Here is a 213718-nt window from a genome sequence, read left to right on the forward strand (position 1 = left end):
TTCTGTCTCGGCTTCCGCACCAAGATTCGCTTCCGCACCAAGGATCGCAGTGTCGGCGTCGGCCGGCGGGTATCCCGAGACCGGCACCGGGCGGCCGGGAAGCAGCACATAGATGGATGTGCCCGGGGGTTGGCCTCCCGGCACGGTGTCCTCGACGCGGAGCAACCCGCCGTGGCTTTGCACCACCTTTTTGACGATCGCCAACCCCAGCCCCGAGCCCGGCATCGCCCGCGCCGTCGTCGACCGGTAGAAGCGCTCGAACACCAGGCGGCGCTCGTGCACCGGGATACCCGCCGGCCGACGCCGACACTGCGATCCTTGGTGCGGAAGCGAATCTTGGTGCGGAAGCCGAGACAGAACCGGCCGTGCCGGTCGCGAGGAGGCCGGAGAACTCTCGGGATTCGGCGAACGTTATCTCAGTGGACTCTCAGTCCGCGCGGGCAAGGTAGGTCTGCGGCTAGGGTTGGAAACCTAGCCACGTCGAGCCGCCGAGCCCGAACGCCGATAACGCCGAAATAGAGAAAGAGCGACGTAGCGACATGACGAATGACCCGAGGTATTCGCCACCGCCGCAGCAGCCTGGATACCGAACGGGGCCTAATCAGCCTGTGCCCCCCGCGTATGCCCAGGGGCAGCAGCCGTACAACCAGCAGTTCGACTGGCGCTATCAGCCGTCGCAACCTGCCCAGCCGTCGCAGCCGACCGCGCAGTATCGCCGGCCGTACGAGCCGTTCACCGGCACCGGGCCGGGCCCCGTCCCCGGTGGTACCGGGCCGGTTCCGCTCACCGGAGGCACCGGACCGGGCCCGATCCCCGGGGGCACCGGGGCGGGTTCAATTCCGCCGGGCACCGGTACCGGGCCGATACACATGCTGCCGCCGATGCCCCCCGGGCCCCCGCCGGTTCCCCAGAAGCGTTCCCGCGCAGGGTTATTGACCGCAGGCGCGCTGGCGATCGCGGTGGTGTCGGCCGGTATCGGTGGCGCCGCGGCCACGGCCGTCGAGCTGAGCACGCACTCCGCGGGCAATAACGGAGGCAGGATATTCGCGGGGGCTCCCAGTGTCCCGGCTGCGAACATGCCGCCGGGGTCCGTCGAACAGGTTGCCGCCAAGGTGGTGCCCAGTGTCGTGATGTTGGAGACCGACATGGGTCGCCAGTCCGAGGAGGGCTCTGGCGTCGTGTTGTCGGCCGACGGGCTGATCCTGACCAACAACCACGTGGTCGCGGCCGCGGTCAAGCCGGGCGGTCCGGGTGGACCGCCGGGTGCGCCGCCGGGCGCTCCGCCACCGAAGACGACCGTGACCTTCTCCGACGGCCGCACCGCGCCGTTCTCGGTGGTCGGTGCCGACCCCACGAGCGACATCGCCGTGATCCGGGTCCAGGGCGTCTCGAACCTCACGCCGATCACGATGGGTTCCTCGTCGGACCTGCGGGTGGGCCAGCCGGTGGTGGCGATCGGGTCACCGCTGGGGCTGTCGGGCACCGTGACCACGGGCATCATCAGCGCGATGAACCGGCCGGTGTCCACGACGGGTGAGTCGGGCAACCAGAACACCGTGCTGGACGCCATTCAGACCGATGCCGCGATCAACCCGGGTAACTCCGGGGGCGCCCTAGTCAACATGAGCGGGCAGCTGGTCGGCGTCAACTCGGCGATCGCCACCCTGGGCGCCGATTCGCCGGATTCCCAGAGCGGGTCGATCGGCCTCGGCTTCGCGATCCCGGTCGACCAGGCCAAGCGCATCGCCGACGAGTTGATCGCGACCGGCAAGGCGACGCACGCGTCGCTGGGTGTGCAGGTGACCAGCGACAAGGGCACGCCGGGCGCCAAGGTCGTCGACGTCATCGCGAACGGCGCGGCCGCGACCGCCGGAGTGCCCAAGGGCGTGGTCGTCACCAAGGTCGACGACCGCCCGATCAACAGCGCCGACGCGTTGGTCGCCGCCGTGCGCTCAAAAGCGCCGGGCGACAAGGTATCGCTGACGTTTCAGGATCCCGGCGGCGGCAGTCGCACCGTGCAGGTCACACTCGGCAAGGCGGATCAGTAATGAGAGTCGATGAGCCCTCGGCGGCAGGCCTGTCGGAGCTCGGATATACCGTTGCACCCATGGAAGCGGGTGCGGAGTTGGTAGTGGGCCGAGCGCTGGTCGTGGTCGTCGACGATCGCACCGCCCACGGGGACGAGGAGGACCACAGCGGGCCGCTCGTCACCGAGCTGCTGACCGAGGCGGGGTTCGTCGTCGACGGCGTCGTGGCGGTCGCGGCCGACGAGGTCGAGATCCGCAACGCGCTGAACACCGCGGTGATCGGGGGGGTGGACCTGGTGGTCTCTGTCGGCGGGACGGGCGTCACCCCGCGGGATGTCACGCCCGAGGCCACCCGCGAGATCCTGGACCGGGAAATCCTGGGCATCGCCGAGGCCATCCGCGCCTCCGGGCTGTCCGCGGGCATCACCGACGCCGGGTTGTCCCGGGGTCTGGCCGGAGTGTCGGGGAGCACACTTGTGGTCAACCTTGCGGGGTCCCGGTACGCGGTGCGGGACGGTATGGCGACGCTGAATCCGCTCGCCGCCCAGATCATCGGCCAGCTGTCGAGCCTGGAGATCTAGGGCGCGGGTCAGCGCGACTCGGCCTCCGCGCGCGGGCCGTATTCCGGCGGCGGTGTCGCGGACACAGAGCCTCCGTGCCTGCCGGACGACGAGTCGCCGTTGGTGGTTTGTGCCAGCAGGTCGCGGATCTCGGTGAGCAGGATGACCTGCGCGTCGTCCGCCTGCTCGACCTCGCCGCGCTTGAGCAGCGTGTTGTAGGGGAGCACGACGAAGAAGTACACGACGGCCGCGATCAGGACGAAGTTGATCGCGGCGGACAGCAGGATGTTCAGGTCGATCGTCTGGCCGCCGCCGATGCTGATCTTCAGGGCGCCGACGTTGGACTGCTGATTGACCCCGACCCGATTGATCAGCGGCGTGATGATGCTCTCCGTGAACTTGGTGACCAATCCGGTGAAGGCAGTACCGATGACGACCGCGACGGCCAGGTCGACGATATTGCCCCGCGAGAGAAACTCCTTGAACCCCTTGAGCATGAGGACGCCCTTTCTGGTCTGGACCGAGTTTGCTATCGGTCACGTGCCCAACAGCGGCCAGATACTCAATGCAGGGTGAGCGTTACCGTCTGACCCAGCGTCGAGCCTGCCACCGTGTTCGCCACGCGAGCCGGCAGCGCAACCAACACTACGCGGTTGGCGTCGGCGGCCTGGCCCTTCTGCTTGGCGGACACGACGACGACGACGGCGTCGGTGGCCACCACCCTGCTGGCCGGCGGAGCGCCCCCGGGCGGGTCGGTGGCCGGCGCGGCCAGCACGTCCACGACGTCGCCGACGCGGACCAGGTCGAGCAGGGCGCCGTCCGCCAGGTGCAGCGGCACGATGCGGGCGCCGGGCCCGGCCGTCAACTCGGCCAGCCGGCTGCCGAGCAGCCGGACATCGGTGAGCACCTCGCCGCGCCGGGTCGGGCTGGCCAGCGTCGAACCGACGACCGCGGCGAGGTCCGCCTTCGATCCGTCGGGAACCGTTGCGGCCGAACGCTTTTCGAGCAAGACGTCATCGGTGGTCAACGCGGCGCCCGGAGCCAGATCGCGGGCCGCCACCACCACCTCGGCGTAATCGCCGTCGGGGTTGGACCGCAGGGTCGCGACGCCGGCCAGCACGACGAGCCCGCCCGCGGCCACCCGCCGGGCCAGCACGGTGCGCGTCCAGTCGGGGCGCAACGACGCCGACAGGCGCCTGAACGCGCTGGGGTTCAGCGATGATTCGCCCACGCCGCAACGGTAGGCGCGGCCGAGCGCCGACAATGCCGGTCGGTGATGGCGCTGTGGATAACCGGTTAGCTCGCGGCGCCCGCGGTGGCCGGCGTGGCGCTGCTGGACGACTTCTCGCTCGACGTGCTCTTGTCGGACCCGTTCTTCTCGCTGGAGCCCGAGCTCGATGCCGCTTCGCTGGAGCCGTTGGACGAGCTGGTCGACTTCTTGCGGTCCTCGCGGCTGTCGGTGCGGTAGAACCCGCTGCCCTTGAACACCACGCCGACGGAGTTGAACAACTTGCGCAGCCGGCCCTGGCACTTCTCGCACGTTGTCAGCGCGTCGTCGGTGAAGGCCTGCACGACGTCGAAGCGGTCGTCGCACTGGGTGCACGCGTAGCTGTATGTCGGCACGAAAACCTCCGAATGATTACGGGCTTGGATTAGCACTCTACCGTGTCAAGTGCTAGAACCGCCACGTGATCGCGATCATTCCCGGTCGGGAAGCGCGATCAGGCCCTGCCCCGGCGTCAACGCGTGCGTCATCGGCACGTCGTGCGGCTCGGCGGGCAGCTCGTCGACGAATTCGGCGTCGCGCACCATCGCGATCAGCCGCGCCTGCGGGTTTCGCATGCCCAGCGAGCGGTCGTAAAAGCCGCCGCCCCGGCCCAGTCGCACGCCGTGACGGTCGACCGCCAGCGCCGGCACGATCACCAGGGCGGCCTCGGCCAGGGCCGATGCCGCCAACAGCGGCCCGGCCGGCTCGAGCAGCCCCCACGGCCCGCGGACCAGCGCGCCCGGCCGGTATTCACCCCACCGCAGCGGCAACGGGGCGTCGCTATTGCCCGGGCCGTCCGTGCGCGCCACCGGCAACAGGACCCGCGCCGACCGGCGCAGCAACGCCTCGAGCAGCTCGGTCGACCCCGGCTCGGTGCCCACCGGTACGTACGCGCAGACCGTGGTCCCGGCCTCGACCACCGGCTCCAGGTGCTCGCGCAGGGCGCGCGCCTCGGCGGCGCGAACGTCGTCGGCAACGCAGCGCCGGGCCGCCAGCAGGCGTTCGCGCAACGCGGCCTTGCTCGCGGTTGGCATGCCCTCAACCATGACAGGCCGGGGTTTCGCGCCGCCACTTCGCGGTGGCGCGCCTAATGGGGGTTATGGTTTGAACGATGTCACGCTCGGATGTTCCGATCCCCTTCACGGCGATCGTCCCTGCGGCCGGCCTGGGTACGCGATTCTTGCCTGCGACGAAGACGGTGCCCAAGGAGCTGCTGCCCGTCGTCGACACGCCTGGCATCGAGCTTGTCGCGGAGGAGGCGGCCGCGGCCGGGGCGGAACGCCTGGTGATCATCACCTCCGAGGGCAAGGACGGCGTCGTCGCCCACTTCGTCGAGGACCTGGTGCTGGAGGGGACCCTCGAGGCGCGCGGCAAGAAGGCCATGCTCGACAAGGTGCGCCGGGCGCCGCAGCTGATCAAGGTGGAGTCCGTGGTGCAGGCCGAGCCGCTCGGGCTGGGGCACGCCATCAGCTGCGTGGAGCCCAGGCTTGCGGCGGACGAGGACGCCGTCATGGTGCTGCTGCCCGACGACCTGGTGCTGCCGACCGGCGTCCTGGAGACGATGGCGAAGGTGCGCGCCGACCACGGCGGCACGGTGCTGTGCGCGATCGAGGTGACCCCCGAAGAGATCAGCTCCTACGGTGTTTTCGACGTGGAACCCGTTGCGGGCGGCGACAATCCGGACGTGCTGCGGGTCAAGGGCATGGTCGAAAAGCCCAAGGCTTCCGACGCGCCGTCGATGTATGCGGCGGCGGGCCGGTATGTGCTCGACCGCGCCGTTTTCGACGCGCTGCACCGCATCGACCGCGGCGCCGGAAACGAGGTACAGCTCACCGACGCGATCGCGCTGCTGATCAAGGAGGGCCACCCGGTGCACGTCGTCGTGCATCGCGGATCCCGACACGACTTGGGAAATCCCGGCGGCTACCTGAAGGCTGCGGTTGACTTTGCATTGGATCGTGACGACTATGGCCCGGATTTGCGGCGATGGTTGGTGGCGCGGTTAGGCCTGACCGAGCAGTAGCCGGGCGCCCGCCAAGGTCAGGAAGGCGCGCTCGTGCGTTCTGTTGAGGAGCAGCAGGCCCGGATAACGGCCGCCGCGGTGGCCCCGCGGCCGATCCGGGTCGCCATTGCCGAGGCCCAGGGTTTGATGTGCGCCGAGGAAGTGGTGACCGAGCGGCCCATGCCCGGATTCGATCAGGCCGCCATCGACGGCTATGCGGTGCGCAGCGTCGACGTGCTGGGCGTCGGTGAGGTGGGCGCCGAAAGCCTCGGCGGGCCCTCGGACGACGAGGACCGGCGCGACGGGCTGGTGTTGCCGGTGATGGGGACGATCGAGGCCGGCTCGCGCACGCCCAGCCGGTTGCAGCCGCGGCAGGCGGTCCGGGTGCAGACCGGGGCGCCGCTGCCCACCCTGGCCGACGCCGTCCTGCCCGTGCGATGGACCGACGGCGGGATGTCGCGGGTGCGGATCCTGCGTGGTGCCCCGTCGGGCGCCTACGTGCGCCGCGCCGGCGACGACGTCCAGCCCGGCGACGTCGCCGTGCGCTCCGGCACCATCGTCGGCGCCGCGCAGGTCGGTCTGCTGGCGGCGGTGGGACGGGAGCGGGTGCTCGTGCATCCGCGCCCGCGCCTGTCGGTCATCGCGGTGGGTGGCGAGCTGGTCGACATCTCGCGCACCCCGGGCAACGGGCAGGTCTACGACGTCAACTCCTATGCGCTGGCGGCGGCGGGCCGCGACGCCGGCGCCGAGGTCAACCGCGTCGGCATCGTCAGCAACGACCCGAAAGAACTGCGCGAGGTCGTCGAAGGCCAGCTCAACCGCTCGGAGGTCGTGGTGATCGCCGGCGCGGTCGGGGGCGCGGCCAACGAGTCGGTGCGATCGGTGCTGTCCGAGCTCGGCGAGATGGAGGTGGTGCGAGTGGCCATGCACCCGGGGTCCGTGCAGGGCTTCGGGCAGCTGGGCCGCGAGGGCGTTCCGACGTTCCTGCTGCCGGCCAACCCGGTCAGCGCGCTGGTGGTCTTCGAAGTGATGGTCCGGCCGCTGATCAGGCTGTCGCTGGGCAAGCGCCAGCCGATGCGCCGCATCGTGCAGGCTCGCGCGCTGTCGCCGATCACGTCGGTCGCCGGGCGCAAGGGGTACCTTCGCGGGCAGTTGATGCGTGACCAGGACAGCGGTGAGTATTTGGTACAGGCACTGGGCGGGGCCCCGGGGTCGTCGTCGCACCTGTTGGCCACCCTCGCCGAGGCGAACTGTTTGGTCGTGGTTCCCAGCGGCGCCGAGCAGATCCGCACCGGCGAGATCGTCGACGTCGCGTTCTTGGCCCAGCGCGGCTAGGCGAAGCTACTGCACATGCTCGTGAACCTGTTGCGTGCGAATCCCCGTCACCCGGGTTGGCCCTCGGATGTGGGGCCGCTGCGGGTCCCGGGCGGTGTCGTCCGGTTGCGGGCGGTGCGCATGCGCGACGGCGCGCAGTGGAGCCGGATCCGGTTGGCCGACCGCGCGCATCTGGAGCCGTGGGAGCCCAGCACGGATGGCGACTGGACGATCCGGCACACGGTCGCGGCGTGGCCGGCCTTGTGTTCCGGGCTACGCGCCGAGGCCCGCAAGGGCCGCATGCTGCCCTACGTGATCGAGCTCGACGGGCGTTTCTGCGGCCAGCTGACCATCGGCAACGTGACCCACGGGGCGTTGCGGTCGGCGTGGATCGGCTACTGGGTGCCCAGGTCGGCCACCGGCGGCGGGGTCGCGACGGCGGCATTGGCGCTGGGTCTGGACCACTGCTTCGGCCCCGTCATGCTGCATCGCGTGGAGGCGACCGTGCGTCCGGAGAATGCCGCGAGCCGGGCCGTGCTGGCAAAGGTGGGGTTCCGCGAGGAGGGGCTGCTGCGCCGCTACCTCGAGGTGGACCGGGCCTGGCGCGACCACCTGCTGATGGCCATCACCGTCGAAGAGGTGCAGGGGTCGGTCGCGGCGACCCTGGTCCGCTCCGGCCATGCGAGTTGGGCGTGAACTGTGGCTATCGCGACACGAGTGACATGTGGTGCTTGTGAGAGGCAAATTACAGGTGTGTAATTGTGCTGGTCACCTCGGCCCAGCCGCATCGGCCACAGACGAGCCTCGCGGGGGTCGGGTCCAGTAAGGAGCAAGTCATCATGCCAAGCATCCCGCAGTCGCTGTTGTGGATCTCGCTCGTGGTGCTCTGGCTGTTCGTCCTTGTTCCGATGCTGATCAGCAAACGCGACGCCGTGCGTCGCACCAGCGACGTCGCCCTGGCCACGCGGGTGCTCAACGGCGCCGGCTCCCGGCTGCTCAGGCGCAGTGGGCCCGCCGCGGGTCATCGCAGCGATCCCGACTGGAAGCCGGAGGAGGACGCGGTCGACGACGAGCTCGCCGAGCCCGAGCACGACGAAGACGACGCCGAAACCGAGGAGGTGGCGCGTCCCGTCGTCGTGCGGGCCACGGCCACCGAAGCGGCCGAACCCGACTACCTGGACGTCGACGTCATCGAGGATGCCGGCGCGCTCCCGGCGGGGGCCGCGGCGGACGAGGACGCAAAGGACGCCGACGAGACCGAGCCCGTCGCCGAGCAGGCCGAGACCAGCGACGAAGAGCTGGACGACCGCTACGAATATGTCGAGGACTCTTCGGGTTTGGAGCCCGAGGCGGACCGCGAGGAGGACGAGGACCCGCGGGCGTACGTCGCGGCGGGGGCGTCGCGGCGGCGCCGGTTCGACCCCAAGGCCGCGGCCGCGGTCAGCGCGCGCAAGTACGCCTTCCGCAAGCGGGTGCTGATGGTGATGGCGGTCGTTCTGACCGGCTCGGCCGCGGCCGCGTTCGAGGTCACGCCGACGGCCTGGTGGGTGTGCGGCAGCGCGACCGTGGTGACCGTGCTCTACCTCGCCTACTTGCGTCGCCAGACCCGCATCGAGGAGAGGGTGCGTCGCCGCCGGATGCAGAGGTTGGCGCGGGCGCGGCTCGGCGTGGAGAACACCCACGACCGTGAATACGACCTGGTGCCCTCGCGGCTGCGGCGCCCCGGCGCGGTGGTGCTGGAGATCGACGACGAGGACCCGATCTTCGAGCACTTGGACTACGCGATGCCGATGCGGACCTTCGGGTGGCCCCGCGACCTGCCGCGCGCGGTCGGCGAGTAGCGCCGGCAGTTCGGCGGTTCGCCGCGCGGCTGGTAGCCTGCTAGCGGTCAGGGGCTATGGCGCAGTTGGTAGCGCGTCTCGTTCGCATCGAGAAGGTCAGGGGTTCGAATCCCCTTAGCTCCACCATTGTGAATAGTCCGTGGGTGAAGTCGGATGCCAGGCGTTCGTTGGGTTGTTCGGCGGCAAAGCGGATGTAGGAGGATTTGGGCCGTTTGTGGGGTTGCGCGTCGATCAGCCCGGCCGCGCGCAAGTGCCGGTGGATCGACGCCGGGATGCAGATCAACTCAACATCTCCGGGATAGCCGACGACCGCACCATTGACGACACCTGCGAAGAGAATGCAGCTGTCGGGGCACAGAGTGGCGTTGCCGGACTGGGCGGTCGCTAGGGGTTGTCAGGCCCTGGGTCGCCCAGCCGACTTCGAACGATGCCCCACGGATCGGCATATTTCCCCGGCAGGCTGTGGTATGCCGACCGCCGTGTCAGGATGGCGCGCACCACTGGGGCGAACGGCCGCAACAGATGGCGTTTCCAGCCTAGCTGCGCACGGACTTCAGCCAAGATGCTGGGCCACGAATGATGTTGGAAGCAAAGACATTCTTGGGCAGGGCCGGCGTCCATCCAGTCGGTGGCGAACCAGTCGATATCACTGTTGGGGTCGCCAGGTCGGCCCGGTGGCAGCGCGCCGTCTAATCCGACTGCGGCCGTTAGATCGTGGCCGGCATCGGAGTACCGCAGCAGATGCGAATCGTCGCCGCCGATCAGCAGGATCTTGCCGGCGGCGTCGGCGGTGGTTGCCGTGGCGAATGCTTTCGCTACGTCACGCACGTCGACGGTATGAATACGGCCGTCGAGCGGTAACGCACTTTCGAACAAGATGACGTCCCAACTGCTCAGCATCGACGTCAACTCAGTGCTGACTACCGCGCCCAGGCGCAGTATGACCCACTCCAGGGAAGACGACTGGACTAGTTCTTCGGCCGCCAATTTGGTTGCGCCGTACACGTCGTTCGGGCATGTCGGGGAGTCCGCTCGAGCCGGGTCGGAATAAAGGTGTGGGTTTCGCGCGCCGAACACTGCCACGCTGGACGCGTGAACGAACCTTGGCGGTGTGGGTTGGGCCTGCGCGGCCGCTAGCAGGGAGCGGCCGATATCAACGTTGACCGTTCGGCCGAGCTGGGGATTCTTATAGATGGCGGGCGCGATCATGCCTACCAGATGGATGATGGCCGTTGGGGACACGCTGCCGAGCAGCTCGTCGATCTGGGCCTGGTCGGTCAGGTCGGCCCAGCGAACTTCAACGCCGGCGGGTAACTTTCTGGCCGCTTTGACATACGCAGGCGTCTCCAAATCGGTTGCGACGACGCGACGACCTTCGGCGACCAGCCGCTTGACCGTCGCTCGACCGACCAGGCCGAAGGCGCCAGTGACCATTACAGTCCCCGAGGCGGTCATCGAAGATTTCCTTCCAAAATTTCCTGTCACTGTGGGTCACTGCGTCGACGCCTCTGGTTCGGCGCTGCGGCTTGACGGTTTGCGAATCCAAATCGCCTTCGCCGCAAGGCACTTTCAGCGACGACAGGTCACCCGCAGATCCATTCACCCGTCCGTCGTTGTGTTTGCCTAGACCACGTACTTGTCATGGTCATGGCGCCCCTCTTCGCGCCAGGTCTACTCGCCGAGCGCACCCCGCCGTTGCCTGGATGCCGGGAGCGAGTCGAACCCGTCCGACTTTATCTATGCTGAATAAAATATATCGTCTCCCACGGGTGAAGCAAGCCACTCCATCGCGCTCTGGCGACCTGGGGTGGCGCGGGCAGCGGCAAGCGAAGGGGAAAGGGGAGATGTCGCAGCGTGGGCGGATACTGCCAGCGCGTTCGCCGGGGCTTCCCTGCTCACCATTGACCGATTACGAGGCGCGATTGACGCACTTATCGTGTGATCAGCGACAGGATAATTTCCTCTTGGGCCAACCCGACCAGGAATCCGAGCGCTGCGCCAACCACGATGATGATCCACTCGTCGTCTTTGAAAATGGGACGTAGCAGACTCTCGAACTGGTGCGCATCCATCTGGCTCATCTTCTCGACCATGATCGCTTCCAGATTGATCCGGTCGGCGAAGTATTTTTCAGCGTAGCCGATGTTTTCCGGCAGTTTTTCAATGACTATGTCGGCGATTCGCTGCTTCATATCACGGTACTGGCGGCCGCCGACGGCACTGATGATGCGAGCCGCGAAACCCATTTGCTTGTCAATGGTTTGGTGGATTTCGGTTTGGATGGCGTCAAAAAACCTGTCCGACATAGGGCCGGTGAGTAGGCTTTCGAGGATGGCCTGGGCGGTGAAGATTTCCCTGGCCATTAACTCTGAGTAGTTGCGAATGACCTCCTCGCGGCTGGCTTGAAATACGCCTTGCCACTTGAAACCGGGGAACACTGTCCGTCGTTCGATCGGTCGGAAGATCATCTGCAGGGCCAGGTAGTCGGTTAGGCCGCCGGTGAGCAGACCGAATGCGGGCAACGTCCACGCCCATCCGGTCAAGCCGAATGCTATTGCTTGGATTACGCCGATGATGAACCCGAATATCAGCCCGGCTTTGACGAAGAATTTGAAGGCTGTTCCGCCCATGTCCTCGAAGACTTTGACGAGTCTTGCCTTATCGGTGACCATCTTAGTGACGACCATGTGCTTGACGTCGAAAAACTGGTCGAGTTGATCCTTGAACTGATCAAACATCTCGCGCGAGGCCGCCGGCATGCGTGCTTCCACACCGATCACAATCAAATCCTTGACCTGGTCGGGAGTCGCCCGCCACAGCTGAGGTTGCAGAGACATCATTATCTCGTCGACGATCTCGGTCGTGGCCGTCCGCAGCGGCTCACCAAGTTCTTTGACCAATTCGTCGGGATCCAACTGGTCGAACAGTTCCTGAGGTTCGATGATATCGGACATCATCGTATCGACCATTGTGGCAGCGACCTTCGGTGCCATTCGCGGAATCTGTCCCTGCCAGCCAAGAAACGGCTTTATGCCCTTGAACTCTAACGGATAGAACATCATTTTGAGGGCGAGGATTTTCGTCGCCCAACCGATCAACGCGGCACCGAGCGGTATCGAAATGTACACCCACGCCGGGTGCGTGAAAATGCTGCCCAGGTCGACATCGATGTCGATTCTCACTTCGCCGCTTCCCACACTTCCAGGCCGAGCGCGGTGATGCTCACTGTGCGCTTGATCACCCGTGCTCCGCGTATCCCGCGCCGCGCTTTGACTTGAGCGACGTTCACCGCGTCGTCGGCGAGCAGCACCTCGTAGTCGTTCGCCATGGCGCTGGGGCCTTCCGGCCCGATCGCGACCAAGCCCAGCTGCAACATCCGGGTCAGGTAGAGCGGCGTGTAAATGGGCAGCGATACGCCCGCGACGCGGCCCACTGTCGATGCGTTGGCCAATACGGTTACGTTGCTACCGGTCGCAGTGGGTTCGGCTACATGGACCACCGGGTAGGCCGAACCATCCGAGACCGCAGCCAGAATGCGCGCCTCATCGGGGACAAGTGCCTGAAGCAATGCGCCGTAGAGTTCATTTCGACTGTCATCGGGTGAGTAGAAAAGCGATCGTTCCAGCAAAGACTCAAGGATCACCGTCGGTAACGGCGGGACGTTCCTGTCACCCTCGGGGTGTCGGGGGCCCGACGAGTTAGGCGCGTCGAGCTGCTCGAGGTGTTGTCGGATCGCTCCGACCACGTAGCGTTCGACCTCTAGGGCCACCGGCAACACACCGCCGACCACGACACCTTCCGCCACCTTGAGGCCGCCGCGCATCAAGCGCGCCAGGTGCGTCGTGGTCATGGGCTACCATCTCGAAAGACCAATTTCCTTGATCTCACTATTCGCATCTCATTCTGTGTTGATGGGGTCGTCAGCCATTTGCGTGCCACGGATCTTGCAAAGGATCACCACAAATACGGTGGACCGTACCGGGTATGCACGAATTCACCCGGGCGCGGGCCAAAATGGCGAGGGGGATCCCGTTGCTCAATGGAGAACGTTTTTCTTCCGTTGTGATTGACCAGGCAACTAGGTGATGCCGAGCGTGGTTTGGACTGCGTCTTCGGTGTGGACCTGCCGTCGCATCTGTCGGGTGACTTCCTCGAATCGTCCAGCCAACCGAAAGGAGCAAGTCTTGGTGTGATCCCCCAGCCGAGCAGCATTTCTCTTCACAGGCTAGACAATAAGGCTCCTCCGCGGAAGTCCCAGTCCCTCGGTCTAGGGGAAGACCAGAGGGATATGGTGCGGATGACGACCATCGAGCCCCACGGGACCGTGTCCGCTCGCGCCGCCCGGGCGCGGACAGACCCACGAGCGCGGCGTCAAAGACCAAAGGGAAGCCGAAGCGTTCGGCGCCACCATTGAAGTGGCGAAGATGGTGCGGCGAGCACGTCGCGCCGGTCGCACGCCAGGCGGCAATGTCCGCGGGCCACCGACGTGTCCCTTGCTGTGGGAGAGCGCCTATCGCTGCCGATGCGAGTCGACTGCGACAGGAAGCCGCTTGTGCGCGCGGTATGGGTTTCGACTAGACTTGTCTAGTCTGTTTTGAAAAAGGTCCGCGCTATTGCCAATGAAGCGCTATTGCCAATGAAGGAGGCATCGCATCACCGCGTATCACCGCAAGGTTCGGCCGATCCTGCCGGCCGTCGCGCTGCCGAGATTACCTCTTCAACATCAATCCTGACAGCGGTTTTCTGGCGGCGGACGGCCGACGTTTTGCTGGCCAACCGCGTTCCTTCGCGTGACTGCATTCTTTCGCTACGACACGATGTCGATGATTGCGCCGTGGGCCGACAGGTGCCAGAGCCACGCGTCGAGTTTCTCTATTAGCGGGAAGATCACGGATATTTTCTACGGGATATAGATCGGAGGGTGGCATGGAAGTCAGCGGAAAGAAAGCCGTCGTCATCGGCGGCGCCTCGGGCATGGGCCGGGCCTCGGCCGAGCTGCTGGCCGCAAAGGGCGCGGATGTCGCGGTGTTGGACCGTGAGGGTTCCGAAGGTGCGGCGGTCGCCGATGCCGTGAGTGGCGCGTTTTATCCGCTGGACGTCACCGACTTTGCCGGTACCGAGCGGACGCTACAAGCCGCAGTCGACAAGCTGGGCGGCCTGCATGTCATCGTCACTACCGCCGGCGGCGGCATCGTCAAGCGAACCCTTACCAAATCAGGCCCGCACGACCTCGAATCCTTCCAGGCTGTAATCGATCTCAATCTCGTCGCCACCTTCAATATCTGTCGGCTGGCCGCGGCACACATGGCCAGAAACGAGCCGGAGGACGATGAGCGCGGCGTCATCATCAACACCGCGTCGATCGCCGCCTTCGAAGGCCAGATCGGACAGATCGCCTATACCGCGGCGAAGGCCGGAGTTGCGGGCATGTGCCTGACGATGGCGCGTGATCTTGGATCCCTCGGCATACGGGTACTAGCGATCGCCCCGAGCCTTTTCCTGACCGGACTGACGAGCGGTGTTCCCGAGGAGATGACGGCTGTCCTGGTCAAGGACGCCGCCTTCCCGAAGCGGATGGGCAAACCGGAGGAGTACGCCAAGTTGGTCGCGGCCATAGTAGACAACCCAATGCTCAACGGTCAGTGCCTGCGTCTGGATGCGGGACAGCGGTTCGCGCCCAAGTAGGTGACCGCCATTAACTTAACGAACGCCGCTAGGTCGGCTGTGCATCGAAAGGAACACGCGTCGGGAATGTCAGCCGATGCTCAGAGCATCGCGATCGGGCAGTCATCGCCTGAGTTAGGGGTAGGTCGTAGCGAATGATTTCGAAGAAGTGGTCCGAAACCGATGTCCCGGACCAATCCGGACGGATTGCGATCGTGACCGGTTCCAACACCGGTCTTGGGTTTGATACTGCTCGGGTGTTGGCCGAGCACGGCGCGACCGTGGTGATGGCGGTGCGTAACTTGGACAAAGGCAAGGCGGCCGCCGACCGGATTCTGAGCGTGACGCCCGATGCCGATGTGCTGCTCCAACGACTCGACCTTGGCTCGCTTCGATCGGTGCGCGAAGCGGCCGACGAACTGCTCGCCGCTCATCCCCGGATCGACCTGTTGATCAATAACGCCGGGGTGATGATTCCACCGAAGCAGGTCACCGAAGATGGCTTCGAATTGCAATTCGGCACAAATAGTCTCGGTCATTTCGCACTCACGGGGCTGCTCTTGAAGAACATGTTGACCGTCGAGGGGTCGCGAGTTGTCATCGTCAGCAGCAACTTTCACAAGTTGGGCGGTGCCATTCACTTCGACGATCTGAATTGGGAGCGGACCTACAACCGAAGTGCCGCCTACGCGCAGTCCAAGCTTGCCAACCTGATGTTCTGCTACGAGCTTCAGCGACGGTTGGCGGCGGCGGGCAAGCCGACGATCGCGGTGGCGGCCCATCCCGGATATACCGACTCCGAGTTGATCCGGCACGTCTGGGCGCCCGTCCGGCCGCTGATGAACGTCATCAGCCCTCTGATGGGCCAAGATCCGAAGATGGGTGCGCTGCCGCAATTGCTCGCAGCGACGGAACCCGAAGTCGAAGGTGGCCAGTATTGGGGTCCGAGTCGGTTGTGGGAGCTCAAAGGCTTCCCCAAGCAGGTCACGTCCAGTGCCAGGTCTCACGACGGGGACGTTCAGCGGCGGCTATGGGCCGTCTGCGAAGAGCTGACTGGCGTGAGTTTCCCGGTCTGATGGGAGGCGCAGTGTCGCAGCGCGACGACTTTCACCCGGACTTGCGCCGGTTTGCGCGTGTGTTGCCGCGGGGTGCGTTCAATCGACGGACGCTACCGATCATGAAAGCGCTCACAAGGCCCATGGCCTTTCTCCCGCCGCCCAAGGGCGCGAAGGTGCTCACGCTGCCCTCAGGCGCTGGGGTGCGGTTACATCGCCCTGCGACCAAGAGACATGCCGGTGCCGCTCTGCTGTGGATTCATGGCGGTGGCTATGTCATCGGTACCGCGGCGCAAGACGACTCGTTGTGCCAGCGCTTCGTGCAGCGGCTCGGGATACCTGTTGCCGCAGTCGAATACCGACTTGCGCCAAAACACCCCTACCCTGCCGCGCTTGAGGACTGCTACGACGTGCTGATCTGGCTGAGTCGGCTGCCAGGAATCGACCCGGCCCGGATCATTGTTGGCGGCGCCAGCGCGGGCGGCGGCCTCACGGCCGCATTGGCACTGCTGGCCCGCGACCGCGGCGAGGTATCGCCATTATTTCAGCTGTTGGTGTATCCGATGGTCGACGATTGTTCCAGCGATCGCGTAGCTGACAACCCCCGCTATCGCATGTGGACGCCCAATACCAACCGGCTTGGCTGGCAGGCATATCTAGGATCGGCTGACCCACAAGTTGCCGTTCCGGCGCGGCATACCAACCTATCTGGCGTCCCGCCCGCGTGGGTGGGGGTTGGGACTCTCGATCCACTGCATGACGAGGACGTAGAGTACGCCCGGCGGCTTGTCGATGCGGGAGTTGCCTGTGAGGTCGACACAATTCCCGGGGCATTTCACGGATTCGACATGGTCACTCCCTGGGCCGGTGTATCGCGGGCCTTCTTCGACCGGCAGTGCGACGTCTTGCAGAAGGTGCTCACCGGGTGAGCCGTCTTGCATCCGGGACACCCCGATCTATTGCACAGCGAGTCGTGGACCCTTTTCGAGTTTGCATGGCCAACCCGCCCGTGCACCGAGCTCCGATAGAAGACAGCCCGTATCTCATTTGCCAGCAGCCAGTTTCATACGTTCACTGCCATCGACGCGCTAGCACGCGACGTTGAGTTCGAGCCGATCCAGGCGCCGTACCAGCAAGCTGGGCAACCAGTTTCCAACGTTCTCAACCCCGATCCAGGTGGTGCGCTCGAGCAGCATGCTGAAGACGATCTGCGCCTCCAGGCGCGCCAACGCCGCACCAACGCAGAGGTGGGCACCTTTTCCGAAGGTCATGTGGTTCTTGCTTTTTGGCCGATCGAGTCGGAAGGTGTCGGGATCCTCAAATTGGAGAGGATCGCGATTTGCCGAACCCCAGAGCAACAGCAAGTTCGATCCTGCGGGAAGATCCACGCCCTGCAGAGTGGTGTCCCGCATGACGTGGCGATAGTGACCCCGGAAGGGAGGCTCGTACCGCAAAGCCTCCTCGATGAAAGCCCCGAGCAGTTGCGGCGTCTCTCTGAGCTGTTCTTGGACCGCGCGGTGAGTGCCCAAGATGTGGGCGGCACTTCCCAGCAGCGACGACGTCGACTCTCCGCCGGCGCTGAATAGGGTGCCCATGATGAACTGAGCAGTGAGCCTATCGAGTTCACCTGACGCGCAGGCCGTTGCGAGATCGCCGAGCAGATTGTTTTGCGGTTCGGCTGCGGCGAGCGTGAAATTTTCGTCGAGATAGCCCATCATCTCCAGCCCAGTCATACCCGCGACATTCAGTTCTTGTTCAGAAAGCAATCCCTCGAGCAACTGTGTACCGGCAGAACCCCATCGCTCAAGCCGCTTAACGTCGTCGCTGGGAACTCCTATGAGCTGGGCGACGACCATCATCGGCAGACTGTTGGCCATCGCGCTCATCCATTCGATGCGACCTTCGCGCACTTGTGCTGCCCAGATGTCTTCGGCCGTGTCGCTGGCGAACTTCTCGATCGAGCGGATTCGCTTGGCCGACAACTGCGGGACGATCTGCTTACGGTGTGCGGCATGCGCGGGATCGTCGGCAGTCGCCAGCACGTGGCTAGGCGAACCGAGCGGCGCCATCTCGAAGGGCACGACTTTCCCGTCCGGGGTGTATCGCATCGTCGCGACGAGATTTGAGGAGAAATCCTCCGTCCGCATGACGGCGTCATGGACCGCAGCCCAGGTACACGCCGCATAAAATGCCGAATCGCCGATCCGATGCACGGGAGAAGCGCTGCGCATGCGCTCATATAGCGGATAGGGATCCTGTATCGCGTCGGCCTCGAACAATTCAATCGCGTTTACCATCTCACTCCTCACCGCCGACACCGGACTGAACAATGCAGCCTTTGGTCCGGCGCCGAATATCATCCAACGGGCGAAGAATTCTGTTCGACCGAGATTGTCTGTGCCGTAGACAGTTTCGACTGGTCGCTGGCCAGCCAGCGGACGGCGTCGGCGATATTTTCCGGCTGTGCCGCCCATGTCGGCAGGAACGGTGTCATGATGTGCAGCAGCGACTTGTAGTTGCACTCCGCAGGGTGGGCGATCGCCGCGGCCAACTCGGGGGTGCCCATCTCGGTGAGGTCAGGCCGGGTGCACGCTGTTGAGGCGGATCGAATGGTTGCACGCGGCCTTCAACGCTCCGCAGGCAATCAGTTGTGGATGCGAGTGGCGATGTCCGTGAGGACGGGTGACAGCCGTTCATCGGACTACCGAGGTTGCGGGTCCCCCGGTCGAAGCGATGCGCTCCACCTCGACCGGCACCGCCGTAACGCTGGGCTGCCCTGTCAGCAGATCGGGCGCGGGGTCTGTCAGTCGATTGACGTTTTGGCTGTGCCATCCGTGCGCGATCCAGACGGTCTCGCGGGCCATCGACGGATCCACGAGCACCTCTCCCGTCACCTCGCCGCGTCCCGTATGGACACGCACCCGATCTCCGGTCTCGATCGCGCGTTCTCGCGCCACGTCGGCACTGATCCGGATGCGAGGAGCTCCTTCGCCATTCGTTATCCCGTAGTGCGAGCTGTTGACACTTTCGATCGTGCGACCGTTGACCAAGCGAGGTCCGGCAACGTCGCTGCGCAGCACGAGGTCAGGCAGGCGCTCAGTGAGCACGCGAGGCGCAAGCCTCCACTTTCCGCCCGGTAGCGCCTTCTCGTGAAACCATCCGTAGCGGAAGTCGACGTCGCGGCCATCGATACCCGCCTCGAAGACGGCCTCGGCGTCTTGACAAGTCAGGCGGGTAATGGCGTACATCAGTTCTCGGTCCGTCACGGTCTCGGGGTCGACGCCGGGGATCACTGACAAAATGTCGAAACCCATGCGAGAACCCACCGCCGACAGGACCTGCCACACGTGTCGGCGTTGCGCGCCCGGTTCTACGATCGCCGTCGACACGTAGGCGCGTTCGAATCCGTACTGCGGAAGGAAGCGCATGTCGTGGCGTTCGGTTTGCCAAGTGCACGGGACGACGTGTGTGGCAATCTCCGTCAGCTCCCACTCCAGGATGTCGACCACCACGAGCACTTCGAGGGTGGCGAGCGCCGCACGGAGCCGCGCTGCGTCGGGTGCGGCCCCGATCGGATCGGCTCCGACGACGATCAGCGCACGAATGTTTCCCGCCTCGATCTCGTCAACCATGGCGACGGACGGTCGCTCAGTGAAGATCTCGCCGAGTTCCGGGCGACTGGCCGGGCCCGGGCCCGTCGAGCCGCCTGCGGGCGCATGCCCCTCCCATTGCGGCCCGTCCATCATCGCGCTGTTCGCGGGCAGAAAGCGCATTCCGCCCTTGCGGTCGAGCGAGCCCGTGAGGATGCCGACCACCCAGATCAGCCAGTAGGTCACCACCGCGTCGGGAGAGAAGGAGATCCCGGTTCCGGGCAGGACCGAGACCTTGCCGTGCCGCTTGATAGCGGCGAGCAGATCGAGCAGGTCGCGTTCCTCGAGTCGCGTCCGGCGCGTTGCGACCTCCAGGTCGAAGGGCGCAAGCACCATGCGCAGATGCTCCACATCACCGGTATCGCAGGCGGTTTCGAGTTCGTGAGCGTCGAAGCCATCCCGCAAGAGCTCACGTGCGAGCCAGGCGAAGATGAATACGTCTGATCCTGGCTGGGGCGCGAGGTGTCGATCCGCCATCCGGGCGGTGCGCGTGGCTCGTGGATCGATGGCCCACACCTCGCCGCCGCGCTTGCGGTACGCACGGACGCGGTCGTTGAAGTTGGTGGCCGGCGTTCCGACATAGCCGCCGGAGACCGAGGGGTTCTGGCCGACGACGACCGTCAAGGTTGAGGCCGGATCATCCGGATTCCAAACCGGCACGGTTTGGGTGAAGCCGGTCACCAACTCGGCGGCCCGCATCAGCGGTGCCACATCGAGTGTCAGCGAACTGTAGAGCGACTTCGTGCCGATCATTCCGAAGAAGGTGTGCATCGCGAACAACTCGTTGACGGAGAAGGTTCCGGTCCCGGAGAACTTCGCAACGCTGTTGGGGCCGTATTCGTCCTTCAGCCTTTGCAGTTTGATGGCCAGGTCGTCCAGAAATTCGGTCCATTCGACCTCGACACCGTCGATGCGTGGCCGATCGATTCGGTTCGCGGCATGATGCACCTGTGGGATGTTGCGGCCCTTCTTGCAGCTGTATCCATGCGATGCCGGGTGGTCGCGGTCGCCGACGACGTTGGTGATTCGATCGCCCAAGACGGTTGCGTACATTCCGCAGCACGCCGCGCAGAGAAAGCAGTTGAATCGGACCCGCTCAGGCGCCGGCGCCTTCTCGTCCGTCATGCGGGTCCTCTGCTACACGTTCTGTCCGCTAGTGGGCGTTCGCCAAATCGGCGGCGTCTGTGGGGGCGGCATTTCGGCGCGTCACCCGCACATCGAGTTTGGCCAATCCGCGCAGCGTGGGGTTGGTCCGCCAGCCGGGCGATCCCACGATTTCGATGCGGTCCACGTGATCGACGATCTCGCGCAGTACGGAGTGGCCTTCCAGTCGAGCCAACTGCGCGCCCAGACACAAATGAATTCCTGAACCAAACGCAACATGCCCGATCGGATTGCGCTCGACCCGAAATGCATCTGGGTCCTCGAACTGGCGTGGGTCTCGGTTGGCTGCGCCCCACAGCAGCAGTACGCGCGAACCAGCGGGAATCGTCGCCGAACCGACGACGTAGTCAGAACGCGCCGTGCGGTACAGGCCTTGGATTGGTGCGTAATAACGCAGCTGTTCTTCGATGGCACTGGGGATCAGGTCTGGGCGCTCTTGGAGAAGCCGCAGCTGGTCAGGGTTGTCGGATAGCGTGAGAAACAGCGTGCCGAGCATGTTGGTGGTGGTTTCGTTGCCGGCAAGCAGCAGCAGGAAGGCGAAGAAGAACAGCTCATCGTTGCTGAGTTTGCCGTCGTGGGCATTGGCCACCAGTCGGCCCAACACAGTGTGCTCGTCGAGCAACTGACCCTGGCGCAACTTGTTGGTGAAGTAATGGTGGAAATGGCCGATCGCCCTCATGCCCGCGATTCCCTGCTTGAGCCCCGAGAGCGACAGGTTCGCGTTGGCCAGGCGAACCGTTTCGTTCGACCATTCCTTGAAGGCCACTAGATCGTCGTCGGCGATGCCGAGGATGTGCGCGATCACGGCCGTGGGTAGGGGCTCGGCGAGAAGCTTGACGATGTCGACGGGCGGATTGTCGAACAAGCCGGCTGTGTGGGCGCGCGCGAGCTGCACAACCGTCGATTGCCACGACTCCAGGGCCCCGCGGGTGAATGCGGGTTGGGCTTGCTTGCGCATTTGGGTGTGTCTCGGTGGATCCACCGTCAGCAGCGACGATGACCGCATGCGGTTGTAGGAGATGCCATCGGCGCTCGACAACACTTCGGAGGCGCGGGCACCGGCTCGCACGTCTTCATACCTGCTCAGGATGAAGATTCCCCGCCTAGGGTTGTAGTGAACGGGCCCACTCTCCAAGAGCCGACGGTAGTGCGGATATGGGTCCGCTGTCGTCTCCGCATCCAGCGGATCGAAGTCTGTAACTTCGACACCGGACGGGACCGGTGGCTTGCGAACCTTGCGCATCACGGTGTGAGACACGTCGTCCGCGAGCCCGACGGCGAGGCTCGGCCCGTACATGTTGAGGAATCGCAGCTGCGACCGTATTGGCATGGTCGTCAAGCCTAGGTGGGACACCAGCGACTGTAAATATCTAAACGGTATAAACTGAACGCAGATCCCACTGTGTCTGCAATCACCTAATCAAGGCTCTGCCTGCGAAAACGGGCAGCCTCGGAAAACTTTACGGTTGAAGTAGGAGCGCCGACGTAGAGTGCGCGGCCTAGAGCCCCGCGTTGGGCGTAACCGTGCACACGACGGAGGTGAGACGCTGTGCGGCCGCGCTTTCGAAATACATCGCGATGCGCCCCGGGGGTGGGAGGGCGAGCCGCCTCCAGGTAGGCTTCTTGACTTATTTATCTTGAATAGGAAACTATGCGTGGGGTGGCTGACCAGACGGTCAGCGCCGGCGAACGGGGTAAGGCGTTCGTCTCCCTATGTCGCAGTAAATGTCGTTTGGCAGCGGAGGAGCGGGCAAGTGACGGGCTGGGGCCAGGACCTAGAGGGGGTTCGCACCTTGGTCGTTGGCGCGTCCTCAGGAATCGGTGAAGCGGTGGCGGTCGCGGCGCGTGCCCGGGGTGCACGAGTGTCTGTGGCTGCTCGGCGCGTCGACAGGCTGGAACGGCTGTCGAAGTCGCTGGGTGGAGCGGCCCACGAGCTCGATGTGTCCGACCCCACAGCGATCGAGGAAGTGCTCACGGCCGTCGACGCCGAGCTCGGCGGACTCGACGCAGTTGTCTACACCAGTGCCGTTGTTCCGTTCGCCCGTATCGAGGAGACGGACTCCACCACCTGGATGCACGCATTCGCGGTCAACACGATCGGCGCGTCTCATGTGATGCGAGCCGCCACACCCTACTTCGCCCCCAACGGTGTCGCCCTTGTCACCTCCAGCCACGAGGCCGGACGTCCGCGAGTCGGCGTTGCGGCTTACAACGCGAGTAAGGCCGCGCTGGACGAGATTTGGCGCTCATGGGGCGTCGAACACCCTTCGGTGAACATGATCCGGGTGAACCTCGGTCCCACCAGTGGGACCGAAATTCTGCGCGGGGCCGACCAGGATCTACTTGCTGACCTCAACCGCACGTGGACACAGCAGAGAACTACATCGGACGCGGTATCCGACGTCGATGACGTTGCAAACACTCTGCTGTCGCTGATTGCAAATGCTCGACGCACGCCCTCGGTGCGAACCGAGACGGTGCATATCGTGCCGCGCCCGCGGCAGAGCAGCTGAGCGCAACGCCGACACGGAAAACAGGAGTTCACAGTGGTATTGAGATTCGACGGCGATAACGTCGTTCATCGTGCAGGTCCGGTGAGGCGATGAGTATTTCGCTGTTGCTGGAGATGGCGTCGTCGGCGGATCCGGACCGTACGGCTGTGGTGTCCGATGGGCTGCGGCTGACTGTGGGGCAGTTGAGCGCCTTGGCCAACGGTGGAGCCGCGATTATCGCGTCCTCGGGCGCCCAGCACGTCGCTTACGTCGGCACCGGTGGAGCGATGCTGCCGCTCCTCTTGTTCGCCTCGGCGCGGGCTGGGGTGCCGCTGACCCCGCTGAACTACCGACTGTCCGCCGACGGTCTGCGCACTCTGATCGGTCGACTTCCCCAACCATTGGTGATAGTCGACGACGAGTACCGAGGCGTCATTGGCGACGCCGGCGAACAGGTGCTGTCGTCGGCCGAGTTCTTGCACGCCGCACGCGACGCCGAATCCTTCGCTGAATTCGCCGATCCCGAAGCGGTTGCGGTCGTGCTCTTCACGTCGGGCACCACCTCGGCCCCGAAAGCGGTTGAGCTGAGCCATAATAACCTGACCAGCTATATCACCGGCACCGTCGAGTTCGGTTCGGCCGGTCTCGGCGACGCCGCTTTGATCTGCGTGCCGCCGTACCACATTGCCGGCGTCTCAGCGGCACTGTCTAACCTCTACGCGGGCCGAAAAATGGTCTATTTGACTAACTTCGATGCGCACGAGTGGATCAGACTGGTGCGTGATGAAGGGGTTACCTCAGCGACGGTCGTGCCAACGATGCTCGATCGGATCGTCGCCGCGCTCGAAGCGTCTCCCGCGGACGGACCGCCATTGCCCACATTGCGGACCCTGGCCTACGGCGGTTCAAAGGTTGCCGCGCCGCTTGTACGCAAGGCACTTTCGCTGCTACCCGAGGTTGGGTTCGTCAACGCCTATGGGCTCACCGAAACCAGTTCCACGATTGCCGTTCTCACACCCGACGACCATCGGGCCGCGCTGGCGTCCGATGACCCGGCTGCCGCGCGTCGACTCGGTTCGGTCGGTCAACCGGTGCCAAGCATCGAGGTGCAGGTCCGCGCTGAGGACGGCACGGTGCTCGGCGCCGGCGAGGTGGGTGAGCTTTTTGTCAGGGGCGAGCAGGTTTCCGGCCGCTACACAGGCGTCGGATCCGTACTCGACGAAGACGGCTGGTTTCCGACCAAAGATGTGGCCTACCTCGACGAGGAGGGCTACCTATTCATCGGCGGCCGGTCGGACGACACCATCATCCGAGGCGGTGAGAACATCGCCCCGGCCGAAATCGAGGAGGTCCTCGTCGAGCATCCGCACGTGCACGATTGCGCAGTGGTCGGGGCCGACGATCCCGAGTGGGGTCAGATCATCGTCGCCGTCGTGGTGCCCGCCTCGGGTGCCACGCCCGACGTCGAGCATCTGCGCTCCCACGTCCGCCAACAGCTTCGCGGGTCACGGACTCCGGACAAGGTAGTTTTCCGCGACGAACTGCCCACCAACGCGACCGGCAAGGTGCTGCGCCGCGACCTCATCACCGAGCTGAACTCCACCAAGGAGCACGCATGATCAAGAACGGAACGCGTCTACAAAGTCAGGTATGCGACACCCAGGTCATCGTGGTGCGTAGCGCCGACAGTCTCGACGACCTTCGCGCCGGCGGTGTACCGATGGTCCGAATTGGCACGCAGGCTGCCGCGGGCGTGAGCATCGACCCCGAGTTCGCGACCGGCACAGTCCAGGGCAAGCGCTACATCGATGACACCGGCGCCGAGGTGCTCGTCACAAGGTCGGGCAACGGTTCGCTGTCCATCGGAACCACTCCCATGGCTATCAAGGAAGCCAAACCCCTGCCTGCCAGCGACTGAGTGCGTGCGTCTTCTCGCGCCGGCCTTTCGTATCGCTTACGCGACCTCAAAACTCTTTGGCAATTGAGGTCTTGGACATCAAGGACCGATGGGCCCTGACCGTCAATCGCGGATCCGAATAGCCTGCTTAGGGCAGGCGTGCGCTGCTGCTTCTACCTTCTTGCGCAGCGACTCGTCCGGTTCCTCCTGCAGGACTTTCATAGTATCGTCGGGTTGCATTTCAAACACCTCTGGCGCAGCGTCCATACACAACGCGTTACTTTCGCAAATTTCCCAATCCACAACGACTTTCACAACTGTCTTACCCTACCTTCACCGTCGATCGTAGCCTCGGAGCCCAACCGCGTTTACTGCGAGAACGAGAATCGGTATGTGTCATAAGGTGATCGGCACCGAACACCAGCCTCGGACAGTGCTCGTGTGTACCTGTACCGCAGCGGACATGTCGGCGTCCCAATCAGGAAAACGGCGCACCGTTTCTTGCAGGGCGATTCGACCCTCCAGTCGGGCCAGTGCGGCGCCAAGGCAGTAGTGGGCTCCGATACCCAAAGAGACGTGCTGCTTGGGCTCGCGCGTGATGTCGAATGTGTCGGCGTTGGGATACTGGCGCTCGTCGCGACCGGCGGACCCGGTCAGCAACAGGACTTTGGACTCCGCGGGGATCACCGTCCCGTGCATTTCCACCTCGTTGAGCGTCCATCGCCCTTGTACGGGTGAGGGCGCTTCATAGCGGAGAAGTTCTTCGACGGCTCCCGGGATGCGGCTGTGGTCCTCGCCCATCAAGCGGAGCTGGTCGCGATGCTTGGGGAACGTGACCGCGGCCCAACCCAGAAGCCGTGCAACGGTTTCGGTTCCTGCGGTGACGAGCAGACCCCCGAAGTCGGCGGCCTCGCCGTCCGTTAGCTTTCGGGTGACGCCCTGCTCGTCGGTCAGCTCGGCCTGGGTCAGTGCAGTGAACAGGTCGTCTTTGGGATTTGTGCGTCGCTGTTCGAGCGCGTTGAGGATGTAGCTCCTAATCCACAGGCGCGCATTGATGGAGATCTCGTTGAGCATCCCCGCCTGCGGGTCGATGTGGAAGATCTCGTCGATCTTGAGCCGGACCTCTTCGCTCTCCGATTCCGGCACGCCGAGCATGGACGAGATCACCATCGAGGGCAGCTGCTGGGCGAAGTCAGCGACGTAGTCGAAACCGGCACTTCCGACATGCGGGTCGAGCAGTTTGGCGCAGATTGCGCGGATACGGTCCTCCATCTCCGAGGTCCGCTTCGGAGTGAACGCTCGTGAGATCAGCGCCCGTAAGGCGGTATGGGCAGGCGGGTCCATGAAGATAAGGACGTCCATCTCGCCGAAATCGGTGCCCATGTACTCAAGTACGGTGCCGTGAGAGGACGAAAACGTGGGGTTGTTGGAGGCGGCCTGCACGTCGGCGAAGCGGCTCAACGCCCAGAAGTCATGCTTGTCGTTGCGATACACGGGGAACTCGTCGCGCAAGCGCCGCCACACCGCATGCGGGTTCTTGTCGAGCTCGGCGTCGTACGGGTCCCAGTAGATCTCGTCAACGGGCGCGACCACGTGCACTCTCCTCGTGTGACTTCTCAGTGCGGTGCCGCCGTCTCGCGCCCCTGGACGAGCAACGCCGCGCCAGCACCCCTCCCACGAACCGTCCCTTTTCGCCGCGAGGCCTCGCGCCCTGCGGTAGAAGCTGAAGGTGGGTTGATGGAGATTATAATAGGTGACTAGAAAAGTCAACGCGGCCGGGAAGCGTGGCGGAGTTGGCGCGGTGGCCTAGGGGCGATTTACGCCCCAGTCGCGCCGCTAAAGGCCGAGCGAGCAAGCTGATCCTTGACACCAGCTTCACGCAGGCAGAGGGCCTAGGCCCGTCGAAACGCGGTAGGGTGCGCCGCCTCGGTAGGCGATACTCGACAGACTTCCCGAATTAGTATAGAAAAGAGGCTGTCATTTGGTTGCGCACTCGACATGCGGGCCGGAATGGGGTTGTGAAGTGACATTTGGCGCGCGAACCCGCGGCGGCGCGGTCGCGAACGGCTTGCACCACGCCGCGAATCCTTCCGCCGGGAAGCAAATGCCGCCGACTGCGAGCGCCGCGTGCGACGTCAAAAACGCACCCGCGACCCGACACGCCGACCGCCCGGCTTGCCGGCATGTGCGCCGTCAACCCGGTTCGGTACCCAACGCAGCCATCTCGGTTTAGCTCAAGCCACGGACAGGAGCTCCCCATGGAAATGAACGACATGATCATGGTCAGCATCGATGACCACTACATTGAGCCGCCCGACATGTACGACAACCACGTGCCCGAAAAGTACAAAGACCAGGCTCCCAAGCTCGTCCGCAATGAACACGGCATCGACGAGTGGGTGTTCCAGGGCGACAAGGCCTCGACGTTGCTGGGCCTGGGCGCGACCGTCGGATGGCCCAAGAACGAATGGGGCTTCAATGCGGGCAGTCTGTCCGAACTGCGGCCTGGCTGTTTCGACGTGCATGCGCGGGTGCGCGACATGGACGCCAACGGCATGTTGGCGTCGCTTAACTTCCCCACCATGGCGGGATTCAATGCGCGGACCTTCGCCGAAGCGCCCGACAAGCCGTTGGCGTACATCATGCTGCAGGCATACAACGATTGGGTCGTCGACGAATGGTGCGCGGAGTACCCAGGACGATTCATCCCGCAGGGCGTCGTCCCCATGTGGGACGTCGAATTGGCGGCGGCCGAGGTTCACCGGATGGGCAAGAAGGGCCACAAGGCAATGTCGTTCCTCGAGACGCCGCACACGAAGGGGTACCCGAGTTTTCTCTCCGGCTATTGGGACCCGATGTTAAAGGCGCTGTGTGAGGAGAACATGGTTCTTTGTCTGCATATCGGCGCCGGCTACGACGTGATTCAGAGTCCGAAGGAGGCGCCGGTCGACCACATGATGGTGCTCGCGTGCCAAATCAGCGCGATCACCGCGCAGGATCTGCTTTTTGGACCCACATTGCGAAATTTCCCCGACCTCAAGGTCGCCCTGTCCGAGGGTGGAATCGGTTGGATCCCGTTCTATATGGATCGGATCGATCGCCACGTCGACAACCAATCCTGGCTCGACCACGGCAACGACTTCAACGGCAAGAAGCCGTCGGAGATCTTTCGCGAACACATCCTGGCGTGCTACATCACCGATCCTGCCGGCCTCAAGCTCCGCGATCGGATCGGCATAGACAACATCGCCTGGGAATGCGACTACCCGCACACCGACACGACTTGGCCCTATTCACCCGAGCTGGCCTGGGGCGAATTCATGGACGCCGGCTGCACGCCAGAGGAGATCAACAAGATCACTTTTGAGAACGCGTGCCGGTTCTTCGACTGGGATCCGTTCAAGTACACCCCGCGCGAGGAGGCCACCGTCGGCGCCCTTCGGGCCAAGGCCGCCGACGTCGACGTGAGCCGGATGCCGCGGGCCGAATGGAAGAAGCAAAACGAGGCCGCCGGCATCGGTGTCTGGTGACCGCAACGACTTCTGAGGGAGGAACAAACATGACGAACGTCGTGGCGCCCCAGGCGCCGCACACCGACGACTCGATTGCCTCGATCGGATTCATCTCGGCGGATTCGCACGTCAACGAACCGCGCGACCTGTGGTCGTCGAATCTGCCTGCATCGCTGAAAGATCAGGCCATGCGCGGGCTCGCGTCCTCAGGTGACGGCGGCTGGAGCCTCATCATGGACGGCCAGCATGCGTTCCAGAAGGACATGCAGGCCGAGGAGGACCGACTGGCGGTCCTCAAGCCCGAGAAACGACTCGAAGTCATGCGTGAAGACGGCGTCGCCGGCGAGTGCATCTTCCCGACTATCGCCCTTCAGGTCTGGATGCTCGAGAGCCCCGAAGGCGGTCAGGCCAGTTGCCGCATCTACAACGATTACATCTACGACCAGTTGCACCGGCACTCGCCTCGGTTCTGCTGTGCCGGCATCGTGCCGACCTGGACCCCGGAGATGGCAGTCGCGGAGGTGGAGCGCATTGCCGAGATTGGGCTGGGCGCCATCATGCTTCCAGCACTGGCGAACCCGATGTGGAATCACCGGCAGTGGGCTCCAATGTGGGACGCGATCGAGCGCACGGGCCTCCCCGTGGCCATGCACCAGGGCACCGGGCACCCCATGAGGGCGTTTCGTGGTCCCGGCGCCACCGTCGCCAACAACCTCTACATCCAGTCGATGGCTCCGCAGGTCGCCACCTTGCTTGCGACCTCCGGAGTGCTCGCCGACCATCCGGGAATCCACGTGGTGCTCGTTGAGTACAACATCGGCTGGATGGCATGGGCGAACGAGACCATGGACAACTCCGACATCGCATTCCGCCGCTATGACGAGTTCATCTCCTATGGGGGCAAGAAGGGCCAGCCATCGGTCTATCCCGACCTGGAGCACCCGCCCAGCTACTACGCGAAGCGACAGGTGCACTCCACGTTCGCCAGAGACACCGTGGGAATCGGCAACATCGCGCTCACCGGACCGTCAATGCTGATGTTCGGCAACGATTATCCGCACGAAGAAGGAACGTATCCCCATTCGCGCGAGGTCGTCGCCGAGCAAGCCAAGCTGATTGCGGATCCGGCAATAGCCCGAAAGGTGTTCCGCGAGAACGCACTCGAGGTCTTCAAGTTCGATCCCACCGAAGTCACACCTCTCGTCTGAGACGTCTGCAAACCACGCAAGCAGTTGCCCCACAGAGCTTTAAGGATCACAGGAGGAACGCCATGGTCGCCGCACGCGATGCGCAGCAGTGGGTGAAGGACGGCGGTCTACACGGGATCGGAGACTCGCTGTTCACACCGTTCTGCGGTACGGACGGCGACGATATCGACTGGGATGCATATCGCGTGTTGATTCGCTATTGCATCGGCGACCTTGGCCACAACATGTTGTGGCTGACCAGCGGATGCGCCGAATGGTGGGCGCTGACGCTCGATGAGCGCAAGCGTCTCCTCGAGGTCGCCGTAGAGGAGGCGCGCGCGATCAATCCGGCTGTGGTGATCCAGGCTTGCACGACTGCCGAGTGCGCCAAAGACGTAGCCGAGTTGACGCTGCACGCACAGCAGAATGGCGCCGACATCGCCTTCATCCAAACGCCGACGATGGAGGTGCACGGCGGTGAGGGGGTAAAGCGATTCTTCCAATACGTCGCCGACCGCACGGACATCGCTCTGGGGATGTTCAACAGCAATTCGTCCGGATACGTCATGACGGGTGAGGAGATGGCTGCTGTCCATCACGCTGTGCCCGCGGTGGTGGCGGTCAAAGAAGGCGTAATGGACAGCACGGTGAACACCACGGTGCTGCACGCGCTGGCTCCCGACATCGCCATCTGGGAGTGTGACACGTTGGTCTACGAGGCGGGCTGGTTGCAACAGGGCATCGTGTGTTCCGGACAACTCGGAAACATCGCGTGGCTCTACGAGAGCGCGGACAACAAGTGGTTCAGCGAGTACTGGCAACTGATCTGGGACGGCAAGCTCGACGAGGCGCGCGCTCACCGCGGCGCCAATGTCGGCGGAATGCCGTTGTCGCCGAAGTTCGGCGAGTACCCGGGCAGGCCGGGATATCTCACGCACTGGGGCGAAGTGGTGAAGGTCGCGGCGAGCACGATTGGTCTGCCTGTAGGCGACTACCCGTATTCGCGTCCGCCTCAGGCGCGACTGGGCGCGACCGGGCGCAAGGAGATCGCCGATCTTTTCGTCGCCGCCGGGCTCGAAGGCAAGGCGTTGACGAGTTCGGCCGTCACGGGGGCACTGGAAAGTGCGTAACGAAACAGACCGTGGTCGCGAGGGTGGTGCCGCATGACCGCCGTGCCGCTGGTCGACTATCTGGTGCTAGGTGACGACCCGCATTTGGTGGCACACAAATGCACGTCGTGCGGTGCGCAGTTCTTTGACCACCGCAACGCTTGTGCCGGTTGCGGCGGAACGACATTCGAGAGTGCGAGAGTCGCGCAGACCGGCATCCTCAGGACGTTCACGATTGTGAACTTCGCCATGCCGGGTGTTCCCGTTCCCTTCGTCGCCGGGGTCATCGACTGTGATGGCACCAGCGTGCGAGGCAATGTGATCAATGTCGAACCCCACCCTGACCACATCAAGACCGGTATGAAGGTTCGGCTGGCGACGTATTCGATCGGGAAGGACGGGGACGGCGTCGAGGCGATCGGGTTCGGCTTCGAGCCTGTCGATGCCGCCTAGCCGCATTACTGATTACCCGTGACGAGTCGAAATAAGAGGTATTGATGGCGTCCGACGACATATACATTCTCGGCATCAACATGACCAAGTTCGGCAAGCACCCCACGCGGGATGCGCTTGACCTGGCTTCCGAAGCGACACTGGGCGCATTATCCGACGGCGGCGTATCCATTCATGACATCGGCGTGATTGCGGCCGGCAACCTGTCGGGCATGGGAACCGGGCTTGGTCAGGATGTGCAAAAGCAGGTGGGGCAGACCGGGATACCGGTCTTCAACGTAGCCAACGCCTGCGCGACCGGTGCCACAGCACTGCGGACGGTGATGATGGCGTTGAAGGCCGGGGAGTGCGAGATCGGCTTGGCGGTCGGCGCCGAGAAGCTTTCTGGGGCAGGCATGCTCGGCCTCGCCGAGGCCCCCAGTGAAGACCGTTGGGTGCCGAAGGGTCGGTTTGGTGCCGTGGCGCCACTCGATGGGAGAATCGGCACCGCATCAATGCCCGGGGTCTTCGCTCAGGTCGGGTTGGAATATGGCCACCGATACGGGGAAGTGAGCTTCGAGTTGTTCGCCCGGATATCGGCGAAAAACCACGACCACTCGACCCTCAATCCCCTCGCCGCATATACGAAATCGATGACCGTCGAGCAGATCATGGGCGAGCCGATGATGGCCTACCCGAATACCCGCGCCATGTGCTCGGCGAACTGCGACGGCGCGGCAGCGGCAATCCTGGTCACCGGGGACCGGCTCAAATCGATGTCCTCCGAACAACAAAAGCGGGCCGTGAAGGTGTCGGCATCGGTCCTGACGACCGACCCCTGGGAAGAGGGCTGTCAGGTACTGCCCAACGTCAACACGCTGACGCGAAACGCCGCGGCTCTGGCCTATGAACAAGCGGGCGTTGGTCCGCAAGATCTCGACCTCGTCGAACTGCACGACTGCTTCGCCACCGCGGAGCTGGTCCACTACGACAACCTGATGCTCTGCCCCGAGGGCGGTGCCGTCGACTTCTTCGAGTCCGGAGCGCCAAAAAGAGACGGCAGCACGCCGGTCAACGTATCGGGTGGGCTCGAGTCGAAAGGCCACCCCATAGCCGCGACCGGAATCGCGAACGTCTGGGAGATCTGCCACCATCTGCGCGGCGAGGCCGGCGCGCGGCAGATCCCGAATGCCGTTGTGGGCCTGGCCCATGTCATCGGCCTCGGTTCCACATGCGGTGTCCACATCCTGGAGAAGACCGCCTAGGGCACTGTCGTAAGCCAAAATTGGCGTGCAATGCACGCGGGGAGATTCAAGACAACGCCGTCAAAGCGCCACTGGTGTAGCCGCCGTTGACCGGGACGGTTTGTCCTGTCAGCCATGAGGCGAGAGGGCTGACGAGATAGGTCACCAGAGGGGCAACCTCCAGCGGCTCGCCGAGCCGACGTGTCGCGTACTCACCTAGCGTAGATTTCGCGTTGGAAGCGGTGTCGCTCTGCGTGGGTTTTCCGGGCGTCGTTGCAACGGTCACAACGTTCGCCGTGATGCCGTAGCGGCCGTTCTCGGTGGCGATCGAGCGCGTGAATCCAGCAGCGCCTTCATTCGCGCCCGCGTAGACCGCGTCTGGGAGGGCATCACCAGCACGCGCGGCGTCAGAAATGACGGTGACGATCCGCCCAAACCGCCGTTCGATCATGGCGGGCAGGCAAGCGTTTGTGCAGACCATGACACCGTAGAAAATCGCCCTATACGGATCCCACTGCGCCGGACTGGCATCGACGGGTACGTTACGGTCAAAGCTGCCTGCCACGTCGGGCCCGCCGGCATCGCCCGCGTTGTTCACCAAGATGTCAATACCGTTGACCCTGTCCACCGCGGCGCGCACCACGGCGGGATCTGTGACGTCGAACGGTGACGAAATCGCGCGACCCCCTGCGGCCCGGATCTCTTCTGCCACAATTTCCGCCCGCTCGGGCACGAAGTCGTTCACCACCACCTCGGCGCCCCCTGCGCCGAGGTGGACTGCAATTGCCCGTCCTAGGCCTTGACCTGCGCCCGTCACCAGGGCGCGGTGCGTACGGAGGTCGATCTCCTCAGCCATCGGCTGGCAATCCTTCCTCGCTGGTCGGCTAAGGCCAGGATAGGGCCGCAAGTTGTTCCCTAGAAACAGCGCCGACGGATTATTGAATATGCATTACTAAGTCGACTAGGCTACGCGCATGGGTGAACTGCGCATGCTGATCGACGGCAAACTTGTTGAGGCAGAGGGCGGGAAAGTCTTCGACAACATCAATCCGGCTACCGAGGAGGTATTGGGGCAGGTTGCCGACGGCTCGGCGTCGGATATGGCCAACGCCGTGGGCGCCGCGCGTAATGCCTTCGACAACACCCCGTGGGCCACCGATAAGGAACTGCGCAAGCGTTGTCTCGATCAGCTGCAGGCAGCGCTCGAAAGTGAACAAGAAGAACTCCGTCAAGAGCTGGTGGCCGAGGTCGGTGCTCCGATTGCGCTGACCTACGGTCCGCATCTCGATGCGCCGCTCAAGCATGCGCTTACCTGGCCGCGTCAGATGATCGACGAGTTCCAGTGGTCTCGCTCGTTAGGACCGTCCGATGCACTGGGCTGGGGTATGCAGACCGAGCGGGTCGTGTGGAAGGAGCCCAAGGGCGTCGTCGGGGCTATCGTGCCGTGGAACTTCCCGGTCGAATTGATCCTGACCAAGCTGGGGCCCATCCTGGCCATGGGAAACACCTGCGTCCTCAAGCCCGCGCCCGACACTCCGTTTAATGCGACTCGCATCGGGCGACTGATTGCCGAAAAGACCGAGATTCCCGCCGGTGTCGTCAACGTTGTCCCCTCACGAGATCACATGGTGGGTGAGGTACTCACTCGTTCGCCGGAGGTCGACATGATCGCCTTCACGGGTTCGACTGCAACCGGGCGACGCATCATGGAGGCGTCGGCATCCACCATCAAGGACGTGTTTCTCGAGTTGGGCGGCAAGTCGGCGCTGGTGGTGCTGGACGACGCGCCACTGGAGGAGGTGTTGGCCACCGCCGCGATGGCATGTATCCACGGCGGCCAGGCGTGCGCGCAAGCGTCCCGACTTCTGGTGCCCCGAAACCGATACGACGAAGCGGTCGAGATCGCCAAAGTCAGTTTCGAGAACTGGAAATACGGTGACCCCACCGTTTTCGAGAACATGCAAGGCCCGCAGATCTCCAAAGTCCAGCAACAGCGTGTGGTGGGCTTGTTCGACAGCGGGCGGCAGCAAGGAGCCACAGCCGTTGTCGGCGGCGGCATTCCGGCACACCTGGAGAAGGGTTTCTTCGTTGAGCCAACGCTATTCGCGAACGTAACGAGCGACATGCGCATCGCCCAAGAAGAGATCTTCGGCCCGGTGCTGAGCGTAATTGCTTATGACGGGGACGACGATGCTGTGCGCATCGCCAACGACACCACCTACGGTCTTTCTGGCGGCATCTACTCTGCCGATCACGATCGCGCGCTCGCCGTCGCCCGAAGGATCCGGACCGGCACTCTGAGCGTGAACGGCGGGATATGGTATGGCGCCGATGCGCCGTTCGGTGGCTACAAGATGTCAGGCATCGGTCGTCAGTGCGGCATCGAAGGGCTTGAAATCTTCACTGAGACAAAGCTTGTGGGATGGCCGGTCGGTGACGAAGCTAAGTGATCCGACTGAATGAGCGATGATAGGACCGCCACCGGACGCGGGATGAATTTCGGTCTCATCGATCGCAGTTGCTGTCGTGAGCCAGCTCGCCATGCCCACCTAGCGCGGTTCTGAACGCCGTTCTACGGAGTTTTGGGATGTCCGATGCGACCGGAACCGAGCCGATCAAGGTCGGCTTCCTTACCGACTACATCGCCGGCAGCGCTGCGATCGACGACCAGACCATTTACACCAATCCGATGGACTTGGTGTTTGGTCAGGGGTACGAATCGGGGGTGATTCACCGGCCGGTCGAGCTCGTGTCCAGGACGGTGCAAGGTCTGCCGCGAGGTAGCGTCAAGGCGGTCGTCAACGCGTTCGGTGAGCTCGTCGACGAAGGGTGCCTGGCCGTCATCGGCCCGGGCATCAGCGACAACGCCATACCTCTGCGTCCTGAAATCGAACGCCGGTTCCGCGTGCCGGCCATCAGCGTATGCGGATCAGAGGAGTGGCTCGGAAAGTGGACCTTCGTGCTGCCCAACGGCTCGATGACCGACGAGCCGATCTTCTGGGCGCAGATGTTGAAAAAGCACGGCCATTCGACTGTCGGACTGTTGATCGAGCAGGCGTACATCGGCTTTCACTACGCGGACAACTTCCGCCGCGCGGCCAGCGCGGAGGGCATCACCATCCTGGCCGAAGAAACCGTATCGCAGACGGGCCAGGACGTATCGGGGGTGATCGCACGGATCCATCGCAGCGGAGCAGAAGCGCTTGTTCACTGCGGATTCGGACTCGGCCATGCTGGGATCAACGCTGCCCTGGACGAGTTGGGCTGGGATCCACCGAGGTACATCGGTACCGCATTCGAGACCGCGTTCAATGAGCACCTGTGGGACGCAACCACAGGGTGGATCGGACTCGAACAGTACGACGAGGGCAATCAGGTCGCTGAACAGTTCCTCGATGATTACGAGGCTGCGTACGGGCATCGGCCGGCGTTCTACGCTCCGTTGCTTTTTCGGGACTTGGCAACCGTTGTCCTGCACGGATTGGCTGGTGCAAAACCCCTTTCGCCGCGGGGCGTGAGGGATTCCCTCGAACAATTGAAGATGTTGCCTGCGGCTTGCGGATCGGCGGGAACTCGTATCTCGTTCGGGCGATGGATGCACCGTGGCTGGGTCGGTTCACGATATCTGGTCGCGCGGACACTGGACGCGGACGGAAAGGAGCTCGGACAGTACTGGAAGTCGACGCTGGTCGACCGCTTCGGTGACGAATGAGTTTCGCCTGCCTGGTGGGGATCGCTGCGCCGGGTGGGACCGCATGCGGCCGCAGACGCGTGAGCCATGAGCGGAAGTAAGGATGGTGCCGAATGGATGGCAAGAAACAAAGAATCCTCCTGGTGTGGATGTGGGGGTTCTCCATCGCACAAGGTGCGGCACTCGTCTCCGTGATACGGGTTTTTCCGCCGCCTAGCGCGACTTGGACGGCCGCGCGAGTCGCGCAGTGGTATCAGGGGCACAGCACCGCCATCTTGGCGGCGGCGATGTTGCTCAGTTGGACGAGTGCGCCATTGATCCAATTTTCCGTCGTGTTGTGGCATCAGGCGCGCCGCGTCGAAATCGGTGCGAAGATCTGGTCGACGCTGATCCTGATCGGCGTGTCGTTAACGTCAGTCTTCATCGCCATAATCGGAATGTGTTTCGGGACAGCCGCATACAGTCCTTACCGGGCGCCAGAGATCACCGAAGTCATGCACCAGTTCGGGGTCTTGTTCATGGTCACAACGGAGCAGTTTTTCATCGCGGGGTGGGTGGGGGTGGCCCTGGTGTGCTTCACCACACCAGACCGACCGGCTAATCCGTTTCCCCGGTGGTGGGGCTGGACGACGGTGTGGGCGATCCTTCTTTTCGAACCGGGAGCAGTTGCCTTCCTTTTCAAGACCGGACCGCTCTCCATCAACGGCATCTTCGCCTTCTGGATCCCGGCCATCGGGTTCGCACTGTGGACGGTGGGTCAGACCGTCCTGATCTGGCGCGCGTTACGGATTCAAGACCGGATCGACGATCCGGGCGGCGAAGCGATTGCGGCCGACGTCACCGGTGGCCACCTTCCAGCCGAAGCAGGCATTCGATGACGACAGCTCAGACCGAGGTCCCCGCGACGGTCGATATGCGGCGCGGCCGTATACCGGGGGAGCCGGGCGTCTGGATCATGATCCTGGGTGATCTGAGCGTCTTCGGCGTCTTGTTCGTACTCTTCATGAGCCAACGGGGCAGCGCCCCTGACCTGTTCAATCGGTCGCAGCTCGCGCTCCAGCGAGCATTCGGCGGTGTCAACACACTTGTGCTCGTGACCAGCTCGTTGTTGGTGGTCCTGGCTGTCGCGGCTACCCGGGCCGGAGAGAAAGTCGCACGCCCTCTACTTTATGGGGCTCTCGGGTGTGCCGGGATCTTCCTAGTCAACAAGGGGATTGAGTGGACGGCGTTGATCTTCGATGGACACGGGCTGTCGTCGAACAGCTACTTCACGTACTTCTTCGTCATGACGGGATTGCACGCGGCCCACGTCATATTCGGGGCGACGCTGCTGATCGCGATGGTGGTACTGTCCGGCAAAGATCGGCTGAGCGAACCTCCCATCGGGTTGATCGAATCATTTGGCTGCTATTGGCATCTCATCGACATACTTTGGCTCATCATCTTCCCGCTCCTCTATTTGGTGCACTGAGATGATGAGACTATTCGCCGAGCGCACTGCGAAGCGCAGTGTTGTTGTATGGGCTGCACTCGTCGTCGCAACGCTGATTTCGTGGAGCGTGGGGATCGACCATGGGATCGATTACAGAATCTCGACCGTCCTCGTCCTGCTCGTGACCTTGGTCAAGGTGTACCTCGTCGGGATGAACTTCATGGAACTTCGGGAGGCCCCCTCGTGGTTGCGGGCGAGCTTTAACGCTACATGCGCAGGCATCTGCACCGCTTTGGCCGCCATCTACTTGGCAGCCGGATGAGTGCCGACGGTGGTGGCGTGAGATGACCAAACCAATCCGATTCGGGGTGGTCGCCTCGGAGATCGAGGTGCACAACCTCATCGCAACCGCGCAAATGGCGGAATGCATAGGGTTTTCGAGCATCCAGCTCAACGATCACTTCAGTTCGACCGTGGCGCCGATGGTAGGGCTGCAGGCAATCGCCGCCGCCACCTCACAGATCAAAATCGCGACCTCGGTGCTCAATCAGGATCTGCGTCATCCCGCCGTGCTCGCCAAGGAGGCCGCGACGTTGGACTTGTTGTCCGGCGGCCGCCTTGAACTGGGGCTCGGCGCGGGGTGGGTCCGAGCCGATTATGACCAATCCGGGATCGCCTTCGACACTGCGGCAACACGCATTGACCGTCTCGACGAGTACATCGCCATCGTCCGTGGCTTGTGCGGGCCCGATCCGCTCACTTTTCGCGGCGATCATTACACGGTGACTGATCTAGAGGGCATCCCGCAGCCCGCCCAACCTGGGGGTCCGCCGATCATGGTCGGTGGTGGCGGGCGCCGCCTCTTGACCATGGCCGCTGAGAAAGCTGACATCGTTCAGGTGCTCGGTGCCACGTTGGCTCGCGGCGCCGTAGTCGACGCCAGCAGCTTCCGGCGTGAATCCTTCGAGGAGCGTCTCGATTGGATCCGGTCCGCCGCGGGTGCTCGGTTCGATGCGCTCGAATTATCGTTGATGCTGGTCCTCGTCGCCGTCACCGACGATGTCGAGTCATTCACCAAAGGATTTCTGGAGATGCTCAGCGGAAACGACCTTGTCGAGCGATACGGCGGGGAAGTGAATCATCGGGACGTGAATCTGCAGACCTTGCTTGATTCGCCGGTGGTGGCGGTCGGCACCCTAGAAGAGGTGTGCGAAAAACTCACCCGTGTGCGAAACACGCTGGGCTTCAATTACTTCGTCACGCCATTCGCTGGCGGCATGGAGGCGCTCGCACCCATCGTCACACGCCTGACAGGCACCTGAGCCGTGGCAAGCTGCCGGTCGCGCACATCGGATCACCTGTGACTCGCAACGCGGCATTCTTTGATCACGACCTTTAGGGAAGCTCGCTCATTTGGGCTACCTCGCCGAGGAGCGGTCTCGCCGCACCGCGGCTGTCGTGAATCGTCATGGTCCGCTTTGATGTTGACATCATTCGCGACGATATGGACCGGTGGCCCGAATCCACGGTTCAGTCCACGTTTCTTGGCGAGGATCGACCGGATACGCTCCTGGGAACACACAACAGCGCAACGCAATTCTCGCCCGCGGTTGTCCATCGGCGGCTTCCGTGGGCGCATGTGATTGTCGTCAGCGACCTTTCCATTGCGGTGCTCGCTTCTCGGCGAAGGAACGCAAGCCTTCCTGGGCATCCTCCGAAGCGAAGACCGGCCCGGCGAAAGTCATCTGCTCCTGCCAGGATTCCTCGTCGGTCCAGTCATAGCTGCGGCGGATGATCTCCTTGGACGCGCGCACCGCCAACGGGGCGCATGCAATGATCTCGCGGGCCAACTCCAGCGCCACCGACGCGGCTTCACCGGGTGCGCATATCCGGTTGACCAGACCCATGCGGTGAAACTCGCTGGCCGGCAGTGCTTTCCCGGTAAGTGCCAGCTCCATGGCAACGTGGTACGGAATCCGCTTCGGAAGGCGGAACAGCCCGCCGCCGGTGGCCACAAGCGCCCGCGCCGCCTCGGGAAGGCCCATCGTGGAGGCCTCAGTGGCCACGATCAGGTCGCAGGCCAGGCAGAGTTCGAGTCCACCCGCCAGCGCGTGTCCCTCGACGGCGGCAATGACTGGTTTGTTCGGCGGTTGAGCCATAATTCCGAAGCCACCACGCTTCTCGGTGTGGGCGAAGTCGCCATGCGCCGCGGCCTTCAGATCTTGCCCGGCACTGAACGTCGGTCCGGCGCCGCTGAGAACCGCGACAACTAGTGAGTCGTCATCCTCGAATGCGTCGATGATGCGCTCCATCGCTGCAGCCATCGCACCGTCGAAGGCATTCCGGCGTTCAGGTCGGTTCATCGTGATGAGCAGGATGCCGCCGTCCACGCGCTCGGTGTGAATCGGGTCGGCGGGTTCTGGCGGCATCGGGAGGCTCCGGTTGAGAGTAATTGGATGTACCGCGAATTTACATTTGCGGCGATCGGCTGGCAAGCAACTAGCCTGTCTGCCGGACACTTTCGGCCGTGGCACGACACTCGCCGACTTCTGCAGGTCTGTCCAGTAGCACCGCTGGGGCAGGCGCAGGGTCCCGAGCCCGCTAGTTCGAGAGCATAACCTTGCCCAGGCCTCGACCGCCGCCGGCCACTATCGCCACACGGCCGTCAAGCGTTATGCGTTCGCTCACTTGGCATTCCTGCCTGCCGATTCCCGGTGCGCCGCGGCCCGGCAGGCCGTACGGGCAAAAGGTCTGCCTCCCAAAGTATTCGGATGCGGACTGGCGGTCCCCCGCTGCTCGTCGACGGGCTTAGGCACTTCGCCAGGTCAGATGCGACGGTGTTGAAGAGGTCACCCATGCGCGAGCCTGGTCGTGGTGAAGGCGCTTTACGTCGCGGTGCCAGACTGCACGCGAGCGACAACGCTGAGGTGCGGAATGAAACAGCTGTTACCGCAGCGAATGATAGATTCCACGACGCCGGTGAGATGCTCGACATCGACTATTCCGCCGTTGAGATGGCCGTCCTGTATCCAAGATTGAATTGCTTGCTCGAGAACCGCCGGATCCCAGTTCTTGTTGATCTCGGTTGTCGAGTCACCCTCTCCGCCGGGGCAGTCACCGATTGCAATGCTGGTGAATGCAACTTCGGGGTGCTCGACCCGCCACGCCACCACGAGCTTCTCGAGCGCGGCTTTGCTTACCGCGTATGCACCGAGTGACGGCCAAGGGGTGTCGTACGCCGCGGTCAGTGAAGACAGGTAGATCGCCGACCCGCTGCTACGACCAAGGTGCTCAAGCATCGCAGCGGTGACCAACGATGCACCGGTTACGTTGGTGGCGAACAAAGATGCCCATTGCTCTGCAGTGGTTTCCGCCAGCGGAGTCAGGACCCCCATGCCGGTGCTGTAGACGAGCGTGTCCAAACCACCGAACGCGGCAAGCACCTCGTCGGCAGCGTTCTTGCATGAGTCGGGATCGGTGACGTCACACACCGCAGCGATCGCGCCGTTGCCGGCCTCGCGCGCCGCAATGGTCAGACGTTCGCGGCGGCGTGCCAGCAGAGCAACCCGATGGCCGCGCCTGCCCAAGTCGATCGCGATGCTGCGACCCAGGCCACTTGAGGCACCGACCACCGCTATGCGTTTTTGCTCGGAAGTCATAGCGAATTCTCCGTTGTTCGGCGCTTGTCTGGGATCCTCAGTTGCCGAAATCCGCACGGCCCCATACCGGCATGTCCAAACTGCTGTACAGCCCTGGTGCCGCGTCGCAGACATTGGGGATGGCATTCACCACGCGACCCGCGGTGGCGTCGACGCCCGGCTGGTCGCCACCCGAAAGGCTCAGGACCACATCGACCTTCGGCGTACCGTCGATGACCACCTGGCTGGTGCGTACGTTCACGTCCGGTGTGCCCGCGATGACGGGGGCCCACTCGTCGACGACCTTGTCGATCATCGAATAAACGATGCTCATGGTGACCCGCGGTTGACCGCCGACGAAAGCTTCGTGAACGAAGCGAACGGTCGCCACCGTGCCCTCCGGGATAGCGCCGGCCGGACATGTGTAGTCGGCATCGGCGACCGCGACCTCGCGTCGGGTGCGGATGTCGTCGAACGTCGTGCCGAGCGTCTTGGCCACCGCCAAGAACGGTCCTAAGAACCCTCCGGTCCCCACGCTCTCGACCATCGCGGGCTCGTCGGGTGGCCTGCCGAACCCGAGATAGTTGAACACCATCGGATCCTGGTAGGTCGCCATGAACACGCGCTCGGACAGAGTGATCGATTTGATCGCATGTGAGACGCTGCCACAGGCGATGATGAATGCATCGGTGGTGTACCCGGGTGCGATGCCGCTGCAGAAGAAGGAAGAGTTACCAGCCTTGCAACCGTCCTCGAGGCGGTCAGTGATCTCGCGTGGCACCTGAGGCGGGTATGAAAGCGCAGGCATCGTCGAGGTGACGATGTTCTTACCGGACGCGAGGATGGCTGCCATCTCGTCGATGACTTGGCTCTCCTCGCGTCCAAAGTCCGTCGCGAAGTACGCCACGCAGTCAGCGTCGCAGGCGAGAAACTCGGCGAAATCAGTTGTCGCACTGAGCCCGACAGGATTGACGCCGACGAGCTCTCCTGAATCGCGGCCCGCCTTCTCCGGTGTGTGCACCAGATGCGCGACCAACTCCAGGTCGGAGCGCGCGATCACCTCCCGTAGGGCTTGTGCGCCGGTGTCGCCCGTGCCGTAGTGCGCGACGCGGTAGGTCTTCGGGCCCATTACCGTTGCAATCCTGCGCGCCGGGTGGCATAGAACGGCAGGTCAACCGGTGACAGGTGTCCCGGTCGAGCGGCGACAACCGCCGGGATCGCGTTGGTCGCTGCCAGCGCGGTCATCGGAAGGCCGGAGGTGATGCCGTCTTCCATCGGATCCGGCATCAAGAGTGCTCGATAGGTCGGGCGTCCTTCTACCGTGTAGGCGATCGCGCCGTCGATCCCCGCAGGCAGCCTGGGCCAGTGCTGCGGAACCTTTGCGTCGCGGGTGATCTGCGCGATGTACTCGATCGACACCACCGGCTTGTCGGCCACCACGCCGGCAAGCTGCCAGTAGTACCCACAGATGGTGCCGGCCGGGTAGGTCCCGACGTTGGTGGTGACGATGTCGACAGGGGAGGCCCCCGTCTCCCATTCGAGTCTGATGCCGTCGAGCTTGATGCCCAACAGGTCAGCGATGAAATGAATCTCCGGTGTCCACCGGGTCTCTACCGTTCCGTCCGAAATTCGCGGCGGCACAAAGCCGTCGGGCTTTCCGAATCCCATGGAATCGCGCAGCACCGCCTCGAGCGGGTAGTCGTTCGCGAGGTCGGGAGTGAACTGTTGCTCCTTGTATCCGGTCACCTCGCCAGACATCGAGAGCAGCGCCGCAGGGACGTTCATGCTCATCGCTCCGGGTTCGCTTCCGGTGGCATACAGCGACGCGCCGCCGCTCTCGCATGCCGACTCGATGATCTCTCGAAACTCAGGTGGCGTCGCGCCGGGGTAGCTGATTTCGACCACGGCGAACGTCACCACGTTAGTCCCAGCACGCAGGAACTTGGCCATCTCAGCGACGGCTTCGAGCTCACGACCTACGGCATTGCCGGCATAACAAAGGCAATCTGCCTTCATTTCCACCAAAGCGTCCAAGTCGTTGGTCGCGACGACCCCGGTGCTAGGGAGCCCGCAGAGCTCCCCGGAATCTTTACCTACCTTTTCCGGTGTGCTGACATACTGGCCGACCAGTTCGAGTGCCGGATCCTCGATGATGGCGCGAAGCGCCTCACGACCCGTGACCCCGGTACCGCAGTGAACGACCCGTAGCGTCATCGTGTGCCGCTGGCTGCCTGCGATGCGGCATACACTTCCGCGGCACTTCCGCCGATGCCGTCTGGATAGAATTGCTTGGCCCACTGGCGAATTGCGGTGAACCCCGCATATTCCGCGGTCGCCAACGCCGGGGGGTCCGAGTAGCGCTGGTGCTGCCAGATGACGATGTCCTGCTCGAATTGCTTAATCACCTCTTGGCTGAAGACCTGAGCATCGGCTTCGGAGTAGGCGGCGTCATCTTTACCGATGTAGGCGGTGAATCGGACGTCGCTGGTGTAGTCGTCGACCGGGGTGACTCCCTGAACGGTGCGGCCGGCGAGCAAGCCATAGCTCCTGGTCACTGTGACTCCAAGGCCGCCGTTGATGGCTTCTACGCAACTCTCGACGACGTCGGTTTGTGCCTCGTCGCTGGGCGCGCCGAAGGCGAACGCGAGCTTGAAGTCGACGAAGGAGACCGGCTCGGCGAAGTCGTGTCGGGTGAAGACCGCCTCAGGAGTGCCGTGCACATACCTGAAGTGGGCGAAGTCAACGCCGTTTTCCTGCACGTATTGCGGATGTATTTCCAGTCGCTCGCAGTACAACCGACGCGGTCGGTGGAATTCGTCGGGGTTGCTGCCGTCGTTGAAATCGGCGAACAGGTCGGGCACGTCGAAATACGGTTCTCGACCCCGTACATCGTGCCAGACGTAGACCGACTCGTTGCGTTCCACCACCGGATAGGTGCGAATCCGCCTGCCTCGATTCGGGCGATTCTGGTAGGGGATACAGACGTTGCGGCCCTCCTGGCTCCATTGCCAGCCGTGAAACCCACACTGCAACACCTCGCCGACGACTTGTCCACCGAAACCAAGGTGTGCGCCGAGATGTTCGCAGAAGGCGTTCATGACCGTCAATGGGCCGGATTCAGCCCGCCAGGCGATCATTTCTTCGCCGAAATACGTCATCCTGTGGACGTCGCCCACGTCGATCTCGTCGGACCAGGCCACCTGGAACCAGCCGGTTGGCTTCATCGACAACGGCGGTTTGGGCATGCGAAAAAGGCTAGCCGACCGGACTCGGCATTTTCTAGTGGTTCTAGAAATCCAAGTCACGCCGCGGTGCGCCATCAGCCCATGATGTGATCGCCTCAAGGGTTGGCCGTGCACGTGGCGGTGCGTCAGTCTTTGATGCCGGAGAGTTCTTTCTGAATAGCGACTACATCGACGACCGACGAGCCCGACTTCGTATCCTTGTGATGGCTCAGCGCCTGAATAGATACGTCGTGGCCCTCGGCGGCCGTGCGCAGAGCACCGACTGTCGCCTGATCCCTGCTGATGTGGGCGAACGGGTCGAAGGAGTACCACCGCATTGCGTTCTCGTGGGTGATCTTGTTGATCTCGTCGTCGGGCACGTTGTTCGCCGACAGCACGGCCCACAGCTCTTCCGGCGCGCCGGGCCACATCGAGTCGCTGTGCGGATAGTCGGCTTCCCAGCAGACATTGTCGATGCCGATCATGTTTCGCAGCGTGACGCCGACCTTGTCGCTGATGAAGCAGGTCAGAAAGTGCTCGCGGAACACCTCGCTGGGCAGCTTGCCCCTAAAGTCTTGGTGCGTCCATGTCGAGTGCATCTCATAGGTGCGATCGGCACGCTCGAGGAAGTAGGGAATCCAGCCGGTGCCGCCCTCAGACAGGGCGATCTTCAAATCCGAGTATTGCTTGATCGGCTTGGACCACAACAGATCCGCCGCAGCTTGGACGATGTTCATCGGCTGAAGGGTGATCATCACGTCCAGCGGTGCATCGGGTGCGGTGATCGCGAGCCGGCCCGAGGAACCGATGTGGATATTCATTACGGTGTTGGTGTCGCACAACGCATCCCACAGTGGCTTCCAGTAGTCATCGTGGAAGCTGGGGTAGCCCATCGCGGCCGGGTTTTCGGTGAAGGTCAGTGCGTGCACGCCCTTCTTCGCGACCCGCCGCACCTCTTTGGCGCACTCCTCGGCGTCCCAGATCACCGGGATTGCCATCGGGATGAATCGCGCCGGGTAGGCACCACACCATTCCTCGATGTGCCAGTCGTTATAGGCCTGCACAAGCGCGATGGAGAAGTCGCGGTCCTCAGTGGCGAACAGCCGCCCGGCGAAGCCCGGGAACGAGGGAAAGCAGATCGAGGCGAGGATGCCGCCGGCGTTCATGTCCTTGATGCGCTCGTCGACGTTGTAACACCCAGGTCGGATCTCGTCGAGGCCCTGGGGTTCCAGCCCATACTCCTCTTTGGGACGACCCGCTACCGCGTTCAGCGCGACGTTGGGGATGACGGTGTCGCGGAACTTCCACACGTCGGAGCCGTCCGGGTTGTGCACCAGCCGCGGCGCATCATCGGCATACCGCTGTGGCAGATGATTCTTGAACATGTCCGGTGGTTCGACGGTGTGGTCATCGACACTGATCAATATCATGTCTTCCTTATTCACTGAGCATTCCTCTCTGTGGTTGGGTCAACCGTTCGCTCAATGTCGAAAGTGATCTCATCACCGAGTTCGACAGCCTCGGCCTCCGGTATTCGAGGCCAGGATGATGACAGGCCGCGCCGGAAGGTGGCGGCGCTGCGGGCCCACAACGGCGCGCTTCGACCGGCCACTAGCGTCACGATCGATGATGGGCGCCCACGTGCCGAAAGACGTTGGCGGCTCGGCACCAATTGCACTGCGGCCCATTGGAATTCGCCACCGTGAATTGCGATCGGTCAGTCGGGACACCAGACCTCAGCCTGCTGCGGTCATAGCTGGGCGTCCGCCAAATCGGCTGGTTCGGTGGCTACCTCACGGCGAGTTACCCGCACGTTGAGTTCAGCGAGTCCCCGCAGGGTGGGATTCGTGCGCCAGTTGGGCGCGCCCAGGATATCGATGCGGTCGACGTGATTGACGATCTCGCGCAGCACGGTGTGGCCTTCCAACCGGGCCAGATGGGCGCCCAAGCACAGGTGGATCCCCGAGCCGAACGCGACGTGGCCGGTGGGATTGCGTTCCACTCGGAACTCGTCGGGATCCTCGAACTGACGGGGGTCGCGGTTGGCCGCCCCCCAGAGCAGCAACACGCGTGACCCGGCGGGGATAGTTGCCCTACCCACGACGTAGTCGGAACGCGTTGTGCGGTAAAGGCCTTGGATTGGCGAGAAGTAGCGCAGCTGCTCTTCTATGGCGCTGCCAATCAGCTCTGGGCGCTGTTGCAGGAGCCGCAGCTGGTCGGGGTTTTCGGACAAGGTGAGAAACAATGTGCCGAGCATGTTCGTGGTGGTCTCGTTGCCGGCGAGCAGCAGCAAGAAGGCAAAGAAGAACAATTCATCGTTGCTGAGTTTGCCCTCGTGGTTGTTTGCCACCAGCCTGCCTAAGACGGTGTCGTCGTCGAGTAACTCTCCCTGGCTCAGCTTCCTGGTGAAGTACGCATGAAAATGTCCGATCGCTCGGATCCCCGCTAGCCCCTGCCGCAGCCCGGACGGTGACATATTCGCGTTGGCCAAGCGAACGGTCTCGTTGGACCATTCTTTGAAGGCCGCGAGGTCGTCATCGGCGATGCCGAGGATGTGCGCAATCACGGCCGTGGGCAATGGCTCGGCGAGTGTCTGTACGACGTCCACCGACGAGCCGGTGAACAAAGTGGCCGTGTGGTCGACGCAAAGCCTCTCAACCGTGTCTTGCCACGACTGCAGGGCTCCGCGGGTGAAGGCTGGCTGCGCCTGCTTGCGCATTGCCGTATGCCGCGGTGGATCCACCGTCAAGAGAGCGTCCGCGCGCATCCGGCTGTAGGCGATACCGTCCGCACTGGACAGCACGTCACTGGCCCGGGCACCAGCCCGCACGTCCTCGTATCGGCTCAGGATAAAGATGTCGCGTCTCGGATTGTAGTGAACGGGCCCACCCGCCAGGAGGTTCCGATAGTGGGGATAGGGGTCTGCGGCCATCTCCCGGTCGAGTGGATCGAAGTTGGTGATCTCAACACCGGCTGGCGCGGGTTTCCTGTGCAGCTTGCGAGCGATGATGTGCGCCGCGTCGTCGGCGAATCCGACTGCCAGGCTTGGCGCGTACATCTTGAGGAACCGCATCTGGGATCGGATCGGCACGATGTGAGTGTAGATCCGCACGCGAGCAGTTGTAAAATGCGCTTAGAAAAGAGGTCCGGACGCGTCACGCGACCTAACCTTTTAGGGGCTTCCTGATCCGGGTGTCGCCGAGGCTCTCTGGACGGGACGGCGCGCGTGGGTAACACTGAACTTTCTAGTACTATTAGAAAACTGTGGCTGCGGTCGTGCGCCTTGGACCGCGGGCGTTGGCTTTCCCACGTAGGGAGAAGTTTCGGGTACCGGCACAAGGAGGTTCGGTGGTTCATCTACCCATGGCGGGTGTCAGGGTCCTGGAGGTTGCGCAGTTCACTTTCACGCCGGCGGCTGGCGCTGTATTGACCGAGTGGGGCGCAGACGTCATCAAGGTCGAGCATGCCGAGACGGGCGACGCGCAGCGCGGCCTTCGCATCGGTCCCTACGCCCCGGCGGAAGGCTCATTCGCGCCGATCATGGACCATCCGAATCGAGGAAAGCGCAGCATTGGGTTAGCGATAGACACGCCGTCTGGCTATGAAGTGCTGATGGATCTTGCCCGCACCGCGGACGTCTTTCTCACCAATTTTCTTCCCGACGCCCGTCGCCGACTGAAAATCGATGTCGACGACTTGCGGAAGGTGAATCCCAACATCATTTATGTTCGAGGCAGCGCGAACGGTCAGCGAGGCCCCGATGCCGAGAGTGGCGGCTTCGACGGCACGACGTTCTGGTGTCGCGGCAGTAGTGCATGGAGTGCGACGCCACCGGACTGTCCCCGGCCGATTTCGATGCCGGGAGGGGCGTATGGCGACACCATCGGCGGAATGACCATTGCCGGCGGGATCGCAGCCGCCCTATTCGGGCGGAAGGCGACCGGCGAGCCGTCGGTGGTCGACGTGTCACTGCTCGGCGTCGGGCTGTGGTCCATGGCGTTGAATGTTTCGAATGCTCTGATGACCGGGACCAATATCGAACCTCCGCCGCTGGATGCTCCGGTTGCGGCCGTCGCCAACCCGTTCGTCGGCTTGCTACGCACGTCGGACGATCGCTGGATTTCGTTGGCGATTCTGCAGCCGGGGCGCTACTTCGCCGACACCTGCAAGCACCTTGGCCTGGACCATCTGCTGGAGGATCAGCGTTTTGCCACGGCCGAGGGAATCATGGAGCACACGAAGGAAATCGCGGACGAAGTCGCGCGCGCAATTGCGGCCCAACCTCTCGCGTACTGGCTCGATCGGCTGCAGACGCTGCAGGGCCAGTGGGCCGCTCTGCAGAATCAGCTCGAAGTCGGTGCCGATCCGCAAGTTCTGGCCAACGGCTACCTCGTTGATGTCGTCGACGCCGAGGGAACCAGTCGCCAACTCGTTGCGAACCCCGTCCAATTCGACGAACGTCCCCCGTCGAGTGCGCGCGGCCCTCTGTTCGCGGAGCATACCGACGACATCCTTCGCGAGCTCGGCAAAACCGAAGACGAAATGATCCAACTGAAAGTCGATGGTGCTTGCACGTGACGGCAGACGTCGCAGCCCATTTTCGCGCTGTTCCTTCCCACGACGCCCTTGACTTAGGGCACGGCGTGTTCGGCGCCGCAGAGTCCCACTTCGATTGCGCCGTTCGTGCATTCTCCACAATGTTTCCCGGCCGCCGCTTCGGCGGCGGGGCCCTGGCGGTCTATCTCGACGGACAGCCCGTCATCGACGTCTGGAAGGGTTGGGCGGACCGGGACGGCCGCGTGCCCTGGTCTGCGGACACCGCCGCCATGGTGTTCTCGGCGACCAAGGGCATGACCGCCACCGTGATCCATCGCCTGGCCGACCGGGGGCTGATCGATTACGAGGCGCCCGTGGCCGAGTACTGGCACGCCTTCGCCGCTAACGGCAAGGCGGGTCTGACGATTCGTGAGGTGATGAGGCACACCGCCGGCCTATCCGGTCTTCGTGGGGCCTCGCAGGCACATGTCTTCGACCACATCGAGATGGAGGAGCGATTGGCCGCCGCCGCTCCCGGCCGCATGTTCGGCCAACCCGCCTATCACTCGCTGACGTTCGGCTGGCTGATGTCCGGACTTGCGCGGGCGGTCACCGGCAAGGATATGCGAATCCTGTTCCGGGAGGAGCTCGCCGAACCGCTGAACACCGACGGCTTCCACCTGGGTCGACCACCGGCCAAGTCACCCACTCGAGCTGCCGAAGTCATCATGCCGCAGGACCTGGCGCCGATTCCGGTCGTCACCGGTGTCGCGCAATGCGTTGCCAACCGCTTTTCCGGCGTATACCGCTCGATGTACTTTCCAGGCCTCATCGCCGCGATTCAGGGCGATAATGCCATGCTGGACGCGCAGATTCCCGCCGCCAATGGCGTCGTGACGGCCCGAGCCCTGGCACGAATGTACGGCGCGATCGCCAACGGGGGAGAGGTCGACGGAAAGCGGTTCTTGTCGCGAGGCCTGGTCGAAAGTCTTGCCGGCGAACGTAAGCTGCAGCGGGACCGAAACATCTTCCTGCCGCTGGGTTTCCACCTGGGCTACCACGCGCTCCCGATCGGGAACGTTATGCCGGGCTTCGGTCACGTTGGCTTGGGTAGCTCGTTCGGATGGAGCCACCCCGACATGGGGTTGGCGATCAGCGTGGTGCTCAACCGGCTGATGACACCCTTTACGCTGACCGACTTTGCGGGCTTCATCGGTTTGTCCGCGCTGATCCGACAGGCCGCCGCCGGGGCTTGCAAGCTCGGGTTCCGGCCGGTGCATGATCTGGGGGCGCCGTACTCCGCGCCGCGCGCTGTCGAATGCTAGCGGCCTTCGTATCTTTGCGCGTTTCCGGCGTTGATGGCCTGCACGGCGCGCCGTCCACCAGGTGAGCGGCTGATCACGGAAGCGGTGACCTGACCGCCTAACGTGGTGTGCCGCAACGTCTTCGCCGCTTATGCATTCCGGCATTTAGACGGCCGCCCTCGCGCAGCTTGAGCATCGCAGACCGCGGGCCGTATCTCCTCGATGAAAACGGTTAGCGGTGAGGTTGCGGGTGCTCGGTGGCGCCGCCGGCGCAAGTCCGCCCCAGGTGACGTAATGTCCTGGCAGCTTCGAAGTTGAACGCCACCACGTTGCCGCTCTGGCGATTGCCCGCTCGTCGAGCCAGTGACAATAGATCGCTGCGGCTAGGGGACTAAGCGTTTGCGGACGCCGTCAATGACTGTCGCTAGACCATACTCAAACAGGTCGTCGCTATCGAACACACCCTCGGCGCCCGACACACTGAAATACGTGGCTTCTCCGCTCGCCGCGTTTTGCGTCGAATTGTCGAACCAAAGCTGACCTGTCATGAACGCGGCGACGGTTGCATATGCAAGCATCACTTCTTGCGTACCGGCACCCGTTTCAGAAAGTATCTTGACGCCTGTCTCGAATAGACGTTGGTATGCAGCACGGGGTTTTCCGGCTTCGAAGGTCTCCGGGAGCATTAATCGTATGCGTCTCAGCTCCTTCCGCACTGACCGCTCAAACGTTCGTAGCCGGAGATCCCACGGTCCAGGCGGCGGTTCCTTGACTCGGTTCAAAGCGGCATCAACCACTAGCGCAACGAGGGCTTCCCTATTGCGGATGTAGTGGTAGAGCGCGGCGGCAGTAACGCCCAGACTTTCGGCGAGCATACTCATGGTCAGCGCCCCGACGCCGACTTGACCGGCGAGTTTGGTTGCCGTCTCCAATATGTCGTCGAGGCTGATTACCGGCGGCCGTCCTAAAGAGGCGGGCTGTCCTGGCTCGGACGACGCACGGTTTGAGGCTGCGCCGCGTTTGCGGCTTGGTCGCGCCATGCTGTGATCAGCCCTCCTGACCAGAGGTCAAACTTTCCCGCAATTTCTAACGACAGCCAAGTATCGCACGTCGACCACGTAGCGCGCGTGCACGCGGCCCTAGGAGCCCATTGGCCGCATCCCGTCGTCGAGGCGACCATCGACCCGCAACGCTGTACGGGAACATCTTCGCTGCCGAGGCCGACGCCCGTGCTCTTATCATCCTCGCCGAACTCGGCAAAGTATTCCGCTGATACGCAGAGCGGGGGTAGCTCACGCATCGGTGAACATCGAATTCGGTTGCGTCGCTGCGAAGTTGCCCAAGGCTGCAAGCTCGCTCAGTAGCCGGCCTGGGCCGTGGAAGTGCGCACCGGGGCCTCTCCGACGGTGGTCTGGTGCGATCGCGTGTCTTCCAGCCGTGTTTCGGCGCTGTAGCCGCCGCAGGTCGACCTGGACTGTGATCCATCGTCCGTGCAGGCGCTTGCCAAATCCAATCAGTGCGACTGTATTGGGCGGTCCCAACTGGCCTGATGCCCCATCTCGACCTACGTTCGATGAGGGATGTCAACCGCAGAGGCGACGTTTCTATCGCCCGCCCAGTCAAGCCCTCTGGCACTTCGGCGGGTGCCGCCGGCGGCCATTGCGCTCCCTTGACTTTTCTAGTTATCTTAGGAAAAGTGTCGGTCGCGAACGTTCGGAGTGAATCGTAGTGGGAGAGAACTGATGCGCCTTAAAGGCAAAGTTGCGTTTATCACCGGCGCAGGGCATGGGCAGGGACGCTCCCATGCCATCCGCCTTGCCGAAGAGGGCGCCAACATCATCGCGGTCGACATCTGCGAACCGGTCCCCAGTGTTCCCTACCCGATGGCCTCGAAAGAGGAACTTGAACAGACGGTCAAGGAGGTTGAGGATCGCGGGGGTCGCATCGTCGCCCGTGTCGGCGACGTCCGATCGCGAGAGCAGCTCGCCGAAGCGGTCAGGGCGGGCGTTGACCAATTCGGTCGGCTCGACATCGTGTGTGCCAACGCAGGCGTGCAGTCGATGTACGACGAATACCTCGGGCAGTCGTGGATCGATGGTGTTGACATTGATCTCTTCGGCGTGCACCACACGATGGCCGTGGTATTTCCACACCTGAACGAGGGTGCCTCCATCATCATCACCGGGTCGACGGCCGGCATGATTCCTGGGCTCGTGGACAACCCGGCGCTCGGCTTCGGCGGAGCCGCCTACGCGTGGTCGAAGCGGATCCTCGCCCAATACACCGAGGTGCTAGCGCTGCACCTGGCCCCCAAATTCATCCGCATCAATTGCATTCACCCCACCAACTGCGACACCCAACTGCTGAATCACGAGACCGTGTACAAAGCGTTCCGGCCAGACTTGGAAAACCCCGGCAGGGAGGATGCGATTCCCGCGTTCACCATGATGCAGGCCATGCCAATTCCATTCATTCAGCCGGAAGACATGTCCAACCTCGTCGCCTTCCTTGCCAGCGACGACTCGCGCTTCATTACCGGACAGAACATTCGCGTCGATGCCGGGTCGATGCTCAAGGCCAACCGTCCCGTCGGCACCTAATTCTCCAACATGCCGCCTGGTCGGGATCCACGGATTAGCATCTTCACACACCTCATGTGGGCCGATCAGGGCAGGTAGGGGGCAGGGGAGGGCAGTGACGCAGCAGCACGTCGACGCGGTCGCAGCCGCGCCCCAAACCGCGAACGCTGTCCGCTCAGACGTGACCGCCGGGATCACCGGCCACCGGCTGCAGCGACCGTTGTCTCTGGCTTTCGTTGGTACGCGCCGAGCGGGGTTGCGGGTGGTTGGGATTCCGCTGCGTAGCGCGGCCACAACCGGCCGTGGCTTGCAATTGTTCGTGGACGTGGTGCGCTACGCGGTAATCGACGCCATCTCCCTGAAGCTCCCTCTCGGCGAGGCGTTCGTACAGGCATGGACGTTATTCAAAGTGACCTCGGTCAGTGCACTGCTGATGGCCATTCCGTTCGGGGCCTTGGTAACGGTAGTGACGTCTGGCCTCGTCAACCAATTAGGGGCGACCTCGCTGCTCGGAGCGGCAAGCGGGGTGGGCGTGATTCGCCAGGGCGCGCCTATCACTGCAGGCCTGCTGATGGGTGGCGCTGCCGCGTCGGCTATTGCCTCGGAACTCGGAGCACAGGAGATCCGTGAGGAACTCGACGCAATGCGAGTATTGGGTATTGACCCAGCCCGCCGTCTGGTAGTCCCTCGGTTCTTTGCCCTGCTCGCAATCGCTCCTATCTTGGGTGTGTTGATCATGGTGTCGGGCACCGCGACAGCATTCATCATGTCCGTCAATTTCACCCAAGTAACACCAGGTAGTTTCTGGTTGTCATTTGGAGCGTTCGCAAAAATGGTCGACGTTTGGTTTGCCTTGGGTAAGACTCTCGTCTTTGCCGCGATTGTTGTGATAATTTCGTCGCTTCGTGGAATGGAGGCAAAGGGTGGACCCCGTGGTGTTGCCGATGCCGTGAATTCATCCGTAGTCCTCAACGTTATCTGCATCGTTTTTGCAAATCTTGCGATAACGCAATTGCAGACAATGTTTTTTCCGATGGAGGTGGCCTAGTGATTTCCTACACTCGGGCCGTACCTTCCGCGCATTGGACCACTCGTCTGGTTACAGTCGCCTCGTCTCCGCCCCTTAGATTCTTTCGGCAAGTCGGGCAGGTAGCACTATTCATCGGCCAGACTCTTTGGTTGCTACCGCTCACAGGCCGCAAATATTCACGAGAAACATTCCGGCAAGTCAACAGTCTTGCGTGGGGTCGAGGCTCGATAATAGTGGACGGCGGCGTGATAAGTGTATTGCTGCTTCTTGGAATCGCCCTCGGTGCTTCGCTCGCCATCGAGGCGCTCTCGATCTTGAATCAGATCGGGTTCGGTGCGCTTTCAGGATTGATCTCCGGGGTGGGATGCGTTCGGGAAATTGCTCCGCTCGTGGGGGGTATCGCGTTCGCAGCACAAACGGGTTGCCGGATGACAGCTGAGATCGGCGCTATGCGGATCGGCGAAGAAATTGATGCCGTCGAATCGATAGGAGTCCGACCAATACCCTTCGTAGTTGGCACACGATTGATCGGCGCTATGGCATGCGTGATCCCCGGATACGCGTTGACGCTGATCGCAACGTTCGTCGTAATGGACACAGTCGTCGTCAAGTTCTACGGCCAGCACGCCGGCACGTTTAACCATTACTTCATCGAGTTCCTGACGCCCAGGGACCTTACGTACTCGGTGATCAAAGTCGCTGTGTTCTGTGCCTCGGTGACGTTAATCCATTGCTACTACGGATATTTCGCCGCTGGCGGCCCCGAGGGTGTGGGTTCTGCATCGGGCCGCGCGGTGCGCGCGAGCATGGTCATGCTCATGGTGATGGATTTCACATTGACCGTGTTACTGTGGGGCATCCAGCCAGTGTTCGTCTTTAAAGGCTAGGTGGTAATTTTGCTACTCCAGACTTCGGCCGAATCCGAGACGCGAACACTGACAACTATCGGCGCGGCGTTGGCTGTCGTAGCAACTATCGGCTTGACGTTGGTCATCCTAAAGCCGTTCCAGGGTCAACCCAAAGATCAGCTCTCGATTTCGATCGATTCGCCCTATATCGCTCAGGGCATCATCGAAGGCACCCCCGTGGTCATGCATGGCGTCGAGCTCGGGAAAGTCACAGAGATTTCCAGCACTGCCGGCGGGCGCATCCGGCTGGGCGTCAATTTACACAAGTCGCCCAGCGCGGGTTTGACTGATGCAATGCAGATTGATTTTCGGCCCATCAACTATTTCGGCGTCAGCGGAATCAATATAATCCCGGGGGCCGGTGGTCAAGCGCTCCGGAATGGTCTACTCATACATGCGGTACCCAGAGGAAATTACACGCTCCAGACAATGCTCACTCGTTTTGGCGAGCTCTCCAACAGGGTGATCACACCGGAATTTGTCACCGTCATCGACCGGATCACCAGATATACCGATGCGCTGAATCCGCTGATCGAAACAGTGTTCATCGCAACCAATACGCTGGCGAAGGTGCAGACGGTGCCAACCAAGCGGCTCCTGGCCAACGCGACGGGTATCAGCGTGACTTTTCCTGGTCTACTCAATGCGATCACGGATTCAGGCGACGCCGTCACGCATGGAGATAATAACTGGATGCACGAAGGCATGGGTGACCTTAGCGACAAGCAGTGGTACAAGGAATGGGGAGTCCCTCACTGGAATGCCATTGTCGACGGAATTTTCGGATCGATCGGAAAAGTCGAGTCGTCGCATGTCGGTGACCTGCTGCCGTTGATTAACGGTTTCCAGGCGATCATGGACACGACCGGCCCGTTGCTGCGCCCCGAGGGCGTCGGCGACACGCTGGTCGAACTCCGTCACCGCTTCGAGAACCTGTACGGGGGGACCCCTGAGCAGCGGGCACTCCGAGTTCGGATCGTCCTTGACAAACTTCCCGGCATCGCCGCTCCCGTCGATGCCATGGGAGGCCCCTGATGAAACCCATTGCCGCGATATGGCGACTCGCGTTAACCGCTGTTGTGGCGGTCGGCGGCCTCCTTCTGCTCGCGAGCGCCATCACCAGGCCTGTGGCGCCGTCTGTGCGCTCCTATACTGCTGAGTTCACCGACGTGTCCGGGTTGTACACCGGGGCCGACGTTCGCGTCCGCGGAGTCCCCGCAGGGAAAGTCCGGTCCATCGATTTGGAGCGCCACGACGGCCAAAGCGTCGCCGGAGTCACGTTTACGCTCGAGAACCGCTACGGCCTCGTGTCGAACACAAGGCTCGCCGTCAAGTATCAGTCTCTGACGGGTTCGCGGTACCTCGACGTGGTTAATTCGTCGGAGTCGTACACGGAAGCCGACCTGATCAAACACGTGCCCCTGGCGATGACGTCGCCGTCGTTCGACGTCACCAGGTTGTTCAATGGGCTGCAACCCGTACTTGCGACGCTCAGTCCCGAGGAGGTCAACCGATTCACCCAGAACGCTGCGTCTTTTCTGGCCGGCGACGGCGACGGACTTGGACCCATGCTGAAAAGCATCGATACTCTCACTCGTTTCGTGTCGGATCGCCAGCAAGTTATCGCAGTCCTGATGCGTAACCTCTCCGCCGTCGCCGACGCGATGGGCGGCAAATCACCCGACATGATTCAGATGCTGGAGTGGATCAACCGGCCTCTGGACGGGGTGCTGGGGGTGCTAGACGAATTCCGAAAGACCGAGCTCTACAGCACCGATTTCTTGAAGCCGTTAACGGCTGTTCTGACCAACATCGGATTCCCGGTACGGGGCAACAGCGCGGAAAGCTTTATCTATCAAAACCCCAACGTGGCATTGGATACCAACGTAACCAACATCAACCAGGGGATGGACCGGCTATTTGGAAACATCGATCAATTCATGGATGCGTTCAAACTCGTGCCGGTCATGTGGGAGAACATCGGACCGCCGTCGGCACCTAATGACCCACTGCCGTGCTCTCGGGGTCGTTTTCAGCTTCCAGAGCAGATGGATGTCCTTTTGAACGGACAAAGGGTGGTGCTATGCAACCGCTGAAACTGCTGCGTAACCCTACCGTGTGGGGTGCCGGCGCACTGGTGCTGGCCACCGTGGTGTCGCTCGTTGCCGCCTGGTTGTACATCAGTCCTCCGGGTCAGAAGATCGTCACCTTCTATACCGACGACGCCGCGTCGCTGCATTCCGGTGACCTTGTTCGGATCGCAGGCATCAACGTCGGCAAAGTATCTGACCTTGCGTTGGAATCCAACCGGGTGCGAGTGCGGGCAAAGGTCGACGGCTACGCGTTCGTCGGCGATCAGTCTCAAGTCGAGGTCCGCATGCTCACCGCTGTCGGCGGTTACTACGTGAACCTTGTGCCGTTGGGTGACAAACCGTTGGGCTCTAAGGCCATTCCGCTGGAGCGCGTGAAAATGCCTTACAGCTTAATGACCATCCTCGCCGATAGTACGAAGATCACTGACAAGCTCCGAGGCAACCCGCTCAAGGAGTCACTGGATCAACTCCAGACTGGGCTCAGCGGGGACAACGCCGAGGTGCTCTCCTCAGTGATCGACGCGGGCAACAGCCTGGTGTCGACGATCCAAAAACAGCGCGGTCAACTCACGGCCATCCTCAACTTCTCCAACGAGTACGTTGACGCGCTGAACGGCTACAACGACGGAATCAGGACTCTGGTCCGCAAGATTTCGATCGTCATTCAGACACTCGTGATCTACGGCAAGAAATTCGGCGACGGAATCACTGCATTCGCCGACGTTCTGGGTCAGCTTTCTCCGCTCGCATACTTTTACCGTGACCATCGTGCCGACTTCATGGAAAAGGTGCGGCATTACCTTGAGACCGCGCGGATGTGGTCGGAGCACAACGGCGTGGTGATCCGTTCACTACGGCTCATCGAGAACAAGTTCCAACGGGTGTTCGACGCTCAGAACGCACCGCCGGACTTATTAGCCACCGACCTTTGTGTGCCGATGCCGGGGAGTCCGTGCTGATGGCCTGGCCGAAGTCGCGCCGCTTTCGTCGGATCGTCCTTGTCGCGATGACGGCCGTCGTGGTGGTGTCGACGGTCGGCTCGTGTGGTTCGTCGCCGAACGACGCCAGCGCCGACTACTGCGCAATCATGCCCGACGCTGTGGGGCTTTACGCAGGTAATCCGGTCACCCAGATGGGCTATCCGATCGGCAAGGTCAAATCGGTCACGCCGGGAAACTCCGATGTTCGGGTGCACTTTACGGTGACCCAGCCCCGTCGGCTGCCTGCCGACGTCAAGGCCGTCATCCGGGCGACATCACTGCTCGCCGATCGGTCTCTCGAGTTGGTCGGCAACCCCGGATCGGCTCCAGAACTCGCCCCCGGTGGGTGCATCCCGCTGGATCGCTCCTTCACCCCCAAGAGCCTGTCGCAGGTGGTGGGCTCGACCGCCAAACTGCTTAATTCGATAAGCCCCGAGGGTTCGACCAACGTCGCCGCTGCCGTTCGTGGACTCGATCAGGCCCTGCATGGCACCGGTCCGCAGTTCAACCAACTGATGACCAACACGGCGGCGGTACTGGACAGCCCCGACCAAGCGATCAGTTCGATGGCATCCGTCATCGTCAACCTCGGTCAGCTGACGACCTTCGTCCGGGAACTGAGCGGGCCGATTAAGCAAATCATGCTGGACTTGCAGAAAACCATGCCCGACATCATCAGGGTGGTCGAACCGGTCGGCCAACAGCTGTTCGGCACCTTGTACCTCTTCAAAATGGCGTCGGATATCGAAATCACGCTCGGCGAACCGATGCAGATCACCCTGGACGAGACCGCAATGGCCCTGCGGAAACTAGCCGCCCACGCTCCCCGGCTGGCCAACCTTCTCAACCCCATACCGTGGTGGATCAATACGGCAGCCAATTACTTCAACGCGCATGCAGCTCGCCACGTCATCAGGTACCGGCCCCCCATGTACCGCATCCGCACGCCCGACGGAGTCGGGATGTGCAACATCATGAACGCAAGCGCGCCAGGCAGCTGCGCCAATGTCCAGGGGACGCCCTACGCCGTCGACGTTGCACTGTTGCAGTACGTGTTGACTCAAGCGGCGCACCGATGAACCGCCGACTGTGCTCGATCGCCGCGGTCGCCGCCGTGGCCATGTCCATCACCGCGTCGGGATGCACCGCACTCAACGTCAATTCGTTGCCCCAGCCCGGCAAGAGCTACAACGGCGGGTACAACATCGTCCTCCAATTCGAGAACGTCCTCAACCTGCCCAACCACGCGAAAGTGGTGATGGATGGTAGTGAGGTCGGGACCGTCACCGACGTGAAGGTCACGAGCCGGCAGGTGGACGTCACCGCAAAGATCGACCCCGACGTCTCCATTCCGTCGAATACTCGTGCGGCACTTGAGCAAGCCACCGTTCTCGGTGACATCTATCTGAGCCTCGATCCACCTGATGATCAACCCGCAGCACCACCGTTGGCTCCGGGCGGCACAATCATGCTGGGGCAAACCAGGTCTCCGCCCCAACTGGAAGACACGCTGGCACATCTCGCCGACTTCGTCTCGAGCGGCGCCATCCAACGTCTGCAGAACACGATCATCGGCATCAACCGGGTCACCCCGCCGGAGCCCGAACTTCGCAACTTGGCTTCGCAGGTAACCGCCGATTTGAGGGATCTGTCCGACAACATAGATGTCGTCGACTATTTTCTGCATGGCGTGTCCGGAACCGGCACCATCCTGCACGACCGGCTTTCGTCCGCGCAGTATTGGTTCTCGCCGAGAGGCATGCGGGGCTTCGACCGCGCCATGCAGACGTCCGACTACCTCGGCAAACTCTTCCCATCGATCGGCAGCGTCTACACCGGCGGATACTGGCTGGCGCCATTTCTGCAATCATTCGTCCAGTCGACCGACGCGCTACGACGTTCCAAATGGGCTTTCGAGGACGAGGGGCCCGCGTGGCGCAAGCTGTTTACCGACACATTCCTACCGGAGGACAAATACCCGGCGATCAACATCACCTCGATCGTCGGCCCTGACGGTCGCGAGTTGTCGGGCAATGTGATGGATGTGTTACGGATGTTGGGCGCGGCGCCGTGAGAATACGAGATTTCGCCACGTTCGTCGCGTTCGCGGCGATGATCATTCTTGGGGTGGGCTATATCTGGTCGCTCGGTGTCCGGGTCGCGCCACCGGCGGACCGGACGAACCTTTCGATGCAGGTCGCCGATATCAACGGAATCCTGCTCGATTCGAATGTCCTGCTCCGAGGGGTCCCGGTCGGCAAAGTGACGGGTATCCACTCGTCCTTGCAAGAGGCGACCATCGACTTCTACATCGACGGCCGCTACCAAGTCCCCGTGGACAGCGAAGTGCGACTCGAAAACCTCTCAGCACTTGGTGAGCCCTACATCGGATTGGTTCCGCGGGTCGACCACGGCCCGATGCTGCGCGACGGCCAGCGCATCGCCACGCAGAGGATCGTGCAACCACCGTCGATTTCGGAGCTAGCCGTCAGCGTCACCCGACTCCTCAACCAGGCCGATCCACAAGCGCTCAAGCGGGTCGTTAACGAACTCGACACCGGGCTGCCGCAACCAGATACCGTGCTGCCCAACCTTTCTCGGACGGCGATGCTGCTAAGAAACGTCGCCGCGGACATGAACGGCCGCGGTCGGATACTACTCGACAACTTCCAGGCGCTGCTGCAGAACGCGAGCTGGGTCGGCCCGTGGATTGCCGACATCACACCCGGATTTCGAACCATCGGCCTGTCCGCCGGAGTCCTGTTCTCGGGCCTAGAAATCGACAGGCCACTGGGTGGAGTCGCCATCTATGACACGGTCAACCGTCTGATCGACCGGATCCAGAAGCTTCTGGACGACCGCGGCGGTGACATCAAAGTGCTTGGCCAAGCACTTCTGCCCCATCTTCAGGGGATTGCTGGCTCACTGATGAACTTCGACACCGGTCAGATGTTGTCGAACGTTCTCGAATCGGTGCCTGCCGACGGCACCATCACGTTGAACGTCAGTATTCCCTAAAACCCTTGACCACCAGGTGAATAACGGAGATGGAAGTTCAGAAGTTCAATGATGACCGATAAGAAGACAGACGACGAAGAACGCTCCGCGCCCGAGTCCGTCGATCAGGAGACCGATGAGCGCGAGGCGGAAACAACTGATGCGTCGAAGCAGGACACATCGAAGAATGGCGAGGGGCCGACCATCGCGGCGGATGAGCCTAAGGCCAAGCGCACGCGACTGCAGGCGTCTATTTCGGTTCGCACGCTGCTCGTTGCCGGGTTGATCGCCACCCTCGTTGCAGGCATCGGTGTGATGACGTGGTTGTACTTCGGCGCCAAACGCGAACTGGCCGAGCAAGCCCGGCAAGCGGCGAACACCAAGCGTGCCGAACAGATTGCCCTCGACTACGCCAAGAACGCCGCGGCCATGAACTTCAAAGATCTTCCCGCCTGGAAGGACAAGCTCGTCGCGGGAACCAGTCCCGAACTCAAGAAAAGGCTGGGCGGGGCGGCAGACCAGATGGAGCAGATTCTCATTCCGCTGCAATGGGATTCGACGGCGCGACCGCTGACGGCCAAAGTGCGATCGGAGGTTGGTGGCGCCTATGTCGTCGACGCATTTGTCAGCGTAACGACGAAGACGGCGCAGGGGCCAGACCCGCTGCAATCCACCGCTACCTACAGCGTGACCATTGACAGCAATAAAGATTGGCAGATCACCGATGTCGGCGGGATCGGCGCGGCGGTAGAGGGACGATAGAAGGAGCGCGCCGATGATGATGGCTCTACGTCGGGTGACGGCCTCGTTGGTCGCCTCCGTGGCCGCGATGCCAATCGCCTTGGCGACCTGTGCGACCGCAGGGGCCGACCCGGTGTCCGGTGGGGAGATGCCTTCCGATGACCAGCTGATCCGTCCGCTGCCGGTCGTCGTTGTCCATCCCACGAACTGGGTTCCGAAGTTCCCGTTTCCTTACGACAAGACACGCGATCGCGTCACCGACGCGGACATCACCGCCGAACGTGAACTGTGCCAGTGGTACACCGCCCAATACGAAATATTGAGAGATCAGATCGACCGGCTGCAGTTCAATAGGATCCAGCAGGACGGACCGGGCGTCCGAATCGGTTCAGGTACCGACTCGGACTACAGTATCGGACCCATTCAACAGCAAGTCGACATCGTCACCGGGAACATTGATCGATCGATGGAGTTCATCACCCCTCGCGTGCAGGCGTTCACCATCGACCACGACTATGTGGGCGACATTTACCTGCCGCTATTCCAAGCGCAGAATTTCTACTCCTTGTGGCAGAGCCTGGGTAATGTCAACGACGGCATTAAGGCCCACCAGCCCGATTGGTTTACCGGTCCGTCGGTGCAATTTGTCAAGCGCGCGGGCAGCCAGATCAACCGATCCCATGTGTGCTGGTGAAGTGCGTACGGAGAGTTCAACGATGAGACTCGGCGGCGGGCGCCGGCGGCGGATCCCGTCGGTCATCGCAAGCATGGCGCTTCTCGCCATCGGTTACGCACCGGCTCCCGCGGCGCATGCCGACGCCACAGAAAACTTGTTGTCCGCGGTAGCACAGGCCCGTGCCGGAACGTCATGCGGAGCGCTTCGTCCCAATCCGGTCGTCGATCAGGTCGCGGCCAAGATCAACCAGTCGACCCAGGACTACATGGAGCACCGGGCGACGCAAACGCCGCTATATGACCCACTGACGGGCCTGAAGATTCTTGGCTATGGCGGCAGCAAGGCCAGTCTGCTGCAGGGGGCGTCGACGTCCGATGCTGACTCGATCAAGGCGCTTATCTTGCAGGGCTACAACAAGATTCCGGATTGCACCTTCGCCGATATCGGCGCAAACATGCAGCAAAACGAGCGAACCGGCTACTGGTTGACCGCAGTGGTGTTGGCCGGCCCGTGATGGGGGAAATTCGATGAGTCGCCGTCACGCGGTCGTTGTCACGGCGATCGCCACCGCCTCCGGGCTGTCGACGGCCCCCGCCGCTAACGCCGCAGTATCCGTCACCTACGAAGTGGTATCAGCTGCCATCGGGTCGGCGAATGTCGAGTTCTTCGACGGACATGCGCGCCAAGCTCTGCGGAATGTGCCGTTGCCGTGGCGGACCACGGTGATGCTGGACAACCCGGCCAGCATGGGAACCCACGTCGCCGAAATCCGCGCTGATTGGCGCCCCGCAGCAGCGCCGAACAGGTGGGTGACGGTACGCGTCTACTTCGGAAACACAGTCCGCTGCACCAACACCCTCGATGTGGGGGACGCGTCCTGTTATGGCACCACAGGCTTCAACAACTCGTAACGATGATCAACGGCTGAGCCGTAACGTCATTCAGAGGAAAGGATGCGTACGATGCCACTGCGCCGTCGATGGCTGACGGCGATCGGGTCCGCGATCGCGTTAGGTCTCTGCACTGCCATCCCCGGACACGCTGACCCGGCCCCTGACCCGTCGATATCGCCGTTCCCGGCTGTAGACACCATCACGGCGTGGTACACCAAACTGCCCGCCGAAGATTTCTTCATACCCAACAGTTCCGGCGTCTGGTTCCTGTCGCCCACCGGCCTCAATTGCGGCATATGGACGTGGGGGAGCTTCGGCTGTACCGGTGACATCCCGGGGATGCCTCCCGGAGAACGACACATCGCCTGGTTCAACGGGAACCGCTCGGTACACCACGGTTGGACGGCGGCCATCCAATTTCCCGGCGGCCAAGCGCAGCGTCCGCTGCCGCCGGGCAGCTACGTCAACTACGCCACACCGGGCGCCGGAGAGACGACGTGTGCGGTCACTCCAGAAGGGAATACCTACTGCGAACACGGCGAATTCAAGTTCCTGACGACACCGAACGGTACGTGGTTCAAAGCGTGGAACGACCGGGATTCCTACGTCTGCAACAGTTACGGGACCTGCCCGCCGTGATGAAGCTCGGCCACCAGGCCGCCCGCGCTCTGCGATAGTTCACTACAAGTCAGGTGGTTCATCGCGGAGCCGGCCGCACACCCGCGAATTTCTCGGCGCATCGTGAAGCGCAACATCACCAGTGATCACCTCATCGACGAACTCGACCGCGTGGCCACCTCCCGCGGTACCCAACCAGCGGTACAGCGGTGTGACAACGTGCCCGAATTAGCCTGCAGCGCAATGGTCGGCCGGGCCGACGGAAAAGTCGGCGCGCACTCCTTGCATGAAATGTCGGTACGACACGAGGATCGGGGTGATTCAGGCGGCGGCAGGTCTTGCGCTCCGCCGCTAGGCCAACGCGAATCGGGCCAGGGTCACTACGTCCCTCAGCTTGATCGTTGCGAGAACCCCGCCGTCGCAGGGAATGTCGACCCCAGTGAGGTAACTGGCCTTGTCGCTGGCGCAGAATGCCAGCAATTCTGCGACCTCCTCGGGCCGGCCGAATCGCTTCAATGCGCCGAACTCCACCATGGCGCCCGATCCGGCTTTCTCCTCCAGTCGGCCCATCGCGGTATCGATGCTGCCCGGAGACACCGATAGGATTCTCGCGCCACGCCGGCCGAAGCGCTCCGCCTGCGACGCGCAATACCACGTTACGAAATTCTTGCTGATGGCGTACCCCATCGGAATGATCTTGCAGACTGCTGTCATTTTCCTGATGAACGCGTCCTCATCCCGGAGCGCGACTTTGAACCCTCGTGTGGGAATCAGGATTTTAGGGAGCACGTTGGCAGCCACGGACGCGACGTTCACAATCGCAAAGCCTTCACCGGCGATCGCGTAGAAAGCCTCGTTCACGTGCACCGTACCGAGGGCGTTGACCCTGATGATCTTCTCATGTGTGGCCATGCTAGGGCTCAGGCCCGCGGTATGGATGACCGACTTAACGGCCCCGAGCGCCGTTGCAGCGCTGACCAATTGCGCCACGGACTCGATGTCCGTAACGTCGCACACCACGGTCGTACATGGGATGCCGATGGCGTCGAGTTGGGTTGCCGCCGCGTCAAGGGCCTTCTGATCAACGTCGCTGATGACGATCGAATGGTCTCGCCCGAGGATTTTGCCTGCGGCGAGTCCCATACCCCCGGCGCCGCCGGTGATCACACTCACTGGATGATTCAACGGCCCCTCCGTTCTAGAACACTCCGCGCATGCTGCTTTGGGCAGTTAATGGGGCGAATATCCAAAGGCGAAATTCGAATTGCTTGCAAGAACGCTTCCGCCGAACGATGCTGACATAGCGCGGGGGGATTGTCCGTTGTCCGTTCCTACGCGTGCCCCCCGCCGAACCGTACGCGGCTTCCCGACTTTGCTGATAACTCGCCACGGCTTAGCTACCCATCCTTGGGCGTGATGGGTGAAGGTCTGTTCGAGGACGAGCTGGCGTCGCGCTTGTTGACGACTGCGGTGATGACGCCCTCGAGTCGGGATCCCAACGGGAATCCGAGATAGTGCGTCAGAAAGATTGCTATCTCCCGGAGCTCCTGCTCGGACAGTTCGCCGTTGGCCAACGCTGCATTGACCTGGGTCTCGGTCAAGTCGGAGCTGCCGAGAGCGGTGACCACCGTCAGGACCATGAGGCGCCTGTCGCGCATCGAGAGTCCCGGCCTACTCCAGATGTTCGCGAAGAGGTGGTCTACGGTCAGCGCGAAGTAATCGCCGGGCATGTCCGGCATATCCCAGCCGTACACCGCGTTCATCTTCGCCAGACCCTTTTGGCGCACGTCATCCATGGGCGTCACTCCCCGGCATTGGAATCTGCATGTGGCACACCGAGTCTGGGCCCCAGATTCTCTAGGGCGGTCGCTGCCATCGGCAGGTCAATCCCCAATTCCGCGCCCAGGGCCAGTGCCAGACCGAGATCCTTCTCACCCAGGTTTCGGGTGTGGACGAAGAGGTCGTGCAGGTCGTTCCCTGGGGCAAGTGGAGCCGTATCGTCGCGCATGATGATGGCGCCCGGTCCGCCGGTCAGGGCATCGGTGTGCCGAATCACCCGCCCTAGCTGCAGCAGGTCAATGCCGCCCGCCTCAGCTAGCCGCAGCGCCTCGCCGACCCCTGCATAGGAAATGTAGATGACCATGTTTCGCGCCAGCTTCATTCGGGTGCCTGCGCCGGGCCCACCCGCATGGACGATCAGCGATCCGAACTGCTCGAACACGGGCTTGACCCGCTCGAACACGTCGCGCTCGGCGCCCACCATGACGGCCAGCGAGCCCGTCGCCGCTCCGCCGCTGCTGCCGGAGACCGGAGCATCAATGAGGTGAATACCGTTGGGTCGCAACTGATCAGCGAGCTCAGGGATGGTGTGCTGACTGATGGTGGAGTGGACGGCTATGACGGTGCCAGGCTTGATGTGCGCGGCGAGCTCGCCGACGATCTCACGTACCTGTTCGTCGCTGACCACGGCGATGCTGATGACGTCGGCTGCGGCGACGCCCGCGACGCTGTGGGCGACTGCGGCACCTGCCTCTTCGAGCGGTGCCATCGCCTCGGTGCGCACGTCGAAGACGGTCAGCCCCCCGGGCCAGTTGGCCAACCTCCTGGCCATGGGTGCGCCCAGATTCCCGAGGCCGATAAAGCCCAGCGCAGGAGTGCTCATCGGATGGGCTGCCGCCGTTTGAGTTTCATAGTTGCGCTGACGCCCCTCAATGGAGCCGCGCACTGGAGCCAAGCCCGATCTCCATCACGACGCCGGTCAGCACGCCCGGGTCGGTGACAAGGTGTACGACCGCTCGCGTGACGTCCTCGGCTTCGAGCCATGGCTCGGGGATCGGGTTGACCCGGGTAGCGCGCTGCACGATCGCCTCGTCGGGGACCTTCCCAACCGGTATCGCCATCGGGGTGGCCACTGTGCATGGGCACACCACGTTGACGGTGATACCTTCCTTCGCCACCTCGAGAGCAAGCGACTTGGCCATGCCGATGACGCCCCACTTGGTGGCGTTATACGCACTGATGTCGGGAAGGCCCATGCGTCCGCCCATTGATGACGTGACGACGATGCGGCCGAAACCCTTCTGGCGCATCGGTTTTACGGCGGCGCGCAGGCAGTGGAACACGCCGGTGAGATTTGTCCCCACCAGTTCGGCCCACATCGTGTCCGTGATCTCCCAGAGCTTGGTCGGCCGCGAAACGATTCCGGCGTTGGCGACGAGCACGTCGAGGCTTCCCAGGTCGGCCACGGCGGTTTGCACCGCAGCATCGACGGCGGCGGGGTCACGCACATCGGCCTCCACCGGCACGCACACACCGCCGGCCTCGGTGACCAGTGCGCACGTCTCTGCGAGGTCCTCGCGGCTCGCGAGCGGGTATTTGACGCTGTTCATCGCGCCCGGTACGTCCAGCGCGACGATCGCCGCGCCGAGGCGGGCCAGGGCGATGGCGTGCGAGCGGCCTTGGCCGCGCGCCGCTCCCGTCACCAGCGCTACGCGTCCTTCGAGGCGGCCGTCGCCGCTGCGGTCCACCATGGGGGAGCCTAACTACCGGTGCTCGTGGTGGTGGGTTTGTCTACCAGGGTGTCGACGTAGGTGTCGATCACGGTCCATTTGGGTGTCCAGCCGAGCTCCTGTTTCGCCTTGGTGGAGTCCATGATGAGCGGCACGCTGTACAGCTCGGCGACCGCGGCGAAATCCGGGACGAACCGGAATCGGGTGGCGGCGGCAATTCGGCTCATCGCACGGTAGAACAGGTCTTTCCCGAACGGGACCGGGCGAAAGCCGAAGATGCGAGCGATGTCCTCGCTGCTGATCACGCCGTCGCTACAGATGTGGTACACACCGGGGGCGCCGGCGCCCAGGATGCACTGCACGAAAGCCGACCCCACGTCCTCCTCGTGAATTGCTTGAGTTTGGAAGCGCGGCACGGGCATTGGGATACGGACAGGCAGCCGGCGGTTGCGGTCGATGAAGCCCCGCAGCCGCCGCAAGCCCCGGCCGCTGCTCTTATGCCCGGTAAGGTGGGGACCCATGACGCCCGGCGTGCGGAGCAAGTAGAGATCGATGCCCGGGTTGTCGGCTTCGAGTTCGGTGAGGGCGCTTTCGAGGTCGGCTTTCTGGCGCGCGTAGTCGAAGTATCTGATCGGCCTGGGCGCCCATTCCTCGGTGACCCCGTAAGGCATGTCGGGATCGAATCCGATCGCGGAGATCGTCGAAGCGAACACAAAGCGCTTCGCGCCCGCGGCCGCGGCTGCCTTGAACGTGTTCAAAGTACCGTCGACGTTGATGGCGTAGGTGGTGGAATCCTTCGGTGAAGCGGTGATCGCGAAGGCCAGGTGCACAACGACGTCCGCGCCGTCGAACGCCGCCGCCAACTCGGCGGGGTTGCGCACATCGCCCGGTCGGTAGGTCATCTTCGACCAGCCGTGCTCGGCGGGGTCGAAGGGGCTCCGGGCAAGGCCAATGATCTCGCCGATGCGGTCATCTGCCTCGAGGAGCGGGATGAGACCGAATCCGAATGTTCCGGTCGGTCCGGTGACGGCGACCCGCAGGAGTTTGTCGGCCACCGTTTCAGTCTCTGACCTTGTCCCGCTGCGCCAGCACCACGGGTGGCGTCTTGCCCCACTCGGGCACGCCATCCTCGGGCTTGGCCATCGGGTTACCGTCGTCATGCACTTGGGCCCAGTGCGCGTGGTTGAGTTCATGCAGTGAGAAGCACGCGTTGAGCGAGTTGTGAAAGCCCATATTGTCGACGGTTTGATTGACCGACTCCTTGACGAGCAGCGCCGCGACCGTCGGCACTTCGGCGACCCGCCGCGCGAAATCCAGCGTCTTGTCACTGAGTTCGTCGGCGGGAAAGACCTTCGCCACCATGCCAAGTGCGAATGCGTCATTCGCCGATAACGAGTCGCCGGTAAGCATCAACTCCTTGGTCTTGCGCGGGCCGAATTCCCAGGGGTGGGCGAAATACTCCATGCCGCACATGCCCATCCGGGTGCCGACGACGTCGGCGAATTCCGTGTTATCGGCGGCGACGATCAGATCACATGCCCACATCAACATGAGCCCGGCGGAGTAAACCTTGCCGTGGACTTGGGCGACGGTGATCTTGCGAAGGTTGCGCCACCGCAGCGTGTTCTGAAAGAAGTAGTGCCACTCTTGCAACATCAGGCTTTCCGCGCCCTTTCGGGTGCCCCCGTTGACCTTCCACGACGGGTGCTGATTCGGCCCGGGAAGGTACTCCTGTTGCGCTTCGGGCGACATGACGTCGTGACCGGCAGAGAACATCTTTCCGGTGCCGCCGAGAATGATCACCCGTACGTCGTCGTCGGCTTCGGCCGCCATGAATGCGTCGTCGAGCTCGACCAGCAGGCCACGGTTCTGGGCGTTCCGGGTTTCCGGTCGATTGAGCAGAATGCGCACCACTCGCCCGCCGTCATGGCGCTCCACGAGCAGGTACTTGTAATCGGCCATGGCCGTCCCTCTTTCCGGTTCCGTTCAGCTTCATGTGTGCCCGGATGAATATCTGGCTGCCGTCGGGCGAATCGCTGGTCATTCGTCGGCTATTATCTACGCGGCATAACTTTACCGTCTCAGACGTGTGGAGCAAGCCACTTCGCCGCTGTCGTGGACTCGTGCGGCGTCGACGACGGACACGAGGGACGCGCAGATGGACGACGAGGACCTGACCGAAGAGCAGCGGATGCTGCATCAGACCACCAGGCAGTTCATCGAGGATCAGCTGCCGGTGTCGGCGACCCGAATGCTCCATGACGACCCGATGGGCTACGACAGAACGTGGTTGTCGCGAACAGCCGACCTGGGCTGGTACTCAATGCTGATCGGCGAGAAATACGGCGGCGGAAGCATGACTGGTCGCCCGCTCGTCGACCTGACGACCATCGCCGACTCGGTGGGGCGCTACCTGCAGCCCGGGCCGTTCATAACAATGAACGTTGTCGGCGCCGCGATCTCGGAGTTCGGCACCGACGCGCAACGCGAAGATCTGCTGCCGAAGATCGCTACCGCCGACGTCGTGGCGACGTGGGCCCCGTTCGATTCTGTGGGGGATTGGGATGCGGGAGCGAGCCTCGAGGTGTCGCGGGATGGCGAGCAGATCGTGCTTCGAGGCTTGCGCGGCTTTGTCCCGGAAGCACAGTCGTCCGACTACCTGCTCGCGGCCGGTCGGTGTGACGGCGAGCCGGTGCAGATCATCGTGCCGACCGAGACGGCCGGTCTCGGCGTCGAAGCGCTGACATGCTATGACCTTTCGCGTCGCATCGCGGAGGTGTCGTTCGACGATGTGCGCCTGCCGGCCGCGACCGTCCTGGGTGCGGCCGAAACCGCCGGAACCGAGAACCTGGAGCGTCAGCTCCAGATCGCTGTGGTGCTGGCATGCGCGGAAACCGTGGGCGCGCTCGACGAGATGTTCTCGATGACGGTTGAGTACGCCAAGGACCGCATCGCCTTCGGCCGCCCGATCGGGTCGTTCCAGGCGCTCAAACACGTCATGGCCGACCAGATGCTTTACCTCGAGAGCTGTAAAGCCGCCACAGCGGAGGCCGCGCGGGTAGTCGACCGCGGCGCTGGCGATGCCGCCGAAATCGCGTCCATGACCGCAGCGTATGTCGATGAGCACGCCACGCAGATTGCCCAGGAGTGCCTGCAGGTGCACGGCGGAATCGGCTTCACGTGGGAGCACGACCTCCATCTGTACATGCGGCGAATCCGGACCACCACGAGTATGTGGTGTGAAAAAGCCTGGCACTACGAGCGAATCTGTGAGGTGTGTGCGCTGTGAGCGAGGTCAACGAACTCGATCAGTACCGCGCCGCGATGCGAGAGTGGTTGTCGGCGAATCTCTCGCGACGCACGGCCGAATCCGACGGAGGGATCCCGAACGAGGTGACCGCCGAGGAAGTCGCCGCTGGCCGAACCCTGCAAAAAAGGGTGTACGACGCGGGTTATCTGGGCATCAACATCCCGTCCGAGTATGGCGGTCAGGGGCTAGGCGACGCTCATCAACAGATATGGGTTGACGAGTCCGCCGGCTATGACGTGCCACTGCCGGCCGGTATCGCCTCGATCGTCACAATGCGGGTCGTCCTGCCGACGCTGCTGCACAATGCCACCGAGGAACAAAAGCGCGAGTGGACACCGCGCATCCTGCGCGGTGAGGACATCTGGGTTCAGTTGTTGTCCGAGCCAGACGCGGGGTCCGACCTTGCCGGAATTCGCACCCAGGCCCGTCGCGACGGCGACAAGTGGGTCCTGCAGGGCACTAAACTCTGGTCCTCTGGCGCAGTCCACGCCGACTACGGGATCTGTTTGGCGCGCACGGACCCGAATGTGCCTAAACATCGCGGGCTCACCTGGTTCAAGGTGCCGTTGCATGATGAGCGCGTCACGGTGCGTCCAGTCCGTCAGGTCAACGGCAGCGAGGAGTTCTGTGAAGAGTTCCTCGACGATGTCGTGGTCGGCGACGACATGATCATCGGGTCGGTGAACGACGGCTGGAAGGTCGCAAACTCGATGCTCATGTTCGAACGCGGAGCCGGACACATCGACCTGTCCCGCTCTACCCCGGAGTCCCGCAACAAGCAGGCTTCCGATCTCATCGAGTTGGCGCTGACCAGCGCTCCGTCCGGCAGCGAAACGGCTCGCGGGCGCAGGATTGGTCCGATAATCGCAGCCCAGCGCAGCAAAGACTGGGTTCACGAAGCGCTCACACGTCGCGTTACGGCTCGCCTCATGCGGGGATCGGCCAACCCCGCCACGTCTGCGCTGATCAAGCTGTCGATTGGCACCCGCGGGCCTGACCGCGCCATTGCCGGCATGCAGATCGCCGGGCGCAATGCCATCGCCTGGCGCGGGGCCGGTTCGCCAGGCGAGAAGGCCGCCAACAACTATGTCTACGGGCGACAGTTTGCAATTGCGGGCGGCAGCAACCAGATCCAGCGCAACATCATCAGCGAACGCGTTCTTGGCCTGCCCCGCGAGCCGAGCTACGACAACGAAAAGCCGTTCAAGGACGTCATCCGCGACGCCCGAAAGTGGACGGCCGGCTGACATGACCGGCAGAGGCGCGCAGACTCCGCCACTCGCGACCGCCTTTCTTAAGTTCATTGGGAAAGTCGCCGCGACGCCTGCCGCGGAGGGAACGCTCATGCCCCGGCGGATATGGATTGTGGCCGGTGACCGAGCGGAAAAGATTAAGCCGATGGTGCCGCGAACCCCAGGCCTCATACTGAATATCGAACCGAAGCCCCCGAGGAACAGAACTCCATGATTCGCGGCTTGAGAGTGGTGATCGCGCTGCTCACGGGCTGCTCGGCGGCGCTGGGAGCTCCTGCGACGGCTCGCGCCGATGACTCAGTGACGTACGAGGTACTGTCGCAGTCCCCCTCACTCACCGCGGTGGACGCCGAGTACACCGACGGCGTGGGCCAAGTCGCTGTGCAGAATATTCCGCTGCCGTGGCGAATGAACGCGGCAGTGCCTGACGCTTACAGCGCCGACACCACGATTCGCGTGACGTGGCCATCGCCAGTGCGCTACAAGTGGGTGATCGTCCGAATCTTCACCCGTGGAAGCATGCTCTGCGAAGCCATTGCCGATAAGGGCGAAACAACTTGCACGGGTAGGAAATATTACAAAGGTGAGATCCCCAGGTGGATGCCGCCCATGTCTCCGCCCGGCGCGAGCTGAGCGTCGCAACCCCGGTCACTCCTACTGCAGGCGGATGATATGAGAAAGCGATTCGTATGCCGCTCGATGAGCGTAATTGCTGTCGCCGGGGTTATGGCCGGGGTCCTGCTTTCATTCAATCCCGCCACGGCGCCAGCCGCGCCATGTGATGGAGCGAGCTGTGTCGAACACCTGAGGACCGATGCAGTCGCAGGTGCGGAGTGCCAAGCGAGCAGGCTCTATGCCTTCGGGCTCGACGCGAGCGGAAATACTTTTATCTGCTACGCCACCTACCGCAACCCGACAACGGCGAAGTGGGTGCCGGTTCCCGGCATCGTCGGGGTGCGAGATTTCGGGGCCCTCTGTTCCGGGGGAGGGGTGGCCCAATCGCTTGACGGCATACCGATGGTATGCAGAGACGGCGTATGGGACCGGTACACGCCCGCCCTTCCGGTGTCGTGAGCAAACGGTCAACAATGGGTGCAGTTCCCTCGCCCTGACTTAGTTATGTAGATTTGAAAATCCGGCCGATCCGTGGCCGCCTCAGCGAAACCATGCAACAGGAGGGTGCAATCGTGAGCGATCAAGTGCTCTATCCGCCCATGCCCAAGCCCGACAGCGTGACCGAATTCTTCTGGAGCGGCGTGGATCGCCACGAACTGCTGATCCTGCGTTGTCAGGCATGCGCGACATATCTGCACCCGCCCAAGGAGGTCTGCCGAAGCTGCCTGAGCACAAAACTGGAACCCGAGCGCGTGTCGGGCAACGCCACGCTCGTCACCTGGACGGAACCCCGCAAGGCGTATGACCCATACTTCGCGGCCCACCAACCGTACATCTTCGCCACTGTCAACCTCGTTGAGCAAGAACCGCTGCGATTCGCGACCAACCTCGTCGACTGCACTGGAGACGAACTCCGGATCGGGCAACCACTGGCCGTGACATTCCGTGAAGTCGCACCGGGCTGCACGCTGCCACTGTTCGAGGTCGTCGCGCGATGAGCACCATGCAACATCGCGTGGCGGTCGCCGGCGTCGGGTATTCCGAAACCGGTCGTATGCTTCCGTTCTCGGACGATCAACTCGTGACACAAGCCGTCACGGCCGCACTTGACGACGCGGGTTTGAAGCGGGGCGACATCGATGGGATCTCGACAACCGGCGGTGTTTCAATGTCGATCGGATCCCTGCTTGGCATCTTGCCGCTCAATTGGTTTTTCACCTCCAGCCTCTACGGACCGTCATTCGCCGAGACGGCGGTGATGGCCATGGGCGCAATCGCTTCCGGCTCGTGCCATACCGCTCTGGCCCTGCGTGTCATTCGTCAGCCACGCGCCGGGGACCATCCGATAGCCGCGATCACGGCGGGCGGCCCCGCCGACGGTCCTACCCGCGTCGGCGGCCAACAACAGTGGACCGCGCCGTTCGGTGGTAGCCTTCCGGCGGCGTTCATCGGGGGCCTGCAAATGCAGCGATATATGAGCGAATTCGGCGCCACGGAAGACGATTTCGCCCGGCACGCCGTCGTCCAGCGCAGCCACGCGATGCGAAACCCCGAAGCGCTGTTCAGCGAGCCGCTTGACGCCGACGAGTATCTGGCGTCCCGCTACGTCAGCAAACCGGTGCGACTCCTCGATTGCGACTACCCGGTGGATTCCGCATCCGCGGTCATATTCACCACTCCCGAGCGCGCCAGACAATGCAGTAAGCCCGCCGTCCTGGTCGACTCGTGGGCGATGTCCGCCGTAGCCGACATCGACATGGCACTGCTCGACGACTTCACTTCGAATGCGATCGGTCATTGCAGTGAAACCCTATGGTCCCGAACTGATCTGCGGCCCGCGGACGTCGACTGCGCTGGACTGTACGACGGCTTTTCGATCATCACGTTCGAATGGCTTGAGGCTCTTGGGTTCTGTGGCCGGGGAGAGGCGCCACAGTTCATCAACGATGGACACACCGGGCCCGGCGGATCACTCCCTACCAACACAGATGGCGGCGCCTGCAACGTCGGCCGTCGCCACGGGGCCAACTTCTGCATCGAATCGGTCAGGCAACTTCGTGGTGAGTGCGGTGAGCGACAAGTGCCCGGAGCCGAAGTCGCCGTCTGGTCGAATGCCACCGGTTCATTCGCGGGTGCCTCGATCCTCACTGTTGATCGATGACGATGCTCAGGCGTCGATCAACGCCGGGATCAGGTGCCCTCGGCCCATCCGAAGAATCCGAGCGCCACGTCGATCTTCTGCTGAGCGGACAATCCGGAAATGACCGATGACGGGATCGCGGCGCTCGACCAGTCCGCCGGCGGCCAGGCTGACCCCCCGGAGATCCCGGCAGCCACCGTCGTGGTGGCCCGCGACGGCGCCGACGACCTTGAGGTGCTCATGCTGCGGCGCGCGAGCACAACGTCCTTCGCCCCAGGTGCCTGGGTATTCCCCGGTGGCCAGGTGGACGTCGCAGACGCCGGGGACGACAAGATGACCAGCATCGCCGCCGCCCGCCGTGCGCTAGTCAGGGAAACTCGCGAGGAGACCGGCCTCGAACTCGACGGCGATTCACTGTCGGTCATATCGCGCTGGATACCAGGTCCCCCGATATCGAAGCGATTCACCACCTGGATCCTGTTCGGCACGGCTTCGGCGGCCGACGTCGTTGTCGACGGCAGTGAGATTATCGACCATCGCTGGCTGTCCCCGTCTGTCACGCTCGCCGAACACGGTCGCGGAAAGCTGGTGCTGCTTCCGCCCACCTGGGTGACACTTTACGAACTTTCGCGATACCGCAACGTCGCCGAAGCCAGGGCGACGATCGACGCCGCTCCGATCGCGCACTACGACACCCATGTGGCCCGCACAGAGACCGGTTACGTCTGCCTATGGCGCGGCGACGAAGGATTTGAGGCAGGCGATCCCGAGCTCGCCGGCACCCGCCACCGGCTCTATGTGGCCGATGACGGGCCTTGGAGCTACCAGCGCGACGAAGGGGTTTGACCAATTCGGCCAACGCAAGCGGATTGGGCCGAGGTTGCATCGCGCACTTTCGATGCCGATCGAATTTAGGGCCCTCAAACGTAGCAACTCATAGTGGAAACTTCGTTCCCGTGAGTTGCTCCGACAACTCCCAGAGCGCAGCAGCGGTCCGGGCATTTCGAGCCGCTGAGCTGCGGCCGACCGGCTGGCTAGGGCCCAAAATGCCGAATCGGGGACCGATGAACGTGTCGCCCGGCAGATCCTGCGACAGCGCGTACAAAGTCTGCCGAGCACCGAAATCGGCGCTGGTGGACATCCGCTTAGTGGCCGCAGCCAATACGTCGCCGAGGCGGCGCCCGGAAGTGTTCATCAAGTTGGTTTGCGAGTACCCGGGGTGGGCCGCGATCGAACGCAGCTGCGAACCTGCGGCTTGGAGTCGGCGTTGCAGTTCGCTCGTGAACAGTAGGTTGGCCAGTTTAGATTGGCCGTACGCGAGATAGGCGGCGTACTTCCGTTTCTTCCAGTTGAGGTCATCCAGGGCGATGCCCCCGCGCCAATGAGTGATCGAGGAGACCGTTACCACTCGGTCGGTGAGTTTCGGCAGCAGCAGGTTGGTTAGCGCGAAATGCCCGAGATGGTTTGTGCCGATATGGCTTTCGAAGCCATCCATCGTCAGCGAGTAGGGGACCGCCATGATGCCCGCGTTGTTGACCAGGACGTCGACCGCTTCCACACGGTCTGCGAACTTTCGGACCGAGGCCAGGTCCTGGAGATCGAGTTCGCGCACGACGAGATCGCCCTTCATCTGTTGTGCGGCGGCATTGCCCTTATCTGTATTGCGCACGGCCATAATGACTTTGGCGCCCGCCCGAGCCAATTCGCGAGCCGTCACCGCGCCTAGGCCGCTGTTGGCCCCGGTGATGACGACGGTGCGTCCCGCGAATGACGGCAAATCTTCTGCGGTCCAGTTGGTCATGGTCCGAGTATTCCCTTCGGCAGTCTTCGTCCAATTACGGGGCCGTTGATTTCCGGTGGTTTCGATGCTCCGGGCGGAAGTCGTTTGTCTACCGGCGCGGTGATGCTCGGTGCACTGTTGACATGGTTGGAGCCCAGTGGTAGACACGAATACAGAATCTGTCTGCATGTCTACCGCTTAGGAGCATACGGTGCCTTTGCAAGACGATGTACAGATCGTGTCGGTCGATGATCACCTGATCGAGCACCCCCGGGTGTGGCAAGATCGCTTGCCATCCAAATACCTGGAGGACGGGCCGCGGATCGTCGAGGACGAGCAAGGCCACCACCTCTGGGCCTTCGAGGGCGAACTGCACGCGCAGGTCGGCCTGAACGCCGTGGCGGGCCGGCCATACGAGGAATACGGGCTCGAGCCCATGAAGTTCCAGGACATGATTCCGGGCTGTTACGACCCGGTGGAACGCGCCAAAGACATGGATCTGGACGGTGTGCAGGCCGCTTTGTGCTTCCCTTCGTTCCCCGGCTTCTCCGGTTCGACTTTTCACAAAGCCAAGGACAAAGCGCTAGCACTCGAATGCATACGCGCCTGGAACGACTTCTCTCTCGATGAATGGTGCGCATCAGCGCCGGACCGCTATGTTCCGGTCGTCATGGTGCCGACGTGGGATGTCGACCTGGCTGTCGCCGAGGTGGAACGGACAGCTGCAAAAGGCGCCCGCACGATCAGTTTCCCGGAAAGCCCGGTCCCCCTGGGCATGCCGTCCCTGCACTCCCGGTACTGGGACCCATTGTGGAGTGTTGCGGAGGCCACGGACATGCCGCTGAGCATGCACTTCGGCACTTCGACTTACATGCCGGGATACAGCTTTGGTGCGAGCGGGGTGACGACCGACGACCAAGATCAATACGACCAGCACAGCGAGCAGGAGGACATTCCGTTCGCGGTGGCTATTACGCTCTTCGGCACCAATCTGATGTGGACCACCGTCGATCTGCTGCTGTCCGGTGCATTGCAACGTCATCCCAACCTGAAGATCTCCCTGGCCGAGGGCGGTATCGGATGGATTCCCTACATCCTCGAGCGCACGGACTACGTGTGGGACCGGCATCGCTGGTACCAGAAGATCGACAAGGACACCCGGCCGTCCGATCTCTTCAAGAAGCACTTCTACGGCTGCTTCATCGACGACGAGTTCGGACTGGAGAACCGCGACGCAATCGGCGTCGACCGGCTGCTGCTCGAAGTGGACTATCCGCATTCGGATTCCAGCTGGCCGAATTCGCGCAAGCGTGCCCAAGAGGTTCTTGTCTCGGTAGCGGATGGCGATGCACGCAAAATCGCCGAAGATAATGCCAGGCAGCTGTTCTGCTTTCCCCGGTCAGGGTGGAAGTGACATCTGATAGCCAAGCCGGCGCTGCACGAAGCGAGGGCTTCCTCGCCGGCGTCACCGTAGTCGAGCTTGCCGACGAGACCGGCGAATATGTGGGCAAGCTGCTTGCTGGGCTCGGCGCGAACGTGATCAAGGTCGAACCGCCGGACGGCGAGATCACCCGGACCTACGGACCGTTCAAAGATGATTTCGAGAATCCCGAACAGAGCCTCCACTTTTGGCACTCCAACATCGGCAAGCGAAGCGTGGTCCTCGATCTCGACGACGCACGGGATCAGGCACGATTCCGGGACTTGGTCTCCCACGCCGACGTCTTCGTGCACACCCGAACGCTGGACTACATGCGTACCCGTGGCGTCGACCAGGAGGCATTGCGTGCCGACGCGCCCGGACTGATCTACTGCCGGATATCGCCGTTCGGTGACGACGGCCCGTGGGCCGACTATCCGGGCAGCGACCTCGTTCATCTCGCGCTGGGCGGCGTGGCCATGAACTGTGGCTACGATCCCGAGCCATCAGGGCACTACGACACGCCCCCGATTGCGCCCCAGATGTGGCAGGCGTACTGCATCGCCGGCGAGACGACGTCGATCGCAATCATTACGGCGTTGATCTATCGGCAGCGTTCGGGGCGCGGACAATACCTTTCGGCGTCGATCCATGATTCGGTCAGCAAGAACACCGAAACCGACGTTCCGAACTGGGTGTACCAGCGCCTCACAAATCTGCGGCAGACATGTCGGCATTCGATGCCGATGGCGGCCGTCCCGGCGCTTGCATTGACCAAGGACGGGCGTTGGCTGCTGCCCTACCGGACCTACCTGCCGGGTGGCAGTGCCCTCTTCAAAGCTTTGGTGGATATGCTGGCGCGACACGGGATGCAGGCGGATCTGGATGATCCGAAATACCTCGACGACGCCTACCGCGCCCAACCCGTCGTCGCCCAGCACATCGGCGACGTCACCGACAAGCTCATCGGCCGGTTCCTCGCCAGTCGGGAGATCTGGCAGGAAGCGCAACAGGTCGGGATGCCCTGGGCGCCAATCCGCTCGCCGCACGAGAATGTCACCGATCCGCACTTCAGTGCGCGAGAGGCTTTCAAGGTCGTCGAGCATCCCGAGCTACGCGAGAGCTACACGTATACCGGGGCGCGGTGGTACTGCCCGGAGGTGCCGTGGCAGTCGGACAAGCGGCCACCGTTGCTCGGTGAGCACACAGCCGAGGTATTCGGGGAGATTGCCGCCCGGAGCGCACCCGAGTTTCGCGCTGACCACGTGGCCCACCGCGCGGCCGCCGAGGTGTCGCCACGGGGGAAGCCATTCGCGTTGGCCGGGGTTCGCGTCGTCGACTTGTCCTGGCTGCTAGCCAGCGCCGGTGCCGGGCGGTTCCTTGCGGCGCATGGTGCGGAAGTAGTTAAGGTCGAACACTCCAGCCGTTGGGACACAATGCGGTTCGGTGCCGGCTTCGCCCCTGAAGGTGGACGCGCCGAGCGTGATAAGGCGCAGGGGCCGATTGCCGTACCGTCCGGGGACCGTGGACCGAACAAGTCCGGCGCGTTCATGGAGATCAATGCGGGCAAGCTCGGCGTGAGCCTGAACCTGAAATCAGACGAGGGCAAGCAGATTCTCGAGCGCCTGATAGCCGACGCCGACATGGTGATCGAGGGATTCTCGCCGGGCACCATGGAGCGCATGGGGTTCGGATACGAGAGGTTGAAAGAGATCAACCCCGAGATCATCTATGTTCAGCAGTCCGGCACCGGTGAACACGGCTGCTACACGGGCATGCGGACTTATGGGCCGACGGCGGCCGCATTCGCCGGTAATAGCGAAATGTCCGGCATGCCTGCACCTTTCCCACCCGCCGGCATCGGCTACTCCTACCTCGACTGGTTCGGCGCCTACAACATGGCCACAGCGATGCTGGCGGCACTGTTCCGAAAGCAGCGGACCGGACTCGGCTGCCACATCGACGCCTCCCAGATCGAAATCGGCATCTATCTGACCGGCACCGCGGTACTCGACCACAGTGTCAACGGACGGGTATATGAGCGCACAGGTAACCGCTCGCCGTACAAGCCCGCTGCTCCGCACGGCATCTATCCGACCCGCGGCGCGGACCGCTGGATCGCATTGTCGTCCTTCACCGACGACCATTGGGCGACGTTGATCGACGCACTGGACAGACCGGAACTCGGGGCCGATGCGCGGTTCGCCACACTCGCCGACCGACTGGCACATCACGACGAACTTGATGCGATCGTGGCCGCGTGCACGGCCGAGTGTGACGGTTACGAGCTCATGCACACGCTGGCGAGCCGCCGGTTCCCGGCGGGGGTCTGTCAAACGGCACAGGATCGTTGCGAAAACGACCCACAACTCGCTCACTTGGGGTGGCTGGAAGAAGTTCCACAGTCCGAGATCGGCACTTGGCCGGTCAGAACGCTACCGGTTGCCTTCAGCGAAACCCCCTCCTACATAGGTGGTTTCGTCGGTCGATCCGGTCCCAATTACGGCGAGGACAACCTCAGCTTTTATCCAGAGCAGCTCGGTCTGACGGCGGCGGAGGTCGAAGAGTTGTTGCGGACTGGTGTCTTCTAGGCGCATCCCGCGCGGGTCAGAGAACTGAATGCACACCCCACCGAAAGAGGAGATTGACATGGGACGGGTACAGGACAAGGTCGTCTTCATCACCGGTGTGGCGCGCGGCCAAGGACGCGCACATGCCGTTCGTCTGGCCGAAGAGGGCGCGAATATCATCGGTATCGACATCGCCGAGAACATCCCGACAGTGCCCTATCCGATGGCGTCCGAGGCGGAGCTGGACGAAACCAGGGACCTCATCAGCGAGGCGGGCGGAAAGCACCACCTCGTCAAAGGTGACGTGCGCGACAAGAAGGTCGTCGCCGATGCCTTGCGCGAGGGTGTTGACTTGTTCGGAGGCTTGGATGGCGTTGTGGCACAAGCCGGCATCATGGCCGTGGGGAACACGGACCCGACGGCGTTCAACGACACCGTCGATGTCAACTTGGTGGGTGTGCTCAACACGGTCAGTGCCGCCTATCCGTTCCTGAAGGACGGCTCGTCGATCGTGATCACAGGATCTTATGCAGCGTTCACGTCGGCTCTGAAAGCCGATCCCAACGGCGGGGCCGGCGGTCTGGGCTATGTCGCCTCGAAGCGCCTGCTCGCTGCGTACACCCACGAACTCGCTCTTGCCGTCGCGCCGCGCCGAATCCGCGCGAACGCGGTGCACCCGACGTCGGTGGATACGGCGATCATGCGCAATGAACCGCTCTACAAATCTTTCCGGCCCGATTTGGAGTCGCCGACGCTCGAGGATGCGCTCCCGGCTTTTCCAGCGCTGAACCTGTTTCCGGACCCGTGGGTGGACGTCTCGGACGTTGCACACGCGGTGGTGTACCTCATATCTGACGAATCGCGCGCGGTGACCGGCACACAGATGCGAGTCGATCTCGGCGCGTGGATCAAGTTGCACGATTACACCTTCCCGTGAGTCGGTGCGGGAAATCGACACTGAACTCGGACCTGGCTATCTTGGGTCCTCGGTGCAGCTCCCCGGTGCTGTTACGCTGGCTGTTTGTGAACGGCGGTAGTCCCGTGTGGCAGGGTAGCCCGGTCGGGGGCGGTCGATGACCACGCAACAGGATGCCACGTTCGGCCCTCGGTTCAAGGTGTTCACGTCTCACGCAGCGCAGGTTTCGGACGACGCGCCGCGCAGGGAGCGCATTATCGATGCAGCTCGACGATGCTATGTGACCATCGGCTGGGACAAGACCACCATGGAAGACGTCGGGCGCATCGCCGGGATGTCGCGTGCGACCCTGTATAAGAACTTCCCGACCAGCGAAGAGTTGCATCAGGCTGTCCGCAGTAAAGCCGTGGATATGATGCGTCGTGATTTCGAAGACGCACTGGCCGAGGGCAAGGACCTCCCAGACAGTTTGGGGAATGTAGCTGCTGCGCTGACGGTTTGGTGTTCGACGATGCGGTCGGTGGACAATCCCAACGCATTGTACTTTCGTATTCATGCCGAGGAGTCGGCCGTCATCATCGACGTGCTGGCAGAGGCTTTGGCTCCTCGAATGGCACTCGCGCAAAAGTCTGGCGAGATCGACCGAAGCAGAGACATCCATCGGGCGGTGGAGTGGGTCGCCCGATGCGTGGCCGGGTTCGCACTGTTACCCACCGGCCGCGATTCGGAGAGCGATTATCCGTTCATCGCGCGCGATTTCATCCGCGAATTCGTGGTGTCGCCACTATAGGGTGTGGCGCGATACCGGTGCGTCTGGCGGTTACTCCGGGCGCAGGGATTCGATCAGCTCGACGAGGTCTCGTTTACGAACCTTCGAAGACGGTGTCATCGGGACGTCGGCCGGGGATTCGAGGAACACCACGACCCTTGGTACCTTGAACGGCGAAAGTCGATCCCGTAAAACATCTTTGATCGACTCCTCGGTGAGGTGCGCGCCAGCGACAGGTACCACTGCCGCCGCCACCAGTTGACCGCGATCAGCATCGGGCAGGCCGACGACGTGGGCTATCTCGACGCCTTCGATGATATTCATTTCGCGCTCGACCTCGACAGGCGACACGTTGGCGCCGGAGGTCTTGATGATGTCGTTCGTTCGCCCGACGAATCTCAACCGTCCAGTGTCATCGCGGACTGCGAGATCGCCGGTGCGATAGAACCCGTCGGCGTCGAACACGGCACGGCGGGACACTTTGTGCAACCGTGTGGTCAGCGTCGGGCCACGAACCAGGAGCTCGCCCGCCCCCCGCCCATCGTCGTAGCTTTTCTGATCTTCACAGAGGCGCACCTCAAATCCGGGCTGAAATACGTCGAGTGGTGCGGCGATCGAATACGGTCCCGAAGGAAGCTCGGTGCCCCAGGAATACATTCCGAAGGTTTCGGTCATTCCCAGCGAGGGCACCAGCTGCATTCCGGGCAGTGCGGTCGCCGAGGATGCGGATCCGGTTGCGCGGTCACGGATCACGGCGTTGGAGCCTAACGTCGACCGCTGAGTACAGCGTGTCATTCCACCGACGGCCATCGTCGGGAAGAGCGCCATGACGAGTCCACCGACCCAGAAGAACGGCAGCGTCACGTCGGTCACCGTCGTCTCGGTGAACCCGAACATGTCTCGCAGGTAGTAGGTCTTCTCGATGATCGCGCGGTGGGTGAACAGCGCTCCTTTCGGGTCGGCACTCTGTCCTGACGTGTAGATGCAGAGCGCTTCGTCATCGGGATGAACCTCGTGTTGTGCTTGATCGAGGATCTGCCGCCAACGGTCGTCCAGTCCGCCGCTGACGATCCAGTCGACGTCGCGTGACCATCCCGGCCCCGGGCCGTCGAAGACAACCGTGCGCAGGTAGGGCGCTTCGGTCAGCGCCAGCCACGGACTCGGTGCCGACGACAGGCCGGGGAACGCCTCGGCGACGAGTTTGACGAAGTCGCGATCCAGGAACGAACGGCTTGCCGCGAGCAGATGTAGGTCGGCGTGGCACACCACCCGGGCGAGCTCGGCGGACCGACTGAACGTACTCAACGGAATACACAATGCGCCAATCTTTTCGGTGGCCGCCCACCACACCACCCAGTCGGTTCCGTTGCCAAACAACAGTCCGACACGAGTGCCCTTGCCGATGCCTCGCGCAAGTAAACCCCGCGCGAGGGCATCCGAGCGGCGATCGACTTCAGCGAACGACAACGATTCAGATTCTGCGACCACGCAGGTCTTCGGCCCAAATGAAGCGGTCAACCCGCGCAGCCAGACTGGAATTGACAGAGCGTCGTCGCCCGAATCGTCAAGGCTGATTGACATGCCACTCCTTCCGTCGCGACCAGGCCTGCCGAAGGCGCGCCGAAGGCGTGCCTGTCGCATCCACGGCCTAGCCGACGTTCTTCATGATGCTCCCTGATCATTGACGCGTATACAAAACTTGTATTAACGTCTACGCCGTGCTACCGGATGAGGAGGGGCGCGTGACGACTCGCTCTGAGTCCGCCCGCACCCACGTGGTGGGCAAGCCTTTGAAGTTCATCGGTCCGGGTGTCGATGACATCAACCAATTCTTCTTCGATGCCACGGGTGACGGACAATTGGCGTTTCAGCGATGTCGATGTTGTCAGACGTGGTGGAGCCTTCCAGCTTTCGCTTGCTACGCCTGCGGCGCAACAGAATTCGATGTGGTGCCGACTGCGGGGCGTGGATTTGTCTTTACGTATGCGATACCGCGACGACCCAGCGCCGCACTCATCGACGACGACCTGGTGTTCGTCGTAATCGAACTCGACGAAGGGGTGCGATACTTTTCCCGGCTCGTAGGCATCGATCCTGCGGCGGTCGATTTCGGCATGCGCGTCGAGGTGCAGTTCGCGCCAGCCGATTCCGGTGTGATGGTTCCGGTTTTCGCCCCGGTCCGGACAGAACGGTAGCCATGACGAACTCAGACACGGAGGCGGTGATCGCCGGAGTAGGTATCACCGAGATGTCGACGGATTCCGGGGTGTCGTCGTCAACCTTGGCGATGCGGGCGATCGGGATGGCCCTTGACGACGCAGGACTGGCGACGCGGGATGTCGACGGGCTGGTGACGTACGAGGCCGATCCCACCTCGCCGTTCCTGCTCGCCCAGCTACTCGGGTTGCCTGAGCTGAATTGGTTTTCGATCACGTTGGCCGGCGGCGGCGGTGCCTGCATGACATTTCAGGACGCTGCGCTCGCGGTGAGGACGGGATTGGCCGAGGTCGTTGTGATCTATCGCGCGGAGAACCTGCGTTCGGGACGTCGATTCGGGCAGGGGATCTCTGACTCGGACGCGGGCACGACACAGGCTGTGTTGCGCCAAGTCTTCACCTACGGCTCGATCACGCCGGCGTGGTGGGAGGCGCCGACGTTTCATCGCTATCTTCACGACTACGGCAAGAGCAACGCCGATCTTGCGCATGTCGTGGTATCGGCTCGCAAGTGGGCGGAAACCAATCCAGCGGCTCGTTTCTTCGGAAGGCCCTTGACGGTCGAGGACCACCAGGAGTCCAAGTGGGTGGCCGAACCCGTTCTGCGGGTGAATGATTGCTGCCTGGAAAGCGATGGCGGTGCGGCGTTCGTGGTGACGACCGCGGCGCGTGCGCGTGACCTGAAGGCGGTACCCGTTAAGATTCGCGGCGCGGTCAGGGGAATGGCGCACCAGTCGACGCTGATGCAGAACTATTACGCGCCTGACATCGGCGGGGTGCCGGATCTGGACGTCGTGGCCAAGAATCTCTATCGGCATACCGGCATGAACGCCAAGGACTTCGACGCCGCGATCATCTATGACTCCTTCAGTCCGCTCATCCCGATGTCGCTCGAGGCGCTCGGATTCTGTGGACGTGGGGAAGGGATTGACTTTATTGCCGAGGGCCACACGTCGCCAGGCGGTGCGCATCCCATAAATCCAAACGGAGGCCAGATTGGCGAGGGCTATCTGCATGGTTTCAATGGGATAGTCGAAGCGGTCCGCCAGATCCGGGGCCATTCGGTCAATCAAATCCCCGATACCAGCACCATGCTCGTGACTTCCGGCCCCGCTTTGCCGACGAGCGCCATGGTCCTGCAGGCGTGTTGACGACTCGGGCCACGGCAGATCGTGGCGACTGAACTGGTTAGTCACTACGGAGAATCGGAAGTGTGATATGGCAATAGTGTCGCTGAGCCCGGGAGTGGCCTACGTGAACGGCGAATGGGATAAGGGCAGCGGGCACATCACCACGATCATCAATCCGGCAACCGAACTTCCCATCGGCGAGGTGCACGAATCGTCCGTCGACGATGTCAACCGAGCCGTGGACGCCGCCTATCGGGCGTTCGAGGATGGCCGTGGTGTCTGGCCGAAGATGTCGCCGAAAGAACGGTCCGCGGCTCTGCATCGTTTCGCCGATGCCGTTGCCGCGCGCCGTGAGGATCTGGTCTTCCTTCTCGAGAACGAGATCGGGTGCGCTGGAATGGCCGGCAAGGTAAGTCAAGTCGAGGAGGCCATCCGCTTTGCCTACTTTTGGGCCGACAAGGCGGCGGAGCTGAAATTCGACGACGCCCTCCCGCCGACTGTGGGATTGACCGGAATGGGCCAAGCCCTGGTTCGCAAGGAGCCGGCGGGCGTCGTCGGGGCCATCACCCCGTTCAACTATCCGATCCTGTTGAACATGTGGAAGATCGGTCCGATCTTGGCCACCGGCAACACCATGGTGTTGAAACCGTCTCCCTACACTCCTTTTTCGGCGCTGATACTGGCAGATGCGGCGGCAGAGGCCGGCATCCCGCCCGGCGTCTTCAACGTAGTGACCGGCGGTATCGAGGAAGCACGCGCGCTCACCGAGCACCCACAGGTTGCCGTCATGTCATTCACGGGCTCAAATACCGTCGGTCGGGAAGTGATGCGCCAGGCCGCGGGCACCCTCAAGCGTGTCGTACTCGAACTCGGCGGAAAATCACCCAACATCGTCTTCGCGGACGCGGATATCGACAATCCGATGATGCTGATGTCGCTGGTGATGGGGTTCACCGTGCACGCCGGACAAGGCTGCGTGCTGCAGACCCGCCTGCTAGTCGAGCGGCCCGTCTACGACGCCGTCAAAGAGCGGGTCAGCGCCGCCATCCAAGCGATCAAGGTGGGCGACCCGGCGGATCCGGAATCGGAAATGGGACCGCTAATCAACGCAACCCAACGCGATCGGGTCCTGGGCTATATCCGATCCGGTCTCGACGAAGGGGCGAACCTCGTCGCCGGGGGTGGCCGTCCCCCACATCTGGATCGCGGGTTCTTCGTTGAACCGACCCTGTTCAGCGACGTGACGAACGACATGCGGATTGCCAGAGAGGAGATATTCGGCCCGGTGGGTGTGATGATTCCCTTCGAAGGCCCAGACGAGGCCATTGCGATCGCGAACGACACACCGTTCGGCCTGGGCGGCTCGGTTTGGAGCGGCGACTCGATAAAGGCCTTCCAGGTGGCCGGGGCCCTGAGGGCCGGCTACATCCACGTCAACGGTGGTGACCAGAGCTTCGGTGGCCCGATCGGGCCCGCACCGTTCGGCGGCTACAAGCAATCGGGCATCGGTCGCGAACACGGGGCCGCCGGCGCCGATGAGTACCTGGAAATCAAGACCATGCATTACCCGGTTGGTTGATTCGCGTAGCGGAGCATAGGTAAATGAAGTCCACCCTGCTGTCGCGCCGCGACCTAGATTTCCTGTTGTTCGAGTGGCTCGGTGTGCAGCACCTGGTGAAGCGACCGCGATTCAAAGACCATTCCCGCGAGACCATGTCCGCGGTCCTCGATCTCAGCGCGGACCTCGCCGAACGGTATTTCGCGCCACACAACAAGAAAAGCGACGCCGCAGAGCCGACCTTCGACGGTACGAGGGTGACCGTGATCGACGACGTCAAGGACGCGCTCGCCGCCGCCGCCGCCGCGGGTCTAATCGGGATGGGCATGGACCACGAGCACGGCGGCTTGCAGCTGCCCGCCACGATCGCCCAGGCGAGCTGCGCCTGGCTGGCGGCGGCAAACGTGAGTACTTATGGCTACCTCATGCTCACCAACGCGAATGCAAACCTGTTGGCCAAGTTCGGAAGTCAAGACCAGCGCGACACCTGGGTCGAGCCGATGATCGCCGGCCGCTTCAGCGGCACGATGGCGCTGTCGGAGACGCAGGCTGGCTCTTCCCTCGCTGATGTCCAGACCCGGGCGGAACCCCAGGATGACGGCACCTATCGCCTGTACGGCTCCAAGATGTGGATCTCGGGGGCCGAACACGAATTGACCGAGAACATCGTGAACCTGGTGCTGGCGCGGATACGAGGAGCGCCCCCGGGCACCAAGGGGATCTCCCTGTTTATCGTGCCGAAGTTCTTGGTCGCCACGGGCGGTGTTATCGCCGAACGTAACGATGTCGCCATCGCCGGCCTGAACCACAAGATGGGTCAGCGCGGCATCACCAACACCGTGCTGAATTTCGGGGACGGCATCTATCGTCCCGGCGGATGTCCTGGCGCGATCGGATATCTGATAGGCCAAGCTAACCGCGGACTCTTCTACATGTTCCACATGATGAACGAGGCTCGCCTCGGCGTGGGCACTGCCGCGGTCGCCCTCGGTTACACCGGATTTCTGAAATCGGTGAAGTACGCGCGAGAACGCGAACAGGGCAGACCGATAACCGCCAAAGATCCCTCGTCACCCCAGGTGCCCATCATCGAACACGCCGACGTCAAACGAATGCTGCTGGCCCAGAAGGCTTATGTCGAAGGCGGATTGGCGCTGGCGCTTTATAGCGCGCGGCTCATCGACATCGAGCAGGCGAGCGAGTCTGAGGGCGAACGCGAGTCGGCGGCGCTCTTGCTCGACGTCCTGACGCCGATCGCCAAGAGTTGGCCATCACGATGGTGTCTAGAAGCCAACGATCTAGCCATCCAAGTCCACGGCGGCTATGGCTACACCCGCGAATATGATGTCGAGCAGCACTACCGGGACAACCGACTCAACCCCATTCACGAAGGGACGGTGGGGATCCAGAGCCTGGATCTCCTGGGTCGCAAGGTGACTCAGCATGGCGGCGCCAGTTTGACCGAGTTGGGGAACGCCATCGCAACAACCGTCGATGCAGCGACCGCGCTGGGTCGCGAAAATGCGGTCCTGGCGCTACAGCTCGACGCCGTATTGCAGCGCGTTCTGCGCGTCACGGCATCGATATCAGGGTCCGCAGATCGCGAGGCGGCCATGGCCAACAGCGTCATATATCTTGAGGCGGTCGGTCACCTGGTCGTCGCATGGATGTGGCTGGAGCAGTTCATGGCCGCCGGTGAGCACGAGGGCGACTTCTACGAGGGCAAACGCCAGGCGGCCCGCTACTTCTTCTCCTACGAATTGCCGCGAACCGGCCCGCAACTGGACCTTTTGGCGGCGCTTGACCGCACAACCGTGGACATGCGTCCGCAATGGTTCTGACGGCAGGGTTGTGGGTACGGCGGTGCGACGCCAATCCCGCACACAACCATGATCACCGACCGATCGGTCGGTCGCCCCTGATACTGGCTGCTGCAAGCGCTTGCATGCCAACCTGGCGAGGCTTCTCGGGAAATGCGAGGTTCCAATGGACTTTGATGTGAGCGGCCGTTGCGCCGCCTTTGTTGAGGGGCTAACGCGGTTCATGAACGAGCGTGTCTATCCGGCCGAGGAGACCTATGCGCGTCAACTCGAGGCTGGCGGCCAGCCGCACACGCAACCCGCGGTCATGGAGGATCTGAAGGCCGAAGCGCGCAAGCGGGGACTGTGGAATCTGTTCCACCCCGACCCCGAGTACGGCCCAGGGCTGTCCTACACCGAGTACGCCCCGCTGGCAGAGATCATGGGCCGCAGCGCCATTGGGTCCGAGGCGTGCAACTGCTCGGCGCCGGATACCGGCAACATGGAACTGCTCACGCAGTTCGGCTCGGCCGAACAGAAGGAACGCTGGCTTCGGCCACTGCTAGACGGCGAGATTCGCTCTGCATTCGCAATGACCGAGCCCGACGTCGCATCTTCGGACGCCACGAATATTCGCATGCGCATCGAGCGCCAAGGCGAGGAGTACATCCTCAACGGACGAAAATGGTGGATCACCAACGCGATGCATCCGCATTGCCGCGTGTTCATCGTGATGGGAAAGACCGACCCCGACGCTCCTACGCACCGCCAACAAAGCATGCTTCTGGTCCCGCGTGACACGCCAGGGGTGACGGTGCTGCGAAACCTGACCGTGTTCGGCTACGCCGACCAGGAAAGTCACTGCGAGGTCGTCTTCGACGACGTGCGAGTCCCGGTGGAAAACATCATCGCCGAGGAGGGTGCGGGCTTCGCCATCGCTCAGGCGCGGCTCGGACCGGGCCGCATCCACCACTGCATGCGGGCACTGGGCGCCGCCGAGCGTGCGTTGGAGCTGATGTGCCGGCGGGCCTCCCAGCGGGAAACATTTGGCGCACCGGTCGCCTCGCGGGCGAACATCATGGACTGGATTGCGCAATCACGTACGGACATCGAGATGGCGCGACTGCTGACGTTAAAGACCGCCTGGCTGATCGACACCGTCGGTAACCGCAACGCCAGGACGGAGATCGCCGCCATCAAAGTCGCCGTGCCGCGGATCGCGGCCAGAGTGATCGACCGAGCAATCCAGGTGCACGGCGCGGGCGGCCTATGCGGCGACTTCCCGCTGGCGGCAATGTACGCGCTGGTCCGGTCCCTGCGCCTGGCCGACGGGCCGGACGAGGTGCACAACGCAACGATCGCCCGCCGCGAGCTCGCCAGATACGCACCCGCGAGCTGACGCGCGACCGTGCACTCGCCCGTCCCGCGGTGTGACAAGGCTTGTTTTTCGACCGTCCAGTCGGTCTGCTAGGCTCGCACGATATGTGCGGAGAGGACGGGTCCTAGCGTGGTGATCCCGAGCCTGCTCGAAGGAGTGCGGGTAGTTGAGCTAGCCGGCCGGGCGTCGATCAGGATTGCCGCTTCGATCTGCGCGTCGATGGGCGCCGATGTGCTGCGTGTGGAATCTGCCCTCACCGCCGACGCCTCGATCAGCGGCGCGCATCCGCTCGTTGACGAGCGCGCGATGAGCGTCGCCTGGGATCGGGAGAAGCGGGTGATCACCGTCACCGGCGATGATTCGGCGGACTTTGGCTCGCTGCTTGCGGACGCCGACATCCTGCTGACTTCGGCCGAAACCGGTGCGGGCGAACCGTTCTCGAGCAGTCGCGGCGGAGTTCCCTACGAGGGCGTGCAGCTGTTGATCACGCCGTTCGGCACTACGGGGCCCTACGCGGCATACCGCGGCGACGAGCTCAACGTGTGCGCTTTCGGCGGTCCCGCTGTCTACGTCGGCGAACCCGGGCGTGAGCCGCTCGTCCCGCCGTTCCTGCTCGCCGCGTTCCAGGCGGCGCTCTCGGGACTTGCCGGTGCGCTGGGTGCGCTTCTCGGCGGCGGGTGCGCCCAGATTGACGTCGCCGAGTACGAGGCGCTCGCCACTAGCCATATGACTGGGCTGTACAGCCTGTCGTTGTTCTCCGGCCAGGTGCCCCGGCGTGCGGGGCACCGTAAGCCCAACCCCTACCCGTTCACTGCGCTGCCGTGCGCGGACGGTCGTGTCTGCTTGGCGTTCCTCGCCGGCCACCAGTGGAAGCGCCTGCTCGACGCGATGGGCCAACCGGCATGGTCGAAGGACCCGCGGTTCGCCGACCGCCGCCGCAACGGTGAGCTGTATGCCGACGAGCTCGACGAGCTCGTCTCCGGGTGGCTGGCGAACTACACCAAGGACGAGCTGCGCGCGATGAGTGTGCAGCGGGGCATCCCGCTCGGACCTTTGGAGACTATCGAGGACCTGCGCAAGTCGAAGCAGTTCCGGCAGCGCGGATTCCTGCGCTCGGTGACGGTCGGCGGACGCAAGATCGACATGCCCGGCCTACCCTTCCAGGACCGCCCGGCATCGGGCGACGGTTCGCGCGCATCTGCCCCGCGACTAACCGCGAGCACGTCCCGCGGGCCAGGCTTGCCGCTCGCCGGTCTGCGTGTTGTCGACCTCAGCTGGGTGATGAGCGGGCCGATGGCCGCTCAGTTCCTGGCCGACATGGGGGCCGACGTGATCAAGGTCGAGTCCCGAACCCATCTGGACGCGTCCCGTCAGGGCCTCCCCCTGATCGAGGATGTCGAGTCAGGTGACGCCGGCGCGACGCCAAACATGATGCCGCACTTCAATGCTGTCAACCGCGGCAAGCGCAGCGTTCAACTAGATCTGCGCTCCGCCGCGGGTCGATCGGTGTTGACAAAGCTGGTCGCGGGCGCCGACGTGGTGGTCGAGAACATCGGCGCGGGTTCGCTTGAGCGTCTTGGGCTCCCGATGGACGAGCTCCAGCGGATTCGCCCTGGACTCGTCGTACTTCGGGTCAGCATGGCAGGCCAGGAAGGTCCCGACGCGGCGTTGCCCGGCTACGCGCCCCAGAGCACGTCGATCGGTGGGCTCGACGTACTCGCGGGCTATCCGGGCGAACCACCGCTCGGGATGGTCGCGCTCAACCTCGGTGACATCACCGTTGCCTCCTTCGGAGCGGTGGCAATGCTCGCCGCTTTGCATCGGGCCCGCACGCGCAGCGTGGGCACAGTCATCGACTTGTCGATGATCGAGGTCCACACCGCGACCATCGCGCCGTTGTTCGCCGCCCGGCAGCTCGACGGCACCGACCTCAGTCCCATCGGCAATGGCCACCGCGTCCATTTCCCGCACGGCATGTACCAAAGCCAAGGCGACGACGCGTGGATCAGCATCGCCGTGCGCGACGAACGGGAGTGGGCTGCGCTGGCCGCGATCATGCAGGCGCCCGCCGAGATCGCGGGCTGCACCGACGCGGCAAGCCGGCGCGAGATTGCTGGTGACATCAATGAGCTCATCTCCGCATGGACGCAGACGCGGTCCGCCGACGCGGCCACCGAGCAACTGCAGGCGGCCGGGATCGCCGCGGCGCCGGCTTATGGCGTCGAAGAGCTGATGATCGACCCTCATGCTCGCGAACGCGACGTAGTGGTCGAGCTCGACCATCATCTGATTGGCTTCGTTCCGGTATATGGCTCGCCGCTGCATGCCCGGCCGCCGATAACCGCGGTGACCACGCGCGCGCCCGATCTCGGTGAGCACACCCTCGAGGTGCTCGGCGAGCTCGGGCTTGATGACGACGAGATCGCTGAGTTGACCCAATCCGGAGCCTTCGACGGACTGGACCCGTTCAGCCTGGCCATCAAGGAGACCGCATGATCGAGTCACCTGCATCAGCTGACACCACCCGCGAGCGGCCCGGCCCCCTCAGCGACATCAAGGTCGTAGACCTCACCCATTGGGCGGCGGGGCCGGTCGCATCGATGGTGCTCGGTGACTTAGGCGCCGACATCCTCAAGATCGAGCCGCCGGCGGGCGAGCCGCAGCGCGGGATGGGCGTGACGTTCCCGGGCGGCTGGAGCACTTTCTTCCTCGCCTGCCAGCGCAACAAGCGCTTCGTGAGTATCAACTATCGCGATCCGCGCGGTCGCGAGCTCATTCAGAAGCTGGCCAGCACCGCTGACGTGGTGATGGAGAACGCCCGGCCCGGGACCTGGGAGCGCCACGGCCTGGATTACGACACTCTGCGGGCCCTCAACCCGAGATTGATCTACGCGTCCATCACCGGCTTTGGACAGACCGGCCCCATGCGCGACTGGCTGGCGATGGATCCGATCGCTCAGGCGGCAGGCGGCGTCGTCGGGATCACCGGCTCACCGGAGGGCGGGCCCGCGAAAGTCGGCGCCGCGATCACCGACGTCGTGTCCGGCCGCCTTGCCGCCTTCGGGGTGGTCACCGCGCTGTATGACCGGATGCGCACGGGCGTCGGCCAGCGAGTCGACGCCTCGCTGTTCTCGACCGCGGTCGGCCTTCTCACCATGCGCGAAACCGAATTCCAGTTCACCCAGCAGAATCCCCCCCTGCTCGGAACGGCGCACGGTCAGATCGTGCCCGCCGAGGCGTTCACCACGCGCGACGACCGACGCGTGATGCTTTGCATCTACAGCGACTGGCACTGGGCGCGCTTCGCCGAGCTGGCCGGGATGCCTGCGCTTGCGCAGGACGAGCGGTTCACGACCAACGCCGCGCGTTGCGAGCACCGAGTGGCCACGATCGCCGCCGTGCAGGACGTGATCCGCCAGCGCACCGAAGCCCAGTGGACGGAGTTGTTGGCCGGCGAGATCCCCTACGGACCAGTGCTCGAATTCGACCAGCTCTGGACGCATCCGCAACTCGACGCCAACGAGCTCATCGCACGCTACGAAATGCCTGGCGTTGGCGAGGTTCGGGCCATCGGCAGCCCCATACGTTTCTCAGGCTTCACCCAGCCGGTGCGACGCGTGCCGGCGGCCACTGGAGCCGACACGGTGGAAGTCCTGCGCGAGCACGGACTTTCGGACGGAGAGATCGCGGAGTTGGCCTCCGCTGGGGTTGTTCACGCGGCGACGTCAGACAGCGTCTCGACGGTCTAGCCGATACGACAACGAACCGCCGCAGACAGAAAACCTTCAGCTGAAAGAAGAAAGGAAACCTGCATGACCGAAGTAACGGAGAAGCGGACCGACTTGCCATGGGGCGAGATCACCGACGAGACAATCGCTCACGCGGCTGAGCTACTCGGGACCACGTTGCGGCGCGACCGGATGGGGGGCTGGGTCACTGAGGTCAACATCGACGCGATCAGCCATTTTGCTCAGGGCCTCGGCGACCGCAACCCACTGTGGCGCGACCCCGAATACGGCAAGGGCACGCGGTGGGGCACGATGCTGGCGCCGCCGACCATCCTCTACTCCGTCGACGGGACAACCGTCGCGCCGCGCCTTGCCGGCGTGCAGTGGCTGTACGTCGGCACCGACTGGGTGTGGTACGACGTGATTCGGCGCGGTGACATCTACGATGCCCCCGCCACGTTCGTCAAGCAGGAGGTGAAGGGCGGCGAGTTCGCCAGCCGCTGGCTGATTCAGACCGGCCACATCCGTTACCTGCGTCGCTCCGACGGCCTGATGGTGGGTGAGGCCTACGGTAAGTGCGCCCGCACGCCACGCGGCAACGCGCTGAAGAAGGAAGGCAAGCAGAAGTACAAGGCGCGCGAAGAGTACGAGTACACCGCCGAGGAGCTCGCCGCGATCGAGCGCGCCCTGATCGAAGAAATGCCACGCGGCGCCGAACCCCGCTACTCCGAGGATGTCGAGGTCGGCGAGGTGCTGCGGCCCACGGTCAAGGGACCACTGACGTCCACCGACATGATCGCCTGGTACTCGGGCTGGTCGGGCGCGGCCCCTTATGGCGGCGCGCACGGTGACGCCGTGCGCTACCGCACCCGTCATCAGGACTACCACGTTTCTGAGAAGACCGGTGCAAAGGACTCCGCCGGGCGTGGTCACCTCGAGAAGAAGACCGGCGAGGACGTCGGCATGGGCGGCGCGTATGACATTGGCCCGCAACGCATCTCGTGGGGCGCCCACATGCTCACCGACTGGATGGGTGATGACGGCTTCCTGCACACGCTGTCGGCGTCGGTCAAACGGCCCAACCTGCTCGGCGACACGACCACCTGGCACGGCACCGTCACCGGTAAGGAGGTCGTCGACGGCTACCACCTGATATCGATCGACATGCATGCCGACAATCAGCGCGGTGAAACTAATTCGACCGCGAAGGCGACCGTGCTGTTGCCGTCGAGGGTGGACGGCCCGGTCGTGACACCGATTCCACGCAATCTCACCGCGGACAAGTGAGTTCAGCAGTGCGCAACGGCCGGCGCTTCGGCGCCGGCCGTGGTGACCGGAGGCACGCGTGACCACACTCGAGAACGACGTGCAGGCCGCGATCGTCGGCGTCGGTGAGACCGAGTTCACCAAAGAGTCAGGCGTTTCGGATCTTCGGCTGAGCCTCGAGGCGACCAAAGCGGCGCTGGCCGACGCTAAGCTCGGCGCGCACGATATCGACGGCATCATCATCCCGACGGTCGTCGGTGCCACCACCGAGGATCTGACGACCAACCTCGGAATTGAAAACCTGCGCTATCACGCGGCCGTGGTGTTGGGCGGGGCTGGGCCCGCGGCTGCGCTCATCCACGCCAAGAGCGCCATCGAGAACGGGTTGGCTTCGCGGATCCTGGTCTGCTACGGGTTCAACGGCCGCTCCGGGGCCCGGCTCGGACGCCGGGGTCCGACGCTGATGTTCGGCGAAGCCCCGAGCATGCGCCGCAACTACGAGGGCGTGCACGGTCTGCTAGTGCCGGCCCAGTACTACGCGATGTGGGCGCAGCGCTACATGTACGAAAACGGCTGGAAGTCGACCGAGCCGATGGCGCACGTGGCCGTCGCCCAGGCCAAGCACGCGATGATGAACGGCAAAGCCGTTGGCGCCAAAGAGATCACCGTCGAGGATCACCAGTCCTCGCGGATGATCAGCGCGCCCTTCCGGCTTTACGACTGCAGTCGCGAAACCGACGGAGGCGCGGCCTACATCGTCGCCGCGGCCGATCCCGGCGACCGCAACGCCGTCGCCATCCGCGGCGCCGCCGAGGGACATCCCGGCCAAGCCGACCAGCCGACCACCCGGCGGCGGTTCCTGCACACCGGTATGGCCGAGGCGGGCAAACGGGCCTTCGCGCAAGCCGGCTGGAAGCCTGGTGACGTCGACTTCGCCGAGTTGTATGACGCATTCACATTCAATGTGATCTGGCAACTGGAGCTGTTGGGATTGTGTGGTGCGGGCGAAGCGGCCGAATTCGTGATGGCGGGCAGCACTCAGGTAGGCGGTTCGTTGCCCGTCAACACGCACGGAGGCCTGCTGTCCCAGGCGCATCTGTGGGGCATCAACCACATCACCGAAGCCGTCAAGCAGCTACGCGGAACCGCCGGCGAGGCACAGGTGACGGGCGCCAAGCGGGGACTGGTCACCGGCAGCGGTGACTTCGGTGACAACGCCGTGGTCCTCCTGGAAGGAGCCCTGCAGTGAGTGACGTCGAGTACAAAAAACCGCTGCCGAAGCCGACGGAAACCGACCAAGAGCACTGGGACGGTCTCAAGCGCCATCAGGTTCTGGTGCAACGATGCGACGACTGCCAGACCTGGCTGTGGTACCCGCGCCAAATGTGCAGCAATTGCACGAGTTTCGCGCTGTCGTGGACCGAAGTCGACCCGACGGGAACGATCTACTCGTTCACGACCCAACACCACGCGACGGGATCGAAATTCGACTCGGAGCTGCCGTACTCAGTTGCGGTGGTCGCGCTGGACGCGGCCCCCGAGGTCAAACTGGTCGGCCCGGTGAACAATGTCGACCCCGGCGAGATCCACATCGGCCAGCGGGTACGCGGCAAGTTCCTCGACGCGACCCCAGAGGTGACGTTCCTGCATTTCGAACCATTCGAAACCGACACCGGAAGTTAGAGATGAGCGATACAGAAAGCCCCAAGGTCCTTGTCGAGCGCGAGGACGGCGTCGGCGTGATCACGATCAACCGACCCGATGTCCGCAACGTCGTCGACCCCGAGGTTTCCGCGGGAATCGAGGCGGCACTTGATGATTTCGATGGCGACCGCGAGGTTCGTGCCGTCGTGCTGACCGGCGCGGGGGAGAAGGCTTTCTGCGCGGGGATGGACCTGCGCGCATTCGCCAAACTTGGGCCGAAGGCCGGGTTCTTCACCGAGAGAGGCGGATTCGCGGGATTCACTGCCCGCAAGCTCGTCAAACCGGTCGTTGTCGCGGTCAATGGACCCGCGTTCGGGGGTGGCTTGGAGATGGTCCTCGCCGCCGATTGCGCGATCGCTTCCGCGAGCGCGAAGTTTGCGCTGCCCGAGGTCAAGGTCGGTATGCATGCCGGTGCCGGCGGCGTGATCCGCCTTGCCAAGCGGATACCGCGAGCGGTGGCGTTGGAGATGGTGATGTCTGGTGAACCGATCGGTGCCCAACGCGCGTTTGACCTAGGTCTGGTCAACGAGGTGGTTGCGCCCGACCAAGTGCGTAGTCAGGCACTGCGATTGGCCAAGAGCTTCGCCGCGGCGTCCCCGACGGCGGTCCTCGTTTCCCGTGAGCTGATGATGCGCTCGCTCGAAACACCCGACGAGGCCGACGCGTGGAAGCTGAACCAGGCCGCCGCGCGGATTGTGCTGAAATGCGGGGATGCTAAGGAAGGTCCACTCGCCTTCGCCGAGAAGCGCCCGCCTCAGTGGGCGGACGCGGGGCCGATCGACCTCGGCTAGGCCGGGTGCGGTGAGCGTATGACCTACCGAGTCGCGCTTTGCGAAACGCGCAACGGCGGTCGAATGGCTCTGCAGACCATCATCGTCCACCCGGATCTCAAGCTCGTCGGTGTCGTTGTGCACATCAAAGTTGACGCCGGCGAACAGTGCGCCATCTCGGATCGATAACCGCGCATGCTCGCTAATTCGGCCAGCGTGCCGATAGTCGAATGGTGAAGGAAATGAGGGAGTTACACGTGACACAAATACGAGAATGGCTCGACCGGCTCGAAATCAGGGACGTCCTCGAGAGATACATGCGATACAACGACGACAATGACGCCGAACGCCTGACGTCGCTGTTCCACCACGACGCCACGTTTCAGGGTGCAGGTCAGATTCACAAAGGTCGCGACGAAATTGGCACACTATTTCGCAACGCGTTCGGAACGACGCCGCCGGGCCGCTGGACCGACGACGGGAACCTCTTCTCTCAGCCACGCTCGATTCACCTCAGCTCGAATCCGGTGATCGATCTCGACGGTGACCGCGCGACCGCAGAGACCGACTTTCAGGTGGTCAGCCGCAGCGTCGACGGAGGCAGCGTGATCAGCCTCATCGGGCGCTTCCGAGACCGCCTGCGTCGTGCCGATGACGGGGGCTGGCTGATCGAGAGCCGCACAATCGTCCCGGTCGGTCGACAAACCGAAGGAACTCTGACGCGTGGGTGAGCCCACTCGCCGCTCAGGTTGCGAAGTCGACCTGAGCATGCCGATTGCTCAACGCAGTCACCAAACCAGAGCCAATCAGTCCGGAAGCATTCGACAGCGTTGCCGTTCCGACTGAGATGCCGTCGGATGCCCAATGCGAGTCGGCGTGCACACAGATCCAGTCGCTGCGGGGCAGGCGGGCGAGCGCGACAGTGTCGCGGGGCGTCCGTTGATCGGCGTCAGGCACGTCAACCGCATGCACGACGAGGCGGCGCCTGACTAGCCGCAGTCCTGCGGAAAGGCCTACACCATCACCGTGGAGGGGTCGCCGGCCTGTGCGGGCAGGGATCGAGATGGTCGGCGAGGACGGCGATCACCACACCGCGGGCCTGCTCATCACCGCCATGCGCGTGCTGCGTGCGATCCCCAAGGTCTGCCAGGCGGCGCCGGGAATGCTCGGCGCCAACGACGTCGGACTCCATAGTTTCGGCAGCCAGACAAGGTGGCGACGCGCATGATGGGCTACGGCGTGCTAAGAATGCCCTGACTTATGCACTCTTCGTTGTCAATTCGCGTTCTAGGCGGGTTGCCGCGCGCCTGAAAACCGGACCCCCCGTGATACTCATACCGAAGTGAGCAGCGCGAGATCCCTCTATCGCTACCGTCCATGTGAACCTGGTCTTGCCCTCAGCCGGTTCGAAGCGGTAATCCTCGGCAAAGGCCTGGCCGGGTAACTGGCCGGGCAGAACATAGAACGCCCAGCGGTTAGGTTCGTCCCAGACGATGATGCGTTCTCGAATTGTCCAACCGAATGAGGTGATATACCGTTCCGAACCCACACCATGCGGTGGCGGTGTCGTGTACCGGCAGTTCTTGCCCACCATGGGATACCACCGATGCCACGTTTCGGGGTGAGCCGCAACTGCGTCGAATACTTTTTCAACCGGCGCGGCGATCAGTGCTTCGAACACAAGACGGTGCGGATGGGTCGTAAAGATTGACGGGTCGACGGCCTCCGCATTCTGGTCGGTCATCGTTCCTCCGATCTGGTGTTGCATGACGGCGTCGGTATCCACATTATTAAAGTTCATTAACTTAAGGAGGGCATGGTTTCGGCGGAATCAATCCGAGCGTGTCGATTGCTCACCGCAGTCACCAAGCCAGACCCGAATGCATCGGAATCATCCGACGCCGCGGCCGTTCGGAGTGCGGTTCCTCGTGGGGCGCGCGTGACCGTGAATCCGAGGCCCGCGACAGCGACGATAGATCGCTAGCGGGTGGTACTTACCCCGATGGGCGGCTTCGCCGCGGTCAGCCAAAGGTTTTTTGCGGAGGAAGTTACCGCCCGCCCCTCTCAGGGCTTGTTCGTGCAGCCGGCATCAACTGGCATCGTGATCCCGGTGATGTAGCGAGCCTCGTCCGAGGCGAGGAAGAGCACGGTATGAGAAACCTCGTTCTCGGTCAGGCCTGGAAGGCCTTGATAGGGCTCATCCGGGTCGGTATCGAGGTCGGGAAGCAGGTTCGTTGCCTGCATCAACATCCTCGGGTTGGCCATGAAGATCTCCATCGCTCCGACCCCGCAGGCAAGACCCATACCGGGGGACGCGACGCACGTGGGATGAATGCTATTCACCCTGATCCGGTTGGGCGCGAGCTCGTTGGCGAACGCTCGCATGAGCCCGACAACGCCATGCTTGGCTGCCGCGTAGTGGGCATACCCGAGGTGGCCTCGGAGGCCGGCTGCCGAACTGATCAGGATCATCGAGCCGCCCACTTTCCGCTCGATCATCCCCGGCGCGGTCGCGAGAATGGTGTTCCAGACGCCCTTCAGGTTGGTATCGACGACCATGTCGAAGGTCGCGTCGCAAACCTCGAGCGAACTGGCGTGCACCGACAGGACCCCGGCGTTTGCCACCACGACGTCGATCGGGCCGACCGCAGCGGCGCCTGCGTGAACCGCGGCTTGCAGCGCGTTGCGGTCCCGGACATCGGCCGCCATGGTGAAGCACTTGCGGCCCGTCGCCTCGACCAACTCGCGCGTTTCCTCGAGCTGTTCTGGCGTTGCGGCGTCATAGCTCAGCTGCCCGGCCCGGTCATATGGAGCCGCAAGATCGGTCGCGATGATGTCGGCACCCTCCTCGGCAAGCCGCACCGCGTGCGATCGTCCCTGACCCATTCCCGCGCCGGTGATGAATGCGACCTTTCCCGCGACTCTGCCCATGATCATCGTCTCCTACCTGGTCGGCCTGAATGTGATGTTGCCCTGAGCCCTGGTCAGTGGCGCAGCCTTCCTCGAAGGCTATTAGAAAATAACCGAGGATCACCGGAATTTCGAAGGTGCGGCGTCTTGACATTCGCGATCGCATATCCCCGGGAAAGCATGCGAGTGACGAGGTAAGTGAAGCAGTTTCGCCCTCGTCCGCCCAGTAAGCACGATGTTCAGCAGGAGTTTTATGCTCCACATTGATAAGTACTACAGGTCGGACGGGTCGCATTGCCATCGGTATGAGCTGTGCTTGGAACGCGAGGCGACGCGGATGGACCGTGAGGTTTTGTCGGGTCGACGACCCCGCATCCTGGTCGGTCATCGTTGCTCCGACCGAGCATTTCTAACTTAACCAGGCGGTGCTTCAGCGAAATCGATCTGAGCGTGTCGATTGCTCAACGCAGTCACCAAGCCAGAGCCGAATGCGCCAGAATCATCCACCAGCGTGGCCGTTCCGACCGAGATGCCGTCGGATGCCCAATGTGTATCGGCATGCACGCAGATCCAGTCGCTGCGGGGCAGGCGGGTGAGGGCGACAGTGAGATCGCCGTTGATGTAGCCGACGCCGGCCGTGCCCAAGTTCGTGACCAGGCTGGTTGCTTCGGCCGCGGCAGCCGCTTGCACGAATGGCGTGTTCGGTTGGCCTGCAACAATATCGACGCTTCGGATGACGACACGCTTGCGGGCCGCGTTCTGGTGATCGGCAATCTCTGACGTCCATCCGACTCCGCCGCTTTGCAGTTGGCGCACCGCTCCGTTCTGGGCCGTCAGGCCGTTCAGGCTGGGCGCCTCCAGCTTTTCCTCGGTTGGCGTCCATTCGTGACCGTCCGGCGCCGCACTGCGGCGGTACTGCACGAGCACGGCCCGAGCGACGGCGACACCTTCCTGCTTCATGGTGCACACCGAGTTTCGGACCCGACGGCCGTCGCGCACCAGATCGACGGTCGTGGTCGTGGGGACCCGCCTGGGCGATTTGAACAGATCGACGGTCAACCGTGCCGGTGTGAAGTCGGGCAGCCCGAAAGCGGTGTCGAGCGTGAGAGCCGCGAGCCCGGTAATGGCGGCACCGACGACATGATCCTCGGCCCACCGACTCTGCACTTCCGCGTGATCCGTTGGCATGAAAACATTGGTGTCCGTTTGCCAGAAGTGGGCACTACCTGAATCCATCGACACATCCTCGCCGAACTTCAGTTCTCTTGCTTAGTCGGCGGCGAGCCTGAGCCCCATAAGTAGCACCGGCCATCGTTGTCCGACTTTTATGAACTGCTTGGGGTGCTGGCGAAGTCGATTTGAGCGCTCCGGTTGCTCAGGGCCGTCACGAGGCCAGAGCCGAACGGTCCGGTATCGTCCAGCAGCGTCGCTGATCCGACCGCGATGCCATCGGCTGCCCAGTGCGTGTCGGCCTGCATGAAGATCCTCTCGCCTCTAGGCAGGCGGGCGAGGGCTAGAGTGACGTCGCCGTTGATGTAGCCAAGGCCCGCGGTGCCCAAATTCGTGACCAGACTAGTCGCATCCACGACCGCCGCCGCCTGCACAAAAGGTGAATTTCTCTGGCCCGCAACGACACTGACACCTCGAACGGCGACACGCTTGCGCCTGGCATTCTGATGATCGGAAAGCGATGACGTCCAACCGAGGTCGCCGCTGTGTAGCTGTACGAACGAATCGTCGTCGTTCGGGGGCGCCACGAGTGGCGGCTCGGACACCCACTCGTCACCGAGTGGCGGTTCGCTGCGGCGGTACTGAACCAGCACTGCCCGCGCGACCTCTATGCCGTCTTGTTCGATGCTGCACACCGAATTCCGTATCCTGCGGCCGTCGCGCACCAGGTCGGTCCTGGTCGTTGTCGGTATGGTCCGAGCCGATTTGAACAGGTCGACCGTCAGCCGCGCCGGTGCGAAATCGGGCAATCCGAAACGCGATTCCAGCGCGAGCGCCGCCAGTCCGATGATGGCACCCCCCTGGAGATGATCGTCGGCCCAACGACTCCGAATATCAGTGTGCTTGATCGGAACGAAGCGATCAGCTTCAGTCTGCGTGAAAATGGCGCGCTCTGAATTCATCAATGCTTCCTCGCAGAATCTGCAGCTCGAATCTTCGACATTATCGGGCGGCTCATCGTCGTGCCGGCGGTCAGACTACACAGCCGCGAGCCCAGACGTCCGACCGGTCAGTCGGTAAACGGTAATATCGCGCCGTGCCGTCGACCCCGCTGCATCCGCGTTCCCAGGAGCTGATCGACATGTTCCTTGCCGCCGGCGCACCGCCGGCGCCGCATTGCACGCCTGCGCAGCGCCGCGAACGGGCGGCCAACCTCCCCAAAATGCTGGGACCCGGCCCGCACGTCGAGCAGGTCCGCGACGCATGCGTCCCCGGCCCCGCCGGTGACCTGCCGGCGCGCATTTACCGTCCCGACCGCCCTCTCGCGACGATCCTTTATCTTCACGGCGGCGGGTGGGTCGTCGGAACGCTCGACATGTTCGATGCTTTCGCTCGCATGCTGGCCACCAAATCCGGCTGCAAGGTTGTCAGTCTCGAGTATCGACTCGCGCCGGAACACCCCTTCCCCAGTGCCGTCCAGGACGCCTATGGCGCGCTGGAGTGGGTGGCCGCCGAGGAGCTCGAAGGACCGCTCGTCGTCTGCGGAGACAGCGCAGGCGGCAACCTGGCGACCGTGTGCGCGCGCCTTGCGCGAGACAATGGTGGTCCAAGCATCGCGATGCAGGTGCTCGCCTACCCGGTCGTCGACCACGACTTCGACACCGACTCTTACCGCGAGCAGGCCAATAACCCGTTGATGGGTCGCAACGACATGGCATGGTACTGGGACCTTTACGCGCCGTCGGCCATAGACCGCGACCGCTCCGAAGCGTCGCCGCTGCGCGCCGACGACCTGTCGGGCATGCCGCCGACCTACCTGATCATTCCCGCCTACGATCCGCTGCGCGACGAGGTGCAGGCTTACGCACGGCGACTACAGCGGGCCGGCGTTCCGGTGATCCGGCGCCACTACGACGATCAGGCCCACGGGTTTCTGACGATGGTGAACTTTCTGCCGACGGCCGACGCCGCAGTCGCCGAGCTCGGCGACGTGCTGCGCGCGCGGCTGGGCGGCGAGGGCGTAGCGATGCCTTGATTCCCCGCCGCGGCTCGGGCTACCATCCGACCGATCGGTCGGGAGGGTAGAGTCGACGGCTCGGCCCCGGGGCAGCGGCGCGTGCGGTGCGCGGCCTAGGGAATCAGTGAGTCGCCATCACAGAGGAGCGTAAGTGTGAGCGGGATGTTGCAGGATCGGGTGATCGTCGTGACCGGAGCCGGTCGCGGGATCGGGGCGGGCGTCGCCCGCCTCGCCGCCCGCGAGGGCGCGTCGGTGGTCGTCAACGACCTCGGTGCGGCGGTCGACGGCGAGGGTGCCGACCCCACGCCCGCCGGCAAGGTCGTCGATGAGATCATCGCTGCCGGCGGTCGGGCCGTGGTGAACGGATCTGACGTGGCCGACCACGACTCGGCGAGCGAGCTGATTGCGCAGGCCATCGATACCTACGGCCGGCTCGACGTGCTCATCAACGTCGCCGGCATTTTGCGCGACAAGATGATCTTCAACCTCGACCCCCAGGACTGGGACGCGGTCGTCAACGTGCATCTCACCGGAACGTTCAACACGATCCGCCACGCAAGCGCCTACTGGCGGGGACTGCGCGACGAAACCGCGCATCACCGCATCATCAATTTCACTTCGGCGTCGGGCATGCACGGCGCGCCTACGCAGCCCAACTATGCAGCGGCCAAGTACGGCGTCGTCGGTTTGACCTATTCCTGCGCCAACGCACTGCGCCGTTACGGTGTCACCACAAACGCGATCAGTCCTTGGGCGAGTACGCGCATGACCGATGCGATACCCGACGACCAGTCTGGGCACCACGACCTGGGATGGCGGGCGCCCGAGAACGTCGCTCCTGCGGTTGCCTACCTGGCCAGCGAGCGGTCGGACTGGTGCAACGGGCAGGTGCTGCTGTCAGGCGGGTATCACGTCGGCCTCTACGACCAACCGCATTTGGTCAGCCGCATCTCCTCCCTCGGGTCGTGGGACCTCCCGAGGGCGTTCGACCTGATCGAGGAGGCGTTCTCACGCAATGTCGGGATGGTCGGTCCAGAGGCGCTTCCCGCCGTCATGCTGGCGCATTAGTGTCTCGGGTCGCCGCGTCCTGCGCAGTGCGCCGCTCTTGGCGAATCTGGTTGGCGCTCGTTGCCCAAGATTTGCAGGGGGTTTGGTCGTGCCCAGTTCACGATCGAGGAGCAGGACGCCAAGAAAGACTCAGGCGCCTGGCACTCGACGGATACGTTCTCAAGGCCTTCCCCGAATTCTCTTGGCGGCATGTATGCAACTGCTCTTGATCAGACACGCGAAGCCGCAGAGCAGCGACGGCGATGGATCGGAACCCAACCTGTCGTACGACGGAAACGAGCAGACGCGCCGGCTGCCCGGCGCGCTGAGCAAGTATTCGCTCGCCCGGATCGTGAGCAGCCCGCAGCTGCAAGCGTTACAGACCGCGGCACCCGTGGCTGACCAGCTCGGCATGGCCGTCGACATCGACGAGCGGTTCGCCGAGTACGACTTCGGATTGTCGAACCACGCGTCCGTGGAACTGGCCGCGAACACGCTTCGGCAGTTGCCGGCCGAGGTGGATGTCAAGGCGTTTGTCGAGCGAGTCAAGGCGGGCATCGACGACGTGATCGCCGCTGGGGAGCAGGGCCAGACGGTGGCCGTGTTCACGCACAGCGGAGTCATCAACGCCATGGTGCATAGCGTTTTGAAGACCGAAGAGCTGTTTAGCGTCCAGCCGGACTATACGAGTGTGACGCGTCTGCTCGGGTCCGAGGACGGACGCCTCAGCGTCGCTTCGGTCAATGTGACCGATCACGTCTGGGATCTTCTGTACCGAACGCAGTGGTGGACCGAAGAGCACTGAGTTGCACCGGGGATTCTAGGCAGACGTCGGACCAACCGTTTGCGGAGCTTTGGAAGCCATCTGTAGCCGGCTCAGACCCTGGCGGAGCGACCGCCTCGCCGCAGGGTAATGCGCGAACCAGACAACTCGCCGGCTCACCAGTGAACCCGCCGTCGGCTTGACGGGCGCCCACACCGACAGCTTGAATGAGCGGTATGTCGACAGACCGGTCGGTCGAATCACCAACCCAGACACCGTTGTCAGGAGATGACGGCTTCGCCGCAGCCCTCGCCGCGCGCGACGTGCCATTCCTCTTCAACCTCCCTGGGACTCAAACACTCTCGCTGTTGCGCAAGATGGCCGAAAACGCCGGCGGTCCGCGGGCAATCTTCATTCGCCACGAGCAGGCCGCCGCTTACGGCGCGGTCGGCTACGCGAAGGTCAGCGGCCGCCCGGCGGTATGCCTGGCCGTACCGGGCCCGGGCGCGACTAACATGCTGACCGGCGTCGCGTCGGCGCTGGCTGACGGCATCCCGCTCGTCGTCGCGACCCCGCAGGTACCCGCCGAACTGCTCGGCCGCGGCGTCCTGCACGACGCCGACCTGAGAGCATTGTTCGCCCCGACAGTCAAATCCGTGGTTGAAGTCGACGCACCCGAGGACCTCGGGCCGGGCCTTGCCCGCGCGATCGACCTGTCCATCGCGCCACGGCAGGGTCCAATACAGCTGCTTTTCCCGTCGAGTTTCCTTGTGACGCGCATCGATGGATTCGAGCTCCCCGACGTTCCTGACGGCGTCCAGCAGCCGGCGGCGGCCGATCTCCACGCGGCACGGCAGCTACTGCAAACAGCACGGCGACCCATCATCTGGGCCGGCGACCGAGTCCACTTCGCGGGCGCCCGCAAAGAGCTGCGGGAGCTTGCGGAGGCGCTCGGCGCGCCGGTCGTCACCGACGAAATGGCGCGCGGCGTCTTCGCCGAGGATCATCCGCTGGCAATGGGCACGGCCTCGTTCCGAGCGATGCCCGAGGTGCTCGCGGAGGCCGACGTATGCGTCGCGGTGGGTACCGCCTTCCCGGAGTGGTCGACGGTCTCGTGGACGATGCCAGTGCCGCGATCGCTGGTGCACCTCAACGACGAGCCCGGCGTTTTCGACGTCAACTATCCGGCTACCGTCACCGTCGCCGGTGACCTCGCCGCATCGCTGACCTCCCTCGCCGGCGCTTTCGCGGGCCACGCCGCGCCGAGCGACGACTGGGGATCAGCACGGGTCGCGCGCGCCAGAGCCTGTGGCATCGCGGCGATCGCAACCGACCGCGCCGACTACATCGATGCCGATCGCGGCATGCATCCCGGCGATGTCGTCGGCGCGCTGCGGGCGGCGCTGCCCGCCGACGTTCTCGTCTGTACCGACGGCTCGGCGACGGGCAACTGGCTCAGCGAGGAAAGCTTTCCCGTCCTCGCCGGCTCCGGCATGCTGCAGTCCGATGTCTTCAAAGAGACCGGTTCGGCCCTGTGCGCGGGTATGGGCGCCAAGCTCGCCGCACCGGAGCGCGAGGTGGTCGTCGTGCAGGGTGACGGCGGCCTCCTATTCCAGCTCGGTGAGCTGGCGAGCTTGTGCCACAACGAGATCAAGCTCATCCTGGTCGTCTTCGATGACGGCTTCTTCAACGCCGACCGCATCTACCAGGAATACGTGTTCGGAGGCCGGGAATCCGACTGCGCCCTGTTCAACCCGGACTTCGCTGCAGTGGCGACGGCCTTCGGGCTGCACGGCGAGAACGTCACCTCGGTAGCCGAACTCGACGCGTCGTTGCGGGATGCACTCAAACGCAACTCGTCGACCGTGATCGCAGCCAAGATCGATCCAATGGCGTTGCCCTATCGACTGCGCTCTCGGATCGAGGTTTGGAAGCGCCGAACCGCTGCCGCTCAGGCCCCGTCCACCGACTCCACGCACAACAGCGCCCGCGTCACTGCGTCGTAGCCATGCCATCAGGTCCTCCGAACATCTGGGTCGTCGGCATCGGCGGCATCGGCGCCACCCTTGGATGTCGCCTGGCCCGCGACGGCGACGTGTTGCTCGTCGATGGGTGGGGCGCGAACGTTTCCGCGATCCGACACCGCGGCCTGGCGGTGGAGTATGCCGACGAGACGATCATCACGCGGGCCCCAGCGGTCACCCTCGATCGGCTGGCCGATGAGAGGTTACCGGCTCCGCGCACGGTGATCTTGGCCGTCAAGTCCTATCAAACCGCCGACACGATCCGGATGCTCGAGCCGTTACTCGGCCCCCAGACACAGGTGGTGTCGGCGCAGAACGGGCTCAACGAGGACACGATCGCCGACCTGATCGGAGTCGAACGCACGGTCGGCGCCATCTGCCTGTTCGACGGCCAACTGCTGGAGCCGGGCCGCGCGCGGCAGCGACGCACCGACGGCAAGATGGTGATCGGCGACGTGGCTGGTGGCGACGGGCAACGCACGCAGGTGCTGAACGACATCGCGCGGCGGCTGCGCACGGCCGTCGCCGTCGAGGTCAGCGACAACATCTACGGCGAACTGTGGACCAAGGTCATCCGCAACGGGATGATCAACGGTGTGTGCGCGCTGGCCGGCGCCGACGTCGGGACTGCCGCCGCTGATGACGACATGCTGAGCATCATCGTCGCGCTCGGGGTCGAGGGAGTGCGCGTCGCGCGTGCCCTCGGGGTGACGCTGATCGAGGCCGATCTGTATGGCGCTAGCGTGACCGACTTCGAGCGGGGCTTCGATGATCCGGCGAGCTACGAGCGCGTCGCGGCCAAGGTCCGCGCGGAGTATCTGAGCTTCGCGCAGGTGATTCCGTCCATGGCGCAGGACGTCGCGAAGGGGCGGCCAACCGAGATCGAATTCCTCAATGGCGTCGTCGTGGCCAAGGGGGCGACGTTGGGGCTGGAAACGAAGGTCAGCGCGGCGCTCGTCGAAGCCGTCAAACGGATCGAAGGTACCGGGCACCGGCGCGGTGACGGTGGCCCGGCGATCGAGGCGCTGGCCGCGTTGGCCGCCGGCCTCAGGAATGAAGGCTGACCAGATGAGCCCGACGACATGAGCGTGATCGATCGACCGCCGATCAACCTGCGCCATCTCGACAAGCTCTTTATCGACGGGCGGTGGGTCGTGCCGTCCAGCGACGCGACGATCACCGTGATCGACTCCGCCACCGAAATGCCGGCGTTCACCGTGGCTGAGGCGCAGGCGGCCGACATGGCCCGAGCGGTGGCAGCCGCTCGCCAGGGATTCGACGCCGGGCCGTGGCCCCGCTTGACCCACCAGCAACGTGCCGGGCACCTGCGCGCGATTGCTGCTGCACTACGAGAGCGTAGCGAGCAGATTGGCGGCCTGTGGCCGCGCGAGGCCGGAGTGCTGCACAGCATGGCCCGCGGCGTTGCCGCCGGCGCCGCATGGCGCTTCGACTTCTACGCCTCACTTGCCGACACCTTCCCCTTCGAGGAGGAGATGACGCCGACCGCGGGAGGTGAGTTCGGTCTGCTCGTCCGCGAGCCGGTCGGAGTCGTCGGCGCGATCGTGCCGTGGAACGCGCCGCTGGGACTGATGTCGAGCAAGATCGCGCCCGCACTGCTGGCCGGCTGCACCGTAGTGCTGAAGTTGTCACCCGAGGCGCCCGGCGAGGGCTACGTGCTCGCCGAAATTGCCGAGGACATCGGGCTGCCTGCCGGTGTGCTCAACGTCGTTACCGCCGACCGTGAAGTGTCCGAGCTCCTGGTGCGCAATCCAGACGTCGACAAGATCTCGTTCACCGGGTCGACGGTGGCGGGGCGGCGAATCGCCTCGATCTGCGGCGAGCGCATCGCCCGCTGCACGCTCGAGCTGGGTGGCAAGTCGGCGGCGGTCGTCCTCGACGACATCGATCTCGGGCGCGCCGCCCAGGCAATCGCGTCGGCCGAGTGTTCGATCTCGGGCCAGGTGTGCTCGTCGCTGACGCGAATCGTCGTCTCGCGTCACCGCCACGACGAGCTGGTTGACGCGCTCTCGTCGATCTTCTCGCAAGTACGGGTCGGCGATCCCTTCGACCCCGAATCCCAGATGGGACCGTTGGCCTCCGAGCGCCAGCTGCAGCGCGTCCTGGGCTTTATGAGCACCGGGGTTGAGGAGGGCGCGATCCTGGCAACGGGTGGCGGCCGACCGGCCGAGCACGCACGGGGCTACTTTGTCGAGCCGACCGTGTTCGGCAACGTCGACAACGCTTCGACGATTGCGCGCGAGGAAATCTTCGGCCCGGTACTCAGCGTCATCCCGGCCGCGGACGAGCGCGACGCCGTGCGGATCGCCAACGACACGATCTATGGGCTCAACGCGTCGGTGTTCACCGATGACGTCGAAAGGGCGCGCTCTATGGCCACCAAGCTGCGGTCGGGTACTGTTGGGCACAATGCGTTCCGCACCGACGTCGGAATCGCGTTCGGCGGTTTCAAGCAGTCGGGCATCGGTCGCGAAGGTGGTCGCGAGGGGTTGTACCCGTATCTGGAAACCAAGACCGTCATCCTGGACGGGCGACCGAACCAATACCGGGCTGAATGAGTGCCCTCGACCGTCTATTCGGTCGGCTTGACCCCACCAATTCGTCCTGTTAACCTGCGCCGATGGCTCCCCGGAAGAATACTGCGGCCGCCGTGTCCGGTGAGGCAGACACGACAAGCTATGACCGGAAGCGCCGTGACATCGCCAAGGCGGCCGCCAAGGTGTTCTACAAAAAGGGCTACCTGTCGACCAACGTCGACCAGATCGCGGCCGCCGCCGGTCTGCGGAAACCTTCGCTCTACCACTACTTCAAGAGCAAGAGCGACATCTTATTCGCGATCCACGAGGAATTCATCGACGTCCTTCTCGAGAAGCAGAAGGCCCGGGTCGAGACTGAGCGCAGTGTTCGCGAGTCGCTGACAGACGACATGGCCGACGCGCTCGGCTTGCTCGACAGCCACCATGGCCACCACCGCGTGTTCTACGAGAACTTCGACGAGCTGCCGCGCAATCAGCGCAATACCATCCTGGCCAAGAACCGCGATTACTACGCCGGCATCGAGGACAAGATCGAGCGCGGCATCGCCAACGGCGAACTGCGCGACCTGCCCCCTCGGATGATCGCGCTGGCCATGTTCGGGGCGTGCAACTGGGCCTACCAGTGGTATCACCCCGGCGGAGCGATGACGACCCGTGAGATCGCCGAGATGTTTGCGACCATCTTCTTCGACGGCATCGGCCGCTCCGCAGACTGACGCTACCCCCAACAAGACGGTGACTGTTGGCGCGAAAGACCGCCGACAGTATCGACCGTCCGGACGGTCGAGTATGGTAGCGTGACCCGCCGTGGCGCCTTCGAAGCCGTCGTTGTCGCAGGCGGAGGTGAGAGTTGGGCTGCTGAAGCTGTGCAGGGCACGCACGGGAGATCGGGCCGCGCGGGTGACCGAGGTTCGAGCGGTCGGTGGGCACGCCGGCCTGACACTCGGATTCGACCTGCAGTGGACGCCGGACGGGCGTCCTGCGCGCAATGAGGCACTCATCCTACGGCTTGCACCCCCAGGGGTCCGTGCCGCGGGCCCGGCCGACGTCGTACGCCAGGCGCGGCTGCTGCGCTGCCTGAGCTCGCTCGGCGTACCGGTCCCTCGGGTGCGATGGTCCGGCTCGGACACACGCTATTTCGGCACGCCATTTCATGTCGTCGAGCATGTCCGGGGGCGCACGTTCGGGCTCGACGAGCCCGACGGGACCCGTGGCATGGGTGACGTCCACAAGGTCGGCCGCGATGCGATCCGGCGCCTGGTGGAGCTGCACCGGGTTGATCCGGCCGGCGCCACTTCGGTCTTGGGCGAACCGCTGGACCTGCAGACGGATATCGCTCGCTGGGACCGATTTATCGAGCGCGCGGGAGACCCACAGCTCGTCGTCGACGTCCCCGAACTGCGCTCGAAGCTGCGCACGCGCATCCCGCGGGCGCCGCGCATCGGCATCCTGCACGGTGACTATCAGTGGTCCAACATATTGGTGCGCGACGAGCGGATTGCCGCGATGCTCGATTGGGAACTGGCGGCCCTCGGACCGGTGTGGACCGATCTTGGCTGGTTGTGCCTTTTCAGCGATCCCGAATGTTGGGCACCCCCAATCGTGCTGCCCCCATTGCCCAGTCCGCTCGAACTCGTTTCCGAGTACGCGCGCCAATCCGGCGACGACGTCGACGAGATCGACTGGTACCGCGCCCACGCCGCATACAAATTCGGGATCATCGCCGCACTCAACCTCGGCCTGCACCTGCGCGGCAAACGCCACGATCCGTTCTGGGAAGAGCTCGCCCCATCGGTTCCGCGGATGATCACACACGGGATCGAATTGCTCTCAACTTGAGCCGCACGTTCGTCTGCCATGCATCCCGAAGTTTCGCGGGCACCATCGTGGGGGCGCTTGTCCGGGTTGACTTTCGGGTCTCCCGCGATAGCATCAAGAATGGCTAACTCGACCGAACGGTCGGGCGAAAGTGATACTCTGGAGACAATCGTGAGCTGCCGCAACCGCGTCCGTTTTAAGCTGGTGACATCCTGATGACGTCGACGATCGCCCAGGGCCCCACCGAAGTCCGCCCGCAGGACAGCACGGAATCGACCGACAAAGCGCCGAACCGACCGTTGACGATCGACTGCGACGTCCATCCGACGCCGCACGACTTCAACGAGTTTCTGAGCTACGTCCCCGAGCCGTGGCGCAGCCGCGAGGCGATGGCCTACAGCACCCGCGGCGAAGGCACCTCCTACAGCTACTACGTCCCGGGCGGTTCGACCCGCAAGGAAGCGATCCCGAAAACCGGCGGTCCGGCGGCGTCTGACCCGTATCTGACCGCCGAGCAGCTGCTCGAGGGAATCGGCGTGGATATCGCGATCCTGTTGTCGCTCGTCGCTCGACCCGTTGCCAACCCGGTGCACGAATCGGCGTTGTCCGAGGGTTCCAACAGATGGCTGCAGGAGCGCTGGCTGCACGGTGAGTTCGGCGACCGGTATCGCGGCGCGATCCGCGTCTGCGCCGACGCACCGGATCGCGCTGTCGCCGAGATCGCGCGCGCACACGACGCCTCCGACCGGTTCAACTCGGTGCTCGTGGTACCCAACGTGCTGCGGCCGCTCGGCCACGAGCCGTACATGCCGATTTATGCGGCTGCCGCCGAGCGGGGCCTTCCGGTCGTCATGCACCTGACCCGGCCCGCCGGGATGGCGCTCGGCACCCCCGTGGGGTTCCCGCAGCACTTCGTTGAAGTGCAGCCGATGTACTCGCTTCTATACGCCACCCACCTGGTGAGCATGGTCTTCAACGGGGTCTTCGAGCGCTTCCCGCAGCTGCGGGTCGTCTATGTCGAGGGGGGCATCGCCTGGGTGCCTGCCCTCATGCGCCGGATGGATCGCAACTGGGAGGGCCTGCGTTCCGAGGTGCCATGGCTAAAAAAACCGCCGTCAGAGTATGTCGCCGAGCAGGCGTTCTTCACCACCCAGCCGATCGAGGAGCCTCTCGAGGGACCGGCTGCGCTGATGGAGGCGTTCGCCGGGGCCGAGCACCTGCTGGCCCGCAACATTCTCTTCTCCACTGACTATCCCCACTGGGACGCCGACGAACCCCGATGGGTGCTGCGCCAATTCCCCGCCGAATACCACGGTGCGATCCGCGGCGGCAGCGCACGCGGACTCTACAAACTGTGAGCGCGCCAGCCGGGCCCCGCGTTGAGCACTTCGACTGCGGTCCGCTCGCCGATCTCGAAGACGGGAAAATGACGCTCGTCGACGGCCCAGATGGCAGCGTTGGGCTGTTCAGGCGCGGAGAAACCGTGTACGCGCTGCGCAACTGGTGCCCACACAACGGCGCACCCGTGTGCTTGGGCCCCGTGACGGGCACCAACGTGACCAAGGGTGGACACAAGGTCGAGCATATCCGTGACGGCGAGATCCTCAGGTGCCCATGGCACAAATGGGAGTTCGAGCTCGCGACGGGACTCTCCATCACCAAGCCCGTCAGGAAGGTGCAGTCTTACCGGGTCGTCATCGAGAACGACCGGGTCTACTTGGCTATCAGACGCCTCAGAAAGCGAAAAGATGTCGATCCGACCCACGATTGATTGCGTCGTCCACCCATGGCCGGGTGACTCTGAGGACATCCGCGAGTTCCTGCCTGCGCGCTGGGACGGGCAGCCGATCCCAAAGATCGGACGCTACTTCTACCCACCGTCCATCCCGGAGTGGACGCCGATCGGGGATGGCGACGCACGCCCGGCGACGTCAAGCCCCGAGCTGCTCGCCGAGTCCTGGGATGCGTCGGTCGCGACGGACGGCGCGATCCTTGTCCCGCTGACCCGTGGACTGATCCCGGAGCCAGACCTCGGGCCCGCCGTGTGCCGGGCGACCAACGAATGGCTGCGCGCCAACTGGCTGGACCACCCGGCGTTACGCGACCGCGTAGCCGGCGCGGTGCGGATCGACCCCGAGGACGCCGACGCCGCGGTCGCCGAGCTGGAGCGAGTCGCCGGCGATCCGCACTTCGTGACGGTCGCGGTTCCCCTACAGGGCCGCGAACCCTACGGTTCGCGGCGCTACCTGCCGGTCTGGCAGAAGGCCGCTGAGCTCGGGTTCACCGTGACGATCCAGGCCGACGGCGGCTGCGGGATCAACCAATTCCCGACCATGGCCGGATACTGCGACCACTATGTGGAGTACAACTCGCTGTTGCCGTGGACCGCGGCGATGGTCCACCTGGCGAGCTTCGTCGGCGGCGGTGTGTTCGAAAGCATCCCCGAACTGCGGGTCGTGTTCCTCGACGGCGGCGCGGACGTCGTGTTCCCGTTCATGTGGCGGATGGACAAGCCTTGGCGCGGCGTCCGCTATCAGGTGCCGTGGATCGAAAAGCACCCGACCGAGTACCTCGTTGACCACGTGCGTTTCTGTGTCCAGCGCGCCGAGGGGGCCGCGCTTCCGGCGACCAGCCTCACGTCGCTGGCGACCGAGCTGACGGTGTACGGCAGCCGCTTTCCGCACTGGGACGCCATCACCCCCGCAGAGGCCCGTGCGGGCTTGGATGCCGACGCCGCCGAAAAGTTGCTGACCGGCGCCGCGGACTTCTACGGAGGCCGTTTTGCCCGGTGGGCCGGGGGGCTTGCGGCCCGGCCCGGGCTGTCGGTGAGTTAGTGGCCGACACTGACGCCATGCCCACGGCTGCGCCGAATTCCGGCCTTGCGGGGCGGGTGGCGATCGTGACCGGCGGCAGCCGCGGGCTCGGGCGCGCGATCGGGTTCGGGCTGGCGCGAGCCGGTGCCGACGTCGTGATCACCAGCCGTCGCATCGAAAGCTGTCGCGAGACCGCCGAGGCGATCGCTGCGGAAACCGGACGCAAGGCGCTGCCGGTGGCGTGCCATGTCGGGGACTGGGGCCAGATCGACGAACTGCTGGCCCAGACCGAGAACGTGTTCGGTCGTATCGACATTCTCGTCAACAATGCGGGCCTGTCGCCGACCTACTCGTCTGCTGCATCGGTCTCCGAGGAGCTGTTCGACAAGGTAATTGCGGTCAACCTCAAAGGGCCGTTTCGGTTGATGGCGCTTGTCGCCGACCGGATGGGCCGCAGTGGGGGAGGGGCGATCGTCAACGTCAGCAGTGTCGCCGCGGTATGGCCGCGGGGCGACGCGATGCCATATGGCGCGGCCAAGGCGGGGCTGAACAACCTGACGACGGCGTTCGCCCACGCCTACGGCCCCCAGGTACGCGTCAACGCCGTCCAGCCGGGTGCGTTCTTCACCGACGTAGCCAAACATTGGGACATGGAAGCCTTCGCCCGGCACAAAAAGGGGATCGCCCTACGGCGCGGCGGCGAGCCCGACGAGATCGTCGGCGCCGTGCTGTATCTGGCCAGCGACGCCTCCAGTTACACCACCGGGGTGACCATCCCCGTCGACGGCGGCTACTGGCAGCCGTTCGAGCTCGCCGCCCGGCCGGACGCGTGAGCCGACTCGCCGGCGGTTCGCATCCGGTCGGCGTTCCTTCGATCGGCGTGCGCCTCCCGACGCTCGACGCCGAGAACCCGACAGGCCGCGGGCTGCGATCGCTCGCGCAGCGCGCCGAGCAGCTCGGATTCGATTCGCTCTGGTTGCTCGACCATCTGCTGCCGTCGCGCTACGTATTCGACTCGGCCACTTATGATCCGATGACCACGATCCCGTTCCTGGCGGGCTGCACGCAGCGCATCAAACTCGGCACCTCGGTCCTGGTTGTTCCGCTGCGCCACCGACTCTGGCTGCTCAAACAATTGGGCACGCTCTCCGCGCTGGCCGGCGAGCGGATTCTCCTCGGTGTCGGAGTGGGCTACGACGAACGCGAATTCACCGCTGCAGGTGCCGACCGGCGCATGCGTGGCCGCGCCCTCGACGATGTCCTAGAGGCGCTGACCGCAGCGCGGCGTGACGGCTTCCTCACCTACGACGGCTATCCCGTCTCGCCGCCGCCATGTTCGTGGGGCGCGATTCTGGCCGGCGGCGGCGGCAGCCTTACGGTGGAAGACGGTGACGAGCCCGTTCGCATGTCCGAGCGCGTCCTGACCCGCATTGCGCGAGCCGATGGCTGGCTGGCGCGCTCCAGCTCTCCGACCAGTGTGCTCGACGACGATCGCCAAGCGATTGCCGCGCGGCGGGACGAACTTGGCCTCGATCCACATTTCACCCTCGTGCGGGCGACCTTTGTGCACGTCTCGCTCGCAACGCACCGCGAGGACGCGCTGGCCGAACAGGTCAGCGCGATGCGGCTACTCGGCTGGGAAGGCACCGCAGCGGACTTCGCCGGCATCTATCCGGCCGGGACAATCGCGGAAATCGCCGAATGGCTAAAGTCCGACGTCGCGATCGGAGTCGACCATTTCATCCTGCATCCGGTGGGGGATGCCTCAGAGCAGCTTGAGCGTCTCGCCCAGCACATCATGCCCGCGCTTCGTTCGACCCGAGAGACGGGTTAGTCGGACTGCTGCAGCCCCTCACGCATCTGGCGCAACCGGCTCGTCAGGGGAGCGGGATTGCCCTCCGACCACGTGACCCGCAGGCGTCGATGGGCGATGCGCCAACCCTCAGGCGTCCGCACGAGAGAGTCTTCGTAGCGTCCGCCGATGACGTAGCGCTCGCCCGCGGGGGCGCCCCGGGCGATGTGCTGGGCCTGCAGATCGCAAACCGACTCGGCCCGGTCGCCGTCAATCATGCACCGCGGGTTGGCAATCAGATGTTGGGTGACGTCAAACCCCGACAGCACGCCCTCTGCGAAGGCGATGATCGAATCGATCCCGGTGAGCGTGGCGCCGACCTCGCACACGGCGTCTTCGGTAAAGCAGGTTCGCAGGAGCTGCGAGTCGCGATCGTCCAGTGCGTGCGCATACCGGAACAGCGCATCGTGGATGGCGAGTCGATCAGCGACATCATCGGCGGGCATCACTCGCCGAGCCTGGGCAGCACTTTGGACTCGAAGAGCTCGAGCGACTCCCAGCCCAGAGCCGGCGGCATGCCACCCATCAGCGGCTTGAACATCGCCCCCCCGCGCTCGGTGACGGCCTTCACCGCGTCGTCGGGCGTGACCACCTCGTACATGCCCGGCGCGCGCAATTGGTCGGGGTCGGAAATCGGAAAGTAGGGCGATGAACTGTTGGTGGCCGCCCAACGGCCATACTCGTTCATTTCGTACATCGCGTGCTTCGCGATGGTGGCCCACGCTTTCTCGGGGTCTTCGGCGATGTGAAAGAACAACACCATTCGGGCACGGTTGTCCGCTTGCGGCGCCGCCGCCTTGCCCAATCTCTCGCACTCGGCGATGTAGAGCTCGTACAACTCGGGGTGCATCGGCTCGTACCCGTCGGCGAACCGCGCCGCCCGCACCGCGGTGGCCGGTGCCGAGCCGCCGAGATAGATTGGCGGAGAAGGATTCTGCGCCGGCCGCGGCAGGATGCGCACCGTCTTGCCGCGAAATTCGAAGGGCTCGCCGGTCCAGGCCCGCTTTACCGCTTGCAGCGCCTCCTCCATCAGCGACGGGCGCTTCTTGATGTCCAGCCCGAACTGCTCGTATTCCTCGACCCGGTAACCGGCGCCCACGGTGAACAGCGTTCGGCCGTTGGAGATCAAGTCGAGCACCGCCGCGTCCTCGGCGAAGCGCAGTGGGTGATAAAGCGGCAGGAGCGCGACATTGGTGCGGATTTTGAGATTCTCGGTAGCCGCGGCGATCCCCGCGCCCAAGATGAGCGGCGACGGCAGGTAACCGTCGTTGGAGGCATGGTGCTCCAGCAAGTTCACGTCTCGGAAGCCCAGCTTGTCGGCCCACGCCGACATCTCGATCGCGGCCCGGTACAGCTCAGTTGCCGGGGCACCGAATTCCGGGGCCCGCATATCGAAGAGAAGAGAAAGCGTGTACTCGGCGGGGCTTCCCATGCAGGGATCGTAGTCCAATTGTTGAATAGATCTAGAAAAACCGACCTTCCCGTCGCAGGATTCGGTTAGGTTGCCAGGAGCTCGCGGTGCGATCCGATCGGCCAAGGAGGCTGGGGTGAATACGTCGATGAACCGCGTCTGCATATGGTTGGGTCCGATCGGGACGGCGATTATGTTGGCCGGGCTCGTGATCGCGGGCCTGGCGGTGCCACCGCCGCCAGATGCGCCGGTGACCTTCTACACCGATCACCGCCAGGCGATGCAGACAGGGCTGATGATTGCCATGGTCGGAGGCGCGCTGTACCTGCCGTGGATGGCGATGCTGGCTCGGTCGTTCAAGCTGGCTGAGGGGGACCGCTCGGGTTTCGCCTACCTCCAGTTGGCGTTCGGAGTGATCTTCACGGTTCTGGTGGAGTTTCCCTACCTGTTGCTGCAAGTTGCGATCTACCGGCCCGGCACCCCGGCGGCGGTGGTCCAGGGCTTCGTCGACACAGCCTGGGTGATGGCGGCCGGGTTCGGTTACACCCACTTCATCGCGTTGCTGGTGACCGGCATCTACATCGTTCGTGAGCATCACGCACTCGAGGTATTCCCGAGTTGGCTCGGATGGTTGAACATCGTCTGTGCGCTGTTGTGTATGCCCTCATTCTTCGCGGGAGCCGTCAGGTCGGGTGTGCTGGCCTGGAACGGCTTCGTGGCGTTCGGGTTTCCGTCGGTGTCCTTCTTTCCGTGGTACGTCGCGTGGACATATGTGCTGCTCCGCCAGGATCGTCGCGTGTCGGTGGCAGCGAGCGCAGTGACCACGGCGGTCTGACCGCCTTATTGATGGGAACTAGATAAACAGGTCGAGAACGTGATGAATCGCATCTGCATCTAGGTGGGGATGGTCGTCGCCATGTTCGGAGGCGCGCTCCATGGGCCGTGGTTGGCGATGTTGGCGCGTGCGGCCAAACTGGCCGACCAGGGCCGGTCGGGGTTCGCCAACTTTCAGATCGTGTTCGGCGTTTTCTTGATGATCGCGACGTTAGTGCCGTTCTACCTGCTAGAAGTCGCTGTGTTTCGGCCCGGCGCCCCGCACGAGGTGGTCCAGGCGTTCGTCGATGCGGCGTGGATCATGGCGTTGGGATTCGTGTACGTCCACGCCTCGGCCGTCCTTCTGACCGGCGTGTACATCGTGCGTGAGTGCCGCGCCTCAGAGATTCTCCCCCGCTGGCTCGGGTGGTTGAACGTCGTTGTGGCGCTGCTGAGCGCGCCTGGGTTGTTCGCCGGCACCGCCACGAGCGGGGTGCTGACCTGGAACGGCATCGTGGCGTTCGGAATACCGTCTGTCGCATTTTTCCCGTGGCTCCTCGGGTGGACCTACGTGCTGCTGCGCATCGAACGGCTTGCGGTGCAGTGCCGGACAAGGGCTCCTGTCAGCCATTGCGCGAAAAGTCGATCGCAACGCGGGCGGACTCGCCGCGGTGAATCAATTCGATGCCCTCATTGATCTCTTCGAGCGCAATGGTGTGGGATACGACGTCATCGAGACTGATCTTGCCGTCGACATACCAGTCGACGTAGCGCGCCGCGTCCTCGACTGTCGAGCTTCCCATCTGCGAGCGCCGCCAGGTGCGGTTGCGAAGCGTGTTGAGCGAGATGCCCAGCGGCGCGCTCTCGGGAATCATGCCGACCGACACCACCTGTCCCCAGCCGACACTGACGCAGGCGAAGGCCTGCTTGGTCAGCTCGACGCTTCCGACGCACTCCAGGGCATGGTCAGCCCCGACGCCGGTCAGCTCGATGATGCGCGCCACGGCGTCGACCTCTGCGGCGTTGATGAAGTCGGTGGCGCCGAACCGCCTCGAGATCTCCTCTTTTGCCGGATTGATGTCGACGGCGATGATGCGGCTCGCCCCGGCCAGCGCCGCGCCCTGAATCGCGGCCGCTCCGACGCCACCGGCGCCGAAAATGACGACCGAATCGCCCGGGCCGATTTTGGCCGTGAGCAGCGCGGAGCCAAGGCCAGTGGTGACGCCGCACCCGATGCAGCAGGTGGGAATCGCCGGCGGCGCGTCACTGACCTTAGCGATCTGGTCGTCGCGCAAGACGCTGTACTCCGAGAACGCGCCGACGCCGAAGAAGTCGGCGATCGACTGTCCGTCGAACGAGAAGCGCGTCATCTGCGGGTCGCGGAACGTGCGCTGGAATTCGGCGCAGAAGTTCGTCCGTCCGGAGCGACAGTAGGCGCAGTTCCCGCAGTGCGGGATCACGAACGGCACCACGCGATCTCCGGGCGCGAACCTCGTCACCGCGCTTCCGCAAGAGACGACGCGAGCGATCCCCTCGTGCCCGAAGATGACGGGGAAGGCATGGGGGAACGCGCCGGAGGCGAAGTTCAGGTCGGTGTGGCAGATGCCGGCCGCCTCGAACTTGACCATCACCTCGTGCTCGCCGGGGGCGGCGACATCGACGGTCACGACCGCGAGCTCGGCTCCCGGAGCGAATGCCACGGCGGCGCGCGACGTCACCGCCGCGGATGCGCCGCTGTGCTGTTCGGCGGCTTTCTGCCCCTGCATCTCGGACTCCCTCGTCGTCACCTGGGGCATGATCCCGCCCCCGCACGGGCGACCGGTGGCCGCCGCCTTCATGTTATGTTAGACCGACCAGACGGTCGAATACGTTCGAAACAAGTAGGGCGCTGCGTGCACACGGGGCGAGAGCCCGGCGCCATCGGCAGCGCACTTGAGGAGACAGAGATCATGGTGTCAAGCAGCACCGCAGCACGGAACGGTGAGCAGCCCCCAACCGATCGTGACGCCGACGTGGTCGTCATCGGGGCGGGTTTTGCCGGCCTGTATGCCCTATATCGGTTGCGCGGAATGGGTCTGTCAGTAGTCGTGCTCGACGCAGCCGATGAGATCGGCGGCACGTGGTATGTGAACCGGTATCCGGGCTGTCGATGCGATGTGGAGAGCTTCGCATACTCCTACTCGTTCTCCCCCGAACTGGAACAGGAATGGGAGTGGACGGAACGCTACGCCACCCAACCCGAGATATTGAGATACATCCACCATGTCGCCGAGCGGTTCGACCTTCGTCGCGACATACAACTGAACACGCGAGTGCGCTCGGCGACGTGGGATCAAGATGGCGTGCGTTGGCGCCTTACCACCGAGCAGGGCAACCGCTGGACGGCACGATTCCTCGTTACTGCTGTTGGCTGCATCTCAGCGCCGAAGTTGCCAGACATCGAAGGTCTCGACAGCTTCACCGGTGATCGCTACCACACCGCCGAATGGCCGCACGAGGGAGTGGATTTCACCGGTAAGCGGGTCGCTGTCATCGGGACCGGATCGTCGGGCGTGCAAGTGATTCCGATCATCGCGCAGCAGGCAGCGCAGCTCACCGTCTTCCAGCGCACGCCGGTATTCACGATCCCGGCACGCAACCGCCCGTACACCGAGAGCGAGCGCGCAGAGATGAAGTCGCGCTACCAGCAATACCGGGAGGAGTCGCGGTGGACGACCTTCGGGACCGCCGGTCACACGCCAACCGTCGCGGCACTCGAGGTCGATGAGGAGACGCGCCGCAACACTTACGAGCGCGCCTGGCAGGTAGGCCGGGTCAACGAATTGCTAGGCGCCTTCACCGATCTCATGGTCAGCAAGGACGCCAACGAAACCGCAGCCGAGTTCGTCCGCGAAAAGATTCGCACGATCGTGAAGAACCCCGACGTCGCCGCGTCGCTGACGCCGACAAATTACCCGTTCGGTGCCAAACGGCCGTGCATGGACACGAACTATTACGAGACCTTCAACCGGCCCAACGTATCGCTCGTCGACTTGCGCAAGGAACCGATGGCGTGCGTCGTGCCCAACGGCATCCGCACGTCCAAGGCCGACTACCAATTCGACACCCTCGTGCTGGCCATCGGGTTCGACACGTTCACGGGCGCGCTGCTTCGGATGGACATACGCGGCCGGGACGGCGTCTCCCTGAGGGAGCACTGGGCCGAGGGGGCGCGTTCGTATCTTGGGCTCGCTGTCGCCGGCTTCCCGAACATGTTCACGATCACCGGTCCCGGCAGCCCCTCGGTGCTCAGCAACACCATCGTCTCGATCGAACAGCACGTCGACTGGATCGCCGCCTGCATCGGTCATCTCCGCGAGCACTCGATCACCACGATCGAGGCCCAGCCCGACGCCGAGGACAGCTGGGTGAGGCTGGTCAGCAAGTTCGCGGACAAGACGCTGATGACCGAGGCGGATTCGTGGTACCTGGGTGCCAACGTCCCGGGCAAACCCCGGGTCTTCATGGCCTACCTGGCGGGAGTCGGTAACTACCGAAAGACCTGCGACAGGGTCGCCGAAAACAACTACGAGGGATTCACCTTGACGCCGGCGGGAGCGGCTCTCTACGCATGAAATCTTGACGGCTCGAGGATGCGCCGACCGAAGGGACTGGATACGTGCGAGGACTGACTAGCGGGTTTCCGCTGAGTGACGCCCAGCGCGCGATGCTCGACGAGCTCAAGGCCTACCTGGACGAGAACTTTCCGGACGACCGCGCAGTCGCCGCCGACCTGACGGCGGAGTGGGCCAGCGACGAAGAATACGAGTGGCTGCATCAGTTCAATCGCCGGCTTGCCGAAGATGGCTGGCTGATCCCGCACTGGCCGATCGAGTGGGGCGGCCGCGGCCTGACCGACGTCGATCAGATGCTGATCCGCGAGGAACTGGCCTATCGGCGCATTCCGCTGATCAACGTCAACGGTCTGGACATGTTGGCGCCGATTCTGCTGCGCTTTGGTACCGAGGAGCAAAAGCAGCGCCACCTTCCCGGCATCGCTGCGGTGGAAACGATGTGGTGCCAAGGTTTTTCGGAGCCCGAGGCAGGGTCGGATCTGACCTCACTGCGCACGACGGCGGTCCGCAATGGCGACCATTACGTCGTCAACGGCAGCAAGGTCTGGACGGGTCACGCGATGCGGTCGACGTGGATGATCCTGTTGTGCCGCACTGACGAGGGCTCGAAGGGCAGCCGCGGCCTGAGTCTGCTGTTGGTCGACATGGCCAACACCCCCGGTGTGGAGATGACACCGACGGTCGCGATGACCGGCGCCGTGACGTTCTGCCAAGAATTTTTCGTCGACGCGAAGGTGCCTGTCGAGAACATCGTCGGCGCCGAGAACGAGGGCTGGGCGGCATCGCGGGCGCTGCTGGAGCACGAGCGCGGGGGCCCGGGCGTGGCGGCCAAGCTGCGGCGAATGCTTGACGATCTACTCGACCTTGTCGCCGAGGCTCCAGAGGAGGAGTTCGACGCAGATGTGGTCCGGCTTGGCGGCCTCATCGAGAAGGTCGAGGGCGCGCGGGCCATGGCTTACGAGATGGCCGAAGCCAGGACCCGCGCTGAACTGTCGCCCCATATGCCCTCGGTATTCAAGCTCTTCAGCTCTGCGCTGGGTGTCGAGCTGTCCGAGGTAGGTGTCGATCTGCTTGGTCTGGACGCCCCGGCGCATCGGCCCGACATCGGCGCTTGGACACATTGGGACGACTACCTCTACTCGTTTCTCATGCCGATCGCGGGCGGCAGCAACGAGATTCAGCACGAGATCATCGCGTCGAGCTTCCTCGGGGTCGGCCGCAAATGACGTCCCGAGTCGACTACCTCGCTGGTTTCCACTGTGTGGTCCTTGGCCATGGCACGGTCGCCCGCACGGCGTACGAAACGCTCGTCAGTCTTGGCGCCGATGTCGCCACCGTCAGCTATGTGGCCGACGACGCGGACATCGTCATCTGCGACCGCGTCGCCGAGGGGACCGACGAGCTATACCTCTCGCAGGTTGCCCATTGGGTTGAGCATCGTCCCGCGGGCCGCCCTGGGACGTGGGTCACCGTCTCGGCCTTCGGGCTTGACGGCCCGGCTGGCGGTTTGCCGGGCTCCGACCTGGTCTGTGCGGCGGCCGGCGGCATGCTGGCGGCGCTCACCGACGGCGATGGTCGGTTCCATCAGATGCCGGGTGAGCAGGCGCTGCAGGCGACGGGGCTGTTGGCCGTTCTCTCTGCGCTGCATGGAATTTCGCTGAGCCGCCGCGACGGGATCGCTGTGCACCTGGACCTATCCGCCCAGGAGGCCACTGCGTTCTCCTCCGTGCAGCAAGAACTCGCCCACATCTTGTATCGATGCGGTGGTGCCGGCGGTGCGGCCCGCTATTCGGCGCCCGCAGGCGTATTCGAATGCGCGGACGGGTTGATCAACATCATTGTCATCGACGACCACCAGTTCGCTCGTGTCGCCGAGGTCGTCGGGCAACCGGAGTGGATCACTCTGTATCCGACGCTTCCCGACCGAGTCGCCAACGGGGACACCATCAATTCGGTGGTGCAACAGTGGCTGGCTACTCGGCCCAAGGTCGAGTGTGAACGACTGATGCAGGCCAACGGGGTTCCGGCGACCGCCGTGCGCACCATCGCCGAGGTCAACACCTCCGACCAATTCCAGGAGCGGGACTGGACGGCCCGATCCGGCGGATGCGACTCCGCCGTCTCGCCGGTCCCTGCCGTCATAGCCCGTCACCCGGCCCCCTCCCCGCCGGGCGAAAAGCCAGCCGAGCCCACCCTGGATGACCTGCGGGTGGTCGAGGTCACCAATGTGCTCGCCGGTCCACTCAGTGGCTCCATCTTGGGAGCGATGGGCGCGAAGGTGGTGCGACTCGAGGATCAGGCCCGACTCGACGTGTACCGACGCAACGGCCCCTTCGCCGGCGGTGAGGTCGGCCTCGAGCGCGCGGCGTATTTCATGTGTGCGAACTATTGCAAACAGAGCGTCACTGAGGGCGTCGGTGAGGATCCGGAGATTGCTCGACTGGCACTTGGCTGGGCGAATGTGCTGATCGAGAACGTCGGCGCGAGCCGGCTGGCCCGTCTCGGGACCGGTCCGGTAACGGTGGGCGGCGGAGCCGGCGGCATGGCGGCGTCGATCTCGGGCTACGGCCGCAGCGGCCCGCATGCGGACTTCCGGGGCTATGCACCCAACGTGCACGCGTACGCGGGACTTACCGAGGCGATCCACGAGGCAGTGGGATCCAGGGTCTACCTGATCGGCGCGCTCGCCGATTATGCCGCAGCGATCTGGGTGGCCACGCTAGCCGCTGCCTGGTATCTCGGCGGTGCGCATGACGAACAGCACGTTGACCTTTCGATGGCCGAGGCGGTCGCCGTCAAACTGCGCCACCCGCACCGCGAGGTTGGCAAAGTGACCCAGAGTCTGCTTATGGAAACCGCAGACGGCCGCACCGTCGCGGTTTCGTTCTCCGCGGGCGATGGCGGGTGCGTCGCGCGCGCTCTCGGGCGGCAGGCTTCCGACGCCGACGTGGCGTCGCTCGTGAAACGCGCCCTCAGCGAGGATCCCGAGGCCGCGGTCTCGTCGCTGCAAAAGGCCGGGATCGCCGCGTACTTCGTACGGTTGACCGCAGACGTGGTGACGGACCCGCAACTGCGTGCACGCCAATTCTTTTTGCCCGTCGACCATCCAGTGGTTGGCCCGGCCGAAATCATCACCCTGCCGTGGAAGGTGGCGGGCTGCGCGCGCACCGGCTACCGGTCAGCCCCACTGCTGGGCGCGGACGACGCCGGGGCGCGCGAAGCGTTCGCCGTGTACAACGCAGCCGGTTCCCGACAAGGGGTGACGAGTTGACGACGAACATCGCGCATGGCTATCGCGAAAGCGACGAGCGGCGAGAGTTCCGCGCGTCCACCAGCGGAGCGCTGTCCCGGATATGGCGAAACGACGCACTGCGCGACTTTCCCGATACCGCGGAAAGCAAACTGGCCGAGCTCAACTCGGATATCCACCGCAACCTAGCCCTCGGCGGAATCCTCGTGGCCGAAGAGCATGGCGGCCTTGGTGCAACCCCCGAATTTGCGACGGTCGCCGCCGAGGAACTGGGCGCGGGGCTGGCCCCCTATGATCTCCTTGGCGCCTGCATGACGGCACATGTGCTTAACAGCGCCCCGGTTCCGGACCGTGACCTTTGGTTGCGGCGCATCGCCGAAGAGCCTCGTCCGTTCGTGTTCGCGTGGCCGGGGAAGGACTCGTCGTGGAACATCCGCGACCTGACGCCGGCCTCGGTGATACGCGAAACCGCGTGGGCTCGGCTCACCTATGTGCCCGGTCTGGTGGGCGAACCGTTCCTCGCGGTGCCTGCGCGACGGGATGACGAGTTCGGCGTCACGCTGATCGATTGGGCTGCAGCCGTTGACCGGATCTCTGTGACTGAGGTTGCATGCGCGGACACCTTGCGGGCGATCGGGCACCTAGTGCTCGACGGCGTCGAATGCACGTTCCTAGCCGTCCCCGAACGCGCTTTTACCGAGGCGCTGATGCTCGGGGCGATCTTGCTCTCGGCTGAGATGGTTGGCGCGGCGCGTACGTGCATCGAGCGCATGGTCGAATATGGATTGTTGCGGCGACAGTTCGGTCAGCCGATCATTACTTTCCAAGCCCTCAAGCACGCCGTCGTGGATGCCGCCGTTGATTTCGAGCGGGCGCGGGCGAGCGTCTACCGTGCCGCTCGACGAGCCGACGCGACCTCCGTCGACGTTCCGGATGGCGATCTGGGCGAGGCTCTCATGTTCGCCAGGATCGCCAAGGCGTCGGCCGGCACCGCGCTGCGATCGGCGGCTAAGTTGTCTATTCAGCTTCATGGTGGGACCGGCTTTACCTGGGAGAATCTGTCACACCGGTATCTGAAGAAGTGGGTAACGGCTAACGAGCTTTTCGGCTCTGCAGACGCACAACGCCGATTGATCTACGCACAGGCTCAGTCCGGAGCTCGGTAGCAGCTCGTCTGCGCAACTGAACTTTCCACTTGACACACACCTGCGGGCGTACCGAACCCCCTGGGGGCGTGGGCGTTTCGCCCCCTGTGGCGCTAGCCGCAGTGTCGACCTCGTTCGTCGCTGCGGAGTCGACTGCTCAGGCCAAATTCCTTGACAAGGATTATCTATGGTGATTAAGATCACTAATCTACGGTGTTTAAATTAATCCTGTAGGGGCAGCGACGGCACATCAGTGGCGAATGTGTGATGTCCTCGCGAGCCTCACAAGTCGGCTTGGCAACCGGTTATCTATGGAGGACAGATTCGATGCTTCGGGTAGTGCAGTGGGCGACTGGTTTCGTTGGAAAGTTCTCCCTAACCGCGATGATCGAGGATCCGGATCTTGAGGTGGTCGGGGCGCGCGTGTACAGCGACGACAAGCATGGTAAGGACGTGGGAGAGATCTGCGGCCTCGATCCGATCGGCGTCAAGGCAACCAAGAACCGCGATGAGATCCTGGGGCTCGACGCGGACTGCGTCGTCTACATGGCTGATGCCGAGACCAATCCCATGGCCGGCCTTGACGACATCTGCGACATCCTGGCGTCGGGCAAGAATGTGGTGTCTACCGCGGTGTCGCCTCTGATCTATCCGGCCGTCATGGGCCCGGAAGCCGTGGAGCGCATGGAAAAGGCCTGTGCCCAAGGTAATTCAAGCTTTCACGGCACCGGATTCAACCCCGGCTGGGCATCGGGGGTGCTGCCACTATCGATGTTGTCCTGTATCTACCGGCTGGACTCCATCCGGTACCAGGAGATTCTCAACTATGCCCACTGGGACAATGCCGAAATGTTGTTCAACAACATGGGTTTCGGGCAGGGGCCCGATTACGAGGCCCTGTGGACCAGGCCCGAGGTCATGGGGGCTTTTTTCCATGCGCCGCTCTCGCTCATCGCCGCCGGCATCGACGCCACCATCGACAAGTTCGTGTACGACCGGCAGACTTGGCTGGCCAAGGAGGATTTCGATATCGCGGCGGGGACGATCAAGGCGGGGACCGTAGCCGCGATGAAGTTCTCGGCGACGGCCGTCGTCAACGGCAAGCCGATGATCACCGGAGAGCACGTCACGCGGCTGCGGGCGGACGCTGCTCCGGAGTGGCCGGACGGACGAGGCTTCAAATTGATGGTCGAGGGCTCCCCGTCGTTGATGGTGGAGGCCAAGATCGACATCCACGGCGACGATGAAGCCAATCAGGCCTGCCTGGCCACGGCCATGCACGCCGTGCATTCGATCGCCCCGGTGTGCGCGGCCGAGCCGGGAATCAGGACGATCCTCGACTTCCCGATGGTCGTCGGCCGTCACGTGGCCGACGCGCCGACCCGCCCGCTGGCACGCCGGGATTAATCCGCGGGCACACAACCGTCTTGACACTCTAGAGGAGCAAAGGTGCTGAAGGGCAAGAAGATTCTGGTGACCGGCGGAACCGGGCAGATCGCGGGCCCCATCGTTGAGGATTTCGCCAGGGAGAACGAGGTGTGGTGCGCTGCGCGGTTCAGCGACCCGGCGCGCAAGGCCGAGCTCGAGGGCATGGGCGTCCACACCTGCACGTGGGACATGAGTGACGGGGACACGTCGGTTCTGCCAAGAGATTTCAGCCACGTCGTCCACTCGGCCATCTATCCGGCCGTCGAACATGAAGACTCGATCCACCGTAACGCCGAGTCCTCCGGCCTGCTCATGAAGCATTGCGAAACCGCGGAAGCATTCCTGTTCGTCTCAAGCTTCTGCATGTACTTGCAGCACGAGGACCATCCCAACCACGCGTACTCCGAAACGGACAAACTCGGCGGATCGGCCAGTTACAACGACTCCTATGCAGTCGGCAAGCTCGCGGCCGAGGGCGCGGTCCGGTCGGCATGCCGGATCCTCAATCTGCCGACGACCATCGCGAGAATGAACGTCGGATACAGCTGGACCGGACATGGCGGCTTGCCGGTGGCGTACTACTACCTCATGTCCCAGGGCCAACCGGTGCCGGTTCCCGTGGGTTCGTCGAACATGAGCTCGCCGATCGCGGGCGAGGACATCGCTCGCCAGGCTCACCTATTGCTCGAAGCGGCCACCGTTCCGGCGACGATCGTCAATTGGGCCGGCGACGAAGCGGTTTCGGATCGTGAAATCTGCGACTACGTCGCCGAGCTGACGGGTGTGACCGCGACCTACGTGGAAAGCCCGATCAGCTTCGACAGCTTCATTTCGGACAATACCCGTCGGGAGAAGCTCATCGGCAAATGCGAAGTCCACTGGCGCGACGGCATTCGCGACACGTTCAAGCGGCGGGGCATCCTCACCTAGCGAGAAGCCGCTCTTTCAACGGCGGAAGTCCGATGGATGACATCGAGGCGATCAAACGTTTGAAGGCCAGGTACTGCCGCCTGATGGACACCAAGGAGTGGAACGGCTACCGCGAACTGTTCACCGACGACGTCACGGTCAACCTCGAATCCGCGGGCGAAGCGGTACCCGGTCAGGATCAGGAGTCGACGGAAGCGGTTGGGGCGGTGATCGCTGGGGCCGATGCATTTCTCGCCATGCTGGTGCCCACGCTCGGCGAGGTGGTCACTGTCCACCAGTGCCACACCCCTGAGATCGATCTGCTGTCGCCGTCAACGGCGACGGGCATCTGGGCGATGGAGGATTTACTGCGCTTCCCGGATGGCACCGAGCTGCATGGCTTTGGGCATTACCACGAGACGTATGAAAAGCACGGCGACGACTGGCTCATCAAGTCGACCAGGCTTACTCGTCTACGCACGGACGTTGTTCCTGGTTCTTGAGCCGCGGCGCCGGTCGACGTGGGGTCGCGCGGCGACGTCAGATCGCGGAGTAGCCGCCGTCGACGACGAGCGTCTGCCCGGTAACGTAGCTCGCTCCCTGGCCAGCGAGGAACAACAGTGCGCTGTCGAGTTCGCCGTCTCGACCTGCGCGCCGCATCGGTACGGTGCGGCCGATGAAGGCCAGACTCTTTTCGTCCGTCATCATCGCCGCGGTCATCTCGGTGGGAAACCAACCCGGTGCAAGGCAGTTCACTCTGATGTCGCTTCGAGCCCACTGGGCCGCCAATTCCCGGGTGAGGTTGGCGACGCCGCCCTTGGATGCGCAGTAGGACGCCTGGGGGATGCGGCCGATGCCGATTTGTCCGAGCATCGAGGAGACATTGATGATGGTGCCGCCGCCGCTGTCGCGCATCGGCCTGTACGCCTCTCGGCAGCAGGCGAACACCGCTACCAGGTTTGTGGTGATCACCTGCAGGAAGTGGGCGGTCGACTCTTCCTCGGCGCGCACCATCGATCCGGTTCCGGCGTTGTTGACGAGGATGTCGAGTCGACCGAAACGCTCGACGGTCGACTCGACGAGCTGAGCCGGGAACGCCTCGTCGCTGATATCGCCGGCCACGACGTGGATCCGGTCGGGGCCGAACTGCGAACGCAGTTCCTCGAGACGGTCCGCGCGTCGTGCGGTGATCGATACCAGCGCGCCGGCTTCGGCAAGCACCTGCGCGAAGCGCCTGCCGAGGCCGGAGGATGCGCCGGTAACGATCGCAACTCGACCCTCGATGCCGATGGCGGCAGAGGGCGCCGGGGGGCGGCTGTTAACAGCGGTGTGGTCAACGGGTTCGGCGGCCATGAGACAACGATAAGCGACCGTCCAGACGGTCGAGTATCAGTGTTCCTGAGTGGCGCGACAGGACTACGGGCTAGCCGGTGAACACGGGCATCTTGGACCAGCCCCGCACGCTCGTCGTGTGTGCCCTGGTGGCCTTTTCGTAGTCGATCTCCCAGTCCGGCCAGCGCTTGATCACCTCTTCTAACACCACCCTGGCCTGCATTCGGGCCAGAGCTGAACCCAAGCAGAAGTGCAATCCGTGGCCGAAACTGAGATGCGCGGCGCCCCGATGGATGTCGAACGCGTCCGCGTCGGGATACTTGCGCTCGTCGCGATTGGCGGATCCGTTGAGCAGCAACATGATCGAGCCTTCGGGCACCAGGGTGCCGTGGCATTGGACATCACGGGCGACATAGCGCGCCTGCACCGGCGATGGCGCCTCGTAACGTAAGACCTCCTCGATGGCACGGGGGATCAGCGACGGGTCTGCCACGATTTCGCGGCGCTGATCCGGATGCTCGGCAAGCAGCTGGCCTACGAATCCGATCAGGCGTGTCGTCGTCTCGTTGGCGGCGCCGGCGATGCCGGCGGCATAGCACAGCACCTCATCACGCGTCAGTGGTCGGGTCCCGTTGTCGTCCTCGAGTTCGGAGTTCAGCAGTTGCGTCATCAGATCGTCGGAAGGATGCTCTATGCGCCAGTCGATGTACTCGGCGAACAGTGCGTAGCTGTGCGTCACGAAGTCCTCGGCGACCCGCCTAAATGCGCCCTCGTCGAGGCTGAGCCGCTGGCCGCCGCGGTCGCGGATCTGCTCCTGGTTTTCTTCGGGAATGCCCAGCAGGTAGCCGATGGTGCGCATCGGGACCGTCGCGCCGATGTCCTCAACAAAGTCGAAGCGGCCGGTCCCCACCAAGGGGTCCAGCGCGCGCACACAATAATCCCGGGTGAGAGGCTCGATCGCCTCCATTCGGCGCGGGGTGAAAACCCGGGAGACGACCCGACGATGGTAATCGTGGCTGGGCGGGTCCTCGAAAAGGATACTTCCCGGGGGAAACTCGACGTTGCTCATGATGATGTCCAAGGTGGTTCCGCGGCCCGACCGATAAACCTCCCAGTTGGTGAGTTCGGGAGCAACGTCGTCATAGCGGCTCAGCGCGAAGAAGTTGTAGCTGTCGTTGCGGTACAGCGGGGCCTCGTCGCGCATCCTCTTCCAGATTGGATACGGATCGTCGTCGATGTCGAAATCGAAAGGATCGTAATATAATTCGGTCCTGCTCATTGCCAACTCCTGATCTCTCACGACACCCGCGTCCATGCAGTGCGGACCTGCCGAAAAAAGTGGAGCGCGGTGAATGTTTCGGCCGCTATGCATGTTGTGGTGGGCTCGTATTTCTCGTCCATCGCGAAACGTTCAGCCCGTCGGCGCACGCAGGTCGGTAGCGATAACAGGCGCCCGCGGCGAAGTTCATCTCGACCATGGACTCCATCCTTTTTGCTCTGAACAGCCCAATCGCTGGGACGGGCGGGTACCGATCCCGGCGACCTGACGGTCTGCGCAATATGGTAACGTCCAACCGACTGGTCGGATGGAAACTGGCCGACTATCAGCAGGTTTGGAGCGCCGCAAATGTCTGCCCTACGAACACGGATGTCCGAAGGGGTTCGTGACCTGGTCGCAGGACCCGCCGGCTACGTCGACGGACGCTGGCTCACCGGCGACGACAGCACGATTGACGCGATCGACCCGACGACCGAGCAGGTTCTGGCGACGGTGCCGACGACTTCTGTCGGACAGGTCGGTGCGGCGGTCACGGCGGCACGCAACGCTTTCGACGAAGGACCGTGGCCGCGAATGCGTCCCCGCGATCGCGCTGCGGCGATCAATCGCCTGATCGACCGGTTGCGCGCACACCGCGAGCACCTCGTCGAGCTCGGCATGCTCGAGGTCGGCTCTCCGCGGATGCTCAGCGAGGCGATGCACGCCGATCTCCCCATCAACTTCTGGGAGTGGTTTGCCGATGCCGCCATCCGCGGGCCGCGTGGTGGCTGGGAGAACGGCATCGGCCTGCATCCGTCCCCGGTCCTGTCGACGAGCATCCTGTTCCACGATCCGATCGGCGTCGTGGCCGCGATCACGGCGTACAACACCCCGCAGCTGATCACCGCCTTCAAGGTTGGTGGCGCCCTGGCCGCCGGTTGTACGACGGTGCTGATGCCGTCGCCGCGAACGCCCCTCGCAGCGGTCGCCTTCGCCCGCATCGTCGAAGAGGCTGACCTACCTCCCGGCGTCGTCAACGTCGTCATCGGCGAAGCCGAGGTCGGGCGGGCGCTGACCGAGCATCCCTCCGTCGACCTCGTCACCTTCACCGGGTCGGTCGCCGTCGGCAGACAGGTCATGCGCCAGGCCGCCGACGGACTCAAGAAGGTCGTACTCGAACTCGGGGGCAAGTCACCGAATATCCTGCTGCCCGGCGCCGACATCGAGGCGGCGGCGGCGCCGTCGATCCTGCGCTTCACCCGTAACAGCGGACAAGCCTGCGGGGCGACAACCCGCACGCTCGTGCCGCGCGCCGACTACGAACGCTTCGTGGCCGCGGCCGCCGCATTCATGGACACGGTCGTCGTCGGTGATCCGTTCGAGCCGGCGACGGTGCTGGGACCCCTTATCCGCCGATCCCAGGTGGACAGCGTCCAGGGCTACGTCGATCGCGCCTTGGAGCGGGGCGCCGAGATCGTGGCAGGCGGCAAGCCCGTCCACGCCGAGACCGGATTCTTCATGTCACCGGCGCTGATCGGCAACGTCGGCAACGACGACGAGATCTGCCAGGAGGAACTCTTCGGGCCCGTCGGGGCGGTGATGCCGTACGACACGGTCGAGGAGGCGGTGGCGATGGCCAACGGCACCCGCTACGGGCTCAACGCAAACATCTGGGGACCGGCGGACGACGCGATGCGGATCGCGCGTCGGCTGCGTACTGGAACCGCCACCCTCAACGGCGGTGGCGGCGATCGGCCCGACGCGCCTTGGGGAGGTGTTGGCGAAAGCGGCATCGGGTTCGACCGGGGCGAGGCAGGATTCGCGGAGTTCTTCACCGTCCAGCACGTGCAATGGCCACTGGCCGGCGTGGGTCGAGCTAGTGGCCTCCCGCCTGGCCGCGGACCGGAAAAGTAGGGGGCCCGTGGACGCCGCACAGACCACGGCGGGCGGCTTGACCATGCGCCGCCGACGTGATGAAATGCCGAATATGTCGACAGACCGGTCGGTCGAAAACACTCGTCCCAAGGCATCATGCGGCGGCGCGATTCGCCAGGGTGGCGCGACATGCTGACCCTCGGAGCGGCGGTCGAAAAAGCTCGTCAGTACGTCGGCCTCGTCGGACCCGCGGTCTCGATGAAGGTCGAGCGGACCACCATCCGGCGGTTTGCCGAATCGATCGGGGATGCCAACCCGCTGTACTACGACGAGGAATTCGCCCGGGCGACCAGATGGGGCGGCATCATCGCTCCCCCCACATTCCTGTGCCTGCTGCTGCCGCCGCTGCCCGCGCCCGAGATCGACTTCGGGACCATCAAGCTCAACGGCGGCAGCGTCTTCGAGTCGTTCCGGCCGGTCCGGCCCGGCGACGTCATCATCGGGCAGGCCGAATACGCCGACGTTCAGGCCAAGCAGGGAAAGGGTGGCGGCATGTTGATCTTCCAGGGCCGAACGCGATACACCGACGGTGACGGCCACCTCGTCGCGATCGGCACCGGCACCGGAATCCAGAGATGAGCGCAGCAACCGAGCAGGGCAGCACTGCGCGGCTCGACACGATTATGCCGCCGCGCACGCTGGACCCGGCGACCCTGGTTGTCGGCGATCGGCTACCGACCCTCACCAAACTACCGACGACGCGCCAACTCGTGATGTTCGCAGGGGCGTCCGGCGACTTCTATGAGATCCATTACGACAACGCGGTTGCCGTCCAATCGGGTCTGCCGGGGGTCATCGTCCATGGCTACTTGAAAATGGCGTGGCTCGGTGAGCTCGTATCGACGTGGGCAGGTCCCGACGCGTTCGTACAGCGCGTCGACGTGTCCTACCGAGGTACCGATGTCCCAGGCGACGCATACCGGCTCGAGGGTCAGGTGACTGCGATTTCTCCCGTCGACGGCGTGACCACCGTCGAACTTGAAATCTGGGGTGAGGGTCCCGCAGGTGCGAAGACGACAATCGGCACTGCCGCCGTGCAGTTGCCCGCTGGCCCGCGGTAGGTAAGACACGATGCCTATTCGGGGAAAAGCCTGTATAGCAGGGATTTTCGAGCATCCTATGCGCAAAATTCCGCATCGCACGACCGCGCAGATTCACGCCGAGGTCGCCGTGGGCGCGCTTGCGGACGCCGGCCTCACGTTGGCGGACGTCGATGGCTATTTCTGCGACTCGACTGCAGGTTTCGGCCCAATCTCGATGACCGAGTACCTGGGGCTCAAGCCCCGCTTCGTTGACTCCACCGAGACCGGTGGGTCGTCCTACATCGTTCATGTCGGCCACGCCGCCGCGGCGATCGCAGCCGGTAAGTGCCGAATCGCCCTGATCACGATGGCGGGCCGCCCTCGGAGCGCCCCCCAGGGCATGCCCGCCCCGGCCGAGCCATCTCCGGAGACGACGTTCGAGGAAACATGGGGAATGTTCGGGATCGCTCCCGCCTATGCCCTTGCCGCTCAACGGCACATGTACGAGTACGGGACGACCTCAGCGCAACTCGCCGAGATCAAAGTGGCCGCGGCACACCACGCACAGCACAACCCGAACGCCATGCTGCGCGACCCGGTTACGGTCGAGCAGGTCCTCGAGTCACCGATGGTCAGCGATCCGCTGCACCGGCTGGACTGCTGCGTGGTGAGCGACGGCGGCGGGGCGATCGTCGTGGTAGACCCCGCTGTCGCAAAGGATCTCGGGGATCGGTGCGTTACCGTCCTGGGCCAGGGAGAGGCGATCAAGCACACCGACAACGGCAACGTCGACCTAACCTACACTGCGGCGGTGGAGTCTGGTCCAAGGGCATTCGCCGAAGCCCGCGTCACCCCCGGTGACATCGACTATGTGTCGATCTACGACTCGTTCACGATCACGGCCCTGGTTGCAATCGAGGATCTAGGCTTCTGCCCCAAGGGCAAGGGCGGTGTATTCGTGCAGGATGGCGCATTGCAGGCGCCGCATGGGGTGTTGCCCTTCAACACCGACGGCGGCGGCTTGTGCAACAACCATCCCAGCAACCGCGGCGGTGTCACCAAGGTCATCGAGGCCGTCCGGCAGCTCCGCGGCGAAGCGCACCCAGAAGTCCAAGTACCCGACTGCGAACTCACACTGGCCCACGGCACCGGCGGCTCGATCGGAACCCGGATGGGCAGCGCCACACTGATCATGGGCAGGTCCTCGTGACCGCGGCAAGCCTGCCGGTTCCAGAACCCACGGTGACTGAAGAGACCCGCGAGTTCTGGGCGGCGCTCACCCAATCCCGTTTCGTGCTGCCCCGCTGCAACGGTTGCGCCGCCTGGATCTGGTATCCCCGGGGGTTCTGCCCCGCATGCGGCAGCCTGGACACGGCGTGGCAGGAGGCCAGCGGCCGCGGAAGCGTCTACAGCTACACCGTGGTACGCAAGAGCGGCCTGCCCGGTTGGAGCGAGGCGGTGCCCTACGTGATCGCCTACGTCGAACTCGAAGAGGGGCCGCGGGTGATGAGCAACATCGTCGGCTGCGATCCCGACGCGCTGACGGTCGGCACCCCGGTCCGGGTGGTGATGCCCACTGGGCAGGACGGCCAGGCGCTATTCCGTTTTCAACCCGATGGTAATCCGCCGTCGCAATGACCTACCAGACCATACGCACCGAGGAGCACGGCCGGGTCGCGACCGTGGTGCTCAACCGCCCCGACCGGATGAACGCCTGGACACGGCGCATGGAAGCCGAATTGGGCCACGCCATAGCGGGTTTCGAGGTTCGCGACGACATCGGCGCGATCATCGTCACGGGTGCCGGTCGAGCGTTTTGCGCTGGGGCCGATCTCGACGAGGACCAAACCAGTGACGCCGCGCTTCGGGAGCTCTTCCAGCCGGCGACGGACCGGCCTTATTGGCAGATGCGCACGCCGACGATCGCCGCAATCAACGGCGCAGCCGTCGGCGTCGGCATGACCTTGCCGATGAAACTGGACATCCGAATCGCCGCCGAGGACGCGAAGCTCGGATTCGTCTTCACCAGGCGCGGGCTGACCCCCGAATTCGGAGCCAGCTGGATTCTGCCCCGGTTGATCGGTGCCGCCAACGCCATGGAACTGCTGCTGACCGGCCGCATCTTCGACGGCCGCGACGCGGTCAGACTCGGCCTGGCCAACGAGGCGCACCCCGCCGATCGGGTATTGGACCGCGCGCGAGAGATCGCTGAGGACATCGTGCGCAATGTCTCGCCGGTCGCCGCGGCGATCACCAAAAGCCTGGTGTATCGCGCGCTCGAATCCGACGATCTGTCGGCGCATGCGCGCCTGGAACAGAAGCTGTACGACTGGGCGCTCAGCAGTGCCGACTTTACCGAGGGGATGGCGTCCTTCATGGAGAAGCGGGCGCCCGAGTGGCGTCTGAGCAAGAGCACCGCGTTTCCCTCGGAGTTGTTTCCGGGGCGCTATGACGGCGGCAAGTCGGGAAGGCAACTATGAGCATCGCACAGCAGGCGCAGTCCGAGCTCCTCGAAACGACCGACGAACAGCTCGAGGACATTGTCCAATTCGCCGATCCGCTGGTCCTGCGTGGTCTGCTGTATCAGCTCACCGGCGACGAGGAACTGAAGACACAGGTCAAGACGGTGCGCGCACAAGTCATGTTCGCCGAAGCGGCAATTCCGGCCTCCGAGGATGACATTGCGCTGATCCAACGAAAAGCCGTGGCATTCTTGAAGACCTACCGCGACTCCGGCGGCGGCCATCTCGACATCGGCCCCCTCGACCGCCTCGAAGAGTCGATCCGGCTGGCGACCGGCAGCGAACCGGGACCAGACCAGATGACGATGCTCATCGAGGATCTCGGGCTCGATCCCTGGGTGCGAGCCCACAAGTGGTCACGCACACCAGATCCCGCCAAGCTCGCGGACTTCTCGGTGACGGTCATCGGCGCCGGCTACGGCGGCCTCAACGCCGCGGTGATGCTCAAGCGGGCCGGCATCCCCTACACGCACATCGAAAAGGACGGCGGCGTCGGCGGCACGTGGTACCGCAACCGCTATCCGGGAGCCCGCGTCGACTCGCCAAGCCGGGCCTACACGCATGTATTCGGCACGAACGTCGACCTCGAGTACCCGTTCTGCCCACGCGCGCACAACCAGGCCTACTTCGACTGGGTCGCCGACGAGCACGACATTCGCGACCACATCGAATTCGACACCGAGGTGCGCGCGCTCACCTGGGACGACGACTTGGCCAAATGGACGATCGACGTCACCGGCCCCAAGGGTGATCGCACGCTCGAGTCCAACGCCGTCATTACCGCGGTCGGTTTCCTGTGCCAGCCGAACATGCCGAAGATCCCGGGGATGGACGATTTCAAGGGACAGTCGTGGCACTCGTCGCGCTGGCCCGAGGAAGTCAAGCCGGACGGCAAACGCATCGCCGTGATCGGAACCGGATCCACCGGCTACCAGATGGTCCCGGAACTGGCGCTAAGCGCCGAACATGTCGTCGTCTTCCAAAAGGAAGCGTCATGGGTGTTCGGAATTCCCGGTTACCGCTCGCCGTATCCCCCGCAGGTGACTTGGCTGGAGCGCAACCTGCCGTTCCACAAGAACTTCATGCGCCTACGCGGTGTGGATGTGACCAGCGGCTGGGACATCACCACCGACCGCGATCCCAATTACAGCGGAGATCCCCACGCCATCAGCGAGTTCAACAAGCAGATGCGTGACAACGCGATCGAGTTTTTGGCCGAGAATCTGCCCGACGACGAGCTGAGGGCCAAGATGACACCGGACTACCCGGTGTGGTCGCACCGGCCGGTTCTCGTCGACACCGACTACAACATCTTGGTCGCCCTGAACCGCGACAACGTGACGCTGGTGACCGATGCGATCGCCGAGGTCAACCAAACCGGCATCAAGACGATCGACGGACAGCAGCACGACGTCGACATCATCGTCTATGCGACCGGCTTTCGCGCAAACGACTACCTGTTCCCGATGCGCGTCACCGGCCGGGAGACGACGCTGGAGCAAACCTGGGCGGAAACGGGCACGTGCGCGTATCGGTTCTGCATGGTGCACGGCTTCCCGAACCTGTGGATGCTGCACGGCCCCAACACGATTGGCGGCATCACTCCCGGTCCGTGGGTGGAGCTTGCCACCCAGTTCGCGCTGAAGTGCATCGACCGTCTCATCAACAACGACGAGAAGTCAATCGACGTCAGCGAGCAGGCGTACCGCAAGTACATGGCCGAAGTGTTCGAGCGGCAGAAGACTAAAGCCTGGAGCGATCCGCGCGCCGACAGCTATTACCAGGGCCAGGGCGGCGCTCCCTCGGCGGTCATGTCCCCTTATCCGCCGGGGACCATCTTCAGGCTCTTGCGCTACCCGGACTTCGGCGACATGGAGATCCGGTGACCGCAATCGGCACGCGCGCCGAGGACTTCATCTGGGACGGTCTGGTCCACAGCTACCGGCCACGCGACGACTGGCAGACCCGCGTGTCGCCCAAGCTGAAGCTTGCGACCGACGCCGTCGATGACATCGACCCAGTGACGTTCGAGGTACTGCGAAATCGGTTGTGGACCATCAACATTGCCCACGGTGACACGCTGACAAGGATGTCAGGCTCGCCGGTGTTCCAGGGCCTCGACTTCAACATGTCGATCCTGACCGAAGACGGTGAAGCCGTGATGAGCGCGCCGTTCGTCCAATACCTCAACGCTGGAGCGCCGCTCGTCGTCCAATACCTGATGGAACACTTCAGCGACGCGCCGGGCATCGAGGAGGGCGACGTCTACCTCGCCAGCGACCCCTGGATCGGTGCGTCTCACCAGATGGACGTCTGCGTGGCCGCACCACTGTTCATCAGCGGCGAGTTGTTCGCCTGGGTGTCCAACGCCGCCCATCAATACGACCTCGGCGGGATCGTCCCCGGCGGTTGGCCCCAGAACGCGCCCGACGTGTACAGCGACCCGGTCATGTTCCGGCCCTTCAAGCTGATCGAGCGCGGCGTACTGCGCGACGATCTCGAGCAGATGTACCGACGCCAGTCCCGCCTGCCCGACATGGTCGCGCTCGACATGCGGGCGCAGCTGGCCGGCTGCCAGTTCGCGATCCGCCGGCTGCGGGAGACCTGCGACGAATTCGGCGCGAGTGTTGTCAAAGCGGCGATGCGGCGGATCCTCGACAACGCCCAACTCGCGTTCGCCCGCAAGCTCGAGCGCATCCCGGACTGCACGGTCAGCGATGTCTTCTACTTCGACGAAGAGATGCCCGGGGACCGCAAGACCCACCGGGTTCAATTCAACCTGACCAAACGAGGCGACCGGCTCGTCGTCGACAACGAAGGCACCGACCCCCAGGGGATAGGCCCCAACGGGTTCACCTTCGTCAACTTCATGGGCATCGTGCTGGGCCTCTCAGCACTGACGCTGCTGCACGAACATACCTTCTCCGTCGGCGGCGCCTACCGTCAGATCGACTTTCGTCCCACCCCGGGGACGCTGACGTGCTGCGACTATCCCGCGGCGGTCAGCGGCGGCGTGATGAACATCATCAGCTCGTTCGTTCGGTTGCAGAACTCGCTGGCTCGGCTGATGGCCTGCGATCCCGAATTGAAGCAGGACCTCGTCGTGTGCGGCGCGGATCACCCGCTGCTCGTTCTCGCGGGCGCCGACGATCGCGGCAACTTCTTCGGAACGGCGGTGCTGGAAGCGGTTGGCGCCGGCGGAGGTTCGCGCGCCCACTCCGATGGCGTCAACACCACCGGCCTGGTCATTGCGCCGATGTCCAAAATGCCTAACGTCGAGGACACCGAACAGTACTACCCGATGCTGATGATGTACCGCACGGAGGCCACCGACACAGGCGGCCCCGGTCGCTATCGCGGTGGAGCTGGCATCGAAGTTGCCTTCACCCCTTACCGTTCCGCAAAGGTCGAGGCGATCACCAATGCCGGCGGACAAGGCGTGTCGACCAACCAGGCGATGGGCTTGTTCGGCGGCCTGCCGTCCCCGACGGCGCAGTACCACGTGTTCGGCGGCACGGACGTGGCTGAGCATTGGAAGGCCGGGCACATGCCCCGGTCGGTTGCGGAACTGACCTACGGCGCGCATCACCGACTGCGGACCAAGTCCAATGGCACACCGCTGGCCAATGGTGATGTGATGAAGATGGTCTGTTGTGGTGGCGGTGGCTACGGGGATCCGATCGAGCGGGAACCCGACAGAGTCGCCGACGACGTCGCGGGAGGTTACGTTTCCGCCACGGCCGGTCTCAACGTGTATGGCGTGGTGATAGCGGATGACGGTCGTGTCGACGACCAGGCAACCCGCACACGACGCGAAGAGATCCGTTCCGAACGGCGCACCTGGACACCGGTCGCCGACCGATTCGGGCTTAGCGCTGAGGGAAACGTCAGCGCCGCAACGGGTGAGCCGCGGCGGTCGGTACACGAGTACGTCGTCGCGCGCGACGACGGCGATCGCAGGGTGCTGGCCTGTGCGCGCTGCGACACCGTGCTGTCCGACTATCGGGCCAGCTATAAAGACGGCCTGGCGGTCAGCGAGACGGGCGTGGACATCCTGCCCCGCGTGGAAGATCCAGGGTTCTTTCTCGATGAAGACATGGTGCTGCGTCGGTACTGCTGCCCCAACTGTCAGGTCTTGATGACTGTCGAAATCGCGCGCCGCAGCGAGCCGGCCCTCAACGAAATCCTGTTTTTGTGAGCGACTACACAATCGGTGTCGACATCGGTGGCACGTTCACCGATTGCGTGGCTGTCGACGCAGACGGCACCGTGGCCATCGGCAAGGTCTCCTCGAGCCCACCGGCATTCGAGCGAGGATTCATCGGATCGATCGGCGAAGTCGCAAGCAGGACTGGGCTCACGCAGGCCGACTTGCTCGCCCGGACCGACGCGATCCTGCACGGGTGCACCGTCGGCACCAACGCGCTCGTGGAGAAGCGCACCGCGAAGGTCGCACTGCTGGTCACCGCCGGGCACCGCGACACCATCTACATGATGCGCGCCGGCGAACGGCTCGTCGGGTCGCATGCCCAAGAAATCGCCCATCTAGCAGGGCATTACAAGCCCGAGCCCTTGGTGCCCAAGTCTCTCGTGGTGGAGGTCGACGAGCGGGTCGCCGCCGATGGACAGATCATCATGGCCCTCGATGAGGATCGGGCGCGTGCGACGATCCGCTCGTTGGTCGCCGACGGCGTCGAGGCGTTCGCGATTGCGCTGCTGTGGTCGACCGCCACTGATGTCCACGAGCGGGCCCTCGCCCGCATCGTCGCCGAAGAGGCGCCAAGCGCATTCGTTTCGGTCAGCTCGCAGGTTGTGCCCCGCGTCGGCGAGTACCAGCGCACCGTTGCAACGTTGATCAACGCGATGATCGGGCCGGTGACCAGTGACTACCTCGCGCGTATCGAGGTCGAGTTGGACGCGCTGGACTATTCGGGGTCGCTGTCGATCATGACGTGCGCCGGCGGCTTGATCGATATCGCGCATGCTCGCCGGATGCCCCTGCTAACCATCGGCTCCGGCCCAGTGGCGGGATTGATCGGTGCGGGTCGGCTCGCGCGCGCAGCCGCCGTCGGCGCCTACAGTGACATCAACGTGCTGACCGGGGATGTCGGCGGCACGACGTTCGACGTCGGGGTGATCCGTCGCGGCGAACCGGTGACACGAACAACGACGCACTATGGCCAGTACGAGTACTTCGTGCCGACACTCGACGTGCGCTCGATCGGTTCCGGCGGCGGTTCGATCATCGCGTTCGATGAGGACACTCGCAGCCTGCGCGTTGGACCGCGCAGCGCCGCCGCCCTACCCGGGCCGGCGGCTTACGGGCGCGGCGGCGATCAGGCGACGGTGACCGACGCCGCCGTCGTGCTGGGCTACCTCAACCCCAAGCACTTTCTCGGCGGTGCGCTGTCCTTGGATACCGAAGCGGCGGCGGCGGCCCTCGAACGTGCAGGAGCGCCACTGGGTTTCACGGCAGTCGAGACGGCCGCGGCCGCCATGCGGATCGTCGACGACCAGATGGCGGACGCGATCCTGCTGTCGAGCATCCAACAGGGCTATGACCCTCGCACCTGCGTCATGTACGCGTTCGGGGGCGGGGGTGGGACGCACTGCCCGATGCTCGCGCAGAAGCTCGGCATCTCGACCACGGTCATTCCGCTCGGCGATCTGGCCGCCGGCTGGTCGGCGTTCGGGGTGGCAGCAGCCGACGCGGTGATCGTCCAAGACATGGCTTTGCTCACACCGTCGCCGTTCGATCCCGAGCAACTCAACAAGGCATGGGCGGAGTTGGAAGGCAAGGTCCGAGCTGCGCTCCCGGGCTCGCTCGACCCCGCCGACGTCCGGCTCGATCGCTTCGTCGAGATGCGCTATCGCCAACAGGTCAACGAGCTGAGAATCCCGGCCCCACACGGCGTTTACCAGCAGGCCGAACTCGATCAGTTGATCGTCGCCTTCGAGCATGAATACGAGCTCTTATTCGGCCCCGGAAGTGGCTACCCGGCAGCGGGTTTCATGATTACGTCGCTGCGGGTGACGGCTCGTGCCAGCGTTACCGAGCACGAGTTCGTCGCCGCCGACGCGGGCGCACCACTCGACGTCGAGCCCGCCGGCTGGCGGGAAGTGGTCTGGTACGAACTGGGCTCCACGCCGAGTCGAACGCCGGTGTACGACGGTGGCCGATTGAAGCCGGGTGACCGGGTAGCCGGCCAGGCCATCATCGAGTTCATCGACACGACCGTCGTCCTTCGTCAGGGCCAGCGGGCCACAGTCGACGCTCGAAGCAGCATCGTCATCGAGCCGATCGACGTCAACGAGTAAGGGGACACAGAAATGACCGGACTGCTGCAAGATCGCGTCATCGCCATTACCGGAGCCGGGAGGGGGATCGGCGCGAGCATCGCTGTGATGGCCGCCGCGCAGGGAGCGCGCATCGTCGTCAACGACCTCGGCTCGGCGGTCGACGGGACTGGGTCCGACAAGGAGACGGCGGCCGGAGTCGTGGCCCGGATCACCGAGGCCGGCGGAGTCGCCGTCGCCAACAGCGGCGACATCTCGGACTACGACGACGCCGGTGGGCTCGTCCAGCAGGCTGTCGACTCCTACGGCCGGCTGGACGTCCTGATCAACGTCGCCGGAATCCTGCGCGACAAAATGATTTTCAACATGACACCCGAGGAGTGGGCCGCGGTCATCGCCGTACACCTTCGCGGCACTTACAACACGACCAAGCATGCAAGCGTCTATTGGCGTTCGCTCAAGCAAGCGGATGCCCATCACCGATTGATCAATTTCACGTCGGGCTCGGGCCTGCACGGCTCGCCGGGACAGCCGAACTACGCCGCGGCCAAAATGGGAATCGCCGGACTGACCTATTCCTGCGCCGCCGCTCTGAAAAGGTACGGCGTCACCTCGAACGCGATCAGTCCCGACGCGAGCACTCGGATGACCGACTCGATGGGCGAGCACCGGCGCGAGGACCAAGACGTGCGCTCGCCCGACCACATCGCGCCGATCGTGCTGTACCTTGCCAGCGAACGTTCGGATTGGTGCAACGGCCAGATCCTGTACACGTCCGGGCCGGACATCGGTCTGTTCAACGTTCCGTCATTGGTCAGCGAGATTTTCACGGACGGCCCGTGGGAATTGCCCTCGGCCTTCGATCAGATCGAGAGTGCGTTCCCGGCGGCCGTCGTGCCAAACAGGGTGCCCGCGATGACCGGTGCCGCGACGCCGGATGCTGTTTCGTAAGGCGACTATCCGAGCTTGAAAACCTCGAGACAGTTGTCGTGGCAATAAGCCTGCATCGCATCGTCTTTCAGCGGTAGCTCGAGCGCGTCGTTGGCTGCGCGCTCGACGCTCAGCAAGGGAAAGTCCGAGGCCCACATCACTTGGCCCTTGCCGCGGGTGTTCATGAAATGGACGATCTCGCCTGGAATGTACTTCGGCGACCAGCCCGAGGTCATCAGGTAGAAATTGGGGTGCTTCTGTAGCAGCGCAAGCGTTTCCAAGTGCCACGGATGGCCGATGTGGGTTCCGACGACCGTCAACTCGGGGAACGCGAGCAGGATGTCGTCCAGCAATGCTGGATGCTGCAGCCTGGCGCTGCGCATGGGGCCCGGGAAGCCGAGGTTCATGGTGATCGGAACGCCCAGCTCGGCGCACTTCGCATAGATCGGGTAGTAGAGCGGGTGGTCGTAGGGCTCACCGAACATCGCGGCCATGACACGGATTGCGACGCACCCGTAGTCCTTGATGGCCCGGTCGAGCTGTCGGTAGGCCCGCAGGCCGCCCATAGGATCGATCAGAGCGCTGCCGTACAGGCGGCCCTTGTGGGTGCTTGTCGCCGTGGCCATCTGCTCGAGGAACCCATCAAAGATGTCGTCGGGCTGCCCCGCGGTCGCCTGGAACACACCACGCGGACGGGTGTCGGGATGGGACCAGCTGTGCAGCGCCGAAATGATCGTCTTCTCAACCCCGGCCGCGTCCATCATGGCCACGAGGTCCTCGGCGCTCGCGCCCGGCCCCCGAGATCCCCCGCTGGTCTTGAACCACTTGTTGACGTTGCTGTTCAGGACCTCGTCGGCGAACTCGTTGATCAGCTCGTCTTTCGTGAGCATCGGCATGTTCGACCAGCCATCGATGAACTTCACGCGCAACGGTCCTTTCTCTCCCGCCGGCCTTGCGGCCGAGCGTGCCGTCTCGAGCTCTTGGGGACCGGTTATCGTTCGACCGTCTGGTCGGTCCAACTTAACACACCGCATTACCGCTGGCCGGACCATGGTTAGTGTTTAGCGGTGATCACTGGCTGTTGACAGGCGCGCGCGGACTGATTGACCATGAGCTCATGGTTGACGACGAGCCGACCGCGCCTAAGGACGATTACGACTTGTTGACTCATTACGAGGCTGGCAAGCGGCTCACTGACAACATCAAGCACGAGCGGCAGCGATTTGGCGATTCGCAGGGTGACGAGGCCGAGTCGCATCGCTTGCGCATCGCCGAGCTAGAGGACGCGGTTCGGCGGCATCGCGAGTACCGCCTGGCTGACAGGCCGGAATTCTTTAACGCGCTGGGAAGTCTAGATCGGGTCGAAACAGCGAAGCACTAGTGACCTGTTGAGGTCTGGGCCTACGCCTACTGAGCGTCAGTTGTTCGTGTGGGGATGGAGCCCTGGGAGCGCGATCGTCCAGGCTCTTTGACGCCGTCAAGACACGAAAGCAAAACCGCTGGTAACGAGCGGGACTGAATTGGATTGAGACGGAGCGAAGGTGCAGGTAAATCAGCATTTTGCCTGGTCAAGGCAGGGGTTCGAATCCCCTTAGCTCCACCCTTTTATGACACCTACGTGGGTAAGACGAGCGTTTCCGCCCCCATCCGATTGCGGAATCACGCTCGACGTCGGGTGGGATGGTCTGATCGTCTGTGGCCACGATGTACCAGCTCGGCCTGGACAGCCAAGCCGCCGCGCTGATCTTGTCGCCGAAGCACCTCAGGGCTAGATGTCTCGCAACGGTCGACGGCGGCGCAGTGGCGACGGATCGGAGTTCCTGCCGGGAAACGCGAATCGACCTATTCGATCTGCACGTTTCGTCAACGAACGACGCCCTTAGTCAATTAGGTATCGCGACGCTCATGCCGCCGTCGATCATCCACACCGCGCCAACGGCGAAGCTGGCCAGGTTAGAGGCAAGGAACGCCGCGACATGAGCGATCTCGCCCGGTTCGGCCGCGCGTTTGATCGGAGCGCGCTTCCCATGCTCGATGAGGTCGCCGGGGGTGCCGAGGATGTTGGTGACGACGTCGCCCAGACCGAGTGCATTGACGCGGATGTTGTCTCCGATACCTTCCAGGGCGGCGGTGCGCGTCAGTTGGGCCAGAGCACCTTTGGACGCGGCGTAGGCCGAGATGGTTTCGAATGTCTGAAAGCAGGCGTAGGAACCGATATTGACGATCGATCCGCTCTGGTTGCGCGCCATGACGCGCATGGCTTCGCGGGTATGCAGGAAAGCGCCGGTGACATTGGTGCCCAGGATATGGTTCCAGTCTTCAAGTGTCGTCTCGACCACCGGTTTGTTGATGATCACACCGGCGTTGTTGACCAGGATGTCGAGCTTGCCGAACCTGTCGACTGCCAGTTGTGTCGCTTCCATAGCGGTCTGTTCCTGGGAGACATCGCCGATGAGCACGGTCACGGCATCAACATCGTCGAAGATTCCCTCGACGTCGGCGTTGATGTCCTCGGCGATGACAGAAACGCCGTAATCGACGAGTTGTCGGACAATGGCTAGGCCCACTCCGCTGGCGGCACCCGTCACGATGGCCACCTTGCCTTCAAGGTCGTCACGAAGGTAATTGGGACTCATGGCATCTCCTGCCTGGCGGTTCAGTTCGTCACCGGCTGGTCGCGCAGCTGGCCCGAGTGCAGCGCATCCCAACCGGGATCGATGGGAAGGTTGATGCCGAACTGGTTGGCGAAGATGTCGCTGACCAGCTCGTAGCACGAACCCATGCGGACGACCTCCATGGTGGAGAAGTCGATCATTGTCGACGAGCGGCGGTATAGGTGGTACTTGCGCAGGCCGTAGTCGACGACCAGATCGACCGCGTCGATGATGGGCTGTTCGATGTCCTGCACGCGGAATTTCGGTCCGGTACCAGTGAGGTTCGCTGATGACCCTAGCAACGGCACCCCGTTGCGGTGTGCGATCTGGACCACCGCGTCCTGAAGCGCGCCAGCGTTGACCAGCACCGCCAGAGTGTCGCCGACAGTGCTTGCTGCGAGCGTCTCGGGCTCGATGGCCGCTACCACGGGGTGGGAGGCGTCGTAGGGTCCGACGACCGCCAGTGGAAGACCCGCGTCGAGTACGACGGCGTCCACGATGTCCTGTTCACGTCGGCCGAGCTGGTGGACCTCGCGGTGAAGTTCGTAGTTGCCTGCCATCGCATTGCGCTTGTGCGCTGCCCGTCGCTTGGCCCGAAAGAGTCGGAGCAACGTCTCGGAGGCGCTGGCGATAACCCCATAGCCGACGTCGTTCGGCGTAATCGCGGCGCCGCCGGCGGCCACCGTCTCGTAGATGCGCTGCGCATCGCTGTGAATGTCGTATCTGCTCATGGCATCTCCGTTCCCGTGGCATCGCTCGCCTACTGATGCCAATCTGGACAGAGCACCCAAGACCGCGCAAACTTGGTTTCGTCTGCTGAAACCAACGAGGTGCGATGACAAGGACCCGGCAAACGGCGCAACGTGCCCAGCCAGACCTTCTGCGGAGGCCGCTGCGGGTGCTCGAAGCGCTTGCAGCGATGGAACAACCCGCCAGTTTGCTCGCGATCGCGTCGGCCGTGGGATTGTCCAAGGCGGGTGCGTACCGTGTGTTGCGCGCCCTGCAGGACGAGGGTTATGTCGACCACGCCGGTCGCCGTGGGTACCGCATCGGAAGCCGATCGATCGCACTGGCGTCGCTGGTGGGCCCGCGTCCTGCGTTGTTGCAACATGCGCGTCCGGTGCTGTCCAGGCTGGCCGCCACGGCTCAGGCGACCGCAACAATGCATCTTCGCAGCGGCGAGCATCGGGTCCTCGTGCTCGGCGCCGAGCACAACACGGCGCTGCAGCGTCAGGGCATCCACATCGGGGAGCGGGCGCCGCTCACCTCCGGTTGCAGCGGCCGGGTCATCCTGGCGCACCTCCCAGTCGAAGAAGCGGCCGAGGTCGTTGCGACACACACTGTCGGCAATTCACGTAAAGACCTCGAGTGTGAACTCGATAGGATCCGCGCCGAGGGCTATGCCCTGTCTTTCAGCGAAAACCACCCCCACTTCAGCGGAATCGGTGCCGCCCTGCTCGACCCTGACGACGGCCTTCCGCTCGGGTCAATCGCCGTCGCCGGCCCCGACGAGCAATTGCCGGAAAAAGCACTGCGCCAACTCGCCCGGCCGCTGATCGCGGCGTGCGATGGACTCGCACCACGCCTGGCGGCACTGCTCGGACCGAATTCCTCGGCGCGCATCGAAGCTCTCGACGTCACCATTCAGGACTTCATCGAGGCTGCGTGCGGATGACGGTCGGAAGTCTCCTGCGTGGTTGCACCAGCTGAAACTTAGCTGGCGGGCGAATCGGCGCGGTGGTCAGAGTGAACTCAGCCCACGTCAGCCGTCGGCACTCCGCACCTCGGATGCCGACACCGCCGGGCCGCAATCCCGGACCCAACGGTGCGTCCGAAAACCTTCGCTGAAGGACAGAACATGTCAAACAATTTGCTGAAAGATCACGCGTCGACCGATGCCGGCCACTGGTTGCGGGTCTATTACCTTGTGCGAGCAATGGTTTCGCTGGCGTGGGTCGCTGCCGTCCTCACCGTCGGATCGAAGTCTGCGTTCGTCGCCGGTGCATTACTGCTGATCTACCCGGCGTGGGATGCGCTCGCCAACGTTGTCGACGCTCGGAAAAACGGTGGTCTGCGCAGGAATTCGAGCCAGGCGTTCAACACGGCCGTCAGCAGCCTGGCCACCGTCGCGGTGGCTTTCGGGCTCGCTGCGAGCATGAACGTCGTGCTGGGCATCTTCGGTGTCTGGGCTACCCTGTCGGGCTTGTTGCAGCTGGCAACCGCTGTGCGCCGATGGAAACATGTTGGCGCACAATGGGCGATGATTCTCAGTGGTGCGCAGTCCGCGATCGTCGGTGTTACGTTCTTTTGGAAAGCCGTGGGCCCGACGACGCCCAACGCTGCCGATATTGCACCCTATGCCGCATTCGGCGCCTTCTACTTCTTGGTGTCGGCAATCTGGTTGAGCGTGTCCCGCGCACGCCAGCGACGCCTTGACGCTCGCGAAGAGGCTTCATGAAGACGATCCTGATCACCGGAGTCAGTAGTGGCCTGGGGCGAGCGTTCGCAGTCGCTGCATTGGCGGCGGGACATCGTGTGGTGGGCACGGTGCGTAAGCCGAAGGACGCCAAGGGATTCGAGGAACTTGCGGCGACGAATCGGGCGCACGCCCTCTTACTCGACGTTACGGACGACGCGGCCGTCTTTGCGGCGGTCGCGGATGTCGAAGCGACGGTGGGCCCCCTCGACGTCGTCATCGCCAATGCCGGCTACGGCGTCGAAGGGGTCTTCGAGGAGACGCCCCTCTCACAATGGCGGGCACAGTTCGCCACCAACGTCTTTGGTGTCGCGGCAACGTTGCAGGCTTCGCTGCCGTTCATGCGGGCACGCCGCGCTGGGCACCTGATGGCGGTGACCTCGATGGGTGGGCTGATGGCCGTTCCCGGGATGTCGGCGTACTGTGCGAGCAAGTTCGCGGTCGAGGGCATGCTGGAAAGCCTCCGGAAGGAGGTCTCCGGGTTCGGGGTCCGGGTGACCGCTATCGAACCGGGGTCGTTCCGCACCGATTGGGCCGGTCGCTCAATGACGCGTGCCGACCGTGCTATCGCTGACTACGACACGTTGTTCGATCCCATCCGCGCGGCGCGACTCGCCGCCAGCGGCCACCAGCTGGGTGACCCGGAAAAGGCAGCCAAGGCGGTGCTGCAGATCGTCGACATGGCCGATCCGCCAGCGCACCTGGTGCTGGGTTCGGATGCCCTCCGGCTGATCGGCGAGGCCAGGGCTGCCGTCGACGACGATATTCGGAGATGGGACGCCCTCTCTCGCAGTACGGATTTCGACGATCGTGTGCAACCCGCCACCCGCTAGTGTCCTGCGTCAGTCGCGCCCGCCGCCACAGGCGGGTACCTGCCGGCAGCACGGCGAAGTCCCACTCGCCCGCTCGGTCAACCGGCGATTCCGTGGCGCGGCCAGCTCACCTTGCTCGATTCCGAGGTCGCCTCAATCCACGGCGACATCATTGTGGTCTACCTCTTGGTTGACTCTTACTCCGGCCAGCACACAGTCACCCCTACCCCATGCTCGCGCACGACGGTGGCGATGCGCGTCTTGCAGATGCCACAACATCTGGGCTGGCCGGGCGCCTTCGGCCCCTTATTGCAAGAAAGGCGGGATCGGCACGGGCGGCAACTGCGGGATCGGCAAGCTGCCATCGGGCTGCACTCCTGGCACCGTGGGTCCGACAGCGCCCGACATGAAAAGCGATCCCAGCCCGCCTAGCCAGCGGGCAATGTCGGACTCCGCTTGCTGGTAGGCAGCTGCCGAGTCTTGCAGGAGGAGCACGAATCGGTCATAGAGGTCTTGCGCCGCCGCCGATACTTGCTGCCACTGCTGCCCCTGGGCGCTGAACGCGGCAGCGACGGCGCCGGAAATCTCGTCTGCCGCGGCCGGGACGATGGCCGAGGTGGGCAGCGCCGCCGCGGCGTTCGCCTCGCTGGTCGCCGCACCGATGCCCGATAGGTCGCTCGCCGCCGTCGTGAGTGCTTCTGTGATGACCCTCATGGCGATAATCCCTGTGCCTAACCCCCGGTTCGCCCGAGTCTACTCAGGTGGGCGCTGTGCACGGGTTATTCGACAATTTCGTCACCCCGGCGTGATGCGCCACCACGCTCAGGCGGGCTGTGTGACGGCAGTTGCGGTAGTGGCGTTGTTGTCAGCTCGGGAAGGGGTCGGAATCCTGTTAGCTCCGTTGAGTTTTGCCAGGTCCGGTTCGGTGGGATTTGAGATCTTTCCAACTTTCGTCAGAAACTCGACGCACTTCAAGGCTTGGCGTCCCATGATCCGCCCCATCTCCGTGTAGGCCGCAAATTGCCCTTCGTTGAACCATTGGTCCGACGTGGGGTCGTGGGGGAACACGCCGTTCTCGGCGGCATAGGTCAACAGCCACTCGGGGAAATCCCGGCACAGCACCGCTTTGGCGAAGATCAGCACGCCGCGACGTTCCTCTCCTTCGGTGAGGCCGGAGGCCGCGGGGTAGGTGATGAGCCCGATCGCGACCGTCCTCTTGGCGAGCCGGCCGTTCAAGCTATAAAACGCGTCTCCCGGTTTGAACGGCTCGCCGGAGCCGGGCGTGAGGTCGCGCAAGGAGTATCCGGGGAAATCGTCGAACGTGACCGTCACGCCGAGTTCGTATTCGGCCAGCCGCAGGGCGTCGGCCAGCCCGCTGGCCAAGGGCGGGGCGTCGCCCCCGCCGTCGACGCAGAAGATCAATCGGCTGCGGCGGCGCAGCGCCTCGACCAGTCCGAGGTTCTCGTAGTGGCCGCCGTCGGTGACCTGCACCAGCCGACCATCGCTGTAGTTGAAACCGAAGAGCTCGCGATAGTAATAGCCGGCGCCACGCATGGCGGGCAGCGACCTCGGCCAGGGCCTCGTGTTGTCCTTGGGGTCGAGGCATTGGTCCGTCTCGGCGCCCGCGAGGTTGGCCACGAATTTCGGATTGGGCAGCCAGGTGCCCAGGCGGGCTCCAGAAATGGCCAGCAGCTTTTCGAATCCTTTCTGATGGCGCCCCATCGCCGAGGCGAATGCGGCGCCACTGACCGCGACCGCCGTCAAGACCGTGAGATCGCGCTTGATTCTCGGCGGCGATTGGCCAAATAGTCCCGCGGTCTTCAGCCATCCCAGATCGGGGCCGCCGATGTAATCGTGGCTCATCACATAGGACACCGCGTTCAGTCCCGGGGCGGGCTTGTCCTTTCCGGTGATGGTGGCGGCGGCCGCGAACACGAACTTTGGGCCGCCGACCGGCACTTCGCCAAACTCGTCGAACCAGGTGAATTTGTTGGGGTGGAAGGCTTCCGCGTGCCAATGGTCGCCGTGCTTGACGCGCTGGACGGCGAACGCCTGGCCCAATCGGGACCGATAAAAGGGATTCAGGCTGAGCGAGGCGATATCCACCGAGCCGACCCACAGCATGGTCAGCAGTAGCAGCCCGGGGAGCCACCACGAGGAGAACGGCATCTGGAAAAAGGTGTTCTCCTTTCCATCGGCGGTGGCGTGCGCAAACACGTTTGCCGCGAAGCAGCCCAGGGTGATCAGCCAGGCGACCAGCAAGGCGGCCAAGGTCGCCATCACCAGCACCAATGCGACGACGCCCGGCGGCAACAGCCGTTTCAACGACGAAAGTTTCGTCGCCTCCTTCGACAACTTGTCGCGGTCCTTCCACACCATCGCGGCGATCGCCGCCAGGTAGTTCAGGCCAACCAACCCGGAGACGGCCGCGGCGGCGCCGCCCTGGTTCCCTGGCGCGCGCTCACCCAGCCACCAGCAGAGCCGCATCAAGGCGGGCAATCCGGCGACCACCGCCAGCACCAGCACCGCGAATACTGCGCTGCCGAACGCGAGGCCCTGCAGCCGCAGTTTCAGCCACTCACTAAAGCTCTTCCACGACACGAACTCGACGAACATCGCCGCGCCCGTGAAGAACACGGCGAAAGCCGCGAAGGCGGCGACCGCGTACCACGACGCGGAATGCGCTGTCAGGCAAGGGAGAGCGGGCGGGCCACCGAGACTTGGATTCGGCACCGGAACGATCACGGCGAAGGAGAAGACGGAGCGAGAAAACAGATAGCCGAGCACCGAGCCCAGCACCGCGGGCAGGGTGAAGAGGATGGCCATCGATGCGATCAAATTCTTCAATACGATGGTTAGCGCCACGAGCAATTCTCCGGGCGAGTCCGCGATATAGCTTGAGTGCCTGCGGAAATGATCGAATTCGGGCGATCCCTCCTCGAAACGCTCTGATAACAAAGGGCTTTCCTTGTCGTGCACGGCGAGCAGTCGCGCCCCGGCGGTGTAACCCCCGCCGGATACCGATATCACGTAGTCGACGGCGTCGATGAGCTTGGGAGCCGCCGCCCTGCGCCGGAACCGCCGCCTGATTTTCGGCGTCAACTTGATCGGGGGCGCCTTCGAGAACTCTTGCGTCACGCCCATCGCAATGCAGGCCGACCGCACCCCGCCACCGGACAGGCAAATGGCCTGGACCGGGTCGCCCTCCCGGGATTTCCTGACTTTCTCGGCACCCGGCACGTAATACGCGTTGGCCCAGCTCAATTCGTCCGTCTTTGCGCGCGCGGCGGGAGGTTCTGCTTGCAGACCGCGCCACCAGGTGGCGCGGATCGAATCGGAGCAGGCGATTTCGGTCTTGCCCGGGGCGCACGCCTTGAACCACCGCGAACCCGCCACCGCCTTGCGCAGGTAGGCGCGCAACGACCGCCACGGCCACGTCAGTGCGGAAGAGCAGGCCCCCAGCCACCGCCACCTCTGCGCCAGCGCGGACACGCCCTCCCGCAGCCGCCGGGACCAGGGCACTAGTGCGCGCAGGAAAACTCCCAACGTTGCGAGACAGCCGCCGAGGGCCAGCAGCCCCGCACACCATTTGATGATCGACGCCGCGGCCGCGGCCGTGATCAAGTCCGCCGAGTTGTGGTGGCGGAGGGCGTAATCGAGCAGCACATGCTTGGCGAGGTCGGCGCCGACGGTAAGGGCCACCGCGGCGGCGACGTATTTCGCCGCCAGCCGGCCAAACTCGGAGATGGCCCACAGCCTGAAGATCCATGCAAACCCCGTCAGCGCCAGGCCGTACCCGGCGATGAACCAGACGTCGTTGGATAATGCGGCCCGAACCTGGTCGACGGTGGCCGAATCCGGTGACCCGCCGCCATAGAGGTACCTGGCGACGCCGGACGGCGAACCCGGTGCCGGCCATGAAAGCGCCGCTATTGCCACCCCGGCCGCGACGAAGATAGCTGCCGCCGCCGTTTGGGCCAGGCGGGATGTCCGCCATCTCGCTGACTCAGTTTCGGACATGGGGAATCCCCCTCGATCGAGTCGGTGTTAACGCGCGTAGCTGCTCGTTTACCAAACCGCTGCTCCGCGGGACGGAATAGAGTAAGCGACTACCCCAACTCGTTGTAGCGTTGTCACCAGCTCGGAAAGGGGGATCGCGATGCATACCTACGCAGATTCCCCGTGCTCGAGACGGGCAGTGCGGTGCAGCTGCGCTACATAAGCGTCCCGGCCCTGATCGGGGAGGCCGGGGGAGATCCGTGGTTGATCAATCAGAGCCTCCAGGTCGGTCGCCCGGCGCAGATCTCCGAGTTGGCGGAGGCGTTTCACACGGCGGGCCGGTGCACCGCCGAGTCCGACGCCTCGTTCCAGGAAGCGCGCCGCCGCTTCGACGCGGCCTGGAACCACCAGAACGGCGACCATCCGATCAACGACTCCGCCGAGGTGCAGCGGGTGACCAAGGCGCTGGGCGCGCAGTCGTTGCAGCTGCCCAAGATCGGCGCCGACTTGGAAAACATCGCCGCCGCGCTGGCCGAGGCGCAGCGAACCGGCGCGGCGCTGATCTCGACGCTGGAGGGGCAGCTGCAGCAGCTCGACAACGAGATCGGCCAGGCGGTGGAGGCGGAGAAAGACGTCCACCTCACCGCGGCTGAGAGAAAGCTCTTGGAGCTGCACATCGCCGACCTTGAAAACGAAGCGATCGCCGACACCAAATCCGCTCTGGCACAGATCGATTCGGTACGCGACGGCTATTCGAACTACTTGCAGGCAGCGATGGGGACCCTGCGCGCCGACGGCTACGAGCCCGACGTTCTCCAGGCGGTGGACGCCAAACCCGAGATTCCGCCGCCGGGAACGAGTCCGGAGGACGTGAACAGGTGGTGGACATCGTTGACGCCGGGGGAGCGCCAGCAGCTCATCGCCGAGCACCCCGATCAGGTTGGCAACCTCAACGGTGTCCCGGTGCTCGCGCGCAGCGACGCCAACGTGGCGGTGATGACTCAGGACCTCAACCGGGTCCGCGACATCGCCGGCCGCTTCAACGTCTCCCCGGACGACGTGCTGCGCGATCCGGCGAAGTACGGCCTGTCGGCCGCCGACGTCACCCGCTACCAGAACGCCGATCAGACCCAGCAGGGGCTCGATCGCGACTCCGACCACGGCCACAACCCGGTGTTCCTATTCGCTTACGACCCAATGGCTTTCGGCGGTAAGGGGCGTGCGGCGATCGCGATCGGGAACCCCGACCTGGCGAAGAACACCGCTGTGATCGTCCCGGGCACCAGCAGCAGCGTGAAGGGCGGCTGGCTGCACGACGGCCACAACGATGCGCTCAACCTGTACGGCCAGGCCAACGCCGCCGACCCGAGAAACCCCACGGCGGTGATCGCGTGGATGGGGTACGACGCCCCCAACGACTTCAAGGATGTCCAGCGGATTTCCACCCCGGCGCTGGCGCGGACCGGCGGTGAGGCGCTGGCGCAAGACGTCAACGGTTTGTGGGCCACGCACCTCGGGGCCGGCCAGCATGTCACCGTGCTGGGCCACTCGTACGGCTCGACCACGGTGGCCGACGCGTTCGCGTTGGGCCACATGCACGCCAACGATGCGGTGCTCATCGGTTGCCCGGGCACCGACCTCGCACCCAACGCCGCGAGCTTCCATCTCGACGGCGGGCACCTGTACGTGGGCGACGCGTCGACGGATCCGGTCGGCATGCTCGGGGAGCTGAATGGCTTGAGCCACTACGTGAACCGGGACAACATCGGCGGTCAGGTGCTCGGCTTGACCCCCGGCCTGGGCGCCGACCCCGCGGCCGACGGATTCGGGTCCGTGCGCTTCCGGGCCGAGGTGCCCGGCTCCGATGGCGTTAACCCGCACGACCATTCGTACTACTACCACCCCGGAAGCGAGGCGCTCCACAGCATGGCCGACATCACCTCGGGTCACGGTGACGCGCTGGAATCCGACGGCCTGACGGCCCAACACCGTTACCAGCCGGGCAAGGTCACCATCCCGGGCCTGGGTCCGGTCGGACCGGGCATAGGCGGGCTCGTCATCGACCCGGAGTGGGGCCGCGCGCCGGGATCTGTTACCGATGATCATGTCTTCGATGACCAACACCATCACTGAGCGGCAACGCATTTGGCCCCGGCAAGCACGGCTTGCCGCGTTAGTCGTCGTCGTCATGTTGCTAGGAGGGTGTTCGCTGGTGTTTCCGAAACCGCATTCCTCGGGCCCTTCCAACCCCTTTGACGATTCCGCCCACCCGTTGACGGACGATCAGACCAAGGCGCAGGTGATCGAGCCGGCCAAGGAGATCGTCGCCGCCGCGGACCTGCAGGGCGTCGACGGCGGGTTTTCGTTCGCGTCCTGCAATGACCAAGGCGATCCGCCCTATCAGGGCAGGGTGACGATCGGGTTCCTGGTGCAGGGCGACCCGGATGCCTACTTCCAGCACATTCGCGCCGCGATGGCCGCGCACGGATGGAGCGAGGGCGCTCCGCCGGGACAGCACTACCACGGCACCACCCTGAACAAGAACGGTGTGACGGCAAACATGAGCTTGTTGCCCTCGGACCACAGCCGCGGGCAGATCATCCTCTACGGCGAGTGCCGGGACACCACCGACCACCACCACGACCCGGGTGCCGGACTCGATATCACGAGCCAGTTGACCGCCCGCTGAGCCCCGCCCCCCGGGGTATCGGGCTAGCCGGACTCCTTGCGCCCTGCGGCCTTCTTCTGGGACTGGTTACCGCCGCTGCCGCTACCGCTGTTGCGGCTGCTTTGGCTGCTGCCCGGGCTCTTGCCGCCCCTGCCGGAGGCGCCGGGCGAATTCGATATCGCCGCCGCCCTGGACTTGCTCATCCCTTTTTTGCGCAGACCCTCGTACTGCTTGTCGTTCTTGACGCTCGACCCATGATCTTTCGCCACTTTGGTCTCCTTTACACCATGCAGCCCGAATACCCACTTTTCGGACCCCGGTCCGCGTCGGGGGCTGCGATCGGCCACCGCGTTGCCTACGCGCGATTTGGGTACTGATCCAGTTGTCGACCCAGCAATGAGCGAGAGGACCCGATGGCGCCCCGCGATCCCGATGCGACCGAAGCGCTGCTGAAAGAACTTCTGTGGACCTACGGGCCGTGCGGTCAGGAGGACGAGGTTCGAGCCGTCTGCGCCCGCGAGCTGGAACCCGTCGTCGACGACATGTGGATCGACGACGCCGGCAACCTGGTCGGCTACGTCGCCGCGGGAGCTCCCCCCGACGACGCCGCCCACCGGTCGGCCGCCATCGCAGGACCCAGCACCGCGACACGCGTCATGGCGCACATGGACGAACTGTCCATGCTGGTCAAGCGGATCGAGCCGGACGGCTCGCTGCACGTGACCCAACTGGGCACCATGTATCCCGGGAACTTCGGACTCGGCCCGGTCGCCGTCCTCGGCGAGCACGAGACACTCACCGCGGTGCTCACGCTCGGCTCCGAGCACACCACCAAGGAGAGCCCGCGGATCTGGCAGACCAAACCCGATGCGGGTGATCAGGCGCTGGACTGGGAGCACGTCTACGTCTTCACCGGCCGCACCGAAAAGGAGCTTGCCGACGCGGGCGTGCGGCCCGGCACGCGGGTGTGCGTCGAGCGGAGCAAGAGGACGCTGGTCGAGATCGCGGACTATGTCGGCTGCTACTTTCTCGACGACCGCGCCGCGGTGACCGCCCTGCTGCGCGCGGCGCAATTGCTGCGCGAGCGCGGACAGCGGCCCGCCGACGACCTCTACCTGGTGTTAACGACCAACGAGGAGATCGGCGGGGTGGGCGGCTCCTACGCCAGCGCGTCACTGCCGGGCACGCTCACCCTCGCCCTCGAGGTCGGACCCACCGAGCGGGAGTACGGCACCACCGTCACCGGCGGTCCGATCATCGGCTACAGCGATGCCCTCTGCGTCTACGACAAGGACATCGCCGACCGCCTGATGGCCATCGCCTCCAACCGGGGGCTGGAGCCGCAGGCCGCGGTGCTGGGCGCGTTCGAGTCCGACGCCTCCCATTCCAAGGCCAACGGGCTGTCGCCGCGGGCGGCCCTGCTGTGCCTGCCGACGCTGAGCACGCACGGGTATGAGGTCACGTCTCGGGGCGCCATCGACGCCATGGCCGACATCGTCGCCGACTTCGTGCTGCAGCCCGACGGCCACGGCTGACCTCCTCGGGCCGGCCCAGAAAGTCAGAGACCAGAAGTTGAGTAAATCTTTTGCGGTCTAATCCAATGGTATGTAAACTCCGCAATCAAGTGCATCGCCGGTATACGCCGACGGCCCGCACCAGGGGGTGACGCGCAGCACTTCATATAGAGATTGGCGGCCCGAAGATGACCAGCGTTTCATCCTTAGACTCAGTCCAGACTTCCCTCTCTCGACGTCCTCGCTCTCGCCCGAAATCGAGCCCGTCGGCCCCGACGGTCAGCCTCGTCATTCCGGTGCGGAATGAGGCGCGCAACATCGGCTGGGTGCTCGAGCAGCTCGCTGATGAGGCGACCGAGATCATCATCGTCGACGGCGATTCGACCGATGTCACGCTCATCACCGCGCGCCGATCCCGGCCCGACATCCGGGTCGTGCCGCAGCAGGGTCCGGGCAAAGGCAGCGCGTTGCGAACGGGGTTCCTCGCCGCCACCGGTGACATCATCGTGATGATGGACGCGGACGGCAGCATGTCGCCCAGCGAGATCCCGCACTACGTGCATTTCATTGCGAACGGCTACGACTTCGTCAAAGGGTCGCGGTTCATCAGCGGCGGATCGTCGTTGGACATCACGTGGTTTCGGCGGTTCGGCAACTGGTTCTTGCTGTCCGTGTTCAACTCGCTGTACCACGGCAACTTGACCGACCTCTGCTATGGGTTCGTTGCTTTCGACCGTCGCTACCTCGATCACCTCCACCTCTCGGCGACCGGCTTCGAAATCGAGGCCGAGATGACGGTGCGGGCCATGCAGGCGGGATTGCGAATCGCGGAGGTTCCCAGCGTGGAACTGCCCCGTCGCAGCGGAGCGTCGAACCTGCATGCGATCCGCGATGGCATCCGCGTCCTGCGGACGGTGCTGCGTCACCACCGCTCCGGCGTTTCTGGGCACCTGTACCAGGCGGCCCGGCAGGCTGCAGGGCGACCGGCTGTCGGTATGTCAGCCGAAGTGACGGCGTGACTGGCGATGCCCGCCCGCCCGACCGGCTGATTGACGTCAACGACCTGCCGATCGGTTTCATTGACGTCGCACTGAGCATGCCGCCGGCGGAGTTGGTCGGCGAAACGGTTGTGGTCCTGCTGCGTCCCGAGAAGGGCCCCCCGACGGCGGTGCTGAAGGTGGCGCGTGGCCAGCTCAGAGCCGCGAAATTGCGTATGCAGCGGCGCGTGCTCGCCGAACTCGCTGTCCACCAAGGACTTAACGACGAATGGCGCAAACTGTTACCGCGGATACTCGCATTCGACGAGCGCGCTAATGCGGCCGTGTCCGTTGAGTCCTATCGCCGTGGAACAGACCTGGCAGAGGTTCTGGCACGCCGCCCGAACCGTGTCGAGGAGCTGACCGCGGCTGCCCTGAGAGCCATCGCGCCCCTGCACCGCGGAACCGGGACGGCCGCCGTCGTCGACAACTTCTGCCTATTGCGGCGATGGGTCGTCGAACCCCTCGCGACCCTGACGGACGCGTGCCGGCGGCTGGATCCCCATCGGGTTCCCGACATGAACCGGCTCGGCACCGTGCTACGGCAAGCCCTTGTCGGCTGGCGCATGCCGGTGAGTTGGACGCACGGCGACTACACGCCCGCCAACGTTCGGGTCGCCGGCATTCGCGGCCCGGTTACCGGCATCGTGGATTGGGGCGGCGCGCGGCCGGGCCAGCCTGCCTTCATCGACGAGTACCTGATGATCCTGACGGCGAGCTCTCTGGTGGAGCGAACCGATCTGGGCACGGTCGTCGCTGACCGGCTAAGAGCGGGCGGCCTCTCGGTTCGAGAGCGTTCGGCGCTGCGTGCCGCGCACGACGAAGCGGCAGCGGGCGTCGAGCACAGTGAGCGCATCGACGAGCGCATCGCCATCGTGCTGACCTGGCTGCGCCATGCTTCCGGCTCGTGGCGCAAGCGTGAAACTCCGCCAGACCATCACACCTGGTGGGCCACCGATGTGGCTCCGGTGCTCGACGCCGCCGCCGCGTGGCTCGAATTCGATGTTCCGAGCGTGGATTCCCGCGCGGGCCGAGGCGCGGCAAGCATTGTGCCGATGACTAAGCCGACGCGCGTCGGGGGCGCCCCGCAGGCCCGGAGGAACCGGACCGATGGCTGACGATGCAAAACGGAGAGCGAATTGGTCGCGATCGACGGTGGTGGGCTAGTCGCCGGCGTGCGCCGCGGCGGTCACGGGGACCTCAAATGAGAGTGGTTCCGCGCAAACCTTTCTCACCGCGAGTGCGTGGCGTCGCTCCATGAACTTCTTGAAGTAGTCGATTCGATCGGGATTGGTGAAGCTGGGCAGTGCCAGTATCCACGCCTTCTTGAAGTTATCGAGGTACTCCTCGGGTTGGTCCGGGTTGCTGATCCGGCGGACACCCACCCACAGTGCAATCAACATTTTGGCGACGTCCGCGGGATCCTGCTGGTGGATGACGTCACCCTCCCTGGCTGCTTTCTCGATGAGGGTGATGACGAAGTCTTTCCGCGATTTCCACAGCGCGCGGGGTTCTGGCGTCGTGTTTTCCAGCGCGTCGAGCAGCCGCATGCCGGCTCGGGAGAGGTCGTACTGGGTGTCCTGAACGGCACGGAGGAAAACGAATTCGATGAGGGTCTCCAGGCCCGACATGTTGCGGTCAAGCAACTCGGCGACTGCCGAACGGGTCAGCTGGGTGAGTTCGTCGATGATCGTCAGCGCCAGCGCCTGCTTCGAGGAGAAGTGAAAATACATCGCCCCCTTGGTCAGCTCGGCCTCCGCGAGGATGTCATCGAGGCTGACGAGGTTGTACGGAAGCTGCGCGAACTGGCGTGCGGCGGCGGCGATGAGACGATCGCGGGTGTTGTCGGGTCGCCGTTCGCTGTCCTCAGTCATCGCCCCGCCTGTTCTCTTTGCGCCCGCCGCGCAGCGGGGGCACCTTACTTGTCCCGAGAAACCAACACCGCCGCGTCGATGCCTTCGATGATAGGCCCCGCTGACACGCAGTGTCTGTAGACCCGCCCGGTGCGGTGGCTCTCAATTCATCCCGCGGCCGTCCCCGACCTTACACCCCGCGTTTACCGCGGCTTCCCCCGAAGTTATGCCAAGTATGGGCCGCGGATGGTTGCTGGGAGACCCCCAGACCCCGGACGCCAGAGGTGTGAGTCGGACCCGGTCGACACTCGGAACCCAGGTCGTTCTTAGTTACCGGAGGCGACGACGGCGGCGTGGCGAGCAGGCGGGATGGCGTCGAGTCGTCGTAAGAGCGTCTGCGGCAGAGGGCCTTTCACGCAAGCGCTTGACGTCGTTCGATGAACTTGGTGAAGTAGTCGATTCGATCGGGATTGGCGAAGCTGGGCAGTGCCAGTGTCCATATTCTTTGCAGGGTGTCCAGGTAATCCGCGGGTTTGTCGAGATTGCTGGTTCGGCGGATACCCACCCACAGTGCCACCAACATTTTGGCGATGTCTTCGGGATCGTGCTCGGCGATGACGTCGCCCTCGGCGGCTGCCTTTTGGATCAGGCTGGTGACGAACTCGATCCATGACTGCCACACCGTCGGGGGTAGGGAGGTCGGGTTGTCCAGCGTGTCGAGCAGTCGGACGCCGGCGCGCGCGACGTCGTCCTGTGTGTCTTGAGCGGCACGCGCGAAGACGAACTCGATCAGGGTTTCCAGGCCCGACATGTTGCGGTCAAGCAACTCGGCGATCGATGACCGGCTCAGCTCGGTGAGATCGTCAATGATCGTCAGCGCCAGCGCCTGCTTCGAGGGGAAGTGAAAATACATTGCCCCTTTGGTGAGTTCGGCTTCCGCCAGGATGTCGTCGAGGCTCACGACGCTGTACGGGCGGTGGGCGAACTGGCGTGAGGCGGCGGCAATGATTCGCTGACGCGTCACGTCGGCTCGCCGTTCGCCGTCCTCATTCATTGCCCCGCCTTGTCTCGTCGCGGTTGCCGCGCGAAAAACCGTCGCGGCGCGGCCAGGCAGTTCCGCGACCGAGTCAGTTCCTTCGGGGAGGGGGTGGTGGCACGCCGGGTGCGTAGACCCCCCTGGAGCGGCGTTGTGTTCGTCGAAGTCTTCCGTTGGTCTGGCCTGGTCTGATCTGGAGCTGACGTCCTGACTTTAATTCACACTTTACTTCGCGGGAAGACTCAAAGTGTGATAATTTGGCCGCTACCATGCCAAATAGTATGTAAATTGGCTGGTCAGGTGCATCGGCGGTATCTATACACGATTGCGCCTCAGGCGTCGCGGTGACACGCCCGCCCAGGTCGGCTTTCTTCCGTGAGGAGGACATATGTCGGTCGTGACCAGACAACCGGATGTGGCGACGCGCGTGCCATCGAAGTCAAACGCGCCTCCACCCACCGCGGTCTTACCCGACCCACCGCGCGACGGCCCTGGAAGGGACGCCACTGCGCCGGTTGAGCGCCGGCGCAGTGGGGGGCCCGCCGATTCGCCCATGGAGATCTTGAGCCGATTGCCCGCCGTGGTGGTGTTGGAGCGGCTCCCGGTTCCTTCGCTCGCGATGGCGCGGGACGGCATCATCTTGTTCGCCAACAGGGCGTTTGCCGAGATGGTGGGTTACGAGCTAGAAGCGTTGGCGGGCTCGGTGTTTCCCGAGATGTTCCACACCGTGCCGGCCACCTTGTGCGCGGTTTCGGGCGTCGACGCAGTCGCGAATCTGATCGTCGAGCTGCGGCACTGTGAGGGTTGGACGGTGCGCGCCAGGATGAGCCAGACGGCGATGTTGCGCCAGGCCGACCCGGTCGTGCTGGTGACGTTCGACAATTTGACGGAACGGCTGTGGATGGACGAGCGATGAGTCGCCGACCTGGATATCGTCGTGCGCCGATCTCTTCCCGGGCACCTGCGCTGTCGCCGGCAGCGACCTGGTTGTTCTAGTCCGGCGCTGCGTTTCCGCGAGCGCGGGTGACGCGCTCGCCGCTGCCGTGCCCCGGCTCCATGCCGTGCCACCGGCCCCAGTCGCGGCTCATTGGGCAGTCCACGCGAACTCTCCTAACGACGTGCAAGTACTGCAAGTACTAGAAGTTGACCAATTCCCTTACTAATGCTTCGATAAGTATGTATTCTACTGAATGAAGTGCATTGCCGGTATCCACGGTCGCACCAGGCCCCGCGTAACGGCGTCCGGCCGATGGCTCGACCTGCTTCCGCTAGGAGGAGCACATGTCGTTTGTGACCACGCTGCCGGCGATGTTGTCGTCCGCAGCCGACGAACTGCAAAACATCGGCGCCGCCGTGACCGCCGGAGACGCGGCCGCGGCCGCCCCGACCACCGGGGTGATTCCCGCAGCGGCCGATGAGGTGTCGGCGCTGACGGCGGCGCACTTCACCGCGCACGGCGTCCTGTACCAGGAGGTCAGCGCCCAGGCCGCCGCGATTCGTGAGCTGTTCGTCAGCACCTTGGCGACCAGCGCCGGTTCTTACGCGGCCACCGAGGCCGCCAACGCGGCCGCGGTCCTCTGAGCTTCGTAGCGGGATCATCATGGATTACGGGGCGCTACCGCCGGAGATCAACTCCGGGCGGATGTATGCCGGTCCGGGCGCGGGGTCGATGCTGGCCGCCGCAGCCGCCTGGAACGGGTTGGCCGCCGATTTGCGTTCCGGGGCGGCCGGCTACGACGCCGTGATCTCGGCGCTCACCGGTGGACCGTGGCTGGGCCCGTCGGCGATGGCGATGTCGGCCGCGGCCGCACCCTACGTGGCGTGGATGAGCGCGACCGCCGCGGAGGCCGAGCTGGCGGCCACGCAGGCTCAAGCGGCGGCGGCCGCGTACGCGGCGGCCTTCGCGGCGACGGTGCCGCCGCCGGAGATCGTGGCCAACCGCGCACTCCTGATGATGCTGATCGCGACCAACTTTTTCGGTCAGAACACACCGGCGATCGCGGCCACCGAGGCCCAGTACGCGGAGATGTGGGCGCAGGACGCCGCGGCGATGTACGGCTATGCCGCGAGTTCGGCGGCGGCCACAGCGCCGGTGACTCCCTTCGCTCCGGCGCCGCAGACCACCAACCTGGCCGGGTTGGCGGCGCAAGGGGGCGCGAGCGCCCAGTCGGCCGGCTCGGCGATTGGCGGCGCACAGCAGACGCTGTCCCAATTGACCTCGGCGATCACCGGGGCGCTGAACAGCCTCGCGTCACCCCTGTCCTCCGCACTGGGCGGAACTTCTTCGTCGGGCGCTGCCGTGGGCCCCTTCGGGAGCCTCTTGTCCGACTCCTCGCTCGGAGGCATCGCGACCGGTCTGATCACCTCGTACGGCGCGATGCCGGGCTGGATGGGCTTGTCGGTGATGTCGACGATGTTGGGCACCGTTTTCGGTCCCCTCATCGGTGGCCCGATGAACATCGGCTTCGCATCCGCAGCCGCGGCCAACACCGCTGCCGGCGCGGCGGGCGCGGCGGGTGCGGCGGCAGGGGCGCTGGGGCCGATCGGCGCGGGCCTTGGTGGTATCCCGGGCTTGGGCGGCTTCGCGGGCCTGGGTGCGGCGACCTCGGTCGGCGGATTGGCGGTGCCTCAGGGTTGGGGGCTCGCGGCAGCGGGCGCCTCGCCCGGGATGCTCGGGACGCTGCCGATGGTTTCTCCCGCGGCGATGCCTTTGGCCGGCGACGAAGTCGCCGCCGGACTGGGTTTCCCGGTGCCGCTCGGCGGGGTCGGCGGGCTCGGCCGAGCCGCGGCCGCGGGTGCTGGAGCCGGCGCGGCCATCGCGGCGGCCAAGTACGCGCCGCGCCTCAGGTTCGTGTCGCGTCCACCAGCCGCCGGATATTCGGACGACGGGGAAACCCCGGCGGCCCCACCGCCGGCGGCGGCGAAATACCCTGTGCCCGCGTCATTCCCGACGAATGGGCACGCGCCCCCCGGGTATCAGGCGGCGGTCATATACGTGCCGACCAACGGAAACTCGTCGGCCAACGTGTAACGGCAGCACAAATCAATTGACTCGAGGTGTGCTGGCTCGCCGCACAAGCGAACCAGCCACCGACAGAACCCCATCCATGTGAGGTAAGGAGCCAAGATGGCAACACGATTCATGACCGACCCGCACGAAATGCGGGCGATGGCGGGCCGGTTTGAGGTCCACGCGCAGACCGTTGAGGACGAGGCCCGCAAGATGTGGGCGTCGTCGATGAACATCGCCGGTGCCGGCTGGAGTGGCCAGGCGCAGGCGACCTCCTACGACACCATGGGTCAGATGAATCAGGCGTTCCGCAACATCGTGAACATGCTGCACGGGGTGCGCGACGGGCTGATCCGCGACGCGAACAACTACGAGCAGCAAGAGCAGGCCTCCCAGCAGATCCTCGGCAGCTAGCTCGAAGGACCCTCTGCCCCAAAACTTTTCAACCAAGGAGAGATGAACATGACCATCAATTACCAGTTTGGCGATGTGGATGCCCATGGTGCGACGATTCGCGCCCAGGCCGCGTCGTTGGAGGCCGAGCACCAGGCCATCGTTCGCGATGTGCTGGCTGCTGGTGACTTCTGGGGTGGCGCCGGTTCGGTGGCGTGCCAGGAGTTCATCACCCAGTTGGGTCGCAACTTCCAGGTGATCTACGAGCAGGCCAATGCTCACGGCCAGAAGGTGCAGACGGCGGGCAGCAACATGTCCAGCACGGACAGCGCCGTCGGGTCCAGCTGGGCCTGATACCGAAGACCGGGTTACGCGCGGACGTCACGGGACCGTGATCGCCATGAGGCCATACCGCTCCCTCGTCAGCGATAACACCGCGGGGGGTGCACCCGAGATCATCGCGGCCATCGCTGCGGCGGCAGCCGGGCAGGCACCGCCCTATGGCACCGACAGTTGGACGTCCAGCGCCCGGCGCCGCTTCAGCGAGGTCTTCGACTGCGACGTCGATCTGCTCCCCGTTTCCACCGGCTCGGCGGCGAACGCGTTGAGCTTGGCCGCGTTGACCCCACCATGGGGCGCCGTGCTGTGCCACCGCGACAGCCACATCAACAACGACGAGTGCGGCGCCCCGGAATTCTTCACTGGGGGCGCCAAACTCATTGCCCTGGGCGGGGATAACGCCAAGATCGACGCCGACGAGCTGCAGGCCGCGGTGCACCGCAAGGTCGGGGACATGCACAGCGTGCAACCGGCCGTGCTGAGCCTCACCCAGTCAACCGAGACCGGCGCGGTATACACCCCCGCCGAGATCGGACGGCTGGCCTCCATCGCGAAGCGTGCGGGCCTGCGCGTCCACCTGGATGGCGCCCGCCTGGCCAACGCCGTCGCCGCGTTGGGTTGCAGCCCCGCCGAACTGACCTGGCGCGCCGGCGTGGACGTGTTGTCCTTCGGCGCCATCAAGAACGGGAGCATCACCGCCGATGCGATCGTCGTGTTCGACCGCTCCCTTACCACCGAGCTGAGTTTCCGGGCCAAGCGTGCCGGACAACTCGCGGCCAAGATGCGTTTCGCCGCAGCCCAACTCGACGCCTACCTTGCCGACGACCTGTGGCTGCGAAATGCCTTGCACGCCAATGCCATGACCGCGCGGCTCTACGAGGGTCTAAATTCCATTGCCGGCGCTCACGTTACGGGCACGCCGGAGGCGAACATCCTCTTCTGCCTCCTGCCCCAGCAGGTCATCGACGGGCTGCTCGAGCAGGGCTACGACTTCTACCACGGCCGGTGGGAACCGGGTGTCGTCCGTTTCGTCACCTCCTTCGCCACCACGGCCCACGTGGTCGACGAGCTCGTCGACGCGGTCCGCCGACTCACCGCGTCGGCAATCCAGGAAAACCGGCCGAACCGGTCTCGAACGCAGAGATCAGTCAGCGGCCGCCGAGCTGAGGTGGCGTGTATGGGAAGTGTCCGATGATCGAGATGGCCATCGTCGGGCTCGGCGCATGGGGTCTTTGCGTCCTCGAGCGAACAGTGAACCGGGCCCGGCGGGTTGGGACGCCGGTGCGGGTGCACGTGGTCGAGCCCGCTCGGCTCGGAGGGGTTTACACCGCTGCGCAGCCCGACTTCCTGGTCCTCAACAACGCCTGCGGTCAGCTCTCCCTCTACGCCGCCCCCGACGGGGACGGCCTTCCCCCCTATGCCGTGGGCTTGCACGCGTGGGCGGTGGTCCGCGGCTACCGCTGGGTGGGTTACGAGTGCCGCATCGGCGCCGGGGGCGACCCCATCCTGCCCACCGACTACCTGCCCCGGCGGCTGATGGGTGAGTACCTGGGCTGGTTCTACGACACGGTGGTGGCCGACGCCCCACCCAACCTCGAGATCGTCCGGCACTACGCGGCGGCCGTCGACATCTCGCCGGCCCTCCAGGGACGTGAGGCGGTGCTACTCGAGAACGGCACCACCCTCACCGTCGACCACGTGGTGCTGACCTCGGGGCACACCTGGAACGACGAGCCCGGGGCCGCCGGGGGCGTGCGCTACCTGCCGCCCTACCCCGTTGAGCACTTCGACCAGAGCGCTCCGGCGGGATCCTCGGTGGCAATGGCCGGCATGGGACTGGCCTGCTTCGACGTCCTCACCGCCCTCACCATCGGACGAGGCGGGACCTTCGTGGACCGATGCGACCGGGCCGACCGCAAGCGGTACGTGCCCTCGGGCCGGGAGCCGACCATCACCCTCTACTCGCGCTCGGGCGCGCCCTACCTCGCCAAGGCGGCCCACGGCGTCGACCCTTACGGTCGGTACCAGCCGGTGGTGTGCACCCCCGAGGAGTTCGCGGCGCTGACCAATCCGGGCGGATCGCCGGTGCGACGGCACGTGGACTTCCGGGCCGAGCTTCTCCCGCTCATCTTCGCCGAGATGCAGGCGCGCTACTACATCCACGCCGCCTTGCTGGCCGGTGGCGACGTCGAATCGACCGACGTCCGCGCCGCCCTCCGCCAAGGCTGGGTCGACGGGCACTACGAGAAGGTCGTCGACGGTCTCGAGCCGCGCTACGGGCGCTTCGATCCGGGCAGCCACCTCTTCGCCGGGTCGGACCGCCACTACACCTCGGCCGGCGACTATCAGGGCCAGGTCTACGACATGATCGAGGCTGACCTCACCGAGGCCCTGCGACCAGGGGGGAGCCCGGTCAAGGCGGCCCAGGAGGTGCTGCGCATCCTCCGGGATCAGCTGCGTTCGGTCATCGAGTTCGGTGGTCTCTCCCTCGAGTCCTACGTGGACTTCCAGTCCAACATCCGGCCCCGCATCAACCGCCTAGAGGCTGGCTGTCCACCGATGCGCTCCCAGCAGCTGCTGGCGCTGCTCGATGCCGGAGTGGTGCGCGTCCCGCTGGGACCGAGCCCGGAGCTGACCGCCCGCCCCGACGGCGTCCGCCTGAGCTCCACGGCCCTCGACGAGCCGACGTCCGTGACGGTCGACGGGGTGGTGCGGGGCTATCTCGACCTGCCGTCGCTGGCCCGGTCGAGCTCGCCCCTGCTCAAGCGTCTCTACGCCAAGGGAAGGCTGACCCAGCTCACCTACGGTGACACGCCCGTGGGCAGCGTGGCCATCAACGAGGACTTCCACCCTTACGACACGGAGGGCCGGCTCCAGCCCAACCTCTCCTTGCTGGGCGTGCTCACCGAGGGGGTGCGCTACTTCACCCACTACCTGCCCTCACCCCGCAGCCGGCTGCGGGCCGTGTACGACGCGCAGGACTGCGTCGAGGCCGTGATCGGCTGAGCACATGACGGATTCCCCGACCGGACGACCGCGGCCGCTGGTGGCGGTCGGCTACGGGCCGCGTTGCGTCCCCGTGATGCAGCTGGCCGAAGCGGCCGCCGGCCTGTGCGACCTGCTGTGGCTGATCGACACCGCGGTGCCCGGGATGGGCGAGATGGTCGACCTGCTCAACCGGTTCGGCCCCGTCGTCGACCTGGAGGGCATGAGCGCGGAGCAGGCGGTCAAGATTCTGGGCGACTGGGAGCCCGGCGGCATGACCACCTACCTCGACGCCGGCATGGTCGAACTGGCCCATGTGGCCGAGGGGCTCGGCCTCCCCTTCCACAGCCCGGCCACCGCCGCCGCCCTCACCGACAAGGCCCGCCAGCGCCGGGCCCTGGCCGACGCCGGCGTCGAGATCCCCCCGTGCCACCTCATCCGCCCCGACCAGTCCGAGCGCGAGCTGCGGGCGGTCGAGGACCAGGTGGGGTGGCCCGCCGTCCTCAAACCCCGCTCGGCTCAGGGCAGCCGCTGCACCTTCCTGGCCCGCGACGGCGCCGAACTCGAGAAGCTGCTGAATGCGCTCGGCCCGGGCCGCCGCGACATGGTGCTCGAGGGTTATCTGGCCGACGATCCGGCCCGGGCGGGCGGCCCCTACGCCGGCTACGTCTCGGTCGAGAGCGTGGTGGCCGACGGCGTCGTCAGCCACCTGGCCCTGACCGGCCGCTTCCCGCCGGCCGAGAACTTCCGCGAGACGGGGTTCTTCATCCCCGCCGCGCTCGACGCGGGGAGTCGTTCGGCCGTCCTGGACCTCGCCACCCGCGCCATCGACGCCCTCGGGGTACGCACCGGGTGCCTGCACACCGAGGTCAAGTTCACCCCCGACGGCCCCCGCATCATCGAGGTCAACGGGCGGCTGGGCGGCGGTGTGCCCGAGATGCTCAAGCGCGCCGCCGGCATCAGCCTGCTCGACCTCACCCTGCGGGTGGCCCTGGGCGAGCCGGTCTCCATCCAGGGCCCGGTGGCCACCGAGCGCATCGGCTACCGCTTCTTCCTCCAGCCGCCGACCGTCTCGGCCACCGTGACGTCCATCGAGGGCATCAACGACTTCAGCGACCAAGCCGGAGTGGACACGGTGAGCGTCCACCAGCGCCCGGGCGCCTCACTCGACTGGCGGGACGGCTCCGGCAACCACATCGTCGCGGTGGTCGGCTCGGCCGACGACGAGGAGCAGTTGCAGGCGGCCTACCGGCTCCTCCACCAGGAGGTCACCGTCACCTACACCGATGTCAGGCATTGACGGCGATGGGCGTTCAACTGGCAGGGGCCCTCGATCCGACCGACCGGATCGAGGGACCGGCGCGGTGGACGTGCGCCCTGGTCAACAACATGCCGGATGCCGCCTTCGGCGCCACCGAGCGCCAATTCGTGGGGCTGCTGGGCGCCGGGTCCGGGTCTGACACGGTCGCCGTCACCCGTCACACCATGGTCGGGGTGCCGCGGGGGGAGCGGATCCGCGCCCGCATCGCCGCCGATTACCGTCCCCTCGAGGACATCATTTCGAACCCCCCCGACCTGCTGATCGTGACCGGCTCCAATCCGATCGAGTCCCGCATCGAGGACGAGCCCTACTGGTCCGATCTGCACGGCCTGCTGAAGTGGGGGAGCGAGAACGTGCCGGCCATGGTGCTGTCCTGCCTGTCGGCCCATGCCGCCCTGGCAGTCTTCGACGGCATCGAACGGACCACCCTGCCGGTCAAGTGCACGGGCGTCTTCGCCCAGGAGGCCGACCGGTCCCACTTCCTGGCAGCCGGCTTGGACGGTCCTCTTGTCGTGCCCCATTCCCGCCTCAACGCCGTGCCCGCCGAAACGGTGGCGACCGCCGGCTACGCGGTGGCACTGCAGTCGGCCGAGGTGGGGTGGAGCGTGGTCACCAAGACGGTGGGGATTTCCCAGGTGGTGCTGTTTCAGGCGCATCCCGAGTACGACCCGTCGAGCCTGGTGCGCGAGTACGCTCGGGACGTGCGGCGCTACGCCGCCCGCGAGCACGACGAATTGCCCTGCCTCCCAAGGGATTGCGTGACCGGACCGGACTGGGATGGTCTTCGCCGGCTGCACGAGCGGGTGGTGGGTGGCGAACGGGACCCGGCGCTGGTGGCCGCATTCCCCTTCGACGAGATCGGCGCCCGCGCCCCATGGCGGTGGCGGGGCGCGGCCCTGTGTATGTACGCCAACCTGTTGGCGACGATCTGAGAAGAGGAGCGCCTCAGGATGCACGACGAAACCATCGCAATCCACGGCGGCTACACCCCCGACGGGACGCGGGCCGTAGCCGTCCCCATCTACCAAACGGTCGCCCACGACTTCATCAGCGCCGACCACGCGGGTGCCGTGCTCGACCTAGAGACGCCGGGCTTCCACTACAACCGGCTCAACAACCCGACACTCGACGTCCTCGAGCAGCGCATCTGCGCCCTGGAAGGGGGGACGGCGGCCCTGGCGGTGGCTTCGGGCATGGCCGCCGTCAGCTACGCCATCCTGACGGTGGCCACTGCCGGCTCGAACATCGTCGTCGCCCCCCAGCTCTACGGGGCCACCTTCACCTACTTCGCCCACGTGCTGCCCACCCTGGGCATCAAGGCCCGCTTCGCCGCCGATGACCGGGCGGAGTCGATCGCCCGCCTCATCGACGACGACACCCGCGCCGTTTTCTGCGAGACCATCGGCAACCCGGCAGGCAACATCGTCGACCTCGAGGCCGTGGCCGCCGTGGCGCACGCGGCGGGCGTGCCGTTCATCGTGGACAACACGGTGGCCACGCCGCTCGTGCTCAAGCCCTTCGAGCACGGGGCCGATGTGGTCGTCCACTCGCTGACCAAGTTCGTCGGCGGCCACGGCACCACCCTCGGCGGGGCCATCGTGGACGGCGGCCGGTTCCCGTGGGCCGACCATCCCCACCGCTTCCCCCTGTTCAACCGTCCCGAGCCCGCATTTCACGGCGTCGTCTTCGCCCGCGACTTCCCCGACCGGCCGTTCGCCGTGCGGGCCCGCTCCATCCAGCTGCGCAACAGCGGCGCCACCCTGTCGCCCTTCAACGCGTTCATGCTGCTGCAGGGCCTCGAGACGATGGCCGTGCGGCTCGAGCGCCACGAAGCCAACGCGCGGGCCGTGGCCGACTATCTGGCCGCCGACGACCGCGTGGCCTGGGTGAGCTTCGCCGGCTTCCCCGACCATCCCTACCACCACCTCGTCGGGCGCTACCTGCACGGGCGCGTGCCGTCCATCGTCACCTTCGGGGCCGAGGGCGGCTACGAGGCGGGACTGGCCTTCTTCGATGCCCTCCAGCTCGTCAAGCGGCTGCTCAATCTGGGCGACGCCAAGACCCTGGCCATCCATCCGGCCTCGACCACGCACCGCCAGTTGTCCGAGGCGGAACTGGTCAAGGCCGGCATCCGGCCGGAGACGATCCGCCTGTCCATCGGGATCGAGCACATCGACGACATCATCGCCGACATCGATCAGGCGCTGGACAAGGCTATGGCCGGCTGATCAGCTGGGGTCGAACTGCCGGCACTTGCCCCTCGACAGCCGCTCGATGAATTCCACCTCGCGTACGCGGACATCCGAGGCCGGGCCGCCGTGCCGGCGGAGCACGTCGACCAGGTCGGTCTGCAGGCGCTGCAGGTCGGCGGAGCCGTCGGTCACCACCGACACGTCGAGACCCTGCTGCGCCTTGCCGATGAAGAAGTTGGCGACACCGGGGGTGGCCACGACGGCTTGCTCGAGTGCGGCGCGCGGCACCCGGGCACCGCCCTCGTACTCGTAGGCGCCGTTGATCCGGCCGTTGACGGAGAGGATGCGGCGATGGGCGCACCCGCACGGACAGGGTTCGTCGGACATCGTCACGGCGTCGACCATGTCGTAGCGGATCAGCGGTTGGTCTAGGTTGAACAGGTTGGTCAGCAGCATCCGATCCGCGGGCTGCCCGAATGGCACGACGTTGCCGTCCGCATCCGCCGGTTCGAGAATGACCAGGTCGTCCGCGACGTGCATGCCCTCTCCGACGCCGCACGGAAAGGCGTAGGTCCCCTCCGAGCAGCCCCAGAACTCGGAGGCCTCGATCCCCCACGCGGCCCGAACCGCCTCTCGCACCGGCGGAGTGCAGAGCTCCCCGGCGACGCTCACCCAGGTCGGTTGGATGGTGAGCCGCCCTTTCATCGCCTCCAGGGCCAGCTCGCGGATGAGGCTCGGCCACCCTTGCAGCGCCTGCACCGCGGGACGGGCCTTGTTGAGGCGGTCGACGATCTGGTCCAGGGGCAGCGTGGCATCGCAGCAGTGGGAGGTGGGTCCGCCGCTCTCAAAGGTGCTGAAGGCGTAGAAGATCCCGGATTCGTGCTTGGGGCTGCAACTGAAGCACTGCGCCAGCACTGCGTCGGGGTCCTCGCCGCGTCGCCCGGTCCAGCGCGAGCCTTGCATCACGAAGGTGACGAACGCGTCCCAGCCGTAGACGTGGAGTGACGGGGCTTGGACATACCCCGACGTGATGATCGCCCGGTACTGGCCGTCGAGGTAGCCGTCCCCGCTCAACTCATCGAGGTGCTGCGCGACCCGCGCACGTGTCAATCCGGGGACGGTGACCAGCCGGTCGAACTCGTCCATCATTTCGGCTTTGGTCAGGATCGGCAGCGAGGGGAGGTCGGCCTCGGTGAAATTCGCCAGATCGTGCCCCGCCAATCGTTCCCCCCAGAACGGCGAATGTTCGGCGGCGTACACGAGTAGCTCTCGAAGCCGCCGTTCGCGCTCTGCGGCGAGCCGCCCGGCGTCCCAGCGCAGCCGGCGGACGCCCTGCAGGTACGTATCTTGCAATTGGGCGCGCTGGCGGCGGACCAGCTGTTCGTACGTTTCCCCCGAGGCCGCGCCAGTTGCCCTCGCCTCCACGCGGCGATCGTAGCCCAGACGCCGGGTTCTAATACCGTAGTCAGGCCATTTCCATGTAAACGACTTGCAAAGACCGCTCAGCCCCCGGTATTCGGCGGAGACAGGCCGGCCTCCTTCAGCAGCCGTCGCTCGTCCACCTTGCTGGACGACGTCAACGGCAGGTCGGCCACCAAGACGAATTGATCGGGCAGCATCGTTTCCGGGAGCCGTTCGCTGGCGGCCGAACGGACGGCGACCGGGGTGAGTTCGCCGTCCGGCACCACGAACGCGACCACTCCCAGGTCCCCCTGCAGGTCGAAGGTCGTGCACGCCGCCGATGCCACCCCGTTCAGGCCACCGAGCGCCTCGGTCACCTCGACCAGGGACAACCGCACGCCATGCCGCTTGATCACGCGGTCGGAACGCCCCATATATATGTAGTTGCCCCGGTCGTCGCGGAAGGCGAGGTCACCGGTGCGGTAGACGGTGGTTCCCTCGACGACGTCCGTCCGCAGCACCGCCGCGCTCAGCACCGGGTCGTTCAAGTATCCCGCCATGAGCTGCAGCCCGCCGATGTACAGCTCGCCGACCGCTCCGGTGCGATCGATCAGGCCGCCGCGCTCGTCAACGAGGTGGAACGAGCTCCCGGTGTGCGGATGGCCGATCGGTACCGGTCCCGCGTCGAGCAACTCGGGTGTCAGCTCGAGATGTGCGACGGCGATCGTCGTCTCGGTCGGGCCGTACCGGTTCACCACCCGCAGTCCCGGGCTGGCGGCCCATACCGCCCTGATGTCGGCGCTGGACGGCGCCTCGCCGCCCAAGGCGATCACCCTGAGCGCGGTGTCGGCCAGCCGATCGAGCCGGCCGCTTGCCCGGAGCAAGCGGAGGTAGCTGGGGGAGAAGCTGGTCGCCGTGATGCCCTCGTCGGCGACGATCGAAAAGAACCTGCGGGGGAACAGCAGGGCCTCGCGGTCGGGAATGACGAGTGGGACGCCCCGCACGAGCGGGGGAAACATGGCGGAGAACGACCCGTCGAAGTGCACGGGTGAAACGCACAGGCACCGGTCGTCCGCGCTGAGTCCCACGGCGTCGGCGCACGCCTGGACTGCGGTGTAGAAGGCCCCCGGGGGGATTTGGACTCCCTTGGGGAGGCCGGTCGTCCCCGACGTATAGATGATGTAGGAGATCGGGCCCGTGACCGGTGCTGGCGTGCGCCCGTCCCCGGCGCTCAGCTCCGAAAGGGAGGTCCACGGGGTGCCGGCCGGAAGTCCCCCCGGGGGCGCCGTTTGGTCAGGGCCCGCGGTGATCACCTGCGCGGGTTGGCAGTCGGTGACGATCTGCTCGCGGCGGATGTCCGGGTCGGTGATGGCCAGCGGCACGAACGTGACCCCGGCCCATAGGCAGCCCAGCGCCGCCACCACGAAGTCCGCCGAGTTACCGATCAGCAGGGCGACCCGATCCCCGGGCTCGACGCCTTTCCGGAGCAGGCCGGCGGCGACCGCCCCGGCCGCGGCGCGCAATTCGCCCCGGGTCAACGCGCGGTCCAGGTCCTTGACGGCGGGCAGATCCGGGGCCCGTTCGGCGTGGTCCAGCACCGCACCGAGCACGTCGCGTCCTGTCACGCCTTCTCGCGGCTGCTGCACGCTCGCTATTCTCGCGCACCCGCGCAGGTCACGAAGGATGACACGAAAACTCCTCTCTTCCAGCCGTGCTCGGCTTCCGCGGCCGCAAATTGCCGCAATGTGTCAATATGAACGACGTGAGCGTCCGCACGATCGCTCGTTTCCTCGGCGCCGCGCTTCTGACCACCTGCGCGGTGCCAAATGCCGCGATCAGCATGCCTTCGATCGCCGCTGCGGCGCCATGCCCAGACATCGAGGTGGTGTTTGCTCGCGGCAGCGATGACCCACCCGGGCTCGGCGTGATCGGGCAGACGTTCGTCGATTCGCTGCGTCCGCAGCTCGTCGGGAAATCCGTCGCGGTGTACGCGGTCGACTACCCCGCGACCAGCAAGAGCAGCGAGTTGGCCAGCTCCGCGTCCGCGGGCGCCAAAGATGCGAGCGCCTACGTCCAGTCCACGGCGGCGAACTGTTCGGACACCAGGATGGTGCTCGGTGGATACTCTCTGGGCGCGGCCGTGATAGACCTCATCACCGCGGCGGGTGCGCCGCCCGCGGGCTTCGTTCCCGCGCCGATGCCGCCGGAGGTGGCTCGCCACGTTGCCGCGGTCGCCGTCTTCGGAAATCCGTGGGATAAATCGCTGCGAGCACCGCTGACCGCGATCAGCCCGTTGTATGGGGCGAAGACCATCGACCTGTGCAACACCGGGGATCCGATCTGCTCCGACGGCACGGATTCGTCGGCGCACGTCGGCTATGTGCAATCCGGGATGGTCGCTCAGGCTGCGAACTTCGTCGCTGGGCGGATCTAGCCGGCCGGCGGGCCTTTCAGGCGCGGCCCATCATCCAGCGGGGCCGGGACCAGAGCTGCCAGTACTCGACGACCTGGTAGCCAAGCCCGCGGTACAGGCGCTCCCCGGGCGGCGACGACTGCAGCAGCGAACCCTCGATCCCCGCTTCGAACTGGGACCGCAGCACGGTGGCCAGCAGCCGCCGTCCGTAGCCCTTCCCCTGGTCGCGTGGCCGGGTGGCCATCGACCAAACCACCAGCAGCCCGTCCTCGGTGGCCCCGGTGAACATGGACACCATGCGCTCGCCGTCAAAGAGGCCCCACACCCCGAGGTCCGGGTTTTGCGCGGCCTGGACGGGGATGGCCACCGCGGCGGCGGCGTCGGACATGCTGTAGGTGTCGGCCAGCAGGGCGCGGGCCTCGGGTAGTTCCTCGTCGGTCAGGGCACGCACACCGGCCCCGTCGACGTCGGGCAGGTCGGGACCCTCGAGCAGCATCAGGGGAAGGGCCTCCACCACGGCCCAGCCGGCGTCGATCAGCTTCTGGGCGGTGGCCAGGCCGGGTCCGGCCAGCATGACGATGCCTGGCTTCTTGAGGTCGAGCAGCGGCTGGAGGCAGTGATCGACCAGCACGTCGTTGTCGGAGGACTGGCAGCAGGCCACGTTGTAGTCGACGCTGATCTCGCCGCTGAAGGCGGTCCACCAATCTGGTTCCACGGTGTGATGGGCCGGCGCGGACCACAGGCGGGCGGCGGTGCCGAGGTGCCGCCTCAATTCGATCGCAGTCCGCGCCATGGCCGTCGATGCTAACGGGACACGCCGCTAATTGCTCGGCAAGTGCGCTCGCTCTACGGCCAGAGCAACGTCTTCGCGGCCGTTCGTGATTAAACCCGAGATCACGCCGTCGATGTCGGCGGCCGATCGATTTTGGCTGAGCTTGAATTTGGCCTCGATCCGGGCGATCGACAATTCCACTCCTACGATGGCGCGCAATTGAGCCTCGATGAACTCTCGCGGCGCGTCGTCGACCGACCATGGCTGCGGTCGCCCGGCCTCGTGGCGCCCGGTCAGATCACGCACGTTGTGCTCGACCCAGGCGGGGTCGTCGTGGACGGTGAGTCGCCCGTAGACGTGCGCGGTGACGTAGTTCCACGTGGGCACCACGCGCCCGTGCTCCGCCTTGCTCGCGTACCAGGCCGGGGAGATGTACGCATCGGGTCCGCGCACGATGACCAGGGCCTCGCCGACCACCGGGCGCCGCCACTGGTCGTTGTTGCGGGCGAGATGCCCCCGAAGCGTCCGCGCGCCCCGGTCATACACGAACGGCAGCATGGTGGCGACGACACCCTCCGGTGTTGCGGTGATCAGGTCCGCTGCCCCGTGGTGCGTGAGCAGGTCGTCGACGGCCTGCTCGTCGACGGCGAAATGGGCCGGGATGTACATGCCGTCAAGTATGTCGGCCGCGCTTGATGGCCACTACCGCCGCTGCGCGGGCGAAAATACCGCAGCGAGGCGACCGACGTATTCACATTCAGTTTGGCTGCGGCCGACCGGATTTCTGATGCGGTATGCGGGAACTTTCCGGATAACGCAGCCACGTTTGCGGCGGTACAGTACGACCTGGCTAATAGGTTGCATTACGGCAGAAAATTGGGAGGACCAGCGCGATGCAGGACCGAATCCGTGACGTCTTAGCTGCCCATGGTCGGATGGCGGTCGATCCGCGTGAGGTGGACGATCAGGCCGACCTGTACGAGCTGGGCCTGACGTCGCACGCGTCGGTCAATGTCATGCTCGCGCTCGAGGACGCATTCGGCGTCGAGTTCCCCGACGAAGTGCTCAAGAAGTCCACCTTCGCCTCCATAAGCAGCATCGAGCGGGTCGTCGACGGCCTGGTCAACTCGTCTTCCTGACGTGCTGATTGCATGATCAATGTGCCGGGCGATCTTGACGGGCGCCGCGTGCGCACCGGATGCGACGTCGTGGCCATTGCGGATGTCCGGGACTCGCTGGCGGCGTTCGGGGATCGGTACCTGCACAAGGTTTTTACGGCGAGCGAGATCGACGACTGCCGGGGCCGCGATCGGGTGCACGGACTGGCGGCCCGGTTCGCGGCCAAGGAAGCGGTGATCAAGGCATTCGGGGAACCCGACGTGTCGTTTCCGCTGCGCGAGATCGAGGTGACGCATGACGGTCCGCTGCCGCTACTGCGCCTGAGCGGAACGCTCGCCGCGCGGGCGCAACGGCAAGGCTGGCTCAGCTCGTCTTTGTCCCTTTCGCACGCCGATTGCCACGCGATGGCCGTCGTTGTCGTGGTCTGCAATCCGGCCGAGGCCGGCTAGGAACTTCGGGCATGCGCTGACCCTCCGTGGGGAGCAATGCGTTACGGCACCTGCGTGAATTTGACGCTGCTGGTCAACCTGTATCCCAGCGGGCGGCCGCAGGCCGTGCTCTTGCCGGTCAGTTGAACCGTGCCCGCGAGGGTGCTCGGATCCCACACGTAGTGGGCGTCTTCGGCCCGGTAAACCGTAATGTCGTTGCGACACAACGCATTATTCGTAGTATCCAGCGTCCATTGGCCGTTGGCCAACTGGGCCCGGCCCCACGGTTGCACCGCAGCGCAGCCGTCACCGCATGGAGTGAAGTACCAATCGTCGGTGGTGGTTTGGCCGGTGATGGTGTTGGAGACGGTCACGACGTAGTGCCCGTTCATCACCGGAGCGGCCGACGCGGGGGCAGCGGGTCCGAGAGCGATGCCGGCGAACACAGCGGCTGCGGCGAGAACCGGTGCGGTGGCCATGGTTCGTTCTCCCATTCGAGTTGATCAGCAAGTCGGGCAAGCGGCCTCTACCGGCAACACCGCGCTGCGGATCGCGGTCAAGATCGCCGGGTGATGGGCGACATGATCGCCGGTGGGTGCGGCGATGAGGCGGGTTCGTCGCGACGTCCGGTGCAGCCGCTCGAGGGCTGCCCGACCGCCTTTGGCGGCGAACGCCTCCGCGTCCTCGGGTGAGGCGATCAGCGTCACGTCGGTTCCACGGCGGGCAAGCGTCGTCAGCACCGGCTCCGGCAGCCACACCAGTCCAATCCAGCTCAAAAACCGCAAGACGTGTCGCGGGAGGTATTGGTGCATAAGGCGTTTCGCCGGCTCCCGGGCCGGGTTGAGCAGTCCTCTGAGGCGCTTCGTCTTGGCTTCGGACGGGCCGGTGGCCGTACCAACGGCCGCGTTGGCGTGGCGCGCTTTCTCGCGGCCGATCCACTGCATGAACAAGGCGGGGGTGACGCGCCAGTTCCACATCACCAAGTTGACCAGGATCGCTGATTGCGCGCCGATGCTGCGGGCGGCATGGGCGGCGTACCACGAGCCGGAGCAGATCCCGACCAGCTTGAGTTCGCCGGCACCTCGGCGCGCATGCCTGGCCACCGCTATCGCGTCGGCGATGTCGGCCTTGGAGTAGATGTTGCGCCAAGGACCCCGGGTGATTTGGCCCGACAATCCCTGTCCCGCGGGGTCCCAGCGCACCGCCTGCGCCCCGGTCGCCGCGATGCGACGTGACAGTTCGACCCACTCCCGGGCGGGCCCCACGTGCAAGTCGTGGCCGGTCACGAAGAACAACACGGTGCCTGCGGGCGGCGGATCGGGGTGCCGGGGCAGCGTGCGGATGGCGAACAGCCCGTTCGGCTCGATTCGTTCGATGCGCTCGACGACGACGTCGACCCCATCGGGCCCGTCGGCCGGCACTGTCGCCGTTGTCCGGTATCGGGGTGCGGCGCGATGGGTCCGGGTGGGACTGTTCGTGTCGATCCACTCCGTGATCGAATCGACCGCGGTGAAGGGGATCGGCAACATGTAATCCCGCGGGCTCGGCCCGGCGCACTCCCGCAGGCCGACGGTGATCACCGTATCGACTCCACGCGCCGACGTGAGGGCCGTGATGCGCCGGTCGGTCTCGTCCGGTCGCGCCACCAGAAGCACCCTGTCGACGCCTTGGGCGCCGACCGGATCGGCACGGATCTGCAACGCGGCGAATTCTGCGGCGGCGTGGTCGCTCAACCGCCCGCCGACGATCGACACTTCACCCGGCGTGGCAGCGTCCTCGCCCACCGACAGCCGGAACAGCGTCGCATGTTCCCGGAGATAACGCCTGCCCGTTCCGGCGGGATCCAGGTAGACCACGCGGTCGGGTGGGTGCGATTGGGCGGCAAGATATTCGTCGAGGAGCAGACACCCGGCTCGTATGCCGACGGCCGTTGTGGACTCGGCGCCGATCAGCGTGAGGTAGTCGAGCGCGTGGCCCACACTGGCCACCCAGTTGGCCACCGCGTCGTCATGGGCCTGCGCGTAGGACGAATTTCCCGAGCCCAGGTAGTCGAAATGCAGCACGGCGAAGCCGCGGCGCGCCAAGCCGTCGCCGAGGATCCGGTGCAGGCGGACGCTGTCCATCCCGTCCTTGCCGAGCGAGCCACAGATCACCACACCGCCCCTGATCTGCTTGTCGCCCGGCAGATGGAGCACGCCGAACAGTGGCGAATCATCTGGTCCGAAGAATGTCGGGACTTCGGTCGTCGAAGGCGTGTCGCGCCGACCCCAGGCCGGGTCCGCGGTCGCGCGGACGTCGTCGGAAGCGGTTGCGAGCGTTTCGTGGGCGGTCGAACCCGGCATGGCGAAATTATACTGTAGGTTTGTATTTTAGCCAGAAAAACTGACGTCCGGTCTGGAACCGGGGTGGGCCGGCCCACCCCGACGCCGACGAGTCAGCACGAGGCGGCAGGCATAGAGCACCCCGGAGATCGCGAAGGCTAGCGCACTGACGCCGGCCCAGTTGAACAGGTAAACGTCTTCGGTGAAGCCGGTGGTCGCCTGGTAGTAGGTGTCGGACAGCCGGAAGACCAGTGGGAACGAGATCGCGAAGAGGACGCCCGAGGCGACCGTTGGAGCCCGGACGTAGTTGATCCAGGGAACGACCAGGCTTCGGCGCGCAGCCTGCCCGCTTTGTGCGCGCTGCATCCTGCGGTCGACCCACGCGTAGATCGGCCATCCGATCAGGTCGTGGGCCACGACGCAGAAGACGAACCACAGGAAGACTCCGGCCCATCCTGCCTCGTGCACGACCCGGGTGGCCGCGTAGGCGGCGACGGCGAAGCAGATGAGCAGCCCGAACAGATTCAGCGGCCTGGCACCGTAGTGGCGGCGGAACCACTCCATCTCAGCTCGCCTCCGAGAACTCGATTCGGGCGATCCACTTCACGTTGTGGGTGCCGGGCGCCGCGGGAACCATGACCCGGGCCGGGAATCCGTGATCGAGGGAGAGGTCCGCTCCGTTGACGCGCAAAGCGACCATCGAGCCGGCAGAGCAGACCTGTGCGGCCGAGAGCGTCACCGTCAAAGAGTCGAGGGACTCGATTTGCGCGCGGCCGGGTCGATCGATGCCAACGAGTCGCGCCAGGGCGGCAAGGGGGACACCGGTCCATGCCTGCGTCGTCGACCAGCCTTCCGTGCAGGCGATCGGCAGGTTCGCGGTCGTCATCGACATGCTGGTCAGCTGTGCCCTGCTGACCGAAAGCCGGCGCGCCCCCACCAGGACCAGCCGCCAGTCCGGGCCGGTCTGCGCGGCGGTGATCTGACGCCCCGCCGCCGTGTGGTTCACCGGAAAGTCGTTTCCCGCGGGGCCACTCGATCGATAGTGGGTCCCCAACAGGGCGAATCGGCGCATGAACCCGCCGACGTTTTCGCCGGCGGTCACCGCGCATACGACGAGCGAAGTGCCGCCGACAAGGGCGAGGACGCCCCGGCGGGAAATCGTCGGAGCGGCCGGGTCGGGCGGGACGAGCCCGTGGTCGACGTCCTCCGGGCGAGTACCTTCGAGCCCCGTCCGCAGCTCGGTCCGCAGACTCCTCGAGCGCAGCGCGCACAACATTTCCCCGAATTTCACGCAAACGTGGACGACGAAGCCGGCGATGAAAGCCCAGGCGCCGAAGAAGTGGGCGCTGTAGAAATCGATCGTCGTGAGGTAGTCGATGTTGAGGATTCCCGTCGTCATCTCGAACAGCACGCCGCCCACCACCAGGATCAGGCTCAGCCGCTCCAGGAGCCGGGCCACCGAGCGCCACGGCGGCCAGGTGAAAAGCCGGGGAATCACCGACCACAGCTTTGCGAGCACCACCGGGACGAGTGCGAGACCCAACATCACGTGCACGCCCTCGGTGAGCCGGTAGACCCAACTCGGCGACGTCAGCCAGTCGAACAGGTAGAGCCCGAACAGGCCGCGCGCCGGGTTGGGGTCGTTGGTGCTGAACCGGGGGTTGTAGGCGGCGTACGAGACGAGCCCCGTGACGAATTCGACCGGGACTCCGACGAGCAGGACCAGACCGAACACCGACGTGAGCCAGGGCCCCCGGATGGGGCTGCGCCAGGCGCTCGATCCGTTCACAACTCAGCCCTCCGGCAGGCGGCCGCATCGGCATTCGCCTAAACTATAAGTCGACTAATCGGTTCTATTCTCGTCCAATAGTATGTAAGCTGTGCCTTCTGGTGCATCATTGGTATAACGTGTACCTGGCAGCCAGGCGTCGACGTACTGACCGGGGATAAGGCAACCGGAGTTGGGGTTGAGGGTTCATGAGTCTGGCTCGTGAGTCATCCGACCCGGCGCATGACTCGCCCGCCAGCGACGTCAGCTATGCCCATCCGTCGCAGGCGTCCGAGCTGAGCCGGCGTCCGGACTTTAGGGCACGCATTGATTGGGCGCGCGGGTACATCGATCGGGCCCGCAACGACTCACTGATCAGAAACGGCATCTTTAGCACCGCGACTCAGGTGGTGAACTCCGCGTTCGGCTACGCTTTCTGGCTCTTGGCGGCGCACCTGTACAGCCCCTCGACCGTTGGACTGACGGCCGCGGCCACGTCGGCCACCAGCATCGTGCTGATGTTGTCCTGCCTCGGGGTCGGCGGGATGCTCATCCAGTCGCTTCCTCGACAGCGGAAGGAAACCGAGTGGTCGGCCACGTTCTGGGCGGGGGTGGCGACGGTGACGTTGTTTGCCGCGGCCCTGTGTGCGGGCAGCGTCGCGGTGCTCCCGCTGATCTCCCCCGAACTGGCGGCGCTGCGCGGCGTGGGCTTCGCGGTCGTGTTCACCGTCGGCACGGTCGCCCTCACGGTGGGCGTCACGCTCGACTGCGTTTTTCTCGCCGAACGCAAAGCGAACTACGCGTTTAGGCGCAACTTCGCCGTCGGCGCCGTCAAGGTGCTGATGCTCGGGCTCATGGCACTCGTCTTTGCGCCGGACGCGGTGCGCCTGCTCGGGGCCTGGGGAGCCGGGGCCGTGGTGGGCCTCGGTTTTGGTGCGGTCCTGCTCGCCCGGCGTATCGGCGTTGCGCGACCGCCGGAACTTTCGGTCCTGCTGCGGACCGCTCGGGGGTTTCGCTCGCGTGTCACGCTTCACCAACTGATCGGGCTCGGCGCCGGGCTGTTGACGTATCTGCTTCCGGTGATCGTGACGGTGCGACTCTCCGCGCGCGAAAACGCCTACTTCTACACGACATGGATGTTGGCGGCGCTCTTCCTCGTCATCGCACCCGCGTTCTCCAATAACCTGTTCGCCGAGGGAATGCACCGGCCCGAGGAGATCGGCGCGCTGGCTCGGTCGGCATTCAAGACCTTGGGCGCCATCATGGTGCCCGGCTTGGTGGCCATCCTCGTTTTGGGTGGGACGTTGTTGTCCGCCTTCGGTCATTCCTATACCGGCCACTCGGTGGGGCTGTTGAGGCTGGTTGTGCTGGCCTCGATTCCGGACGCGGTGGTGCATGTCTACGTCGGTGTTCTGCGCGCCGAGGCGCGGCTCGTCGCCGCGGCCGTGCTGTTGGTCGGCATCGGCATTGGCACCGTGGTGATTTCGTGGTTTCTGTTGCCGTCGATCGGCATCAGCGCGGTGGGCTGGGCGTTCCTGGCGATGCAGCTGTGCGGATGCGGATACGTCGTGCTGGATTGGCGCAGACAGGCTTCGCGCGCTCGGGTGCACAGCGGCCAGGAGATCCGGTGAGGCCCCGGCTCGAATTCGTTTCGGCCACCGACGGCGACGACGTGGACGAGAGGACGTTGGTCGGAGCCGCGACGTGGCGCCAGGCCCAGGGCTTCCTGACAACTCTCAGTGGCGTCGCTGCCGTGCCCCGCCGGTACGGCCTCAGACTGATCCGTTCTGGCGACGCGGCCGACGTCAAACCAATCGGCGGCGGTCGGGCGGCGACATCTGGCGCAACGGAACCACTTCCGATCCGGTTCACCCCGGAGGAGCCGCGGTCCGCTCGATTCTCCTACGGGTGGGTAGCGCTGATCGTTCTCTGCAGCGCGGCCGGGCTCGGCGTCCTCTGGGTGGCCGACCAAGCCAATCGAAACGAAAATACTTCCCTCCCAACATATGTGATGTTCTGGCTCGGCGTGCTGTTGATCTTCGTTCCCGTCGCCATGCGGGCCCTGGCACGCGACGTCAATCCGCTGGAGCGGCTGACCCTTATCGTCTTCCTCGGGCTTGCTCTGTATTTCGTGAAGGTGTTGGGCTCGCCCTACGACTTCACCTTCGTCGACGAGTACGTCCATGTGCGCAATACCCACGCGATCATCAGCAAGGGTCACCTGTTCACCTGGAACCCGCTCCTGGACACGGCCGCTTACTACCCGGGCCTGGCCGCGCTCACCGCCGGAGTGGTGGAACTCACCGGGCTGAGCATGTTCGTCGCGGGTCTGCTGATCATGGGCATTGCCCGTGTCCTGGTGTGCGCATTCTTCTACCTCATCTTCGAGAGCGTCACGCATTCCGGCCGCGGCGCAGCGCTCGCCAGCCTGGTCTACATGGCCAACCCCATGTTCCTGTTCTGGTGCTCGACGTTCACCTACGGGAACCTCGCGGTTCCCCTCGCGGCGTTCGTGGTCTGGTGGGTCGGCCGCACACGCAACCGTGCTGGCTTCGCGCCCATGGTCATCGCGGTGGTGGGCATAATCGCGGTGACCATCACCCACCACGTCGTCGGGTTCATCCTGGCGGGGCTGCTCGTGGCCTGGTGGCTCGCCGAGCGTGTCGGCTGCCACGCGACGAAAGCAGCGCGACGCCGGGTGGGGCTCCTGGCAATTTTGGCCTGCTGCGTGACGTTCACGTGGTTCTTCGTCGTGGCGCGTCCGGCCGCGGCGTACCTGATCACAGGCAATCTCCTTCCGGCCCTGCAAAGTACGGTCAACGTCATCCGCGGGACCACCGCACCGCGCAAGCTCTACCACATCATCGCCATGGCCCCACCGGCGTGGGAGCCCATGGCGGGTTACGCGGCCGTACTGGTGCTCTTGGGGGTCCTGCCCGTCGCACTCCTCCGCGCGCGGTGGTCCTGTCACCGGGCACCCGTGGCCGTTGCCACCATGCTGGCGATAGCGTTCCCGCTCAGCCTGGTGCCGCGTTTCGCCCCGAACGGTGTCGCGGTATCGGGGCGGTCCTCGGAGTACGTTTACACGGGCCTGGGCTGTGTATTCGGGCTGCTGTTCACCGCGGCGGCGACGAGATGGTACGAGTGGCGGCTGTCGGGGCGCGACGGGCGCGCCGGGCCCGGCAGCAAGATCCGAACGGGCCGCCTGGCCAACGCAATTGGAAATGCCTGGCGTGACTCGTTGGTCCCGACCGCTATCGCCGCCGCCCTCGTAACCGTCGTGTTCGTCGGCAACGTGACCGTGGGCACCCGGTTCTTCGAACGGCTCCCGGAGGGGTCGAACCCGCACGGCTACGAGAGGTCGTTGCAGCCGGACGTCATCGCCGCTTCGATATGGGCTCTTCAGCATCTGGGGCCGAACAACATGTTCGGTGCCAATGACATGGACTCGTGGGCGCTCGCCACCTACGGAGATCAAGACCTCGCCGACTCGCGCCTGCTGTGGCCCATCTTCTTTTCCGAATCGATCAACAGCGCGATCGTGCAGAACATAAAAGAGCTGCGGCTGCGCTACCTACTGGTCAATTGGCGTATGACGCTTAGCATTCCGAACCTGGCCGATCATTATGTCCACACTCAGGAGCCCGAGGCCGGCCACCAAAGTCACCCGTTCCCGCCGGCAGCTCTCGAGAAGTTCTCCGCCGACCCTTGCATCAAGCTGATCTACGACGCGGGACCCATCCAGATCTATGACGCCTCCCAGATCGAAAGCGGTGCCTGTTCATGAGTCTTGCCTCGCCCCAAGCCTCCCAGGCCGGCATGACCACACGCGCCCGCCGGCTGTGGTTTTACACGTCGTTCGCCGCCGGCTGTGCCGGCATGAATGCGGCAACCGGCTACGCGGGGCCCATCCGCGTCCCGCAAGTCATTCAGCTCGTGCTGGGCCTGCTGATGGTGTTCGTGGTCCCCGGTTTGTCCTTCGTGTGCGCCGCGCTGCCCGACTGGCAGTCATGGGTCGAGCGGCTGCTTGCCAGCTTGGGCATCAGCATCGCTGTGGCGACGTGCGCAGTGGTGCTGCTCGCGGCCATGCCAATGGGCTTCTCGCGGCAGCCATTTGGACAGTTGCTGGGGGGCATCACGGTCGTGCTGTCCCTTGGTGGGCTGTACCGCTTGAAAGCAGGCGCCGTGGTCTGGGAGCCCCGCGCTTGGGTCAAGAAGGCGCTCTCATTGGTCGAAGAACGCGTCGCCGCCGGGCAGCGTGACGCGCTGAGGTTGAACAACCGCACAACGACCCCGAAGCCCCAGCCGCCTGTGGAGACCGATGCTCGGCGATCCGTGATGGTCCTCAACTTCTCGTTCGACGGTAAGCGCGCCGGCCCGCGCGCTTGACCATCGTCGTCTCGGGCTACGCGTCGATCATCCTTCGCCGAGCGCGCGCCCCGCGGTCCGGTGTGCGACCACGGTGTAGAGCGGAACCGGCAAGGTCACCCGATGCCGGGTGGACAGCTGCCGGTGATAGGTCACGGTCGACGATTCGAAACCCAGCACCCCGAGGAACCGCTTGACCAGCTTGGGGCTCAACGTCCACCACGTCTCGTCGGGGCTTCCCGTCTTGGGATTCGGCTTGAAGCGCATGGCCGGGCGCTGGAACATGTCCAGCATTTTGAGCGGGAATACGTCTCTGGGAGAAAGGATGTCGGTGACAATCACCGTTTCCCGGGTGAGGCGGCACGCGTTCCAGAGCGCTTGGAACGGGTCGCGAAGGTGCAGCAGGATCGAGCCGAAGGTCGCAACATCCACCGCTCCGATCTCCTCGGGGACCGCATAGGCGGACGTGTACACCACTTTGGCTCGGGAGTTGAATGCTCCGTGCGCCAACCACCAGGCGTTGTTGATCTTCCGCATGTGTGCTTTGCGGGCCGAGTCGTCGTCTGCCGCATCAGAGCTGGCGAATGGAACGATGTCCCAGGACTGTTCCTCGGACAAGTCGACCCCGACGACGTCGGCCCCGCGCCGCTCCATCTCGAAGCAGAGGAACCCGTTGGCGGTCCCCATCTCGAGCACTCGTTTTCCGGTCAGGTCGACCCCGCCGAGGTAGCGATCGACCCCTCGTCTCAAATCCCACTCCCCGTTGAACGTCCCGTGACCCGGGATGTCGATGGTGTGGTAGAAAAAGCACGATTCGGGGTCCGTGACGGTTCGCGGTTGCGCGTAGATCGACGGCGCCGGTGTGAGTTTGGTTGCAAGGTTGTCGCTTAGGACGTCCACGGTTTACTTCCTTCCTTGGGGAAACTGCAAATAGGCGTTCGTGTCTGCGGAGCTATTCATTTGTCGGTCACACTCGCGGCCTCCGCTCGTGTGCTGGCATTCGGCGAACCATGGGTTCGCGTTTCGAGTACGTCGTGGAACACCTGCTCCCAGGCCCCAACGACGACGTCCGAGGAGTAGGCGATCGCCCTCTCGCGAGCTGCCGCTCCCAATCGGGCGCGCAAGCTTGCGTCGGCGACGACGCGCTCGAGCGCATTGCGTAATGCCGGGGCGTCACCGGGTGGCACGTGGATCCCGTTGACGCCGTCTTGGACCAGTTCGGCCAACCCACCGACCGCTGACGCGACCACCGGCTTCCCCGCGGCCATCGCCTCCGCGGCGACCAGGCCGAAGGGCTCCGGCCACACCGAAGGCACCACGGCGGCAAGGCAATTGCCCCATCCACGCAGTACCTCGTCGCGGGGGAGGACGTCGTCGGAGACGATGACGCCGGGAGGGAACGAGGTAGGGGTGTCGTATCGCCGGATCCCGGCCAGGACCAACGGCGGCCTGTTTTGCAGGCCTGACCAGGCCTCCAGCAGGACGTCGATGCCCTTGTGCGGTCCGAGCGCGCCGGCGAACATGAGGTAGTCGCCTTCGGGGGGCACGAAGGCCGGACGCGGTGCCCGCGCGGCCTGGAATGCCTCGTCCGGGACGAATGGCGGGATCACGTCTATCCCTTGGCCGCTATTGGCGACCAGAGGCATCGAGGCGTCGGCAACGAATCGGCTGTTCGCGACGTAGCGATCGACACGCCCGCGCCATGGCTTCATCGCCGTCAGTCCGGTGGTGAGTGCGAAACCCTTTGCCGCGCCGTATTGCTCGCGCGAGCACGAGAGGCACTTCGTGTACCCGGGGCCCGTGCAGACGCTGCCGCGATGAACGTACCCGACCCTGGGGCAGACGAAGCCATAATCGTGCAGCCACACCACCAGTCGTGTTTTCGCCGACGGCAGCAGAGGTAGCAGCGAGTACAACAGCCACGAGTGCACGTGGACGATGTCCGGCTGCCGCTCCTCGATGAGCCGGGCAATCGCGCGGACCAGGCCAGGGTCGGGAAGCGTTGGGTGGAAAGGCTTTTCGGGGTCAACGTAGAGCGAATTGAGAAGGCGCCCCCACCCGGCCATCCGATGTACTCGTACGTCGCCGTCCTGCTCGGTGCGCGGTCCCTTCACCCCGGCCAGAGTCAACACGTCGACCTCGTGGCCCCGGCGCGCCAGCTCACGCGAGAGCAGTTGGACCGCGAGATCACGCCCACCCACCAACGGGGGTGGGTAGCAATCGGTTGCCTCGAAGATCCTCACCACATGTCTCCTGTCGCCGACCTAGGCAAGCGCCGGTCGCAGTGCCTCACCGACCGCGCCGGTCAGATACGCCGCATACGACTTGCTGAAGTGGAACCGCTCGTAGTACACGCGGATGTCGGCGATGACGGGTTCGCATCGATCCGCGCACACCCACGGGACGGTCGGGACGTACAGCGCCCCGGCCGAGGATGCGGCGGCTTGCTCGGCTTCGGGACTTCCCGATGGCGTGCCCTCCGATCTCGGCACGCTGCACTCTTGAACCGCACTGGCATGGGCCGCCAGGCAGTGCGCGTCGTCTTTCTCCCACGTCGGGATGGCGCCGAGCATGGCGAACCGGGTTTGGGGTTGGGCCAGTTCCCGGAAGGTCGAGGCCCAGCCTTCCTGCCACTGCGCGGCCGTCGGCTGGCTGCCATCGGAGAGCAGCTGCGTGCCGGCACCTGTCGCGATCACGAGATCCGGATGCAGTTTGCGGATCGCGGCTACCGCACTTCGATGGAATTGATAGCACTCGTCATTCGGCGCCTGGGTCTGATACGACATGAAATGGAGGTTCAGAGCCGGGCAGCTGTTCATGTAGAACGTGCGCAACTTATAGCCGTTCGCCGCGGCCACACCCTCCAGCGCCGCCCCCCACATCCAGGCGCGGGAATCTCCGAAGGCAACCATGAGCTTGGTGCCGTGCTCGGCGCCGGCCGCGCATTGCCCGAATTCGTGCCCCAACTCCGACTTGGAGAAGTCGACGAAATCGGGACCAAGCGCGATCTGGTAGCAGTCGAAGCGTCCCGTGGCCTTGGCCAGGTCCAGTTTGGTCAGCGAATCCGCCACAGACTTCGGCAGGACGTTGAGGCTTTGGGCGGCCTGGACGGCTTCGAGCACCTGTGCCTGCCCCACGGATGACGGCTGGAGTTCACGTGTGTTCCAGGTTCGTTCGTGCGAAGCGATCTGATGCTGTGCTACCGCGACCGTCGACAAGGTCAGGACCACACCGATCGCCAGAGTCAATTGCGTGCGAGACCTCAGGAAGGCGGACTGGCGCACGGGATTCTCAACCAATCGAAACGTGATTGCGCAGGCAGCGATGGCGGCCAACAGCAAACCGGAGTTTTGCCACGCGCTGAGCTGGTGCCCGGCATACCGGGCCGCGATCACGAGAATCGGCCAGTGCCACAAGTAAAGCGAATAGGACCGCGCCCCCAACCACTGCATCGGGCGAACGGAGAGGACGCGGCCGACGACCGTCTGCGGGTTGCCGCATCCGGCCGCAATCAGCATCGCGCTGCCGACCACTGGGATGGCCACCGCCCAACCGGGATAGGGCGTCGATGATGTCAGAATCAGTGCGCCGGCTGCGATCCCGGCCAAGCCCAACAGAGCGGTCACCTGATGCACCGTTTGAGGCGCTCGAGAAACCACGGGCCCGAGCACTGCGATCAAGGCTCCCAGAGCGAGCTCCCAGGCGCGGGTCAGCGGAGAGAAATAGGCCCAAGTCGCGTTCGACGACGTCTGAATGACCGACCACGCGAGCGAAGCGCCGATGACCACCAGCAGCGAAGTGGTGAGCACGGCGACCACGTTGCGGCGCTTCGACAGGCGAACGACGATGGCCACCAACAGAAAGAGGGTCGGCCAGGCAAGGTAGAACTGCTCCTCTACGCCGAGCGACCACATGTGCTGAAGAGGTGACGGCGGCAGTCGCGACCCGAGGTAGTCGGTCCCTTGCTCGGCGAAGTGGATATTCGCCGCGAACACGGCCGTCCATTTCGCATCGTTGGCGACTTCGTTGCCGGAGATGAAGCCGAGCAGCTGATAGGTCGCGAAGATCGTGGCGAGCACCGTGAGGGTTGCGGCCGGAAGGATGCGCCGCACCCGCCTGGCGTAGAAGCGCCAGAGGGAAATCCGGCCGTCTTTGATCTGCTCGTGCAGAAGCAGGCCGGTGATCAGAAATCCCGAGATGACGAAAAAGACGTCCACACCGACGAACCCGCCGGTGAAGGGCTTCCCGTAGCCGTGAAACAAGAGCACGAGTCCGACCGCGATCGCGCGCATGCCCTCGATGTCTGGGCGAAATCGATCGCCGCGCGGCCCGCCGGCCGGTGCAGGGACGGCATCGGGGAGCAAGGATCGACGCACGACGGCGGCATCCAACGAGGCGACCGTCGTGTCGCTGCGTCCCGTCGCCCGATGCGTCATCACGCTCGCGGACGGGACTTCGTTCGGGAGGGGCTTGCCGCCCCATCTCGTAGCCGCGTGATCACGAACGGCATCTGCTCCTCCCAGCGTAAGCAGGGGACCAAAAGCGGTCCGTTGGTCACCGTGGCCCGTGAGTCCGACCGGCTGAGCGTATACCGAAGATGCGCTTAAACGGGCACAGTACATTCATTTTGTCTCAAATATGGCCGATTCGCAAACCTATAGTTTCCTGCGAGCGGGACTGGCCTCACCCCACGCGACCGGTGCCACCGGCGAAGCGATAAGCCGGCACAGGACGGCTCATCGCCAGGGCGTCACGGCAGCTTGCCCGCCCCCGTCACGGCGGGGCCGGCTTCGATGCCGTCGGGCGCGCGCTGGTCCGCCGGCACCAGGGCGCGCGCCGGCCACAGGGACCACAGCGTCAGGTACGCCAGCCCGAACAAGGCCCCGACCGTCAGCGCCAAACCGGTCGGCTGGACGTAGGCCAGCGGCGAACGCACCCAGTCGAACGTCGTCGCCGCCACCGCGCGCGGCTGGGTGAGCAAATCCCAAGAATTCCACCGCTGAAACCGCCCGATCACCACGCCGATAGCACACAAGCCGACCGACATGATTACCGCGATCCACCCGATGACCGGGCCGAACTCGCGCTCGATCCGCCGACACACCAGATGCACCGAGACCACGCCGAGTATGACGCCGGTCCACGCGGCGACCCCGTATTGCATGACGTGCCGCCACAATTCGACGTCGTGACGTAGGTGCACGAGGTCGGTCATCAGGTACGGGGCATTGGGCAGGAACGCCAGCCACAGCAGCCCGATCGGCACCAACCAGATCCGGCGGCGCACCGCGCCGAAACCGGCCGCACAGAACACCGGAATCCACGCCAACGCCAGGTTCCACACGAAAAACCGGGTCGGATAGCTCGCGGGGGGAAACGGGTCGGTGACACCCAGGACGAGGGTAAGCCCGGTGGTTGCCACCAGCGACACCACCAAGACCACCCGGCGCGCAGACGTCATGAATGCAGTTTGCCAGCCACGAGCAAGCGGTTCGATAACTCCGGGCGCGCGCCGCCGCCGTCTCGGTCAGTCCCTCAGCGTGGGGCGACCCGGCATGCGGTAGCACTACCGATGAGAAGGCTTGGGGCACTGCCGTTTTCGCGATCAAATGGTCGGGCACAGCGGTGGCCACCAGGAAAATCACAACCGTATCGGGAACGTCGAGAACGGTTGGGCGATGTCCGGACGTAGCCGCCGCTGTTGGTCGAACAGGCCTGTCTGCATGTCTTTAGTCGTGCCGAAGTCGTAGGCGGACCAGGCCAGGGCGCCCATACAGCGGGGATCGTTGTCGATCATCGCGCGGACCGCGCTGTAGTAGGCGCCCCGCTCCTCGGGCGACGAGGTGTTGGTGATCCCGAACTCGCCGATGATCAGCCTCTTGTTGGCATTGGCCGGGTGACCGTACGCCTGGAGCGAGTCCGTGGCGTGTGGCAGGTAATACACGTGGAAATCGAGAAAATCGCCCAGGTGGTCGGTGTAGTAGTCCTGCGCCCATCCGCTGCGCGCCGTGACGCTTCGGGAATAGGTGATCGGCAGCCCGGCAGACCGAACGATGCCGCCCAACTCGGTCAGCATTTCGGCGACCGGTTCTGGCTGGTTGTATGTCCAGCCCACCGGCGCCAGTGGCTGGGACGCCTCATTGACGATGTCGACACCGATGACGTTGGGGTAGCTCTTCAGCAGTTGCGCGAGCTGGCGATAGGTCTCGGTGGATTGCGCCCAGGTGTATCTGCCCCAGTGCCCCAGGTCACCGCCGCAGGCGTAGACGAAGAGGCCGAGCGCCTGCGCGTGGTCGAGGAATTGTTGCCACCGGGCCAGGTACTGCGCGAGTGTGATGCTTTCCAACGCCATGACCAGCGTATTGCCGAAGATGCGGACCGCATTCGCGATCGTCGCGATGTCCTCCAATTGCGGCGCGATGAGGCCGTGCCAATCCCAGACACCCCACAGCGACGCCCAGATGTCGTTGCCGTCGGCGGCCGTCGTCTGAGTGAAACTGTTGACGAGGTTGACCCCACGAAACTTGGCGCCCGGAGGGATGCCGGGATCGCTCAGGCTCTGGGCGTTCAGGATGGCCGCAGCCCCAACGGATCCCGACAGCGCACCGACGGCCGCGAAGCCACTCGCCCCGTGCAGAAACGTCCTGCGCGAAACCTTGCGCGTCATCTACGGGTCGCTAGCAGCCGACGGCCGGTCATCGGTCGTCGCCTAGGTGAGTGCCGGTTGGAGTGCCTCGCCGAGCGCGCCGGTGAGGTAGACCGTGTAGCTGTTGGTGAAGTGGAACCGGTCTTGGTAGACGCGGGTATCGGCGATGACGGGTTCGCATCGGTCGGCGCATACCCAGGGCAGGGTGGGGATGTAGAGCGCTTGGGCGGTGGTGGCGGCGGCCTGCTCGGCGCCGAGGTTTCCGGATGGGATTCCCTCCGCGACGGGGACGCTGCATTTTTGGACTGCCATGACGTGGCCGGCCAGGCAGTGGGCGTCGTCCGTTTCCCAGTCGGGGATGTCGCCGAGCATCACCAGCCGGGTTCCGGGTTGGGTCAGTTGCTTCAGGGTTGTCTCCCAGCCTTTTTGCCATTGGGCGGGGGTTGGCTGGCTGCGGTCGGCGAGCATATGGGTGCTGAAGCTGGTCACGAGCACCAGGTCCGGATGCAGGTTTCGGATCGCGGCGATCGCGGCCGGACGGAATTGGTCGCAATCGACGTCGGGCGTGCGTTTCTCGTACGAAAAATAGTGGAGATCGGGAGGCGAACAGGCCGCCATCAGGAAGGTTCGCAGCTGGTAGCCGTTCTTTGCGGCGATGCCTTCGAGCGCCGCCCCCCACATCCGGGCACGGGAATCTCCGAATATCACCATGCGTTTGGTGCCGTGCTCATCGCCGGCCGCACACTCTCCGAACTCTGTCCTCTTCGGGTCGACGATATTGGCGGGAACATCGACGACCTGGTGGCAGTCGAAGTGCCCTTTGGTCATCGGCCAGTCCTCGTTGGTCAGGAAGCCCACCGATTTGGGCAGGGCGTCGGTGGTTTGGGCCGCGTGGACGGCTTCCAGCACCTGCGCGCCGGTGGCAGCCGTCCGGGCCGGGTTCGTCGAGGCGCCCTGTGGGCCCGCCGGCGCGTTGGACGTCGAGCACGCACTCACCACGAAGGCGGCGGCCGCGATCAACCGTGCGGCTCGGTGTCCGTGCCGCTTTTGAATCCGGAAAGTTGTCATAGGTTGCGACCCAGTTCGTAGCTCCGCGGCTGACCGCCCGCTTCTGTCCAAGAGGAATGATACTTGAAGTTGGGCGTAGAGCTTCGCATCATATGAAAAGTATGTATGATCCCTGTTTATGTGTATGGCCGGTACGGACCTCCGGGCGCGTCGACTAGCGCCTCCGCCGGGGACGCCGTGCCGTTTCGCGACTCATCGATCTGCTCTCGCCGACGGCAACAATTAGCCAAGGGACAAAACATGCCCGCACACACTGTGACGGCCAACTATTGGTTACAGGCGAACACGGGTCTCCGTGAGCGCGACAGGCGGCGGCCGGCCCACCGGGTCCGTTCCCGTGCGCCCTTGCGGATCGGCCTTGCCGGAGGCGGAACCGACGTGTCGCCGTATTGCGACACCTATGGCGGCATCGTCCTGAATGCCACCATCGACCGATACTGCTACGCCACCCTGGAAGAGACCACGGACGGCGCCATCGAGTTTCGCGCACCCGATATCGAGGTGAACGACCCCGTCGCCGACGGGCCGAAGCCGGCCGGGTCGCCACCGCTGACGCTTCACCAAACGATCTATGAACGCCTGACTCGCGATTTCGATCTGGGCCGGCCGGGCGTTCGTCTGACCACGGTGTCGGACGCACCTCCCGGGTCCGGCTTGGGCTCCTCGTCGGCCCTGGTCGTCTCGGTGGTGGAGGCGTTTCGCGAATTCTTTGCCCTGCCGCTCGGTGAGTACGACGTGGCACGGCTCGCTTTCGAGATCGAGCGCAACGACTACGGCCAGGCCGGGGGAAGCCAGGACCAATACGCAGCGACGTTCGGTGGGTTCAACGTGATGGAGTTCGGGCCCGGCGGACGGGTCATCGTGAATCCCTTGCGAATCAAGGAGGCAACGCTGCGCGAGCTCGAGGCATCGATAGTGCTGTTCCATACCGGGGTTTCGCGCAAGTCCGCCGAAATCATCGAGCGTCAGACCACCTACATATCAGCGGGCTCCGCGTCGCAACTCGCAGCTACCCATGAACTCAAGGAAGAGGCGATTGCGATGAAGGAGGCCCTGCTGAAGGGCGATCTGGTCCAGCTCGCCGGAGTTCTCGAGCGCGGATGGCGGATGAAAAAGAAACTCGCCGAGGGTATTTCGACTCCGCGCATCGAACACTGCTTCGATGTCGCGCTCGCGGCCGGCGCCCTCGCGGGAAAGGTGTCGGGCGCAGGGGGCGGGGGATACGTCCTGTTCCTCACGGACCCGGTCCGTCGACCGGCGGTCATGCGGGCTCTGGGCGACTTGCACTTCGGCGCGGTACAGCCGGCACACTTTGTATCGGAAGGAGCAGTAGCGTGGGCGCTGCGATGAACACCGAGATGCTTGCATTCATCGACGGGGAGATGGCGAAAACCCGTGCCAGCCTCGACGCCTTGCAAGATCTGCGGTACGCAACGATTTTGGCGGATATCTCGTGCGCCATCATCGAATCATTGCGGTCGGGCGGAAAGATAATGTTCTGCGGAAATGGCGGGTCGGCCGCAGATTCGCAGCATCTGGCCGCCGAGTTGGTCGGCCGCCAGAACTACGATCGCGCTCCTGCTGCCGGGATCGCCTTGACCGTTGACACCTCGGCCCTCACCGCGATCGGTAACGATTACGGATACGAATTCGTTTTCGCCCGGCAGGTTGAAGCGCTCGGGCGTGCCGGGGACGTTCTCATCGGGATCTCGACCTCGGGTCGCTCGGCGAATGTCGTCAGGGCGCTCGAGGCCGCGAGGGCGATGGGCGTCGTCACCGTGGCTTTCACCGGCAACCAGCCCAGAGACATGGGCATCGCCGAATATCAATTGAATGTGCCTGCCAGCGAAACGGCCAAGATACAAGAGCTTCACATCATGTGTGGCCACATGATTTTCGCTCTGGTGGAGCGGGAGCTCTTCCCGATCGAGCGCAGTGCAGACGCGTTTCTTTTCGACACCACGGGCGTGTGAGCGTGGTCGAGATTTCTCCTGCAAAGCCCACGCGCGTTGAGGCGACTCCAGCCGGCCAAACGAGCGGGAGGCCGCCATCGGATATCAATGGTGGACCCGACGCCGTCATGCTCGTCGGCCCGGGCGCTCGTTTCCTCTCGGCCGTCGGATACCACAACGCCGCGATAGCCAATGCCTTCGCGCGTCGCGGCGATTCCGTGAGCGCCCTACTGATCAGGGAATTGTGCCCGCGTCGCTTCTACCCCGGACGCGACAGGGTCGGAACGTATGGCCCCGAGGCCTTGCACCTCGAGGGCATTCCGACATGTGAGGGCCTCGATTGGTATTGGGGCGCCTCAATTTATCGTTCGATCCGGTTCCTCCTGCGTAGGCGACCGAAGGTGGTCCTGCTCCAGTGGTGGGCGGCGCTGACTGCGCACAGCTACCTGGCGGTGGCGTTGGTGGCCCGGCTGATCGGCGCGCCGGTGGTGTTGGAGATGCACGAAACAACGGACGTCGGTGAGGCGGCGGTTCCCTTCGTCACCTCATACGCCCGGGTGGTGATGCGGCTTTTGGCGCGGTTGGTCTCCGGGGTGGTTGTTCATTCCAAGTCCGACATCGATGTGATGCAGCAGTTTTATCCCTGCCTGCGGCGACTGCCCTTTTCGGTGGTATTTCCCGGGCCGCTGGAGGACGTGGGCGATGCTGAATCCGCCGCCAAGAAGAGGGTGCGCAGCGAGGGAGATCCGGTGCGGTTTCTCTTCTTTGGCGTCATCCGCCCGTACAAGGGCATCGATGAGCTCGCCGAGGCCTTTTCCATGCTGATGCGCGACGGGGTGCGTGCCCATCTCACGGTGGCCGGCGAGCCATGGGGCGGCACGGAGGAGGCCTTGCAAACCATTCGAGACACCGGTGCGGAGAATCACGAGGTCATCCTGGGATTTCTGCCGGAAGACCAAGTCCGAGACCTGTTCGAAACAACAGACGTCATAGTAGTCCCGTATCGCCGTGCCTCGGCCTCGGGACCAGTCAACTTGGCGATGGAAGCGGGCCTGCCCCTGGTCACCACGAGGGTGACCGCGCTTCAAGAGGCCTGTGAAGATTACGGCGGGGTCTTTTTCGCCGATGTGGGAGATCCGGTCGGGCTGCGCGACGCCATGCTGCGATCCATGACGAAAGTCGGTACGCGCTTTGATAATCCGCACAGCTGGGATGCCAACGCTGATTGCTATGCCGATTTCTTTCGCGAACTTAGCGAGCGGTGACGTGCGATCGGAAGCCCTCACATCGACCCCGATTCATGCTGCGCTACCTGCGAACTGAAGCCGCGACGGCGCCTCGGCCCGCGCTGTTCCTGGACCGCGACGGGGTCCTGAACCGGCATATCGTCGACGGGTACGTCATCGAGCCCGGCGACTTCGAGGCGATAGACCTCGCGCTCGAGGCGGCGGCCGCCGCCCAAACAGCCGGCGCCGCACTGGTCGTCGTCACCAACCAGGGAAGCATCGGCACCCGTAAGGCAACCGAGTCGCACGTCATCGTCATCCACGCCCTGCTTGTCGCCGCGCTCGCCGCGCACGGGATCGCCCTCGACGCGATCTACACGTGCCCCCACCATCCGCGGTCCGCCGACCCGGCGCAGAGATATTGCGAGTGTCGAAAACCGAAGCCCGGCTTGATTCTCGCCGCGGCGCGTGACCTCAACTTGGACCTGGCCCGTTCAATGCTGATCGGCGATCAGCCCACCGATATTGCCGCCGCCCACGCAGCCGGGATCGCACCGGATCGGGCGCTTCTCGTCGGGCCAACCGCCGGAGCGGAATTGGCCGGCTGCGTCCGCGAAAAGCTTGGACGGCACGAGAACTATGCGGACCGGCACAGGCGCATGAGGCGCGTGGCGAACGTTCGCTGATCAAGCGCTGTCCACCGCGAAACTGCCGGGACGACCGGCAAGCCCGTGTCTTGCGAGGTGCCGTCGCGACGGCAACGCGTGGCGTCCTTTTGCCCTGACGAAGACTTCCATGTCAGTCCGGGCCAACGCGCACAGCATGCCGACGGCGGCGACCGGACGCGTCCCGGTCCCTCCGGATCGAAATGCGGTCGAGAATGCGTCGACGGCCGCTGCCCAGTTTCCGGAGATCAATTCGATGCGCCCCCGGGCGATTTCGGCTTCCTGGTTCTGCCGGGACCCGTCCAGGCGGACCGCCTCCTCCAGGTCGGCGCCGATGCCCGGTGGCAGGCGGTCGCGGACGTCCGACAGGAAAACCTCGAGAAAGCGGGTCCTGTCGTTGGTGGCGTTGAACCAGCTGCGTGTCGTTACCTGCGTCGAGTGCCGGCGCCAATTGCCGAGGAGCCTTGGTGAGGGGGCGAACTTACCGGTCATTGCGAGCCGGAGCCAGGTGGGAAGGTCGACGTAATTCGTGTTCTCCGGTTGCCAAAACCCCCCGACCTCGTCGAGGGCCGTCCGTCGAACCATCACCGTCGACGCGTTGATGAAGTTGAGTCGGACCAGGGCGGGCAGGATCGAGCCAACCGGTTCGTTGCGGGCGACGGCGCCGCGCGGCTTGTGCCAGTATTTCGCGTAGGTCACCCCGTTCTCGTCCATGAGACCCGCTGTGCCATAGCTGAGTACGACGCCAGGGTCGGCGAACAGCGGCAGCTGGTGCTCGATCTTTTGATCGGGCCACGTGTCGTCACCGTCCAAGATCGCGACAATCGGACTTTTCGCGCTGGCGAGTGCCAACTCATACCCACGCGCCAGCCCACCGATTCCCTCGTGGGGCCTGCGGATAACGACGATTCGCGGATCTCCGAAGGACTCGGCAATCTCGGCAGTGCCGTCCTGTGAACCGTCGTCGACGAGAATCATCTCCCAGTCGGGATTTGTCTGCCGGAGAACACTTTCGATGCAGCTCCCGATGAACGCACTGTGTTGATACGTCGCCGTGAGAATGCTGACGGATGGCATTGGCGTCGCCTAGCTGAGTACAGGTTGGAGTGCCTCGCCGAGTGCGCCGGTGAGGTAGACGGTATAGGTGTTGGTGAAGTGGAACCGGTCTTGATACACGCGGATATCGGAGATGACGGGTTCGCATCGCTCGGCGCATACCCAGGACAGGGTGGGGATGTAGAGCGCTTGGGCGGTGGCGGCGGCGGCCTGCTCGGCCTCGAGGTTTCCCGACGGCATGCCCTCGGCGACGGGGACGCTGCATTTCTGGACTGCCATGACGTGGCCGGCCAGGCAGTGGGCGTCGTCCGTTTCCCAGTCGGGAATGTCGCCGAGCATCACCAGCCGGGTTCCCGGTTGGGCGAGTTCCTTTAGCGTTGTCTCCCAGCCTTTTTGCCATTGGGCGGGAGTTGGCTGGCTGCCGTCGGCGAGCATATGGGTGCTGAAGCTGGTCACGAGCACCAGGTCTGGATGCAGGCTTCGGATCGCGGCGATCGCGCTCCGGCGAAATTGGGCGCAGTCCCCGTCCGGCACGTGTTTTTCATATGAAAAGAAGGGCAGGTCGAGAGGCGCGCAGTCGCCCATGTGGAAGGTCCGCAGCTGGTAGCCGCCCTTCGCGGCGATGGTTTCGAGCGCCGCTCCCCACATCCCGGCGCGGGAGTCCCCGAACGTCACCATGCGCTTGGTGCCGTGCTCGGCGCCGGCTGCACACTGCCCGAACTCGGATACGGAGGGGTCGAGGACATTTGCGGGCAGGCCGACCTCGTGAGGGTCGACCTGGTGGCAGTCGAAGTGCCCGGTGGCCATCGGCCAGTCGGCTTTGGTCAAAAAGTAGCCCACCGCATCGGGTAGGGCGTTGATGGTTTGGGCCGCTTGGACGGCCTGAAGCACCTGAGCCGTCGTGGCGAAGACCCGGGCCGGGTTCGGCGGGGCGCCCTGCGGCACGGCCGGCGCGTTCGACGTCGAGCAGCCACTCAGAACGACGGCGGCGACCGCGATCGTCGCGACGGATGTTTTCAACCCGGGCCTGAGCATCTTTGTGGGGAATGCCCATGCCGCACAATAGTTTCGGGTCATCGCCGGGCCTGGTGCTGCTGCGCAGATCTCAGGGAAGAGCCAGCGGTTGGCGGCTGAGGAGAACGTCGGCGGCATGCGCTCGAGCTTCGCGCCACCCGCGGTGGGAGAAGTCGCGGTATGCCGCCTCGGTGATCGCCGGCACCTTGTCCTCGTACACCCAGCGATAATCGTTGTGCATGTCGTAGACGTGGAATCCCTGCTCCTGGAACGGCCTCAACGTGGCCTCGATTTCGGTCCTCACCTCGAGTGCCACCACCAGGTTGGGATGGGTGAACTCGGCGGCGATTTGGGGCGCGATGGCCGTTTCCGCGCCCTCGACGTCGACCTTGATGAACGAGACCCGCGGAGCGTCGGCACCCACGAGGGACGCGAGCGTGTCGGCGGCCACGGCCGTGGGAATCCAGGTGTTTCCCGTGAAGCGGCGGTCAAAATCGCCCTTGGCCGGTGGGCTGAGCCGGGAGAAGGCGTCGACGCTGGGATGCAGGTAGAAGGTGAGCTCGCCTTTCTCCGGGGCGCACGCCGCCTCGACGACGTGGACGATGCTGCCCGCCCCATTGAGCTCGACGTTGGTGCGCAGCCGCCGCGCGGTGTCGGGCGCGGCCTCGATCGCGATGACCTTCCCGGACGGGCCGACGCGCTTGGCGAACAAAAGGGTGAAGTAGCCGATGTTGGCGCCCGCGTCGACGCAGATGTCGCCTTCCTGGACGTGCCGCAGGATGAACTCGGACAGCACCGGTTCGTAGGTGCCGCGGAAGCGGAGGCAGGAGGTGATGGCTGAGCTGTCCAGGCCGGCGATGAACTTGGTCCCGTAAATGGATTCCACCGGCGTTTCGTCCGGCTCGCTGCCGAGCGCCGTGAGCAGCCGGCTGCATCGGTTCACGAAGACTTTCTTGGCGAGTATCGGCAGGTGTTCGTTCGCGACGCATGCGCGCATGTACCCGACTAGGGCATGGCTCGCGCGTCGCTTGGTCGGGCTGAGAGCGGGCATTATGTGCTTCCCAAGGGTCTCGTTGCGGTCCAACGTGGCGGGGATGGGTGATGACTGATAGTCGGTGATATGGGCTCAAACCATCTTTTTAGTCAGCATATCACGTGACAGCAAGACTGTAAGAGGCTTAATATGCGTCAAAAGATACGATAGACCCGCCTAACGAAGATGACGCGTACCCTTCGCCGACCGCACTACACCGGATCGCGCTGCGGGTCCAGGAGGTCCGATGGAAATTGTGATCGTGGGGTCTGGTCCGTCGGCTGCCGCGGCCGCCCTGGCGCTCGAACGTGTTCGTGAGGCGACGGTCACCGTTTTGGACCTGGGCACTCAGCTCGAGGACGGGCGACAGGCCGCCCGGGCGGCCATGGCAAGCACGTCGCCAGACCGCTGGAGTGCGGACGACTTGGACCTGGTCTCCGCGCTTCCGAAGGCGACGGTTGCGGGCCAGCTTCCGGTCAAGCAGATATACGGGTCGAACTTCGTGTTTGCGAACGCGGGCCAACTCGACGACATCGACGCGGACGGTGAAGCCAACCCGCTGGTGGTGTCGGGGGCCTACGGCGGGTTCTCGAACACGTGGGGGGCGCAGGTGATGCCGTATTCGACGGGGACGTTCAAAACGTGGCCGATCTCGCGCCTCGACCTGGAACCGCACTACCGCGAAATCCTCAGTCAGATCCCGTATTCGGGCGAGGCCGACGACCTCGAGGAGACCTTTCCGCTGATGGGTGCTCCCGATCATTTGCCCGCGGTCACCGATCGCACGTCGTCGGTGCTGCGGCGCTACGAACGGAATCGGATCGCGGTCCGGCGGCACGGGGTGACGGTTGGTCATGCGCGTTTGGCGCTGAAGGGATCGGCATGTCGTCGTGTCGGCCTGTGCATGACCGGCTGCCCGTACCAGCTCATCTATTCCGCGTCGCAGACTTTCGATCGGCTCAGGGCACAGCGCCGGGTGGATTACCGGTCCGGCGTGCGGGTGGACCGCATCGAGGAGGACGCGGCGGGTCGTGTGTCGGTTCACGCCACGGAAGTCGACACGGGCCGGCGGCGGGTTTTCGGTGCTGATCGCGTCTTGGTCGGGGCGGGAGCGATCGGCACGACGAGGATCGTCGCGGGCTCCCTCGGACTCACGGATCGCTCCATCAGATTGGCGGAATCCGTTCAGTTCATGACGCCGTTCCTGTCGATGCGGCCGGTCGCCGAGCTGACGCAGGACGGCGAGTTCACGCTCAACCAGTTCAATATCTTCGTCACCTTCGACAGCGACGGCAAAGAAGCCGCACTCGTGCATTGCTACCCGTACAACGACATCATGTTGGGGGCGCTCCCGGGCGTCTTGACCTCCGGTTCGCTCAGCTCGCTTGCCCGAACGGGCCTGCGGCGCCTGACCGTCGGGCTCGGCTACCTGCCCTCGTGGGCCTCGCCTCCCGTCCAACTTCGCATCGGGCGGGCCGAGGCCGATGGTTCGCTACCGCCGGTCCGGGTGACGTCGGGCCGCAATGAGGCGACGCAGCCGATGCTCGAGCGGGTGCTCCGACAACTCCGGCGTTGCGGTCGAGCGCTCGACCTGCACCCGATACCGGGCCAAACGAAACTCTCCGGAGCGGCGAAGAGTTACCACTACGGGGGATCGTTTCCCATGCAGGCGAAGCCTTTCGGCCAGTTCGCCAGCGACTCCCTCGGTCGGGTAAAGCCTTGGCGCAACGTCCATCTCGTGGATGCCTCGGTGTTTCCGACGGTTGCGGCGACCACGTTCACGTTGACGATCATGGCGAATGCGCACCGAATCGCCACCGAAGCCCTAGGGGGATCGCGATGACTGCAGACCGGGTGGCCATCACTGGTGCGACCGGTTACCTCGGATCGGTTCTGTCGGATCATTTCTCCAATCGCGGCGACGAGGTGGTCGCGTTGACGCGTCGGCGACCCGAACTCCAAGTCACCGAGTGGCGCCACTTCGAACTCGGTCGACCCCTGGACGCGGCGATTTTCCAAGACGTGAACACGCTCGTCCACGCTGCTTGGGTACTGAGCGGGAAAGATACGAGCCAACTTTGGCGCGAAAACGTGATCGGTTCGCGCCGGCTGATCGAAGCCGCCGTGACCGCCGGCGTCGGCAAAGTCGTGTTCGTCTCGTCGATGTCCGCCTTTTTCGGGACACGACAGACCTACGGCCTGATGAAGCTGGCGGTAGAACGCACTGCCCTCGACATGGGTTGCGTCGTCGTCCGTCCCGGTCTGGTCTACGGAGAATCGCCCGGGGGCATGGCGGGCACGCTCCGCAAGATTTCTGGTCTGCCGCTTTGGCCGCGTTTCAAATCGGCGAAGCTCTTCCTGGCGCACGAGGACGATGTGGCGCACGCGATCGCCACGGTGATCGAACACTTCGACGAGCTGTCGGGCGAGGTCATCGGGCTGGCGAATCCGCAGCCGGTCGACCTTCCGTCGATCTTCGCGGGCCTTTCGGCCGAACATGAACGCCGGCCCAGCTTGCCGGTGCCCGCCGGACCCGTGATGGCCGTTTTGCGGCTGCTCGAGCTCGCCGGCGTCCCGTTCCCATTTCGTTCCGACTCGCTGCTCGGGCTGATCGAGGCCGCCGACGTATTGCCCGGTCAGGACTGCCTCGGGCGGCACGGCGTCGAGTTTCGAAGTGTCGGATCCGCCCGCCAGCCGCAGCAAGCCCGGCCGCCCGGTCGCGACAAGCCGGCCGTCGAACTCCCGGTCTGACTGCGGCGCTACTCAGACCGCCGCGGCCTCGCTCATCGGGTGTTCCGACGCGGCGCCCAGCTCTGTTGGGCCCAAACCTATTTCGAGTTGTTCGTCGTCGCGCAGCGGGCGCCCCGGCACCACCAGCGGCGGGCGCTTCGCCGGGGCCGGCAGGCTCGCATGCACCGCGGCCAGCTGGCGGGCGACGAGCCGATTCAACCCGACGCAGACATCGTTGCCCAGGCGTTGCGCGCTGTGGTAGCGGACCCAAGCCGATGCGTGGACCCGGCCGGCTGCGGCGCTCAGCCGAATCGTCAGCACGGTGACATCGGTGTCGTCCAGCCACAACCGGTCCAGCGTCTCCGACGTGATGTCCTGTGGTGACACCCAGAAGCTGGTCGCGTACCCGTCGAAACACTTGAGGTGGCGCAACCCCGAGCGAGTCGAAGCCGGTTGCAGGCCCGCCGCCACGGCGGCGTCCACCTCGGCGAACTCGTCGGCAGTCAACGGCCGGGCCGCGCAGCGCCGACCGTTCAGATCGTCGACGAGCCGCTCGACGACCGCCGCCAAAGTCGAGGCCAGCGAATCGCGGGCCGCGACCGCGCCGACGTTGCGCTGGGGATCCATCCGCAACACCAGCCACGTACGGTGCTCGAAACCCGGTGGGCGATCCTCGGCGGCCGCGACGTGCCGCGTTCGTACCGCGACGATGTCGATGGCGTCCAGGCGCACGTCGAAGTGGCGCAGTCCCGCGGCCACCGCCAGCACCGGCAGGGTCGTCGACGAGGCCGTGTGGTGATGGTGCGGCGCGTCGGCCGGCCCGTCGAGGGCCACCACGGCCACCAGCTGGCCCCGGTATCCGCGCACTCCGACGACGCTGCGGCCGAAGCGGCGCCGATGATCGATCGCCGCGGTGCAACCGGGATTCAGTGTCTCACCCCGGGGCGGGGAGGACTCCGGGGTGTTCAGTGCCGCCGCCGGCTCTGGGGACGAGTCCCAGATGTCGGGGGCCGACCAGTCCCACAGCCACCGCGCCAAGGCCGAGATGACCGTGATCCCGCGGTAGGTGAGCAGCAAGGCCGCCGTCGCCACCAGGGCGACCGCGACGCCGCCCCACCACATGGCGGCTTGCGGCCCGCCGGCGAGCTTGCTGACCACGATGAGCACTGCGACGTCGACCAGGAACGCCGACGTGGTCTTCGGCCATGAGAGCGCCAGCCCGAGGCGGGGCTGGGCTTTCATCGGCGCCGCGGAGGCCGCCGCATCGCTAAAAGACTCTAGGTCTGTTTCCACCTAGCTGATGATACAGAAAGTATTGTAATGTGGTCTATTACTAAATAGTCCGTTTGTAGCTGGCCTCTCTAGCGGAGGAGCGGCGTATGTCGTTCTCGTCCACACCCTCGGTGCGAGTCGCGATCGCGGCGGGGTGCGTCCTGGTCAGTGCCACGGCGGGGTGTTCGCGATCGCCGGCGAGCACGCCTGCCGCGCCGGCAAGCCTGTCCGCCGTCGCGTTGGTGCCGGCAGCGTCAGCCGTCCAAGGGGAGTCGATTCCCGGTATCGGAGCCACCCGGGCCGCTTGGGACGACTCGCACACGCCCAACGCCGCGGCCGCCGACGCCTACGGTCGAGATCCCAGCTTGCCGGAGTACCTCGCGCATGGCGGCGCCGTCTACAGCGACGTATCCGACCAGGGCACCGACAGGATCCACGGCTACTCCTTGAACATGCACACGGTCGACCGGTTCGAGGTGTTACGGCGGGTGTGGCAGGAGTTGCCTTCCGACGCGACGGTCGCCTGGGACCTGATGCGCGACCATTGTTATCGAGTGGCGTTCAACAGCCCGACCCTGCGGGCCGTCGGAGATTTCATGGCAACGGTTCAGCTTCAATACGTTCAGGCCGACGGGAAGAAGGCGACGAGTTCGGACCGCTTCAACCAAGCGGTGTTCCGGCTTGACCGCGCCGGTTCCCCACCCGACGGTGCGGAAGGCTGCGGCAAGTAAGTCGTGACCGTCCCGGTGCGGGAGCGCGCCGACCCGGAGCGTGTCCCGGCAACCCGTAGGATTGTCGTGGTGGCCGAACTGACCGGCGCGCGAGCCGAAGAGCTCGCAACAATGGACATCTTCGAGGGCTGCACTACCGAGGACCTAGTGCCGCTGGCGGCCCGCCTCCAGCCGCTGCGCGCGGCAGCCGGCCAGGTGCTGATGCAGCAGGGCGAGCAGGCCGTTTCGTTCCTGCTCATCTCGTCGGGCACCGCCGAGATCAAGCGTGTCGACAGCGACGGCACGGTCAACGCCGGACACGTGACGCCCGGCACCATCGTGGGAGAGATCGCCCTGTTGCGGAATATCCCGCGCATCGCGACGGTCACCACGGCCGAACCGCTGACCGGCTGGATCGGGGACAACGACGCCTTCTCCTGGATGGTGCACCTGCCGGGCGTGATGCCGCGGTTGCTGCGCACGGTGCGCCAGCGTCTGGCCGCATTCATCACCCCGATCCCCATCGAGGTCCGCGACGGCACCCGCCTGATGCTGCGCCCGGTCCTGCCCGGCGACGACCAGCGCACCGTCCACGGCCACATCCAGTTCTCCAGCGAGACCCTGTATCGGCGGTTCATGACGGCCCGCATGCCGACCCCGGCGCTGTTGCACTACCTGTCCGAGGTCGACTACGTCGACCACTTCGTGTGGGTGGTGACCGACGGGGACAACCCGGTGGCCGACGCCCGCTTCGTCCGCGACGAGAGCGATCCGACAACCGCCGAGATCGCCTTCACCGTGGCCGACGCCTACCAGGGCCGGGGGATCGGGAGCTTCCTGATCAGCGCGCTGTCCATCGCCGCCAGGGTCGACGGCGTCGAAAGATTCTCCGCGCGAATGCTTTCCGACAACGGGCCGATGCGAGCGATCATGGACCACTACGGCGCGGTCTGGGAGCGCGAGGACGTCGGCGTCATCACCACCGTCATCGACGTGCCCCGCCGGCTGATCTTCGGGCGCCACATGGCCGAACAGATCAAGCGCGTCGCCCGTCAGGTGATCGAAGCGGTCGGCTGAACGGGCATGCGGCCGTTGTGGATTGGCATTCCGGTGGTCCTGCTGACGGCGTGTGTGCACACACACGCGCCCGCGCCGTCGGCCGCGCCCACCAAATCGGCCGCCGCCCCCAACGCAACCGTCAACCCCGCCAACATCAAGCGGGTGGTCGGCGAGCTGCCTCCCCACTACGAGGTGACCACCAACATCCCGAGCGGGGCGTCGCCGAGGGTGATCTGGAGCCTCGAGGTCGACGCGAGGGCCAAGCCGCCGCCGTGCGCGACGCTCGCCGACCCGGGCAACGGACGTGACCAGTCCGCGCAGGGCTTCTCCGGGTCGGGGACCGGCGGCATCGTCGACGCGGTGGTGGTGGCTTTGCCGGGGCCGGTGGACCTCGACCAGGGCGTCGTCGCGGCGTGCGGGCGGTGGACCATGAGCGACGGCCACACCACGGCCAGTGTTCGCCTCATCGACGCCCCCCACATCGACGGCGCCGCAACGCTCGGCATGGTGGCCGACACCAAGTCGTCCGTCGAATCGGGCACCGAAATCGATTCGCGCGCATACACTTTCACCGCCTACCTGGGCCATTACTACGCGTTCACCACGCTGACCACGGACCCCGGCTCGACGCTGCCCGCGCTGCCGGCGCAATTCGCCGCCGATCTGCTCGTCAAAACGGTGTCCACATTGCGCGGCTGAGCGTCCCCGTTGGGTAGATTGGCCACGATGTTGAAGGTGTTGCTCGCGACCGCCTCCGTGTGCGTGCTCGCCGGATGCTCGTCGGGCAACGATCCCGCCCCCGTCAAGGCCGACATCGGCAAGGTCGTCGACGTCAAGTCGAGCTTCGGGCCCGACTACAAGGTCACCGACATCCCCGTCCGGGGCGTCGACCCCAAGCTGCTTTCGGCCCGGAAACTGCCCGACGGTCTGACTTTCGACCCGGCGAACTGCGCGAAAGTTGCGGTCGGCCCGGACATGCCGCCCGACTTGCAGGGCAACATGGCCGCCGTCTCGGCCGAGGGCAACGGCAACCGGTTCGTCGTCATCGCCTTGGAGACGTCAAAAGCTTTGCCGTTCAACGACCCCGGGAAGGACTGCACCAAGGTCGCATTCGCCGGGACCGGGGTACGGGGCGGCATCGAGGCGATCGACGCGCCGCACATCGACGGGGCCCGCACCGCGGGCGTGCACCGAGTCCTGCAGGCCGTGGTCGGCGGGGGAGCGCGCACCGGCGAGCTGTATGACTATTCGGCCCAATTCGGTGATTACGAGGTGATCGTCATCGCCAACCCGCTGGTCGTTCCGGACCAGCCGGTGGCCAAGATCGACACCCAGCGCGCGCGTGACCTCCTCGTCAAGGCGGTTGCCGCGGTCCGTTCGTAGGCCGCTATCGCCGCTAACGCACGTCGCGGGGACGGAACTGGATGCTGACGCGCGGGCCGATCGGCGCCGAGGTCTTGGGCACCGCATGCTCCCAGGTGCGCTGGCACGATCCGCCCATCACCAGCAGATCGCCGTGGGCCTGCGGCAGCCGCAGCGACGGGCCGCCGCCGCGCCGCCGCATCGCGAAAGTGCGCGTCGCGCCCAGGCTGACGATCGCCACCATGGTGTCCTGCGAGCTGCTGCGCCCGATGGTGTCGCCGTGCCAGGCCACGCTGTCCGAGCCGTCGCGGTAACAGCACAATCCGACGGTGGTGAAGGGCTCACCGAGCTCGCCCGCGTAGATGTCGTTGAGCCGCCGCCGCAGCTTGCCGAGCAGCGGGTGTGGGGGATCCTCGACGGTCAGGTCGTGAAAGCTGACCAGCCGCGGCACGTCGACCACCCGGTCGTACATGTGGCGGCGCTCCGCCCGCCATGGAACGGTCGACAGCAGGTCGGCGAACAGGTCATCGGCCTCGGCCAGCCAACCGGCGCGGATCTCGATGAAGGCGCCGTCACCGAGCTCTCTGCGCTCGGTGTGCTCGAACAGCGAGCCCTGTACCGCGATGCTCACGGCGCCCATTTTATCGCACATCCGTTCGATGAGGAGGGGACCGGCCTTGCGACCGGCTACCGTTTTCAGGGTGGGTGTTGTCGAGCTGGGCACCAATTCCGAGGTGGGCGCGCTTCGGGTCGCCATCCTGCACCGCCCCGGCGCGGAGCTGCGCCGGCTCAATCCGCGCAACAACGACCAGCTGCTCTTCGACGGGCTGCCCTGGGTCGCGCGGGCGCAGGAGGAACACGACGAGTTCGCCGAGCTGCTGCGGTCCCGCGGTGTCGAGGTGCTGCTGCTGTCGGATCTGCTGACCGAGGCGCTCAACCACAGTGGGGCAGCCCGGATGCAGGGTGTCGCCGCCGCGGTGGACGCCCGCCGGCTCGGAACGCCACTGGCACAAGAGCTTTCGGCCTACCTGCGGGGTCTGGACCCGGTGACGCTGGCCAACGTGCTGATGGGCGGCATGACGTTCAACGAGCTCCCGCCGGACACCCGCACCGAGGTCTCGCTGGTGCTTCGCATGCACCACGGGGCGGATTTCGTCATCGATCCACTGCCGAACCTGGTGTTCACCCGTGACTCGTCGATCTGGATCGGGCCGCGGGTGGTGATCCCGACCCTGGCGTTGCGGGCGCGCGTCCGCGAGGCGTCGTTGACCGATCTGATCTATGCCCATCACCCGCGGTTCACCGGGGTGCGGCGCGCCTACGAATCGCGCACCGCCCCGGTCGAGGGCGGTGACGTGCTGCTGCTCGCCCCCGGCGTGATCGCGGTCGGGGTCGGTGAACGGACCACCCCCGCCGGGGCGGAAGCGTTGGCGCGCAGCCTTTTTGACGACGATCTCGCCGACACCGTGCTCGCGGTGCCGATCGCCCAGCGGCGCGCGCAGATGCACCTGGACACCGTGTGCACGATGGTCGACACCGACACCGTGGTGATGTACGCGAACATCGTCGACACGCTGACGGCGTACACGATCCAGCGCACCTCCGACGGCGTCACCATCGGCGACGAGACGCCTTTTCTCGAGGCATCCGCCAAGGCGATGGGGATCGACAAGCTGCGGGTGATCGACACCGGGCTCGACCCCGTCGTCGCCGAGCGGGAGCAGTGGGACGACGGCAACAACACGTTGGCGCTGGCGCCCGGCGTCGTCGTCGCCTACGAGCGCAACGCGCAGACCAACGCCCGCCTGCGGGATGCGGGCATCGAGGTGCTCACCTTTGCCGGGTCCGAATTGAGCACCGGCCGCGGCGGTCCCCGGTGCATGTCCTGCCCCGCCGCGCGCGATCCGGTCTAGTTCTCTACCGCGAGCAGACACAAAAGCGCCCTAATTTGACGCGATTTAGGGGCTTTTGCGTCTGCTCGCCGACAAAGAAGAGTCAGCGCCAGCTGGGCAGCCAGATCTCCATGTTCCAGGTCTGCTGGGAAATCGGCAGGCCGGTTAGCACGGGGAACAGCCACGCGAAGTTGGTGACCACCAAGGCCACGTAGCACGAGACGGCGATCAGCCCCAGCGTGCGTCGTTCGGAGTTCTGGTTGCGGGCGTAGAGGATGTCGCCGCAGATCAGCGCGATGCCCATGGCCAGGAACGGCGCCATCGTCGCGGCGTAGAAGAAGTACATCTGCCGGTCGATGTCGGCGAACCACGGCAGCCACCCCGCGCAGTAGCCGGTCAACACAGCCGCATAACGCCAGTCCCGGCGGACCAGCATTCGCCAACAGGCATAGAGCAACACCGGCACCGCCAACCACCACATCGCCGGGGTGCCCACCAACATCTCCGCCTTGACGCACGACTGCGCGCCGCAGCCGGGGACGTTCTGCTGGTCGATGGCGTAGAGGACCGGCCGCAACGACATCGGCCAGCTCCACGGTTTGGATTCCCACGGGTGGTAGTTGCCGGCGGAGTTCGTCAGGCCCGCGTGGAACTGAAACGCCTTGGCGGTGTAGTGCCACAGCGAGCGAATGGCGTCGGGCAGGGGGACGACGGAGTGCGGGCCGATCGACTGGCCGACCTCGTGGCGGTCGATCGCGGTCTCGGACGCGAACCAGGGCGCGTAGCTGGCGAGGTAGACCGCGAACGGGATGAGCGCCAGCGCGTACCCGGTGGGAATCAGGTCGCGCCGCAAGACCCCGAGCCACGGCCGGGTCACCTGGTATTGGCGCCGCGCCGCGACGTCGAACGCCAACGACAGCACGCCGAAGAACAGCACGAAGTAGAGGCCGGACCACTTTGTGCCGCAAGCCAATCCGAGCATCACCCCGGCAAGGAAGCGCCACCAGCGCACGCCAAGCCTTGGGCCCCATAGGGTTTGGGCGCTGCGGCCCTCCACGAGCGCGACGTGCAGTCGCCAGCGCACCTGATCGCGGTCGACGATGAGCGCGCCGAACGCGGCGACCACGAAGAAGGTCAGCAGGCCGTCGAGCAGGGCGGTCCGCGCGGTGACGAAGCTGACGCCGTCGCAGATCACCAGCACCCCGGCGATCGCGCCGACCAGCGTCGAGCGGCTGATCCGCCGGACGGTCCGCATCACCAGCACCACCATGACGACCCCGAGCAGGGCTCCGGTGAACCGCCAGCCCACCCCGTTGTAGCCGAAGACCGCCTCGCCGAGGGCGATCAACTGCTTGCCGACCGGCGGGTGCACCACCAGGCCGAACCCGGGGTTGTCCTCCACCCCGTGGTTGTGCAGCACCTGCCAGGCCTGCGGCGCGTAGTGCTTCTCGTCGAAGACGGGCGTGCCGGCATCCGTCGGCGAGCCCAGGTTGAGGAACCGGGTCACCGTCGCCAGCACCGTGATCACCCCGGTCGCGACCCAACCGCGAATGGTGTCGGTCGGCCCGAAGTCCGCCACCGGGACCAGCGGGCCCGGGCTGTCGACGGGTACCACACGCTCGCGCTCGGCGACGGCGCTTTCGCGGGGCGGGGCGGTCATCACGTCGATCGTAGGCTGTCCGTCATGACCTCCGGTCGCCTATTGCTGGGCGCGACGCCCCTGGGACAGCCGTCGGATGCCTCGCCACGCCTGGTCGACGCGCTGGCCCACGCCGACGTGGTGGCCGCCGAGGACACCCGGCGGGTGCGGATCCTGGCCAAGGCGCTGGAAGCCGATATCAAGGGTCGGGTGGTCAGCCTGTACGACCGGGTCGAGGCCGCGCGGGTGCCCGCCCTCGTCGACGCGATGAAGGCCGGGGCGACGGTGCTGATGGTCAGCGACGCCGGCATGCCGTTGATCAGCGACCCCGGCTACCGGCTGGTCGCCGCGTGCGTCGAGGCCGGGGTTCCGCTGACCTGTCTGCCCGGGCCGTCCGCGGTGACGACCGCGCTGGCCGTGTCCGGGCTGCCGTCGGAGCGGTTCTGCTTCGAAGGGTTCGCCCCGCGCAAGAAGTCGGCGCGCCGGACCTGGTTGGCCTCGCTGTCCGACGAGCGCCGCACCTGCGTGTTCTTCGAATCGCCGCGGCGGCTGGCGGCCTGCCTGCGCGACGCCGTGGACGAACTCGGCGGCGCCCGCCGCGCGGTGGTCTGCCGGGAGCTGACGAAGGTGCACGAAGAAGTGGTGCGTGGCTCGCTGGAGGAGCTGGCCACGTGGGCGAACGACGGGGTGCTGGGCGAGATCACCGTGGTGCTCGCCGGCGCGACGCCGCGCGCCGACCTGCCGTCGCTGGTGGCGGAGGTGGAGGAGATGGTCGCCGGCGGCGTGCGCGTCAAGGACGCGTGCAGCGAGGTGGCCGCGGCGCACCCGGACGTGCGGACACGTCAGCTCTACGACGCAGTGCTGCAGTTACGCGGCGATTAGCTCTCTTAAGGCGTGCAGGCCTTGAGGGGACCGATCCCCGGCGTGCAGACCTGGGGGTGCGGCGGCAGCGGCGGCGGGCCGGGCAGCGGTGGCAGCGGCGGCGGTCCCGCTGGCAGCGGGGGTAACGCCGGAAGCGGCGGCAGGGCCGGCGGGCCCGCGGCGATCTGCTGGTGATGGGCGGATCGTGCCAGCGCACCTGGGAGCATGCGG

Annotated in this window: 199 protein-coding genes, 1 tRNA gene and 5 pseudogenes; 134 read left to right on the forward strand and 71 right to left on the reverse strand. The window is 64.6% G+C overall.

Annotated elements, in window-relative coordinates:
• Positions 1–300, reverse strand: a pseudogene (locus A5706_RS25820) (sensor histidine kinase); the annotation flags it as partial.
• A 239-nt stretch (positions 301–539) separates the two neighbouring features.
• Between A5706_RS25820 and A5706_RS25825 the strand changes: the two are divergent.
• Both A5706_RS25825 and A5706_RS25830 read left to right on the forward strand, forming a co-directional pair.
• Positions 540–2048, forward strand: a complete 1509-nt coding sequence (locus A5706_RS25825; RefSeq protein WP_068137352.1) for a S1C family serine protease — start codon at positions 540–542, stop codon at positions 2046–2048.
• Complete coding sequence (locus tag A5706_RS25830) at positions 2048–2608, forward strand: molybdenum cofactor biosynthesis protein B (RefSeq protein ID WP_068104220.1); 561 nt, start codon at positions 2048–2050, stop codon at positions 2606–2608. Before A5706_RS25825 ends, A5706_RS25830 begins: the two co-directional genes overlap by 1 nt.
• A gap of 8 nt (positions 2609–2616) precedes the next feature.
• Here the strand turns inward: A5706_RS25830 and mscL are convergent, their stop codons facing one another.
• From mscL to A5706_RS25850, 4 genes are all read right to left on the reverse strand, one after another.
• A complete protein-coding gene (gene mscL, locus A5706_RS25835) occupies positions 2617–3084 on the reverse strand; it encodes a large-conductance mechanosensitive channel protein MscL (RefSeq protein ID WP_068137355.1) in 468 nt (155 codons plus the stop codon).
• A gap of 65 nt (positions 3085–3149) precedes the next feature.
• The gene (locus A5706_RS25840) at positions 3150–3818 is read right to left on the reverse strand and encodes an SAF domain-containing protein (RefSeq protein WP_068137357.1); all 669 of its coding nucleotides are present in this window, start codon (positions 3816–3818) and stop codon (positions 3150–3152) included.
• 65 nt (positions 3819–3883) lie between these two features.
• Positions 3884–4210 (reverse strand): FmdB family zinc ribbon protein, encoded by a 327-nt coding sequence (locus tag A5706_RS25845; RefSeq protein WP_068137361.1) that lies wholly within the window; start codon positions 4208–4210, stop codon positions 3884–3886.
• A gap of 75 nt (positions 4211–4285) precedes the next feature.
• Positions 4286–4888 carry a 5-formyltetrahydrofolate cyclo-ligase gene (locus A5706_RS25850; protein ID WP_068137364.1) on the reverse strand — a complete coding sequence of 201 codons (603 nt, stop codon included), beginning with the start codon at positions 4886–4888 and terminating at the stop codon, positions 4286–4288.
• Positions 4889–4965: 77 nt separating this feature from the next.
• Here A5706_RS25850 and A5706_RS25855 point away from each other — a divergent pair, with 77 nt between their 5' ends.
• The 6 genes from A5706_RS25855 to A5706_RS35350 all read left to right on the forward strand — a co-directional run bounded on the left by A5706_RS25855 (position 4966) and on the right by A5706_RS35350 (position 9399).
• The gene (locus tag A5706_RS25855) at positions 4966–5877 is read left to right on the forward strand and encodes a UTP--glucose-1-phosphate uridylyltransferase (protein WP_068137366.1); all 912 of its coding nucleotides are present in this window, start codon (positions 4966–4968) and stop codon (positions 5875–5877) included.
• Between the two features lie 33 nt (positions 5878–5910).
• Positions 5911–7191: a gephyrin-like molybdotransferase Glp gene (glp, locus tag A5706_RS25860; protein ID WP_068137369.1), complete on the forward strand. Its 1281-nt coding sequence runs from the start codon at positions 5911–5913 to the stop codon at positions 7189–7191.
• A gap of 21 nt (positions 7192–7212) precedes the next feature.
• Complete coding sequence (locus A5706_RS25865) at positions 7213–7866, forward strand: GNAT family N-acetyltransferase (RefSeq protein ID WP_068137800.1); 654 nt, start codon at positions 7213–7215, stop codon at positions 7864–7866.
• 143 nt (positions 7867–8009) lie between these two features.
• Complete coding sequence (gene glpR, locus A5706_RS25870; protein ID WP_068137371.1) at positions 8010–9011, forward strand: gephyrin-like molybdotransferase receptor GlpR; 1002 nt, start codon at positions 8010–8012, stop codon at positions 9009–9011.
• Between the two features lie 50 nt (positions 9012–9061).
• A tRNA-Ala gene (locus A5706_RS25875) sits at positions 9062–9137 on the forward strand.
• A 13-nt stretch (positions 9138–9150) separates the two neighbouring features.
• The gene (locus A5706_RS35350; protein ID WP_197517981.1) at positions 9151–9399 is read left to right on the forward strand and encodes a hypothetical protein; all 249 of its coding nucleotides are present in this window, start codon (positions 9151–9153) and stop codon (positions 9397–9399) included.
• Here the strand turns inward: A5706_RS35350 and A5706_RS25880 are convergent.
• The 3 genes from A5706_RS25880 to A5706_RS25890 all read right to left on the reverse strand — a co-directional run bounded on the left by A5706_RS25880 (position 9396) and on the right by A5706_RS25890 (position 12861).
• The gene (locus A5706_RS25880; RefSeq protein WP_068137374.1) at positions 9396–10466 is read right to left on the reverse strand and encodes an NAD(P)-dependent oxidoreductase; all 1071 of its coding nucleotides are present in this window, start codon (positions 10464–10466) and stop codon (positions 9396–9398) included. The two genes, A5706_RS35350 and A5706_RS25880, sit on opposite strands and share 4 nt — an antisense overlap.
• A 476-nt stretch (positions 10467–10942) precedes the next feature.
• Positions 10943–12193, reverse strand: coding sequence for a DUF445 domain-containing protein (locus A5706_RS25885; RefSeq protein WP_156767332.1), 1251 nt, complete (start codon positions 12191–12193; stop codon positions 10943–10945).
• The gene (locus A5706_RS25890; protein WP_068137377.1) at positions 12190–12861 is read right to left on the reverse strand and encodes a hypothetical protein; all 672 of its coding nucleotides are present in this window, start codon (positions 12859–12861) and stop codon (positions 12190–12192) included. Before A5706_RS25890 ends, A5706_RS25885 begins: the two co-directional genes overlap by 4 nt.
• Positions 12862–13937: 1076 nt before the next feature.
• On the opposite strand from A5706_RS25890, the gene A5706_RS25895 reads away from it, so the two are divergent.
• The 3 genes from A5706_RS25895 (at position 13938) to A5706_RS25905 (ending at position 16659) form a co-directional block, all read left to right on the forward strand.
• Positions 13938–14696, forward strand: a complete 759-nt coding sequence (locus A5706_RS25895; protein WP_068137380.1) for an SDR family NAD(P)-dependent oxidoreductase — start codon at positions 13938–13940, stop codon at positions 14694–14696.
• A 134-nt stretch (positions 14697–14830) separates the two neighbouring features.
• Positions 14831–15751, forward strand: coding sequence for an SDR family NAD(P)-dependent oxidoreductase (locus tag A5706_RS25900; RefSeq protein ID WP_068137381.1), 921 nt, complete (start codon positions 14831–14833; stop codon positions 15749–15751).
• The gene (locus A5706_RS25905) at positions 15751–16659 is read left to right on the forward strand and encodes an alpha/beta hydrolase (RefSeq protein WP_082964621.1); all 909 of its coding nucleotides are present in this window, start codon (positions 15751–15753) and stop codon (positions 16657–16659) included. Before A5706_RS25900 ends, A5706_RS25905 begins: the two co-directional genes overlap by 1 nt.
• A gap of 159 nt (positions 16660–16818) precedes the next feature.
• On the opposite strand, the gene A5706_RS25910 is transcribed toward A5706_RS25905, so the two are convergent.
• From A5706_RS25910 to A5706_RS25925, 5 genes and pseudogenes are all read right to left on the reverse strand, one after another.
• Positions 16819–18027 (reverse strand): cytochrome P450, encoded by a 1209-nt coding sequence (locus A5706_RS25910; RefSeq protein ID WP_068137388.1) that lies wholly within the window; start codon positions 18025–18027, stop codon positions 16819–16821.
• A gap of 59 nt (positions 18028–18086) precedes the next feature.
• The gene (locus A5706_RS25915) at positions 18087–18296 is read right to left on the reverse strand and encodes a hypothetical protein (protein ID WP_068137390.1); all 210 of its coding nucleotides are present in this window, start codon (positions 18294–18296) and stop codon (positions 18087–18089) included.
• Between the two features lie 127 nt (positions 18297–18423).
• Positions 18424–20328, reverse strand: a complete 1905-nt coding sequence (locus A5706_RS25920; RefSeq protein ID WP_231985417.1) for a molybdopterin-dependent oxidoreductase — start codon at positions 20326–20328, stop codon at positions 18424–18426.
• Between the two features lie 9 nt (positions 20329–20337).
• Positions 20338–20505: pseudogene (locus A5706_RS35355) on the reverse strand (hypothetical protein); the annotation flags it as partial.
• A 28-nt stretch (positions 20506–20533) separates the two neighbouring features.
• Positions 20534–21841 carry a cytochrome P450 gene (locus tag A5706_RS25925; protein ID WP_231985418.1) on the reverse strand — a complete coding sequence of 436 codons (1308 nt, stop codon included), beginning with the start codon at positions 21839–21841 and terminating at the stop codon, positions 20534–20536.
• 457 nt (positions 21842–22298) lie between these two features.
• Here A5706_RS25925 and A5706_RS25930 point away from each other — a divergent pair, with 457 nt between their 5' ends.
• The 3 genes from A5706_RS25930 to A5706_RS25940 all read left to right on the forward strand — a co-directional run bounded on the left by A5706_RS25930 (position 22299) and on the right by A5706_RS25940 (position 24954).
• The gene (locus A5706_RS25930) at positions 22299–23057 is read left to right on the forward strand and encodes an SDR family oxidoreductase (protein ID WP_068137399.1); all 759 of its coding nucleotides are present in this window, start codon (positions 22299–22301) and stop codon (positions 23055–23057) included.
• Positions 23058–23146: 89 nt separating this feature from the next.
• Positions 23147–24655, forward strand: a complete 1509-nt coding sequence (locus tag A5706_RS25935) for a class I adenylate-forming enzyme family protein (RefSeq protein WP_068137402.1) — start codon at positions 23147–23149, stop codon at positions 24653–24655.
• On the forward strand, positions 24652–24954 hold the full coding sequence (locus A5706_RS25940; RefSeq protein WP_068137404.1) for a hypothetical protein: 303 nt from the start codon (positions 24652–24654) through the stop codon (positions 24952–24954). Before A5706_RS25935 ends, A5706_RS25940 begins: the two co-directional genes overlap by 4 nt.
• Positions 24955–25056: 102 nt before the next feature.
• On the opposite strand, the gene A5706_RS25945 is transcribed toward A5706_RS25940, so the two are convergent.
• Positions 25057–25248, reverse strand: coding sequence for a ferredoxin (locus tag A5706_RS25945; protein WP_068137407.1), 192 nt, complete (start codon positions 25246–25248; stop codon positions 25057–25059).
• Between the two features lie 81 nt (positions 25249–25329).
• Positions 25330–26532 (reverse strand): cytochrome P450, encoded by a 1203-nt coding sequence (locus tag A5706_RS25950; protein WP_231985419.1) that lies wholly within the window; start codon positions 26530–26532, stop codon positions 25330–25332.
• Positions 26533–27191: 659 nt separating this feature from the next.
• Between A5706_RS25950 and A5706_RS25955 the strand changes: the two genes are divergently transcribed.
• The 5 genes from A5706_RS25955 to A5706_RS25975 all read left to right on the forward strand — a co-directional run bounded on the left by A5706_RS25955 (position 27192) and on the right by A5706_RS25975 (position 32438).
• Entirely contained in the window at positions 27192–28463 is a 1272-nt protein-coding gene (locus tag A5706_RS25955) for an amidohydrolase family protein (RefSeq protein ID WP_068137411.1), read from the forward strand.
• A gap of 41 nt (positions 28464–28504) precedes the next feature.
• Positions 28505–29653: an amidohydrolase family protein gene (locus A5706_RS25960; protein ID WP_197517982.1), complete on the forward strand. Its 1149-nt coding sequence runs from the start codon at positions 28505–28507 to the stop codon at positions 29651–29653.
• A 62-nt stretch (positions 29654–29715) separates the two neighbouring features.
• On the forward strand, positions 29716–30762 hold the full coding sequence (locus tag A5706_RS25965; RefSeq protein WP_068137416.1) for a dihydrodipicolinate synthase family protein: 1047 nt from the start codon (positions 29716–29718) through the stop codon (positions 30760–30762).
• A 33-nt stretch (positions 30763–30795) separates the two neighbouring features.
• Positions 30796–31194: a Zn-ribbon domain-containing OB-fold protein gene (locus A5706_RS25970; protein ID WP_068137418.1), complete on the forward strand. Its 399-nt coding sequence runs from the start codon at positions 30796–30798 to the stop codon at positions 31192–31194.
• A 41-nt stretch (positions 31195–31235) separates the two neighbouring features.
• Positions 31236–32438, forward strand: a complete 1203-nt coding sequence (locus tag A5706_RS25975; protein WP_082964625.1) for a thiolase family protein — start codon at positions 31236–31238, stop codon at positions 32436–32438.
• A 46-nt stretch (positions 32439–32484) separates the two neighbouring features.
• Here A5706_RS25975 and A5706_RS25980 read toward each other — a convergent pair whose 3' ends face one another.
• A complete protein-coding gene (locus A5706_RS25980) occupies positions 32485–33273 on the reverse strand; it encodes an SDR family NAD(P)-dependent oxidoreductase (RefSeq protein ID WP_068137424.1) in 789 nt (262 codons plus the stop codon).
• Positions 33274–33406: 133 nt separating this feature from the next.
• On the opposite strand from A5706_RS25980, the gene A5706_RS25985 reads away from it, so the two are divergent.
• The 6 genes from A5706_RS25985 (at position 33407) to A5706_RS26010 (ending at position 38862) form a co-directional block, all read left to right on the forward strand.
• Positions 33407–34867 (forward strand): aldehyde dehydrogenase family protein, encoded by a 1461-nt coding sequence (locus tag A5706_RS25985; protein ID WP_068137808.1) that lies wholly within the window; start codon positions 33407–33409, stop codon positions 34865–34867.
• A 137-nt stretch (positions 34868–35004) separates the two neighbouring features.
• Positions 35005–36129: an ABC transporter substrate-binding protein gene (locus A5706_RS25990; RefSeq protein WP_068137427.1), complete on the forward strand. Its 1125-nt coding sequence runs from the start codon at positions 35005–35007 to the stop codon at positions 36127–36129.
• A 92-nt stretch (positions 36130–36221) separates the two neighbouring features.
• Positions 36222–36986, forward strand: coding sequence for a hypothetical protein (locus A5706_RS25995; RefSeq protein WP_156767334.1), 765 nt, complete (start codon positions 36222–36224; stop codon positions 36984–36986).
• On the forward strand, positions 36983–37579 hold the full coding sequence (locus A5706_RS26000) for a cytochrome c oxidase subunit 3 (RefSeq protein ID WP_068137431.1): 597 nt from the start codon (positions 36983–36985) through the stop codon (positions 37577–37579). The genes A5706_RS25995 and A5706_RS26000 overlap by 4 nt, the downstream gene beginning before the upstream one ends.
• Before the next feature lie 4 nt (positions 37580–37583).
• Positions 37584–37862: a cytochrome C oxidase subunit IV family protein gene (locus tag A5706_RS26005; protein WP_068137811.1), complete on the forward strand. Its 279-nt coding sequence runs from the start codon at positions 37584–37586 to the stop codon at positions 37860–37862.
• Between the two features lie 22 nt (positions 37863–37884).
• The gene (locus A5706_RS26010; protein WP_068137434.1) at positions 37885–38862 is read left to right on the forward strand and encodes a TIGR03621 family F420-dependent LLM class oxidoreductase; all 978 of its coding nucleotides are present in this window, start codon (positions 37885–37887) and stop codon (positions 38860–38862) included.
• Between the two features lie 327 nt (positions 38863–39189).
• On the opposite strand, the gene A5706_RS26015 is transcribed toward A5706_RS26010, so the two are convergent.
• From A5706_RS26015 to A5706_RS26045, 7 genes are all read right to left on the reverse strand, one after another.
• Positions 39190–39969 (reverse strand): crotonase/enoyl-CoA hydratase family protein, encoded by a 780-nt coding sequence (locus tag A5706_RS26015; RefSeq protein WP_068137437.1) that lies wholly within the window; start codon positions 39967–39969, stop codon positions 39190–39192.
• Between the two features lie 456 nt (positions 39970–40425).
• The gene (locus tag A5706_RS26020; RefSeq protein ID WP_068137439.1) at positions 40426–41199 is read right to left on the reverse strand and encodes an SDR family oxidoreductase; all 774 of its coding nucleotides are present in this window, start codon (positions 41197–41199) and stop codon (positions 40426–40428) included.
• A 37-nt stretch (positions 41200–41236) separates the two neighbouring features.
• Positions 41237–42307, reverse strand: coding sequence for a hypothetical protein (locus A5706_RS26025; RefSeq protein WP_068137442.1), 1071 nt, complete (start codon positions 42305–42307; stop codon positions 41237–41239).
• A complete protein-coding gene (locus A5706_RS26030; RefSeq protein ID WP_156767336.1) occupies positions 42307–43476 on the reverse strand; it encodes a dihydrodipicolinate reductase in 1170 nt (389 codons plus the stop codon). The genes A5706_RS26025 and A5706_RS26030 overlap by 1 nt, the downstream gene beginning before the upstream one ends.
• The gene (locus A5706_RS26035; RefSeq protein ID WP_068137444.1) at positions 43389–44423 is read right to left on the reverse strand and encodes a Rieske 2Fe-2S domain-containing protein; all 1035 of its coding nucleotides are present in this window, start codon (positions 44421–44423) and stop codon (positions 43389–43391) included. The genes A5706_RS26030 and A5706_RS26035 overlap by 88 nt, the downstream gene beginning before the upstream one ends.
• Positions 44424–44548: 125 nt before the next feature.
• Positions 44549–45847, reverse strand: a complete 1299-nt coding sequence (locus tag A5706_RS26040; protein WP_068137447.1) for an amidohydrolase family protein — start codon at positions 45845–45847, stop codon at positions 44549–44551.
• Positions 45848–46152: 305 nt separating this feature from the next.
• Positions 46153–47493 carry a cytochrome P450 gene (locus tag A5706_RS26045; RefSeq protein ID WP_231985420.1) on the reverse strand — a complete coding sequence of 447 codons (1341 nt, stop codon included), beginning with the start codon at positions 47491–47493 and terminating at the stop codon, positions 46153–46155.
• A gap of 257 nt (positions 47494–47750) precedes the next feature.
• On the opposite strand from A5706_RS26045, the gene A5706_RS26050 reads away from it, so the two are divergent.
• Both A5706_RS26050 and A5706_RS26055 read left to right on the forward strand, forming a co-directional pair.
• Complete coding sequence (locus A5706_RS26050; protein ID WP_369831959.1) at positions 47751–48980, forward strand: CaiB/BaiF CoA transferase family protein; 1230 nt, start codon at positions 47751–47753, stop codon at positions 48978–48980.
• Entirely contained in the window at positions 48977–50263 is a 1287-nt protein-coding gene (locus A5706_RS26055; protein ID WP_068137455.1) for a serine hydrolase domain-containing protein, read from the forward strand. Before A5706_RS26050 ends, A5706_RS26055 begins: the two co-directional genes overlap by 4 nt.
• 362 nt (positions 50264–50625) lie before the next feature.
• On the opposite strand, the gene A5706_RS32610 is transcribed toward A5706_RS26055, so the two are convergent.
• Positions 50626–51282 carry a TetR/AcrR family transcriptional regulator gene (locus A5706_RS32610; protein ID WP_082964627.1) on the reverse strand — a complete coding sequence of 219 codons (657 nt, stop codon included), beginning with the start codon at positions 51280–51282 and terminating at the stop codon, positions 50626–50628.
• 702 nt (positions 51283–51984) lie between these two features.
• Here A5706_RS32610 and A5706_RS26065 point away from each other — a divergent pair.
• The 15 genes and pseudogenes from A5706_RS26065 to A5706_RS34580 form a co-directional block, all read left to right on the forward strand.
• Positions 51985–52842: a mycofactocin-coupled SDR family oxidoreductase gene (locus A5706_RS26065; protein WP_068137460.1), complete on the forward strand. Its 858-nt coding sequence runs from the start codon at positions 51985–51987 to the stop codon at positions 52840–52842.
• Positions 52843–53041: 199 nt separating this feature from the next.
• A complete protein-coding gene (locus A5706_RS26070) occupies positions 53042–53869 on the forward strand; it encodes an ABC transporter permease (RefSeq protein WP_231985428.1) in 828 nt (275 codons plus the stop codon).
• A gap of 47 nt (positions 53870–53916) precedes the next feature.
• Complete coding sequence (locus tag A5706_RS26075; RefSeq protein WP_068137824.1) at positions 53917–54738, forward strand: ABC transporter permease; 822 nt, start codon at positions 53917–53919, stop codon at positions 54736–54738.
• Positions 54739–54831: 93 nt separating this feature from the next.
• On the forward strand, positions 54832–55794 hold the full coding sequence (locus tag A5706_RS26080) for an MCE family protein (RefSeq protein ID WP_231985421.1): 963 nt from the start codon (positions 54832–54834) through the stop codon (positions 55792–55794).
• On the forward strand, positions 55791–56855 hold the full coding sequence (locus tag A5706_RS26085) for an MlaD family protein (protein ID WP_068137465.1): 1065 nt from the start codon (positions 55791–55793) through the stop codon (positions 56853–56855). The genes A5706_RS26080 and A5706_RS26085 overlap by 4 nt, the downstream gene beginning before the upstream one ends.
• Positions 56843–57811 (forward strand): MlaD family protein, encoded by a 969-nt coding sequence (locus tag A5706_RS26090; RefSeq protein ID WP_197517984.1) that lies wholly within the window; start codon positions 56843–56845, stop codon positions 57809–57811. The genes A5706_RS26085 and A5706_RS26090 overlap by 13 nt, the downstream gene beginning before the upstream one ends.
• A gap of 47 nt (positions 57812–57858) precedes the next feature.
• Positions 57859–58911, forward strand: coding sequence for an MlaD family protein (locus A5706_RS26095; RefSeq protein ID WP_068137831.1), 1053 nt, complete (start codon positions 57859–57861; stop codon positions 58909–58911).
• Between the two features lie 41 nt (positions 58912–58952).
• Positions 58953–59906 (forward strand): MlaD family protein, encoded by a 954-nt coding sequence (locus A5706_RS26100; protein ID WP_068137828.1) that lies wholly within the window; start codon positions 58953–58955, stop codon positions 59904–59906.
• 38 nt (positions 59907–59944) lie between these two features.
• Complete coding sequence (locus tag A5706_RS26105; RefSeq protein WP_156767354.1) at positions 59945–60850, forward strand: MlaD family protein; 906 nt, start codon at positions 59945–59947, stop codon at positions 60848–60850.
• A gap of 51 nt (positions 60851–60901) precedes the next feature.
• Positions 60902–61591, forward strand: coding sequence for a hypothetical protein (locus A5706_RS26110; protein ID WP_068137471.1), 690 nt, complete (start codon positions 60902–60904; stop codon positions 61589–61591).
• Between the two features lie 13 nt (positions 61592–61604).
• A complete protein-coding gene (locus tag A5706_RS26115; RefSeq protein ID WP_231985422.1) occupies positions 61605–62264 on the forward strand; it encodes a hypothetical protein in 660 nt (219 codons plus the stop codon).
• Positions 62265–62286: 22 nt separating this feature from the next.
• Positions 62287–62760 carry a hypothetical protein gene (locus tag A5706_RS26120; protein ID WP_156767337.1) on the forward strand — a complete coding sequence of 158 codons (474 nt, stop codon included), beginning with the start codon at positions 62287–62289 and terminating at the stop codon, positions 62758–62760.
• Between the two features lie 13 nt (positions 62761–62773).
• On the forward strand, positions 62774–63157 hold the full coding sequence (locus A5706_RS26125) for an MmpS family transport accessory protein (RefSeq protein ID WP_082964630.1): 384 nt from the start codon (positions 62774–62776) through the stop codon (positions 63155–63157).
• A 51-nt stretch (positions 63158–63208) separates the two neighbouring features.
• Positions 63209–63778: a hypothetical protein gene (locus A5706_RS26130; RefSeq protein ID WP_156767338.1), complete on the forward strand. Its 570-nt coding sequence runs from the start codon at positions 63209–63211 to the stop codon at positions 63776–63778.
• A 76-nt stretch (positions 63779–63854) separates the two neighbouring features.
• Positions 63855–64036: pseudogene (locus tag A5706_RS34580) on the forward strand (IS3 family transposase); the annotation flags it as partial.
• A gap of 72 nt (positions 64037–64108) precedes the next feature.
• Here the strand turns inward: A5706_RS34580 and A5706_RS26135 are convergent.
• The 6 genes from A5706_RS26135 to A5706_RS26160 all read right to left on the reverse strand — a co-directional run bounded on the left by A5706_RS26135 (position 64109) and on the right by A5706_RS26160 (position 69228).
• The gene (locus A5706_RS26135) at positions 64109–64930 is read right to left on the reverse strand and encodes an SDR family oxidoreductase (RefSeq protein WP_082964631.1); all 822 of its coding nucleotides are present in this window, start codon (positions 64928–64930) and stop codon (positions 64109–64111) included.
• A gap of 224 nt (positions 64931–65154) precedes the next feature.
• The gene (locus A5706_RS26140; RefSeq protein ID WP_068137849.1) at positions 65155–65553 is read right to left on the reverse strand and encodes a carboxymuconolactone decarboxylase family protein; all 399 of its coding nucleotides are present in this window, start codon (positions 65551–65553) and stop codon (positions 65155–65157) included.
• Between the two features lie 5 nt (positions 65554–65558).
• Positions 65559–66419: an NAD(P)-dependent oxidoreductase gene (locus tag A5706_RS26145; RefSeq protein ID WP_068137482.1), complete on the reverse strand. Its 861-nt coding sequence runs from the start codon at positions 66417–66419 to the stop codon at positions 65559–65561.
• Between the two features lie 46 nt (positions 66420–66465).
• On the reverse strand, positions 66466–67287 hold the full coding sequence (locus tag A5706_RS26150; protein ID WP_068137485.1) for a mycofactocin-coupled SDR family oxidoreductase: 822 nt from the start codon (positions 67285–67287) through the stop codon (positions 66466–66468).
• Between the two features lie 8 nt (positions 67288–67295).
• On the reverse strand, positions 67296–68321 hold the full coding sequence (locus A5706_RS26155) for an NAD-dependent epimerase/dehydratase family protein (protein ID WP_068137487.1): 1026 nt from the start codon (positions 68319–68321) through the stop codon (positions 67296–67298).
• A 4-nt stretch (positions 68322–68325) separates the two neighbouring features.
• Positions 68326–69228, reverse strand: coding sequence for an enoyl-CoA hydratase (locus A5706_RS26160; RefSeq protein WP_068137490.1), 903 nt, complete (start codon positions 69226–69228; stop codon positions 68326–68328).
• A gap of 127 nt (positions 69229–69355) precedes the next feature.
• Here A5706_RS26160 and A5706_RS26165 point away from each other — a divergent pair, with 127 nt between their 5' ends.
• The 6 genes from A5706_RS26165 to A5706_RS26190 all read left to right on the forward strand — a co-directional run bounded on the left by A5706_RS26165 (position 69356) and on the right by A5706_RS26190 (position 75430).
• Positions 69356–70555, forward strand: a complete 1200-nt coding sequence (locus A5706_RS26165; protein WP_156767339.1) for an acyl-CoA dehydrogenase family protein — start codon at positions 69356–69358, stop codon at positions 70553–70555.
• Positions 70552–71823: an acyl-CoA dehydrogenase family protein gene (locus tag A5706_RS26170; RefSeq protein ID WP_068137496.1), complete on the forward strand. Its 1272-nt coding sequence runs from the start codon at positions 70552–70554 to the stop codon at positions 71821–71823. Before A5706_RS26165 ends, A5706_RS26170 begins: the two co-directional genes overlap by 4 nt.
• Before the next feature lie 216 nt (positions 71824–72039).
• A complete protein-coding gene (locus tag A5706_RS26175; RefSeq protein WP_068137499.1) occupies positions 72040–72462 on the forward strand; it encodes a hypothetical protein in 423 nt (140 codons plus the stop codon).
• A 494-nt stretch (positions 72463–72956) separates the two neighbouring features.
• Positions 72957–73442, forward strand: coding sequence for a Zn-ribbon domain-containing OB-fold protein (locus A5706_RS26180; RefSeq protein ID WP_156767340.1), 486 nt, complete (start codon positions 72957–72959; stop codon positions 73440–73442).
• Positions 73439–74605: a thiolase family protein gene (locus A5706_RS26185; protein ID WP_197517985.1), complete on the forward strand. Its 1167-nt coding sequence runs from the start codon at positions 73439–73441 to the stop codon at positions 74603–74605. Before A5706_RS26180 ends, A5706_RS26185 begins: the two co-directional genes overlap by 4 nt.
• Before the next feature lie 99 nt (positions 74606–74704).
• Positions 74705–75430 (forward strand): NUDIX hydrolase, encoded by a 726-nt coding sequence (locus A5706_RS26190; protein WP_082964635.1) that lies wholly within the window; start codon positions 74705–74707, stop codon positions 75428–75430.
• Between the two features lie 88 nt (positions 75431–75518).
• Here A5706_RS26190 and A5706_RS26195 read toward each other — a convergent pair whose 3' ends face one another.
• Positions 75519–76385 carry an oxidoreductase gene (locus A5706_RS26195; RefSeq protein ID WP_068137501.1) on the reverse strand — a complete coding sequence of 289 codons (867 nt, stop codon included), beginning with the start codon at positions 76383–76385 and terminating at the stop codon, positions 75519–75521.
• 190 nt (positions 76386–76575) lie between these two features.
• On the opposite strand from A5706_RS26195, the gene A5706_RS26200 reads away from it, so the two are divergent.
• The 4 genes from A5706_RS26200 to A5706_RS26215 all read left to right on the forward strand — a co-directional run bounded on the left by A5706_RS26200 (position 76576) and on the right by A5706_RS26215 (position 82060).
• Complete coding sequence (locus A5706_RS26200; protein WP_068137504.1) at positions 76576–77778, forward strand: amidohydrolase family protein; 1203 nt, start codon at positions 76576–76578, stop codon at positions 77776–77778.
• On the forward strand, positions 77775–80375 hold the full coding sequence (locus A5706_RS26205; protein WP_082964673.1) for a CaiB/BaiF CoA-transferase family protein: 2601 nt from the start codon (positions 77775–77777) through the stop codon (positions 80373–80375). Before A5706_RS26200 ends, A5706_RS26205 begins: the two co-directional genes overlap by 4 nt.
• Before the next feature lie 58 nt (positions 80376–80433).
• A complete protein-coding gene (locus A5706_RS26210) occupies positions 80434–81291 on the forward strand; it encodes a mycofactocin-coupled SDR family oxidoreductase (protein WP_068137508.1) in 858 nt (285 codons plus the stop codon).
• Positions 81292–81427: 136 nt separating this feature from the next.
• Positions 81428–82060: a TetR/AcrR family transcriptional regulator gene (locus tag A5706_RS26215; protein ID WP_082964636.1), complete on the forward strand. Its 633-nt coding sequence runs from the start codon at positions 81428–81430 to the stop codon at positions 82058–82060.
• 30 nt (positions 82061–82090) lie between these two features.
• Here the strand turns inward: A5706_RS26215 and A5706_RS26220 are convergent, their stop codons facing one another.
• Complete coding sequence (locus A5706_RS26220; RefSeq protein ID WP_082964637.1) at positions 82091–83680, reverse strand: class I adenylate-forming enzyme family protein; 1590 nt, start codon at positions 83678–83680, stop codon at positions 82091–82093.
• Between the two features lie 101 nt (positions 83681–83781).
• On the opposite strand from A5706_RS26220, the gene A5706_RS32620 reads away from it, so the two are divergent.
• From A5706_RS32620 to A5706_RS26280, 12 genes are all read left to right on the forward strand, one after another.
• On the forward strand, positions 83782–84234 hold the full coding sequence (locus A5706_RS32620) for a Zn-ribbon domain-containing OB-fold protein (RefSeq protein ID WP_197517986.1): 453 nt from the start codon (positions 83782–83784) through the stop codon (positions 84232–84234).
• 2 nt (positions 84235–84236) lie between these two features.
• The gene (locus tag A5706_RS26230) at positions 84237–85406 is read left to right on the forward strand and encodes a hypothetical protein (protein WP_068137521.1); all 1170 of its coding nucleotides are present in this window, start codon (positions 84237–84239) and stop codon (positions 85404–85406) included.
• Positions 85407–85500: 94 nt separating this feature from the next.
• A complete protein-coding gene (locus tag A5706_RS26235; protein WP_369831960.1) occupies positions 85501–86964 on the forward strand; it encodes an aldehyde dehydrogenase family protein in 1464 nt (487 codons plus the stop codon).
• Between the two features lie 23 nt (positions 86965–86987).
• Positions 86988–88784 carry an acyl-CoA dehydrogenase gene (locus A5706_RS26240; RefSeq protein ID WP_068137528.1) on the forward strand — a complete coding sequence of 599 codons (1797 nt, stop codon included), beginning with the start codon at positions 86988–86990 and terminating at the stop codon, positions 88782–88784.
• 145 nt (positions 88785–88929) lie between these two features.
• Complete coding sequence (locus A5706_RS26245) at positions 88930–90141, forward strand: acyl-CoA dehydrogenase family protein (RefSeq protein WP_068137531.1); 1212 nt, start codon at positions 88930–88932, stop codon at positions 90139–90141.
• 108 nt (positions 90142–90249) lie between these two features.
• Positions 90250–92616, forward strand: a complete 2367-nt coding sequence (locus A5706_RS26250) for a CoA transferase (protein ID WP_082964639.1) — start codon at positions 90250–90252, stop codon at positions 92614–92616.
• Complete coding sequence (locus A5706_RS26255; RefSeq protein ID WP_068137539.1) at positions 92613–93869, forward strand: CaiB/BaiF CoA-transferase family protein; 1257 nt, start codon at positions 92613–92615, stop codon at positions 93867–93869. The genes A5706_RS26250 and A5706_RS26255 overlap by 4 nt, the downstream gene beginning before the upstream one ends.
• Positions 93870–93932: 63 nt before the next feature.
• Positions 93933–95135, forward strand: a complete 1203-nt coding sequence (locus tag A5706_RS26260) for a MaoC family dehydratase N-terminal domain-containing protein (protein WP_068137542.1) — start codon at positions 93933–93935, stop codon at positions 95133–95135.
• Positions 95136–95193: 58 nt separating this feature from the next.
• Complete coding sequence (locus A5706_RS26265; protein ID WP_068137547.1) at positions 95194–96363, forward strand: hypothetical protein; 1170 nt, start codon at positions 95194–95196, stop codon at positions 96361–96363.
• On the forward strand, positions 96360–96797 hold the full coding sequence (locus tag A5706_RS26270) for a Zn-ribbon domain-containing OB-fold protein (protein ID WP_068137548.1): 438 nt from the start codon (positions 96360–96362) through the stop codon (positions 96795–96797). The genes A5706_RS26265 and A5706_RS26270 overlap by 4 nt, the downstream gene beginning before the upstream one ends.
• 2 nt (positions 96798–96799) lie before the next feature.
• Complete coding sequence (locus A5706_RS26275; RefSeq protein WP_068137551.1) at positions 96800–97609, forward strand: enoyl-CoA hydratase-related protein; 810 nt, start codon at positions 96800–96802, stop codon at positions 97607–97609.
• A gap of 221 nt (positions 97610–97830) precedes the next feature.
• Positions 97831–98319, forward strand: a complete 489-nt coding sequence (locus A5706_RS26280; RefSeq protein ID WP_231985429.1) for a nuclear transport factor 2 family protein — start codon at positions 97831–97833, stop codon at positions 98317–98319.
• A gap of 13 nt (positions 98320–98332) precedes the next feature.
• Here A5706_RS26280 and A5706_RS34585 read toward each other — a convergent pair.
• Positions 98333–98512: pseudogene (locus tag A5706_RS34585) on the reverse strand (thioesterase family protein); the annotation flags it as partial.
• 121 nt (positions 98513–98633) lie between these two features.
• Between A5706_RS34585 and A5706_RS33260 the strand changes: the two are divergent.
• A complete protein-coding gene (locus tag A5706_RS33260; RefSeq protein ID WP_156767341.1) occupies positions 98634–98816 on the forward strand; it encodes a hypothetical protein in 183 nt (60 codons plus the stop codon).
• A gap of 30 nt (positions 98817–98846) precedes the next feature.
• Here the strand turns inward: A5706_RS33260 and A5706_RS32625 are convergent, their stop codons facing one another.
• From A5706_RS32625 to A5706_RS26295, 4 genes are all read right to left on the reverse strand, one after another.
• Complete coding sequence (locus A5706_RS32625) at positions 98847–99374, reverse strand: SRPBCC family protein (protein WP_197517988.1); 528 nt, start codon at positions 99372–99374, stop codon at positions 98847–98849.
• A gap of 278 nt (positions 99375–99652) precedes the next feature.
• Complete coding sequence (locus A5706_RS26285; RefSeq protein WP_068137862.1) at positions 99653–100519, reverse strand: mycofactocin-coupled SDR family oxidoreductase; 867 nt, start codon at positions 100517–100519, stop codon at positions 99653–99655.
• A 393-nt stretch (positions 100520–100912) separates the two neighbouring features.
• Complete coding sequence (locus A5706_RS26290) at positions 100913–101734, reverse strand: acyl-CoA thioesterase domain-containing protein (RefSeq protein ID WP_068137556.1); 822 nt, start codon at positions 101732–101734, stop codon at positions 100913–100915.
• Positions 101735–101823: 89 nt separating this feature from the next.
• Entirely contained in the window at positions 101824–102630 is an 807-nt protein-coding gene (locus tag A5706_RS26295) for an acyl-CoA thioesterase domain-containing protein (protein WP_068137559.1), read from the reverse strand.
• Positions 102631–102764: 134 nt separating this feature from the next.
• Here A5706_RS26295 and A5706_RS26300 point away from each other — a divergent pair, with 134 nt between their 5' ends.
• The 13 genes from A5706_RS26300 (at position 102765) to A5706_RS26360 (ending at position 116539) form a co-directional block, all read left to right on the forward strand.
• Positions 102765–103703: an alpha/beta hydrolase gene (locus tag A5706_RS26300; RefSeq protein WP_082964641.1), complete on the forward strand. Its 939-nt coding sequence runs from the start codon at positions 102765–102767 to the stop codon at positions 103701–103703.
• Positions 103704–103847: 144 nt separating this feature from the next.
• Positions 103848–104753: an SDR family oxidoreductase gene (locus A5706_RS26305; RefSeq protein ID WP_068137561.1), complete on the forward strand. Its 906-nt coding sequence runs from the start codon at positions 103848–103850 to the stop codon at positions 104751–104753.
• Positions 104754–104958: 205 nt separating this feature from the next.
• Positions 104959–105537, forward strand: a complete 579-nt coding sequence (locus A5706_RS26310; protein WP_369831961.1) for a histidine phosphatase family protein — start codon at positions 104959–104961, stop codon at positions 105535–105537.
• Positions 105538–105731: 194 nt separating this feature from the next.
• On the forward strand, positions 105732–107501 hold the full coding sequence (locus A5706_RS26315; protein ID WP_068137565.1) for a thiamine pyrophosphate-binding protein: 1770 nt from the start codon (positions 105732–105734) through the stop codon (positions 107499–107501).
• 2 nt (positions 107502–107503) lie between these two features.
• A complete protein-coding gene (locus tag A5706_RS26320) occupies positions 107504–108583 on the forward strand; it encodes a ketopantoate reductase family protein (protein WP_068137567.1) in 1080 nt (359 codons plus the stop codon).
• 18 nt (positions 108584–108601) lie between these two features.
• The gene (locus tag A5706_RS26325) at positions 108602–110095 is read left to right on the forward strand and encodes an aldehyde dehydrogenase (RefSeq protein WP_068137570.1); all 1494 of its coding nucleotides are present in this window, start codon (positions 108602–108604) and stop codon (positions 110093–110095) included.
• 62 nt (positions 110096–110157) lie between these two features.
• The gene (locus A5706_RS26330) at positions 110158–110790 is read left to right on the forward strand and encodes a TetR/AcrR family transcriptional regulator (RefSeq protein ID WP_082964643.1); all 633 of its coding nucleotides are present in this window, start codon (positions 110158–110160) and stop codon (positions 110788–110790) included.
• A gap of 91 nt (positions 110791–110881) precedes the next feature.
• Positions 110882–111913, forward strand: a complete 1032-nt coding sequence (locus A5706_RS26335; protein WP_082964644.1) for a phosphotransferase family protein — start codon at positions 110882–110884, stop codon at positions 111911–111913.
• A 194-nt stretch (positions 111914–112107) separates the two neighbouring features.
• Entirely contained in the window at positions 112108–113250 is a 1143-nt protein-coding gene (locus A5706_RS26340; protein ID WP_082964645.1) for an amidohydrolase family protein, read from the forward strand.
• Positions 113247–113663, forward strand: coding sequence for a Rieske 2Fe-2S domain-containing protein (locus tag A5706_RS26345; RefSeq protein WP_197517989.1), 417 nt, complete (start codon positions 113247–113249; stop codon positions 113661–113663). The genes A5706_RS26340 and A5706_RS26345 overlap by 4 nt, the downstream gene beginning before the upstream one ends.
• Positions 113641–114726, forward strand: a complete 1086-nt coding sequence (locus A5706_RS26350; protein WP_068137576.1) for an amidohydrolase family protein — start codon at positions 113641–113643, stop codon at positions 114724–114726. Before A5706_RS26345 ends, A5706_RS26350 begins: the two co-directional genes overlap by 23 nt.
• Positions 114727–114743: 17 nt before the next feature.
• Entirely contained in the window at positions 114744–115538 is a 795-nt protein-coding gene (locus A5706_RS26355) for an SDR family NAD(P)-dependent oxidoreductase (protein WP_068137873.1), read from the forward strand.
• Positions 115535–116539 (forward strand): LLM class flavin-dependent oxidoreductase, encoded by a 1005-nt coding sequence (locus A5706_RS26360; RefSeq protein WP_068137579.1) that lies wholly within the window; start codon positions 115535–115537, stop codon positions 116537–116539. The genes A5706_RS26355 and A5706_RS26360 overlap by 4 nt, the downstream gene beginning before the upstream one ends.
• Here the strand turns inward: A5706_RS26360 and A5706_RS26365 are convergent.
• Both A5706_RS26365 and A5706_RS26370 read right to left on the reverse strand, forming a co-directional pair.
• Positions 116536–117003, reverse strand: coding sequence for a nuclear transport factor 2 family protein (locus tag A5706_RS26365; RefSeq protein ID WP_068137582.1), 468 nt, complete (start codon positions 117001–117003; stop codon positions 116536–116538). The two genes, A5706_RS26360 and A5706_RS26365, sit on opposite strands and share 4 nt — an antisense overlap.
• A complete protein-coding gene (locus A5706_RS26370) occupies positions 117003–117989 on the reverse strand; it encodes an LLM class flavin-dependent oxidoreductase (protein ID WP_197517990.1) in 987 nt (328 codons plus the stop codon). Before A5706_RS26370 ends, A5706_RS26365 begins: the two co-directional genes overlap by 1 nt.
• Before the next feature lie 115 nt (positions 117990–118104).
• Between A5706_RS26370 and A5706_RS26375 the strand changes: the two genes are divergently transcribed.
• Together A5706_RS26375 and A5706_RS26380 are read left to right on the forward strand one after the other, a co-directional pair.
• Complete coding sequence (locus tag A5706_RS26375) at positions 118105–118803, forward strand: hypothetical protein (RefSeq protein WP_197517991.1); 699 nt, start codon at positions 118105–118107, stop codon at positions 118801–118803.
• Between the two features lie 81 nt (positions 118804–118884).
• Entirely contained in the window at positions 118885–119478 is a 594-nt protein-coding gene (locus A5706_RS26380; protein WP_156767344.1) for a hypothetical protein, read from the forward strand.
• On the opposite strand, the gene A5706_RS26385 is transcribed toward A5706_RS26380, so the two are convergent.
• Positions 119405–120568, reverse strand: coding sequence for a zinc-binding dehydrogenase (locus A5706_RS26385; protein WP_197517992.1), 1164 nt, complete (start codon positions 120566–120568; stop codon positions 119405–119407). The two genes, A5706_RS26380 and A5706_RS26385, sit on opposite strands and share 74 nt — an antisense overlap.
• 162 nt (positions 120569–120730) lie before the next feature.
• Here A5706_RS26385 and A5706_RS26390 point away from each other — a divergent pair, with 162 nt between their 5' ends.
• The 7 genes from A5706_RS26390 to A5706_RS26420 all read left to right on the forward strand — a co-directional run bounded on the left by A5706_RS26390 (position 120731) and on the right by A5706_RS26420 (position 129630).
• Complete coding sequence (locus A5706_RS26390; RefSeq protein ID WP_068137878.1) at positions 120731–122395, forward strand: NAD(P)/FAD-dependent oxidoreductase; 1665 nt, start codon at positions 120731–120733, stop codon at positions 122393–122395.
• Between the two features lie 44 nt (positions 122396–122439).
• Positions 122440–123621 carry an acyl-CoA dehydrogenase family protein gene (locus A5706_RS26395; RefSeq protein ID WP_156767345.1) on the forward strand — a complete coding sequence of 394 codons (1182 nt, stop codon included), beginning with the start codon at positions 122440–122442 and terminating at the stop codon, positions 123619–123621.
• Positions 123618–125666, forward strand: a complete 2049-nt coding sequence (locus A5706_RS26400; protein WP_082964650.1) for a CoA transferase — start codon at positions 123618–123620, stop codon at positions 125664–125666. The genes A5706_RS26395 and A5706_RS26400 overlap by 4 nt, the downstream gene beginning before the upstream one ends.
• Complete coding sequence (locus tag A5706_RS26405) at positions 125663–126811, forward strand: acyl-CoA dehydrogenase family protein (protein WP_068137599.1); 1149 nt, start codon at positions 125663–125665, stop codon at positions 126809–126811. Before A5706_RS26400 ends, A5706_RS26405 begins: the two co-directional genes overlap by 4 nt.
• A 363-nt stretch (positions 126812–127174) precedes the next feature.
• Positions 127175–128197: a dihydrodipicolinate reductase gene (locus A5706_RS26410; RefSeq protein ID WP_231985423.1), complete on the forward strand. Its 1023-nt coding sequence runs from the start codon at positions 127175–127177 to the stop codon at positions 128195–128197.
• A gap of 42 nt (positions 128198–128239) precedes the next feature.
• Positions 128240–129148 carry an NAD(P)-dependent oxidoreductase gene (locus A5706_RS26415; RefSeq protein WP_082964651.1) on the forward strand — a complete coding sequence of 303 codons (909 nt, stop codon included), beginning with the start codon at positions 128240–128242 and terminating at the stop codon, positions 129146–129148.
• A gap of 32 nt (positions 129149–129180) precedes the next feature.
• Complete coding sequence (locus A5706_RS26420; protein WP_068137605.1) at positions 129181–129630, forward strand: nuclear transport factor 2 family protein; 450 nt, start codon at positions 129181–129183, stop codon at positions 129628–129630.
• 37 nt (positions 129631–129667) lie between these two features.
• Here the strand turns inward: A5706_RS26420 and A5706_RS26425 are convergent, their stop codons facing one another.
• A complete protein-coding gene (locus tag A5706_RS26425; RefSeq protein WP_068137608.1) occupies positions 129668–130480 on the reverse strand; it encodes an SDR family NAD(P)-dependent oxidoreductase in 813 nt (270 codons plus the stop codon).
• A gap of 70 nt (positions 130481–130550) precedes the next feature.
• Entirely contained in the window at positions 130551–131738 is a 1188-nt protein-coding gene (locus A5706_RS26430) for a cytochrome P450 (RefSeq protein ID WP_068137883.1), read from the reverse strand.
• Positions 131739–132107: 369 nt separating this feature from the next.
• On the opposite strand from A5706_RS26430, the gene A5706_RS26435 reads away from it, so the two are divergent.
• From A5706_RS26435 to A5706_RS26480, 10 genes are all read left to right on the forward strand, one after another.
• Complete coding sequence (locus A5706_RS26435; RefSeq protein ID WP_068137609.1) at positions 132108–133631, forward strand: aldehyde dehydrogenase family protein; 1524 nt, start codon at positions 132108–132110, stop codon at positions 133629–133631.
• A 150-nt stretch (positions 133632–133781) separates the two neighbouring features.
• On the forward strand, positions 133782–134231 hold the full coding sequence (locus A5706_RS26440; protein ID WP_156767346.1) for a MaoC family dehydratase N-terminal domain-containing protein: 450 nt from the start codon (positions 133782–133784) through the stop codon (positions 134229–134231).
• Positions 134228–134713, forward strand: coding sequence for a MaoC/PaaZ C-terminal domain-containing protein (locus A5706_RS26445; RefSeq protein WP_082964653.1), 486 nt, complete (start codon positions 134228–134230; stop codon positions 134711–134713). Before A5706_RS26440 ends, A5706_RS26445 begins: the two co-directional genes overlap by 4 nt.
• 58 nt (positions 134714–134771) lie before the next feature.
• Positions 134772–135884 carry a thiolase domain-containing protein gene (locus A5706_RS26450; RefSeq protein ID WP_231985424.1) on the forward strand — a complete coding sequence of 371 codons (1113 nt, stop codon included), beginning with the start codon at positions 134772–134774 and terminating at the stop codon, positions 135882–135884.
• 32 nt (positions 135885–135916) lie between these two features.
• Complete coding sequence (locus tag A5706_RS26455; RefSeq protein WP_197517993.1) at positions 135917–136312, forward strand: Zn-ribbon domain-containing OB-fold protein; 396 nt, start codon at positions 135917–135919, stop codon at positions 136310–136312.
• Positions 136309–137154 (forward strand): enoyl-CoA hydratase-related protein, encoded by an 846-nt coding sequence (locus tag A5706_RS26460; protein WP_068137618.1) that lies wholly within the window; start codon positions 136309–136311, stop codon positions 137152–137154. Before A5706_RS26455 ends, A5706_RS26460 begins: the two co-directional genes overlap by 4 nt.
• A complete protein-coding gene (locus A5706_RS26465; RefSeq protein WP_068137621.1) occupies positions 137151–139082 on the forward strand; it encodes an NAD(P)/FAD-dependent oxidoreductase in 1932 nt (643 codons plus the stop codon). The genes A5706_RS26460 and A5706_RS26465 overlap by 4 nt, the downstream gene beginning before the upstream one ends.
• Positions 139079–141394 (forward strand): hydantoinase B/oxoprolinase family protein, encoded by a 2316-nt coding sequence (locus tag A5706_RS26470; RefSeq protein ID WP_068137625.1) that lies wholly within the window; start codon positions 139079–139081, stop codon positions 141392–141394. The genes A5706_RS26465 and A5706_RS26470 overlap by 4 nt, the downstream gene beginning before the upstream one ends.
• Positions 141391–143514 carry a hydantoinase/oxoprolinase family protein gene (locus tag A5706_RS26475; protein WP_068137629.1) on the forward strand — a complete coding sequence of 708 codons (2124 nt, stop codon included), beginning with the start codon at positions 141391–141393 and terminating at the stop codon, positions 143512–143514. Before A5706_RS26470 ends, A5706_RS26475 begins: the two co-directional genes overlap by 4 nt.
• Before the next feature lie 12 nt (positions 143515–143526).
• The gene (locus A5706_RS26480; protein WP_068137632.1) at positions 143527–144444 is read left to right on the forward strand and encodes an SDR family NAD(P)-dependent oxidoreductase; all 918 of its coding nucleotides are present in this window, start codon (positions 143527–143529) and stop codon (positions 144442–144444) included.
• A 5-nt stretch (positions 144445–144449) separates the two neighbouring features.
• Here A5706_RS26480 and A5706_RS26485 read toward each other — a convergent pair whose 3' ends face one another.
• On the reverse strand, positions 144450–145346 hold the full coding sequence (locus A5706_RS26485; protein WP_068137636.1) for an amidohydrolase family protein: 897 nt from the start codon (positions 145344–145346) through the stop codon (positions 144450–144452).
• A 194-nt stretch (positions 145347–145540) separates the two neighbouring features.
• On the opposite strand from A5706_RS26485, the gene A5706_RS26490 reads away from it, so the two are divergent.
• Positions 145541–145804 carry a hypothetical protein gene (locus tag A5706_RS26490; protein ID WP_068137639.1) on the forward strand — a complete coding sequence of 88 codons (264 nt, stop codon included), beginning with the start codon at positions 145541–145543 and terminating at the stop codon, positions 145802–145804.
• Between the two features lie 502 nt (positions 145805–146306).
• Here the strand turns inward: A5706_RS26490 and A5706_RS26495 are convergent.
• Complete coding sequence (locus A5706_RS26495) at positions 146307–147059, reverse strand: SDR family NAD(P)-dependent oxidoreductase (RefSeq protein ID WP_068137642.1); 753 nt, start codon at positions 147057–147059, stop codon at positions 146307–146309.
• Positions 147060–147079: 20 nt separating this feature from the next.
• Positions 147080–147808 carry a Sua5/YciO/YrdC/YwlC family protein gene (locus tag A5706_RS26500; RefSeq protein ID WP_068137647.1) on the reverse strand — a complete coding sequence of 243 codons (729 nt, stop codon included), beginning with the start codon at positions 147806–147808 and terminating at the stop codon, positions 147080–147082.
• Between the two features lie 104 nt (positions 147809–147912).
• On the opposite strand from A5706_RS26500, the gene A5706_RS26505 reads away from it, so the two are divergent.
• The 3 genes from A5706_RS26505 to A5706_RS26515 all read left to right on the forward strand — a co-directional run bounded on the left by A5706_RS26505 (position 147913) and on the right by A5706_RS26515 (position 150386).
• Positions 147913–148752 carry an IclR family transcriptional regulator gene (locus A5706_RS26505; protein ID WP_068137649.1) on the forward strand — a complete coding sequence of 280 codons (840 nt, stop codon included), beginning with the start codon at positions 147913–147915 and terminating at the stop codon, positions 148750–148752.
• Positions 148753–148935: 183 nt separating this feature from the next.
• Positions 148936–149535, forward strand: coding sequence for a DUF308 domain-containing protein (locus tag A5706_RS26510; protein WP_068137651.1), 600 nt, complete (start codon positions 148936–148938; stop codon positions 149533–149535).
• Positions 149532–150386: an oxidoreductase gene (locus tag A5706_RS26515; protein ID WP_068137653.1), complete on the forward strand. Its 855-nt coding sequence runs from the start codon at positions 149532–149534 to the stop codon at positions 150384–150386. Before A5706_RS26510 ends, A5706_RS26515 begins: the two co-directional genes overlap by 4 nt.
• A gap of 285 nt (positions 150387–150671) precedes the next feature.
• Here the strand turns inward: A5706_RS26515 and A5706_RS26520 are convergent, their stop codons facing one another.
• Both A5706_RS26520 and A5706_RS26525 read right to left on the reverse strand, forming a co-directional pair.
• The gene (locus A5706_RS26520; RefSeq protein WP_068137655.1) at positions 150672–151079 is read right to left on the reverse strand and encodes a PE family protein; all 408 of its coding nucleotides are present in this window, start codon (positions 151077–151079) and stop codon (positions 150672–150674) included.
• A 108-nt stretch (positions 151080–151187) separates the two neighbouring features.
• Positions 151188–154385 (reverse strand): hypothetical protein, encoded by a 3198-nt coding sequence (locus A5706_RS26525; protein ID WP_156767347.1) that lies wholly within the window; start codon positions 154383–154385, stop codon positions 151188–151190.
• A 183-nt stretch (positions 154386–154568) separates the two neighbouring features.
• Here A5706_RS26525 and A5706_RS26530 point away from each other — a divergent pair, with 183 nt between their 5' ends.
• Positions 154569–156497, forward strand: coding sequence for an alpha/beta hydrolase (locus tag A5706_RS26530; RefSeq protein ID WP_068137893.1), 1929 nt, complete (start codon positions 154569–154571; stop codon positions 156495–156497).
• Positions 156478–157053: a hypothetical protein gene (locus tag A5706_RS26535; protein ID WP_068137660.1), complete on the forward strand. Its 576-nt coding sequence runs from the start codon at positions 156478–156480 to the stop codon at positions 157051–157053. Before A5706_RS26530 ends, A5706_RS26535 begins: the two co-directional genes overlap by 20 nt.
• 23 nt (positions 157054–157076) lie before the next feature.
• Here A5706_RS26535 and A5706_RS32630 read toward each other — a convergent pair whose 3' ends face one another.
• Complete coding sequence (locus A5706_RS32630; RefSeq protein WP_082964655.1) at positions 157077–157301, reverse strand: hypothetical protein; 225 nt, start codon at positions 157299–157301, stop codon at positions 157077–157079.
• A gap of 144 nt (positions 157302–157445) precedes the next feature.
• On the opposite strand from A5706_RS32630, the gene A5706_RS26545 reads away from it, so the two are divergent.
• From A5706_RS26545 to A5706_RS26555, 3 genes are all read left to right on the forward strand, one after another.
• Positions 157446–158567, forward strand: a complete 1122-nt coding sequence (locus A5706_RS26545; protein ID WP_068137665.1) for a M42 family metallopeptidase — start codon at positions 157446–157448, stop codon at positions 158565–158567.
• Positions 158568–158734: 167 nt separating this feature from the next.
• Entirely contained in the window at positions 158735–159565 is an 831-nt protein-coding gene (locus tag A5706_RS26550; protein WP_081665500.1) for a glycosyltransferase family 2 protein, read from the forward strand.
• A complete protein-coding gene (locus tag A5706_RS26555) occupies positions 159562–160701 on the forward strand; it encodes an aminoglycoside phosphotransferase family protein (RefSeq protein ID WP_068137670.1) in 1140 nt (379 codons plus the stop codon). Before A5706_RS26550 ends, A5706_RS26555 begins: the two co-directional genes overlap by 4 nt.
• Positions 160702–160746: 45 nt before the next feature.
• Here A5706_RS26555 and A5706_RS26560 read toward each other — a convergent pair whose 3' ends face one another.
• Both A5706_RS26560 and A5706_RS26565 read right to left on the reverse strand, forming a co-directional pair.
• On the reverse strand, positions 160747–161457 hold the full coding sequence (locus A5706_RS26560; protein WP_068137673.1) for a TetR/AcrR family transcriptional regulator: 711 nt from the start codon (positions 161455–161457) through the stop codon (positions 160747–160749).
• A gap of 391 nt (positions 161458–161848) precedes the next feature.
• Positions 161849–162490: a TetR/AcrR family transcriptional regulator gene (locus A5706_RS26565; RefSeq protein ID WP_068104255.1), complete on the reverse strand. Its 642-nt coding sequence runs from the start codon at positions 162488–162490 to the stop codon at positions 161849–161851.
• Positions 162491–163025: 535 nt separating this feature from the next.
• On the opposite strand from A5706_RS26565, the gene A5706_RS26570 reads away from it, so the two are divergent.
• The 10 genes from A5706_RS26570 (at position 163026) to A5706_RS26615 (ending at position 172748) form a co-directional block, all read left to right on the forward strand.
• Positions 163026–163388 carry a PAS domain-containing protein gene (locus A5706_RS26570; RefSeq protein ID WP_068137675.1) on the forward strand — a complete coding sequence of 121 codons (363 nt, stop codon included), beginning with the start codon at positions 163026–163028 and terminating at the stop codon, positions 163386–163388.
• A 365-nt stretch (positions 163389–163753) separates the two neighbouring features.
• Entirely contained in the window at positions 163754–164053 is a 300-nt protein-coding gene (locus A5706_RS26575; protein WP_068137678.1) for a PE family protein, read from the forward strand.
• A 19-nt stretch (positions 164054–164072) separates the two neighbouring features.
• The gene (locus A5706_RS26580) at positions 164073–165503 is read left to right on the forward strand and encodes a PPE family protein (protein WP_068137681.1); all 1431 of its coding nucleotides are present in this window, start codon (positions 164073–164075) and stop codon (positions 165501–165503) included.
• A 96-nt stretch (positions 165504–165599) separates the two neighbouring features.
• Positions 165600–165896 carry a WXG100 family type VII secretion target gene (locus A5706_RS26585; RefSeq protein ID WP_066914021.1) on the forward strand — a complete coding sequence of 99 codons (297 nt, stop codon included), beginning with the start codon at positions 165600–165602 and terminating at the stop codon, positions 165894–165896.
• 48 nt (positions 165897–165944) lie between these two features.
• A complete protein-coding gene (locus A5706_RS26590; protein WP_067004763.1) occupies positions 165945–166229 on the forward strand; it encodes a WXG100 family type VII secretion target in 285 nt (94 codons plus the stop codon).
• A 46-nt stretch (positions 166230–166275) separates the two neighbouring features.
• Positions 166276–167409: a low specificity L-threonine aldolase gene (locus tag A5706_RS26595; protein WP_082964656.1), complete on the forward strand. Its 1134-nt coding sequence runs from the start codon at positions 166276–166278 to the stop codon at positions 167407–167409.
• A complete protein-coding gene (locus A5706_RS26600) occupies positions 167406–169220 on the forward strand; it encodes an FAD/NAD(P)-binding protein (protein ID WP_068137685.1) in 1815 nt (604 codons plus the stop codon). Before A5706_RS26595 ends, A5706_RS26600 begins: the two co-directional genes overlap by 4 nt.
• 4 nt (positions 169221–169224) lie before the next feature.
• On the forward strand, positions 169225–170499 hold the full coding sequence (locus tag A5706_RS26605; protein ID WP_068137688.1) for an acetyl-CoA carboxylase biotin carboxylase subunit family protein: 1275 nt from the start codon (positions 169225–169227) through the stop codon (positions 170497–170499).
• 5 nt (positions 170500–170504) lie between these two features.
• Positions 170505–171452 carry a homoserine O-succinyltransferase gene (locus A5706_RS26610; RefSeq protein ID WP_068137692.1) on the forward strand — a complete coding sequence of 316 codons (948 nt, stop codon included), beginning with the start codon at positions 170505–170507 and terminating at the stop codon, positions 171450–171452.
• Positions 171453–171470: 18 nt separating this feature from the next.
• Complete coding sequence (locus tag A5706_RS26615) at positions 171471–172748, forward strand: O-acetylhomoserine aminocarboxypropyltransferase/cysteine synthase family protein (protein WP_068137695.1); 1278 nt, start codon at positions 171471–171473, stop codon at positions 172746–172748.
• On the opposite strand, the gene A5706_RS26620 is transcribed toward A5706_RS26615, so the two are convergent.
• A complete protein-coding gene (locus A5706_RS26620; protein ID WP_068137698.1) occupies positions 172749–174137 on the reverse strand; it encodes a phenylacetate--CoA ligase family protein in 1389 nt (462 codons plus the stop codon). It lies immediately after the preceding gene.
• A 77-nt stretch (positions 174138–174214) separates the two neighbouring features.
• The gene (locus tag A5706_RS26625) at positions 174215–175759 is read right to left on the reverse strand and encodes an AMP-binding protein (RefSeq protein WP_068137702.1); all 1545 of its coding nucleotides are present in this window, start codon (positions 175757–175759) and stop codon (positions 174215–174217) included.
• A 107-nt stretch (positions 175760–175866) separates the two neighbouring features.
• On the opposite strand from A5706_RS26625, the gene A5706_RS26630 reads away from it, so the two are divergent.
• Positions 175867–176547, forward strand: a complete 681-nt coding sequence (locus tag A5706_RS26630; protein WP_304528408.1) for a cutinase family protein — start codon at positions 175867–175869, stop codon at positions 176545–176547.
• A 16-nt stretch (positions 176548–176563) separates the two neighbouring features.
• Here A5706_RS26630 and A5706_RS26635 read toward each other — a convergent pair whose 3' ends face one another.
• Positions 176564–177319: a GNAT family N-acetyltransferase gene (locus A5706_RS26635; RefSeq protein WP_068137704.1), complete on the reverse strand. Its 756-nt coding sequence runs from the start codon at positions 177317–177319 to the stop codon at positions 176564–176566.
• A 27-nt stretch (positions 177320–177346) separates the two neighbouring features.
• On the reverse strand, positions 177347–177967 hold the full coding sequence (locus A5706_RS26640) for an FMN-binding negative transcriptional regulator (RefSeq protein ID WP_068137708.1): 621 nt from the start codon (positions 177965–177967) through the stop codon (positions 177347–177349).
• 224 nt (positions 177968–178191) lie between these two features.
• Here A5706_RS26640 and A5706_RS26645 point away from each other — a divergent pair, with 224 nt between their 5' ends.
• Positions 178192–178437: an acyl carrier protein gene (locus tag A5706_RS26645; protein WP_068110477.1), complete on the forward strand. Its 246-nt coding sequence runs from the start codon at positions 178192–178194 to the stop codon at positions 178435–178437.
• Positions 178438–178449: 12 nt separating this feature from the next.
• Positions 178450–178866 carry a holo-ACP synthase gene (locus A5706_RS26650; protein WP_068137711.1) on the forward strand — a complete coding sequence of 139 codons (417 nt, stop codon included), beginning with the start codon at positions 178450–178452 and terminating at the stop codon, positions 178864–178866.
• A 41-nt stretch (positions 178867–178907) separates the two neighbouring features.
• Here the strand turns inward: A5706_RS26650 and A5706_RS26655 are convergent, their stop codons facing one another.
• From A5706_RS26655 to A5706_RS26670, 4 genes are read right to left on the reverse strand one after another with little or no spacing between them, the layout of a single operon-like run.
• The gene (locus A5706_RS26655) at positions 178908–179324 is read right to left on the reverse strand and encodes a hypothetical protein (RefSeq protein ID WP_068137713.1); all 417 of its coding nucleotides are present in this window, start codon (positions 179322–179324) and stop codon (positions 178908–178910) included.
• A gap of 24 nt (positions 179325–179348) precedes the next feature.
• Complete coding sequence (locus A5706_RS26660) at positions 179349–181187, reverse strand: alpha/beta hydrolase (protein WP_068137715.1); 1839 nt, start codon at positions 181185–181187, stop codon at positions 179349–179351.
• A 27-nt stretch (positions 181188–181214) separates the two neighbouring features.
• Complete coding sequence (locus tag A5706_RS26665) at positions 181215–181730, reverse strand: hypothetical protein (protein WP_068137718.1); 516 nt, start codon at positions 181728–181730, stop codon at positions 181215–181217.
• 1 nt (position 181731) lies between these two features.
• Positions 181732–182955 (reverse strand): molybdopterin-dependent oxidoreductase, encoded by a 1224-nt coding sequence (locus tag A5706_RS26670; RefSeq protein WP_068137722.1) that lies wholly within the window; start codon positions 182953–182955, stop codon positions 181732–181734.
• A gap of 188 nt (positions 182956–183143) precedes the next feature.
• Between A5706_RS26670 and A5706_RS26675 the strand changes: the two genes are divergently transcribed.
• The 3 genes from A5706_RS26675 to A5706_RS26685 are packed head-to-tail and all read left to right on the forward strand — an operon-like array spanning position 183144 to position 187323.
• Complete coding sequence (locus A5706_RS26675) at positions 183144–184565, forward strand: lipopolysaccharide biosynthesis protein (RefSeq protein ID WP_068137725.1); 1422 nt, start codon at positions 183144–183146, stop codon at positions 184563–184565.
• Complete coding sequence (locus A5706_RS26680) at positions 184562–186721, forward strand: hypothetical protein (RefSeq protein ID WP_068137727.1); 2160 nt, start codon at positions 184562–184564, stop codon at positions 186719–186721. The genes A5706_RS26675 and A5706_RS26680 overlap by 4 nt, the downstream gene beginning before the upstream one ends.
• Positions 186718–187323 carry a DUF1616 domain-containing protein gene (locus tag A5706_RS26685; RefSeq protein ID WP_082964657.1) on the forward strand — a complete coding sequence of 202 codons (606 nt, stop codon included), beginning with the start codon at positions 186718–186720 and terminating at the stop codon, positions 187321–187323. Before A5706_RS26680 ends, A5706_RS26685 begins: the two co-directional genes overlap by 4 nt.
• A 27-nt stretch (positions 187324–187350) precedes the next feature.
• On the opposite strand, the gene A5706_RS26690 is transcribed toward A5706_RS26685, so the two are convergent.
• The 6 genes from A5706_RS26690 to A5706_RS26715 form a co-directional block, all read right to left on the reverse strand.
• Positions 187351–188202, reverse strand: coding sequence for a bifunctional 2-polyprenyl-6-hydroxyphenol methylase/3-demethylubiquinol 3-O-methyltransferase UbiG (locus A5706_RS26690; RefSeq protein ID WP_068137731.1), 852 nt, complete (start codon positions 188200–188202; stop codon positions 187351–187353).
• A gap of 56 nt (positions 188203–188258) precedes the next feature.
• A complete protein-coding gene (locus tag A5706_RS34590; RefSeq protein ID WP_231985426.1) occupies positions 188259–189545 on the reverse strand; it encodes a glycosyltransferase in 1287 nt (428 codons plus the stop codon).
• A 21-nt stretch (positions 189546–189566) separates the two neighbouring features.
• Positions 189567–191594, reverse strand: a complete 2028-nt coding sequence (locus A5706_RS26700; RefSeq protein WP_068137740.1) for an acyltransferase family protein — start codon at positions 191592–191594, stop codon at positions 189567–189569.
• A 458-nt stretch (positions 191595–192052) separates the two neighbouring features.
• A complete protein-coding gene (locus A5706_RS26705) occupies positions 192053–192763 on the reverse strand; it encodes a DUF1361 domain-containing protein (RefSeq protein ID WP_068137743.1) in 711 nt (236 codons plus the stop codon).
• Between the two features lie 180 nt (positions 192764–192943).
• Positions 192944–193969 (reverse strand): hypothetical protein, encoded by a 1026-nt coding sequence (locus A5706_RS26710; RefSeq protein ID WP_068137747.1) that lies wholly within the window; start codon positions 193967–193969, stop codon positions 192944–192946.
• Between the two features lie 42 nt (positions 193970–194011).
• The gene (locus A5706_RS26715) at positions 194012–195016 is read right to left on the reverse strand and encodes an SGNH hydrolase domain-containing protein (RefSeq protein ID WP_156767348.1); all 1005 of its coding nucleotides are present in this window, start codon (positions 195014–195016) and stop codon (positions 194012–194014) included.
• A 240-nt stretch (positions 195017–195256) separates the two neighbouring features.
• On the opposite strand from A5706_RS26715, the gene A5706_RS26720 reads away from it, so the two are divergent.
• Genes A5706_RS26720 through A5706_RS26735 form a run of 4 tightly spaced genes read left to right on the forward strand, consistent with a single transcriptional unit; the run spans position 195257 to position 198880 of the window.
• Positions 195257–196366, forward strand: coding sequence for a hypothetical protein (locus A5706_RS26720; protein WP_082964661.1), 1110 nt, complete (start codon positions 195257–195259; stop codon positions 196364–196366).
• A complete protein-coding gene (locus A5706_RS26725) occupies positions 196351–196989 on the forward strand; it encodes an SIS domain-containing protein (protein WP_231985427.1) in 639 nt (212 codons plus the stop codon). Before A5706_RS26720 ends, A5706_RS26725 begins: the two co-directional genes overlap by 16 nt.
• Positions 196986–198233, forward strand: coding sequence for a glycosyltransferase family 4 protein (locus tag A5706_RS26730; protein ID WP_156767349.1), 1248 nt, complete (start codon positions 196986–196988; stop codon positions 198231–198233). Before A5706_RS26725 ends, A5706_RS26730 begins: the two co-directional genes overlap by 4 nt.
• A 35-nt stretch (positions 198234–198268) precedes the next feature.
• Complete coding sequence (locus A5706_RS26735; protein WP_068137757.1) at positions 198269–198880, forward strand: HAD-IIIA family hydrolase; 612 nt, start codon at positions 198269–198271, stop codon at positions 198878–198880.
• Here A5706_RS26735 and A5706_RS26740 read toward each other — a convergent pair whose 3' ends face one another.
• The 3 genes from A5706_RS26740 to A5706_RS26750 form a co-directional block, all read right to left on the reverse strand.
• A complete protein-coding gene (locus tag A5706_RS26740) occupies positions 198881–199936 on the reverse strand; it encodes a glycosyltransferase family A protein (protein ID WP_082964663.1) in 1056 nt (351 codons plus the stop codon).
• A gap of 9 nt (positions 199937–199945) precedes the next feature.
• On the reverse strand, positions 199946–200935 hold the full coding sequence (locus A5706_RS26745; protein WP_156767350.1) for an SGNH hydrolase domain-containing protein: 990 nt from the start codon (positions 200933–200935) through the stop codon (positions 199946–199948).
• A gap of 85 nt (positions 200936–201020) precedes the next feature.
• A complete protein-coding gene (locus A5706_RS26750) occupies positions 201021–201872 on the reverse strand; it encodes an FkbM family methyltransferase (RefSeq protein WP_197517994.1) in 852 nt (283 codons plus the stop codon).
• A 337-nt stretch (positions 201873–202209) separates the two neighbouring features.
• Here A5706_RS26750 and A5706_RS26755 point away from each other — a divergent pair, with 337 nt between their 5' ends.
• Positions 202210–203805 (forward strand): GMC oxidoreductase, encoded by a 1596-nt coding sequence (locus A5706_RS26755; RefSeq protein WP_068137771.1) that lies wholly within the window; start codon positions 202210–202212, stop codon positions 203803–203805.
• A complete protein-coding gene (locus tag A5706_RS26760; RefSeq protein WP_068137774.1) occupies positions 203802–204713 on the forward strand; it encodes an NAD(P)-dependent oxidoreductase in 912 nt (303 codons plus the stop codon). Before A5706_RS26755 ends, A5706_RS26760 begins: the two co-directional genes overlap by 4 nt.
• 12 nt (positions 204714–204725) lie before the next feature.
• Here A5706_RS26760 and eccE read toward each other — a convergent pair whose 3' ends face one another.
• A complete protein-coding gene (eccE, locus tag A5706_RS26765) occupies positions 204726–205934 on the reverse strand; it encodes a type VII secretion protein EccE (RefSeq protein ID WP_068137777.1) in 1209 nt (402 codons plus the stop codon).
• Positions 205935–206071: 137 nt separating this feature from the next.
• Between eccE and A5706_RS26770 the strand changes: the two genes are divergently transcribed.
• From A5706_RS26770 to A5706_RS26785, 4 genes are all read left to right on the forward strand, one after another.
• Positions 206072–206695 carry a hypothetical protein gene (locus tag A5706_RS26770; RefSeq protein WP_068137780.1) on the forward strand — a complete coding sequence of 208 codons (624 nt, stop codon included), beginning with the start codon at positions 206072–206074 and terminating at the stop codon, positions 206693–206695.
• Positions 206696–206806: 111 nt separating this feature from the next.
• Positions 206807–207751: a GNAT family N-acetyltransferase gene (locus tag A5706_RS26775; RefSeq protein ID WP_369831963.1), complete on the forward strand. Its 945-nt coding sequence runs from the start codon at positions 206807–206809 to the stop codon at positions 207749–207751.
• Between the two features lie 6 nt (positions 207752–207757).
• A complete protein-coding gene (locus tag A5706_RS26780) occupies positions 207758–208432 on the forward strand; it encodes a DUF5642 family protein (protein WP_068137782.1) in 675 nt (224 codons plus the stop codon).
• Between the two features lie 27 nt (positions 208433–208459).
• Entirely contained in the window at positions 208460–209116 is a 657-nt protein-coding gene (locus tag A5706_RS26785) for a DUF5642 family protein (RefSeq protein WP_068137785.1), read from the forward strand.
• Between the two features lie 13 nt (positions 209117–209129).
• On the opposite strand, the gene A5706_RS26790 is transcribed toward A5706_RS26785, so the two are convergent.
• Positions 209130–209726: an alpha-ketoglutarate-dependent dioxygenase AlkB gene (locus A5706_RS26790; protein ID WP_197517995.1), complete on the reverse strand. Its 597-nt coding sequence runs from the start codon at positions 209724–209726 to the stop codon at positions 209130–209132.
• A gap of 28 nt (positions 209727–209754) precedes the next feature.
• Here A5706_RS26790 and arcA point away from each other — a divergent pair, with 28 nt between their 5' ends.
• Complete coding sequence (gene arcA, locus A5706_RS26795) at positions 209755–211008, forward strand: arginine deiminase (protein WP_369831962.1); 1254 nt, start codon at positions 209755–209757, stop codon at positions 211006–211008.
• Positions 211009–211090: 82 nt separating this feature from the next.
• Here arcA and A5706_RS26800 read toward each other — a convergent pair whose 3' ends face one another.
• Positions 211091–212602 (reverse strand): dolichyl-phosphate-mannose--protein mannosyltransferase, encoded by a 1512-nt coding sequence (locus A5706_RS26800; RefSeq protein WP_197517999.1) that lies wholly within the window; start codon positions 212600–212602, stop codon positions 211091–211093.
• Between the two features lie 69 nt (positions 212603–212671).
• Here A5706_RS26800 and rsmI point away from each other — a divergent pair, with 69 nt between their 5' ends.
• Positions 212672–213508 carry a 16S rRNA (cytidine(1402)-2'-O)-methyltransferase gene (gene rsmI, locus A5706_RS26805; protein ID WP_068137797.1) on the forward strand — a complete coding sequence of 279 codons (837 nt, stop codon included), beginning with the start codon at positions 212672–212674 and terminating at the stop codon, positions 213506–213508.
• Between the two features lie 5 nt (positions 213509–213513).
• On the opposite strand, the pseudogene A5706_RS33835 reads toward rsmI, so the two are convergent.
• Positions 213514–213718, reverse strand: a pseudogene (locus A5706_RS33835) (hypothetical protein); the annotation flags it as partial.

This window comes from Mycobacterium sp. E796 (genome assembly GCF_001672815.1).
Lineage (GTDB): Bacteria > Actinomycetota > Actinomycetes > Mycobacteriales > Mycobacteriaceae > Mycobacterium.

Excerpts from the sequence above, each read along its gene's own strand:
- A5706_RS25825 (WP_068137352.1), top strand. The coding sequence starts at position 540 with ATGACGAATGACCCGAGGTATTCGCCACCGCCGCAGCAGCCTGGATAC.
- A5706_RS25830 (WP_068104220.1), top strand. The coding sequence starts at position 2,048 with ATGAGAGTCGATGAGCCCTCGGCGGCAGGCCTGTCGGAGCTCGGATAT.
- mscL (WP_068137355.1), bottom strand. The coding sequence starts at position 3,084 with ATGCTCAAGGGGTTCAAGGAGTTTCTCTCGCGGGGCAATATCGTCGAC.
- A5706_RS25850 (WP_068137364.1), bottom strand. The coding sequence starts at position 4,888 with ATGCCAACCGCGAGCAAGGCCGCGTTGCGCGAACGCCTGCTGGCGGCC.
- A5706_RS25855 (WP_068137366.1), top strand. The coding sequence starts at position 4,966 with ATGTCACGCTCGGATGTTCCGATCCCCTTCACGGCGATCGTCCCTGCG.
- glpR (WP_068137371.1), top strand. The coding sequence starts at position 8,010 with ATGCCAAGCATCCCGCAGTCGCTGTTGTGGATCTCGCTCGTGGTGCTC.
- A5706_RS25880 (WP_068137374.1), bottom strand. The coding sequence starts at position 10,466 with ATGACCGCCTCGGGGACTGTAATGGTCACTGGCGCCTTCGGCCTGGTC.
- A5706_RS25890 (WP_068137377.1), bottom strand. The coding sequence starts at position 12,861 with ATGACCACGACGCACCTGGCGCGCTTGATGCGCGGCGGCCTCAAGGTG.
- A5706_RS25895 (WP_068137380.1), top strand. The coding sequence starts at position 13,938 with ATGGAAGTCAGCGGAAAGAAAGCCGTCGTCATCGGCGGCGCCTCGGGC.
- A5706_RS25900 (WP_068137381.1), top strand. The coding sequence starts at position 14,831 with ATGATTTCGAAGAAGTGGTCCGAAACCGATGTCCCGGACCAATCCGGA.
- A5706_RS25905 (WP_082964621.1), top strand. The coding sequence starts at position 15,751 with ATGGGAGGCGCAGTGTCGCAGCGCGACGACTTTCACCCGGACTTGCGC.
- A5706_RS25910 (WP_068137388.1), bottom strand. The coding sequence starts at position 18,027 with ATGGTAAACGCGATTGAATTGTTCGAGGCCGACGCGATACAGGATCCC.
- A5706_RS25915 (WP_068137390.1), bottom strand. The coding sequence starts at position 18,296 with ATGGGCACCCCCGAGTTGGCCGCGGCGATCGCCCACCCTGCGGAGTGC.
- A5706_RS25925 (WP_231985418.1), bottom strand. The coding sequence starts at position 21,841 with ATGTACGGGCCGAGCCTCGCCGTCGGGCTCGCGGACGACGTGTCTCAC.
- A5706_RS25935 (WP_068137402.1), top strand. The coding sequence starts at position 23,147 with ATGAGTATTTCGCTGTTGCTGGAGATGGCGTCGTCGGCGGATCCGGAC.
- A5706_RS25940 (WP_068137404.1), top strand. The coding sequence starts at position 24,652 with ATGATCAAGAACGGAACGCGTCTACAAAGTCAGGTATGCGACACCCAG.
- A5706_RS25955 (WP_068137411.1), top strand. The coding sequence starts at position 27,192 with ATGGAAATGAACGACATGATCATGGTCAGCATCGATGACCACTACATT.
- A5706_RS25965 (WP_068137416.1), top strand. The coding sequence starts at position 29,716 with ATGGTCGCCGCACGCGATGCGCAGCAGTGGGTGAAGGACGGCGGTCTA.
- A5706_RS25970 (WP_068137418.1), top strand. The coding sequence starts at position 30,796 with ATGACCGCCGTGCCGCTGGTCGACTATCTGGTGCTAGGTGACGACCCG.
- A5706_RS25980 (WP_068137424.1), bottom strand. The coding sequence starts at position 33,273 with ATGGCTGAGGAGATCGACCTCCGTACGCACCGCGCCCTGGTGACGGGC.
- A5706_RS25985 (WP_068137808.1), top strand. The coding sequence starts at position 33,407 with ATGCTGATCGACGGCAAACTTGTTGAGGCAGAGGGCGGGAAAGTCTTC.
- A5706_RS25990 (WP_068137427.1), top strand. The coding sequence starts at position 35,005 with ATGTCCGATGCGACCGGAACCGAGCCGATCAAGGTCGGCTTCCTTACC.
- A5706_RS25995 (WP_156767334.1), top strand. The coding sequence starts at position 36,222 with ATGGATGGCAAGAAACAAAGAATCCTCCTGGTGTGGATGTGGGGGTTC.
- A5706_RS26000 (WP_068137431.1), top strand. The coding sequence starts at position 36,983 with ATGACGACAGCTCAGACCGAGGTCCCCGCGACGGTCGATATGCGGCGC.
- A5706_RS26005 (WP_068137811.1), top strand. The coding sequence starts at position 37,584 with ATGAGACTATTCGCCGAGCGCACTGCGAAGCGCAGTGTTGTTGTATGG.
- A5706_RS26010 (WP_068137434.1), top strand. The coding sequence starts at position 37,885 with ATGACCAAACCAATCCGATTCGGGGTGGTCGCCTCGGAGATCGAGGTG.
- A5706_RS26015 (WP_068137437.1), bottom strand. The coding sequence starts at position 39,969 with ATGCCGCCAGAACCCGCCGACCCGATTCACACCGAGCGCGTGGACGGC.
- A5706_RS26020 (WP_068137439.1), bottom strand. The coding sequence starts at position 41,199 with ATGACTTCCGAGCAAAAACGCATAGCGGTGGTCGGTGCCTCAAGTGGC.
- A5706_RS26025 (WP_068137442.1), bottom strand. The coding sequence starts at position 42,307 with ATGGGCCCGAAGACCTACCGCGTCGCGCACTACGGCACGGGCGACACC.
- A5706_RS26035 (WP_068137444.1), bottom strand. The coding sequence starts at position 44,423 with ATGCCCAAACCGCCGTTGTCGATGAAGCCAACCGGCTGGTTCCAGGTG.
- A5706_RS32610 (WP_082964627.1), bottom strand. The coding sequence starts at position 51,282 with ATGGCGCGACCAAGCCGCAAACGCGGCGCAGCCTCAAACCGTGCGTCG.
- A5706_RS26065 (WP_068137460.1), top strand. The coding sequence starts at position 51,985 with ATGCGCCTTAAAGGCAAAGTTGCGTTTATCACCGGCGCAGGGCATGGG.
- A5706_RS26090 (WP_197517984.1), top strand. The coding sequence starts at position 56,843 with ATGCAACCGCTGAAACTGCTGCGTAACCCTACCGTGTGGGGTGCCGGC.
- A5706_RS26095 (WP_068137831.1), top strand. The coding sequence starts at position 57,859 with ATGACGGCCGTCGTGGTGGTGTCGACGGTCGGCTCGTGTGGTTCGTCG.
- A5706_RS26100 (WP_068137828.1), top strand. The coding sequence starts at position 58,953 with ATGTCCATCACCGCGTCGGGATGCACCGCACTCAACGTCAATTCGTTG.
- A5706_RS26105 (WP_156767354.1), top strand. The coding sequence starts at position 59,945 with ATGATCATTCTTGGGGTGGGCTATATCTGGTCGCTCGGTGTCCGGGTC.
- A5706_RS26110 (WP_068137471.1), top strand. The coding sequence starts at position 60,902 with ATGACCGATAAGAAGACAGACGACGAAGAACGCTCCGCGCCCGAGTCC.
- A5706_RS26115 (WP_231985422.1), top strand. The coding sequence starts at position 61,605 with ATGATGATGGCTCTACGTCGGGTGACGGCCTCGTTGGTCGCCTCCGTG.
- A5706_RS26120 (WP_156767337.1), top strand. The coding sequence starts at position 62,287 with ATGAGACTCGGCGGCGGGCGCCGGCGGCGGATCCCGTCGGTCATCGCA.
- A5706_RS26125 (WP_082964630.1), top strand. The coding sequence starts at position 62,774 with ATGAGTCGCCGTCACGCGGTCGTTGTCACGGCGATCGCCACCGCCTCC.
- A5706_RS26130 (WP_156767338.1), top strand. The coding sequence starts at position 63,209 with ATGCCACTGCGCCGTCGATGGCTGACGGCGATCGGGTCCGCGATCGCG.
- A5706_RS26140 (WP_068137849.1), bottom strand. The coding sequence starts at position 65,553 with ATGGATGACGTGCGCCAAAAGGGTCTGGCGAAGATGAACGCGGTGTAC.
- A5706_RS26145 (WP_068137482.1), bottom strand. The coding sequence starts at position 66,419 with ATGAGCACTCCTGCGCTGGGCTTTATCGGCCTCGGGAATCTGGGCGCA.
- A5706_RS26150 (WP_068137485.1), bottom strand. The coding sequence starts at position 67,287 with ATGGTGGACCGCAGCGGCGACGGCCGCCTCGAAGGACGCGTAGCGCTG.
- A5706_RS26160 (WP_068137490.1), bottom strand. The coding sequence starts at position 69,228 with ATGGCCGATTACAAGTACCTGCTCGTGGAGCGCCATGACGGCGGGCGA.
- A5706_RS26175 (WP_068137499.1), top strand. The coding sequence starts at position 72,040 with ATGATTCGCGGCTTGAGAGTGGTGATCGCGCTGCTCACGGGCTGCTCG.
- A5706_RS26185 (WP_197517985.1), top strand. The coding sequence starts at position 73,439 with ATGAGCACCATGCAACATCGCGTGGCGGTCGCCGGCGTCGGGTATTCC.
- A5706_RS26190 (WP_082964635.1), top strand. The coding sequence starts at position 74,705 with ATGACCGATGACGGGATCGCGGCGCTCGACCAGTCCGCCGGCGGCCAG.
- A5706_RS26195 (WP_068137501.1), bottom strand. The coding sequence starts at position 76,385 with ATGACCAACTGGACCGCAGAAGATTTGCCGTCATTCGCGGGACGCACC.
- A5706_RS26210 (WP_068137508.1), top strand. The coding sequence starts at position 80,434 with ATGGGACGGGTACAGGACAAGGTCGTCTTCATCACCGGTGTGGCGCGC.
- A5706_RS26215 (WP_082964636.1), top strand. The coding sequence starts at position 81,428 with ATGACCACGCAACAGGATGCCACGTTCGGCCCTCGGTTCAAGGTGTTC.
- A5706_RS26220 (WP_082964637.1), bottom strand. The coding sequence starts at position 83,680 with ATGCGACAGGCACGCCTTCGGCGCGCCTTCGGCAGGCCTGGTCGCGAC.
- A5706_RS26230 (WP_068137521.1), top strand. The coding sequence starts at position 84,237 with ATGACGAACTCAGACACGGAGGCGGTGATCGCCGGAGTAGGTATCACC.
- A5706_RS26240 (WP_068137528.1), top strand. The coding sequence starts at position 86,988 with ATGAAGTCCACCCTGCTGTCGCGCCGCGACCTAGATTTCCTGTTGTTC.
- A5706_RS26245 (WP_068137531.1), top strand. The coding sequence starts at position 88,930 with ATGGACTTTGATGTGAGCGGCCGTTGCGCCGCCTTTGTTGAGGGGCTA.
- A5706_RS26255 (WP_068137539.1), top strand. The coding sequence starts at position 92,613 with ATGATCGAGTCACCTGCATCAGCTGACACCACCCGCGAGCGGCCCGGC.
- A5706_RS26260 (WP_068137542.1), top strand. The coding sequence starts at position 93,933 with ATGACCGAAGTAACGGAGAAGCGGACCGACTTGCCATGGGGCGAGATC.
- A5706_RS26275 (WP_068137551.1), top strand. The coding sequence starts at position 96,800 with ATGAGCGATACAGAAAGCCCCAAGGTCCTTGTCGAGCGCGAGGACGGC.
- A5706_RS26280 (WP_231985429.1), top strand. The coding sequence starts at position 97,831 with ATGAGGGAGTTACACGTGACACAAATACGAGAATGGCTCGACCGGCTC.
- A5706_RS26285 (WP_068137862.1), bottom strand. The coding sequence starts at position 100,519 with ATGGGCAGAGTCGCGGGAAAGGTCGCATTCATCACCGGCGCGGGAATG.
- A5706_RS26290 (WP_068137556.1), bottom strand. The coding sequence starts at position 101,734 with ATGGATTCAGGTAGTGCCCACTTCTGGCAAACGGACACCAATGTTTTC.
- A5706_RS26295 (WP_068137559.1), bottom strand. The coding sequence starts at position 102,630 with ATGAATTCAGAGCGCGCCATTTTCACGCAGACTGAAGCTGATCGCTTC.
- A5706_RS26305 (WP_068137561.1), top strand. The coding sequence starts at position 103,848 with ATGTTGCAGGATCGGGTGATCGTCGTGACCGGAGCCGGTCGCGGGATC.
- A5706_RS26315 (WP_068137565.1), top strand. The coding sequence starts at position 105,732 with ATGTCGACAGACCGGTCGGTCGAATCACCAACCCAGACACCGTTGTCA.
- A5706_RS26320 (WP_068137567.1), top strand. The coding sequence starts at position 107,504 with ATGCCATCAGGTCCTCCGAACATCTGGGTCGTCGGCATCGGCGGCATC.
- A5706_RS26325 (WP_068137570.1), top strand. The coding sequence starts at position 108,602 with ATGAGCGTGATCGATCGACCGCCGATCAACCTGCGCCATCTCGACAAG.
- A5706_RS26330 (WP_082964643.1), top strand. The coding sequence starts at position 110,158 with ATGGCTCCCCGGAAGAATACTGCGGCCGCCGTGTCCGGTGAGGCAGAC.
- A5706_RS26340 (WP_082964645.1), top strand. The coding sequence starts at position 112,108 with ATGACGTCGACGATCGCCCAGGGCCCCACCGAAGTCCGCCCGCAGGAC.
- A5706_RS26350 (WP_068137576.1), top strand. The coding sequence starts at position 113,641 with ATGTCGATCCGACCCACGATTGATTGCGTCGTCCACCCATGGCCGGGT.
- A5706_RS26355 (WP_068137873.1), top strand. The coding sequence starts at position 114,744 with ATGCCCACGGCTGCGCCGAATTCCGGCCTTGCGGGGCGGGTGGCGATC.
- A5706_RS26365 (WP_068137582.1), bottom strand. The coding sequence starts at position 117,003 with ATGCCCGCCGATGATGTCGCTGATCGACTCGCCATCCACGATGCGCTG.
- A5706_RS26370 (WP_197517990.1), bottom strand. The coding sequence starts at position 117,989 with ATGGGAAGCCCCGCCGAGTACACGCTTTCTCTTCTCTTCGATATGCGG.
- A5706_RS26380 (WP_156767344.1), top strand. The coding sequence starts at position 118,885 with ATGTTCGGAGGCGCGCTCCATGGGCCGTGGTTGGCGATGTTGGCGCGT.
- A5706_RS26390 (WP_068137878.1), top strand. The coding sequence starts at position 120,731 with ATGGTGTCAAGCAGCACCGCAGCACGGAACGGTGAGCAGCCCCCAACC.
- A5706_RS26400 (WP_082964650.1), top strand. The coding sequence starts at position 123,618 with ATGACGTCCCGAGTCGACTACCTCGCTGGTTTCCACTGTGTGGTCCTT.
- A5706_RS26410 (WP_231985423.1), top strand. The coding sequence starts at position 127,175 with ATGATCGAGGATCCGGATCTTGAGGTGGTCGGGGCGCGCGTGTACAGC.
- A5706_RS26420 (WP_068137605.1), top strand. The coding sequence starts at position 129,181 with ATGGATGACATCGAGGCGATCAAACGTTTGAAGGCCAGGTACTGCCGC.
- A5706_RS26425 (WP_068137608.1), bottom strand. The coding sequence starts at position 130,480 with ATGGCCGCCGAACCCGTTGACCACACCGCTGTTAACAGCCGCCCCCCG.
- A5706_RS26430 (WP_068137883.1), bottom strand. The coding sequence starts at position 131,738 with ATGAGCAGGACCGAATTATATTACGATCCTTTCGATTTCGACATCGAC.
- A5706_RS26435 (WP_068137609.1), top strand. The coding sequence starts at position 132,108 with ATGTCCGAAGGGGTTCGTGACCTGGTCGCAGGACCCGCCGGCTACGTC.
- A5706_RS26440 (WP_156767346.1), top strand. The coding sequence starts at position 133,782 with ATGCTGACCCTCGGAGCGGCGGTCGAAAAAGCTCGTCAGTACGTCGGC.
- A5706_RS26445 (WP_082964653.1), top strand. The coding sequence starts at position 134,228 with ATGAGCGCAGCAACCGAGCAGGGCAGCACTGCGCGGCTCGACACGATT.
- A5706_RS26450 (WP_231985424.1), top strand. The coding sequence starts at position 134,772 with ATGCGCAAAATTCCGCATCGCACGACCGCGCAGATTCACGCCGAGGTC.
- A5706_RS26460 (WP_068137618.1), top strand. The coding sequence starts at position 136,309 with ATGACCTACCAGACCATACGCACCGAGGAGCACGGCCGGGTCGCGACC.
- A5706_RS26465 (WP_068137621.1), top strand. The coding sequence starts at position 137,151 with ATGAGCATCGCACAGCAGGCGCAGTCCGAGCTCCTCGAAACGACCGAC.
- A5706_RS26480 (WP_068137632.1), top strand. The coding sequence starts at position 143,527 with ATGACCGGACTGCTGCAAGATCGCGTCATCGCCATTACCGGAGCCGGG.
- A5706_RS26490 (WP_068137639.1), top strand. The coding sequence starts at position 145,541 with ATGGTTGACGACGAGCCGACCGCGCCTAAGGACGATTACGACTTGTTG.
- A5706_RS26495 (WP_068137642.1), bottom strand. The coding sequence starts at position 147,059 with ATGAGTCCCAATTACCTTCGTGACGACCTTGAAGGCAAGGTGGCCATC.
- A5706_RS26500 (WP_068137647.1), bottom strand. The coding sequence starts at position 147,808 with ATGAGCAGATACGACATTCACAGCGATGCGCAGCGCATCTACGAGACG.
- A5706_RS26505 (WP_068137649.1), top strand. The coding sequence starts at position 147,913 with ATGACAAGGACCCGGCAAACGGCGCAACGTGCCCAGCCAGACCTTCTG.
- A5706_RS26510 (WP_068137651.1), top strand. The coding sequence starts at position 148,936 with ATGTCAAACAATTTGCTGAAAGATCACGCGTCGACCGATGCCGGCCAC.
- A5706_RS26515 (WP_068137653.1), top strand. The coding sequence starts at position 149,532 with ATGAAGACGATCCTGATCACCGGAGTCAGTAGTGGCCTGGGGCGAGCG.
- A5706_RS26520 (WP_068137655.1), bottom strand. The coding sequence starts at position 151,079 with ATGAGGGTCATCACAGAAGCACTCACGACGGCGGCGAGCGACCTATCG.
- A5706_RS26525 (WP_156767347.1), bottom strand. The coding sequence starts at position 154,385 with ATGTCCGAAACTGAGTCAGCGAGATGGCGGACATCCCGCCTGGCCCAA.
- A5706_RS26535 (WP_068137660.1), top strand. The coding sequence starts at position 156,478 with ATGACCAACACCATCACTGAGCGGCAACGCATTTGGCCCCGGCAAGCA.
- A5706_RS26545 (WP_068137665.1), top strand. The coding sequence starts at position 157,446 with ATGGCGCCCCGCGATCCCGATGCGACCGAAGCGCTGCTGAAAGAACTT.
- A5706_RS26550 (WP_081665500.1), top strand. The coding sequence starts at position 158,735 with ATGACCAGCGTTTCATCCTTAGACTCAGTCCAGACTTCCCTCTCTCGA.
- A5706_RS26560 (WP_068137673.1), bottom strand. The coding sequence starts at position 161,457 with ATGACTGAGGACAGCGAACGGCGACCCGACAACACCCGCGATCGTCTC.
- A5706_RS26565 (WP_068104255.1), bottom strand. The coding sequence starts at position 162,490 with ATGAATGAGGACGGCGAACGGCGAGCCGACGTGACGCGTCAGCGAATC.
- A5706_RS26570 (WP_068137675.1), top strand. The coding sequence starts at position 163,026 with ATGGAGATCTTGAGCCGATTGCCCGCCGTGGTGGTGTTGGAGCGGCTC.
- A5706_RS26575 (WP_068137678.1), top strand. The coding sequence starts at position 163,754 with ATGTCGTTTGTGACCACGCTGCCGGCGATGTTGTCGTCCGCAGCCGAC.
- A5706_RS26580 (WP_068137681.1), top strand. The coding sequence starts at position 164,073 with ATGGATTACGGGGCGCTACCGCCGGAGATCAACTCCGGGCGGATGTAT.
- A5706_RS26585 (WP_066914021.1), top strand. The coding sequence starts at position 165,600 with ATGGCAACACGATTCATGACCGACCCGCACGAAATGCGGGCGATGGCG.
- A5706_RS26590 (WP_067004763.1), top strand. The coding sequence starts at position 165,945 with ATGACCATCAATTACCAGTTTGGCGATGTGGATGCCCATGGTGCGACG.
- A5706_RS26595 (WP_082964656.1), top strand. The coding sequence starts at position 166,276 with ATGAGGCCATACCGCTCCCTCGTCAGCGATAACACCGCGGGGGGTGCA.
- A5706_RS26600 (WP_068137685.1), top strand. The coding sequence starts at position 167,406 with ATGATCGAGATGGCCATCGTCGGGCTCGGCGCATGGGGTCTTTGCGTC.
- A5706_RS26605 (WP_068137688.1), top strand. The coding sequence starts at position 169,225 with ATGACGGATTCCCCGACCGGACGACCGCGGCCGCTGGTGGCGGTCGGC.
- A5706_RS26610 (WP_068137692.1), top strand. The coding sequence starts at position 170,505 with ATGGGCGTTCAACTGGCAGGGGCCCTCGATCCGACCGACCGGATCGAG.
- A5706_RS26615 (WP_068137695.1), top strand. The coding sequence starts at position 171,471 with ATGCACGACGAAACCATCGCAATCCACGGCGGCTACACCCCCGACGGG.
- A5706_RS26630 (WP_304528408.1), top strand. The coding sequence starts at position 175,867 with ATGAACGACGTGAGCGTCCGCACGATCGCTCGTTTCCTCGGCGCCGCG.
- A5706_RS26635 (WP_068137704.1), bottom strand. The coding sequence starts at position 177,319 with ATGGCGCGGACTGCGATCGAATTGAGGCGGCACCTCGGCACCGCCGCC.
- A5706_RS26640 (WP_068137708.1), bottom strand. The coding sequence starts at position 177,967 with ATGTACATCCCGGCCCATTTCGCCGTCGACGAGCAGGCCGTCGACGAC.
- A5706_RS26645 (WP_068110477.1), top strand. The coding sequence starts at position 178,192 with ATGCAGGACCGAATCCGTGACGTCTTAGCTGCCCATGGTCGGATGGCG.
- A5706_RS26650 (WP_068137711.1), top strand. The coding sequence starts at position 178,450 with ATGATCAATGTGCCGGGCGATCTTGACGGGCGCCGCGTGCGCACCGGA.
- A5706_RS26655 (WP_068137713.1), bottom strand. The coding sequence starts at position 179,324 with ATGGCCACCGCACCGGTTCTCGCCGCAGCCGCTGTGTTCGCCGGCATC.
- A5706_RS26660 (WP_068137715.1), bottom strand. The coding sequence starts at position 181,187 with ATGCCGGGTTCGACCGCCCACGAAACGCTCGCAACCGCTTCCGACGAC.
- A5706_RS26665 (WP_068137718.1), bottom strand. The coding sequence starts at position 181,730 with ATGGAGTGGTTCCGCCGCCACTACGGTGCCAGGCCGCTGAATCTGTTC.
- A5706_RS26675 (WP_068137725.1), top strand. The coding sequence starts at position 183,144 with ATGAGTCTGGCTCGTGAGTCATCCGACCCGGCGCATGACTCGCCCGCC.
- A5706_RS26685 (WP_082964657.1), top strand. The coding sequence starts at position 186,718 with ATGAGTCTTGCCTCGCCCCAAGCCTCCCAGGCCGGCATGACCACACGC.
- A5706_RS26700 (WP_068137740.1), bottom strand. The coding sequence starts at position 191,594 with ATGCGCGCGATCGCGGTCGGACTCGTGCTCTTGTTTCACGGCTACGGG.
- A5706_RS26705 (WP_068137743.1), bottom strand. The coding sequence starts at position 192,763 with ATGACGTCTGCGCGCCGGGTGGTCTTGGTGGTGTCGCTGGTGGCAACC.
- A5706_RS26710 (WP_068137747.1), bottom strand. The coding sequence starts at position 193,969 with ATGACGCGCAAGGTTTCGCGCAGGACGTTTCTGCACGGGGCGAGTGGC.
- A5706_RS26715 (WP_156767348.1), bottom strand. The coding sequence starts at position 195,016 with ATGACAACTTTCCGGATTCAAAAGCGGCACGGACACCGAGCCGCACGG.
- A5706_RS26720 (WP_082964661.1), top strand. The coding sequence starts at position 195,257 with ATGCCCGCACACACTGTGACGGCCAACTATTGGTTACAGGCGAACACG.
- A5706_RS26735 (WP_068137757.1), top strand. The coding sequence starts at position 198,269 with ATGCTGCGCTACCTGCGAACTGAAGCCGCGACGGCGCCTCGGCCCGCG.
- A5706_RS26740 (WP_082964663.1), bottom strand. The coding sequence starts at position 199,936 with ATGCCATCCGTCAGCATTCTCACGGCGACGTATCAACACAGTGCGTTC.
- A5706_RS26755 (WP_068137771.1), top strand. The coding sequence starts at position 202,210 with ATGGAAATTGTGATCGTGGGGTCTGGTCCGTCGGCTGCCGCGGCCGCC.
- A5706_RS26760 (WP_068137774.1), top strand. The coding sequence starts at position 203,802 with ATGACTGCAGACCGGGTGGCCATCACTGGTGCGACCGGTTACCTCGGA.
- eccE (WP_068137777.1), bottom strand. The coding sequence starts at position 205,934 with ATGAAAGCCCAGCCCCGCCTCGGGCTGGCGCTCTCATGGCCGAAGACC.
- A5706_RS26770 (WP_068137780.1), top strand. The coding sequence starts at position 206,072 with ATGTCGTTCTCGTCCACACCCTCGGTGCGAGTCGCGATCGCGGCGGGG.
- A5706_RS26775 (WP_369831963.1), top strand. The coding sequence starts at position 206,807 with ATGGACATCTTCGAGGGCTGCACTACCGAGGACCTAGTGCCGCTGGCG.
- A5706_RS26780 (WP_068137782.1), top strand. The coding sequence starts at position 207,758 with ATGCGGCCGTTGTGGATTGGCATTCCGGTGGTCCTGCTGACGGCGTGT.
- A5706_RS26785 (WP_068137785.1), top strand. The coding sequence starts at position 208,460 with ATGTTGAAGGTGTTGCTCGCGACCGCCTCCGTGTGCGTGCTCGCCGGA.
- arcA (WP_369831962.1), top strand. The coding sequence starts at position 209,755 with ATGAGGAGGGGACCGGCCTTGCGACCGGCTACCGTTTTCAGGGTGGGT.
- rsmI (WP_068137797.1), top strand. The coding sequence starts at position 212,672 with ATGACCTCCGGTCGCCTATTGCTGGGCGCGACGCCCCTGGGACAGCCG.